We start from the raw sequence: 228,005 nt of genomic DNA on the forward strand, positions 1-228,005 counted from the left end.
GGTGACGCGGCATTCGCCGGTCAGGGTGTGGTGATGGAAACCTTCCAGATGTCGCAGACCCGCGGTTTCAAGACCGGCGGCACTGTGCACATCGTGATCAACAACCAGGTCGGTTTCACCATCAGCAACCCGCTGGACTCGCGCTCCACCGAGTACGCGACCGACGTTGCGAAGATGATCCAGGCGCCGATCCTCCATGTGAATGGTGATGATCCGGAGGCCGTGTTGTTCGTGACCCAGCTGGCCATCGACTACCGCATGCAGTTCAAGCGTGACGTGGTGATCGACCTGGTCTGCTACCGTCGTCGCGGCCATAACGAGGCCGACGAGCCTAGCGGCACCCAGCCAATCATGTATCAGCAGATCACCAAACAGCGCACCACCCGTGAGCTGTATGCCGATCGTCTGACCCAGGGCGGTGTGCTGGACGCAGAGCGTGTTCAGGCGAAAGTCGACGAATACCGCAATGCACTGGACAACGGTCTGCACGTAGTAAAAAGCCTGGTCAAAGAGCCGAACAAAGAGTTGTTTGTGGACTGGCGTCCGTATCTGGGCCACGCCTGGACCGCGCGTCACGACACTCGCTTCGATCTGAAAACCTTGCAGGAACTGTCCGCCAAGCTGCTGGAAATTCCGGAAGGCTTCGTGGTTCAGCGCCAGGTCTCGAAAATCTACGAAGACCGTCAGAAAATGCAAGCCGGCGGCCTGCCGATCAACTGGGGTTACGCCGAAACCATGGCGTACGCGACCCTGGCGTTCGAAGGTCACCCGATTCGCATGACGGGTCAGGACATCGGTCGCGGTACGTTCTCGCACCGTCACGCTGTCTTGCACAACCAGAAAGACGCGGGTACCTACGTCCCGCTGCAAAACCTGTACAAGGGCCAGCCACGTTTCGACCTGTACGATTCGTTCCTGTCTGAAGAAGCCGTGCTGGCGTTCGAATACGGTTACTCGACCACCACGCCTGAGGCGCTGGTGATCTGGGAAGCCCAGTTCGGCGACTTCGCCAACGGTGCCCAAGTGGTCATCGACCAGTTCATCACCAGTGGCGAGCACAAGTGGGGTCGTCTCTGCGGTCTGACCATGCTGCTGCCGCACGGTTATGAAGGTCAGGGGCCGGAGCACTCTTCGGCTCGTCTGGAGCGTTACCTGCAGCTGTGCGCCGAGCACAATATTCAGGTAGCCGTGCCGACTACGCCGGCTCAGATCTACCACTTGCTGCGTCGTCAGGTGATTCGCCCGCTGCGCAAGCCGTTGATCGTTCTGACTCCGAAGTCGCTGCTGCGTCACAAACTGGCCATCTCGACCCTGGAAGATCTGGCCGAAGGTTCGTTCCAGACCGTTATTGCGGAAATCGATGCCCTGGACCCGAAAAAGGTCGAGCGCGTTGTTCTGTGTAGCGGCAAGGTCTACTACGACCTGCTGGAAAAACGCCGTGCCGAAGGTCGTGATGACATCGCCATCGTGCGTATCGAGCAGCTGTACCCATTCCCTGAGGACGACTTGAACGAAGTCCTGGCTCCGTACACCAACCTCAAACATATCGTTTGGTGTCAGGAAGAGCCGATGAACCAGGGTGCCTGGTACTGCAGCCAACACCACATGCGCCGCATCGTTGGCAATCACGACAAGTCTCTCGTACTCGAATACGCGGGCCGTGATGCTTCTGCTGCACCTGCTTGTGGTTACGCATCGATGCACGCTGAGCAGCAGGAACAACTGCTGCAAGACGCCTTTACTGTTTAACGCCTTCGCGCACCTGAAACCGAATTTAAGGACTCACAGATAATGGCTATCGAAATCAAAGCCCCCACTTTCCCGGAATCGGTTGCCGATGGCACCGTTGCCACCTGGCACAAAAAACCGGGAGACGCCGTCAAGCGTGACGAACTGATCGTCGACATCGAAACCGACAAAGTCGTACTGGAAGTGTTGGCTACCGCTGACGGCGTGCTGGGCGCTATCGTCAAGAACGAAGGCGACACCGTTCTGTCCGACGAAGTTCTGGGCTCCATCGGTGAGGGCAGTGCTGCTGCCGCTGCTCCAGCCGCTGCTGCTGCACCTGCTGCCGCTGCTCCAGCCGAAGCGGGCGAAGACGATCCTGTTGCTGCACCGGCTGCTCGCAAGCTGGCTGAAGAAAACGGCATCAACATCGCTTCCGTTGCCGGCACTGGCAAAGGCGGTCGTGTGACCAAGGAAGACGTGGTAGCAGCTGTTGCCGCCAAGAAAGCCGCTCCGGCTGCCGCACCTGCCAAGGCTGCTGCACCTGCTGCCGCTGCCCCGGTATTCGCTGCCGGTGATCGCGTAGAAAAACGCGTACCGATGACCCGCGTGCGGGCCACCGTTGCCAAGCGTCTGGTTGAAGCTCAATCGAACATGGCGATGCTGACCACTTTCAACGAAGTCGACATGACCGAAGTCATGGCGTTGCGTTCGAAGTACAAGGATCTCTTTGAGAAGAGCCATAATGGTGTGCGCCTGGGCTTCATGTCGTTCTTCGTGAAAGCGGCCACCGAAGCGCTGAAACGCTTCCCGGCTGTCAACGCGTCGATCGACGGTGCCGACATCGTTTACCACGGTTATGCCGACGTTGGTGTTGCTGTTTCCAGCGATCGCGGCCTGGTTGTACCGGTTCTGCGTAACGCCGAACTGATGAGCCTGGCTGAAATCGAAGGCGGCATCGCCACCTTCGGCAAGAAGGCTCGTGACGGCAAGCTGTCGATGGACGAAATGACCGGTGGTACGTTCACCATCACCAACGGTGGTACTTTCGGTTCGATGATGTCGACCCCGATCGTCAACCCGCCACAAGCGGCCATCCTGGGCATGCACAACATTCTGCAGCGTCCTATGGCGATCAACGGTCAAGTCGTTATTCGTCCGATGATGTACCTCGCTCTGTCCTACGATCACCGTTTGATCGACGGCAAAGAAGCTGTGACCTTCCTGGTTACCATCAAGAACCTGCTGGAAGACCCGGCTCGTTTACTGCTGGATATCTGATTTCGTTGCACGGGCCGTTCAGTGATGAGCGGCTCTTCTGTAATGACCAGCTTCGTCCCACGACGGTCCTCAAAAGGGATCGTCCGGTTTGATTCGAGAAGGAATGACACATGACTCAGAAATTCGACGTGGTAGTGATTGGTGCGGGCCCTGGCGGCTACGTGGCTGCCATTAAAGCAGCGCAACTGGGCCTCTCCACTGCCTGCATCGAGAAATACACCGACAAGGAAGGCAAACTGGCCCTCGGCGGTACTTGCCTGAACGTCGGCTGCATTCCCTCCAAGGCGCTGCTGGACAGCTCCTGGAAATACAAGGAAGCCAAAGAAGGCTTCGCGATCCACGGTATCAACCACGCTGGCGTGACCATGGACGTGGCAGCGATGGTCGGCCGTAAATCCACCATCGTCAAAGGCCTGACCTCGGGTGTTGCCACCCTGTTCAAGGCTAACGGTGTGACCTCGATCCAGGGCCACGGCAAACTGCTGGCCGGCAAGAAAGTCGAAGTCACCAAGCCTGACGGTTCGGTAGAAATCATTGAAGCCGAAAACGTGATTCTGGCTCCAGGTTCGCGTCCGATCGACATTCCACCGGCTCCGGTCGACCAGAATGTGATCGTCGACTCCACCGGCGCTCTGGAATTCCAATCGGTTCCAAAACGTCTGGGCGTGATTGGCGCTGGCGTGATCGGTCTGGAACTGGGTTCGGTCTGGTCCCGTCTGGGCGCAGAAGTGACGGTTCTCGAAGCGCTGGACACCTTCCTGATGGCCGCTGACGCTGCCGTTTCCAAGGAAGCGCTGAAAACCCTGACCAAACAAGGTCTGGACATCAAGCTGGGTGCTCGCGTTACCGGTTCCAAAGTGAACGGCGACGAAGTCGTTGTGAACTACACCGATGCCAACGGCGAACAGAACATCACTTTCGACAAGCTGATCGTAGCCGTTGGTCGCCGTCCGGTGACCACTGATCTGCTGGCTGCTGATTGCGGCGTGACCCTGGACGAGCGCGGTTTCGTGCACGTTGACGATCACTGCGCCACCACCGTACCGGGCGTTTACGCCATCGGTGACGTGGTTCGCGGCATGATGCTGGCACACAAAGCCTCGGAAGAGGGCATCATGGTCGTTGAGCGCATCAAGGGCCACAAAGCCCAGATGAACTATGATTTGATCCCGTCAGTTATTTATACTCACCCGGAAATCGCGTGGGTCGGCAAAACCGAGCAGACCTTGAAGGCTGAAGGCGTTGAAGTTAACGTTGGCACCTTCCCGTTCGCAGCCAGTGGCCGTGCCATGGCAGCCAACGACACCGGCGGTTTCGTGAAAGTCATTGCTGATGCCAAGACTGACCGCGTATTGGGCGTCCACGTGATTGGCCCGAGCGCTGCAGAACTGGTTCAGCAGGGCGCGATCGGTATGGAATTCGGCACCAGCGCTGAAGACCTGGGCATGATGGTTTTCTCCCATCCGACCCTGTCTGAAGCCTTGCACGAAGCAGCTTTGGCTGTGAATGGCGGCGCCATCCACATCGCCAACCGCAAGAAGCGTTAAGACAATAAGAAACCACGGCGGTACGGCCCGTCGTGAGCCTTGCATGCAAGACTCACCGCGGAATGTCCGCTGGACGCAGTCTTGTGTAGCTGCACCGGGTATCCGGAAAGGCTACGCAAGCAGCAGTCACAGGTGGTGCGGCACTTGAACAAGTGCAGCACCGAATGCGCAGTACCTAACGAAGACGGTAATAAGCATGAATCTTCACGAGTATCAGGGTAAGCAGCTGTTCGCTGAATACGGCCTGCCAGTTTCGACCGGTTACGCAGTAGACACCCCGGAAGCAGCAGCAGAAGCTTGCGACAAAATCGGCGGCACCGAGTGGGTTGTCAAAGCCCAGGTCCACGCTGGTGGTCGCGGTAAAGCGGGCGGCGTAAAGCTGGTTCGCAGCAAAGAAGACGCCAAAGCATTCGCTCAACAGTGGTTGGGCAAGCGTCTGGTGACTTACCAGACTGATGCCAATGGCCAGCCAGTCACCAAGATCCTGGTTGAGTCGTGCACTGATATCGCTAAAGAACTGTACCTGGGCGCTGTCGTTGACCGTTCGAGCCGTCGCATCGTGTTCATGGCTTCCACCGAAGGTGGCGTGGACATCGAGAAAATCGCTCACGACACCCCTGAGAAAATCCTCAAGGCCACTATCGATCCACTGGTTGGCGCTCAGCCATTCCAGGGTCGCGAGCTGGCATTCCAGCTGGGTCTGGAAGGCAAGCAGGTTGCTCAGTTCGCCAAGATCTTCGTAGGTCTGGCCAAGCTGTTCAAGGATCACGACCTGGCTCTGCTGGAAGTGAACCCGCTGGTGATCAAGGCTGACGGCGATCTGCATTGCCTCGATGCCAAGATCAACATCGACGCCAACGCCATGTACCGTCAGCCTAAGCTGAAGACTTTCCACGATCCGTCGCAAGACGATCCGCGCGAAGCGCACGCTGCCAAGTTCGAACTGAACTACGTAGCACTGGAAGGCAACATCGGTTGCATGGTCAACGGTGCTGGCCTGGCCATGGGTACCATGGACATCGTCAACCTGCATGGCGGCAAACCAGCCAACTTCCTCGACGTGGGCGGCGGTGCTACCAAAGAACGCGTAACCGAAGCGTTCAAGATCATCCTGTCCGACACTAACGTCGCTGCAGTATTGGTCAACATCTTCGGCGGCATCGTTCGTTGCGACATGATTGCCGAAGGCATCATCGGCGCTGTGAAAGAAGTCGGCGTGAAAATCCCGGTTGTTGTTCGCCTTGAAGGCAACAACGCTGAGCTGGGCGCTAAAGTACTGGCAGAAAGCGGTTTGAACATCATCGCTGCTACCAGCCTGACCGACGCTGCTCAACAAGTTGTCAAAGCTGCGGAGGGCAAATAATGAGCGTCCTGATCAATAAAGACACCAAAGTTATCTGCCAGGGCATTACCGGTTCGCAAGGTAGTTTCCACACCCAGCAAGCCATCGAATACGGCACCAAGATGGTCGGTGGCGTAACGCCTGGCAAAGGCGGCACCGAGCACCTGGGTCTGCCAGTGTTCAACACCGTGAAAGACGCTGTAGCTGCCACTGGCGCCACCGCCAGCGTGATCTACGTTCCAGCTCCTTTCTGCAAGGACTCCATCCTGGAAGCAGCCTTCGGCGGCATCAAGCTGATCGTTTGCATCACTGAAGGCATTCCTACCCTGGACATGCTGGATGCCAAGGTCAAGTGCGACGAGTTGGGCGTAGTCCTGATCGGTCCTAACTGCCCAGGCGTGATCACTCCAGGCGAATGCAAGATCGGCATCATGCCAGGTCACATTCACTTGCCAGGCAAGGTCGGTATCGTTTCCCGTTCCGGCACCCTGACCTACGAAGCTGTGAAGCAGACTACTGACGCCGGTTTCGGTCAGTCGACTTGCGTCGGCATCGGTGGTGACCCGATCCCGGGTTCGAACTTCATCGACATCCTGAAGCTGTTCCAGGAAGACCCGAAGACCGAAGCGATCGTAATGATCGGTGAGATCGGCGGTTCGGCTGAAGAAGAAGCGGCTGCCTACATCAAGGCAAACGTGACCAAGCCGGTTGTTTCCTACATCGCTGGTGTGACTGCCCCTGCGGGCAAGCGCATGGGCCATGCTGGCGCAATCATCTCTGGCGGCAAAGGCACTGCAGACGAGAAGTTTGCTGCCCTGGAAGACGCAGGCGTTAAAACCGTGCGTTCGCTGGCAGACATCGGCAAGGCTTTGTCCGAGCTGACCGGTTGGGCGATCAAGTAAGCCTCGCGCTTAGCTGACGCTTCACCAGACAAAGGCCACCTTCGGGTGGCCTTTGTCGTTTCCGGGGTTTGTGTGTCGGCAGTGAAGGCCTCATCGCGAGCAGGCTCGCTCCCACATTTAGAACGCGGTCAAATGTGGGAGCGAGCCTGCTCGCGATGGCGGAGTTGCAGCCGCCCACCATTTACATGCAAAAACGCGACATTGAAATGTCGCGTATCGGATACTTCGCCCCGTAACAGTGCGTTTGTCGTGCAAATTCGTTAGGCTAGCAGCCATTTTTGCGTCCGCGGCCCACAAGGCAGCGACGCGCTAAACGGGTTAGTCCTATACGGGCCGACAGCATTTCCCTCACCCATAAGGGAAATCCCTCTCTAAATTCCGATTCAGTAGTGTGGTATTTCCTTAATGAAAGTATTGAAAGGCCAGGACATCCTGGCACTGGGTTTTATGACGTTTGCCCTGTTCGTCGGGGCTGGCAACATCATCTTCCCGCCTATCGTCGGTTTGCAGTCCGGGCCTAATGTCTGGATGGCGGCGCTGGGTTTTCTGATCACCGCAGTTGGTTTGCCGGTGATCACCGTTGTCGCCTTGGCCAAGGTCGGTGGTGCAATGGATGCCTTGAGCAGCCCGATCGGTAAAATCGCCGGTGGCCTGCTGGCAGCCGCGTGCTACCTCGCTGTCGGCCCGTTGTTCGCGACGCCGCGCACCGCGACCGTGTCGTTCGAAGTGGGCTTGGCGCCGCTGACCGGCGAGAGCCCGCTGGCGCTGTTTCTTTATAGCTCGGTGTACTTCCTGCTGGTGTTCTTCATCTCGCTCTATCCGGGCCGTCTGCTAGACACCGTAGGACGTTTCCTTGCACCCATGAAGATCATCGCCCTGGCCGCTCTCGGGATTGCCGCGTTCGCGTTGCCAGCCGGTGATATCGGCGTGGCCACCCCTGAATATGTCGCGGCACCGTTCTCCCAAGGTTTTATTAATGGTTACCTGACCATGGATACCTTGGGCGCGCTGGTATTCGGCATTGTCATCGTCAATGCCATTCGATCCCGTGGCGTGGAATCGCCAGCGTTGATCACCCGTTACGCGATCATTGCCGGGCTGATTGCCGGCGTGGGTCTGGCGCTGGTTTACGTCAGTCTGTTCCGTCTCGGTTCGGGCAGCCATGAAGTAGCCGCCGGTGCTGCCAACGGCGCGGCGGTATTGCACGCCTACGTGCAGCATACGTTCGGTTCCCTGGGCAGCGGTTTCCTTGCGGTGCTGATCTCCCTGGCCTGCCTGGTGACAGCGGTCGGTCTGACCTGCGCCTGTGCCGAATACTTCAGCCGTGTACTGCCACTGTCCTACAAGACGCTAGTGATTATCCTGGCTGCGTTCTCCCTGCTGGTGTCCAACTTGGGCCTTACCAAGCTGATTGCGTTCTCGATCCCGGTGCTGACCGCCATCTACCCGCCGTGCATCGCCCTGGTAGCCCTGAGCTTCTGCAAGGACTTCTGGCATGAGCAGGGCCGTATCGTCGGTCCGGTGATGCTGGTGTCGTTCATCTTCGGTCTGATCGATGCCCTCAAGGGGGCTGGTCTGGCCGACTGGATGCCGACTCAACTGACTCATCTTCCGCTGAGCGAGCAGGGCCTGGCGTGGCTGGTGCCGGCGGTCATGACCCTGGTGGTTGCGGTGGTCTGCGATCGTCTGCTGGGCAAGCGCGAAGAAGCGCTGGCTTAAGCTGCTTCTGGCCCGCCACAAGCAGGTCTTGAGCTGCAAATGGAAATGCCCCGTATCAATCGATACGGGGCATTTTTTATGGGCGGGATGCGGTGTCTTTTTCCTTGCGCTAACGTCGAAGCATTGCAAATTTCCAATGTGGGAGCGAGCCTGCTCGCGATGGCGATTTTACTTCGACAGAGATGTTGACTGATCTACCGCTATCGCGAGCAGGCTCGCTCCCACAAGGTTTCGAGTATTTCGCCCTTACATCACAAGGACCTGCATGTCGTTCATCCACGCCAATCTGATCCACATCCTCGCCGCGCTCTGGTTTGTCGTCTGCTGGGGTGGTTACACCCGTTACGCCTCATGGAAGGCCCGCGACACCGCGTGCCTGGCCAGCGTGTTGCACCTGTATCGCGAAGACTGGATGCGCCGCATGCTATTGCGCGACAACCGCATTGCCGATGCCAGTGTGATCGGTAACCTGGAGCGCAACGCCTCGTTTTTCGCTTCCAGCACGTTGATTATCCTGGCCGGTATTCTCACGGTATTGGGTGCGTCCGACAGAGCCGTGTCGTTGCTGGCGGATATCCCAATGGTGCAACAGGCTTCCCAGGGGATGTCGGAGATCAAGTTGTTGTGCCTGGCGCTGGTGTTTGTCTATGCGTTCTTTACGTTCAGCTGGTGCATGCGTCAGTACAACTTTGCGGCGATTCTGGTCGGCTCAGCGCCGATGGTCGGCGAGCGTCATGTGTCTGAGCAAGAGCGCAAAGCCTTCGCTTCCCGAGCCGCCCGTGTCATCTCCATGGCGGCCAACCAGTTCAACTTCGGTCTGCGCTCCTATTACTTTGGCATGACCATGCTGGCGTGGTTCGTCAGCCCCTGGTTGTTCATGTTGATGAGTGCCGGCGTCGTGCTGGTGTTGTATCGCCGAGAATTTCACTCCGACGTTCTCGATGTAATGGTGTATACCCCTACAGAGGCGCCATTGCCTGAAGCAAACAAGGAGGCTGCTTGATGAGTATTCCGTTCTGGTGTGTGTTTATCAGCGCATTGTTGATTTACGTGGCAAAGATTCCCTTGGCCAAGGCCATGAACGAGCAGGGTGGCTACAACAATCACCTGCCGCGCCAGCAGCAGGCGCAACTTACCGGCTTCGGTGCCCGTGCATTGGCGGCCCACCAGAATAGTTTCGAGGCGTTCTTATTGTTCGCGGTAGGGGTGTTGATGGCGCACACCACGCAGACGGCAGGATGGCTGATCGATACGCTGGCAATCATCTTTGTGGTCGCGCGCATCATTTACTTGCTGTGTTATTGGGCAGATCTGGCCTGGCAGCGCAGTCTGGTATGGCTTGTGGGTTTAGTGTGTTCGTTGTTGCTGATGATTAGTCCGACTTTTAGGACGATTTTGGTCTGATGCCGCATTGAAAAACAAAAGCTGCAGATAAAAGAAAACCCGCACTTGGCGGGTTTTCTTTTATCACTAAAAACGTTTTTAGTTTTTAGGTGCTTCTGGTGCGGCTTCTTTTGCCGCTGCTGCGTTCGATTCGGCCTGAGCTTTGGCAGCTTCGGCGTTTTCTTTTGCAGCCTCGTTCACTTTATCCTGAGCTTCGCCCATTTTCTCCTGAGCTTGCTCGGCATGTTTGGTGGCATCTTGAGCTTTGTCCTCGGATTTTTTATCGCAAGCAGCGAGACCGAGGGAAGCGGTCAACATCAAGGCAATAGCTAAAGTCTTACGCATGGGGTGTTTCTCCTTATGGAAAATATCTACTGGCCTTTCGAGCACGGCGATCAGGGTTAAGTTCCTCAATTCGCACAGATATATAAGTTTGTTTTGCAGCGGAACTTTTGCGCTCTTGCCTGCTACTTTTCCCGGACACTAAGAAGAGTTAATCCAATGGCCGAAAACCCCGTTTTTGAGCGTGCGACGCGATTCCTGTCGGCATTGCGGCACTGTCAGGTACTCGGTATGCGCGTTCACAGCGCCAGCAGCGAAGGGCTGACGGTGATTCTGCCGTACAGCCCGCAGATCGTCGGCAATCCGCAAACCGGGGTGATTCATGGCGGTGCGCTGACCTCGCTGATGGACACCGCCTGCGGCATGGCCACCCTCTGCGTGCTGCCTGAGTTCGAAGTCTGCCCGACGCTCGACTTGCGCATCGACTACATGCACGCCGCCGAGCCGCACAAGGACGTGTACGGCTTCGCCCAATGCTACCGAGTGACCACCGACGTGATCTTCGCGCGCGGTTTTGCCTACCAGGACGACCCCGAACAGCCCATCGCCCACGTGGTGGGCACGTTCATGCGCATGGGCAAGGGCATTAAAGGCACTAAAGGTTTTGGCGGCGCCATTGCCGGAGGTGCGAAATGACTGACACGTTCAAGGAACAACTTCAACAGGCTCATGCGCAGGGGGACTACGCCTCGCTGCTGCAGCTGATTCCCTACGCCAGGTTGATCGGCGTCGAATGTTCACGGGTGGGGGATGAGCTGCTGTTTCGTCTGCCGGCCAACAAGGACAACATTGGTAATCCTTTATTGCCGGCGATTCATGGTGGGGTGATTGCCGGGTTCATGGAACTTTCGGCGGCACTGCACCTGCTGATTTTCACCGGTTCGCCGGGCGTGCCGAAGATTATCGACTTTTCCCTCGACTACCTGCGCGCGGGGCAGTTTCGCGATACCTGGGCCAGATGCCAGGTGTGCCGACAGGGGCGCGGGGTAGCAAACGTGGCGATTACTGCCTGGCAAAGCACCGAAGCCGAGCCCATTGCCACGGCCCGGGCTCATTTCAAAATCGAGGAGCCCTTGAAATCCTGATCTCAGCCCCCAACTCTGAGGACAACCCGCCGTCGACCTCAAGGTCGCGGCTTATGCCATCTGATTGGAGTTTGATGACCATGAGTGTGGAAACTCAAAAGGAAACCCTGGGCTTCCAGACCGAGGTGAAGCAACTGCTGCACCTCATGATCCATTCGCTGTATTCCAACAAGGAAATTTTCCTTCGCGAATTGATCTCGAACGCCTCTGACGCTGTCGACAAGTTACGCTTTGAAGCGCTCTCCAAGCCTGAATTGCTGGAAGGCGGCGCTGAACTGAAAATCCGTGTGAGCTTCGACAAAGACGCTAAAACCGTCACCCTCGAAGACAACGGCATCGGCATGAGCCGTGACGACGCGGTGACCCATCTGGGTACCATCGCCAAGTCCGGCACTGCCGATTTCATGAAACACCTGTCTGGCGATCAGAAAAAAGACTCGCACCTGATCGGTCAATTCGGTGTCGGCTTCTATTCGGCCTTCATCGTTGCCGACAAAGTCGACGTCTTCAGCCGCCGTGCTGGCCTGGCTGGCAGCGAAGGCGTGCACTGGTCGTCCAAAGGTGAAGGCGAATTCGAAATTTCCACTGTCGAGAAAGCCGACCGTGGTACTCGCATCGTTCTGCACCTGAAGTCCGCTGAAGACGAATTCGCCGATGGCTGGCGTCTGCGCAACATCATCAAGAAGTACTCTGACCACATCGCTTTGCCGATCGAGTTGCCGAAAGAAGTGGCGGCCGTTGAAGGCGAAGCTCTTGATGGAGAGGCGGGGCCTGCCGTTGAATGGGAAACCGTCAACCGCGCCAGCGCCCTGTGGACTCGCCCTCGCACTGAAGTAAAGGACGAGGAATACCAGGAGTTCTACAAACACGTCGCTCACGATTTCGAAAACCCGCTGAGCTGGAGCCACAACAAGGTCGAAGGCAAGCTCGAGTACACCTCGCTGCTGTATGTGCCGACCCGTGCTCCGTTCGACCTGTACCAGCGTGAAGCGCCGAAAGGCCTGAAGCTGTACGTGCAGCGTGTGTTCGTCATGGATCAGGCCGAGTCGTTCCTGCCGCTGTACCTGCGCTTCATCAAAGGCGTGGTCGACTCCAACGACCTTTCGCTGAACGTGTCGCGGGAAATCCTGCAGAAAGACCCGATCATCGATTCCATGAAGTCGGCGCTGACCAAGCGCGTTCTGGACATGCTGGAAAAACTGGCGAAGAACGAGCCTGAGCAATACAAAGGCTTCTGGAAGAACTTCGGTCAGGTCATGAAAGAAGGCCCGGCAGAAGACTTCGCCAACAAAGAGAAAATTGCTGGCCTGCTGCGTTTCGCCTCCACTCAGGGCGACGACGGCGAGCAGGTTGTAGGTCTGGCCGACTACCTGGCCCGCGCCAAGGAAGGTCAGGACAAGATCTACTACCTGACCGGCGAAACCTATGCGCAAGTCAAAAACAGCCCGCACCTGGAAGTCTTCCGCAAGAAAGGCATCGAAGTGCTCTTGCTGACCGGCCGCATCGACGAGTGGCTGATGAGCTACCTCAACGACTTCGACGGCAAGAGCTTTGTCGACGTGGCACGCGGTGACCTGGACCTCGGCAACCTGGATTCGGAAGAAGACAAGAAAGCCGCGGAAGAAGTCGCCAAGTCCAAAGAAGGTCTGGTTGAGCGTCTCAAGACCGCTTTGGGCGACTCCGTTGCCGAAGTACGCGTTTCCCACCGTCTGACTGATTCCCCGGCGATTCTGGCCATCGGCGAGCAGGACCTGGGCCTGCAAATGCGTCAGATCCTGGAAGCCAGTGGTCAGAAGGTTCCGGATTCGAAGCCGATCTTCGAATTCAACCCGGCTCACCCGCTGATCGAGAAACTCGACAACGAACAGAGCGACGAGCGCTTCGGCGACCTGTCGCACATTCTGTTCGATCAGGCGGCCCTGGCGGCCGGCGACAGCTTGAAAGACCCGGCCGCTTATGTGCGCCGCCTGAACAAGCTGTTGGTTGAACTGTCGGTTTAACCGCGTTGGAAAAAAAACCCGCTTCGGCGGGTTTTTTCATTCTGGGGCTTTTTTACTGGGAGTTAGTCATGAGCCAAATTATGGTTCGTTGCGTCGCCATCGATGCATAACGTGCTGGATGAAGTGTTCAAGGGCTGATAGCTGTTTTTTGTCCCGGCACTTTCGGTGTTAGTGCGGGCCAAATCGCGAGCAGGCTCGCTCCCACATTAGATCTCCAGTGCACACATAATTTGTGCATGAGTGCGATCCATTGTGGGAGCGAGCCTGCTCGCGATGGCGGTGTTACTAACGCCGAAGATCCGAAGGCAGTTCGATCCGCTCGCTTTCCCCCGGCACTGTCGGCCAATCCCCGGCCGCCCAGCGCCGACGTGCTTCATCGATCAATGCCGGATCGCTGGCCACGAAATTCCAGTTGATCCGTCGCGGCCCATCCAGGGGCGCGCCGCCAAACAGCACCGCATGACAGTCGCTCTCGGCGAACAGTGTCATCTCTTCCCCGACCGGCAACACCACCAGCGAGTGAGGTTCAATCAGCTCGCCATCCAGTTGCGCTTCACCGCTTAGCACGTACAGTGCCCGTTCTTCATGCTCGGTTGGGATCAGCAATGTGGTCGCCGTTTGCAGGTTCAATTCGGCGTACAGCGTAGGAGAAAGCACCGGGACCGGCGATTCGAGGCAAAAGCCTGACCCGGCAATCATCCGTATCTTCACGCCAAGGTTATCGCTGACTGGCAGCGTGGCAGCCGGATGGTGGCTGTAATGTCCCGGGCCGTGACGATCCTTGGGCGAAGCCAGCCAGATCTGTAAGCCGTGCATCGTAAAGCCGCTGGCTTTCAATGATTCGGGCGTGCGTTCGACGTGGGCGATTGCGCTACCCGCCGTCATCCAGCTGACATCGCCGGAATTCACCACCTGATCGGAACCGAGGCTGTCCTTGTGCTGGATTTGCCCTTCGAACAGGTAGGTGAGGGTGGACAGGCCGATGTGCGGATGCTGACGGATGTTCATGCCTTTGCCCGCCGGATAATGAGTTTCGAGCATGTGGTCGAAAAACACGAAAGGCCCGACGTTGCGGCATTTGGCTGACGGCAACGGGCGAAGAATCGGCTGGCCTTCGACATCTTCGGCGCGAGGGCGGATCACGAGCGGAGTGTTCATGGTGCATTCCAGGCTGAGCGGGTGACGCAGGGAGCATAACCCGCTTGCGCAGCCCTTGCCGCTATTGGCTGAACGCACCTTCGGACAGATGGGTTTCGATGCTGATGTCGGAAGTGGTCATCAGCTTGTGTACCGGGCAGCGGTCGGCCACGCGGTGCAGCTCGTCTCGCTGGGCGTCGGTGAGCACACCCTTGAGCGTGAGCTCGACGTGCAGGGCGTATTTGCCTTTCTGCTCTTCACTGTTGTCGCGCGTGACCTCAACCTCGACGCCCGTCAGCGGGATGTCCTTTTTCTGGGCATACATTTTCAGTGTCAGGGCCTTGCAGGCGCCGAGGGCAGCGTCGAAGTAGTCGTGTGGTTCAGGCGCGGTGCCTTCGCCGCCCGAGGTTTTCGGCACATCGGCAAAGAGTTCGTGGTCATCGATCTGGACGCTGTGACGAAAACCTTCGGCGCAGATGGTATTGACGGTAACAGTCATGGGAAACCTCGCGGGCAGTGGAAAAGTCATTCGATCAAAAAAGACCGTGAAGTTATAGAGCATTCCTTCAAACTCGCGTTCCACTTTCTTGGCGGGGGATTTGACCTTTCCCCAACCTGCGAGGCTTGCCCGCGAAGAATGCACCGCGGTTTTTCAGGTATTACGCGTCATCGTTCTTCGCGGGCAAGCCTCGCTCCTACAGGATTGCGCTGAGTTCAGAGTTGTCATCGTCCTGTCACCCCGGCGTCATACCCTCGCGCTCATCTTAATCAAGGAGCGCACCATGCACCTCACCCATTTAGCTGCCCTGGCCACAATGATGTTTGTCAGTGGTCTGGCCAGCGCCGAAGTCCGCGTCGAAGGCCCGGTGGAATACGGCGTGTTCGCTGGCCCGAAAGCCGAACTGCAATCGGGCGAGCGAGTTTTGCGTCGCAGCAATGAACAGATCCAGCAGACCGAAATCGTCCCCGCCAAACTCGGCACCAAGTTCGGTATGCGTTACCAGTTGGCCGGCAAGGTCGCCGAAGACCAGCCGCTGACTTTGCTCTATTTCACGCCGGGCATCCGTACTCCGGATGGCGTGCGTCACGACAAACTGGAAGTCACTCAAAAACTGGTTCCCGGTGCTCCGCAGGACCTGATGGCGTACGAGTTCACCGAAAGCCATGAAGTCGTTCCCGGTGAATGGCGTTTCATGGTGTTCCAGGGCGACCGTCTGCTGGCCCAGCAACGCTTTACCGTGCGCTGATCGCTCTCGCCCAGCCAAATGCCAGACAAAAAAAGCCCCGCATTTGCGGGGCTTTCATGTCGTTGCGGATCAGCTGCCTTTGACCGGCTTGCCGTTGACCGTACCATCGAGAAGCATGATGTTGTACTCCTTGCCGTCGGTTTCGACCTGTTGCAGACGGACCAGCAAATAATCCCAGTCCTTGGCGAACCACAGCACGGTGATGCGCTTGCTTTGTGTCGGATCGCGCACGCGCTCGACCTTGATCGCATCGATCTGGCCAGCCTTGGTGTCGACTTTCTCCGAGCCCAGCACGCGGAAGTCATAGGTATCGACTTCGCCGTCATCGACGACCTGATAACTCATGCTTTTCTTGCCAGCGGCCACGTCATGCTGCAGCGCCAGTTGATAGGTGGACTTGTCGACCATGCCGCGGTTGAGTGGAAGCTTGACGGCGTCACCGCGATCGGTGCCGGTGACCATTTTGGTGGTCCAGTCGAAGTCCAGATCGGCCTTCTTGGCTTTGCCCAGGCCACCACGTTCGAAGTGGTAGGACTGTGGCAGCAGCGTGTCCTTGTCCAGGGTCAGGGTGCTTTCTTCGGTCAGGCTGGCGATCATCATCGACGCCTTGAAGCTGAGTTTCCAGACGCCGTTGGCTCCCTTGGTCAGGCTGCGTTCGGCGGTGCCGCTCATGGGCAACTGCTTCCAGTCGGCGGTGTAGCTGGCGGAGAAGGGTTGAAGGTCTGCGGCCTGCGCAAACGGCAGGGCGAGCAGAGCGCAAGCGAAGAGCAGGGCGCGACGCATAAAATCTCCTAGGTTCGAATCAAGTGGCCGCTGGCCGCGAGTAACTGTCCGTCCAGTAAAGCACCTTGTTCACCGAGTGTTAAACGACCTTCAGCAAACCAGCGTACGGCCATCGGGTAGATCAGGTGTTCCTGGGTATGGACTCGCTGCGCCAGACTCTGCGGCGAATCGTGCAACTCTACCGGTATTACTGCCTGTACGACCAGTGGTCCGCCATCGAGTTCCTCGGTGACGAAGTGCACGGAACAGCCGTGTTCAGTGTCGCCGGCCTCCAGCGCGCGCTGATGAGTGTGTAACCCTTTGTATTTGGGCAGCAGCGAGGGGTGGATATTAAGCAGGCGACCCTGATAGTGGCGCACGAAGTCAGCGCTGAGAATGCGCATGAAGCCGGCCAGTACCACGAGTTTGGGGTTGAAGGCGTCGATCAGTTCGATCAGCGCGGCATCGAAGGCCTCGCGACCTTCGAAAGCCTTGTGATCCAGGGTGCGGGTGTCGATACCCGCGTCCCTGGCGCGTTGCAGGCCGTAGGCGTCGGCGCGGTTGGAGATCACCGCAGCGATGCGAACCGGGCTGTCGCCGGTCCGCGTGCTGTCGATCAATGCCTGCAAGTTACTGCCGGTGCCGGACAACAGCACCACCACATCACAGGTCTTGGGCATCAGTGAGCCTTGAGGTTCTTCAGTTCAACCTGGGCCGCGCCTTCGGCAGCGGTGGAGATCTGACCGATGACCCAAGGCTGCTCGCCGGCTTCACGCAGGACGTTCAGCGCGGTCTCAACGTGCTCCTGGCTAACGCAGATGACCATGCCGACGCCGCAGTTCAGTACGCGGTGCATTTCGTTTTCGTCGACGTTGCCTTTCTCTTGCAGCCAGTCGAACACGGCAGGACGAGTCCAGCTTGCAACGTCAACCACCGCTTGTGCGCCTTTTGGCAGAACGCGCGGGATGTTGTCCAGCAGGCCACCACCGGTGATGTGGGCCATGGCTTTGACGGCGCCGGTTTCTTTGATCAGCTTGAGCAGCGGCTTCACATAGATGCGGGTCGGGGCCATCAGCAGGTCGGTCAGCGGTTTGCCGTCGAGCTGGATGTTTTCGATGTCTGCACCGGACACTTCGATGATCTTGCGGATCAGCGAGTAGCCATTGGAGTGCGGGCCGGAAGACGGCAGGGCGAGCAGGGCATCGCCGGCAGCGACTTTGGAACCGTCGATGATTTCGGACTTTTCCACGACGCCGACGCAGAAGCCGGCCAGGTCGTAGTCTTCGCCTTCGTACATGCCAGGCATTTCAGCGGTTTCGCCGCCGACCAGGGAGCAGCCGGACAGTTCACAGCCAGCGCCGATGCCGGTCACGACCTGGGTCGCGGTTTCGACGTTCAGTTTGCCGGTGGCGTAGTAGTCGAGGAAGAACAGCGGCTCGGCGCCGCAGACCACCAGGTCGTTCACGCACATGGCGACCAGGTCGATGCCGATGCTGTCGTGCTTGTTCAGGTTCAGCGCCAGGCGCAGTTTGGTGCCGACGCCGTCAGTGCCCGAGACCAGTACCGGTTGCTTGTAACCGGCCGGGATTTCGCAGAGGGCGCCGAAACCGCCCAGGCCGCCCATGACTTCCGGGCGCGCAGTGCGCTTGGCGACGCTCTTGATGCGTTCGACCAATGCTTCACCGGCGTCGATGTCTACACCGGCGTCCTTGTAGCTCAGGGAGGGTTGCTTGCTCATGATCCAGGCCTTTAGGGGGGATTCAGGGGTAACGACCGAGTCCAGTGGGGCCACTGAAGCTGGCGAAGGGCAATTGCCGTACGCGAATTTCAGGGCGCCCGGCTGTTGCCGGTCTGCGAAGGCGCGCGATTTTATCAGGCTTGAGGGGCACCGGCCATCCTCGTGCCGACGGGCAGAGGCATATCGCGTTAAAAAAACCGATATTGCTCGTATTGGTGGCGTCCCGCATGGCTGTATAAGGTATCGACGCTAACCGTCTATCGTTATGTCAATGCGAAAACTTAACGTGATCGTGTGAATGTTTTGCTTGAGCGTGTGGTCACAGCCTAGCTCAATCGTCTTCATGTTCATGCGGTTTGTTCCAGCCGCTCTTGTCGTCAGGAATCTTTTATGCGTTTTCTTAAATGCTTGTTCGTGGGCTGTTTATCCGTGGTCAGCCTGACCAGCCATGCCGAAACCGTCAAAGGCCTCTATCAAGTGCGCGAGCCTGTCAGCAGCCAGACGCCGGAGGAGCGTGACCAGGCGACTCAGCGGGCGCTGGATACGTTGGTGTTGCGCCTCACCGGCGACCCCAAGGCTGCGCAGAGCCCGGGTCTGGCGGTCGTGCGCAAAGACCCCCAGCAAATCATCAGTCAGTTCGGTTATGACGCCGGGCCACCGCAAGTGCTGAAAGTCGATTTCGATCCGGCCACCACCGAGCAGGCCTTGCGGCGAGCCGGGTTGGCCGTGTGGGGCGCCAACCGGCCATCGATTCTCAGTTGGTGGTTGAACGACTCCACCGAAGGTTCGAGCCTGGTCGGCGATGGTCAGGCCAGCGCTACACCACTGCGTCGAGCGGCGCAACATCGTGGGCTGCCGCTGCGTTTGCCACTGGCGGACCTGAATGAGCAGATTGTCGCCACTGCGCCGAATCTGGAAAGTGCAGACCCGGCACCGCTGCGAGGTGCATCCGACCGTTACAATGCCGACGCTTTGCTGGCGGTGCATGCCCGTGAAGAGGGAGGTCAATGGCAAGCCAAGTGGCGTTTGTGGTTGGGCGATCAGAAAGAAGCCGGTAGCGTGCAGGGCGCCGATACCGCCGCGTTGGCCGATGCGGTGATGCTGGCGGTCAGCCAACGCCTGGCGCCGCGTTTTGCCGCTAAGCCGGGCGCATCGAGCGAGCAATTGCTGGAAGTGCAGGGAATGAGCCTGGAGCGTTATGCGACGCTCGGGCGTTTGCTGGAGCCTTTTGGCGCGCGTCTGCTGAGTGTCGATGGCGACCGCGTGCTTTATCGGGTCAACGGCAGCGCCGATCAGTTGCGCGCGCAGTTGTCTTTGGCCAAGTTGCAGGAAATTCCGGCCGGTGAGGCGCCGGCCCCCGTGGCGCCTGTTCAACCCGTGGTTGCTGGCTCGACACCGGCCGTAGCGCCAGCCCCGGCACCGACGCCGCAGTTACGTTTTCGCTGGTAGTTTTTCTTTATATAGAAGCAGGAGTGGTACATGGCCGATACACGGCGTTGGTTCTGGCTCGGTGGGGTGGTCCTGCTTTGCGCATTTGTTTACCTGTTGCACCCGATCCTGACGCCGTTCCTGGTGGCGCTGTTGCTGGCCTATCTGTTCGACCCGCTGGTGGATCGGCTGGAAAAGTACGGTCTGTCACGGACCTGGGGCGTGGTGGCGGTGTTCGCCTTGTTCACATTGATCGTCACCGCGTTGTTGTTGGTGTTGGTGCCGATGCTCGCCAAGCAGTTGTTCCGTTTGTATGAGCTGACGCCGCAGATGCTCGACTGGTTGCAGCACACTGCCGTGCCGTGGGCGCAATCGAAGATGGGGTTGTCAGACGGCTTCTGGAAGTTCGACAAGCTCAAGGCAGCGTTCAGCGAGCACATGGGCCAGACCACCGATGTGGTCGGCGTGGTACTGAGTCAGGCGACGGCTTCAGGCCTTGCATTGATCGGTTTGCTGGCCAATCTGGTGTTGATCCCTGTGGTGAGTTTTTATCTGCTGCGCGACTGGGACCTGATGATGGCCAAGATCCGCAGTCTGCTGCCCCGTGATCGTGAAGAGCGCGTCATGTCTCTGGCGGGAGAGTGCCATGAAGTGCTTGGAGCGTTCGTGCGCGGTCAGTTGCTGGTGATGCTGGCGCTGGGCGTGATCTACGCCGCAGGCTTGATGATCGTCGGGCTGGAGCTGGGGCTGTTGATCGGTCTGATTGCCGGTCTGGCGGCGATCGTGCCGTACATGGGATTCGTCATCGGGATTGGTGCGGCATTGATTGCCGGTCTGTTCCAGTTCGGTGGCGATCTGTATCCCATGATCGGTATTGTCGCGGTGTTCATGGTCGGTCAGGCGCTGGAAGGTATGGTGCTGACGCCGTTACTGGTGGGCGACCGGATCGGCCTGCACCCGGTGGCGGTGATTTTCGCGATCCTGGCCGGCGGCGAGCTATTTGGTTTTACCGGCGTGCTGCTGGCGTTGCCGGTGGCGGCGGTGATCATGGTCCTGGTGCGTCATATACATGATTTGTATAAGGATTCGGATATCTACGGCGGTGTCGACGAATCCACGCTGTAAGGGTTTTGATCGCTCATGGCGGACAGCCTGGTTTCGTGCCAGGTTTGCCCGTATCCCCTCGTACGGCTGTCACATGCGCCGCCAAAGAAACTGTCATAAAACCGGGGTGTTAACGCAAACCTTTGATTTTGCTTGTGGTCTGTCGCATTGTGCGGTCAGCCTCACGGGTATAAACTTCGCAAACTTTACACAGAGGCCACTAACGGTTCCTTTGGAACTGTTCAGTCAGCATGAAACCGATTCAGCTGCCCCTAGGTGTGCGTCTGCGTGATGACGCTACCTTTATCAATTACTACCCAGGCGCCAATGCCGCTGCACTCGGCTATGTCGAGCGGCTCTGCGAAGCCGACGCCGGCTGGACGGAAAGCCTGATTTACCTCTGGGGCAAGGACGGGGTAGGGCGCACGCATTTGTTGCAGGCGGCGTGTCTGCGCTTCGAACAACTGGGGGAGCGTGCGGTGTACCTGCCGTTGGCCGAGTTGCTGGACCGCGGCATCGAAATCCTCGATAACCTCGAACAATACGAACTGGTCTGCCTGGACGATTTGCAGGCGGTCGCCGGCAAGGCGGATTGGGAAGAGGCGTTGTTCCATCTGTTCAATCGTCTGCGTGACAGCGGCCGGCGTCTGCTGATCGCCGCGTCGACATCCCCGCGTGAACTGCCGGTGAAGCTGGCGGATCTCAAGTCGCGGCTGACGCTGGCACTCATTTTCCAGATGCGCCCACTCTCTGACGAAGACAAATTGCGTGCCTTGCAGTTGCGCGCATCCCGTCGTGGCCTGCACCTGACCGACGAGGTCGGGCATTTTATTCTGACCCGTGGCACCCGCAGCATGAGCGCGCTTTTCGAGCTGCTTGAACGCCTCGATCAGGCCTCCCTTCAAGCTCAGCGCAAGCTGACAATCCCGTTCCTGAAAGAAACCCTTGGTTGGTAAAAAAAACCTGGATCAGACTCAGGTTTTACAAGGGTTTCGGCATATTTAAGGCGTCAAAAAATCCGCTTTCCTGCAAGAGGGCAGGCTGCGCAAAGGTTCAAAATGGGCTTAAGCGCTTAGATGTAAACGAGAAACCGATAAGTCACATAAAGATCGATTGAATTTGCAAATGAGGTTGATAGCGGGCATAGTCGCGGCTTCTTCAAAACTATCAGCCACGGTCGTGCCCATGCTAAATCGCTTCGCACCCCTCGTGCCTCTCGCACTCGTCACCCTGTTGTTTGGTTGCGCTGCTCACTCTCCAGTGTCCCAGCAAGAGCCTAAACAGCAGGTTTCAAATTCAGTTACCGCGCAGTCTTCCGTTCTTTTCCAGGAAACTCTTTACCAGGACGGCATGGCTACCGATAAAGAACTGGCGGACTTCGCCGGCGGCAAGTCGTACCAGCTTCCGGTTCTCGCCGACAGCATCCTCGAACGTGGCATGTCCCTGATCGGTACCCGTTACCGTTTCGGCGGCACCTCCGAGGCAGGTTTTGACTGCAGTGGCTTCATCGGTTATCTGTTCCGTGAAGAAGCCGGCATGAACCTGCCGCGCTCCACCCGCGAAATGATCAACGTTGACGCTCCTCTGGTTGCTCGCAGCGCCCTCAAGCCGGGTGACCTGCTGTTCTTCGCCACCAATGGTCGTCGCGGTCGAGTCAGTCACGCCGGGATCTACCTGGGTGACAACCAGTTCATCCACTCCAGCAGCCGCAAAAGCGGTGGTGTCCGGATCGATAGCCTGGGCGACAGCTACTGGAGCAAGACCTTCATCGAAGCCAAGCGCGCACTCGCGATGGCGCCCGCTGCGGCCCCGGCTATCATCACGGCACGCAAGTAAGCGGACAGTTTGTAAGGCGAACTTAAAGTCTTACTTGAAGTTTGCCGCGTAGCCGCTAGAATCCTGATCTATTATTGATGGCAAACCGCCTGCGTTCTGCGCAGGCGGTTTTCTTTTCTGCCTTCTCGGTGGAAAAAGCCGCAGCCAGATCAGGATGTTCTGTTTATGACGATGTCGGCCCGCCTCGCATTCATGTTCTTCGCAGCGCTGCTCAGCGCCTGCGCCAGTCGCACACCGCCACCTGCGCCGGTGGTTCGCGCTCCCATTGTTTTTGGTCCTTCCCAAGCGTTTTCCCCTGCGGCAGAAGACGTGCTGTTTCGCGCGCTGGGTCTGGTGGGAACGCCTTATCGCTGGGGCGGCAACACACCGGATTCCGGGTTCGATTGCAGCGGTCTGATCGGTTATGTGTATCGCGATGTCGCAGGCATTTCCTTGCCGCGCTCCACCCGCGAGATGATCGGCATGCAGGCCCCCAATATCGGCAAGGAAGGCCTGCAAACCGGTGACCTGATTTTCTTCGCCACCAATGGCGGCTCCCAGGTCAGCCACGCCGGGATCTATGTCGGCGAAGGCCGCTTCGTCCACGCGCCAGCCACGGGCGGCACGGTCAAGCTGGACAGCCTGTCCAAAGCTTACTGGCAGAAAGCCTATCTGAGCGCCAAGCGCATCTTGCAACCTGAGCACTTGGCACATAATCCATAGCGGATGTTGTCATGACCGCTCGATTGAAGGATGACGCTGCGCAGAAAACTGTAGGAGCGAGGCTTGCCCGCGAAGACGGCAGCACAGTCAACATTGATATCGACTGACACACCGCTTTCGCGGGCAAGCCTCGCTCCTACAGTCGAACTAATTACTTGGCCGCGGTCACGCGCCACACCTTGTTCCCCACATCATCCGCCACCAGCAGGCTGCCCTGCTGATCGATCACCACGCCCACCGGCCGGCCCATGGCTTTTTCCTCGTCATTGAGGAAACCGGTGAGCACATCCACCGGCTGCCCAGTCGGTTTGCCGGCGCTGAACGGTACGAAAATCACTTTATAGCCACTGTGCGGCTTGCGGTTCCACGAGCCATGCTGGCCGATGAATGCGCCTTGAGTGAACGGAGCGGGCAACTTGCTGCCTTCGGCGAAGGTCAGTCCGAGTGACGCGGTATGTGGCCCCACGGCGTAGTCTGGCGCAATGGCCTTGGCCACCAGATCAGGGTGTTGCGGCTCGACGCGAACATCGACGTGCTGGCCGTAATAGCTGTAAGGCCAGCCGTAGAACCCGCCGTCCTTCACTGACGTGATGTAGTCCGGCACCAGGTCGCTGCCTATTTCGTCGCGCTCGTTGACGGCGGTCCACAGTGCGCCGCTCTGAGGTTCCCAGGCCAGACCGTTTGGATTGCGAATCCCCGAGGCGAAAATCCGATGGTTGCCGGTGGCCCGGTCCACTTCCCAGATTGCCGCGCGTCCTTCCTCCTGATCCATGCCGTTTTCACCGACGTTGCTGTTCGAGCCCACAGTGACGTACAGCTTGCTGCCATCCTTGCTGGCGATGACGTTTTTGGTCCAGTGATGATTCAGCGTGCCACCCGGCAGATCGACCACCTTGATCGGCTGCGACTTGATTGCCGTCTCGCCGTTTTCGTAGTGAAAACGCAGCAGGCGATCAGTGTCGGCGACGTACAGGTCATTGCCAACCAGGGTCATGCCGAAGGGCGAGTTGAGGTTTTCCAGGAATACCGTGCGGGTTTCGGCGACGCCGTCGTGGTCCTTGTCCCGCAGGAGAGTGATGCGGTTCGGGCTAGGGACGCCAGCACCGGCACGGCCCATGACTTTGCCCATCACCCAGCCGCGAATGCCTGTGCCGTCATCGGGTTTGGGCGGCGCGTTGGTTTCGGCTACCAGCACATCGCCGTTGGGCAGCACGTAAAGCCAGCGCGGGTGCTCGAGGCCTTCGGCAAACGCCGCCACTTGAGTCCCTGCCGCGGCGACAGGTTTCTTGCCTTCAGGCCAGCCGATCGCCGGGGCGATGTTCACCGTCGGAATCAGGGTTTTATTGGGTTCTGGCAGTTTGGGCGAGGGGCCTGTGCCATCCGAGACTTGCAGGCTGGAGGTTTCACCACAGGCGGCGAGCCCTCCGGCGAGCGCGATGATGAAAACGAGCTGGGGTTTGCGCATTACTGATCTTCCCTATGAATGCATTGACGTAATCATAGAGAAGCGTAGATGCTCGATGGTTCAACCTGTCAGCCGCGGGCTTCCTTGAGCAGAATAGCGATGCCCGGATGGTAGTTGCCGGCTTCGTTACGCAACTTGCGGTAGGCGTAAGGGAAATACCAGGCCACGGCGCAGGTGTGTTCCTTTTGCAGGTCGTCGACCATGTCCTGGAGTTCTTCCGGGGTGGCGCTGTGCTGGGCTTTTTGCGGCGCAACAAACAGGCAGCCGAGTTTCAGATCGCTGGCGTAGCTGATTCGCTTCGCGTCACTGGTGATGTCCGCCAGTGCCGGAGTCAGGTTCAGGCTGTTGACCCGCGGCCAGCGCTGGGTGGCCTGGAGATACGCGCGTTCTTCGCTGCTGGCGATAAACAGATCGGCGCGGGCGTTGCGTTCACCTTCTTCGATCTGTTTGCGCGTCGACGTTTGTGGCAGCGTGACCATTTCTGCCATCCAGGCCGCGGCGGAGAGCAGGCCGAGGTTGGCTTTTTCGTCGTACCAATAAGGTGTGTCGTTATCGCCGCGCACAGCGTTGTAGCGGTCGATACAGTCAAACCAGCGTTCCAGCACCGGTCGCAGGAATTCCAGCTTCGGATTGCTGATGATCATGCCTTGCATGTGGCTCACCCTTGTTATTGTGTTGTCAGGTTGTGGCTCTTTGATATCACTGCTGGACAGTGTGGCACAAGATTGGCGTCAGTTAATTGATCGGCGGCAGATATTCGCTCAGCGGCGCCCAGGCTTTAATTGACGCTCCACCCCCAACCCTCTAACCTTCGCGGCTTGTTTCAGGTGCTCTGTGACCTTGGTCGACAGAGTGAAACAGGGAAGCCGGTGAGTGAATTTCTTCCAGCGAAGAAGAATCACGATCCCGGCGCTGCCCCCGCAACGGTAAATGAGTGAAGACTGCGCCTTGAGCCACTGTGTCGATTGTCGACATGGGAAGGCGCGCAGTTGGCCTTGGCGCCGCTCATGAGCCCGGAGACCGGCCTGATTCATCCAACGGCATCACGGTGGGCGATGCCAGGCTTTTTGCCGTCTATTCTTGTGCCTGCCCGCCGTTATCCAGCCTCAACGGAGAGCTCCCCCATGACTGATACCCCCGATCGTGACGAACGCCATCTGGCGCGCATGCTGCGCAAAAAAGCCGTGATCGACGAACGCATCGCCAACTCGCCGAATGAATGCGGTTTGCTGCTGGTGCTCTCCGGCAACGGCAAAGGCAAGAGCAGCTCGGCGTTCGGCATGCTCGCGCGGTCCATGGGCCACGGCATGCAGTGCGGCGTGGTGCAGTTCATCAAGGGTCGCACCAGCACCGGCGAGGAGCTGTTCTTCCGGCGCTTCCCGGAGCAGGTGCGTTTTCATGTGATGGGCGAGGGCTTCACCTGGGAAACCCAGGACCGCCAGCGCGATATCGCCGCCGCCGAAGCCGCCTGGGCGGTGTCCCGCGAATTGTTGCGTGATCCGGCCATTGGCCTCGTGGTGCTCGATGAATTGAACATCGCCCTCAAGCACGGCTACCTCGATCTCGATCAGGTGCTCAGCGACTTGCAGGCCCGTCCGCCGATGCAGCACGTGGTGGTCACCGGTCGTGGCGCCAAACCAGAGATGATCGAGCTGGCCGACACCGTCACTGAAATGGGCATGATCAAGCACGCCTTCCAGGCAGGAATCAAAGCGCAGAAAGGCGTCGAGTTGTGAACTGCATTTTATGAATAGCCATCGTCAATGCCCGGCGGTACTGATCGCCGCGCCGGCCTCCGGTCAGGGCAAGACCACCGTCACCGCCGCGCTCGCCCGTTTGCATCGCAATCAGGGGCGCAAGGTTCGCGTGTTCAAATGCGGCCCGGACTTTCTCGACCCGATGATTCTCGAGCGCGCCAGCGGCGCACCGGTCTATCAACTCGACATGTGGATGGTCGGTGAGCAGGAAAGTCGGCGTCTATTGTGGGAGGCCGCAGGCGAAGCCGATCTGATCCTCATCGAAGGCGTCATGGGGCTGTTCGACGGTACGCCGTCCAGCGCCGATCTGGCGCGGCACTTTGGTGTGCCGGTGCTCGGCGTGATCGACGGCACCGCCATGGCGCAGACGTTTGGCGCGCTGGCCCTGGGCCTTGCACGTTATCAGACGGACTTGCCGTTTGCCGGTGTGCTGGCCAACCGGGTCGGCACCGTGCGGCATGCGCAGTTGCTCGAAGGCAGCCTGACTGAAGGCTTGCGCTGGTACGGTGCGTTGTCCCGGGAGACCGGGATCGAATTGCCAAGTCGACATCTCGGCCTGGTTCAGGCCAGCGAGCTGAATGACCTCGACCTGCGTCTCGATGCGGCGGCCGATTCACTGGCCAGCAGTTGCGACGTGGCTCTACCGCCGGCCGTGGAATTCGCCGCGCCTGAAATGATCGCAGCCGAACCGTTGCTGGCCGGTGTGCGGATTGCCGTGGCCCGGGACGAAGCTTTCGCGTTTACCTACGGCGCGAGTCTGGATCTGTTGCGGGCCATGGGCGCCGAATTGTCTTTCTTCTCGCCGATCCGCGACACCGAATTGCCGGAGGCAGACAGCCTCTATCTGCCGGGCGGTTACCCCGAATTGCACCATGTGGCGTTGTCACAAAACACGCCGATGCTGACCGCGATCCGTGCTCACCACGCAGCGGGCAAACCGTTGCTGGCCGAGTGTGGCGGCATGCTGTATCTGCTGGATTCGTTGACCGATGTCGAAGGCACTCGCGCTGAACTGGTCGGCTTGCTGGCCGGGGATGCGGTGATGCAGAAGCGTCTTGCCGCGTTGGCCTTGCAGGCGGTCGAACTGCCGGAAGGTTTGCTGCGTGGGCATACGTATCACCACTCGTTGACCAGCACTGAACTTGAGCCAATTGCTCGAGGTTTGAGTCCCAATGGCGGGCGAGGGGCGGAGGCGGTTTATCGCGAGGGGCGGATGACGGCCTCTTATGTGCATTTTTATTTTCCGTCCAATCCATCGGCGATTGCAGCGCTGTTTGTGCCTGATCGTGAGACCGCCATCGCGAGCAGGCTCGCTCCCACAGTTGACCGCGTTTTGTCAGGCAGCACTCCATCTAATGTGGGAGCGGGCTTGCTCGCGAAGAGGCCATGACGGACAACGCATTTTCCGAAGCCGAACGCGCAGCCGTTTACCGAGCCATCGCCGAACGTCGCGACATGCGGCATTTCAGCGGCGGCACGGTCGAACCCGAGTTACTTCGTCGTCTGCTTGAAGCCGCGCACCAAGCGCCGAGTGTCGGCCTGATGCAGCCCTGGCGTTTCATCCGCATCAGCGATCGGGCACTGCGCGGCAAGATCCAGCACCTGGTGGAAGAAGAACGCATCCGCACCGCCGAAGCCCTCGGCGAGCGCTCCGACGAATTCATGAAGCTCAAGGTCGAGGGCATCAACGACTGCGCCGAGGTGCTGGTCGCCGCGCTGATGGACGATCGCGAGCGGCATATTTTCGGCCGTCGTACGCTGCCGGAAATGGACATGGCCTCGCTGTCCTGCGCCATCCAGAACCTTTGGCTGGCATCCCGCGCCGAAGGCCTGGGCATGGGCTGGGTGTCGCTGTTCGAGCCGCAAGCGCTGGCGGATTTGCTGGGTTTGCCGGCCGGGGCCAAGCCTTTGGCCATTCTTTGTCTGGGGCCGGTCAAGGAATTCTATCCGGCGCCGATGCTGGTACTCGAAGGCTGGGCGCAGGCGCGTCCACTCAGCGAGTTGCTGTATGAAAATTATTGGGGAGTGAGTCAATGAGTGTGGCGTTGTTGAGTGTCGCCGCGGTCGCGCTGGATGCGCTGCTGGGTGAACCCAAACGCTGGCATCCGCTGGTGGCGTTCGGCCGTTTTGCCGAGCGCATCGAGCAACGTTTCAATGGTGAAGGTCGTGGCTGGCGCAGCCATGGCGTGACTGCCTGGGTGATCGCGGTGTTGCCGTTGACCCTGTTGGCCACGGCGTTTTCCTGGGCCCCCTACGTCGGCTGGATCGTCGAGATTCTTGTGCTCTATTGCGCCCTCGGCATGCGCAGCCTCGGTGAACACGTCGAGCCGGTGGCCAAGGCGCTGCGCAGCGATGATCTGGACGAGGCGCGCAAACGCGTCGGCTATCTGGTCAGCCGTCAGACCAGCGAACTGGATGAAACCGAAGTCGCCCGCGCCGCCACCGAATCGGTGCTGGAGAACGGCAGCGACGCGGTGTTCGCCGCACTGTTCTGGTTTGCCGTGGCGGGTGCGCCCGGCGTGGTGCTCTATCGCCTGAGCAACACCCTCGATGCGATGTGGGGTTACCGCAACGAACGCTTCGAACGTTTCGGTTGGGCCGCGGCAAAGATCGACGACGTCCTCAACTATATTCCTGCACGCCTGGTGGCGCTGACCTACGCGCTGCTGGGCAAAACCCGACTGGCATTTAAGTGCTGGCGTACCCAAGGCCCGACCTGGGACAGCCCGAATGCCGGGCCAGTGATGGCGGCCGGTGCCGGTGCGCTGGGTGTCGAGTTGGGCGGGGCGGCGATTTATCACGGTGAACTGCATCAGCGTCCGCCATTGGGCGAAGGCGTGCCGGCGGATGCCGATTCCATCGACCGTGGCTGGCAATTGGTCCAGCGCGGGGTATGGTTATGGCTGCTGATTCTCTGCGTGGGGGCTGAATTCTATGCTTGAGCACGGTGGCCGCTTGCGCAAGGCGGCGCTTGAATATGGCATTGCCGAAGCCGATTGGCTCGACCTGTCCAGTGGCCTGGCGCCTTGGCCATTCCCGGTCCCGGACATCCCGCTGCGGGCTTGGGCGCGGTTACCGGAAACCGATGACGGTCTGGAGCAGGCTGCCTGCGACTATTACGGTGCGGCCCAAGTGTTGCCGGTGGCCGGGTCGCAAATGGCGATCCAGTTGCTGCCGCGTTTGCGTCGGGCCGGCAAGGTCGGCGTGTTGTCGCCGTGTTACGCCGAACACGCCGAAGCCTGGCGTCGCAACGGTTACATCGTGCGAGAAGTGCTGGAGTCGGAAGTCGATTTCTTTCTCGACAGCCTCGACGTGCTGGTGGTGGTCAACCCGAACAATCCCACGGGGTTGAGTCTGACTCCGGCTCGTCTGCTGGACTGGCATTCTCGGCTTGCTCAGCGCGGTGGCTGGCTGGTGGTGGACGAGGCGTTCATGGATAACACCCCGCATTTGAGTCTGGCGCCGTTTGCCAATCAGATCGGTTTGATCGTGCTGCGCTCCTTCGGCAAATTCTTCGGCCTGGCCGGTGTGCGACTGGGGTTTGTGCTGGCCGAGCGCAAGTTACTCAAGCTGCTGGCCGAACAGGTCGGGCCTTGGGCGGTCAGCGGTCCGACCCGAGTGCTGGGCCAGGCGTGCCTGACGGATACAGACGGGCACACTCGACAGCGCATTCGTACTGACGAGGCCGGCGAGCGGCTGGCGTTTCTGCTTGAGCAGTACGGTTTCAAACCTCAGGGCGGCTGCGCGTTGTTCCAATGGCTGATCACCGAGCACGCCGAAGCGCTACATGAATTCATGGCCCGACGCGGCATTCTGCTGCGATTGTTCACCCACACCAGCAGCCTGCGGTTTGGCTTGCCCGCCGATGAAGCGGATTGGCTGCGTCTCGAGCAAGCGCTTGAAGCCTACGTTAAGGAAGCGCAATGACTACGGTGATGGTGCAAGGCGCGACTTTGATGGTGCAAGGCACTACGTCCGACGCCGGTAAAAGCACGCTGGTGACGGCGCTATGTCGCTGGGTCACGCGCCAGGGCGTGAGCGTCGTGCCATTCAAACCGCAGAACATGGCCCTCAATAGCGCGGTAACCGCCGACGGTGGCGAGATTGGTCGCGCTCAAGCGGTGCAGGCCCAAGCTGCCAACCTCGAACCGCATACCGACATGAACCCGGTGCTGCTCAAACCCAATAGCGATACCGGCGCCCAAGTGATCATTCATGGTCGAGCGGTCACCACCATGAATGCGGTCGCCTATCACGACTACAAAGCCATCGCCATGCAAGCGGTGCTGGCCTCTCATGAACGCTTGAGCGCGGCGTATCCGGTGGTGATGGTCGAAGGGGCGGGCTCGCCGGCAGAGATCAACCTGCGCGCCGGTGACATCGCCAACATGGGGTTTGCCGAGGCGGTGGACTGCCCGGTGGTGTTGATCGCCGACATCAATCGCGGCGGAGTTTTCGCGCATTTGGTCGGCACGCTGGAGCTGCTGTCGCCCAGCGAACAGGCCCGGGTCAAAGGCTTCATCATCAACCGTTTTCGTGGCGACATCGCCTTGCTGCAACCGGGGCTGGATTGGCTGGAGGCGCGCACCGGCAAACCGGTGATCGGCGTTTTGCCGTATGTGATGGACCTGCATCTTGAGGCCGAGGACGGTATCGATCAGCGTCAGACCGACAAGGCCGATCAAGTGCTCAACGTGGTGGTGCCGGTACTGCCGCGCATCAGCAACCACACCGATTTCGACCCACTGCGCCTGCATCCGCAAGTCGACTTGCAATTCATCGGCCCCGGTCAGGCGATTCCACCGGCCGACCTGATCATTCTTCCCGGCTCGAAAAGTGTGCGCAGCGACCTTGCGTATCTGCGGGCCAACGGTTGGGACACGGCCATCTCGCGGCACTTGCGCTACGGCGGAAAAGTGCTGGGGATCTGCGGCGGTCTGCAAATGCTCGGCGAGCACGTGCACGACCCGCTGGGCCTCGAAGGCGCGCCGGGTTCCAGTGCCGGTTTGGGCTTGCTGGCGTTCGAAACGCAGCTCGAAGAAGAGAAGCAGTTGCGCAATGTGCGTGGGCGTCTGACGTTGGAGGACGCAAAGGTCAGCGGCTATGAAATTCATGCCGGCGTGACCACCGGGCCGGCGCTGGAAAACCCCGCCGTGCAGCTGGACGATGGTCGCTACGATGGCGCGCAAAGTGTCGATGGGCAGATTTTCGGCACGTACCTGCATGGCCTGTTCGAGTCGCCGGCGGCGTGCAGTGCGCTGTTGCGCTGGGCCGGGTTGCAGGATGTGCAGGAAGTCGATTACCACGGGTTGCGCGAACGCGATATCGAACGGCTGGCGGATCTGGTGGAGAAGCATTTGGATACCGGGTTGTTGCGTGAGCTCTGTGGGATTTGAGGTGATTTTGAGGGCGCCTTCGCGGGCAAGTCTCGCTCCTACGTTGAAGAGTTCGCGAACGCGCCAAACCCTGTAGGAGCGAGGCTTGCCCGCGAAGAGGCCCGCCCCGACACCGCACATCTAAGGAATAAACCATGCTGCAACTGATCCTCGGCGGCGCCCGCTCCGGCAAAAGTCGCCTGGCTGAAAAACTGGCGACAGACAGTCAGCTCCCAGTCATTTACATCGCCACCTACATCGCCACCAGCCAACCCCTGGACGGTGAAATGAACGAACGGGTGGCCCATCATCGCGCCCGCCGTCCGGCCGAATGGGCATTGATCGAAGAACCGCTGGAACTCGCCCGCGTGCTACGCGAAAACGCCAGTGCCGATCGTTGCTTGCTGGTGGATTGCCTGACGCTGTGGCTGACCAATCTACTGATGCTCGATAACGCCGAGCGTCTCTCGACCGAACGCGAAGCCCTATTGGACTGCCTGGCATCATTGCCGGGTGAAATCATTTTTGTCAGCAATGAGACCGGCATGGGTGTCGTGCCGTTGGGCGAATTGACTCGCCGCTATGTCGATGAAGCCGGTTGGCTGCATCAAGCTTTGGCCGAGCGCTGTCAGCGAGTCGTCCTGACCGTCGCCGGCCTGCCCCTGACTTTGAAAGGAACTGCGTTATGACTCACTCCTGGTGGCTGAACCCGTGCAAGCCAATCGACGCGCAAGCGGTCGAACAGGCGCAGGCGCGTCAACAGCAACTGACCAAGCCCGCCGGCTCTCTCGGCCAGCTCGAATCGGTGGCGGTGCAATTGGCCGGGTTGCAGGGGCAGGTCAAACCGACGCTCGATCAGCTGTGGATCGCGATTTTTGCCGGTGACCATGGTGTGGTCGCCGAAGGCGTGTCGGCGTTTCCGCAGGAAGTCACCGGGCAGATGCTGCACAACTTTGTCAGCGGCGGCGCGGCGATCAGCGTGTTGGCGCGGCAGTTGGGCGCTTCCCTGGAAGTGGTCGACCTCGGCACCGTCACGCCGTCGTTGAATCTGCCGGGTGTGCGTCACCTGAATATCGGCCCGGGCACGGCGAATTTCGTCCAGGGGCCGGCGATGACTCAGGCCCAAGGTGAACTCGCCTTGCAGGCCGGCCGCGACAGTGTGCAACGCGCCATCGCAAGCGGCGCGCAGTTGTTCATCGGTGGCGAAATGGGCATCGGCAACACCACCGCGGCCAGCGCGTTGGCCTGTGCATTACTCGATTGCCCGGTGGTACATTTGGCCGGGCCGGGCACCGGTTTGAACGCGGCGGGTGTCAGCCATAAAGCCCAAGTTATTGAACGCGCCTTGGCGTTGCATGGCGCTCAGCGGGGCGATGCACTGCAGCCCTTGTTCAACCTCGGCGGTTTCGAAATTGCTGCGCTGGTCGGCGCGTACCTGGCCTGTGCTCAGGAAGGTGTCGCGGTGTTGGTTGACGGGTTTATTTGCAGTGTCGCTGCGTTGGTGGCGGTACGTTTGAATCCGGCCTGCCGTGAGTGGTTGCTGTTCGGTCATCGTGGCGCCGAGCCGGGTCATCGCCATGTGCTCGAAACCCTGAACGCCGAACCGTTGCTGGACCTCGGCCTGCGACTGGGCGAGGGCAGCGGTGCGGCATTGGCCGTGCCATTGCTGCGTCTGGCCTGCGACCTGCACGGGCAGATGGCGACGTTCGCCGAAGCGGCAGTGGCGGATCGCCCGGCATGACCTTGCGCCTGGACCTGTTGCGCCATGGCGAAACCGAACTGGGCGGCGGTTTGCGCGGCAGCCTCGACGATGCGCTGACCGGCAAGGGCTGGGAGCAGATGCGCGCCGCGGTGATCGAGCAGGGGCCCTGGGATCGACTGGTCAGTTCGCCGTTGCAGCGTTGCGCACGCTTTGCGCAAGAGCTTGGGGCTCAACTGGGTTTGCCGGTGCAGCTGGAAAAGGATCTGCAAGAACTGCACTTCGGCGCCTGGGAAGGGCAGAGCGCGGCGGCGCTGATGGAAACCAGCGCCGAGGCGTTGGGCTTGTTCTGGGCCGATCCCTATTCATTCACGCCGCCAGACGGTGAGCCGGTGGCGGACTTTGCTGCGCGAGTGTTGGCGGCCATTGAACGGCTGCACGCAGCCTATGCGGGTGAGCGAATCTTGCTGATCAGCCATGGTGGCGTCATGCGTTTGTTGCTGGCTCAAGCGCGCGGACTGCCGCGTGAGCAGTTGCTCAACATTGAAGTCGGCCATGGCGCGTTGTTCTCGTTGTCGGTGGAGTCCGGCATCTTGTTAAGGGAAGCGATCTGACCATGTTGCCGTTCTGGATCGCCCTGCAATTTTTGAGCAGCCTGCCAATTCGCCTGCCGGGCATGCCGACGCCCGAGGAGCTGGGTCGGTCGCTGTTGTTTTATCCGCTGATCGGTTTGCTGTTCGGCGTGATTCTGTGGGGGCTGAACTGGCTGTTGCTGGGCACGCCATTATTGCTTCACGCCGCACTGCTGCTGAGTGTTTGGGTCGTGCTCAGCGGCGCGCTGCATCTGGATGGCCTGGCCGATAGCGCCGATGCATGGCTCGGGGGGTACGGCGACCGTGAGCGCACCCTGACCATTATGAAAGACCCGCGCAGCGGGCCGATCGCCGTGGTGACGCTGGTGCTGGTATTGCTGCTCAAGTTCGCCGCATTGCTGGCGTTGATCGAGCAGCAGTACAGCGTGGTTCTGATCATCGTTCCACTGATTAGCCGCAGCGCGTTACTGGGGTTATTCCTCACCACGTCTTACGTGCGTCCCGGTGGATTGGGGCAGGCGCTGGCCGATCATCTGCCGCGTTTGGCCGGTCAGCAGGTGTTGGCGGTCAGTGCGGTTGTTTGCATGCTGATAACTGGCCTCAGCGGCGTATGGGCGCTTGTGTTGGCGACGGTGCTGTTTGTCTGGTTGCGGCACGTGATGGTGCGGCGATTGGGCGGGACGACGGGTGATACGGCGGGGGCGTTGCTGGAATTGCTGGAAGTGTCAGTGCTGGTGGGGCTCGCATTGATCCTGTAGGGGCGAGGCTTGCCCGCGAAGGGGGCACCGCGATTCATCAGGCAGACCGCGTTATCGTTCTTCGCGGGCAAGCCGCGCTCCTACGGTAATATGTATCAAAAAATTTGCTTTCATTTAACCGCGGGTATATACACGCACTATGCTTCCTTCCCAATGTTTGTGTACCAATCTGCGTCGCGCCGCTCGTGGCGTCAGCAGGCATTACGACGGCGCCCTCGACGGCTTCGGGATCAACGTTGCCCAGTATTCTCTGCTGTGCAATCTGCAGCGTCTGGATCAGCCGAGCATCTCGTCTCTGGCCGAAGCCATGGGCCTGGATCGCAGCACTCTGGGGCGCAATCTGCGGGTGCTGGAGGGCGAAGGCCTGGTGACGCTGGTCGAGGGCGAGGACATGCGCAATCGCATCGTCCTGCTCACCGAGTCAGGTCGCGAGCGTCTGGCAGCGGCCTTGCCGGCATGGGAAGCGGCACAGCAGCGGTTGATCGACCGTCTGGGTGCCGAGAAGCGTGAAATCTTGCTGAAACTGCTGGACGAACTGGCTTGAGGCCAGTTTGTTCGATCTTAAGCGGGTATATACCCGCTACCGGAGAACAAGAATGACATCGATGTGGCGTACATGCGGTTGGGTTCTGTTGGGAAGTGCGCTGATTCTGGCGTTGTCCCTGGGTGTGCGCCACGGCTTCGGGCTGTTTCTGGCGCCCATGAGTGCCGAGTTCGGCTGGGGCCGAGAAGTGTTTGCCTTCGCCATTGCCTTGCAGAACCTGATCTGGGGCCTGGCGCAGCCGTTCACCGGCGCACTGGCCGACCGCTTTGGCGCTGCGAAGGTGGTGCTGATCGGGGGTGTTCTGTACGCCCTGGGTCTGGTGTTCATGGGACTGTCCGATTCGGCTGTAACCTTGTCTTTGAGCGCCGGGCTGTTGATCGGCATCGGCCTGTCCGGCACCTCGTTCTCGGTGATCCTCGGCGTGGTCGGCCGTGCCGTGCCACCAGAAAAACGCAGCATGGGCATGGGTATAGCCAGTGCCGCCGGTTCTTTCGGTCAATTCGCCATGTTGCCCGGCACGCTGGGGCTGATCGGCTGGCTTGGCTGGTCCGCGGCATTGCTGGTGTTGGGCCTGGTGGTTGCGTTGATCGTGCCGCTGGTGAGCATGCTCAAGGACAAACCGCTGCCGGTTCTCGGACACGAGCAAACCCTCTCTGAAGCGTTGCGCGAAGCCTGTTCCCATTCAGGATTCTGGCTGTTGGCGTTCGGTTTTTTTGTCTGCGGTTTTCAGGTGGTGTTTATCGGCGTGCACTTGCCGGCCTATCTGGTGGATCAACACTTGCCAGCCTCCGTCGGCACCACGGTGCTGGCGCTGATTGGGCTTTTCAATATCTTCGGTACCTATACGGCGGGCTGGCTTGGCGGGCGGATGTCCAAACCGCGTTTGCTCACTGGGCTGTATCTGTTGCGGGCGGTGGTGATTATGCTGTTCCTCTGGGCGCCGGTCACTCAGGTCACGGCTTATCTATTCGGCATGGCCATGGGCTTTCTCTGGTTGTCGACGGTGCCCTTGACCAACGGCACGGTGGCGACCTTGTTCGGTGTAAGAAATTTGTCCATGCTCGGTGGGATCGTTTTCCTCTTCCACCAACTCGGCTCGTTCCTCGGCGGCTGGTTGGGTGGGGTGGTGTATGACCGAACCGGGAGTTATGACTTGATCTGGCAGATGGCGATTCTCTTGAGTCTGGTGGCCGCAGCCCTTAACTGGCCCGTGCGCGAGCAGCCGGTGGCGCGTCTGCAAACCCGGATGAGTGCCGCATGAACAGTCTCTGGCCGCGGATGGCTGCTATCGTCGTCGGCATATTGCTGCTGGCCCTGGCATGGTGGGGCTGGCATCAGAGTGGCCTGGCATTGATGCAGTTGGGCATGGGTGCTTGCTAGCGAGCGGCGAAGGCGAGTAATTTCGTTTTCTGACGATTGCTCAAGGGTGTCCGACATGCTGATGCGCTGGCTTGCAGTTCCCGCGTTGTTGATGGTTTTTACCGGGTTGGCCCAAGCGGCAGAATGCCCGGAATTGTTACAAGGCTCATTGCCCAAGCTGCGTGCCAAGGAATCCATCGATCTGTGCCAGCGCTTCGCCGGCAAGCCGCTGGTGGTGGTCAATACCGCGAGCTTCTGTGGCTTCGCTCCGCAGTTCAAAGGCCTTGAGGCGCTGTATCAGCGTTACAAAGATCAAGGGCTTGAGGTAGTCGGTGTTCCGTCCAATGACTTCAAGCAAGAATCCAAAGATGGAGCAGAGACTGCCAAGGTCTGTTACGTGAACTACGGCGTGACCTTCACCATGACCGAACCGCAGAAAGTCCGCGGCAATGACGCAACGCATTTGTTCAAGGTTCTCTCTGAACAAAGCAGTTCGCCGAAGTGGAATTTCTACAAGTACGTGGTCGACCGCCAGGGCAAGGTGATCGCCAATTTCTCCAGCCTGACCAAGCCGGATAATCCGGAGTTCATCGAGGCGGTGGAGAAAGCCCTGGCTTCGAAACCCTGATCGATGCGCACTAAAAAGCCCCGCCTCTGTATAAGAGCGTGGGGCTTTTTCAATTCAGGCGGCGAGGGAGTCAAGCCCGCCGTGAATCATCAGAAACGGTAGGTCGCGCCAACACCGAAACCGTTCGCATAGTTTTCATACTCTGCGCTGTAGTTCTGACGGCCGTTGCTGTTGTTGACCTTGACCGATTCTTCGCGCAGGTACGAGTACGCTACGTCGATGGTCAGGTCGTCGGTCGGGCTCCAGCCGGCGCCCAGGCTGAAAATCTTGCGATCGCCTGTCGGGATGCGTGGGGAGCGGTCGACGTTATTGGTCGGTGCCTGGTCGACGGACAGACCGGTACGCAGCACCCATTGCTTGTTCAGCTGATAGGACGCGCCGATGGCGTGAGCCCAGGTGTCGTGCCAGTTCTGTTCTTCGGTGATGGTGCCGAACTGGCCATTCAAAATGGTCGGCACGCCTTTGTTTTCGACGGTGATTTCTTTCAGGCGGCTCCAGCGAGTCCAGGTGCTGCCTGCGTAGAGGGTCCACTTGTCGTTTAGTGCGTGAGTGACCGAGAAGTCGACCGACTCAGGCGTGGTTACGTCCAGTGAAGCGTCGTACTTCTGGCTTGGGTTCTGGCCCACCGCTGCGAGGACGTTGTAGTTGACCTTGGTGTCGCCTTCGAGCTTGTACTTCACTTTCGAGTGGTAAGTCAGGCCGACGCGCGTGCTGTCGGTGGCTTGAACCAAAATGCCGATGTTGTAGCCCAGCGCGGTGTCGTCGCCCTTGATTTTGACTTTGCCGTCCGGCGCGGCCTGGGTGATCGACAGGTTCGATTCCAGAGTCCCTTCAATGCGGTTGATGGTCGGACCGAAGCCGATCGACACCTTGTCGTTGAAGGCGTAGCTGACGGTTGGCTGGAGAGTCACGATTTTGACTTCGCTCTTGCTGCCGAAGTATTTGCCGGCGAAGCCGTTCTCGTAGTCGGTCACCAGGCCGAATGGAGCGTAGACGCCGAAACCGAACGCCCAGTGGTCATCGATTGGCTTTACGTAGTAGCCCATGGGCACGCCCATGAAAGGGACCATGTCACCTTTGTTGGTGCCACTATTCGGACTGGAGCTCGCATCACTGATATCAGCGTGCGCGTCGATAAATGCAACACCACCGGTCACTTGTTCGCGCTTGAGGCGAGACATGCCGGCAGGGTTACCAAAAACTGTAGATGCGTCGTCGGCAGATGAAGATCGCCCGGCAAAACCTGTCCCCATACCGCTGATGCTTTGTTCGTTGAGGGCGAAGCCACTTGCGAAGATTTGGGTGGATGCCATGGCAACGGCGAGACTAAGGGTGGTTTTGAGCATTACTTTTTTCATTATTAGAACTCCTGGTGATCACCGGGGCGAAAATTACCAACATTTTCGTCCGGGCGCTATAGCCTGTAATGCTTGAGTTAGAGCGGTTTTGTAGGACAATCCGACCAAAATCGCGACCTGTTGTGCGATTTTCGAAAAGGGGTGGGGTTAGCAGGCGACTTGATTCAACGATGAAACACAGGTTTGCCACGCGTAGGTGAAATCTCGCAGACGACCTTGGGGCTGAAAAGTCTGGCGCCAGATTCGGGCCATTCCCAACAGGTCATCGGAGGCGGGGAGGGGAGTGTTCTGTTCTTCCACCAGCAGCCAGGCGATGGCAGTGGCGTAACGCAGGTTGACGGTCAATTCCAGATGCGGCCCGCTGAGAAAAGCATGCTGGCTGGCGAGACCGCGGACCAGACTTGCCCGATCCGGGTCCAGGGCCAGATAGTGATCCCATAAGGCCTGATGGCGGGGTTCGGCGATTCGGTACAGGCCATGTCCGCGGCGGTCATGCAAGGCTGAACCAAGGGCTGACTGACTGGCGGCAATGCCCAGCAGCAGGGATTCGGCAGTTGCGCTATGGCGTCCGAGGTAGATCAACGTCGGACGGATCACATAACGACACAGTTCGCTGGCAGCGATTCCCATAAAGCCCTCGAAACCTGAAGTGGTCGGCGATACCTGAAAAGGGCCTTGGCAGCAGTGGAGTCGTTTCAGGCTCGCCGGAAGCGGATCAAGCCGCTTGAGTTGAAGTGTAGTGTCATTATTTCGCTGTAAAGGACTGTTTTTAAAATATTTCCGGCTTCGAGTTATAACCGTTATACCGGTTGGTACTTAGCCGTAGGCCACGAAATGAGAAATATCGGGCAATAAAAAGCCCCGCTTTTCAGCAGGGCTTTTGAGGTTTTCAGCCTTTCTGGCGTCTCAGGCAACCAGTGCCTGACGAGTACGCTCGATCACAGCCTGCAGCGGTTCTGCGCTGGAGTATTGATCCGGGTACAGGCGTTCGCTGTGACGAGCGATGCCGTGTTCGTTGACCAGAGTGAAGCTGAAGCAGCCTTTGCGAGCGGCCATGATCAGGCAGTTCATTGGAGCAAAAGCGTTGGTTAGGGTGCGAATGGCATCCTGAGCGTGGATTTGAGTAGACATAATTGGTGTTCCTACAAGCGACACGGATAAGAACCGTGCAAAGTTAAAACGTTCCAGTGACGACGACCACCATTGGTCGAACGAAGAACCCGACTGGAACAAAGCAGCCAGTTTGAAGCGCTGATAAGTGGGCGCGCTTGGGCTGGCAGGTAGGTACTTAGGAGGGCAGGCAACACATCAAGGGCAAAGGTTCTGGGCCCGGGGTGAAGATCCTGATCAATTTGCAGGCTGGTTCGGTCAGAGTAAGTGAGCTTGGCAACACCCTTTGCTTTCGATTCAAAGGCTGTGTTGGCGCAAGATTTACCTGGAAACCATCGAGGTGGTCGATCCCGTTTTATCGGTGGAGGCTTCTCTTAGGGAAGGCTGACCGGGGGATTTGTTCGACCAGAATTGACTTTCAGCTTGGTACTAACGCCGCGGATACTAACGGATTGAACTGTAGAAGGGAAGCCAGTTTGTAAAAAAGCGCTGAAGTGCCTGTTGGCAAGTGCTGACTGAGCTGGCAAAGAGCAGACCAGTGCCCCGCAATAGCCCAGAACCCGGCCGTTGATCCGAGAGAACGATCGAGTCAGGATCGACCGGCGGCGCGGGTTGCTCGGTTTTATCTCCAGAGGTTACCGAAAAACGCGCCGAAAAAGCGCATCGATACAACCGCCTCTCAGGTACTTGTGCACATAAGTTGCGCGAACGGTCATCCCACTGTCATCCTCGCCTCAATGGGAGTGGGTGCCTGTAATGAAAATTTAAGTCAATGAAAAACATCGCTTTTTTTTACTGGTGAAAAAATCGTCAGTTTGACTGCGAGCCCCATCCCACACGGCTTTGCGCGAGTTCAAAGGCGGTTGTCCACTGAGTTATCCACAGCTTCTGTGGATTGTCCCAAGCGCTTGCTCTAGGACGGGTGTGCAGGCTTTTTTCGACTTTACCTGTGCGAAAAAAAGAGTAGAGTGGCGCGCCTTCCGATCTGCCCCACAGTGCTTTATGAAGTTTCGCTCAGTACCAGTCCCTGCTACCCCAACACCCCCCAGTGTTACCCCACCCAAGCGCTTTTCGATGCGCGTGGCTGAGTGGTTACTCGACAGCCCGCGCCTGGGCGAAAACTCCAACGTCAAACACTTCGCTGGACGCTTGCTCAAGCAGCCTGCCCGTGAAGGCGTGGTGGCCGCGCAAAGCCGTCTCGGTCAGCTGATGTGCCGCGAATGCGGTAACGCCCGGGATCGCCGCATTGGCCAGGAATTGTTGCGTCAGGCCGCGCGGGCGGGCGACCGACGCGCGCAACAGGAACTCGGCCTGAGCGAAGACTGAGCTGTCCAAGACCTGACGCCTTGGTTAACCTTCACGCTTTATCGAATGGGCAGGAGTGGCTATGGCGATGGACTTGACCAGCGCATTGCTGGGGCTGGCGGGCGCTGGGCTGCCGTTACTGGTATTGGCCTGGCAACTTCAGCGTCGGGCGAGTGCGGGACAGGCCGAGCTGGCGCTGCTGGAAGAGCGCCTTGCCATCGCCCAACTGACGCAGGACGGCTTGAATGCTCAGCTTGACACCTGCCGTGATGAAATCGCCGACCTGAGCCAGGCCAACTCCGCCAAACAGGCCGACTTGGCCGCCGTGCGCCGTGAAGTCGAACTGCTCCAGATCGAACGCGACGATGCCCGCGACGCGGCTCACGCCTGGAACATCGAACGCGCCGGCAAAGAGGCTGAGTTGCGTCGTCTCGATGCGCAGGCCGCCTCCCTGAATGCCGAGCTGCGTGAGCAGCAGGAAAGCCATCAGCAGCGCCTCAACGACCTGCAAGGGTCGCGAGACGAGCTGCGTGCGCAATTCGCCGAGCTGGCGGGCAAGATCTTCGACGAGCGTGAGCAGCGTTTTGCCGAAACCAGTCAGCAACGTTTGGGGCAGTTGCTCGATCCGTTGAAGGAGCGCATTCAGTCGTTCGAAAAACGCGTCGAGGAAAGTTATCAGGCTGAAGCCCGCGAACGCTTTTCCCTGGCCAAGGAACTGGAACGGCTGCAACAACTGAACCTGCGCCTGAGCGACGAAGCCACTAACCTCACTCGTGCTTTGAAAGGGCAGAAAACCCAAGGCAACTGGGGCGAACTGATTCTCGAGCGGGTGCTTGAACATGCGGGCCTGGAGAAGGGGCGTGAGTATCAGACCCAGGTCAATCTCAAGGGGCCGGACGGTGAGCGTTTCCAGCCGGATGTGATTATTTACCTGCCCGGCGACAAGCAGGTCGTGGTCGATTCCAAAGTCAGCCTCACGGCTTATCAGCAATATGTGGCGGCCGAGGACGATGCCATCGGCCAGATCGCCATCAAGCAGCACGTGCTGTCCCTGCGCAATCACGTCAAAGGCCTGGCCGGCAAGGACTACAAGCGGCTCGACGGTTTGCACAGCCTGGATTTCGTTCTGCTTTTCGTCCCGATCGAAGCGGCGTTTTCTGCGGCGTTGCAGGCTGAGCCGACGCTGTTTCAGGAGGCATTCGACCGCAATATCGTGATCGTCAGCCCGACCACGTTGCTGGCCACCTTGCGGGTCATCGACAGCCTGTGGAAGCAGGAGCGCCAGAGCCAGAACGCCCGGGAAATCGCCGAGCGCGCCGGTTGGCTGTACGACAAGTTCGTGTTGTTCATTCAGGATCTGGACGAGGTCGGCAATCGCCTGCAGCAACTGGACAAGGCCTACAGCTCTGCACGCAATAAGCTGACAGAAGGCCGCGGCAACCTGGTCAGTCGCAGCGAGCAGCTCAAGTTACTCGGCGCGCGAGCCAGCAAGAGCTTGCCGGCGGACCTGCTGGAGCGGGCGATGACGGATGTCGATGGCTTGGCCGAGTTGCCTGAATAGGTGACAAGCTAAAAGCATCGCGAGCAGGCTCGCTCCCACGGTTTTTGTGTTGTTAATTCGATTTGTGCAACAACACCGTCCCACTGTGGGAGCGAGCCTGCTCGCGAAGACCTTCGTTCAGGCACCGCAGGGTTAAAACCTGCAATATCACAACGGCAAATGCCGACTCAACAACGCCCGCAACGCCGCCGGTTTCACCGGTTTGGCCAGGTAATCCAGGCCGGCCGCATGCACCTGGGCTACCGTCTCCGGCCGTCCATCGGCACTGATCACCACCCCCGGCACCGGCTCGCCCAATTGCGTGCGTAACCACGCCATCAACTCGGTCCCGGTCTCGCCATCGTCCAGGTGGTAATCCACCAGCGCCAATTGCGGACGCATCCCATCGCCGAGCAGTGTCGCGCATTCATCACGGTTGCGCGCGGTCCAGACCTGGCAGCCCCAGCGCGTGAGCAAACTGTTCATGCCGATCAGGATGCTGTCTTCGTTATCGATACACAGCACCTGCGCGCCGCTGAGCAAATGGCCATTGAGTTCGGCAAGCTTGGCTGGCGTCGCGGTTTGTGCCCGTGCCAGCGGTACGCTGACACTGAACACACTGCCGCGACCCGGCCAGGAACGCACGCGCAAGGTATGACCCAGCACGCGACACAGCCCATCGGCAATCGCCAGGCCCAGGCCCAGACCTTTCTCGGCCCGGGTCTGGTGACTGTCGAGGCGTTTGAACTCTTCGAAAATCACCTGCAGTTTGTCTTCCGCAATGCCCGGGCCACGGTCCCAGACCTCCAGGCATAGCTCGCCGTTGCGTCGCCGAACGCCGAGCAACACTGGCCCTTTGGCGTAGCGGAAGGCATTGGTCAGGAAGTTCTGCAAAATCCTTCGCAGCAGTTTGATGTCACTGTCGACCCGTAACGCGCTGCCCCGGACACGAAATTTCAACCGCTGTTCCTGAGCCAGTGCCTTGAACTCGGCGCCCAGCGTATGAAACAACTCATTGAGCTCGAAGGGCTTGCGATCAGGGTTGATCTTGCCGTTTTCCAAGCGGGAAATGTCCAGCAGATCGCTGATCAGGTCCTCGGCCGAGCGCAGTGAACTGTCCAGGTGATGAACCAGCTTCCGGGCTTCACTGGATAAGTTTTCTTCCTGGTGGGAGAGGGCGGCAGAGAACAATCGTGCGGCGTTCAGCGGTTGCATCAAGTCATGGCTGACGGCGGCCAGGAAACGGGTTTTCGACTGGTTGGCCGATTCGGCGGTGCCTTTGGCTTCGGTCAGGGCAACGTTGAGTTGCGACAGCTCGTGGGTCCGTTCGGTGACTCGTTGCTCGAGGCCTTCGTTTGCTTCGGTCAGCGCCTGCTCGGCCTCGCGGAACGCGGTGATGTCGGTGAAGCTCATGACGAAACCGCCGCCGGGCATCGGGTTACCGATCAGCTCGATCACTCGACCATTGGGGAACAACCGTTCGGAGGTATGGGCCCGGCCCTGACGCATCCAGTGCAAGCGACGGGCGACGTGCACTTGCGCTTCGCCGGGCCCGCACAGACCGCGCTCGGCGTTGTAGCGAATGATGTCGGCAATCGGCCGGCCCACTCTGATCAAACCGTCGGGGTAGTTGAATAACTCAAGGTAGCGCCGGTTCCAGGCCACCAGTTTCAGCGATTGGTCGACCACGCTGATGCCTTGGGTAATGTTTTCGATGGCGCCTTGCAGCAAGGCGCGGTTGAACTGGAGTACCTCTGAAGTTTCGTCAGCGATCCGCACGACATCCTCGAGTTGCATTTCCCGACCTTCGATGGCGGCTTTTACCACCGCCCGGGTGGAAGATGCGCCGAGTACACCGGCCAGCAAGCGTTCGGTATGGGCGATCCATTCACCGTCGGCGTTCTGCGTCGGGTTGAAGCCTTTGCCCTGACGGTAGGCGAAACGGATGAAACTCTGGCGAGCCCGCTCTTCGCCGACAAAACGGGCGGCCAATTGCAGCAAATCGTTGATCTGTACCGCCAGCATCGAACGGGCGCTGGGGCGGGCGCTGATTTCCTGGCCGATGAAACGGCCGGCTTGCCAGTGCTCCGAAACTCGCGTGCGTGACAGTAGCGAAACCCAGGCGAACAAGGTGAAGTTGCCCGCCAGGGACAGCACCACGCCTTGAGTCAGCGGCGTGATCGGCAGGTTCAACGGGTTGCCTTGCAGCCAGGCCAGGCCGGGAAAACTGCTCAGGGGCAAGCCGAGACTCTTGGCGGCGATCGGCAACACCAGCGTGTAGAACCAGAGGAACGTGCCGGCGGCCAGCCCGGCAAACACCCCGCGACGGTTAGCCTGTTTCCAGTACAGCGCGCCGAGCATGGCCGGGGCCAGTTGGGTCACGGCGGCGAAGGCGATCTGGCCGATGGTTGCCAGGCTCGCGGTGGAGCCCAGCAGTCGATAACTGACGTAGGCCAACAGCAGAATGACCACGATGCTCACCCGGCGCACCGACAGCATCCACTGGCGGAACACTTCGAACGGCCGCTCGGCGTTGTTGCGCCGCAGTAACCATGGCAACAACATGTCGTTGGAGACCATGGTCGACAGCGCCACGCTGGCCACGATCACCATCCCGGTCGCCGCCGAAGCGCCGCCGATAAACGCCAGCATCGCCAGGGCCGGGTGAGATTGGGCCAGAGGCAGGCTGATGACGAATGAGTCCGGCAGCACCGAACTGGGCAACAGCATCTGACCGGCCAGCGCAATCGGCACGACAAACAATGCCGCGAGCGCCAGATAAGCCGGGAATACCCATTTGGCCAAGCGCAGATCCTGGGGGTCGATGTTTTCCACCACGGTCACATGGAACTGCCGGGGCAGGCAGATGATCGCCATCATCGCCACGCCTGTTTGCACCACCATGGACGGCCAGTTGATGGTTTCTTTCCAGTACGCTTCGAGGCGCGGGGCGAGCATGGCCTGGTCGAACAGGTCGTCGAAACCGTCGTACAGGCCGTAGGTCACGAACGCGCCGACCGCGAGAAAAGCGAACAGCTTGACCAGCGATTCAAAGGCAATTGCCAGCACCATGCCGCGGTGGTGTTCCGTGGCGTCGAGGTTGCGGGTACCGAAAACGATGGTGAACAGCGCCAGTACCAAGGAGACGATCAGCGCTGTGTCTTGCGCGCGCGTGCCCATGGCGTCGGCGCCGGCGCCGATCAGCAGGTTCACGCCCAGCACGATGCCCTTGAGCTGCAAGGCGATGTAGGGCAGCACGCCGACCAGGCAGATCAGCGCCACCACCACCGCCAGCGACTGGGATTTGCCGTAGCGGGCGGCGATGAAGTCGGCAATCGAGGTGATGTTCTCCTGTTTGCTGATCATCACCATTTTTTGCAGAACCCACGGCGCGCACACAAGCAGCAGGATCGGCCCGAGGTAGATCGGCAGGAATGACCAGAGTTGTTCGGCCGCCTGGCCCACGGCGCCAAAGAATGTCCAGCTGGTGCAGTAAACGGCCAGCGACAAGCTGTACACCCAGGCACGCATCCGTGGCGGCAACGGTGTGCTGCGACGGTCGCCGTAAAAGGCAATAGCGAACAGGATGGCCATATAGGCCAGGGCGACGGTGGCGATCAGCCCGATGGACAGCGACATGGGAACTCCAGACAAAAGACATCCGGGACGCCCGCCCGGTCAAGACAGTCTCGCATGACCGCTTGAGTTAGTCAGTGTCGACCAAGGTCGTGGCGTAGTGGGGTGTCGCAGGTTGGGAGTCAGTTGGATTTTTGGTGTCTGCGCGGGCCTCATCGCGAGCAGGCTCGCTCCCACAGTTGATCTTCAGTGGACACAAAATATGTAGGCACCCTCAATCCAATGTGGGAGCGAGCCTGCTCGCGATAGACCTTGCTGACTCAACGCAATATCGATCAATCGATACGCTCCGTCAAAGTCTGTGGCGTCGATGTTCGATGACCGTTAGCCTTGGCGCCGCCATTCATTTCGACGGACCGACCCATGAAGATCATCCGCAGCAAATCCTTCACTGGTGACCGTGCCTGGGCGGCGCTGGACATCGCCAACATGAACGGCATCACCACTCGTTTGCACTGGACCGATCAGCCCTACAAATGGCATATCAATGACGGTCAGGAAGTGTTCGTGGTGCTCGACGGGCAGGTGCAGATGCGTTATCGCGAACAAGGCCAGGAAAAGGAAACGCTACTCGAAGTCGGCGATATCTTTTATGCGTCGGTGGGCACCGAGCATGTGGCTCATCCGCTGGGTGTGGCGCGGATATTGGTGATCGAGACCGAAGGCAGCGTCTGATGACATATCTGTAAAACAGATAACAGTTAGAGATATTACCCGTTATATCGATATTTGATTCAGATCTACCATGAACTCCACCTCACGAGAGGACAGGAGTTCACCATGAGCTGCACCCATAGCGTTAAACCCGGTATCAAACCGCTGAGTCATTTGCAGCACCCACGAGAGGCCATCCGCCAATTCACCCCCAACTGGTTCGCGGCGACCATGGGCACAGGTGTATTGGCGCTGGCGCTTGCGCAATTGCCAGTGTCGAATCCCGGTCTGCATGCCTTTGCCGAAGGCCTGTGGCTGTTCAATATTGTCCTGTTTATGTTGTTCACGGCCATGTATGCCGCCCGCTGGATCATGTTCTTCAACGAGGCGCGACGGATTTTCGGCCATTCCACGGTTTCGATGTTTTTCGGCACCATTCCGATGGGCCTTGCGACCATCATCAATGGCTTTCTCCTGTTCGGTTTGCCGCGCTGGGGTGACGGTGTGATCCATCTCGCCGAAATACTGTGGTGGCTGGATGTGGCGATGTCGCTGGCCTGCGGCGTATTGATTCCCTACATGATGTTCACCCGTCAGGAGCACAGCATCGACCAGATGACCGCCGTTTGGCTGTTGCCGGTGGTGGCGGCGGAAGTGGCGGCTGCCAGCGGCGGCTTGCTGGCGCCTCACTTGGCCGATGCTCATTCACAACTGGTGGTGTTGGTGACCAGCTACGTGCTCTGGGCCTTTTCCCTGCCGGTGGCGTTCAGCATTCTGACCATCCTGTTGCTGCGCATGGCGTTGCATAAATTGCCCCACGAAAACATGGCCGCCTCGAGCTGGTTGGCGCTTGGGCCGATTGGTACCGGTGCGCTGGGCATGTTGCTGTTGGGGGCCGACGGACCAGCGATCTTCACCGCCAACAGTCTGCCGGGTATCGGCGAGATCGCCGCTGGGCTTGGCTTGGTGGCCGGCATCACGTTGTGGGGCTTCGGACTCTGGTGGATGCTGATAGCGCTGTTGATCACCGTGCGTTACTTGCGCGCCGGTATCCCGTTCAACCTCGGCTGGTGGGGCTTCACTTTTCCGCTGGGTGTCTATTCACTGGCTACGCTGAAGCTGGCCAGCACCTTGAACCTGACGTTTTTCAGTGTCTTTGGTTGCGTGTTGGTGGCAATGCTGGCGGTGATGTGGCTGATAGTCGCCAAACGGACGGTGCAGGGTGCGTGGCGAGGTGAGCTGTTTGTCTCGCCGTGCATTGCAGGATTAAAGAAATAACCTGCAAAGATTAGGTAATCTGTGGCCTGGATCGACGTCAGACATTCCAATAACAGTATCCAAGCCACTCTCTACCTAAATCAGGGACACATGGAAGATGAGTCACCCCTCACAGTTCACCTTGCTTCGCACTCGGCGCTTCCTGCCGTTTTTTGTCACGCAGTCCCTCGGGGCCTTCAATGACAACATCTTCAAGCAGTCGCTGATCCTCGCCATTTTGTACCGGCTGACCATCGAGGGTGACCGCTCGATCTGGGTCAACCTGTGTGCGCTGCTGTTTATCCTGCCGTTCTTCCTGTTTTCGGCGCTCGCCGGGCAGTTCGGGGAAAAGTTCGCCAAGGACGCGCTGATCCGTCTGATCAAGCTCGGGGAAATCGTCATCATGGCGGTGGGCGCGGTCGGTTTCATGTTCGATCACCTGTCGCTGATGCTGCTGGCGCTGTTTGCCATGGGCACCCACTCGGCGCTGTTCGGGCCGGTGAAGTACTCGATCCTGCCGCAGGCCTTGCGTGAGGAAGAGCTGGTGGGCGGCAACGGTCTGGTGGAAATGGGCACCTTCCTGGCAATTCTCGCCGGGACGATTGGTGCCGGGATCATGATGTCCACCAGCAACTACGCGCCGGTCGTGTCCACGGCAATCATCGGGATCGCGGTACTCGGTTACCTGGCCAGCCGCAGCATTCCCCGGGCCGCGGCGGCATCGCCGGAAATGCGCCTGAACTGGAACATTTTCAGCCAGTCCTGGGCCACCTTGAAGCTGGGCCTTGGGCAAACCCCTGCGGTATCGCGTTCGATCGTCGGCAACTCATGGTTCTGGTTTGTCGGGGCGATTTATCTGACGCAAATCCCGGCGTACGCCAAGGAATGGATGCACGGCGACGAGACCGTGGTGACGCTGATTCTTACGGTGTTCTCGGTCGGTATCGCACTGGGTTCGATGCTCTGCGAGAAGCTCTCCGGACGCAAAGTCGAGATCGGTCTGGTGCCGTTTGGCTCATTCGGTCTGACGGTGTTTGGCCTGTTGCTGTGGTGGCATTCCGGCGGGATTCCGGACAGCGTTACTGGCCATGGCTGGATCGAAGTCCTGGGGTTTGGTTACACATGGCTGGTGTTGATCGACATCCTCGGGCTTGGGGTCTTCGGCGGTTTTTACATCGTGCCGCTGTATGCGCTGATCCAGTCGCGTACCGTCGAGAATGAGCGTGCTCGGGTGATCGCCGCCAACAACATTCTTAACGCCCTGTTCATGGTGGTCTCGGCGATTGTGTCGATCGTCTTGCTGAGCCTCGCCAAGCTGTCGATCCCGCAGCTGTTCCTGGTGGTGTCGCTCCTGAATATCGGCGTCAACGCTTACATCTTCAAAATCGTCCCCGAGTTCAGCATGCGCTTCATGATCTGGCTGCTCGGCCATTCCATGTACCGCGTCGAGCATCGCAACCTGGAACTGATTCCCGATGAGGGCGCGGCATTGTTGGTTTGCAACCATGTGTCGTTCGTCGATGCCTTGCTGATTGGCGGTGCAGTGCGTCGGCCGATTCGCTTTGTGATGTACTACAAAATCTACAACCTGCCGGTCCTGAACTTCATCTTCCGCACGGCGGGGACGATTCCGATCGCCGGGCGTCAGGAAGACATTCAGATCTACGAAAAAGCCTTCACCCGCATCGCCCAGTATCTGAAGGACGGCGAGCTGGTGTGCATTTTCCCTGAAGGCAAGTTGACCGCCGATGGCGAGATCAATGAATTCAAGGGCGGGCTGACGCGGATTCTCGAAGAAACGCCGGTGCCGGTGATTCCGCTGGCATTGCAGGGGTTATGGGGGAGTTTCTTCAGCCGTGATCCAGACAAAGGCGTGTTTCGCAGGCTGTGGTCGCGGGTGACCCTGGTGGCGGGGCCGGCGGTGGCCGTTGAAGCGGCTGAACCGACGACATTGCAAGGGGTGGTGGGGGAATTGCGTGGGGCCGTCAGGTAGTCGGTGACTTTGCAGGCCTCATCGCGAGCAGGCTCGCTCCCACAGTGGATTTGTGAACGGCGCAGAACCATTGTGGGAGCGAGCCTGCTCGCGATTGCGGTAGAGGCCTAAGCGCTAACCTTGAGCCCAACCAACCCAGCAATGATCAACGCCACACTCGCCAGCCGAAACAGTGCCATGGATTCGCCAAACAGAATGATCCCGGCGATCACCGTGCCCACCGCACCCACGCCAGTCCAGATTGCATAGGCCGTGCCCAGCGGCAATTCCTTCATGGCAAGGCCCAGCAGGCCAAGGCTGATCACCATGGCGGCAATGGTCAGTACGGTAGGAAGAGGGCGGCTGAAACCGTCGGTGTATTTCAGGCCGACGGCCCAGCCGACTTCGAACAGACCAGCGAAAAACAGAATGATCCAAGACATAAGAGACCTCCATCGATGGATGGGGTCGTCCCCGGATTAATCACTCGATCGAGCCGCGAGGTCGTCCCCGCGTTGGGCAATAGAGTGCCCATCATTAATCCGAGGATCAAGTCTGCAGCTTAATCCGCCGCTTGCTGAGCAGCGGTTGGCCGGTCAGCCAGTGCGCGCATGGCCTGATTCCTATTATTAAGTAGCACCACAAAACCAATGTGGGAGCGAGCCTGCTCGCGATGAGGGACTGACATTCAACATTGATGTTGACTGAAACTCCGCTATCGCGAGCAGGCTCGCTCCCACAGTAGGCATCACACGTCTTTAAATACCTTGCGGCGTCTCTTCACCACCCAACGCTTCAACCATCGATGGCAGGAAGTCGCCGAAGGTCAGCATCATCAGAGTGAAGCTGGCGTCCAGTTGGCCCAGGGCTTCGTCGCCACCGTCCTGTTCCGCCTGATCTTGCAGCAGGTCTTCGAACTTCAGGCGCTTGACCACCATTTTGTCGTCGAGCACGAACGACAGCTTGTCCTGCCAGGCCAGCGACAGTTGAGTGACCACTTTGCCGGTGCTCAGGTGCAGCTGGATTTCTTCGCTGGTCAGGTCCTGACGCTTGCAGCGCACGATGCCGCCGTCTTCGTGAGTGTCGCGCAGTTCGCACTCGTCCAGCACGAAGAAATCATTCGCGGCTTTCTGGGTGGTGACCCATTCGGTCATGGTGGCGGTCGGCGACATCTTCACCGTCAACGGACGCACTGGCAGTGAGCCGATCACTTCGCGCAGGGTAGACAGCAGGTCTTCGGCACGTTTCGGGCTGGCCGAGTTAACCAGGATCAGGCCTTGTTTCGGCGCAATGGCGGCAAAAGTCGACGAGCGGCGGATAAAGGCGCGGGGCAGGAAGGCCTGGATGATTTCATCCTTGATCTGATCGCGTTCCTTTTTGTAGACCTTGCGCATTTGTTCGGCTTCGATCTCTTCGACCTTTTCCTTCACCGCGTCGCGCACGACGCTGCCCGGCAGAATGCGTTCTTCCTTACGGGCGGCGATCAGCAGGAAGTCACCGCTGATGTGCACCAGCGGCGCGTCTTCGCCCTTGCCGAATGGCGCGACGAAACCGTAGGTGGTCAACTCCTGGCTTGCACATGGACGCGCCAGTTTGGTGGCCAGTGCAGTTTCCAACGCCTCGGCATCAAAAGGCAGATCTTGGGTCAGGCGATAGATAAGCAGGTTTTTGAACCACATGGGGTGAGTCTCTCCTTTATACAAAGGGGGGCATTATTGTCCTCCGTGTGCCATAGGCCAACCCTTCTCTAAGCCTTTGGAAGGCCTGAGAAAATTAATTAAAAAAGTGCTTGCCAGAGGTTGGGTCGCTCCGTAGAATGCGCGCCACACCGAAAGTGAAGGGTGATTAGCTCAGCTGGGAGAGCGTCTGCCTTACAAGCAGAATGTCGGCGGTTCGATCCCGTCATCACCCACCATTCGCTTTAGTGTTACGCGCAGCGGTAGTTCAGTCGGTTAGAATACCGGCCTGTCACGCCGGGGGTCGCGGGTTCGAGTCCCGTCCGCTGCGCCATATTAGGTAACCTGGAACGCTGAACGCCAGGTCACCACGGAAAAGCCCGCTAACGCGGGTTTTTTTCTGTCTGAGGTTCCTGCAGGGTGTGTCGTTTTACCGGTTTTCAGATTTTTTTGATTTTTTATCAATTAAATCAACACTTTATGAAAATCTGTGGCACAATGCGCCCCGCAACGAAGGTAAAGGGTGATTAGCTCAGCTGGGAGAGCGTCTGCCTTACAAGCAGAATGTCGGCGGTTCGATCCCGTCATCACCCACCACTTACTTTCAACGCTACGCGCAGCGGTAGTTCAGTCGGTTAGAATACCGGCCTGTCACGCCGGGGGTCGCGGGTTCGAGTCCCGTCCGCTGCGCCATATTCGGTATCTGGAACGCTGAACGCCAGGTACCACGGAAAGCCCGCTTAATGCGGGCTTTTTGCTGTCTGGGATTTGGCAATTCAGCACTGCATAGGGGTGGATATATATATGTAGTGCCTGACAGGCAATTTTCTTTCGAATAATGGGTCGCGTTCTCCATGATCTGTATGGGTTATGGAGCCATTATCAATATCTATCGAGAGATTCTTGCATGATGTCTACCCCCACCGACGTTGCGGCTGATTCCGCCTCTGCCAATACAGCTCCTGAATTGAACCGGGCTTTTATAACCGCCAATGACGCCGCAGCCCATTTGCATGGGTCGCTGAAAGGTCGGCGAAACTCTGAATATGCTGGCTTCATTCTGAAAAACCAGGACGGGTACTTCTTTTCCGCCACTGAGATCATTGGCGGTGGTTTCGCAAAAGATCCGAATCTTCCGCTAGCCGTGCTCCTTGAGCCGGACGGCAGGTTTGTGGTTCCTGATGGATACACCCTCGAAGCGCGTTTCATTTCTCATGTCGATGTGGTGAAAGGGCAAGAGGAAAGTTTAGTAGAGCGGATTCAGCGACAGTATTTTTTCACCATTTCCGATTTGTTCGCTGTGATGACTCGTCGACGAAAATTCTCCAGCTGTTATCTCTCAGGAAGTGATGGTTGCCTCATCTCATATGTATCGAGGAACTCTGAATTCGAGCAAGAGTTGTCGTCCCAATTTTCTAGAGCTCCAGATGGCACAAGCAAGATGTTCGAGCGGCTATACACACGAGGTGAAATACCAAGCAGCATTCTGATCTTATTGGCCGTGGCGGCGGGTGAGCTGACCGCGGTGATCCCTGGTGATCTTTGGAGGCGAAGGGGGCGACTGAATGCCAGTTGGAGGAAGGATATACTGCAGCAAAACCCGCCGATAGAACTGATGCCTGTTTGCGGGCCTATCTTTAAAGATGCCAAGGGTGCTGCTTATTATGCCCACACTCAAATGGCTGAGTTTCGGAAAAAATCGCCAGTCAAACAATATTCAGGCGTTATTCTCAAGCACAAAACGAAGGGCGTTTTTGTTGCCACCGACCCAGTGGATAGTGATTACGCCAACTTCAGCCGGGAAACTCTCTTTCCCAAGGACCACAATGGTAATCCACAGATCCCGGCAGGTTTTCGGGTTTACGGCATCTATCACTCAATGAGCCCAGTCCCCGATAACCGATTACCTTCGACAGAAGTTGAACGCTATAAAAACTTTTTCACTCCCTCGGACATGAGAGTCGGCCTGGACCGGATTGTCGCAGCGCCTAATCAACGCTTGTTTCTATCCACACCCGATGGGGCGGTATTGCGCTTTGCCAGCACCGAGAGTGGGAAAGTGGCGGAGTTACTTGCAAGGCTTACGTCCCAGGAAGAGGGTAGTCAGGACATTGAGCAGCAAATAATTGACGGTGACATGAGTCCACAGAAATTTGTCGATCTGGTGGCCGGTGCCGGAACGTTGAGTGTTCTTTATTCGAGCAAAACCTGGCCCCGTATCGGTCAGGTTCACGCGCCTGTTGCCACTGTAATCGTTGAAGCTTAAGTAACGAAACTATCGTTCACCATTGCGGCTGTGTCGGTAATCGCTCACCGCTTCGTACACCGCTTTACGCAGGCGGTTTATCCCGCCGATGGGGCGGTGGGCTTCAAGGCCGAACCATGGGTTGAACGACTGATTGTCGCATTGCAGGTTCAGCGCCGGGGTGTCGAAATCCTGGGCAGACAGTTTGATTCGGGCCACGGTTTCGAAGGGCGCATCGCGTTCACGCCACTCGATGCTGGTGTCTTCGATCGGCATGTACTTGCCCGCATTCTGGCGCTGGATCTGCAAGACGAAACACGCCGGCACCCGGTCCGTCGACAACTGCTGGTTCAGCGCATTGCGCAGGAAGTTCGGCAGGTTGTGATTTTGTGTGGGCAGCGTATAGACCGGGCAACTATCAGGATCCGGCATTACCCGGAATTTAACGTTGGTTTCACCAAACTTGTACGGCGAAACCGAAAAGTAGGTGGTCTGGGTCGGGCTTGCCGGGGCGGGGGAGAGTGTTGCCAGCGCAATAAACAGATGGCGAACCTGCCAGGTGCGCGGGTCCCAGCCTGGGAAGAACGCCATCGCCTTTTTGCCGTCAGCCTGAGCGGCCACATTCTGACGATACTCGGCGACATCGCTGACAAAGAAGTTCGGATGATTGAACATTACGAAATCCTGTTCGCTGTGTCCTTGTCGGTCACTCAGCAGCTGTTTACCAGGCACATCGAACAGTTTGATCGCCATACCCCGAGCATCGCGGATGCTGTCGAACTGCGGATACGCATTGCCGTTGGACAGCCGCATCGTTGCTTGCCAGGTTTTGCCGGGCTCGCTGAACACGCCTCGACGTAACTCCGCCGCCAGATCCGGCAGCACCTGAACCTCGGCCTTCACGCAACCATGGGCCTTGGCATGGGCATCGCGCAGGTAGCGGGTGCTTTCACGGTGTTGATCGACGATACGCACGGCTGTCTGGATGATGTCCTGGGTCATTGCCGCTTCGCCGTCCGGAATCAGTTCTTCAGCCGATACCGGGCCGCGATGCTGCCAGGCAGACCAAGCCATGAGCAGCGCCCAGCCGAGCAGGCCCAGACCCAACAACCACAGCAGGGTTTTGCCAAGGAAGGCGCCCAGGCGCAACCAGAGAGTGATCAGCATGGGTCAATCCTTTTGACTAAGAAGGCGGTCTGGCAATTGCAACTCCATCGGGCCGCCCAACACTTTCAGGTATTCCAGCAGCGCCCAGCGTTCCTCCGGTTGCAGCAGACGACCAATGACGCCGTTACCGCGCTCACCTGCGCGGAACTCGTGGCCGCTGTTGTGATTACCGGTGATACGCGTGTCGAACACAAAACCGTTGGTGAAGGCTTCGGTGCGATAGCCCAAATGCTTGGGATCGTATTCGAAGGTGCCCTTGTAGAACGTGGGCGCGCGTTCACTTTGTGGCGAGAGTAATTGATAAATGCTCGGTACCGAACCGTTGTGCAAAAACGGCGGCGTGGCCCAGACGCCCGCCAGTGGTCGGGCCTTGTAGCTGCGCAATTCCTGAACGCCGATAGGCAGGCCGAATCCGTCCAGGTTCGGACGCTCTGCGGGTGTCACATTGGCTTCGCGGTACGCCTGGTTGCCCACGAAAGCAGTGACGTAAGCCAGTCCCTTGGCCACGGACAACTGGCTCATATCCAAGGGTTCTGTGGGTGTTGGGTGCAGTTGTACGTCCAGCTGCGCAAGCTCCGCCGGATCCCACTGCAAGGCCGTCAGATCGAAGCGATGATCGGCAATGTTGTTGGCGGCGCCGGGGTCTGTGCCAATCACCTCCACCGGCAGCAATTTCAGATGTTGCACGGGTCTGCCGTCGCTTTGGGTGACGCGGGGGACATGACACCCGGCGCAGTTTTCAGCGAACAGTTCACGGCCTTTTGCGGCCAAGGGCTTGTCGATGTTGCCCAATAGGGCTTCCGGCCAGGCGGGCGGTTTGAGTCGCTGCAGGGTTTCCTCGATCCGGTGCAGATCGCGCACCCGCACGCTGGACGGGTAGCGGTCGTCGCCCTTGAGCGGCTGTCCGCCGCTGTCGAAGAAATTCAGCGTGGCGCCCACACCCAAGGCCTCGCCGATATTGCGGGCCATCGGTTGCTGCGCCGAACCGTTCCACTGCACCCAGTCGAAGGTCCACATGTCCCACAGTTGCGGGTAGTCCACCGGCGCGTTGGCCACGCGGTAGTTGGCGGGTGAAATCGCGTCGCCGAAGCTGGCGTTGGCAATACGTCCGAAGGCATCGGTGCGGCCGGGGCCTTCCTCGGTGGGATAGAGCCCGCGATGAGTATCGTTCCAGGCCACTTTCAAGAACGTATCGAGGGACACTTTGAAGTCTTTGCGCAGCTGTAGATGCCGTGCCTCGTAGTCCTGGCCCAGAACGTTGCGTGCGAAACGTTCGAACTTCCAGGGGTTGTAGTAAGTCGAGGTCAGACTGGCGACCAGCGCTTGTCCGAAACTGCCGCCTCGCAGCGTAGGAACGCTGGACGGCAACACATGCTGTGCTGAACCGCCGTCGATGCGCACGGCCTGGCCATTGAAGCGCAATTCGCCGGTGTGGCAGGCGGCGCAGGTAATGTCCAGAAACTCGTCCTGGCTGCCGGGGTTTTGATGACGGGCAAACCCGACGGGCAGGTTACCCGGGTTGTTCGGCGTGGCTTTCTGGCTGGGGTCGATCAGAAAACCAAAGCGTGCGAGGTATTCAGGAGCGGCGAATCGTTTTTGCGAGAAGGGCAATTCCAGAGCGTTGAACCAGTCATAACGCAAGCCTTTGACCTGAGTACCTTGAGGTGTGAAGTGGTAAGCCTGGCGGTCGGCGGCGCTCCATTGCTCCAGGTAATTCACCTGTTGCACCGGTGACCAAACCGGCAATTTCGGGTTGGCGACGTAATACAGCACCATGGCGAGGCCTAGCCCCAGTAATACGGCGATCAGAATCAGCAAGCGGAATATGAGGCGCAAGATAAACATCCTTGTCAATTTGTAGCTCTCTTATGCCTCAGCTCGCGAAGTGCGGCAAGAGGCCATTACGCCAGAGGCTGTGGGAACCGGCCCTTGAGTCTGTAAGCGCCAAATGACAGAAGCTTCATCCTTCTATAGCCGAAATGCGTTTAAACACCTGAACTTATCAGACGTTTCCTGCTCTCATGCCGGTAGCCATTGGTCGTGGCGGCCTGATAAGCTCGCGGCTTTACTCGATTGCCCTTTAGGCGCATGAACAAGGAAATAGCATGAAACAGCATCGGTTGGCGGCGGCGGTGGCCCTGGTTGGCCTGGTACTTGCGGGTTGTGATTCGCAGACCAGCGTAGAGCTGAAAACCCCGGCGCAAAAAGCTTCCTACGGTATCGGCCTGAACATGGGCAAAAGCCTGGCTCAGGAAGGCATGGATGACCTGGATTCCAAAGCGGTAGCCCAGGGCATCGAAGATGCCGTCGGCAAGAAAGAACAGAAGCTGAAAGATGAAGAGTTGGTTGAAGCCTTCGCTGCACTGCAAAAGCGTGCTGAAGAGCGTCTGACCAAGATGAGCGAAGAGTCGGCAGCCGCCGGCAAGAAATTCCTCGAAGAAAACGGCAAGAAAGCGGGTGTCACCACCACGGCTTCCGGCCTGCAATACGAAGTGGTCAAGAAAGCCGATGGCGCTCAGCCTAAGCCGACCGACGTAGTGACTGTTCATTACACCGGTAAATTGACCAACGGCACCGTTTTCGACAGCTCCGTCGAGCGCGGCAGCCCGATCGATCTGCCGGTCAGCGGTGTGATTCCGGGTTGGGTCGAAGGCCTGCAACTGATGCACGTTGGCGAGAAGTACAAACTGTACATCCCTAGCGAACTGGCTTACGGCGCTCAAAGCCCAAGCCCGGCGATTCCAGCCAACTCGGTGCTGGTATTCGACCTGGAGCTGCTGGCCATCAAGGATCCAGCCAAACAAGACGCCACCAAGTAATTCGCGTCTGCTCTAAAAACAACGCCTCGCTATGCGGGGCGTTGTTGCATCTGGCGTTCAGTGGAGGTAAACAAAGCGAACGGATGCGGTACGCTGAAGTCATAGCCAGTGAGGGCGCTCGAGCTAGACGGGCCAGAACGCCAAGTCAATGAAATCTTGGGTTTTTTTATGTGAGTAAAAAACGCCCGATCTGAGTCAGGCCCTTATGAAACGGGGCTTTCAGCGATGAAATGCAGCTCTGTTCACAAGGTTATCCACAATTTGTGTGGATAACATTTCAGCAGGAGGAACAAATGAAAACGCCCTGGAATTTCGCTCGTTTCCTGCCTCTGGCCGGACGCCTGCTCGCCCGTGGTCGTTTGCCGACCCTGCTGTTCGCGGTTGCCAGCAAAGGTGCCAGCCAGGGTTATCGTCTGGGCAAGCTCAAAGACGATCTGCGCCTGTTGCAGGCACTCTGCCTGGCTTACTGGCGTGGCGAATACCGGGCCATCAGCCCCAAAGCACTGCTTTCGGTGGTGGCCGCCCTGATGTATTTCCTGAGCCCCCTGGATGTAATCCCGGATTTCATCCCGATGTTGGGCATGCTCGACGACATTGCCGTGCTGGCCTGGTTGATGAAAGTCCTCGATGACGAGCTCAACGCTTTCCGCGCCTGGCGCAAGCGTCAACTGCCGGAGAAGCTCGCGGTAGTCGAACGTTTGCCTGATACCCCCGAACAATTACAGCTGCAGGGTCCGAAAAAAAACTGAGCCAATTCAGAATCCCCCCGATATTCATACCCCCCCGCGACCTTGGCCGCTGTTAGGATTACACTTCTAAGGAAAAGCGCCGACTCGCTAAGTGTCGTTGTCCTACGGGGTAGTCATGGATATTCAGATAATTACACGCGAAGGCGAACCCGAATATGCGGTTCTGCCATGGGCTCAGTATCAGGCTCTACTGAAAGCAGCAGGCATCAAGCAACAACCACCGCGTGACGCCACAGTGCCTCCCGCGGCGGCACCAGACCAGATTCTTCCGGGTCTGGATCAACTACGCAGTTTGCGCGAAGGGAAGGGCATCGCCATTGAGGCGCTGGCCCGCACGGTAGGCATCAGCCCGTCATATCTTGCCTTGATCGAAAGCGGTGAGCGTCAACCCGACGCTGCTATTCGCCGCAGCCTCGCCTGGGAATTGACGGTGCCAGGATGGAGGGATGAATCGTGAGCGTACGCATCAGTCGTCAACATTGGGATGGATTGTTGGGGGAGCTGGATCAGGCGCGTCGTCAGCGCCATCTTTTGACTTATCGGGCGTTGCTGGAGCGTTTGCAGCTACCCACGCCGGCCATGCAAACGTTGACCGCAGCCCTTGAACATCTGGCCGCGCTGGATGCCAGAGCCGAGCAGCCGTTGCGCAGCTCGTTGGTGATCAGCCAGGGCGCCAGCCGCTTGCCGCGCACCGGCTTCTTCGAATGTGTCGAGCGCCTGGGGCGGTTCTCCGGACCGTCCGATGGCGTGGCTGCCGCGTCCTGGCATGCCTCGGAAGTGGTGCGGGTGTTTGAATACGAGTACCCCGAGTCGGCGGAAGCCTGAGTGTTTTTACGACTCAAGGCGCGGGCCAGTTACTGGCTGGCCCGCCGGTTGTTCCACTGGTCGTGGTTTGTGCGTCAGCCGCGAGGCTGGAGCTGGCTCGAAGGCCAGTTCGCCCGCATGGCGAACCTGGGTGATGTCGGCGCCCAGAGCTTCTACGGCCACATTCTGACCTTTCGCGGCGTCGGTCTTGGGGCTCGCGAGGAAGGTGTGCGATTACTGCGCCTGGCCGCGTTGGCGGGGGATGGCAAGGCGGCCTATCAGGTTGGCGTGATCAGCCTGGCCGGAGCGCCGAGCAAGGCGCCGGATTCGGTGGAAGCGGCTCGCTGGTGGGAAATGGCGGCGAAGGCCGGGCATCCGTTGGCTGAGATCAAGTTGAAAGAGTTGGCGTCCCGCGGCTCTGCGGATTAGATAATTGTGTGTCTGACAAATGAACGTGGCGTGAGGGAAACCTCCCGCCACGTTTGCGTTTCTGCGTGCTTGCTGATTAGTGGAGTGATCATTAGCGAATCGCCCTACATCAACATCATCCTTTCCTGACTTCTTTCCTGATCGATCCCCCGCACAGTCCCCGCGCCTAATTTTCTGCGCGAGGGATTGCTCATGTTCGACTCCTTTTCTCCAGCAACCCCGTACTTTTCGGTGCGTTGATGGAGCACGTTACCCGCATCGAGGAGGAACTCGACAGCTTCCCAGACACCCTGACGCTCTACCGCGAACAGCTCAAGCAATGGTTCAGCCGGGCCGCCGACAACGTCAGCCACGTGGCGGATCTGCCGTCGCTGATGGGCATGGAACGGATCATCCGGTTCGCAAACTCCAGCACCGTTGTCAGCAGCGGCGATGACGAGTTTATCTCCACCGTCGTCCAGTGCCCACAAGGTGGAAAGCTCGAAATCGAGAGCAAGTTCGAATCGGTTTATGACATTCCAGTGGGGAGTATTCAGGTCGATGTGATCGCGATGGATGGCGGTAAGTCGACGCCGGTCACGCTCGATAAAAACGGCAAGGGAACATTCCGAGGGGAAGAGGGCAAGTTCTACCGCGTTCACGTTCACAACGAAGTGACGCCGGAGCAGGTTAATGAGCTTTTTTCTTCCTATGACGGCCTGACCACGGAGCTCGATAACTGGCTGCGTGAGGAATGGAAAACGTTCAAGCCGCAATGGTCGCAGCAGTCGGCGGCCGCGTCGCTGGCGGCGGTGGGCAACGGGATGTTGGCCGGGAGTTGGGCGGCGATCGAGGGTGTGTGGGACAGCATCAGCCTGCTGTCGGACATCCTCAAGGATCCCGGTCGGTTCGCTAAGCGGTTGGGCAGCGGTGCCGATCAGTTGCGCGAGCTGGCGGAAAAATCACCGCAGGTGATGCAAAAAATCCAGCTGCTGGCCAGTGACGAAGCGGCCCTGTGTTTGCTGCTGCGAACGGCCAGCCTGTGGCTGGAAATGCTACCGCCCAGCGAGGTTGCCGGTAAAACCGCTGAAGCAGTCTCGGCGGGCGTGGTGCAATTGCTGATCGACATTCTGATCGGGATTGTCCTGACGTTCGCCGGGGCGGGTGCCGGGATCGCCTACCTGAGCATGCGTCTGGTCAACTACGGCGCGCGAATCATCAATGCCGTGGTGCGCTTCGTCAAAGCGATCTTCACGATCATCGATAGCTTTATGGGCTACGTCGACCGCTATAAGAAAGTCGCCGCGCGCGGTGTTGCGGCGGGACTAAAAAAGGGTCGCATGCAACTGCGTTGGGATGCCCGGCGCAATACGACATTGAAAAAAGACGAACCTCACGACGACGTCTCGAAACAGGCGACAAACCCCAACGGCGACAGTGCTGACTCCGCCGATAAAACCGCCACCAACAAATGCCCGGTGTCGATGGTCACCGGCGAAGAACTGCTGACCCTCACCGACGGTTCGCTGGACGGAATCCTGCCGTTCGACTTCACCCGGCTCTACCGCACCAGCGCCGCCGAGATCGATTGCGGCCTGGGCTTCGGCTGGAGTCATTCGCTCGCCCATCGACTGGAAATCGATGGCGACACCGTCCTCTGGATCGACCACGAAAACCGTCGCACCCCCTTCCCGCTGCCGAACCACGAACGCCCGGCGATCCACAACAGCCTCTCTCGCGCCGCGATTTATCTCGGCGATGATCCCGAGGAGCTGATCCTCGCCCAGGCCGGCGACGACACGCGCTTTTACCACTTTCATAACGGTCGGCTGACGGCGATCAGCGACGCGTACGACAACCGCCTGCGCATCAGCCGCGACCGTCAGGAGCGCATCCAACGCCTCGACAACGGCGCCGGCCGTGCCTTGCTGTTGCGCTATGACCGCGCTCATCTGATCGCTGTCGACTATCAGGTTTTTGTCCCGGCGCAGACCCTTGATGAGGCCTGGCACACCGAGCAAACGCTGGTCAGTTACCGCTACGACGAACGCGCTCAACTGATCGAAGCGAGCAACGCCGCCGGGGAAAGCGAGCGTTACGACTACGACGACCGGCACGTGATCCTGCAGCGGCAATTGGCCGGTGGCGCGAGTTTCTTCTGGGAGTGGGAGCGGTCCGGCAAGGCGGCACGATGCGTCCGACACTGGGCGTCGTTTTCGCAGATGGGTGCGCGCTACGTCTGGGATGACCGGGGCAGCGTCACCGTCCAGAACATCGATGGCAGCCAAGAGGTTTATGTCCACGATGATCGGGCGCGGCTGGTGCGCAAGGTCGAACTGGATGGTGGCGAACAGCTCAAGGCCTATGACGATCAGGGCCGGTTGATTGCTGAGCAGGATCCGCTGGGGGCCGTCACTGAATACCGCTACGACGAAGTCGGGCGGTTGGTGGCGCTGATTCCACCCGAAGACGAGCCGACGGCCTACGAGTACCGCAACGGTTTCCTGCATGCGCGCTATCGCGGCAAAGCGGTGTGGACCTATCAGCGCAATGCGCAGGGGGACGTCACCGAAGCCACCGATCCCGACGGGCAGGTCACCCATTATCACTACGACGCTCAGGGGCGTTTGCTGTCGATCCGCTACCCGGACACCAGTCGGCAGGTGTTCGTCTGGAATGCCTTGGGGCAGTTGCTCGAAGAGACCTTGCCGGACGGTGGGCAGCGGCGCTTTTCCTACGATGCGCTGGGGCGGCAGATTACCCGTCAGGACGAACACGGTGCCGTCACCCGTTACCAGTGGGACGCCGTCGGCCGACTGCTCCAGACGACGTTGCCTACCGGCGCCAGCCGCGGGTTCAGCTACAACGCCTACGGCCAGATCACCGCCGAGCGCGATGAACTGGGCCGCGTCACCCGTTACGAATACGCCGACGACCTGCACCTGGTCAGCCGCCGGATCAACCCAGACGGCACGCAACTGCGTTACCGCTACGACAACGCGCAGCTGCTGCTCACGGAAATCGAAAACGAATCCGGCGAGAAATATCGGCTGGACTACACGCCCAACGGCCTGATCCGACAGGAAACCGGTTTCGACGGCCGCCGTACCGCGTACGCCTATGACCTCAATGGGCACCTGCTGGAGAAAACCGAGTTCGGAGACGACGACTCGCAGCTGATCACGGCTTATGCGCGGGACTCAGCCGGACGGTTGCTGACCAAGACCCTGCCCGACGGCATCCAGGTCGGCTACCGCTACGACTCGTTGGGCCGACTGACCAGCGTCGACGATGGCCACGATCATCCGCTGGAATTCGAATACGACCAGCAGGACCGCCTGATCATCGAGCATCAGGGTTGGGGCACGTTGCGTTATGCCTACGACGCCTGTGGCCAGCTCAACCGTCTGCGCCTGCCGGACAACAGCAAACTCGATTACCACCATGCCAAGGGGGGCGCGCTGACCGCCATCGACCTCAACGGCGCGCGGCTCACCACTCACCAATTTGCCTTCGGTCGCGAACAAAACCGCCAGCAAGGCCTGCTGCTCAGTGAATACGCCTACGACGACCAGGGCCGTTTGAAGGCCCATGCCGTCAGCCAACAGCAAAAAAAACTTTTTCGCCGCGACTATGCCTACAGCCTCAACGGCAACCTCGACCACATCGCCGACACCCTACACGGCCAACGCAATTACCAATACGACCCGCTCAACCGCCTGACTCGCGTGCGCCACACCCGCGACGACCCACCGGAAAGCTTCGCCCACGACCCGGCCGGCAACCTGCTGATGCAGGACCGCCCCGGAGCCGCGAAGGTGCTCGGTAATCGCCTGCTCATGCACGGCGACCGTCATTACGACTACGACGCCTTCGGCAACCTGCTCCGCGAACGCCGCGGCACCGCGCAGAAACTGGTCACCGAGTACCGCTATGACTGTCAGCACCGACTGGTCGGCGTCACCACTCCGGACGGTCGTTGCGCCAGTTACCGCTACGACGCCTTCGGCCGTCGCATCGCCAAAACCGTCGACGGTAAAACCACCGAATTTTTCTGGCAGGGCGACAACCTCGTCGCTGAAAGCAGCAAAGAGCATTACCGCAGCTACCTCTACGAGCCGGGTAGCTTCCGTCCACTGGCGATGCTCGACGGCAAAGGCCCGAAAAAGGCCTGCCCGTTTTACTACCAACTCGATCACCTCGGTACGCCGCAGGAACTGACCGATTTTGGTGGTGAGATTGTCTGGTCGGCTAAGTACAACGCTTACGGCAAAGTCACGCACCTGGCGTTGGGCGGGGGCGAGCAACTTGAGCAACCGTTGCGGTTTCAGGGGCAGTACTTCGATGCCGAGAGCGGTCTGCACTACAACCGGCATCGCTACTACAATCCGGATGTCGGGTGGTACCTGACGCCGGACCCGATCAAGTTGGCGGGTGGGCTGAACCAGTACCAGTACACGCCGAATCCGACGGGGTGGGTTGATCCGTTGGGGTTGGCATGTCTACCGTGCCCCGGAGATATAGAGGCTGATGGGCCGTTCAGCGAAATTGTTCCAGGCGGAGGTTTGGCTGCGCATGAGGCTCAAGGTGGACATCTTATTGCGAAACATATTGATCGGACCGAAGCACAGTTGCGAGACAGGCTCAAAGCAGAGCCTCATATTCCAATCGCATCGACGTTTCCTAATCGGACTGTCGCAGAGGCCACAGTTTCAAACGTCATGAATGAAAACAAAAAATTAATTGATGAGTTTATGAAAGGAAAGACACGCAAACTCGTTATTACACAACCAATGTCGGCACCGGCAGGGATTGGAGTTGTTCGTCACAGTGGAAAACTTGAACCGTTATCCGTTGTAAAATTAATACTTCAGAGAACGACAAACTCGCCGTCTGGCTACATCATATTAACGGGGTATGCAAGTGATCGATAATTCGTTTTCGCAGCTTTATCAGTTCTTGGGGGCCTATTTTAATGAGGACTGGATGTGTGAGTCCGACATTGCTGATGATGTTGTTAGGTCTTTCTTATCTGACTCAACAGTTGAGACAATTTTTAGAGTGAAAAATGAAATTGCTGCTCTGCTTGAGATGCATATGGCTGAGCTTGAGTTGAGAGAGTTTCTGCTTAAAAACATGGGCTGTTGTTACTGTTACTGGCACGAATGGGAGTCAGGGGAAGTATGGTTACGCCATATCGCTGACAGATTGGCTAGTCGACTTGATCATCCTTGATGACAAATGGTTGTGAAGTTTCCGGACAACGTCGTCGGAGATTTCCTTCAAGTTGTGCGGTTTGCATGAACTGGTATGCGATGCTCTTCATCGATAGTCTTGGCCTGTCACTGCAAATTCAGTGACAGGGCGTGGAAGCCCTTCTATCGTTAGGCGCATCAAGCGCCACCAGTTCGGCGTTTTTTATCGTCTGTGTTTTATGGTGGCTGTGCGCGGGGCGCTTTCGAGTGCGCCGGGTGCCTAACGTCCTGGTCTTCCACACCTGCGTACAGCCGCCACCTATTGCGTGGAAGTGATTTCTGGCGGCTCCAATCCATACGTTAGGAATCAAACAATGACAGCGATTACCGCCTTGCTCTGCGCCATTCCTCTGCGCGATGGCTGCGATGTGCTGGATGTGATTGGGCGGCGGTTGCGGGCTCGGCCTTAGGAGTAGCGCCACGCGGCTTTTTGTGGCGAGGGAGCTTGCTCCCGCTGGGCTGCGCAGCGGCCCCAAAACCTGACATCCGGTTTTTTCAGGCATACCGCAGTGTTTGGTTTGGCGACTGCTGCGCAGTCGAACGGGAGCAAGCTCCCTCGCCACAAGAGCAAGATCAAAAGATCACCGATGACCTGAGATCAGTGCCTCTTCGACGACTGGCACCGCCAGGCTATCAATCACATGCACGCTATACCCCGGCACATTCTTCGCGTGGTGTTTGGCCTGTGATGCCATTTCCGCCAATTGGCTCGCATCGAGTTGTCCGCAGGCCTGTGGATGCAAATGCACCACTCCGATGGACAGGGACAGCAGTGGAAATTCCTGTCTTACGCCCTGGCGGTTGGGGGCGATGAAGCAGCCGGCTTCCAGGTGTTCGCTGCGGTAAAAGCGTCGGCATTGGCTGTGGAAGTCGTCCAGCAGTTGATTCAGGCGTTTGCGCCAGTCTTCCGGGCCGAGGACCAGCAGGAAGTCGTCGCCGCCGATATGGCCGACGAAGTCGCGGGATGGGTCGACGCGGTCGTTCAGGCATTGCGCCAGGCACAGTAGGACTTCATCCCCGCGACCGTAGCCGTAGATGTCGTTGAAGGGTTTGAAGCTGTCGATGTCCACGTAGCAGATCACCGATTCCCGTTCCTGTTGCAGCAGGCGTGTCAGGCATTGCTGGATCGGTACGTTGCCCGGTAGCAGGGTCAGGGGGTTGGCGTAGCGTGCTTGCTGGATTTTCAGTTCGGTAATCAGCTTGAGCACGTCGATCACTCGACCCAGTCCCAGATAACCGCCGTTGAGGGTGATGATGAAGTCCTCTTCAATGCGCTGGCGGGCGCGGCTGGTGATCAGGCGGCTGACCTGTTGCAGCGACTGGCTCAGCTCCACGGCGAGGAAGTCGTCGCTCATCAAGCGGCTGATGGGTTTGCGGGCGAACAGGTCGGTGGCAAAGGGCTTGAGCAGGGCGTCCGAGAGCGAATGACGGTGAACGATGCCGCAGGGCTGGCCCTGTTCGTCGAGCACCGCCAGGGAGTTCAGGTTGGCCTGGCGACGGAAGGCTTCCAGTACGGTGGCGGTGGGGGTGTCGCTGGCCACCGCCGGTTGGTCGTTGAGCAGGGCGCTGAGGTCACTGACTTCTTCGTTCAGTATCGCGGCGACGCTGTTTGGTTTGGGTATAAAAGTTCGGGCATCGCGGGGCGGATGCTCCTGAGGCCGGCAGAGCAGATAACCTTGCAGCAGATCGACGCCCATTTCGGTCAGCACGGCGAGTTCTTCCGGCAATTCGATGCCTTCGGCGATCACTTTTGCCCGGGAAGCCTTGGCGATCTGCAGGATCGAGCCGACAAACTCACGCTTGAGCGCGTCCTGGTGAATGCCGTCGATAAAGTGCCGGTCGATCTTGACGTAATCCGGGCGCAATTCAGACCAGAGCCGCAAGCTCGAGTAACCCGCCCCCAGATCATCCAGCGCAATGGAAAAGCCCATTGCCCGATAGTGATGCAGAGCGGTTTGCAGCAACTGGAAATCGTCGGTCGGGGTCTGTTCGGTGAGTTCGATCACCACCTGGCTCGGCGGTATGCCGAAATCCTGCAGCAGTTGCAGGGTGCGTCCGGGTTGGTGGGCGGCTTCGAGCAGGGATTCCGGGGATACATTGAGGAAGAGTTTGCCGGGCAGTTGCTGTTCATTGAAACGACGGCAAGCACTTTGACGGCAAGCGATTTCCAGCTCGCTGAGGCGACCGGCCTGGCGCGCTACCGCGAACAGGGCGATGGGGGAGTGCAGCGGACTGTTGGAGGGGCCACGGCTGAGGGCTTCGTAACCGATGATGCGTCGTTCAGAGAGGGAAATGATCGGCTGGAACAGACTGTGCAAACCGCTTTGAGTCAGTATTGAGCTCAAGGCACTCAGCTGTTCGGTCGTGGTCATGGCGTTCTCTGGCGATAAAAAAAGGACTGGGCGTGTTCTCGTTAAAGAGCACGCCCAGTCCTGTATTTCACGACAGAATGATGACTCTTTGATGACGCTCCGGGGAGCGTCAGCATTAAATTGCCATCATCTTGCTTGTAACAACTTAGTGCTTGGCAACCGCGGTATTGAGTTTCAAGTAATCCAGCAGAATCCGCCCTGTCTCGCTCAGATAAGCATCGTCTTCTGGCTTGGTCTTGTCCTGCTCGGCCGCGAGGGCATCTTCGTCTTCTTTCTTCAGTTCTTTGAGCGGCTCTTCGCCCTTGGCCTTGCGACGGATGTTTTCCATGGCCAGTTGCTTGGCTTCGATATCGGCGTGTTGTGCGCGACGGTCGGCTTCATTGAGGCTGACGGTTTTTTCGCTCATCAACTTCTGCGCCAGGGCCAGTTTGTCGCGGATGAACACAAACTCCGCGTCCTTGGCCGTGCGCACGTCATGCTCGGACTTGAGCTGCGTGATGTACGGTTTGAACGGGTCAAGCGCAGGCTTGATGGCCGCACGAATGGTGTCCCACGGCATGGCTTCCGGCAGGGCGCTTTCGCCGATTTCCTTGGTGTCGATAATCGACGGGTAATCGATATCCGGCAGCACGCCCTGGTGCTGGGTGCTCTGACCGGAAACCCGGTAGAACTTGGCCAGGGTCAGTTTCAGTTCGCCATGGTTCAGCGGCTGAATGGTCTGCACGGTGCCTTTGCCGAAGGTCTGGCCGCCGATAATCAGCGCGCGGTGGTAGTCCTGCATGGCACCGGCGAAGATCTCCGAAGCCGAGGCGGACAAACGGTTGACCAGCAACGCCATCGGGCCTTTGTAGAATGCGCCCGGGTTTTCATCTTCCAGTACATCGACCCGGCCGTCGGCGTTACGCACCAGTACGGTCGGACCCTTGTCGATGAACAGACTGGTCAGCTCGGTGGCTTCCTGCAAGGAACCGCCGCCGTTGTTGCGCAGGTCGATGACCACGCCGTCGACCTTGTCTTTCTGCAGCTCGGTCAGCAGCTTCTTGACGTCGCGGGTGGTGCTCTTGTAGTCCGGATCGCCGGCACGGAAGGCCTTGAAGTCCAGGTAGAAGGCCGGGATCTCGATGACGCCGAGCTTGTAGTCCTTGCCATCCTGCTTGAGGTTGAGGACCGACTTCTTCACCGCCTGGTCTTCGAGCTTCACCGCTTCGCGGGTGATTGGCACGATCTTGGTGGTCTGGTCGTTCGGCGCATTGCTGGCCGGAATCACTTCCAGGCGCACCACGGTGCCTTTCGGGCCACGAATCAGTTTGACCACTTCGTCCAGGCGCCAGCCGACCACGTCGACCATCTCTTTGTTGCCCTGGGCCACGCCGATGATCTTGTCGGCCGGTGCAACCTGCTTGGTCTTGTCGGCCGGGCCGGCAGGCACCAGGCGCACGACTTTCACTTGATCGTTATCGCTCTGCAGCACGGCACCGATGCCCTCGAGGGACAAACTCATGTTGATGTCGAAGTTTTCCGCATTATCCGGCGACAGATAATTGGTGTGCGGGTCGTAGGACATGGCGAAGGTGTTGATGTACGCCTGGAAGATATCTTCTGCACGGGTCTGGTCCAGACGCGCCAGCTGATTCTTGTAACGCTTGGTCAGGGTTTCCTGAATCTGCTTGGACTCTTTGCCGGAGATCTTCATCCGCAGCACTTCGTCCTTGACGCGTTTGCGCCACAGGTCGTCCAGCTCGGCGGTAGTCTTGAGCCAAGGGGCATCCTTGCGATCGACCAGCAAGGTTTCCTTGGCGGTGAAGTCGATCTTGTCGACGCCCTTGTTCAGCTCGGCAAGGGCAAAGTCCAGACGCGACTTGACGCGGTCCAGGTAGCGCTTGTAGATGGTGAACCCGGCGTTCAGGTCGCCGCTTTTGAGGAAGTCGTCAAACTGGGTTTTCCATTTGTCGAATTCGGCAATATCGCTGGCCATGAAGTAGCTGCGCGATGGGTCCAGCAGCTTGATATAGCTGTCATAGATGATCACGGAGCGTGCATCGTCGAGCGGTGGCTTGCTGTAATGGTGACGCTTGAGCAATTCGACGACGTTCAGACTGGCGATTACTTCGTCACGATCGGGCTGAAGCTTGTCCCAGCTGTTGGCTGCGAACGAATTGCTCGACATCGGCAAAAGACCGAGACCAAGGACAAGAGCGAGGGCGGTGCTGGGGAGCAGATGCTTCATGCTGATTCGACGCGGTGACAATTGATAACGCATATTAGGCCGTCTTTGAAGTCGCCGGATCCACAAGGACCGGTCGCATAATGCAAAAAGCCCGGCGCAACAGCTTCGGGCTCAGTCCAGACTCACTATGGAGGCACTGTGAAAGCATTGCAAGGCGTTGAGGGGCGAGTGGAGTGGGTTGAAGAGCCGAGTCCTACGTGCGATGTAGGACAAGTTCGCATCCGGGTGGCGGCAGCAGGACTCAATCGCGCCGATTTGTTACAGAAGGCGGGGCTATATCCGCCACCGCCGGGGGCCAGTCAAGTACTGGGTCTTGAGTGTTCGGGGGTGATCAGCGAGGTCGGTCCGGGCTCTTCCTGGAAGGTCGGCGATCGGGTTTGCGCCTTGCTGGCCGGGGGTGGGATGGCCGAAGAGGTAGTTGTCGACGGACGGCATGTGCTGCCGGTTCCCGAAGGTTTGTCCCTGGCCGAGGCGGCAGCGTTGCCGGAAGTGTATGCGACCGTTTGGCTGAATTTGTTTCAACTGGCTGCGCTCAAACCGGGTGAGAAAGTTCTCCTGCACGCCGGAGCCAGTGGAATCGGTTCAGCTGCCATTCAGCTGTGCAAGGCGTTTGGTAACCCGTGCTGGGTCAGCGTCGGCTCTGCCGAGCGTCTGGCCTACTGTGAAGCGTTGGGCGCGCAGGGTGGAGTGGTGCGCAACGGTGATCTGGATAGCTTGAACGATCTTGCGCCGTTCGACGTGATTCTCGACCCGGTGGGTGGCAATTACGCGGCGTTGAACCTCAAGCTGCTGGCTCGCGATGGTCGTTGGGTGCTGATCGGTTTGATGGGCGGTCGTGAGGCGCAGTTGGACTTGGCCCAGGTATTGGCCAAGCGTGTGCAGCTGCTGGGGTCGACCCTGCGTAGTCGCGACGAGCAGTTCAAGGCCGATTTGTTCAGCGATCTTGGCCAGCATGTCTGGCCGCTGTTTGCCGAAGGGCGTTTGAGCCCGCAACTGGCCAAGACATTTGGGATCAAGGATGCCGAAGCGGCGTTTGCGGAACTGGCGACTAATAAGGTGTCGGGGAAACTGGTGTTGGTGATCGATGAAAGCCTGACCTGACGACAAGGCACCGAACCTGTGGGAGCGAGCCTGCTCGCGATTCAGGCGACGCGGTTCATCTGCAGGACCGCGTTATCGTTCATCGCGAGCAGGCTCGCTCCCACAGGGGCGGGGTTACTTCCAGATGTGGATCGGCCAACCGGCCTTTTCGGCATGCTCAAGCAGCACCGGATCCGGATTCACCACGTGTGGGAAATCCACCTTCAGCAGCAGCGGCAAATCGTTGCGAGAGTCGGAATAAAAACTCGCGCCTTCCAGATTTTCCTCTTCGGCATCCAGCCATTCCAGCAACCGGGTGATCTTGCCCTCGCGGTAGGTCAACGTGCCAAGGGTATTGCCGCTGTACACCCCGTGCGCCACTTCCAGCTCGATCCCGAGAATCTCGTCGATGCCCAGGCGGTCGGCAATAGGCTTGACCAAATGTGTGCCCGAAGCCGAGATCACCAGAATCCGGTCGCCGGCCTTGCGGTGGGCGGCGATGGCTTTGGTGGCGTCGCTGAAGATGATCGGCTCGATAAAATCTTCCACCCAAGGCCCCACCAAGTGCTCGACCTCCTCCGGTGTGCGACCGATCATCGGTTCCAGGCTGAAGTCCATGTACTCTTCCATGCGCAACTTGCCGTGGCTGTAAGCATCCATCAGTTCGTTGTTCTGACGCATGAACGACTCGGGATCGACCCAACCCAGGCGGCCCATTTGCTCGCTCCAGAGGGTGGCGCAGTCGCCGTGGATCAGGGTTTCGTCCAGATCAAAAATTGCCAGGGCCATCAGTGCAGTTCTCTCTTCAACATCAGCAAAGTCATCAGGCTACCTCACACAGGGCCGTCGGATCGATGGAAAGCGCCAGGCGCTGACCATCGGGATGCAGGTCGGCCGCCGAACGGTTCAGCACATCCACCACCAATTCCACACCCCGGGCTTCGACCCGGTAGCGAATCACGTTGCCCAACAGGCTGTGGCTGCGAACCTGCGCGTCGAGTTCGCCGTTGAGGCTTAGCTCGATGGCTTCCGGGCGAATGGCGAGGCGATGGGTGATCGGTCGTTGCAGCAGTTTGCTGGCGCTGTCGGCGTCCAGCAGGTTGTAGTTGCCGATGAAGCCTGCGGCAAAAACATCGACCGGCGCAGTGTAAAGGGTTTCGGCATCGCCGCTCTGTACGATCTTTCCCTCGTTCATCAGGAAGATTCGATCAGACATGGTCAGAGCTTCTTCCTGATCGTGAGTGACGAAGATCGTGGTCAGGCCGAGTTCGCGCTGGATCTGACGGATCTGTTCGCGCAGGTGCTTGCGAATCCGCGCATCCAACGCCGACAGCGGCTCATCCAGCAACAACAACCGAGGCCGGGTCACCAGCGAGCGAGCCAGAGCGACACGCTGGCATTGGCCGCCAGACAATTGATGCGGGTAACGGGCGGCGAAGTCCTTGAGTTCCACCAGTGCCAGCACTTCGGCAACGCGCTTGTGGCTGTCGTCGGCGTTGACCTTCTGCATGCGCAAACCGAAGGCGACGTTCTGCTCCACGGTCATGTTCGGGAACAGCGCATAACTCTGGAACACCATGCCGATCCCGCGTTTTTGCGGGCTCAGCGGGACGAGGTCCTGACCCTCCAGCAGAATCTTGCCGCCGTCCACCGAGGTCAGGCCGGCGATGCAACGCAGCAGGGTGGACTTACCGCAACCGGACGGACCGAGAAGGGTGACAAATTCACCTTTCTTGATTTCACAGTTGATGTCGCTGAATACCGGGGTGCCGGACTGCCCTATTTGAGAGTAGCTCTTTTGAAGATGTTGGACGCTGACGTAGCTCATTCGCTTTTGTCCCTGTTCAAGATATTGGCCGCCCAGGTCAGAACCAGCACAAAGAAGAAGTAGGAGATCACCAGCGCACTGGTGAAGTGGCCGCTGCTGTTACGCATGTTGTTGAGGTAGACCTGCAGGGTTTCGTAGCGGGTGCCGACCAGAATATTGGCGAACACAAACTCACCGAACAGGAACGAGAACGACAGCAGCAATGCCACCATCAAACCCTTGCGCAGGTTCGGCAGCACCACCAGGAATGCCGCTTGCCAAGTGCTGGCGCCGAGCAGTTGCGCGGAGTCCATCAGGTCGCGCAGGTTGATCGCTTGCAGGTTGTTGGTGATCGCCCGGTACATGAACGGCAGCGCCACGGTGAAGTAGCAACCGATCAGAATCCACGGCGTGCCGACCATCGCGAACGGCCCCGAACCGTAGAGCTGCAACAGCCCCACTGACGACACCACCGGCGGCACCGCGAAGGGCAGCAGGATCAGGATGTTCATCAGCGCGTCGAGTTTCGGGAAGTGGTAATGCACCACGAACAGCAGCGGCAGAATCAGCACCACCGACAGAATCAGCGAGCCGACGCAGACCAGTAACGATTGACCGAATGCGTTGAGAAAGCGCGGATCGCTCCACAGCTGGATGTACCACTTGAAGGTAAAACCGCTGGGCATGATCGTCGCAGACCAACTGCTGGAAATCGAGTAGATCAGTGTTCCGAGCAACGGCAACAACAGAATCGCAAACAGCAAATACACCACGACGCGGTGATAGACACCGACGGGGCCCAGTTCAGCGCGAGACATGGTAGCTCCTCTTCAACAGCAGCTGATGCACGATGGTCACCAGGGTCATCAACGCCACCAGCACCACGGCCAAGGCGCTGGCCAGGTTAGGGTCGAGGGAAATGTCGCCGGAAACCATTGCCGCAATGCGGATCGGCAATACGTTGAAGTTGCCGGTGGTCAGGGCGTAGACCGTGGCATACGCGCCGAGGGCGTTGGCCAGCAGGATTACAAAAGTGCCGAGCAGCGCCGGGGTCAACACCGGCAAACCGATGTGCCGCCAGAACTGCCAGCCATTGGCGCCGAGCAATTCGGCGGACTCACGCCAGTCTTCGCGCAAGGCGTCGAAAGCCGGGTAGAGCAGCAGCACGCCCAAGGGGATCTGGAAGTAGGTGTAGAGAATGATCAGCCCGGTTTTCGAGTACAGGTTGAAATCCTGAATGATCCCGGCCTGTTTGAGCATGATGGTGAAGGTGCCGTTGAACCCCAGCAAAATGATGAACGCGAAGGCCAGGGGCACGCCGGCGAAGTTGCTGGTCATGTTGGCGAAGGCGTTGACGAAGTTGCGCAGTTTCGAGTCGACCCGGCGCAGGGAATAGGCGCCGAGTACGGCGATGATGATGCCGAACACGCTGGACCAGAAACTGATCTCGAGGCTGTGCTGGATTGCCTGCAGATAGAACTTCGAGTTGAAGATTTTGCTGAAGTTGGCCAGGCCCCAGCCGAACTCTTCCGATTCCAGGCTGTTGATCATTACCCAGAGCAGCGGGGCGATCTGGAACACGAAGAAGAAAATCGCGAAGGGCACCAGGCACAGAGCGGCCAGCCATTTACCGCGGGTCATGGCGTTCACTTGAGCAGCTCCCGGCACACAGGTTTGTCGTGGGGCACGCCCAGCAGTTCGCAGACGGTGCCGCAGATTTCGGTCTGTTTCGGTGCGGCGTTTTTGTTGAAGCTGAAGCCATCGCCGAGGACGAACAGCGGCACTTCACGTTCTTCGGGCAGCAGGCCATTGTGCGAGCGGTCGTTGTTCATGCCGTGGTCAGCCGTCACCAGCACCTGATAACCGGCGTCGAGCCAGCCTTGCAGGTAATCGGCGAGGATGATGTCAGCCGAACGGGCGCTGTTGCGGTACTGCGAGGTGTCGAGGCCGTGCTTGTGCCCGGCGTCGTCGATGTTCATGGGGTGGACCAATAAAAAGTTCGGCGCGTGGCGCAGGCGCAAGTTTTCCGCGTCGGCGAACAGGTGCGAGTCGGGGTAATGGTCGTTCCAGTAGAAATGACCATGCTGGATCGGCAGTTTGGGGTCGTCGGTATGACGATCCCGGGCGGCCACGAACGGCGAACGGTTATACAACTCGCTGACCCAGTGATAGGCCGCGGCTGCGGTTTTCAGGCCGGCGTCGGTGGCATAATGGTAGATGCTGCGCTGGTTGGACAGGCGCGAGACGTTGTTGTGAACGATGCCGCTGTCGATCGGCGTAACGCCGGTCAGGATGCATTCGTAAAGTGGTCGGGACAGGGCCGGCAGTTCGCACTCCAGCTTGTAGAGTGCCGCGCGTCCTGCGCCAACGTAAGCCTGCAGATGCCCCATGGCGTGGCGCGCGACTTCGTAATTGAGGCCGTCGAGCACGACAAGGATGACGTTGTGCTTCATAGGGGCTGGGACTCCGCAAAAACAGTGAATATCGTCAAACCTGTAGGAGCGAAGCTTGCTCGCGAAGGCGAACTGTCAGCCAACATCAATGTTGAATGTCAGTCCCTCTTCGCGGGCAAGCCTCGCTCCTACATTGGATCTCCATCAGATCCCCGAACGGGGATCTACCGCCTTACGGCATATTGATGATGACTTCTTCCTGCCACTTCTGCGGCAGCGACTTGGAGGTCTTTTCCCATGCGTCGGCGTCTTTGATCGGCGTGACCTTTTTGTACTGCTCATTCGGCAGCAGTTTGGCCTTCACTTCTTCCGGCAGTTTGATGTGCTCGGCGCGGATCGGACGGGCGTTGCCTTTCGCCAGGTTGATTTGGCCGGCATCGCTGAAGATGTATTCGCGGGTCAGCTTGGCGGCGTTCGGGTTCTTGGCGTATTTGTTGATGATGGTGGTGTAACCGGAAATCACCGAGCCATCGGACGGAATCAGCACGATGTAGTCATCCGGATTCGCCATCTTGGCCTTGTAGCTCAGACCGTTGAAGTCCCAGACCACGCCGACTTCGATTTCACCCTTTTCCATGGTGGCGATCGTCGGGTTGGCCATGGACAGGCGGCCTTGCTTGGCAATGTCAGCGAACAGCAACAGGGCTGGCTGAATGTTTTTCTCGTCACCACCGTTGGCGAGGGCGGCGGCCAGTACACCGTTGGCCGCCTGGGCCGCGGTACTGACGTCACCGATAGAGACTTTGTACTTGCCAGTCTTGAGGTCGGCCCATTTGGTCGGCGCCTCGGACCCGTGCAGCAGTTTCTTGTTGATGATAAACGCAATGCTGCCGGTGTAAGCCAGTGCCCAGTTACCGTCCTTGTCTTTGGCCCAATCCGGAATCTGTTCCCAGGTAGTTGACTTATAAGGCTGCACCACGCCTTGCTTGACCGCGATCGGGCCGAAGGCGGCACCGACGTCACCGATGTCGGCGCTGGCGTTGTCTTTTTCGGCGGCGAACTTGGCGATTTCCTGGGCCGAGCTCATGTCGGTGTCGATGTGTTTCAGGCCGTATTTCTTGGCCAGATCTTCCCAGGTGCCTTTCCAGTTGGCCCAGTCATCGGGCATGCCGACGCTGTTGACTGCGCCTTCCGCTTTCGCAGCGGCTTCCAGGGTTTTCAGATCATCCGCCGCCATGGCGGTGGTGCACAGGGCAATGGTCGAGCCTAACAGTGATGCCAGGAAAAACTGTTTCATCCGAAGCTCCTTTGGGCGTTTTCAACGCTGCGATTGCGGTTGTGTTGGTCTAGGTCAGCAATACCTGAGCCAATTTAGGCGGGTTGGATGACATTTTGATGTCGACGACCGGTCTGCCTGAATTTTCTGCGCTCGGATACGCGGGGTGCGAGATAAGCGTAGACCATGGCTAAAGAGCTGATATGAAAGGGACTTGGCCATAAAATTGCAGGTGTCTGGCGCAACCGTTCGGCGGCTTTGTCATCTGTCAGTCATGTGCAGTGCCTAGGCTTGCAGGCAGTTGAAGGAACCGATTTGAATCACGGTTCTGCCCTGAATCAGTGCTGGTCTAGTCCAGATAGGTAACGTTGATGCGCATCGAGACCACCAAAGCGGTGACAGCCATCGGGCAGGTTCTGCAGGAACAGCTCGACCACGGCCTGTTGGCGCCCGGGAGCAAGTTGCCGGCAGAGCGCAAGCTCAGTGAGTTGTTCGGTACCACGCGGATCACCGTGCGTGAGGCGTTATTGCAACTGGAAGCCCAAGGTCAGATTTATCGCGAGGAGCGACGCGGCTGGTTCGTGTCGCCACCGCGACTGGCTTATAACCTTATGCAGCGCAGTCACTTTCACGCGATGGTCAGTGCGCAGGGGCGAGTGCCGTCTACCGAGGTGATTTCGGCGCGGTTGCAGCCAGCGTCGGCGGCGGTGTGTGCCGGGTTGCAATTGCCGGCGCTGTCGAGCGTGATCCAGATCTGCCGCTCAAGGCGGATTGACGGGCGATTGGTGCTGTATGTGGAGCACTACCTGAACCCGCAGTATTTTCCTGGGATTCTCGATTTCGATTTGAATCAGTCGATGACCGAACTGTATGCGCGGCATTACGACTTGCATTACGGGCGGGTGCGTTTCGAGATTGTGCCGACGGCGTTGTCGGTGGACGCGGCGGCGGCTTTACGGGTGTCGGTGGGCAGCCCGGGGTTGCGGATTGCCCGGGTCAATTACGATCAGCATCAACGACTGATCGATTGTGATTTGGAATTCTGGCGCCATGATGCGATTCATGTCGGGGTGGATGTGGTGTAGAACACACATTCAACCGCACATCACTTGCCTATATGATTCCCCACTGTAATTGGATGGACTCGCCCAAGCCGAGGCGTCAATGCGCCACGGTGGCAGTCTAATCAGCCAACGACAGCGAGGGCGAGTCCATGAAAAAGCATACTTCGATTGATCAATCCCTGTCTTCTTCCGATTTGTCGGCCTGCACAACCGTGGCGGTCGATCTGGCCAAGCAGGTCTTTCAGGTCGCCGGTGAAGACGTCCTCGGCCAGGTGCACTACGAGCAGCGGATCAAGTCGCGCGAGGCGTTTTATGAGTTTCTCCGCCAGTTGCCGCCTCATGTCGTGGTTCTGATGGAGACCGGTCCGGGTGCTCAAGCTTGGGCCCGGCAGTTGCAAGACCAAGGCAATCTGGCGCGGATTCTTCCAGCCGGTTTGGTGGCCACACATCGCAGCGGGCCTAAAAATGATCGCAACGATGCGCTGGCGATTCTGCGGGCTGGTCGCGATGAAAAGATCTACGCAGTGCCGGTCAAAAGCGTTGCGGCGCTGGCAATGCAGGCGTTGCATCGCGCCCGCCAAGGCTATGTGCGTCGACGCACGGCGGTGAGTAATCAGATGCGCGGCCTGCTGCTCGAGCACGGCGTGGCCTTGGCGCAGGGCGATGTTGCGATCAGCCAGAAAATTCCGCGGGTACTGGAAGATGCCACCCAGCCGGTGCCGGGCCTGCTGCGTGAACTGATCGACGAACTGTTGGCCGAGTGGCGCCATTTGGGCGAACGCATCAGCGTGCTGACGGGGCGCCTGGAAGTGGCCGCCAGCGCCGACATGACGGCGAAGCGACTGATGACTGTGCGCGGCATCGGCCCAGTCACTGCCACGGCACTGGTGGCCAAGGAAACCAAGCCTGAGCGATTTCCCAATGCCCGCAAGTTTGCCGCGTACTTTGGCATGGTGCCTGACCAGCACAGCAGCGGGCAGACGGTCCGGCTGGGGGACATGACCAAGCGAGGTGATGTTTATTTACGCAGCCTGATGATCCAGGGAGCCCATGCGGTGCTGCAACAACTACGACCTGATTCCCAGCAACCCGATGACCGCCGCTTGTTGCGCTGGATGAGCCGGCTGGGTCGTAAGGAGGCTGCGATCAGGCTAGCCAACCGCAACCTGCGAATCGTCTGGGTGCTTCTACAGAGTGACCAGACTTATCGTCGCCACGCTGGTGATGGCCAGCAAGCGACGATGAGCCACTGAGCGACAGAGTTCTGCCACCGAGGTACTGACTGTCCGACCCTTTGCTGAAGAAAAATTGACCCCAGGTAAGACCGGCGTGGATTGATGCCTAAGCTGCTACTGGCCTTCGAGGCCTGACTGTAATCGGCATACCACGAGCTTTTCCAATTTTGGCCAGAAGCCGAAGACGGCTTCCACGAATAGGCCTAATACATAGATGCAACAGGGCGACGGTTTTTTCAAAAGCGGGTAGACAGTGGGGGCGAGTCCATACATAGCAGCTGGCGAAGCCTGCGTTCGGCTGCGAAGCAGTCGTATAATCAGTGATTGCGGTGCCTCAGATACCCCACGGCAGCCGGACTCACGACTGCTGCGCAGCCGAACGCAGCCTTCGGCAGCTGCTACAAAAAATGCGTCGCGGCTGAAATTGCTTAAGTGAACAGCATTGCGCTCCTAAAGGGGCTTTATTCCTTGGTGACGCGCACACTCATCCGCGGCGTCGCGGGCAAAAAGACGAGCGAACACGGTCAACCTCGGATGAACGAATCGGCCGAGTGTACGAGCCCGTCAAAATCAATGCGAGCCAGGCACAAGGATTTATTCGTTGAGTTTGGCGAGGATCTTGTAGATCACGGTGGCGAGGATCATCAGCATGCCCACCCACATCGCGAACACACCAACGTTCTTGTCGCGAAAGTTGAAGCCGATGGCCAGCATGATCATCCCGGAAAGAATCGGGATCAGCATGGAGTGGAAGGATGACATCGAGATCATGGCGACAGCCTTGTCGGAGAAGGGTACTGCAAGTCTAGGCGGCTTTCGGGCGAGCAGTGGTGATGTGTGGCGTAGGAGCTGCCGCAGGCTGCGATCTTTTGATCTTGATCTTTGGGTGTCTTCAAATGCGCTGAAAATCAAGATCAAAAGATCGCAGCCTGCGGCAGCTCCTACAGGGGATCACTGTAGGAGCTGATCTTTGAGGACTACGGCAATTCGCGGCAGGCGTAGAACGCGCTCAACACTTTGACCAGATGTGCCAGGTCATGGCTGCCACACAGCTCGCGGATCGAGTGCATGGCGAACGTCGGCAAACCGATGTCCACGGTGCGCACGCCCAGGTGGCTGGCGGTGATCGGGCCGATGGTCGAGCCACAGCCCATGTCGCTGCGCACCACGAAGCTCTGCACCGGTACTTCTTCGGCCATGCACAAATGGCGGAAGAACCCGGCGGTTTCGCTGTTGGTGGCGTAGCGCTGGTTGCTGTTGACCTTGATCACCGGGCCGGCGTTGAGTTTCGGACCGTGGTTGGCATCGTGCTTGTCCGCATAATTCGGGTGCACGCCGTGGGCGTTGTCGGCCGAGACCAGCAGGGATTTCTGAATGGTCCGTACGAATTCATCCCCTTCGGGCAACAGACGACGCAGAGTCTGCTCAAGCATTGGACCGTCGGCGCCACAGGCCGAGCAGGAACCGACTTCTTCGTGATCGTTGCAGACCAGCACGCAGGTTTCGTCAGTTTCGGTCGTCAGCAAGGCTTGCAGGCCGGCATAGCACGACAGCAAATTATCCAGGCGCGCGCCCGCAATGAAATCGCCGTGCAGGCCAATGACCGCAGCGCTTTGGGTGTCGTAGAAGCTCAACTCGTAATCGAGTACCACGTCGGCGTTCAGGCCGTGTTCGCGGGCCAATTGATCGGTGAGCACGGCGCGGAAGTCCACGCGCTCGTCACCGGCGAATTGCGCGAGGATCGGCGGCAGTTCGGTCTGGGCATTGATCGCCCAACCCATATTGGCTTCGCGGTTTAAGTGAATGGCCAGGTTCGGAATGATCGCGATCGGTGCCTTGAAGTCGATCAACTGGCTCTCGACCTTGCCATCACGGCGGAACGTCACGCGGCCGGCCAGAGACAGATCACGATCGAACCACGGCGCCAGCAGCGCACCGCCATACACTTCGACGCCCAGTTGCCAGAAGCCTTGGCGTTGCAGTTCCGGCTGGGGTTTGACCCGCAGGCACGGGCTGTCGGTGTGCGCGCCGACCAGACGAATACCGCCGTGCAAGGGCGAATGACGGCCCATTTTGAACGCGACGATCGAAGAGTCGTTACGGGTGACGTAGTAACGACCGTTGGCTTCAGTGGTCCAGGGTTCGCGCTCGTCGAGGCGCATAAAACCGGCCGCTTCCAGACGCTGAACAAGGCTGGCAGTGGCATGGAATGGGGTAGGGGAGGCCTTGAGGAAGTCGATCAGGCCTTGGTTCAACTCTTCGCGCATAAGAAACTCCAGACAGCAGTGGCCGGGAGTTTAACGTATTGGCTGAAGGCTTTGGGCCTGACATTCGCAGGTTAGTCAGCGAGCGGCGGCTATCCGTTCTTTCAGGTACTTCATGATGATCTGTTCATCTTCAGGCTTTTCTGGCTTGGGCAGTTGTGTGGGCCAGTCAGTTTGATGAGTGCCCAGAAGCTGTTTCTGACGGGTGTGGTTCCAGCGAAGAATCTCCCGCGAGGCGGATTCCCACCACTCGTGTCGGCACACCGTGTAGTACGGATGATCGGGTGCTGCACTGCCATAAAGCAGATCGCGACCGACTTTTCTCATGGCGCCGCTCTGGTTGCGCAATTTCCATTTGATTTTCAGCCGTTGCCAGGCCGACGGAACGGGTTTGACTCGCGGCACATCGCGGCACAGTTCCACCAGATTCTGGCTGAACTGCTCGCCATGCTGGGAGAAGAAGTGCGCCTGCATCGCATGGAAGAAGCGTTTTTCCGCGAAGTAGTGATAGACGTATTTTCTCGCTTCACGCACCGGTTTGTCGCGCATCGCGAACGACAGGGCGATTTGCTCGATGGTGTGAATGTCGAAGCTGCCGCGGGTCCATTCATCGATCAACTGGATCGACGTTTCGAACAGCGCTGTATCGCGGTCGGTCACGCCGCAGAGCCCGCTGTTATACAGCTTGAAACCGTTGTTTGGCGTAATGCCGTGAGTGCGTAGCTGTTCGCCAAGTTTCAGGTAGTCGTGGCGCTCACAGACATCCCGCCAGTTGTATTCGAGGCGATCCATCAAATAGTGCCCGGGCTCAATCTGATTGAAGATCAGACTCGGGTCGCTGAGGAACAGGGTGTCGGTATCGACGAACAGGGTCTTTTCAGCAAGCGCAAGGCCAGCGGCCATGGCGCAGGCCTTGCGGCGATGGTGATAGCCGTTTTCACCCTGCCACAGGGTCAGGGTTTGCTCGGTCAGGAGCACGGTTTCTACCGGCCAGTCGGCGTAATCCTGCGGGCGATCCGTCAGGATTCTGATGCACGGCAGTTCGCCTTTCTTCACATGGGAAAGCGCAGTCAAAATGCTGAACTTGGCTTCGCGCCGATAAACGTCCTGATCACCGTAGATCAGATAAAGCAGCTGATTTCGGGTTTTCTTGACGGGCGTTGCCAAGGAGTCAGTACAACTCATTCTGTTCAATCCTCGTTTTGAAGCGGTGACGCCATGTGGCAGATTCAGAACGGTGCCGGGCATTCGAAACGCAAGCGGTCGCCCGTTTGGGGGTGGGTAAAACTCAGCATACTCGCATGCAGGCACAAGCGCGGCCAGGCGGCCAAGGCTTGCGGGTGGGCATAGAGCCCATCACCCAACAGCGGGTGACCTATCGACAGCATGTGTACGCGCAACTGGTGAGAGCGGCCGGTGATCGGCGTCAGCTCGACGCGGCACCAATCGCCACAACGCTCCAGCACGCGCCAGAATGTCAGGGCATGCTTGCCAAATTCGTGGTCCACCACATGGCGTGGCTTGGTCGGCGGGTCGTAGCGCAGCGGCAGGTCGATGCTGCCGCTGTCCAGTTCCGGTTGTCCCCAGCACAGGGCTGTGTAGGCCTTTTCGGTTTCGCGGTCGTGAAATTGCCGAGACAGCTCGCGATGAGTGTCCGGGTCACGGGCCAACAGAATGATGCCGGAGGTTTCCCAGTCCAGCCGATGGACAATTCGCGCTTCCGGGTAGCCGTTTTCTTGCAGACGCGTAATCAGGCAGTCCTTGTTGTCATCGGCCCGGCCAGGGACGGAAAGCAACAGGGTCGGTTTGTCCACCACCAGTACGGCGGCGTCCTGATGGATGATGCGGATGTTGGACAACGGCATTAAAACAGCCTCGTAACAAACGCCAACGGCGGCTCAGGCCCCGCCCCTGTAGGAGCGAAGCTTGCTCGCGAATGCGTCACCTCGGTCTATCAGATACACCGAGTTGCCTGTGTTCGCGAGCAAGCTTCGCTCCTACGGAGTGCGTAATAGCCTGAGCCGCCGTGGCTCCTGTCGGATCGACTCAGCGATCTGGCAGGGTGATATTGAGTTCCAGGATCGAGCAACTGCCCTGGTTTTCCAGAGCGACGTGCACGTCATCGGACCCGATATTGACGTACTTGCGGATCACTTCCACCAGTTCCTTCTGCAAGGCTGGCAGGTAATCCGGCGTACTGCGCTGGCCGCGTTCATGCGCCACGATGATCTGTAGACGCTCTTTCGCTACCGACGCGGTACTGACCTTTTTACTGGCACGAAAGAAGTCAAAAAGGTTCATTACCTACCTCCAAAAAGTCGCTCGAAGAATCCCTTCTTCTCGACATCGAGGAAACGATGGTCCACGGTTTTGCCCAGCAGACGATCAACCGCATCGCTGTACGCCTGACCGGCGTCGCTCTGGTCGTCGAGAATTACTGGCACGCCTTGGTTGGAGGCTTTGAGGACGGCTTGCGATTCCGGAATCACGCCCAGCAGCGTCACCGCGAGGATGTCCTTGACGTCTTCGACGCCGAGCATTTCGCCGTTGCTCACGCGTGTAGGGTTGTAGCGAGTCAGCAACAAGTGTTCCTTGATCGGGTCTTCGCCGTTTTCGGCGCGACGGGACTTGCTGGCCAACAGGCCCAGCATGCGGTCCGAGTCACGTACGGAGGAGACTTCCGGGTTGGTCACGACAATCGCTTCGTCAGCGAAGTACATGGCCAGATGGGCGCCTTTCTCGATGCCCGCCGGGGAGTCGCAGACCACGAATTCGAAGTCTTCCTTGAGCTGCATCAGGACCTTTTCGACGCCTTCGACAGTCAGCGCGTCTTTGTCGCGGGTCTGACTGGCGGCCAGTACGTAGAGGTTTTCCAGACGCTTGTCTTTGATCAGAGCCTGTTGCAGGTTGGCTTCGCCGTTTACCACGTTGACGAAGTCATACACCACGCGACGCTCGCAACCCATGATCAGGTCGAGGTTACGCAAACCGACGTCGAAGTCGACGATAACTGTTTTGTGACCACGCAGAGCGAGGCCGGTACCGATAGCGGCGCTGGTGGTGGTCTTACCCACACCACCCTTGCCGGATGTAACCACGAGAATCTTGGCCAAGGTGTTTTACCCCTAAGGAAAAAGGACGTTTAGCCCCTGAAAAACATCTCTTGAAAAACTACTGCAGTCGGACAGCCTTGGCTGGAATCCGGTTCTGAGCGGCGCTTACCCGCGGTAAACACTGCTTTTGGCCTTTTTCCTACTTCGTTTGAGCCGTTTTCGCTACGTTTTAGAGATGCTTGGAAAATGCGGCAGTATCCGTTAAAGCCGAATGATGTTCAACACGTCGCCCGACAGGCTGACTTGTACGCCCGCGCCCCACAATGGATCACGACGCAGATCCTCGGAAACCTTGTAGTGGCCAGCGATGGAGACCAGTTCAGCGGTCATTTGCTGACAGAAAATCCTGGCTTTCGTGTCACCTTTGACGCCGGCCAAGACACGACCGCGCATCGCGCCGTATACATGGATGTTCCCATCGGCGAGAAGTTCCGCCCCCGGGCTGACCGATGAAATCACCACCAAATCGCACCCCTGGGCATAAATTTGCTGGCCACCGCGTACCGGCGAAGTGATGATTTTGGTCGGTTTGATGGTCGGTTCCGGTGGCTTTTCCGGTTTTTTCACCACAGTGCCTTCGTGCGGGTCGAGCGGGCGCTCACGGGCGCCGGACGGCGGCAACACCGGCAGATCGACCGCGATAGCGGCGGCAATGTCTTCGATGCGGCTGGCACGGATCGCCAGGGTGCGCAGGCCATGCTGGCGGCAGATGCGCATCAGCCCCGGAAGATCGACCGAGCCTTCGCTGGCCGGAAGTTTGTCCAGGGCCAGGACCAGCGGCGCATTGCTGAAGAAGTTTGGCGCTTGGGCGACCTTGGCGGCCAGTTGCCGATCAAGGTTCTCCAGGTCGTTACGGGCCAGTTCCAGCACCGTAATGGCGAGCATGCTGCCCTTCAACTGGAACACGGGATCTTGGTCTAGCGGTTCGGTTTGGCTCATGGTCGGCATACAACGACTTGTCACTAAAAGTGCCGAGACTTATAACGAGAACGCCCGCAGGCCGCAAGCCGGGTCGAACGATGTAGAATGCGCGGCCATTGTCCTGACGGAACCTTTAATGGATCGCCCGCGTTTTCGAACAGCATTTCTTTCTCCACGTTTCTGGCCGCTGTGGTGTGGCTTGGGGCTGTTGTGGCTGATTGTGCAGTTGCCGTATCCGGCGTTGCTGTCGGTCGGTCGCGTCTTGGGTGCATTGATGTATCGAGTGGCCGGCGACCGACGGCGCATCGCCAAGCGCAATCTTGAGCTGTGTTTCCCTGAAAAGTCCGCCGCCGAGCGCAAGCGTCTGCTCAAGGAAAACTTCGCCTCCACCGGCATCGCCTTCTTCGAGATGGCCATGAGCTGGTGGTGGTCGCGCAAGCGTCTGGCGAAACTGGCCCATGTCGAAGGCCTGGAGCATTTGAAGCAGGCCCAACGCGACGGCAAGGGCGTGATTCTGATGGCCGTGCATTTCACCACGCTGGAAATCGGCGCGGCGCTGCTCGGTCAGCAGCACACCATTGATGGCATGTACCGCGAACACAAGAATCCGCTGTTCGACTACATCCAGCGTCGTGGGCGCGAGCGGCACAACCTCGACTCGCTGGCGGTGGAGCGCGACGATGTGCGTGGCATGCTCAAACTGTTGCGGGCAGGCCGAGCGATCTGGTACGCACCGGATCAGGACTATGGCGCCAAGCAAAGTATCTTTGTGCCGCTGTTCGGGGTTCAGGCGGCGACCGTCACCGCCACCAGCAAATTCGCACGGCTGGGCAAAGCGCTGGTAGTGCCGTTCACTCAGCAACGCCTGGCTGACGGCAGCGGTTATCGATTGGTGATTCATGCGCCGCTCGAGGGTTTTCCCGGCGAGACGGAAGAGGCTGACTGCCTCCGGATCAACCAGTGGGTCGAAAGTGCTTTGCGCGAATGCCCGGAGCAATACCTCTGGGCACATCGCCGCTTCAAGACCCGTCCACCGGGCGAGCCGAAGCTGTACGCCAAACGCGGTTGAGTCACCGATCCCTTTAAGCACCATGGAGTGTTGCGATGAGTTCTGCTGAACCGGTTACAGGGTTGATACTTTCCGGCGGCGGGGCTCGGGCGGCTTATCAGGTGGGCGTGCTGGCGGCGATTGCCGAGTTGCTGCCGGTGGGGGCGGCGAATCCGTTTCCGGTCATCGTCGGCACCTCGGCCGGCGCAATCAACGCGGTCAGCCTGGCCAGTGGGGCAATGGACTTTCGTGGCGCGATTCAGCGTCTGACCGCCTTCTGGCAAGGTTTTCGCAGCCATCTGGTGTTGCGCAGCGACTGGCCGGGGGTGATCCATCAAGCCACCCGTTTTGTCAGTCACAATCTGATGGGCATTGGCGCCCCGGTGCCAGTGGCCCTGCTCAACAGCTCGCCGCTACGCGGTTTACTCAACGACAAACTGCACATGCCCGGCATTGCCGAGGCCATCGCGCAAAAGCAGTTGAAGGCGGTGGCGGTCACGGCGTTTGGCTATGAGTCCGGTCAGGCCGTCACGTTTTATCAGGGCGGCGGCACCATCGAGTCCTGGTTGCGCCATCGGCGAATCGGCGTGCCGACACAATTGACCGTCGAACATTTGCTCGCCAGTTCGGCGATTCCGTTGCTGTTTGCACCGGTGAAAATCGGCGAAGAATATTTCGGCGATGGCGCGGTGCGTCAATCAGCACCGATCAGTCCGGCCCTGCACCTGGGTGCCAGCCGCGTGCTGGTGGTGGGCGTCAGCGGCAACCCGCGTGGGATCGACCCGCAACAGCCGTTGCAACGCGCTTACACCGGTCAGCAGCCGACCCTGGCGCAAATCGGCGGGCACATGCTCAACAGTACGTTCATCGACAGCCTGGAAAGCGACATCGAGTTGTTGCAGCGTCTGAATCAGTTCAGCCATCTGCTGCCTGACGGCGCGCCGAGTCGTGCATTGGGAGCAGCGCCGGTGGAAGTGCTGGTGATTTCGCCGAGTCAGCCAATCGATGAAATTGCGGCGCGGCATCGCCAGGAATTACCGGCGGCTTTGCGCTTGTTTTTGCGCGGGCCGGGGGCGACCAAGACTAGCGGGGCGGGGGTGCTGAGTTATCTGCTGTTCGAGGCGGGGTATTGCAGCGAGTTGATTGATCTGGGGCGGCGCGATGCGTTGGCCAAGCGGGATGAGCTGTGCCGGTTTTTGGGGTTGTCATAAAGCAAAAGATCGCAGCCTGCGGCAGCTCCTACCCCGGATGCGCACGTCCGTAGGAGCTGGCGAAGCCTGCGATCTTTTGACTTTAAATCAGAAGTGGAACTTCACCAGCAAGCTCGTGTTGCTTTGATCAGTCTTGAAGTACTGGCTGTCCTTGATCCCGTACTTGTCTGACCAATAGTCGTACTCGACACCGACGTACAACTGCTTCTCGCCAATGTTCAGGGCTTTGCCCAAGTCGTATTTGACCTGTGGGTTGAAGTGCAAATTGGCGTGGTAAGTGCCTTTGCTGTTCTTGTCGTTATCGACCACCCAGTCCATGAAACCATCGATCAGGATGTTCGAATCGCCCACAGGAATGGTGTAAGACCAGACCGGGGTGATCTGCCAGACGTTGTCACCCGGGCGGCTGCCCTCGGTGTGACGCTGATAGAAGTTCAGCTGGAAGTAGTCGAACCCGGGAATCGCCAGGTCGAAACCCGGACCGATCAGGTAGGACTCGGTATCGCCCTCACCGAACTCGTACGTCATGGCCAGCAGCACGTCTTTGATCGGGCCGAATTCGATCTTCTGGTCGAGGACCTTGCCCAGCGAAATACGCGGCTGGAACTCCCCGTAATATGTGTTTGGGCCGGCGTTGAAGTCTTTTTCGCCGTTGTAGAAGATCTTGTCGAGGAAGAAGAAGTTATCCCCGTATTTCCAGGCATCGGCGTGCTCGAAGGTGACGGTTTGCTGAATGCGCGGGTTGACCTGGAAGTCCTTGCCATAGAGGTAGGTCAGGCTGTTGTTCTGCCATTGCAGCAAGTCGCCGGCCATTGCCTGGCCCCCGGCCAACAAGGATCCCGCGAGCATCAGGCTGGTGCACGTACGTTTCATTCGGTTGCTCCCAAAAAGTAGGTGGTTCCACGTTATTTTTCTAAGGTCGGCGCTCTGGTGTGGCGCCTTTTCTTGCTGCTGTAAAAAATCATCCATTCGGTCAGCTTTGATGCTGTTAGCAAGAGCTGAGCCAAGGCTTTCGAAAAGCAAAAAAACGCCCGTTCGGCTGTTCGAAAACAGTCGATTGAGCGTCAATTCGAGAGGCCTTGATACTGTCCAGAGCCGGGATAAGTTGGCTTTCTGGTCAGGAATTAAGTCCGCGCTTTTTTTTAGAGCGGATTCGGGCGGGCGCGGAGAATACTGACTCCCGCGCCATGGCTCAAGTGCCCCGCAACAGAGCACCAGCAACAGGTTTGGGGCAGGGTTGCGGGCCATCTTAAAAGTGCACCTTTACCAGCAGGCTGGCGGTGTTTTGGTGGGTGTCCAGGGTGGCGCTGTTCTGGATTCCGTACTTGTTCTTCCAGTAGCTGTATTCGGTGCCGACGTAGACGAATTTATCGCCCCAGCCCAACGCTTTGCCCAGGTCGTATTTGATCTGCGGATTGATGTGCAGGTTGGCGTGGTAAGTGCCGCGTGAGTTGCGATCGTTGTCCACCACCCAGTCCAGATAGCCATCGATCAACAGGTTCGAATTACCCAGCGCTACGCTGTAGGACCAGGATGGTGTGATCTGCCAGACACCATCGCCAGGGCGTGGGCCTTCGGTCTGGCGACGATAGAAGTTCAAGGTGAAGTAGTTGAAACCCGGCACTGCCAGATCGAAGCCCGGGCCGATCAGATACGCTTCGCTGTCGCCTTCGCCATACTCGTAAGTCATGGCCAGCAGCACGTCCTTGACCGGGCCGAACTCGAAACGACGGTCGAGCATTTTGCCAAAGGACAGACGTGGACTGAATTCGCCATAAAAGGCATGGGGGCCTTTATTGCGGTCTTCTTCGCCGTTGTAGAAGATCTTGTCGACGAACAGGAAGTTATCGCCGTACTTCCATTTGTCGGCGTGCTCGAACGTCACCGTCTGCTGGATCGACGGGTTGATCACGAAATTTTTGCCGTACAGGTAGCTCAGGCTATTGGTTTGCCACAGCAGTAAATCGCTGGCCATGGCCTGGCTCGCGGCCAACAGGCCAGAGCCCAACAGCACGCTGGTTTTTGTCCGAATCATCTGTTGCTCCCTCTTGTTTTTATTGTTTGAGGCGCAGGCAGCCACCCCTGTGGGAGCGAGCAGGCTCGCTTCCACAGGGGTTTATCTTTACGGTGTCAGTGCGGGTGGGCGTGGCAGTCGTTGACGGTTGTGCGCTCGTGACCGCCAAGAATGTTGAACAACAGGTTCAACGCCAGGGCGCTCAACGTGGCCATGGCGATGCCGCTGTGGGTGATCGGGCTCATCCACATCGGCAGGTGCGCGAAGAATTCCGGGCGTACCACCGGGATCAGCCCCATGCCGATGCTCACCGCTACCAGCAATTGGTTGCGACGGTCACCGATGTCGGCCTCTTGAAGAATCTTGATCCCGGTGGCGGCGACCATGCCGAACATCGCAATGGCCGCGCCGCCCAGTACCGCAGGTGGAAGCAAAAGGGGTAAACGCTGAATGGCGGGTGCGTCGGGGATGCGGGCTTCGGATAGCTCGGACATGCAACACCTCGGATCTTTTTTATTCTTGTGATTTGTGTCAGGTGGACCGCGTTGCGGCCATTCGCGGGCAAGCCTCGCTCCTACAGGAGCGAGGCTTGCCCGCGAAACTTTTTTTGCTTATTGGGTCTGGGCCCCCTGAACAATCCACGCACCAATCAAGTCACGCTCTTGCTGAGTCATCTGGGTGATGTTGCCCAGTGGCATGATCTGGCTGGCAACAGCCTGGGCCTGGATGCGCGGGGCCTGGAGCTTGATTTGCTCCGGGGTATCGAACATCACGCCCGCCGGCGCCGCGCTGAACAGCGGGCTGGTGGGTTTGGCCGAATGGCAGACCGTGCAGCGTTCCTGGATCACGTCGTGCACCTTGTCGAAGGCAGGACCGGCATTTGACGCCTGGGCGGGTGCAGTTTCAGGGGCCGTCGCCGGTGTAGCTTCAGCTGGTTTCTTGCCACCGCCGAGTGCGGTTTCCGGCAGCGGCTGGTACTCGATGGTCCCAGGCGCCTTAGCCACTTCAGGGGCGCTGGACATCGGTGCCGGCCCGGTCACGTAGGCCAGGCAGATCATGCCGACCGCCGCAGCAGGCAGGGTCCAGGCAAACTTGTGGCTGTCATGACGGGTGTTGAAGTAGTGACGCACCAACACCGCCAGCACCGCGATCCCGGCCAGGATCAGCCAGTTGTATTGGCTGCCGTAAGTGCTCGGAAAGTGGTTGCTGATCATGATGAACAGCACCGGCAAGGTGAAGTAGTTGTTGTGCCGCGAGCGCAGCAAGCCTTTGGCCGGCAGCGCCGGATCGGGCGTGCGGTTCTCGGCGATCGCCGCCACCAATGCGCGCTGCGCCGGCATGATGATGCGGAACACGTTGCCGACCATGATGGTGCCGATGATCGCGCCGACGTGCAGGTACGCACCACGACCGCTGAACACTTTGCTGAAGCCGTAAGCCGCGCCGATGATCAGCACGAACAGGATGAAGCCGAGCAAGGCAGGGCGTTTGCCCAGGGCCGAGTCGCAGAGGAAGGAGTAGACAAACCAGCCGACGAACAGCGAGCCGATACCCAACAGAACACCTTCAGGGCCGGTCAGGCTGCTGCCCGGAGCGAGCAGGTACAGCGTCGGGTTGGAGTAGAACACCACGCACAGCAGCGCGACCCCCGACAGCCAGGTGAAGTAGGCTTCCCATTTGAACCAGTGCAGGTTGTCCGGCATGGTCGGTGGAGCCAGTTTGTATTTTTCCAGGTGGTAGATACCGCCGCCGTGGATCGCCCACAAATCGCCCGCCAGCCCGTTTTTCGGGTTGACCCGATTGAGGTTGTTTTCCAGCCAGACAAAATAGAACGACGCGCCGATCCAGGCCACGCCAGTGATCATGTGAACCCAGCGCACGCTCAGGTTCAGCCATTCCAACAGATGTGCTTCCACAGTCTTTACCTCTCGCCTGTCACTCTGTCGTCGAGTGATCAGACCTTCTCTTATTGGTGGGGGGCGAGGATCAAACGCTCATCCTCTTTGAAAAAATGCTCATCGCAGTTATTGCCTGTGCCACTGCGATCAACCACCAGGAAGTCATCCCGCTTTTCGATCGTCAGCACCGGGTGGTGCCAGACGCCGCGATGGTAATTAATGCCCTGCCTGCCGTTGGTGACGAAGGCGCGGACCAAGCCTGATACAGGTTCATCGCCAAGTGGCGCGACCACGATCAGAAAGGGGTTGCCGAGCAGCGGAATGAAAGCCTGGCTGCCCAGCGGGTGACGCTCCAGCATGCAGACGGTCAGCGGCATGTCCTGCGCGTCGGCGCGGAAGATGCTGATGATCGCGTTGTCCTCTGGCGTGGCGGTTTCAACCACAGCCAGTTTGTGAAAGCGCATGGTCGAACCGTTGTTGATCATGAAGTGATCGCTGCCGTCGGTTTCAATCACGTCACCGAAAGGGGCGAAGGCTTCTTTGGTCAGCGGTTCAATCGTCAATGTGCGCATGCTGTTCTTCTTTTCGTTGAGTTCTGTGTTGTTTGATCTGGCGTCTTCGCGGGCGAGCCTCGCTCCTACAGGGTTTGCGTAATACCTGTAGGAGCGAGGCTTGCCCGCGAAGGGCGCGCCGCTTATTTAGTTACCTTGCCCAATACCCGCAGGCGACTCACACCACCGTCCGGGAACACGTTCAGGCGGATATGGGTGATCGGGCCCAGTGCCTTGATCTGCTCGGCGAAGGTGTGTTCGGCGTGCATTTCCAGCTTCTGGCTTGGCAGCAGTTCACGCCAGAACAGCGATTGGGTTTCGATCTGGCTGTCGGTGCCGCCTTTCACGAATGCACCCTGAATCGAACAGGTGTCCGGGTAATTACCCTTGAAGTGCAAGGTGTCGACGATGACTTTCTCGATCTCGCCCGCATGACCCAGCGCGACGATCACCCAGTCATTGCCCGGCGTGCGACGACGTGCGGTTTCCCAGCCATCGCCCATGTTGATGCCACGGCCCGGGTTGAGGATGTTGCTCATGCGGCCGAAGTGTTCGTCGGAGCAGGCGAGTGCGCGACCGCCGTTCAGGGCAGATGCCAGGTCGATCTGTTCGTTGTCGCCCACAGCCGACCAGTCGCGGTAGGGAATGCCGTAAACACGCAGACGGGCCACGCCGCCATCCGGGTAGATGTTGAAACGCAGATGGCTGAACGCCTGGTCGTTGTTGATTTCATGGTAGTGGTGGCTGTTGCCTTGCAGCTCGACGGCCGACAGCACTTCAGTCCATTGGGTGTTTTCGTCGGGCTCGCCCGAAGTCAGGAAGCAGGCTTCCAGTGAAGCAGACGGCGGGAAGTTGCCGGTGAAGAATGAAGTGTCGATGTCCACGCCTTTGATCGAGCCCGGTACGCCCAGGCGGATCACCGCGCTGTCGTAGCCTTCGAAGCGCTTGCGGCGCGACTCCCAGCCGTCCATCCACTTGCCGTTGTCATCGAACACGCCCTCCTTCCACACGGCCGGGGTCGGTTGGAACAGACGGTTGGCGTCTGCGAACCAGTCATCGGTGACCGAGATGATTTTGGTGCCCAGACGGGCGTCGGCCAGGTTGACGAACTTCTCGAAAGGTACGGCGTAAGCTTTCATTCTTCTTGTCTGCCTTTAATAAGTTGGCTTGGGATGCTCTCAGGGCCCTGGGCGATCTGTGCGTTCAATTCCGCTCGGGCCAAGGTCGCTATAGGGTCAGTAATCGGAACAACGCGATCTTGTTGATCTCCGCCAGCGCGCATTTGAATTCGGTGTCGACCGAGTTGTGTATGCGCGTTTCGAACGCTGCGAGGATCTGATGCCGGTTGCTGCCTTTTACCGCCATGATGAAGGGAAACTTGAACTTGGCTTTGTAGGCGTCGTTCAGCTCGGTGAAGCGTTCAAACTCATCGCTCGAGCATTGGTGAATACCGGCGCCAGCCTGTTCGTTCGTGCTGGCTTCGGTCAGTTGGCCCTGGACGGCGGCTTTGCCGGCCAGGTCCGGGTGAGCGTTGATCAGGGCCAGTTGACTGGCGTGATCGGCGCTCAACAGGATGTCGCTCATGCGCTGGTGCAGGGTTTCGATCTCGTCGATCGAAGCGTCCTGGCCCAGGTCGAAGGCCTTCTCGGCCACCCATGGCGAGTGTTCGTAGATGTCGGCGAAGGCGGCGACAAACGCGTCGCGGCTCAGGGTCGATGGCTTCAGGGTTTGGAAGTGGCTCATTTCGCGGCCCCTTGATACGGGTGGGTTTCGTGCCAGTGACGGGCGATGTCGACGCGACGGCTGAACCACACCTGTTCATGACTTTTAGCGTATTCGATAAAGCGTTTGAGCGAGGCCAGACGCGCCGGACGGCCAATCAGACGGCAGTGCAGGCCGATCGACAACATCTTCGGTGCTTCGGCGCCTTCGGCATACAGCACGTCGAAGGCGTCTTTGAGGTATTCAAAGAAATCGTCGCCCTTGTTGAAACCCTGGACCTGGGTGAAGCGCATGTCGTTAGTGTCCAGCGTGTACGGAATCACCAGGTGCGGTTTGCCGGTCGGGTTGTTCGGTTCCCAGTAGGGCAGGTCGTCGTCGTAGGTGTCGCAGTCGTAAAGGAAACCGCCTTCTTCCATCACCAATCGACGGGTGTTCGGGCCGGTGCGGCCGGTGTACCAGCCCAGTGGGCGCTCGCCGGTGATTTCGGTGAGGACGCGGATCGCTTCGAGCATGTGCTCACGTTCCTGAGCTTCGTCCATGTACTGATAGTCGATCCAGCGGTAGCCGTGACTGCAGATCTCGTGTCCGGCATCGACCATCGCGCGGATCACGTCCGGGTGGCGCTGGGCGGCCATGGCCACGGCGAAGATGGTCAGCGGAATGTCGAATTCCTTGAACAGTTTCAGAACCCGCCAGACGCCGGCACGGCTGCCATACTCGTAAAGGGATTCCATGCTCATGTTGCGCTCGCCTTGCAGCGGCTGCGCCGAGACCATCTCCGAGAGGAAAGCTTCGGACTCTTTATCGCCGTGCAGGATATTGCGCTCGCCACCTTCCTCGTAGTTGAGCACGAAAGACAGCGCGATGCGGGCATTGCCCGGCCAGTGTGGGTGAGGAGGGTTACTGCCGTAACCGATCAGGTCGCGTGGGTAGTCAGCGCTCACTGCAGTCTTCCTTCTTGTTCGTGTCGACTTATTCAAAGTCAGGGTGTGTGTGGCGGCCTGGCGATGAGAGGGCAGGCTGGCGTCACAGCGATGGAGTGATTGTATACAACTTTATATTCACTTTGTAAGCCTGATTTTTTGCATTTTTCACTGACTGTCCACTTTGAAGGGTACTGCAAGAAACCTGCCTGACTGGTCAGCTAATGGATAGAAGGTGCACTGATCTTATGGTTTGGCGCAAGATTCACTGATAAACGCTGAATGACGTTGGCAGCGGTAAAAATGTCGTTTTTATTGTGTACAATTTTTTTGAAAAGTGTCTTAATTAGTCGCTCGCCGCAGCTTTTCGTGCTCCGAAACGGTGCGGTCTCCTTTTCAACTGACTTCGGGAGGCGCGAGGTCTGACTGCTCCACGCAGGCAGGCGCGCAGAATCAATGGGACGTTTGACTACACACGTTTTGGACGCTGCACACGGTTGCCCGGGCAGTTCGATCAAGGTCGAGTTGTACCGCGTTGAAGGTTCGCAGCTGGAATTGGTCTCCACTGCGCTCACCAACAGCGATGGCCGAGTCGATGCGCCGCTGCTGCAAGGCGATGACTACCGGTCCGGGGTTTATCAGCTTCAGTTTCACGCGGGTGATTACTACCGCGCCCGTGGGGTTCAACTGCCTGAGCCTGCGTTCCTGGATGTGGTGGTGCTGCGTTTTGGCATCTCTGCGGAACAGGATCACTACCATGTGCCGTTGTTGATTTCGCCGTACAGCTATTCGACCTACAGAGGAAGCTAGGACTTTCCCCCCAAGAATCCTGCGCAAATAGCTTCTTTGGTCTTTCGCCCGCTCACACTGCGGGCTTTTTTTTGCCTGATGGAAAGTCAAAAGATCGCAGCCTTCGGCAGCTCCTACAGGTGTACGCCAAACCATGTAGGAGGGGCCGAAGGCTGCGATCTTTTGATCTTGCGTTACCTCAACGGCTCAACAACGACGCCGCACCGGCACCACTGAACAACCCCGCACTCACCCGGTTAAACCAGCTCTGCCCCTTGCCGCTGCGCAGATACCGCGCCGCGCCATGGGCACCCAGCCCATAAGCCAATTTGCACAGCAGATCCAGCACAGTCCAGGTCACTATCATCACCAGCAATTGCGGCAGGAACGGTTGCTGGGCACTCAAAAACTGCGGCAGGAAAGCGGCGAAGAACAAAATGTCTTTCGGGTTGCTGGCGCCGAGCATGAATGCGCGTCCGAACAGTGCACGAAAGCGCGGCACCGGCGCAGCCTGGGGCACTTCGGCGCCTTGGGATGGCTGACGCGATTGCTGCCAGCTCTGCCAGGCGAGATAGAACAGGTACAACGCACCGACGATTTTCAGGGCGCTGAACAGCTGTTCCGACGCCAGCAACAAAGCGCCCAAGCCAAGCGCTGAAGCACTGAGCAGGCAGATCGACGCAATCACGCCCCCCAGAAACGCCGGGTAAGAACGGCGCAAACCGTAATTCAGGCTGTTGCTGATCATCAGCAACGACAGTGGCCCAGGGATCAGGATCACCACCAGCGCAGCGCCGCTGAACAGCAGCCAGGTTTCCAGACTCATCACTTTCCTCCCTATGTGCAAAAGCCCCACCCGACGGGGTGAGGCTGTTTTGAAACACTGCCTTTGAATCGTAAACGGCTTACAAGAAAATGAACTTGGCGATGAAGATCGCGCAGAGCACCCACAGGCTGACGGAAATTTCCTTGTACTTGCCGGTGCCGGCCTTCAGCGTCACGTAAGTGATGAAGCCCAGCGCGATGCCGTCGGCGACCGAGAAGGTCAGCGGCATCATGATCGCGGTAACAATCGCCGGAATACTGTCGGTCGCTTCGTCCCATTCGATGTGCGCCATGCCGCCCATCATCAACATCGCCACATAAATCAGCGCACCGGCGGTTGCATAAGCGGGGATCATGCCAGCCAGCGGTGCGAAAAACATCGCGGCAATAAATAGCACACCCACGGTCACGGCGGTAAGACCAGTCCGACCACCCGCTGCTACACCCGCGGCACTTTCCACGTAGCTGGTGACTGGCGGAACACCGACCACCGCTCCGAATACACTGGAAGCACTGTCGGCCTTGAGGGCGCGGGAAAGGTTTTCGATCTTGCCGTCGGCGTTCACCAGGCCAGCGCGCTGGGCAACGCCCATCAAAGTGCCAGCGGTGTCGAACATGTGCACAAAGAGGAAGGCCAGCACCACGCTGATCATGCTGACATTGAATACACCGGCGACGTCCATGGCCATCCAGGTCGGCGCCAGGCTCGGCGGGGCAGACATGATGCCCTCGTAGTGCACCAGGCCCAGGCCCCAACCGGCCAGGGTCACGGTGATGATGCTGATGAGAATCGCGCCGAATACTTTGTGGTAGCTGAGGACGGCAATCATCAGGAAGCAGATGGCCGCCAGCAGCGGGCCAGGTTCACGCAGGGAGCCAAGCTTGATCAGAGTGGCCGGGCTATCGACGACGATACCCGCGGTTTTCAAGCCGATCAGCCCCAGAAACAGACCCACACCCGCGCCCATGGCAAAGCGCAAACTCACTGGAATGCTATTGAGCAGCCATTCGCGAATCCGGGAAAAGGTCAGGAACATGAACAACACACCGGAGACGAACACTGCACCGAGCGCGGTTTCCCAGTTGTAACCCATGGTGCCGACCACGGTGTAGGTGAAGAACGCGTTCAGGCCCATGCCCGGCGCCAGGCCGACTGGCCAGTTGGCGTATAGCCCCATCAACAGGCAACCCAGCGCGGCGGCGATGCAAGTGGCGACGAACGCCGCCCCGTGATTGATGCCGGCATCGGCCATGATATTCGGGTTGACGAAGATGATGTAGGCCATGGTGATGAAGGTTGTCAGACCGGCGATCAGCTCGGTCTTCACCGTGGTGCCGTGCAAGCTGAGTTTGAAGATGCGCTCCAGCCAGCCATTGCGTAATGGCGGCGAGAGTTCCAGCGTCGGGGCTTCGGATTTGCGGCTTTCCACAGCGAGTACTCCTCAAGAGTTTTATTGTTATTTCCAGGGCCGGACCCATGAGGGTGGCAGCGACCCTTTGAGGTACTTGCGAATTTGTTGACCTTTTGGTCAGGAACTCGCACGAAGCGAATTATGCTTTTGTATACAAATAAAGCAAATAATGTTTTTGCTTTTGTAGACGAAAAGTTTGGCAATAGGGATATATATCGCCAGCAAGGACGCTTTCGCGGGCAAGCCCCATATCGATCCAGTGCAGTTGGACGAAGGGCTCAAGCGATTGTCGGCGGTGGTGCGTCAGGCGCAGGCGGTCTGAGAGGAGGGCAGAAACAAATAAACCGGCCCATGGGCTGGCCCCATGGGCCGGTTTATTTTTTGTCTGGGATTTGCGGCGGTTGTGCCGACGTCTTCGCGGGCAAGCCTCGCTCCTACAGGGGCTAGCGGATACCTGTAGGAGCGAGGCTTGCCCGCGAAGAGGCCATCAGAAACATCACAAAACCATCAGACAGCAGCAAACCGCTTATCCAGATAATCAATGATCACCTTGGATTCATACATCCAGGTGGTCTGGCCATTCTCTTCGATGCGCAGGCACGGTACCTTGATCTTGCCACCTTGCTCCAGCAGAGCCTGGCGATCCTGTTCGTTGTTCTTCGCATCGCGCAATGCCACCGGAACGTTCAGGCGACGCAGGGTACGGCGGGTTTTCACGCAGAACGGGCAGGCGTGGAACTGATACAGGGTCAGGTCCTTGGCGGCGGTTTCGACCTGCGCCTGAGCGGCGGCGGGGCGCTGCTTCTTGCCTGGACGAGTAATGAAATCGATGAAGATGATCAGTTGGCCGAGGCCGACACGAAGCGCTTTAACGAACACGGGATAAGCCTCACAGGGCAAACAGAAGGCGCGCAGCTTACCTGATTTTTCGCAGGCGAAAAAAAACCGGCGATCAGTGCCGGTTTTCTTCGTGCCGCGAGTTACTTGATCAGGCTGAGAAATTCGCTACGGGTGGCCGCGTTTTCGCGGAACTCGCCGAGCATCACCGAGGTGATCATTGTCGAATTCTGTTTCTCCACACCGCGCATCATCATGCACATGTGCTTGGCCTCGATCACCACCGCAACGCCCAGGGCGCCGGTGACTTGCTGGACCGCATCGGCGATCTGGCGGCTGAGGTTTTCCTGGATCTGCAGGCGGCGGGCGTACATATCGACAATCCGCGCGACTTTCGACAGCCCCAAAACCTTGCCGCTGGGGATGTAGGCGACATGGGCCTTGCCGATGAACGGCAGCATGTGGTGCTCGCACAACGAGTAGAGCTCGATGTCCTTGACCAGCACCATCTCGCTGTTGTCGGAGCTGAACAAGGCACCGTTAGTGACCTCTTCCAGTGTCTGTTCATAACCGCGGCAGAGGTACTGCATGGCTTTGGCGGCACGCTTTGGCGTGTCGAGCAGGCCCTCGCGGGAGGCGTCCTCGCCCAATTGGCCGAGAATCTCGGTGTAATTCTGTTCCAGGGACATGAAACTACCTGTGGGATTTTACGCAAAGGGCAAGGGTACGGTGACGGACACGGCGCTGCAAGCGTGAAGCGACGGCATCACTCGTCGCGACCTTCCATCATGGTGCGTTTGAGCATCACATAAACCGCTCCGGCGCCGCCGTGTTTCGGTTGGCACGAGGTGAAGCCGAGCACCTGTGAATGCTGACGTAGCCACGTATTGACGTGACTTTTGATCATCGGCCGCTTGCCGTCCAGGCGCACCGCTTTGCCGTGGGTGACACGTACGCAGCGGATTTCGAATTTTGTCGCTTCGGCCAGAAAGGCCCACAGGGTTTCACGGGCCTTTTCCACGTTCATGCCATGCAGATCGAGGCTGCCTTCGAACGGAATCTGGCCGATCTTGAGCTTGCGCATCTGGCTTTCCTGAACACCGTCGCGGGCCCACATCAGCTCATCTTCGGGGCCGACATCAATGACGAACTGATCGGACAGCCCGTCAACGGTGGTGGCGTCGGTGCGCACGGTGGCTGCCTGGCGCAGCTTGGCGATTTGCGCGCGGTCGGCCTTGGGTTTGCCGGTTTCGGCGCGATCGTGCTTGATCGGCTTGACGCCTTGGATCGCGCTTTTGAACAGGGAAAAATCGTCGTCTTGCATGTCAGCCTCCGCGAAGGGCGGCCAGTTTACCCAAGTCGGGACGAATCGGGCGCGACAAAACGTCCTGCGTTGGGCTTAGTCGTGTTTTTTCATCAAGTGTGGAGACATGTTCAGCTCTCGCGACTGGCGCGAGCGGCGACGGCAGCGGCGCCATAGCCACACGCCGATGTACAGCACGAACAGGCCCACGGCGAGAATGATCGCCGAGCCCAACGGGCTGGCATTCAACTCGCCCAGCGCCGGTGGCCGCCCCAGCAGGCTGGCCGCGCCGGCCATCGCCAGCAACACACCGCACGTCGCCAGCAAGGCAGCGAATGCTGCGCCGAAGCGAAAACGCCAGTTGCTTTGGCCTTTGGGCCGCAAGCGGCGTGCATCAAAACCATCGGATAACTTCATTCCGACCTTCCTCAATGGGTATCGGCCCTTCGACCGGGAGTTGACCGGGATGTTCCTGAGGCTAGGGCAATTACAGCAAATGAGAGGCTTTTGCGGATGAGCGGCGGCATGGACCGCTCATCGAAGGGTGGATCAGATCAGTTCGCAGGTCTGGGCGAGGGTGGCGAAATTGTCCGCCATGATCGCCATCTCGGTGTGCTGAACGTGCTCGGCGCTCAGGACGCCACCCTTGTAGGGCAGGTCGCGAGTCGCGCAGGCGTCTTCAACCAATGTGCAACGAAAGCCCAGGTTCTTTGCGGCGCGCACGGTAGTGCTGACGCTGGAATGGCTCATGAAGCCGCAGACGATAAGGTCCAGCGAGCCGAGATTCTGCAGGCGCTCCAGCAGTTCGGTGCCATGAAACGCACTCGGCAGCAATTTGCCGATGATGGTTTCGTCGCCCTGTGGCTCCAGGCCGGGGATGAACTCGCCGCGCTCGCCTTGCGGGTCGAATAGCCCTCCGACGGTGCCGAGGTGGCGCACGTGTACGATCGGCCGACCGGCTGCACGGGCAGCGGCTACCAGTTGCTTGATGTTCGCGACGGCAGCATCCATGCCGCTCAGTGCCAAGGGGCCGCTGAGGTATTCTTTCTGGGCATCGATGATGACAAGGGTCGCATGACCCAGATTGGCCGCTGCATAACCACGGCCGCTGAGTTGAAACATCGTTTTTGGAACGGACATTCTGGGGCTCCTTCGGGTGGGGCTTTTGCGACATTGTCCTCTGGCTGAGCGCTTCTGTGAATCGCTACCATCGCAGGCACCGCCGTTGTTGGGTCGCAGCCTCGTCAAGATACTCGTTCTGTTCAATAGACTGCTGAAAAAATAGAAGAGTCCTACATCTGATCCGCTGTTTTTCCTGCGTCGTCGTGGCGTCTTTTGGCTGTTAGAATCGTCAGTCGTTTTTTCTGGAGTTTACCCCGTGATCACTTCCCGACTTCGTACCCTGCGTGACCATATCCGTTGGGCCGTCAGCCGCTTCCATGGGGAGGATCTGTTTTTCGGCCATGGGACCGACAACGCCTGGGACGAAGCCCGTCAACTGGTGTTGGGTGCGCTGCACTTGCCGTGGGAAATCGCCGACAGCTATCTGGACTGCCGTCTGGAAGATGACGAACTGGTCAATCTGCAACGCTTGCTCAAGCGCCGCATCGAAGAGCGCATTCCGACCGCTTACCTGCTGGGCGAAGCCTGGTTCTGTGGTATGTCGTTCATTGTCGACGAACGCGTGCTGATCCCGCGTTCGCCAATTGGCGAGCTGATCGAAAAGCGTTTCGAACCGTGGCTCGGCGCCGAACCTGCGCGCATTCTCGACCTGTGTACCGGTTCCGGCTGCATCGGCATCGCTTGTGCTTACGAGTTCCAGAATGCCGAAGTGGTGCTGGCCGATCTGTCGTACGAAGCGCTGGAAGTGGCGAACCAGAACATCGAGCGCCACGGTGTCGATGAGCGGGTGTTCACCGTTCAGGGCGATGGTTTCGATGGCTTGCCGGGTCAACGTTTCGACCTGATCGTGTCGAACCCGCCCTACGTCGATGCGGAAGATTTCGCCGACATGCCGGACGAGTATCAGCACGAACCGGAGCTGGGCCTGGCCTGTGGCGACGACGGTTTGAACGTGGTGCGCCGCATGCTCGCCGAAGCGGCGGATCATCTGACCGAGAAGGGTTTGCTGATTGTCGAGGTGGGTAACAGCCAGGTTCACGTCGAGGCGCTGTACCCGGAAGTCGACTTCGCCTGGCTGGAGCTCGAGCGCGGTGGGCATGGGGTGTTCATGCTGACAGCGGAGCAATGTCGCGATCATCAGGCGTTGTTCGCTTCTCGCGTCTGACCTGAGAAAGCCTTCGCGGGCAAGCCACGCTCCCCCAGGTTTTGTGTGTGCCCATCATTTGGACACGACACAAAACCTGGAGCGAGGCTTGCCCGCGAATGGCCCCGCCGCGGTCTTAAATCTTTACCGGTGTGTAGCAATCCAGATCAACAACCCCGCCTGAAACACTGCAAACGCCACCAGACACGTAATGGTAAAACGCAGCCCGGCGTCTTCGCGTTTGTACTTGCTGACTTTTTCTTCGTGCTTCTTCAGTTTGACTTCCTGCTCCGCCAGGTTCTGCTCGGCTTGCTGGAGCATCTGCGCGGCTTCGAGGATTTCTACCTGCTGCAGCTTTTCGCTGTTCCAGTCACCGAGCAAATCACCGACCTGCACCTCTTTAACGCTGCCCTTCAAATGCTGGGCGTCGGCGTAGACCACGTCAAAACCGTGCACCCGCAGAAAGTGATCGCGGCGCAGGCGAGTGTCTTCGTTCAGCGCATCCTTGTTGTTCAGATCGGTGCCGTCGACGGTGTAGGCGGGCCATTTCTTTTTCGCCCAAGTAATGCCCTGAGCCGCCATATAACGCCCGATGCCTCGGTTCATCGGCTCGATCTGCAAGCCGCTTTCCGGCCCGAAATGCACGCGTTTGGTCGTGTGATCGACCCACACGTCCAGATGATTCTGTTCTTTGCGCACGCGCTGGCCTGGCAGCTTGATGGTCATGCGCAGCAGGCTGCGTTCCTTGCTATTGCGTTCGGCGTAACCGAACTCGACAAAGCGCAACGGCCGCCCACCGGTGTTGCGGTCGGTTTTCAGCGGCGCCAGGCGGAGCATCTTGTGGTGCTCGACGTGGACGTCCGCCCACGGCAGCTCGACCGCTGGCGGTGCGTCTTTTTCAGCGGTGGTGTCGGGTGAAGTCTGGGTATCAGTCATAACGGCGAGATCCTGTCCAAGCCCTGCTTGCCGCCAGCCAGTGCGCTGGCGACACAGGCTTATCGGCCGTTTTTTTCAGGACTGGAGGGCTAGGGGGCGTTCTCAACTAGTTTTCACGCCGCGTTGTCGCCTTAAAGCGGGCCAGGCAAGGCGCAGTCCGCTGGGAATGGTTGTTCCCTTTCCAAGGCCTGCAACGCAGCCTGGCCCCCTTTAAGGCACAACCCGAAGGGCCGGGCCTGCTGTTGTGCAGGGCTGCGTTGCTCGAAGCTTATTTGGAATGACCAAACCACGCTTCTCGCGCCTTGCCCTGCACAACAGCAGGCCCGGCGCGGCGTGAAAACTAGTTGAGAACGCCCCCTACCAGCGCTTAACGGGTGCGAAGTCCGTCAATAAATCCGAGGATTCGCGCGCCGAGTTCGGCCGCCAGCGGTAATTGCGGGTCTTTATAGGAGGCCAATTGCCGCTTCACATCGTTGGGCACGATGCGCATCACGTGGTTCATGCCTTCGATCAGCGCCAGTTCGGCGTCCGGTTTGGCGGCCTTGAGTGCCTTGGCGTCACCCACGCCGACCTGAATGTCGTTGCTGCCCTGGATGATCAGCGCCGGCATTTTCAGTTTGGCGAAGGCCGCCGCCGGGTCTTGGCGAAACAGCGAAATCAGATACGGCTGCACGCTGGGACGGAAAATCACCTGCAACTGCGGCGGCACGTTGTCGTCGGTATGGCCGGCCTTGAGGCTGTCGAGCAGTTCATTGCTGCGCAGCATCAACGCAGGCGGCAGGCGATTGCTCAATTGCTGGCGCAGGACTTGATCGATCGGCCGGGCGCTGCCGGACATGGAAATCACCGCCGCGGCATCGACGTTTGGCGCCGCCAGGCTGGCGATCAAGGCCCCTTCGCTGTGACCCAGCAAAATCAGTTTGCCAAAGCGCGGATCGGCTTTGAGCTTGTGGCCCCAGGCCTGGGCGTCGGCGACATAGGCCTCCACCGACAGATTGCGCTCATCGGGCGTGGCCGCCAGGCTCGCCGCCACGCCGCGCTTGTCGTAACGCACACTGGCGATGTTGTGTTTGGCCAGCACCCACGCCAGCCGTTTGAGACTGTCGTTGCGTCCGCCGTCGGGGTTGTTTCCGTCACGATCCGTAGGACCGGAGCCGGAAATGATCAGGACAACCGGTACAGGTGTGTCGGACTTGGGCAGCAACAGCGAGCCGAAAAGCTCGCCGCTGCCCGTGTCCAATGTGATCGGGCGTTGCAGGACAGTGGCCTGTGCAAAGCCGGTAAACAAGGTAAGGCTCAAGGCTAGAACTCGCAGCATCATCACGCCATCATCAACAAGGTGCCGGTTGGACTCGCAGGCACCCATAAGGTTCGAGGATGAACTAGTCGGGTAGCCTGCGTATACTGGCGCGCATTACGTATTTTAGTTTCGATTTCACGGAGCGTCCCGCATGTCCGGCAATACCTACGGCAAGCTGTTCACTGTCACCACCGCGGGCGAAAGCCATGGTCCGGCGTTGGTCGCCATTGTCGATGGCTGCCCGCCGGGCCTGGAGATTTCCCTTGAGGATCTGCAGCGCGACCTGGACCGCCGCAAGCCCGGCACCAGCCGCCACACCACCCAGCGCCAGGAAGCCGACGAAGTCGAAATCCTCAGCGGCGTGTTCGAAGGCCGCACCACCGGTTGCGCCATCGGCCTGTTGATCCGCAACACCGACCAGAAATCCAAGGACTATTCGGCGATCAAGGATCTGTTCCGCCCGGCCCACGCCGACTACACCTATCACCACAAATACGGCGAACGCGATTACCGCGGCGGCGGTCGCAGTTCGGCCCGTGAAACCGCCATGCGCGTGGCGGCAGGGGCGATTGCGAAAAAATACCTCGCCACCCAGGGCATCGTCATTCGCGGCTACATGAGCCAGCTCGGCCCGATCGAAATTCCGTTCAAGACCTGGGATTCGGTGGAAGAAAACGCCTTCTTCAGCCCCGATCCGGACAAAGTGCCGGAGCTGGAAGCCTATATGGACCAGTTGCGTCGCGATCAGGATTCGGTCGGCGCGAAGATCACCGTGGTCGCCGAAGGCGTGATGCCGGGCCTCGGCGAGCCGATCTTCGACCGCCTCGACGCGGAACTGGCCCATGCGCTGATGAGTATCAACGCGGTCAAAGGCGTGGAAATCGGTGCCGGGTTTGCCAGCATCGCCCAGCGCGGCACCGAACACCGCGATGAAATGACCCCGGAAGGTTTCCTCAGCAACAATGCCGGCGGCATTTTGGGTGGCATCTCGTCCGGTCAGCCGATCGTGGCGCATCTGGCGCTCAAGCCAACCTCGAGCATCACCACGCCGGGCCGCTCCATCGACATCCATGGCAACCCGGTTGAGGTTGTCACCAAGGGCCGTCACGACCCGTGCGTCGGCATCCGCGCCACGCCGATTGCCGAAGCGATGATGGCCATCGTATTGATGGATCACCTGCTGCGTCACCGCGGGCAGAACCTCAATGTGCGCGTGAGCACTCCGGTGCTGGGACAGCTTTAATGGCTGTTTTTGAAGCCGCCGCAGTCTGATGGCCGTGGCGGCGCTCCCGTACTGGCGGCTCTCCAGTTTCTATCTGTTCTATTTCGCCTTGCTCGGTTCGACGGCGCCGTTTTTGGCGTTGTATTTCGATCACCTGGGCTTTTCCAGTGCGCGTATTGGCGAACTGGTGGCGATCCCGATGCTGATGCGCTGCGTGGCGCCGAACATCTGGGGCTGGCTCGGTGACTACACCGGGCGACGTCTGGCCATCGTGCGGTTCGGCGCGGTCTGTACGCTGCTGACCTTCTCACTGATTTTCGTCAGCAAAAGCTACGCGTGGCTGGCGATGGTCATGGCCTTGCACGCGTTCTTCTGGCACGCGGTGTTGCCGCAGTTCGAAGTCATCACCCTGGCGCACTTGAACGGCCAGACGTCTCGCTACAGTCAGATTCGCCTGTGGGGTTCCATCGGTTTCATCATCACCGTCGTTGCGCTCGGTCGGATGTTCGAATGGCTCAGCCTCGACATCTATCCGGTCACGCTGGTGCTGATTATGGTCGGGATCGTCGTCAGCAGTTTATGGGTGCCTAACGCGCAACCGATTCAGGGTGAACGGTTGGCGGGGGAGGGATTCCTCCAGCAATTGCGCAACCCCGGGGTGTTGGCGTTCTACGGTTGCGTGGCGCTGATACAGATGAGTCACGGGCCGTATTACACCTTTCTGACCTTGCACCTTGAGCGACTCGGTTACAGTCGCGGGCTGATCGGCATGCTCTGGGCGGTCGGCGTGGTTGCCGAAGTCTTGATGTTTCTGGCCATGAGCAAGATCCTTGCGCGTTTCTCGGTGCGCCGGGTGCTGCTGGCGAGTTTCCTGCTGGCGGCTTTGCGTTGGTTGTTGCTCGGTTCGTTTGCCGAATTCCTCTGGGTGCTGCTGTTCGCCCAAGTGCTGCACGCCGCCACCTTCGGCAGCTTTCACGCGGCTGCCATCCAGTTCGTGCAACGTAGCTTCGGCGCACGCCAGCAAGGGCAGGGCCAGGCGTTGTATGCCGCGCTGGCCGGCACTGGCGGTGCACTGGGCGCGTTGTATTCCGGCTACAGCTGGAATGCCCTCGGCGCCACATTGACCTTTAGTATTGCCAGTCTCGCCGCCTTCGCCGCTGCCGTTATCATTGCCACGCGTATGCAAGAGGACAGGCCATGAGCCTTACCCGTGAACACCTCGCCCAGGAAATCATCGACGCCGGGCGTTTTTTGTATGGCCGCGGCTGGTCGCCGGCCACCAGCAGCAATTACTCGACCCGCCTGTCGCCGACCGAAGCCTTGCTGACGGTGTCTGGCAAACACAAAGGCCAGTTGGGCATCGACGATGTGCTGGCCACCGACCTGTCGGGCAATAGCCTGGAACCGGGCAAAAAGCCGTCCGCCGAAACCCTGCTGCACACTCAGCTCTACAGCTGGCGCCCGGAGATCGGCGCGGTGCTGCACACCCATTCGGTGAATGCCACGGTGCTGTCGCGCCTGACGCCGCAAGACTTCATCGAGTTCGAAGGCTACGAGCTGCAAAAAGCCTTCAGCGGCGTCTCGACCCACGAGTCCCGCCTGCGCGTGCCGATTTTCGACAACGATCAGGACATTGCACGGCTGGCCGCCAAGGTGCAGCCTTGGCTCGACGCCCATCCTGATTGCGTCGGCTATTTGATCCGCGGCCATGGCCTCTACACATGGGGGGGGCGCATGAGCGATGCGCTGCGACAGATTGAGGCCTTTGAATTTTTGTTCGAGTGCGAATTGAAGATGCGCTCGCTCTCGAACCATAAAGCATGAACCGTTAAGGAGTTGCCCAGATGAGCAGCCTGTCCGTTTACCACGTCAGCAGCCCCGACCTGCCGAACAAAGTGTTGACCCACCTCGAAGACATCGCCTCGACCCTGGCCGAACAGGGCGTGCGCTTCGACCGTTGGCAAGCCACGGCGAAAATCCAGCCCGGTGCCAGCCAGGAAGAAGTGATCGCCGCGTATCAGGAGCAAATCGATAAGCTGATGACCGAGCGCGGTTACATCACCGTCGACGTGATCAGCCTGAACAGCGATCACCCGCAAAAAGCCGAACTGCGCGCCAAGTTCCTCGATGAACACCGTCATGCTGAAGACGAAGTACGATTTTTCGTCGCCGGTCGTGGCTTGTTCACCCTGCACATCGGCGATTACGTTTACGCCGTGCTCTGCGAGAAAAACGACCTGATCTCGGTGCCAGCCGGCACAAAGCACTGGTTCGACATGGGCGAGCACCCGCATTTCGTCGCAATCCGTCTGTTCAACAACCCCGACGGCTGGGTGGCCAGTTTCACCGGTGATGACATCGCCAGCCGCTTCCCGCGTCTCGAGGACTGAGTCGATGCCGATCAAAGCGATTCTCACCGACATCGAAGGCACCACCAGCGCGGTGAGTTTTGTGTTCGACGTGCTGTTCCCTTACGCTGCCAAACACTTGCCGGATTTCGTTCGCGACAACGTCGAACGCGCCGACGTTGCCGAGCAGCTCGCCGCTGTTCGGCGTGACAGCGGTGAGCCGCGAGCCGACGTCGAACGGGTCATCGAAATCCTCTTGGGCTGGATCGCCGAAGACCGCAAGGCCACACCGCTCAAAGCGTTGCAAGGCATGGTCTGGGAGCAGGGGTATCAGGCCGGGCAGTTGAAAGGCCACGTGTACCCGGACGCCGTTGAAGCGCTCAAGCGCTGGCATCAGGAAGGTTTCAAACTGTTTGTTTATTCCTCGGGCTCGATTCAGGCGCAAAAGCTGATCTTTGGTTGCTCCGACGCGGGGGATTTATCGCCACTGTTCAGCGGCTATTTCGACACCACCTCGGGGCCCAAGCGTGAAGCGCAGTCCTACGAGCGCATCACCCAGGCGATTGGCGTCGAGGCTTCACAGATTCTGTTTCTGTCCGACATCGTTCAAGAGCTGGATTCCGCGAGCACGGCCGGGATGGCAACCTGTGGCCTGGCCCGTGAGGGCGGGGAACTGGCAGGGCATGTGACCGTCGACAGCTTTGCGCGGATAAATCCTTCTGCCCTGTAAACCACCAAATAACCTGTAGGAGCAGAGCTTGCTCGCGAAGGCGGTGTGTCAGGCGATATTAATGTTGACTGACACACCGCCTTCGCGAGCAAGCTCTGCTCCTACAGGATCTTGCGCAGTTCCAGAAACAACTCAGGCCGTGAAGCGAAAGCGCTCACGGCCTGTTTGTTTGTAGCGCGTTTATTTATACAACCGCAGGATTTAAACCGAGTGATAGGTCGGCAAAGCGAACCGTTGCTGGCTTTGCAGCATGGAGATCTGCGGCAGTTCGCTGGCCTGTTCGGCGACGTCACGACGAATCGCGCTGATCACCCACGACAGCTGATCGCCGGCATGCAATTGCTGGTAGGAAATCGAACGTTTGAAGACTTTGCCATCCGTACTGCGCAGGGTCAGCAGAATGCCGCCGTCAGGACGTGGCCGGGTGGTCACTTCGAAGTTGGAGAACAGGGACGAAAATTTTTCCTGGATCAGGCTCATGTCTATCAGCTCCGTTTGTGCTTGAAGGGCAACGTGGAGAGGTAGTTGCAGTGATTGTGCCAGCACCTGATTTTTAAAAAATACCTATAAATCAATAAGTTAAGATAATTGTGTTTCTATGCTTTCGTGCAATCTGCATGAATGGTCATCGTGCATCCTGCATTTTGCGTGGTCGGCTGCGATTTGATGGAACCAATCACAACGCCAGGGTTCCGCTTTTCGATCTCCGCTCCGAACGCTTCGGTCGCGGATACAAAACATTTCAAAAACTGCGTGTACAGCTCAAGAACCGCTGACGTATTTTCGGCCTCAATCAACGCCACCCGACAATAAGAAGATCGAACGGGAGCATCAATGAGCCGCACGCTGAACGACACGATTACCTGGGGCATGATGCTCCGCAAGCTGCCTTCCATTGCCAAAGCCATTCCCCGCGTGGTGAAGGGCATGAAAGCCGCCAACGTCAAGGACCCGACCCAACCGTGTGGTCTCGCCTGGAGCTTCGAACAGGCAACATTGCGCAACCCCGATGGCCCGGCCTTGCTGCAGAACGAAGTGGCGCTCACTTATACGCAAGTCAATCAGTGGGCCAATCGCATTGCCCATCACCTGATCGCCCAAGGCATCGGCAAGGGCGATGTGGTGGCGGTTTTTATCGAAAATCGTCCAGAGCTGCTGGTGACGATTTTGGCGATGGCCAAGGTCGGCGCGATCAGCGCCTTGCTCAATACCTCCCAGACCCGCGATACCCTGGCCCATAGCCTGAACCTGGTAGCGCCCGTGGCGATCGTGGTCGGAGAAGAGCTGGTTCCAGCCTTTAATGCGGTCCGCGAGCGGGTGTCCATCGACGCGGCGCGCACCTGGTTTGTTGCCGATCAAGATACTTATCGCGATCCGGGCATTTCGCCCGATGGCTTCATTAATCTGATGACGGCCAGTGCCGAAGCGTGCAGCGATAACCCCGCCAGCAGCCAAAAGGTTTTTCTAGACGATCCTTGCTTCTACATTTACACCTCGGGCACCACCGGGTTGCCCAAGGCCGGGGTGTTCAAGCACGGTCGCTGGATGCGCAGCTCCGCCAGCTTCGGGCTGATCGCTCTTGATATGCAGCCGCAGGACGTTGTTTATTGCACCTTGCCGCTGTACCACGCCACCGGGCTCTGCGTGTGCTGGGGCTCGGCAATCAGCGGGGCATCGGGGTTTGCCATCCGCCGCAAGTTCAGCGCCAGCCAGTTCTGGAGTGACGTACGCAAATACCGGGCGACCACCCTCGGTTACGTCGGCGAATTGTGCCGCTACCTGGTGGATCAACCGCCCAGCGCCGATGACAGTCGCCACAGCGTGACGAAGATGATCGGCAATGGTCTGCGCCCCGGCGCGTGGAGCGAGTTCAAGACGCGTTTTGCCGTTGACCATATCTGCGAGCTGTACGCCGCCAGCGATGGCAATATCGGCTTCACCAACATCCTCAATTTTGACAACACCATCGGTTTTTCCCTGATGTCCTGGGAGCTGGTGGCGTACGACCACGACAGTGGCGCACCCACGCGTGATGCCAAGGGCTTCATGCGCAAAGTGGCCAAGGGCGAACAAGGTTTATTGTTGGCGAGGATCGACGACAAGGCGCCGCTCGACGGCTACACCGATCCGCAGAAGACCGCAAAAGTCGTGCTCCACGACGTGTTCAAGAAGGGCGACCGTTACTTCAATACCGGTGACCTGCTGCGCAACATCGGTTTTGGCCACGCGCAGTTTGTCGATCGCTTGGGCGACACCTACCGCTGGAAGGGTGAAAACGTCTCCACCACCGAGGTCGAAAACATCCTCTTGCAACACCCACACATCGCCGAAGCAGTGGCCTATGGCGTGGAAATTCACAACACCAACGGGCGTGCCGGGATGGCGGCAATCACGCCGGCTGAATCCCTGGCGACCCTGGATTTCAGCGAGTTGCTGGCGTTCGCCAGGCAACAAATGCCTGCCTATGCGGTGCCACTTTTCCTACGGGTGAAAGTGAAAATGGAGACCACCGGGACCTTCAAATATCAGAAGACCCGGCTCAAGGACGAAGCCTTCGACCCGAACAAAACCGGCGATGACCCGATCTACGCCTGGTTGCCGGGTACCCAGACTTACGTGCAAGTCACCGAGCAGGTGCTGGCGGATATTCGCGGCGGCAAGCACCGCTATTGAAAGTGTCGCTATTGAATGTGGCCTTTATTGAATGTGGCCTTTATTGAATGTGGCTATGGCTTTCCATGAGAAAAAAGAAGTGACAGGTTCCTGACCGCTCGGGAAACTATCGGCTTTCCGATTGACCGAATGTGGAGTCCCCAATGTCAGACAAAAGCCGCCAGATGACGCCTGAAGAGGCTGCTGAATTTGCCGAACAGGTGTTCAACAAAGCGCGCGAGGGCGATGCGGCCATGATGGCTGCGCTGCTGACCAAGGGCTTGCCGCCGAACCTGCGCAACCACAAGGGCGACACCTTGCTGATGCTCGCCGCGTACCACGGCCATGTCGAGACGGTAAAAGTCCTGCTCGAGCACAAGGCCGATCCTGAAATTCGCAATGACAACGGTCAGAGCCCGATTGCCGGCGCGGCGTTCAAGGGTGATCTGGCGGTGGTCAAGGCGTTGGTGGAAGGTGGCGCGCAAGTGGAAGGTTCGTCCTTCGACGGTCGCACTGCGTTGATGATGGCCGCGATGTTCAACCGCGTCGAAATCGTCGACTACCTGATCAGCAAAGGCGCCGATCCGAAAGCCAAGGATGCCAACGGTGTGTCCGCGCTGGACGCGGCCAAGACCATGGGCGCGGTTGATACCACCGCTCAGCTACAGAAATTGCTCGACTGATCACATTAAAAGATCGTCCGAACGCGGCCCGAGCCTTCGGACGATCTTTTCGTCTTCACGCTTAACCTGCGCTATCCTTCGCGCCCTCAAATTTCCCTCGCTACAGGATCCACCTCATGAAAGCCGCACTCGTCGAACTCATCAGCAAAATCAGCTCCGGGTGCATGAGCGAGGACGAAATCCTGAAACTCGCTGACGAAGCGGCTCAGGCCTACGCCGATCCCGAGGCTTTTCTGACGGCCAATCCGGACATCAACTACGACGATACCTTCCCGATCCCATTGGGCGAGTGGGTAGTGGTCGGCAGCCTGCCGGAAACCGTGCTGTTCCAGGCCGATACCTACATGGATCTGTTCGCGCAAATCGTCGCTTCGTTCGGCCCCGGCGTCGATTTCAACATCAAACCCAAGCAACTGGCCAAGACCGAAGCCCTGACGGCGCTCAATCGCATTCAGGTGCAGATGAGCAGCATGAACAAGGAAAACGGCGGTTACACGCTGATGAACTTCAGCCAGTTGCTCGACGACGAACTGCAAGTGGTGCTGGTCTACGGTAACGACGTGCCACGGGTGCTGGAATTGTGCGCCGAAGTCGGCATCGCCGCCGCGCCATCCCTGGAAGCCCTGAAAGTGGCGATCCACGTCTGAAGGTGTCTAGAACGGTAATAAAACGGAACCCTCGCAAGGCCCGACTATCCTAAGAGTGCATATCACTCTTCGGGAGCGTCACCATGGGTTCCACGTTCAACAGCCTGGTTGGCCTGATTATTCTAGCCCTGGATATCTGGGCCATCATCAACGTGCTTAAAAGTGGCGCCGAGACCGGGATGAAAATCATCTGGGTGCTATTGATCCTCCTGCTGCCGGTTTTGGGCCTGATCATCTGGGCCATCGCCGGGCCACGGGGCAATGTGCGGATCTGACTGCATCCTCAGGCACAACGCATTTTCCTTGTGGGAGCGAGCCTGCTCGCGATAGCGATCTGTCTGCAACATTGATGTTGACGGTGCCGCCGTCATCGCGAGCGGGCTCGCTCCCACATTGTTCTGCATGTACTTCAATGACGAAGGTTCGACCTGTCATATTCCGCGACGTAAAATGCGCGCCTTTCCCGGTCAATCGAACGGATCGATTGGCCGTCATGGGCGGGTAACCGTCCGTTGCCACCCGCATTCACGGAGCACTTCCCATGAGCAATACCCCAACCAGCGAGTACCTGGAAACCCTCTACGACGGTTATGGCCAGCGTTTTCGCATGGAAAAACTGCTGCACGAAGTGCGCACCGAACACCAGCACCTGGTGATCTTCGAAAACCCGCGCATGGGCCGGGTAATGGCGCTGGACGGTGTGATCCAGACTACCGAAGCCGACGAATTCATCTACCACGAAATGCTCACCCACGTGCCGATCCTCGCCCATGGCACCGCCAAGCGCGTACTGATCATCGGCGGCGGCGACGGCGGCATGCTGCGTGAAGTGGCCAAGCACCGCAGCATCGAGCACATCACCATGGTCGAGATCGACGGCACCGTGGTCGACATGTGCAAGGAATTCCTGCCGAACCACTCCAAAGGTGCGTTCGATGACCCGCGCCTGAACCTGGTGATCGACGACGGCATGCGTTTCGTCGCCACCACCACCGAAAAGTTCGACGTGATCATTTCCGACTCCACCGACCCGATCGGCCCGGGCGAAGTGCTGTTCTCCGAAAACTTCTATCAGGCTTGCCGTCGCTGCCTGAACGAAGGCGGCATTCTGGTGACGCAGAACGGCACGCCGTTCATGCAGATCGAAGAAGTCAAAACCACCGCCGGCCGTCTGCGCAGCCTGTTCCCGGACTGGCACTTCTATCAGGCGGCCGTGCCGACCTACATCGGCGGCGCGATGACCTTCGCTTGGGGCGCAACCAATACCGCCTATCGCAAATTGTCCCGCGAAACCCTGCAACAGCGGTTCGCTGGCAGCGGCATCATCACCCGCTACTACAACCCGGAAATCCACATCGGTGCCTTCGCCTTGCCGCAATACGTACTGCAAGCGGTGAACAAACCCAGCAACGACTAAAAATGTACGCATAACCCTGTGTAGGAGCGAAGCTTGCTCGCGAAGGCGGTGTATCAGCCAATACACCTATCAACTGATACACCGCCTTCGCGAGCAAGCTTCGCTCAGGTTTTGTATTTTTTCATGCCAGCACGCGGTAATCCGTTTGAACGATCACTCAGGGCAAAAGTCCAGATAGAAGTAAGCCCATCCATGGGTTTTATCGAGGAGGCACCGATGCAAAAGTGGAAAATCACTTTCGTGGATGATCACGGTGAAACAGTGGACGAACTCTTCGAGTGCGAGGAATGCCCGAATAGCGAGCAAGCCGCCAAACTCATTCGCGCCCGGTGCCTGCCGGTCGCTGCCGAATTGGATCTCAATGATCTGGAGGGTCGTACCGATGATCCGACCGTCAAAAGTCTGAAATCCCAGAACAGCATTGAAATCATCAGTATTACCCCGATCTGATACACCTCTTGTCACATTCACACCCAGGCCTTGGCAGCAGCTCTATCCAGGGGCTACTCTGCAAGCGAGATCAGCGAATGACTCGCTAAGGTCTGGTCTTGTCAGCTACATGCTTGTTTCCCGTCGGCAACCTCTGTCGCCGTATCGCTTTCACCAATCGGTTGAAAGTGCAGGGAATACGGAAAGTCTATCCATCAGTCTGAGGGGGACGTTTCATGAGCACAGCCTATCAAGAAGACATCAGCAGCAGCGTGCTGCGCCGCATGAAAGAAGGCGGTTTCGACTTTTCACGATTCCATCCCATCGAGTTCTACGCCATTTTTCCGGACGAGGAGCGGGCACGCAGGGCGGCAGGTCATTTCTGTGGTGAATCCTTGAATGCCCAGATCAGCGTGCGCGACGACGGCGCGTGGCATCTGGAACTGAGCAAAGTGATGTACGCCACCTATGACGGGATCGGCGACTTTGAGCAGAACTTCGAGGCGGTGGTCGAGCCTCTGGGCGGTATCATCGAGGGATGGGGCGTCAAGCAGGAGGTACGAGGGTTACTCGCATAGTCTTATGAACAGTGACAACACTCAGCAACGGCTGACCTTTGGGTTGGCCGTTTTCGTTTGTGGGTTTTAGAAAGCAAGCTCAAGAGATCGCAGCCTCGTTTCACTCTGTAGAAGCTGTCGAGTGAAACGAGGCTGCGATCTCTTGATCGTGCTTTTGATTCATAACGTTTCAAAAACGCAAAAAAAAGCCACCTAAACAGGCGGCTAAAAGGGAAGTTCGGTAAGTGCCGGGTCATCTTTCCAGCGAATGCGCCGATTATCCGCACCGCCCCCCGGGCAGTGAAATCAACTCTGACTATGCTGCTGATAGGCGACAGCATTGCTTCGCCATGAAGCGGGGGCAATCAGGTTGGGGCATTTACCGCACAGGATTGGTGCGGTGCGTGCAGCGCCATTATCCAACTGATTGATATCAAAGCGTTTATGCCGATGGCACGGGCCTTGCGAATGCCTGGATGTCCGGGTGACAAGGAGTACGGCATGATCCGCACCTATTTTGATGAGATGTACGATGCCGGCGGCCAGGTCCGCCCGCATTATCGGGAGTTTTCCCGTTGGCTGGCCGAAACGCCTGACGAGCTTTTGGCACAACGGCGACGCGAGGCCGATCTGTTATTTCATCGTGCCGGGATTACTTTCACGCTCTATGGTGATGAGCAGGGGACAGAACGCCTGATTCCCTTCGACACCATTCCCCGCAGTATTCCCGCCAGTGAATGGCGGGTCGTCGAGCGCGGCTGCATTCAGCGGGTCAAGGCATTGAACATGTTCCTTGCCGACCTCTATCACGAGCAGCGCATCATCAAGGCTGGCATCATCCCGGCCGAGCAAGTGCTGGCCAACGAGCAATACCAGTTGGCGATGCAAGGGCTGGATCTGCACCGCGATATCTATTCGCACATTTCCGGTGTCGACCTGGTGCGCGATGGCGACGGCACGTACTACGTGCTCGAAGACAATCTTCGTACACCCAGCGGCGTGAGCTACATGCTCGAAGACCGCAAGATGATGATGCGATTGTTCCCCGAGTTGTTCGCGGCCCAGCGCATCGCGCCGATCGACCACTATCCGAATCTGTTGCTCGATACCCTGAAAAGCTCCAGCCCGATCGACAACCCGAGCGTGGTGGTGCTGACGCCGGGGCGCTTCAACAGCGCGTTTTTCGAGCATGCGTTTCTGGCCCGGGAAATGGGCGTGGAGCTGGTGGAAGGCGCGGACTTGTTTGTGCGTGATGACAAGGTGTTCATGCGCACCACGGACGGGCCGAAAGCCGTCGACGTGATCTATCGTCGCCTCGACGATGCGTTCCTCGATCCGCTGGCGTTCAACCCGGACTCGATGCTCGGCGTTCCAGGGCTGCTGTCGTCGTATCGCTCCGGCAACGTCGTGCTGGCAAATGCCATCGGCACCGGGGTCGCGGACGACAAGTCGGTGTATCCATTCGTCACGGACATGATCCGTTTCTACCTGGATGAAGAGCCGATCCTGAAGAACGTGCCGACATGGCAGTGTCGTAATCCCTCTGAACTGTCCCACGTGCTGGCCAATCTTCCAGAGCTGGTAGTCAAGGAAACCCAGGGCTCCGGCGGTTACGGAATGCTGGTGGGGCCGGCGGCGACGGCAGCGGAAATCGAATCTTTCCGCGCACGGATCAAAGCCAAGCCCCACGCGTACATCGCGCAACCGACGCTGTCGCTGTCGACCTGTCCGACCTTTGTCGAAAACGGCATCGCTCCACGCCACATCGACCTGCGTCCGTTTGTATTGTCTGGCCGCGAAACCCGGGTTGTGCCCGGCGGTTTGACCCGTGTTGCCCTGCGCGAAGGCTCCCTGGTGGTGAATTCATCCCAGGGCGGTGGAACCAAGGACACCTGGGTGGTCGAGGATTGAAGGAAGCCTGCCATGTTAAGTAGAACTGCCTCGGATCTGTATTGGATGTCGCGTTACCTGGAGCGGGCCGAAAACCTCGCACGGATGCTCGACATCAGTTATTCGCTATCACTGATGCCTCAGGACGGTCGTGGCGATGGCTTGCACGAACTCGCCATGCCATTGCTGATCACCGGCACTCTTGACGATTACCTGGAGCGCCACGGCGACCTGCATGCCGAACGGCTGCTGCACTTTTTCGCTTTGGATGCGGCTAACCCGGCGAGCATCTACAGCTGCCTCGGTGCCGCGCGAGCCAGCGCCCATGCGGTGCGTGGGCGAATCACCGCCGACATGTGGGAAAACATCAACGCTACCTGGCTGGAAATTCGCGGGATCGCCGAGCAGGGCTTGAGTCGCTACGGCATGAGCCGTTTCTGTGAGTGGATCAAGGAACGTTCCCACCTGTTCCGCGGTGCGTCCTATGGCACCATCATGCGTAACGACGCGTTCCGGTTCATTCGTCTGGGCACCTTTATCGAAAGGGCTGACAACACGTTGCGCCTGCTCGACGCCCGTTACGAAATGGCCGGCGATCAGGCCGAAGCAGTCAGCGACGGCACGGCCCACGCCTATTACCAGTGGAGCGCCTTGCTGCGAGCCTTGTCATCGTTCGAGGCTTATACCGAGATCTATCGCGACGCCCCTGGCGCCCGGCATGTGGCCGAATTGCTGTTGCTACGTGCGGATGTGCCGCGATCCTTGAGGGCCTGTACCGAAGAAATCGACCAGATTCTCGCCCAATTGCCGGGGGCCAACGGTCGTCCCGCGCAACGCCTGGCCGCGGAAATGGACGCTCGCCTGCGCTACACCGGTATCAACGAAATTCTCGACGAAGGCCTGCACGCCTGGCTGACCGAGTTCATCCCGCTGGTGCGCCAGTTGGGCAACGCCATACACAGTTCCTACCTGGAGGCTGCATGAGACTTTCCATTAGCCACGAGACCACCTATCACTACGAAGATCAGGTGCGGGCGAGCATCCAGTACCTGCGACTGACCCCCCACGACAGCGAACGCCAACACGTGCTCAGTTGGCAGCTTGATTTGCCACGCCCGGTGCGCGCGCAACTCGATCCGTTCGGCAACATTCTGCATGTGCTGACCCTGGACGAACCCCACGAGGCAATCATTATCGGCGCCCGTGGGCAGGTAGACATCGACGAGCTGCGCGAAGCCGAGCATGAAAGCCAGTCGGTGCTGCCGTTCCTGCGTTTCACGCGCCTGACCGAAGCCGACGAAGCCCTGCGCGCGTTTGCCGAGAAGGCCTGCAAACAACGCCGGGATCGTACGGCGCTGATTGATCTGATGCATGGCCTGAACCAGCACATGACCTACACGCCGGGTTCCACCGAAGTGGACACCAGCGCCGCGCAAGCTTTCGCCGGGCGTTCCGGAGTCTGCCAGGACCACACCCATGCGTTCCTCGCCTGCGCCCGCAGCCTGGGCATTCCCTCGCGTTATGTGTCGGGGTATTTGTACAGCGAGAACTGCGAACACCTGGCCAGTCACGCCTGGGCTGAAGCCTGGCTGGATGACGCCTGGTACAGTTTCGACGTAACCAACGAACTGGCTCGCCCGGAGCGTCACCTGAAACTGGCCGTGGGCCTGGATTACCTCGACGCCTGCCCGGTACGCGGCATGCGCCGTGGGGGCGGGTGCGAGCAGATGCATGCGAAGGTGTTTGTTTCGCCGACGCCGGTGATCTCGGTGCAACAGCAGTAATCCGGGTTTTCACAAATTCCCTGTGGGAGCGAGCCTGCTCGCGATAGCGGTGTGTCAGCCACAGATTTACTGACTGAAAGTCCGCCATCGCGAGCAGGCTCGCTCCCACAGGGGAATACCGTCAGGGCTTCACTTTGCGTCCCGCCATATGCTTCAAATACCCCACCAACAACTCCAGATCCGCCTCCGGCAACACCGTCGTCGCGAACGCCGGCATCTTCGCCTGCGGCCACTGACGCAAGCTCTGCGGATCACGAATGTAGCGCTTGAGGAAATCCGCGCCGAAGTACTCGGTCGGGTTGAACGGAATATTCAGGTCCGGCCCGAACTGCGAATCCCCCGCGCCATTGAGTCGATGACAGGCCAGGCAGTTCTTCTGAAACAGCGCAAAGCCCTTGTTCACCGGATCGTCCGCCATCAGCGCAGGATCGGGCAGCAGGGCAGGGAAGCGTTCGGCCACCGGGGCCATGCGCTTGATGCTGGCGACTTCGAACGGCCATTGCTCGGGGCTGATGTTGCCTGCCTGCGGATCGGTCCAGACCAGGTAAAACGGCCCCGCACTGTGCTTGCCCTCTGACAACGGCGGCCAAGGCTGGGCCGGGTCTTCAATTGCCAACCAGGCCCGCGCCCCTTGGGTATCGAGCAACGGCGCGGCGGCCAGTTCGGCGGCAAAACCGTCCAGGGCAACGGCTTGCAGATGATCGTCAGGCTTGATGCCCGTCAATAATGCCGCCAACGGCACGGCGCGATAGCGCATGTCCCGTTTGTAGGAAACGTCGTTAGTGATCGTGATGGTCTGAACCTGAGGATGCTTGAGCAATTGCTCGGTCTGCCAGGTGCGAGAACTCGCGCCCAGCTCAAGATTCAGCTGTGCGGCAGACAGAGGCATGCTGAGCAGCAAGGCCCCAAATAGAATGAGCGCTTTCAAATGATCGCCGTCCATGTCGTGGAAGTGCCGCAAAGGTTGGCACAGCCACGCTGACCCGGGTAGCGAGCCAGTCACATTTTTATCAGGCGAAACGAAACCCTGATGCTCGATCAGCCAATCACCTTGGTCAGATTCGGCAAAATCAACAACAGTGTTGTGGCGAATAGAATGAGCCCGGCTTGACGTACTTTCGAATGCTTGAACATGGCTTGACCGCCTTTTTTGTTATTTCCTGGTGCCTGCCTGCATATCCATGACGGCAGAGCGCTGCACTTCCTGTAGGACGAGTGCCTCGGCAAAACCCGACGACAACTTCGTACAGGTTTACCTTAGGGCCCGCGTCACGCTTGGCTTAGATCCCTTTCGTATGTGCTGAGTACTCATCGCTTTTAAAAAGGCATGAGGCTTATGGCCAGCTTCTTGGGCGCCCGTTTGCTAGACAGCTTGGTGATGGGAATCGGTTTATCCGATAGCAGACTACCGTTCGTCTGAGCGTGACCGTCAATGCCAATGAGCGCTGTGGTCATTGAATCCACGGCTGCTGGGCATAAGGTGAGGGGCATAAAGATCAGGATCACACGGTCTCCTGTAGGAGCTGCCGAAGGCTGCGATCTTTTGATCTTTATCCACCACCAGGTTCGAGGACACCATGACCCAAGCTTTGATATTCGACGCGTTACGCACGCCCCGGGGTAAAGGCAAGGCCAATGGCGCCTTGCACAGCGTCAAGCCAGTGAATCTGGTGGCCGGGCTCCTGACGGCGCTGCAGCAGCGCACGTCCCTGGACACCAGTCAGGTCGACGATGTGGTGCTCGGTTGCGTGACGCCCATCGGCGAGCAGGGTTCCGACATCGCCAAGACCGCCACGCAGGTGGCCGATTGGGACGTCAGCGTGGCTGGCATGCAGCTCAATCGCTTTTGCGCGTCGGGGCTGGAAGCGGTGAACCTCGGAGCGATGAAAGTGCGTTCCGGCTTCGAAGACCTGGTGGTAGTCGGTGGCGTCGAATCGATGTCCCGCGTGCCCATGGGCAGCGACGGCGGTGCTTGGGCGCTGGACCCGGAAACCAATTTGCACAACCATTTCACGCCCCAAGGCGTGGGTGCCGACCTGATTGCCACGATTGAAGGCTTCAGCCGTCGGGACGTCGATGCCTTCGCGTTGCTCTCCCAGCAGAAGGCGGCGCGGGCACGGGCAAACGGTTCGTTCAACAAGTCGCTGGTGCCGGTACAGGACCAGAACGGCATCATCCTGCTCGATCACGATGAGTTCATTCGCGCCGATTCGACCATGGAAGGCCTGGGCAAGCTCAAGCCGAGTTTTGAAATGATCGGGCAAATGGGCTTCGACGCCACGGCATTGCGGGTTTACAGCCAGGTCGAGCGGATCAACCACGTGCACACGCCGGGCAACAGTTCCGGGATCGTCGATGGCGCGGCGCTGATGTTGATCGGCTCCGAAGCCAAGGGGCGGGCGCTGGGCTTGCAGCCACGGGCGCGAATCGTCGCCACGGCGGTCACCAGCACCGACCCGACCATCATGCTCACCGGCCCGGCGCCGGCCACTCGCAAGGCGCTGGCCAAGGCCGGGCTGCGGGTCGAAGACATCGATCTGTTCGAAGTCAACGAAGCGTTCGCCTCGGTGGTGCTCAAGTTCATCAAGGACATGGCCATCGACCCCGACAAGGTCAACGTCAACGGCGGCTCCATCGCCATGGGCCACCCGCTTGGCGCCACCGGTTGCGCGATTCTCGGCACGCTGCTCGATGAACTGGAAACCCGGCGCCTGCGCTATGGCCTCGCGACATTGTGTGTCGGCGGCGGCATGGGCATTGCCACCATCATCGAACGCCTCTGAGCATGACTTTAAGAAAATCTGACTCGAGGAAAATTGCCATGACCCAAGCCATCCGTTACGAAAAGGGTCAGGACCAGATTGTCGTCCTGACCATCGACATGCCGAACCAGAGCGCCAACACCATGAACGCGGTCTACCGCGACGCCATGGCCACCTGCGTCGCCCGACTGGTCGCCGAAAAGGACGCCATTGCCGGCGTCATCATTACCTCGGCCAAGAAAACCTTCTTCGCCGGCGGCGACCTCAATGAACTGATCAAGGTCGGCAAACCCGAAGCCAAAGCCTTTTACGACAGGGTGCTGACACTCAAGGGCCAACTGCGCACCCTGGAAACCCTCGGCAAACCGGTGGTCGCCGCCATTAACGGCGCGGCGCTCGGTGGCGGTTGGGAAATCTGTCTAGCCTGTCATCACCGCGTCGCGCTGGACAACCCGTCGGTGCTGCTTGGCCTGCCGGAAGTCACTCTCGGCCTGTTGCCAGGCGGCGGCGGAGTGGTGCGCATGGTGCGTATGCTGGGCATCGAAAAAGCTCTGCCGTATCTGCTTGAAGGCAAGAAAATCCGGCCGCAACAGGCGTTGCAGGCGCGGTTGATCGACGAGTTGGCAGCCGATCGCGATGAACTGATGGCCAAGGCACGGGCGTGGATTGTCGCTCACCCGGTCGCTGTGCAGCGCTGGGACGTGAAGGGTTATCAGATCCCTGGCGGCACGCCGTCGGACTCGAAGCTCGCGCCGATGCTGGCCATCACGCCATCGATCCTGCGTAGCAAAACACAGGGCTGTCTGCCCGCGCCGGAGAAAATTCTCTGTGCTGCGGTGGAAGGCGCCCAGGTAGATTTCGACACGGCGCACCTGATCGAAACCCGCTACTTCACCGAGCTGACCACCGGCCAGGTGTCGAAAAACCTCATTGGCACATTCTGGTTTCAGCTCAATGAGATCAATGCCGGCGGCTCGAGGCCCCAAGGCATAGCGCCTTACGTGACGAAGAAAGTCGGCGTGCTCGGTGCCGGGATGATGGGCGCGGGCATCGCGTTTGTCAGCGCATCGGCCGGCATCGACGTGGTGCTCAAAGACATCAACCTCGCCGCGGCGGAAAAGGGCAAGGCCCACTCGGCGGCGTTGCTGGACAAAAAGGTTGCGCGTGGTCAGTTACCTCGGGAGCAGCGCGAGGCGATTCTGGCGCGAATCCATGCCACCGAAAACGATGCGGACCTGGCGGGTTGCGATCTGATCATTGAAGCGGTGTTTGAAGATCGCGAACTGAAGGCCAAGGTCTCATCAGCAGCGCAAACCGTCGTCGGCCCGGACGCGGTCATCGCCTCCAACACCTCGACCTTGCCGATCAGTGGCCTGGCCACCGCCGTGCCAGACCAGACGAAATTCATCGGCCTGCATTTCTTCAGTCCCGTGGAGAAAATGCCGCTGGTGGAAATCATCAAAGGTGTACATACCAGCGAAGAAACCCTGGCTCGCGGTTTCGATTTCGTCCTGCAAATCAAGAAAACCCCGATTGTGGTCAACGACAGTCGCGGCTTCTTTACCTCACGAGTGTTTGGCACCTTCACCAACGAAGGAATCGCCATGCTCGGCGAAGGCGTGAGCGCGCCGATGATCGAGACCGAAGCGCGCAAGGCCGGCATGCCTGTCGGGCCTCTGGCGATCTCCGACGAAGTTTCCCTCAGCCTCATGAGCCATATCCGCGAGCAAACCGCCCAAGACCTGCGAGCAGAAGGGAAAACCCTGGTTGAGCACCCGGCGTTCGCTGTGATTGACTTGTTGCTCAAGGAATACAAGCGTCCGGGCAAGGCCGCTGGAGGTGGTTTCTACGATTACCCGACCACAGGGCAGAAGCATTTGTGGCCAGAGCTGAAAACCCATTTCGAGACAGCCGATGGGCAGATTTCGCCGAAGGACATACGCGATCGACTGCTGTTCGTCCAAGCCATCGAAACCGTGCGCTGCATGGAAGAGGGAGTGTTGACCTCGACGGCGGATGCCAACGTTGGCTCGATTTTCGGCATTGGCTTCGCGGCCTGGACGGGTGGTGCGCTGCAGTTCATCAACCAGTACGGCGTGAAAGACTTCATCGCCCGCGCGCAGTACCTGGCCGAGCAATACGGCGAGCGTTTCACACCGCCCGCGCTGCTGTTGGAGAAAGCCGCCAAAAACGCCTTGTTCTAAGGGGGTGGTCCAAGGGACCGATGACGCGTTCCGGGGCTTGCCTTGCCACCGTGTTTCAAGGCAGGCTCTAGGGTGTGCATTATTCCCGTCATGTGTCAGGTATTTTTTATGTCGTTACGCATCTGCATTCTGGAAACCGACATCCTGCGTCCGGAACTGGTCGATCAATATCAGGGTTACGGGCAGATGTTCCAGCGTCTGTTTTCGCAGCAACCCATCGCTGCCGAGTTCACCGTGTACAACGTGATGCAGGGCGATTATCCCAGCGATGACGAGACTTTTGATGCGTATCTGGTCACCGGCAGCAAGGCCGATTCCTTCGGTACCGATCCGTGGATTGAAACACTCAAGACGTACCTGCTGAACCGCTACGAGCGCGGCGACAAACTGTTGGGCGTGTGCTTCGGCCATCAGTTGTTGGCGCTGTTATTGGGTGGCAAAAGTGAGCGGGCGCCCCAGGGTTGGGGCGTCGGCACCCATCGCTACAAACTCGCGGCCAAGGCGCCGTGGATGAGCCCATTGAGGGAGGAGCTGACGCTGCTGATCAGCCATCAGGATCAGGTCACCGCGCTACCGGAAAACGCTACGGTGATTGCTTCGAGCGATTTCTGCCCGTTCGCCGCGTACCACATCAATGATCAAGTGCTGTGCTTTCAGGGGCACCCGGAGTTCATTCACGATTACTCGCGCGCATTGTTGGATATTCGTCAGGAAGCGCTGGGCGAGCAGATTTATTCGAAAGGTATGGCGAGTCTTGAACACGAGCATCACGGCACTACCGTCGCAGAGTGGATGATGCGGTTTGTGGCGCATAAGCCTGAGGTTGAGTCGGTTAAGCCTTAAAGCTTCGCGGGCAAGCCTCGCTCCTACAAGAACACCGAAACTCCTGTAGGAGCGAGGCTTGCCCGCGAATTTCGCAGACGCCTCGATCCTGACTACAACCACCCCGACCGCTTGAAACTCGTCCACAAACCGACACATCCAACGGTAATAAACCCCAACACCCCGAAATACCCGTAATGCCAGGTCAGCTCCGGCATGTTTTCGAAGTTCATCCCGTAAATCCCGGCCACCGCCGTCGGGAACGCCAGAATCGCCGCCCACGCCGCAAATTTGCGCTGCACCACACTCTGGCGTGACGCCTCCAGCAACACACCGATCTCGATGGTCTGGCTGGCGATGTCTGCCAGGGTCGTCAGGTCTTCCATTTGCCGTCTGACGTGAATCTGCACATCGCGGAAATACGGACGCATGTTCTTGTCGATAAATGGAAAGCTCAGGTTCTGCAATTCCTCACCGATCTCCACCATCGGCGCCGCAAACCGGCGCAAGCGCAATACATCACGGCGCAGACTGTGGAGTTTTTGAATGTCGCGCTCATTCAGGGAGCTACACATTACGCTGCTCTCCAGCTCATCGATCTCGGCATGGATCGCTTCGCCCATCGGCTGGTAGTTTTCAATCACGAAGTCGAGGATGGCATAGAGTACGAAATCTTCCCCATGCTCCAATAACAGCGGCCGCGCCTCACAACGCTGTCGGACAAGGGCGTAGGACGCTGAATGACCATTGCGTGCGGTAATGATGTAACCCTTGCCGGCGAAGATATGAGTCTCGATGAACTGCAGTTTGCCTTCATTGCGGATCGGCGAATACGTGACGATAAACAGCGCGTCGCCGAAGGTTTCCAGCTTCGGTCGGCTGTGTTTTTCCAGGGCATCTTCGATGGCCAGTTCGTGCAGGTTGAACTGGCGTTGCAGGTTGAACAGCTCCTGGGCGTTCGGTTCTTCGAGGCCAATCCACACAAAGTGGCCAGGCTTGGCAGCCCAGGCAGCGCCTTCATCGAGGGTGATATTGGTGACTTTCTTACCGGCGCTGTAAACCGCAGCAGCAACGACTCTACCCATGATGGTGATTCACTTCTTATTAGCCGCTTTCTATTGGTAAAGACTGGCAGTGCCAGGCAGGACTCAGCTTAACCTTGTCTGCTGCTTGAGAGTCAGCAAAATCTGTAGAGTTCGCTGGCAAAAGAAAACCCGCACAGGGCGGGTTTCTTTCAAGCGGCTTGCAGTTGCCGATCCATCGAGTCGATGCACTCGCGCATCTGCTCTCGGCACTGGGCGATCAGCATCGGCATGTCATCCAGGCTCAATCCCGCTGTAGGAATCGCCGGCAGCGAGCGGATCAGAATTTTCCCACTGCGCCAGCGGTTCAATCGCATGTGTTTGACGTAACTGCTGACACACACCGGCACGATTGGCACGCCCGCGGCAATCGCCATCTGGAACGCGCCTTTCTTGAATGGCAGCAGCTCTTCGCCGAGGTTGCGCGTGCCTTCCGGGAAGACCCAGATCGAGGTGTCTTCATTCTGCAAGGTATGAGTCGTGGTCAGCATCGACTGACGTGCCTTGTGCGCATTGCCGCGGTCAATCAACACATTGCCGGCCAGCCAGAACAACTGCCCGAACAATGGCACCCACTTCAGGCTCTTCTTGCCAATGCACACGGTGCGGCGGGGCACCACGTTGCCGAACACAAACAGATCGTAGTTGGACTGGTGGTTGGCAATGATCACGCAGCTGTCAGGCTTATCCATCAACGGCCCGACGTCGGCCTTCACCCGCAAACGCAAAATGCACATCGCCGGCCACGCATACAGACGCGCGCATAAACGACTGTTGTCCGGATTAAACGGCCGGCATAGACCGAGAATCACGCCAAGCAGGCCGGCCAGAATAAAGTGCAAGCCCATCAATAACATACGAAACACAAACAGCATTTAAAGGGCCCACCGGGACAAAAGGTGGCGCAGTGTACGGATGTGCACTGTTTTCGGCAATTGCCGCTATAGAAGTGGGAGATAGCCGATGTTTGAGCGCATGTTTCCGACTTATGGGTCAGATGCGGCCTAGAGCGGTTGTAAGGTTTTAAACCAGACACGCAAGAAAAAGCCCGACACGACGGTCGGGCTTTTCGGTGCAACGCGTTCGGGCTTAACCCATATGCTCCTGATCCAGGATGATCGCGTTGTCCAGTGTCTCCAGCAGTGCCTTGCGCACTTTCAGCTTGGTGTTCTTGTGGGCGATCATGTTGAGCTTCTTCAACTGACGAGCCGCCGCCAGCGCCGCGCCTTGCAGCTCTTCGGCCGACACCACCACATCAAGGAAACCGGCATCCACAGCACTCTGCGGATTGAACATCTCGGCATTGATCACCGCACGATGAAACGCCGACTTGCGCAGACGATCACGCGCCAGCTCAATACCGGCATGGTGCATGGTCATGCCGATCTGCACTTCGTTCAGACCAATGCTGAACGGGCCATCGACACCAATGCGGTAGTCCGCCGACAACAGAATAAACGCACCCTTGGCCACCGCATGCCCAGGGCACGCCACGACCACCGGGAACGGGTGCGACAGCAGGCGACGAGCCAGCGTCGAACCGGCAGCCACCAGTGCAGTGGCCTCTTTAGGGCCGGCCGTCATCACCTTCAAGTCATAACCACCCGAAAAAATGCCCGGCTGACTGGTAATGATCACCACCGCCCGATCCGCCACCGCCCGATCCAGCGCAGCGTTAAACGCAACAATCACATCCGGCGAGATGGCATTGACCTTGCCATTGCTCAAGGTCAGGGTCGCGATACCGTCTTCGAGATGGTAAGAAATCAACTCACTCATGACGCCAATCCTTCTAATAAAGTAAGGCAGACGTTACCCACCGCCGTAGGCCAGGTAAAGCGCCGTGACTGACTCACCAGTCACCCTTTCGCCGCCCACCAGGCGTAGTCAGCCACGTCCGCCGCGCATTGGCTTCTATATAGAAGGGAAGGCAAAGCCGGAGATTGGCAGGTTTGCCATACCCTTGAACGGCATGAAAGGGTTAACGGCGTTAACCGCATGAAAATTCTGAAAAAAATGTTTGCCATCAGAAAAGCTTTCGACTACATTAGCGCGCCTCGACAGACAGAACATGTTTGAAGAGATACGGTGAAGTGTCCGAGTGGCTTAAGGAGCACGCCTGGAAAGTGTGTATACAGGAAACTGTATCGAGAGTTCGAATCTCTCCTTCACCGCCAAATTCGATGTGCACAAAACCCCTGATTTCGAGAGAAGTCAGGGGTTTTGTGGTTTCTGGTGTCTGGATTTCATGCCTGGCGGCATCAGCGAAGGCGCTTCCGAAATTGATGTAGGACGATTGATAGGCGTGTGGGAAGCAATGCTGGAAAGCCAGATGGTTGGGGGCTTTCATCGGTTTTGGCACCTCATATGAGCCGCGCGGAGAGGGGTGTTGGTTTTGCGCCTTCAGGGTGCAAAATTGTAGTGGTCTAATGAAACCGGACACCCATTTCAGGTGAGTTCCGCTCCCCCTGTTAGACTGCCAAACCCCTTGACGGTAATCGATCTCTATACTCAATTCTCGCGCCGTTTTTCCCGTCGTTTCACCCCATCTACGACAGCTTGAACAAGGACATTTCATGATCACCACCACAACCCACACCATCGAAGGTCGGCAAATCACCGCTTACCTGGACATCGTCAGCGCTGAGTCGGTGCAGGGCGTTAATGTGATCCGCGATCTGTTCGCAGGCATGCGGGATTTTTTCGGTGGGCGTTCTCAGACATTGGAGCGGGCATTGAAGGATGCGCGAATTCAGGCCACCGACGAGATCAAGGAGCGGGCACGGGCGCTTCAGGCGGATGCGGTGGTAGGGCTCGATTACGAGATCAGCATGCCGGCCGGCAAGGGTGGAATGGTGGTGGTGTTTGTGACCGGGACGGCGGTCAAGCTGCGGTAAGTGGGTGGGGAAAAAATCTTGAGGGGGGGGGGCGGGCACATTTTGTTTTTTCGCCATCCGATTTTGTAGGAAGCAGGCGCTGGCCATTCGTCGGGCACGTAACAATCTGAATCACAAGTCCGAGAATGACCGGCTAGTCTCAAAATCCTGGGTGGTCGATATTTTTCAGGCAAATAGGGCTTGCCGGTATCGACCCGCTGAGAGGAGCGAAGAGATGACTGAGCCGTATATCGAAGACGACGGGGCGGAGTTTCCAATCAATAATTGCGTGCAGTGTGGTCAGTCGGACTATGTGCCGAGCTTCGGTGAAGACCGTATCAAGATCAACAAAATCAAATCTACAGTGCCTCGAACTCGGGGGCCGAAGTCGAAATTCATGCCCAAGCTGGGTGCGCCTTCCAAGAAGTAAACAGTGACTCGTACGAGCCCCGCCATTGAGCGGGGTTTCTTGTTTTTGAAGGGTAGAAAGCGTGTTTGGAGGCAATGCGGAGAAACGTCCTACAACATGGCGGACACTAGTGGTTTTTTTCACAAACTTTTCACACCAGCCTACGTAGGCTCAGCTCATCCGTTAGAAAGCAGTACCCTGGCCCGTCTCCCCAGCGGGCTTTTTTTTGGTGCGCCAGGCATGTCGCGTTGCGCGCAAGCGCAACCAGCTGGGCTGTGGTGGCCACGCTGGTGACTTGGAGGTGAAAGTCCTCTACACACCCGGCAAGGGGAAGTGTTAGCCAGAGGCAAGGGTGTCGCGGGTGACTGCGAATCTGAAGGAAGCCCGAGGCAAAATGCTGGCCTGACGAACAGGAAGCGGATAGAGGCGGCGCAGCGGGGTAAGAAGGCCAAAATCTTCAAAGCCCAGTACTTGCACGGAACGCTGTGACGTAGATCCGACAGGCATAAGCAGGAAGGTCGCGCGAATTACCCTGGGAGATCTGCACGTTTGCCACTGTGCTACCGCGCGTCGAGAGGCGACGGGATGAGCGTGCAGAAGTCAGCCGAGGCCGTAGTAAGTGGCAAATAACCCTGCCACCAAGGGCCGAACAGGTTATGCCGCCAGTAGGCGTCAGAGTCTCGTTGAATACCGAAATGCAGAAATTTCTCCCAGAGAAGACTGTTACTCCGAGTCCCGGACAGAATCCGAGGATGACGGCTGATAGCGCAAAGGTATCGACGGCGTCTGTGACGTGGACGAACGCGGAGCCGGACACGCTGATGGCGCGGGTGCTTGCACCCGCCAACCTCAGACGTGCGTATCATCGCGTAGTCAGCAACAAGGGCGCGCCGGGTGCCGATGGCATGACGGTCGACCAGTTGGCGGACTATGTGAAACAGTATTGGCCGACCCTCCAGAAGAGGTTGCTGGCCGGCGAGTACCACCCGCAAGGTGTACGCGCCGTCGACATCCCCAAACCCAAAGGCGGCACCCGGCAGCTGGGTATTCCCAGCGTTGTGGATCGCCTGATCCAACAGGCATTGCTGCAACAGCTCACGCCGATCTTCGACCCGCTATTCTCGGACTATAGCTACGGCTTCCGACCGGGCAGAAGCGCCCACCAAGCCATCGAGAAAGCCCGCGCCCATGTGGCGGCAGGGCATCGCTGGTGCGTGGAACTCGATCTTGAGAAGTTCTTTGATCGGGTTAATCACGACATCCTGATGGCTTATCTGGCGCGCCAAATCGAAGACAAGCGGGTGCTCAAGCTGATCCATCGTTACCTCGAAGCGGGAACGATGTCAGGCGGTATCGCCAGCCGACGGCAGGAAGGGACGCCGCAAGGCGGCCCGCTCTCGCCGTTGCTGTCGAACATCCTGCTCAACGAACTCGACCGCGAGCTGGAACGACGGGGGCATCGTTTTGTGCGTTATGCCGACGATGCGAACATCTATGTGCGCAGCCCTCGTGCTGGCGAACGAGTGATGAGGAGTGTTGAGCGCTTCCTGAATCAGCGCCTGAAACTGACGCTGAGCCGGGACAAGAGCCGAGTTGCGAGGTCTTGGAAGTGTGATTACTTGGGTTACGGGATGAGCTGGCATCAGCAACCGAAGCTGAGAGTGGCGACGATGAGTCTAGGTCGCTTGCGCGACCGACTCAGAGAGCTGCTACGTAAAGCGCGGGGCCACAAGATGGCGAATATCATCGAGCGGATAAACCCCGTGCTGCGTGGTTGGGCGGGCTACTTCAAACTGAGCCAAAGCAAACGGCCACTTGAGGAACTGGACGGCTGGGTGCGTCGCAAGCTTCGCTGTGTCGTCTGGCGTCAATGGAAGCGGCCCTCTACGAGGGCGCGCAACTTGATACGCTTGGGACTTAATGAGGCGCGGGCGTGTAAATCGGCAGTCAATGGCCGAGGCCCATGGTGGAACTCGGGAGCGCCTCATATGAATCAGGCGCTGCCGAAGAAGCTGTGGGACCGACTCGGGCTGATCTCGATACTGGATACGATAGATCGGCTTAGCCGTGTAACCTGAACCGCCGTATACGGAACCGTATGTACGGTGGTGTGAGAGGACGGCGGATGTAAATCCGCCTCCTACTCGATCCTGTCATAAAACCTTTTCCATAAATGCTGTCCAACCGTCGCCAATGATGAGGTTGTTCCGTGTTTGTGTCTGGACTTTGCCTCCTCTAAAGCATTCAATCTCCGGCCTTTCGGTTTCCCCTTTTTTTGAGGTTCACGTTATGCGTTTGACACTGCCTGCTCTGGTTCTGGGCCTTTTGGTTGCTCAAGGTGCGATGGCTGCCGGTGATGGCACTGCCGCGCTCGGTGGTGGTCTGGGTGGTGCGCTGGGTAATGTGGTTGGTCAGAAAATGGGCGGCAGCACAGGTGCAGCGATTGGTGCTGGCGTAGCGGGCGCAGCCGGCAGTGCTGTTGCAGCACGCAAAGGCAGCCGCACCAAAGCGGCCATCGGCGGCGGTGTCGGCGCGGCGGGCGGTTCGGTGATCGGCAACAGTCTGGGCGGCAAGACGGGTTCCACCATCGGCGCCGGTCTGGGTGGTGCATTGGGCGGCGGCGTGGGCAGCAATCTGTCCAAAAAGGGTCGCTGATTCTGAATGATCCGCTGAAAAAGCCCGGCTTGATGCCGGGCTTTTTCGTTTTGGAACGTTTCTCCCGTATGTGGCTCAAATCTCTTACAGTCGGTATTTGCTTTGCTGTTCAACAGACGCAGATGCCAGGCTGAGGCCTATCCGCGGCACGATCTTCCCCCGATGCGGAAATTAGAGGTTCATATCATGCGTTTGACATTGTCCACGGTGGTTTTGGGACTTTTGGTCGCTCAGGGTGCGATGGCTGCCGGCGACGGCACCGCTGCAGTGGGCGGTGGTCTTGGCGGCGCGTTGGGTAACGTGGTCGGCGGTCAACTAGGCGGCAGCACAGGAGCAGCCGTTGGCGCTGGCGTCGGCGGTGCGGCAGGCAGCGCGGTCGGTGCGCGCAAGGGCAGTCGAACAGAAGCGGCCGTTGGCGGCGGTATCGGCGCGGCGGGCGGCTCAGTGATCGGCAATAGCCTGGGCGGCTCCACCGGTTCAACCATCGGCGCAGGTGTGGGCGGTGCAGCCGGTGGCGCGGTGGGCAGCAACCTGGGTAATGACAGCGACAACTCGCATTCCGGTGGCGGCAAGCACAAGCATAAACACAAGAATAAACACCACTAGATTCGACATCGAGTAACAGTAGAAACCCGGCCCGGCGCCGGGTTTTTCGTTTCTGTCACCAGGACTCAGGAACGTTTTCCTGGAGGACGCCTCGAACTTCATACACCCCTGAACGTTGTGAGGCATGTCATGACTCCGCAAACCGAAGGCATGGAAGATGAAGGTCCGATCAACGATCCTGGCAACGAAGATCCGGGGTCTCTGATGGACGACGCCACGGTGCCGCTCAACGATGCCGATGACGCAGGCGACGTGGGCAACCTCGAGTATGATGACTATGACGAGGAAGACGACGAGTGATGGTGTTTTGCGGTCGGGCCGACCGATCGTCCCTCTGATCGAACCGTGTCTATCGTGTTGTCCTCGAAATGTCAGGATCTGCTTTTCAGGTCCATTGAGAGGTGCGTTATGAACGCTGATCCAAAAGACTCCGATATCGACGACGATACCCCCGAATATCCGCTGCCTTCACCCACCGACTCCCTGAGTCGCGATCAGCGCCCGCCCGACGATGACGACACCGGTGTGGAACAAGTACCCACCGATGATGTGAAGCGCGGTGATGTGGAAGCCGACCCGGAAGACCCGGACATTGCCGGTGATGATCTATCGGGAGAACCGAGCTGAAACCTGCGCAGCGATCCATCGCCGCTCGTCGATTGTGCGGCACCTTTAAAAAGCGACCGCTGCCAGACATCAGGTAAAGCACTCTTTAAAGGAGGTGCGCCATGATCAGGTCAAAACTGACGACCCTGACGGTGGTCGGCTTATTGTCGATCAGTTCATTGGCGGCGTTTGCCCAATCTTCTGGCCGCGATGCGCCGGTCGACAAGGGCGGGATGCCACCTTACTCGGAAATGAATGCAGCTTCCTCGGACGGAAAGGTGCCGCCACCGGACACCATTGGTGGTGGGAATGGCGGCGATGCCAGTGGAAGTAGCACCAGCCCGGGGAAGGGAAGTGGCTCGATGAGCGAGGGAGGTTCGATGGAGAGTGGTTCTGGAAGTGGGTCTGGAGAATCAGGTGGTTCTGGGGGGAATGAGAGTTCGGGAAGTGCTGGCGGGGGGACTGACAGATACTAGTAGTTCAGGGACTAACGGGAGCCGTTATTGAAGAAAGGAGCCCAGTATCAAGCTGGGCTTTTTTATTTCAGGAAACTATGGAGTTGCTCAACCCCGTATTCGCATTTCTGGCACCAATCGCTTTTGTTAATTCGGGTGCTTGTCTTGGATTACAGAAAATTCACATCGATTCGGTCTACTTCTAACTTTATGAACTGATCATTAAGTTCTGGGTAATCATAATGCACATCCTCATCATGGAGATCTGTAAAGGATTCAAACACGCCGCTTCTCAATGTTCCGAATAAAAAATAGGCATAGCCTCCGATTTTCTCGATCAAGGCATCCGCGCAAGAGATTTTTTTTATTTGGTACGAATCAGATAAATTCATTGTCAGCTCTATGTTGTATATTTTTCCGACTTCTATTTCGTAGGGGCATGAATTCGCAAAGCAATCAATGATATGTTCGTTGATTAGCAGTGTTACATGTTCTTCGTTCGTGTCGCTGATATGAAGAACTTTTGCTATTTTTACATTATTCATCGTGAGGCCTGATCGTTTTGTCTTGAGCGTCGTTGTTAATCGCTTTCCAAAAATCTTTCCCTGTTTTGGTATGCAATGTTGTTATTTCTTGCTGGTTATTTGTGCCGACGAACGAGAATTTTGCTTTTCCTTTGCTGTTATTCCCCAAGAACATCACGAATCCTGTTCGCGTTTCATTTTTGTAAGGATACTGGATTCTTATTCCGTTTTTCATGACGTAACGTGCTGTGCTGAGATAGTCGTCGGTGTTTCTTGCCCCAAACTCTTTGCCGTGTTTGTCAAAATGTTCATTGAGTTTGTCTCTTGTCCCAAAATCGACTGGCCCTCGAGTAGGATTAGGAGTTGTTGGCTCCCCCTCATCAACCCCCACCTTACCCGTCGGATCCTCATCCCCAAACGACGGCTTCTTACACCCATCCCTTCCAGGGCATTCACTCAACCCCAACGGATCAACCCAACCCGTCGGATTGCGCGTGTACTGATAGCCGTTTAACCCGCCCGCCAACTTGCTCGGGTCCGGCGTCAGATACCGCCCGAGGTCCGGATTGTAGTAGCGATGCCGGTTGTAATGCAGGCCGGTTTCCGCGTCGAAATACTGCCCTTGAAAGCGTAGCGGCTGATCGAGGATTTGGTGGGTGTCGCGGTTGAGGCGGGTGAGGCGGCCATAGGCGGTGTATCGGGCGGCCCAGATGATGTCGCCGCTGTAGTCGGTGAGTTCTTGCGGTGTGCCGAGGTGGTCGAGTTGGTAGTAGAACGGGCAGGCTTGGTGCGGGCCTTTGCCGTCGAGCATGGCCAGGGGACGGAAGGTGCCGGGTTCGTAGATGTAGCTTCGATGGTGGTCCTGGCTGTGTTCGGCGACGAGGTGGTCGCCTTGCCAGAAGAACTCGGTGGTTTTGCCATCGACGGTTTTGCTGATACGGCGGCCGAAGGCGTCGTAGCGGTAAGTGGCTTGGCTGCCGTTAGGCAGGGTGGCGCCGATCAACCGATGCTGGCAGTCATAGCGGTATTCGGTGACGAGTTTTTGCGCGGTGCCGCGACGCTCGCAGATCAGGTTGCCGAAGGCGTCGTAGTCGTAATGTCGATCGCCTTGTATGAGCAGGCGATTACTCAGCACCTTCGCAACGCCGGGACGATCCTGCATCAACAGGTTGCCAGCCGGGTCGTGGGCGAAGCTTTCCGGTGGTTGGTCACGGGAATGGCGGACGCGGATCAGGCGGTCGAGCGAATCGTATTGGTAGCTGCGCTGGCCGTGGCGGGTGTCGGCGATGTGGTCGAGATTGCCGTTGACGCTGTAGGCATAGTCGCGACGGTACAGTGGATGTTGATGTTGGCTGACAGCATGGGCTTTCAGCCGGCCCTGGTCGTCGTAGGCATATTCGCTGAGCAGCAGGCCCTGTTGGCGGTTTTGTTCGCGACCGAAGGCAAACTGGTGGGTGGTGAGGCGTGTGCCGTTGAGGTCAATGGCCGTCAGCGCGCCGCCCTTGGCGTGCTGGTAGTCGAGTTTGCTGTTGTCCGGCAGGCGCAGGTGGTTGAGTCGGCCGCAGGCGTCGTAGCGGTAACGCAAGGTGCCCCAACCTTGGTGCTCGGTGATCAGCCTGTCCTGGGCGTCGTATTCGAATTCCAGCGGATGGTCGTGGCCGTCGTCGACACTGACCAGTCGGCCGAGGCGGTCGTAGCGGTACTTGACCTGGATGCCGTCGGGTAGGGTCTTGACCAACAGACGTCCAGCCGAGTCCCGCTGATAGCCGGTGATCAGCTGCGAGTCGTCATCACCGAACTCGGTTTTCTCCTGCAGATGGCCGTTGAGGTTGTAGCTATAAGCGGTGCGGCGGCCGTCGAAGCCGGTTTCCTGTCGGATCAGGCCGTTGGGCGTGTAGTCCAGGCGATACTGTTCACCTGATTCGTTTTCGATTTCCGTGAGCAGCAGCTGCGCGTTGTCGTAGCGATACTGGAGCTGGGTGCCGTCGGCATTGAGACGGCGGCTGACCAAGTGCAAATCGTCGGCGTATTCATAGCGGGTGACACGGCCCAGTTCATCGCGCTCGGCGGTGATTTTGCCGTAGGCGTTGTAACTGAAGACGCGGCTGGCGCCGGTAGGCAAAGTCGTCTGAACCAGTCGGCCGACGGCATCCCATTGGTACTGGGTAACCGCACCGTGTTCGTCTTGGCGGGTCGTCTGCTGGCCCAGCGAATCGTAGGAAAACTTTCGCTGCCCACCGTCCGGCAGCGTTTCCTCAAGCAACTGCCCCAAGGTATTCCAGACAAACGCATGCCGACTGTTGTCCGGGTAGCGGATCGACAGCAAACGCCCCTGAGCGTCGTAGTGATAATGGGTGACATGTCCTTGCGGATCGGTGGCTTCGGTGACGTCACCCTGCGCATTGCGTTGATAGGTCCACACCGCTTTGCCGCGATAGCGCGCACGAAGGAAGCCGTTGCGGTATTCGTAGGATGTTGGCTCGTCTTCCGATGGAATAAGCGCGACCAACCGTCCGACTTCGTCGTAACAGTATTCGGTGACGCCCCCAAGCGGATCCTGCTCGGCCACCAACCGGCCCTGATCGTCATAGGCCTTGAGCTGTTCGCCGCCACCCAGTTCGACCCGGCGCACCAGCCGTGCGCGGTCGTCGTGTTCGTAAACCTCTTCACTGCCATCGGTGTTTTTAACCACCACGCTGCCGTTGTCATCCCAGACATAACGCGTATCCATCTGCGAAAACGAAGCCCAGTGCCGCACGCAACGTGCGGCCTTGCCAGACCGTTCCCACTCCCAGAAGAAACTCGCGCCACCGGCCAGTTGCCGCTGGAGGATCACGTGCCGGTCGTCGTAGTCGTAACGCTCGCTTTCACCGGCGGCGTTGGTCGCTTCGATCAAGCGTTGGCGAGCGTCGTAGCGATAGAAAACCAGCGTCTGCTCTGTACGCCAGGCTTCGCCCGAGGAATCGCTGGGGTGAAACGTTTGGTATTCGACGGCAACGAGGTGCCTGCGCTCATAGCACAACAGCAGCGAACGACCGGCGCCGTTATCAAGGCGTTGAATGCGCTCCTGACGGTCGCGAGTGATATGGAGGCGGTTGTTGTAGGCGTCGCTGATCGCCGTTAAGCGGCCCCCTCGAAAGTGGTAGAACCGGCTCTTTTCGCCGGCCAACGCGAGAATCAACTCTTGCGGCTCGTCCCCGAGGTAAATCGACGCCCGCGATAGACTGTTATGAATCGTCGGACGCTCGATGCTCGGCAGCGGAAACGTCGTACGACGGTTTTCGTGGTCGACCCAGACGACCTGTTCATCGTCCAGCTCCAACCGCTGCGCCAGAGAATGGCTCCAACCCCAGCCCAGTCCGCAATCGATCTCCACCGCGCTGGTTCGGTACAACCGGGTGAAGGCAAACGGCAGCAGCCCATCCAGCGAACCGTCGGTGAGGGTCAGCAGTTCTTCGCCGGTGACCATCGACACCGGACAGTTGTTGGTGCAGGTCAGGGCCGCGCAATCGGTACTGTCGCCGTTGGGGTTTTTCGCCTGATTCGGTGCGTCGTCGTGAGGTTCGTGACGGCCCAGCCGAGTCATGGCGTCGGACTTGTCGCGAGCAATGGCAACCGGATTGTTCACCTGTACAACGGGAGAGTCGCCAGCACGGATCTGTAACGGAACCGTCGGTGCCGGTTTCAGCGGTGCATTACGCGCGCGGACCACGAGCGGTTTGAGCGCACCAGCGTGGGCTGTCAGGTCAGATTTGGCCGTCAGTTCGGCCAGCCGCAAACTGGCCCCCGCCAACCACTGCCGAGCCTGCTGGGACTTGATCTTGTCCAGAACTTTAGCGCTCATGCCGAGCCTCAAGCCCGTAGGCCCGGTGAGGCGCACCAGCAGGAAACTGATCAACAGTTCTGTACGAATTTGCGCCACTACTTCGGCGATGTACTGCGGCGGCAACATCCTCAGCCAACTGGTGAAGGCCGCAAGATGAATGAACATCAACGGCTCATCACTCAACATCATCAGCACATTGGCGATGGCTTCAGTCGAGGCATTCAGCAGCGTCTCGAGCTCGCCTTGGGTCAGGTACTCAAGGAGTTTTTCGCTATTGGTTTGCAGGTCTGCCAGCAGGGCGTAGACCTGCTTCACGTCATCCCACAAACCGTGCAGCGAACGCTCGAAACCGCGCCAGTCGGCCTGTTGCAGCAGGCGGTAGCGCTGGGTGAACCCCGCCTCGGAAAAACCGGCCCATAAAGGCTCGAATTCGCTCGACCATTCATTGCGCAACCAGCCTTCCAGGTCGCCGATCACGTCCTGATAGGAGGCATAGAGCGCTTTGACGTGATCAGCGCAAACATTGGGAAAGAAGGTGATGCGATAACGCTGGCCCCGCCAGCAGTCGGGGATTTCGAGGATGCCGCTGGGGCCAATGGTTTCGTGGACGGGCTCACCGAACGTCGGTTCGCCATTGCGCTGCGAGATAACCGGTTCGAGCATCACCGGCGTATTGCCGATCGGCACGAAACGCGCTGCCTCGAACAGATGCACCAGGGTCAACGGACCGCTGGCCGGGCACATGGCGAGCGTCGAACTGACAGGGGTGGTGGAGTCCTTTGGCGCGCTGAGTCGAACTTCGTTGCCGACCTTGAATACCTGCTCGACATTCAGCGCCCCGCCGGTCCAGAAGTTTTCTGCCCAGGCCTCGTAGTTGTTGAGGCAAAGTCGAAAATCACCGAGCAGCGCTTCGACGTCCGGCTGCTCGGGATTCATGGCGGCGACCACCAGCAAGCCGATGGCATTGTTCAAGGCCAGGACCTTGTCAGGTTCGAACATTCGCAGTCCCTCGCGCTGATTAATCTGGAGCGCAAGACTTTGCGGGGGATCAACGAGGAAAGAAGTCGGGAAAGGAGGTGTTTGGTGTAGGGAAAATCGCTAAATAATCGCGGGCGCCTCGACACAGTTTTTTGTATCCGCCTGGCATTGCCCGTTGCTCTCTGCCAACCGCGCTCGCTATGCTGCTGAACCCTTTAATCCATCACGGACCCGGTCGTGCCTTGGCCGCTCCCGGGATGTCATGAGAAAACGGATCAGATGCGATGAATGCACCCTTGGATGAGTTCGGCCCGATCAAGGCCGTGATTTTCGACATGGACGGCTTGTTGCTGGACACCGAGGGCATTTACACCGAGGTCACGTCGATTATTGCCGGGCGTTATGGCCGGACCTTCGACTGGAGCGTCAAACAGAACATCATCGGTCGTGGCGCGGGTGATCTGGCGCGCTATGTGGTCGAGGCGCTGGACCTGCCGATTACAGCCGAAGAGTTCCTGGTGATCCGTGAACCGCTCATGCGCGAGCGTTTTCCGACGGCGCTGGCGATGCCTGGCGCAGAGGAGCTGGTTCGGCACTTGAAGGCCAACAACATTCCTATTGCAGTGGGCACCAGTTCTTCACGTCAGTCGTTCGGCCAGAAAACCACCTTGCACCGCGACTGGTTCGCGCTGTTCGACTTCATCGTCACCGCTGATGACCCGGAAGTGGGCGCGGCCAAACCGGCGCCGGATATCTTCCTGACGGCGGCGCGGCGGTTGGGTGTCGCGCCTGAGGATTGTCTGGTGTTCGAAGATTCACCGTTCGGCGTCACCGCAGCGAAAGCGGCGGGGATGACGGCGATTGCGATCCCGGATGCGGCGATGGCCGATGAAAAGTACGCACACGCTGATGGCATTCTTCGTACCCTGAAGGCGTTCAAGCCCGGTGCATGTGGCTTGCCGGCACTCGAGTGGGCTTAACACCGGTAAATGCGGGCTTGCTCGCGAAGAGGGCGTGTCAGGCGATTAATGTCGACTGATGCGACGCCTTCGCGAGCAAGCCCGCTCCCACAAGTGAGCTGTATCAGGCGCCGAAACCACCGTCGATGGTCAGGCTGGCACCGGTGATGTAGCCGGCTTCGGGACCGACAAGATAAGCGACGAAGCTGGCGATTTCTTCCACTTTGCCGTAACGACCCACGGCCATCAGCGGGATCAGGCTTTCAGCGAAGTCGCCGCTGGCGGGGTTCATGTCGGTGTCGACCGGGCCCGGTTGCACGTTGTTGATGGTGATGCCCCGTGGGCCGAGGTCGCGAGACAGACCTTTGGTCAGGCCGACCAGCGCCGATTTGCTCATGGCGTACGGGCCGCCACCGGCGAAGGGCATGCGCTCGGCATTGGTGCTGCCGATGTTGATGATGCGACCGCCTTCGGTCATGTGTCTGGCCGCTTCCTGGGTGGCGATGAACACGCTGCGTACGTTGATGGCCAAGGTCTGGTCGAAGTCTTCGAGTTTGAAGTCTTCCAGCGGTGCGACGGCCAAAACACCTGCGTTGTTGACCAGGATATCCAGACGACCGAAGGCTTCGACGGTGGCATTAACGGCATTGCGAATCGCGACGGCATCGGCGCTGTCGGCCTTGATGGCCAAGGCTTTGCCGCCAGCGCTGGTAATGCTGTTTTGCAGCTCTTCGGCTTTTGCGGTGGAGCTGACGTAAGTGAAGGCGACGGTAGCGCCTTCGGCGGCCAGGCGTTTGACGATGGCAGCACCGATGCCGCGTGAACCGCCTTGAATCAGAGCTACTTTACCGCTGAGGTGTTGAGTGGTCATGTCAATCTCCAGAAATTCAAGGCGGGCTGCCTTGTTGTTGGAGTCGAGTATCGGCCTCGCACTACCCTGCGGGTAGACCGTCATTGCTATAGTCTGTGTAAACCAGAAGTTTATAGTGGCGCTTATGGAAACCTTCAGCAGTATCGAATGCTTTGTGCGCAGCGCCGAGGTTGGCAGCTTCGCCGAAGCGGCGCGGCGCTTGAGTCTGACGCCGGCGGCGGTGGGCAAGAGCGTCGCCAGGCTGGAGGCGCGACTGGGTGTGCGGCTATTCCAGCGCAGCACGCGCAGCCTGACGCTGACTGAGGCCGGCCAGCTGTTTCTCGGCGAAGTCAGTGCCAGTCTGCACACGATCCAGAATGCCGTGGCCAACCTGGCCAGCGCCGAAGGGCGTCCCGCCGGTACATTGAAAGTCAGCATGGGCACAGTGTTCGGGCGTTTGTACATCGTGCCGTTGCTGGGAGAGTTCCTGCAGCGCTTTCCGGCGATCAACCCGGACTGGCATTTCGATAACCGCCAGGTCGACCTGATCGGCCAGGGTTTCGATGCGGCGATTGGTGGCGGATTCGAACTGCCCCAAGGCGTGGTGGCGCGCAAGCTGACGCCCGCCCATCGGGTGTTGGTGGCTTCAGCCGAGTACTTGGCGAAGCACGAGGCGATCCTCGAGCCCGACGACCTCAAACACCACGACGGCATCTTGATACGCTCGCCGCAGACGGGGCGCGTGCGTTCCTGGCAGTTGACCAGTCGAGCCCGGCAACACAGCCCGCTGACGCTCAAGGCGCGGATGACCATGAGCGATTCGGAAGCCGCCTGCGCCACAGCGGCTCAGGGGTTGGGCATTGCGTTGGTGAGCATGCCGTTTGCCGTGGGCTATCTGGATGCCGGGACGTTGCAGCGGGTGTTGCCTGACTGGTACGTCGACGACGGCAACATTTCCATCTATTACGCCGAACACAAACTGCTGCCGGGCAAGACCCGGGCGTTTGTTGATTTCATCATTGAGCAGTTTGCGCAGCAGGGGTTGGGGCAGCGGTTCAGTGCTCTGTGAGTCTGATTTAGAACCGAGGTGCGGCCTTCGCGAGCAAGCCCGCTCCCACAGGGTTTTGAGTCGTATCGTAATGATGTAAACGACACAAAACCTGTGGGAGCGTGGCTTGCCCGCGATGAACGATAACGCGGTCCAGGACTGTGATTTTTTAAGCTTTGGATTTGCTGATGATGTTTCCGGCATGCAGCCCGCATTCTTTCTGCGTGGCTTCTTCCCACCACCAACGACCTTCGCGCTCATGTTGGTTCGGCAGCACTGGACGGGTGCAAGGCTCACAGCCGATGCTGATGAAGCCGCGCTCATGCAGGCTGTTGTACGGCAGCTCCAGCATGCGGATGTAGCCCCAGATCTCTTCGCTGGTCATTTGCGCCAGCGGATTGAATTTGTACAGCGTGCGTTCCGGGGTGGAGAACGCGGTATCGATTTCCAGCACGGCGACTGCGCTGCGAGTGCCCGGGCTCTGGTCCCGACGCTGGCCGGTGGCCCACGCAGTCACGCCCGAGAGCTTGCGACGCAACGGCTCGATCTTGCGGATGCCGCAGCACTCGCCATGGCCGTCCTTGTAGAAACTGAACAGGCCTTTTTCCTTTACGAAAGGTTCGAGCTTGGTGTAGTCCGGCGATACCACTTCGATGTCGATCTTGTAGTGCTCGCGCACCTGTTCGATGAAGCGGTAGGTCTCGGGGTGCAAGCGGCCGGTATCGAGGCTAAATACTTTGACGTTCTTGTTCAGCTTCCAGGCCATGTCCACCAGCACCACATCCTCGGCGCCGCTGAAAGATATCCACAGATCATCGCCGAACTCGGCGAACGCGAGTTTCAGGATGTCCTGGGCGGATTTGTTGGCATAGGTCGTGGCGAGTTCCACGACATCGAACGATGGGCTCATCAGGGCGGCTTCCTACAGGTCGGTGGCGCTGGGCGCTCTATATGTGCCTGATGGTAACAAAATCCTGCGGCGGCTGGTGCGCCCTCTGCGTTGCACAGAGGAGGGCGAGTCGCTAGAGTTCGGCAGTCCTTTTGCTCGCTCGACTCAATAAACAGTACAAAATGGGAGTGTCTTGTGGAAATTGCCTGTCTGGATCTTGAAGGTGTGCTGGTCCCGGAAATCTGGATCGCCTTTGCCGAAAAAACCGGGATCGACTCCCTCAGGGCCACCACTCGGGACATTCCCGACTACGACGTGTTGATGAAGCAGCGCCTGCGGATTCTCGACGAGCATGGCCTGAAACTTTCCGACATCCAGGAAGTGATCGCCACGCTCAAGCCTCTGGAGGGCGCTAGCGAATTCGTCGACTGGCTGCGTGAGCGCTTTCAGGTGGTGATTCTGTCGGACACCTTTTACGAATTCTCCCAGCCGCTGATGCGTCAATTGGGCTTCCCGACCTTGCTTTGCCATCGTCTGATTACCGACGATGCCGGTCGGGTCACGGGCTATCAGTTGCGTCAGAAAGATCCCAAGCGTCAGTCGGTGTTGGCGTTCAAGAGCCTCTACTACCGGGTGATTGCGGCGGGGGATTCCTACAACGACACGACAATGCTGGGTGAGGCCGATGCCGGGATTCTTTTCCATGCGCCGGACAATGTGATTCGCGAATTTCCACAATTTCCGGCGGTGCACAGCTTTGCGGAGTTGAGACAAGAGTTCATCAAGGCTTCGAATCGGGCGTTGAGTTTGTAGTCGTCTGCGAGGGCGCCTTCGCGGGCAAGCCTCGCTCCTACAGGATTTGTGTCGGACCATAATGTTGGAATCGACCCAGATCCTGTAGGAGCGAGGCTTGCCCGCGAAGCTTTTAGAGGCCCCGCAAAGTATCGAGCAACACCTTCACCTTGGTTATCGATTCCTGATATTCCGCCTGCCAGTCCGAATCTGCGACGATCCCGCCGCCACCCCAGCAACACACCTGCCCATCCTTGACCAGCAAACTGCGGATGGCGATGGAGCTGTCCATCTCGCCGCGCACGTCCAGATACAGCAATGAACCGCAATACAACCCACGACGGGTCGGCTCTAGCTCATCGATGATCTGCATCGCGCGAATCTTCGGCGCGCCGGTAATCGAGCCGCCGGGGAAGCTGCCGGCGATCAAATCCAGCGCATCCTTGTCCTCCGCCAACTCGCCGGTAACGCTGCTCACCAGGTGATGCACGTTCGGATAGCTTTCCAGACTGAACAACTCCGGCACCTGCACCGAGCCGATGCGGCAGGTGCGGCCGAGGTCGTTGCGCAGCAAATCGACGATCATCAGGTTTTCCGCACGATCCTTGGGGCTGGCCAGCAGTTCGGCGGCGTTCGCCGCATCTTCCGCCGCAGTCAAACCGCGGGGGCGAGTGCCTTTGATCGGGCGGGTTTCGACGTGGCGCTCGCTGACTTTGACGAAGCGCTCCGGCGACAGGCTAAGCACAGCGTCGCCGTCGGGCAGGCTCTGGAAGCCCGAAAACGGTGTCGGACACGCCGCCCGCAGCGCGCAGTACGCGGCCCACGGATCGCCCTGGCATTGCGCGCGAAAGCGCTGGGCGAAGTTGACCTGATAGCAGTCGCCGGCCTGGATGTACTGCTGAATGCGTTCGAAGGCTTGTCGATAGTCATAGGCGCTCAAGTCGGCGGTCATCGGGCCGTCCAGTTTGAAAGGCTCGATCTTCTGAGGTGCAGGTTGCGTGAACAGTTCGATCAGCCGCTGTCGTTCGCTGTCGATCAACGCCGGGTGGAACACCAGTTGGCTGGTGACCAAGTGGTGATCGCTGATCAGGGCCCAGTCGTACAGCCCGAAACGTGCGTCAGGCAATTGCAGGTCATCCCGCGCCTGGCTCGGCAGGTTTTCCAGATGCCGGCCGAAGTCATAGCTCAGATAACCGATCAGGCCACCGGCGAAAGGCAGGTCGAACGGAACAGTGGCTTCGCCGAGTCGCGTCAGAGTGTCGCGAAGGCGTTGCAGGAAATGGCTGCCGCTTTCGTCCGGTAATACGGCCAATTGCTCCAGCGGCCAGGCGCTGAGCAGGTCATAACGCCCACGCTCGGCGCTCGGTCGGCCGCTGTCGAGCAGCACGGCACCGGGGGCATGACGAATCGCCGCGAAGTACTCGGCGGGGTTGGCGCGATAGGCCAGCGGGTGTACGGAACAGGTCAACATGGGCGGGGCAGATCAGCCATCGAGGCGGGGGAGCGATTGTAGTCCTCTGCAGGATTTGCTCCTAGAGGGGATGTCGGGGATTGGCAGGTTGAGAGCTTTAGTGACTGTCAGTCAGCCATCGCGAGCAGGCTCGCTCCCACAGGGTTGAGCGTGGTCCTTGTGGGAGCGAGCCTGCTCGCGATGGCAGCGACTCGGTCTCAGGTCAACCCTCAACCGCAGGAATATGCCCAAACATTTCCTGAGCGAACTCCACGCGTTCCTGCGCTGTTTCGATTATCCCGCGGGCCTGTAATTCTTCCAGCCGCGCTTCGACCGCGTGGGTACGTAACGTCAACCCGCAATCGTTGGCGATCTGAATGTTCAACCCGGGCCGGGCGTTGAGCTCAAGAATCAGCGGCCCTTTCTCTTGGTCGAGCACCATGTCGACACCGATGTAACCCAGCCCGCACAGCTCATAGCAGCCGGCAGCGAGCTTCATGAAACCGTCCCAGTAGGGCAGTTGCACGCCGTCCACTGCGTTGGTGGTGTCCGGGTGTTTGTTGATGATGTTGTTCAGCCAGGTGCCGCGCAATGTCAGGCCGGTGGCCAGGTCGACACCGACGCCGATAGCGCCCTGGTGCAGGTTGGCCTTGCCGCCGGACTGGCGAGTAGGCAGGCGCAACATGGCCATCACCGGATAGCCCATCAGCACGATGATGCGGATGTCCGGCACGCCTTCATAGCTGATGCTTTTGAAGATCTGGTCCGGGGTCACGCGGTATTCGATCAGCGCGCGGTCACGGTGACCGCCGAGCGAGTACAGACCGGTCAGGATGCTGGAAATCTGGTGTTCGATTTCCTCGTGACTGATGATCTTGCCCGAGACCGTGCGATAACGGCCTTCGAAGCGGTCGGCGATCACCAGAATGCCGTCGCCGCCGGCGCCCTGGGCCGGTTTGACCACGAAATCGGTGCGCCCGCCGATGATCTCGCCGAGGTTGTCGATTTCCTTCTCGGTGGAGATCACGCCGTACAGCTCCGGCACGTGAATGCCAGCGGCGATGGCGCGCTCCTTGGTGATGATCTTGTCATCGACGATCGGGTACAGGCTGCGCTTGTTGTATTTGAGCACGTAGTCTGCGTTGCGCCGATTGATCCCCATGATGCCCCGGGCTTCCAGGGCTTTCCAGGTCTTCCAGAGACCGAACATCAGGCGTCAGCCTTCTTCAGGAAAGCCTTGAAGCGCACCAGTTCGGTCAGGCGGTAACCGCGATAGCGACCCATGGCCAGCATGAAGCCCACCAGAATCAGCAGGATCGCCGGGAAGGTGAACACGAAGTACACCAGCTCCGGCACGCTCATGATCAGGTGCGCCAAAGAGGCGGCGAACAGTGTGCCGATCGCCACTTTCATGGCATGGCCGCCACCGCGCTCTTCCCAGGTGATCGACAGGCGTTCGATGGTCATGGTCAGAATCACCATCGGGAACAGCGCCACCGACAAGCCGCGTTCCAGGCCAAGTTTGTGACTGAACAGGCTGATAGCCGCGATCAGCACCACCACAAAGGTCAGCACCACCGATAGCCTCGGTAGCATTTGCAGTTTCAAATGTTCAAGGTAGGAGCGCAGCGACAGTCCCAACGTCGTGATGATTGTAAATAGCACGATGCCGAAACCGAGCTGGGTTTCCCGGAAGGCAAGGGCGATCAGCACCGGGGTAAAGGTGCCGAGTGTCTGAATGCCGATCAGGTTGCGCAGAATCAGGATCACCAGCACGCCGATCGGGATCATCACCATGATCATGAACGTCTGTTGGGTTTGCAGCGGCAAGCCATACAACGAGTATTCGAGGAAGTTGGCGTCGGAGTTTTCGTCGGTCAGCTTGGCCAGACGAATGGCGTTCATTTCGCTGTTGTTCAGGCTGAAGGTGACGTTGGCTTTTTTGCCGCCATCGACGGTAATCAGGTTTTCGTCGCCGGTCCACCACTGCAAGCGGTCGGTGGGCAGGCCCTGTTCGCCGGTTTCCGGGTTGAAGTACAGCCAGTCGGTGCCGTTGAAGCTGCGCAACCAGAGTTCAGGCATTTGTGGCTGATCGGCCACCAGGCGAATGGTGTGGACCTTTTCGATCGGCACGTGAGCGATGGACAGTACCAGTTCGATGATTTTGGCTTTGTTCGCGGTGGACGGATCGCCGCCCAGCAGCAGTTTCACGTTGTCGTCGTTGAGGTTGTTGACGCGCTTGATGGCTTCGCCGATGAAGGTTTCGACGTCGGCCGAGTGTTGGCGGATCGGCGCGAGCAGGGCTTCAGCGGCGATTTTTTCCGGGCCTTCGACGGCAATGCTGTCGCGGAAGGTCGGGCCTTTGACCTTGGATTTTTCGCCGCTGTAGCGCTTGGTCAGCACCAGTCGGTAATAAAGGGTTTGGTTGCCCTTGGCCCGACGCGCCGACCAGGTGACCTTGCGGTTGCCGTCGACACGGTTCACCGCCACGCCGTAATTATTGGAAATGAAACTCTCGTTGAGGCTCACGTAGTCGCGGCTCAGCGGCGGCACGAACATCTGGATCTTGATCGGATCCTTGGCATTGGCGACGAACTCGACCTTGGCGTCGATGTTCCACAAGTCGTCGGTAGCGTCTTCGGTCACCGGAATTCCGAGCACGAAAATCTGATAGGCCGTAACTGAAATGCCCAGCACCACCAGGATGGCGATCAGCAGTTTCAGATGGAGGGTAAGAGAGCGCATTGGAATTACTCTGCGGTATGTGCGTCGGTGGCGCAGGCGGGTTTGCCAGCAGCGTATTTAAGACTGGGGTCGACCAGCGCATCGAAGCGTTTGAGCGCTTCGGAGCCGATCAAGAGCGGGTATTGGAAGGCACTGCGGTCGGTCAGGTTCACTTCGATGCTGCGTAAAGCCGAACCCATGCAGATATCCAGCTCGATGACCGGACGGGCGGTGTACTTCTTGCCTTCTTCCGGGTCGTAGTCACCGGCCCGGCGCTTGATCTTGCTGACACGGGCCAGCGGTCGTTCGATCGGGTGCGAATGCGCGGCGTCGATAGCCAGATAGAAGCGCACCCAGGATTCGCCATTGCGTTTGAAACGTTTGATGTCGCGGGCACTCAACGAAGCGGTTTTCGCCCCGGTGTCGAGTTTGGCGGCGACTTCCAGATTGATGCCATCCAGCGAAGCGTACTCATTGAGGCCGTACACAGTCTTTTCCCCTGCCGCAGCGAAGCCTGGCAGGCCAAGAAGACAAAGGAATGTGGTGAAGGGCTTGAGTCTCATAAATCCTGGTGCGCAGCGGTCCGTTCTTCAATTCAAGGCCCTGGCATTGCTGCACAAGCTCCCTCGTATGCCTATCTGCTTTTTATGACAGGCAATGCAGATGACAAGCAAATGCGGGCGGCATTCTAGCACGGTGGGTTTATGGCGCCAGCGCTGGCCGACGGCTATAACTTGAGGGTTGCTTCCTTATGGTGCAGGGAGGCTATTAGACGATTGTCGACAATATCGAATTATCCTTTGACGTAACCGGCCGTATTCGCTAATTTTTGCGGCATTGGTTTTCAAGGTGTCGACAATATGCTGGATCAACTCGATCCCCCGGTCACAGTTCAGGACGACTCGGAAACACTTTCCGAAAACGTCTTCCGACGTATTCAGGCGGCCATCGTCAAGGGCGAGATCGCCCCGGGCAGCAAGATCTCCGAGCCCGAGCTGGCGCGCACCTACGGCATCAGCCGCGGGCCGCTGCGTGAGGCCATTCACCGTCTGGAAGGCCAGCGCCTGCTGGTTCGCGTGCCGCACGTCGGGGCGCGGGTGGTGTCGCTGAGCCACGCCGAACTGCTGGAACTCTACGAAATTCGCGAATCTCTGGAAGGCATGGCGTGCCGTCTGGCGGCTGAACGCATGACGGTCGAAGAAATCGACGAACTGCGCCGGGTGCTCGAAACCCACGAGCGCGATGAGGCGTTTCAGGCAGGTAGGGGCTACTACCAGCAGGAAGGCGATTTCGACTTTCATTACCGGATCATCCAGGGCAGCGGCAACCGCACCCTGACCCAAATGCTGTGCGGTGAGCTCTATCAGCTGGTGCGCATGTACCGCATCCAGTTTTCCACCACGCCCAATCGGCCGCGCCAGGCGTTTGCCGAACACCACCGAATTCTCGATGCCATCGCCGACCGTGACGGTGAATTGGCCGAGTTGTTGATGCGCCGTCACATCGGCGCCTCCAAACGCAATATCGCCCGTCACTATCAGGACGGCACTAACCCGACAGCCACTGAACGAGGTGAGTCATGAGTTCCAACAAGAGCACTCCAGGCCAGCGTTTCCGCGATGCGGTCGCCAGCGAACATCCGCTGCAAGTGGTCGGCACGATCAACGCCAACCACGCACTGCTGGCCAAGCGCGCCGGTTTCAAGGCTATTTACCTGTCGGGTGGCGGGGTGGCTGCCGGCTCCCTCGGTGTGCCGGACCTGGGGATTACCGGTCTGGATGACGTGCTGACCGACGTGCGTCGCATCACTGACGTCTGCGATTTGCCACTGTTGGTGGACGTGGACACCGGTTTCGGTTCCTCGGCGTTCAACGTCGCCCGTACCGTGAAGTCGATGATCAAGTTCGGCGCGGCGGCGATTCACATCGAAGACCAGGTCGGCGCCAAGCGCTGCGGTCATCGTCCTAATAAGGAGATCGTCTCGCTGCAGGAAATGGTCGACCGCATCAAAGCCGCCGTCGATGCCCGCACCGATGACAGCTTCGTGATCATGGCCCGCACCGACGCTCTGGCGGTGGAAGGTCTTGAATCTGCGCTGGATCGCGCCGCCGCGTGCATCGAAGCCGGCGCCGACATGGTGTTCCCGGAAGCGATCACCGAGCTCGAGATGTACAAACTGTTCGCCAGCCGTGTGAAAGCGCCGATCCTGGCCAACATCACCGAATTCGGCGCGACGCCGCTGTACACCACCGAGCAGCTCGCCGCCGCCGACGTGTCGCTGGTGCTGTACCCGCTGTCGGCATTCCGCGCGATGAACAAGGCCGCGGAAAACGTCTACACCGCGATCCGCCGCGACGGCACGCAGCAGAACGTCATCGACACCATGCAGACGCGCATGGAGCTTTACGATCGCATCGATTACCACACCTTCGAGCAGAAGCTCGATGCGTTGTTTGCGGCGAAGAAATAATGAAAGTCCTGTAGGAGCGAAGCTTGCTCGCGAAGGCGAACTGACATTCAAAATCAATGTCGTCTGAGACACCGCTTTCGCGAGCAAGCTTCGCTCCTACAAGTTTCCCCTAACAAATTCAAGAAAACTGGAGACAGCAATGGCCGAAGCAAAAGTACTCAGTGGCGCCGGGCTCCGTGGCCAGGTAGCCGGGCAAACCGCACTGTCCACCGTGGGCCAGTCGGGCGCAGGCTTGACCTATCGCGGCTACGACGTTCGCGAACTGGCGGCTGACGCACAATTTGAAGAAGTGGCTTACCTGCTGCTGTACGGCGAGCTGCCAACCAAGGCACAACTCGCTGCCTACACCCAGAAACTGAGCAAGCTGCGTGACCTGCCGCAAGCGCTGAAAGAAGTGCTTGAGCGCATCCCCGCCGACGCTCATCCGATGGACGTGATGCGCACCGGTTGCTCGTTTCTGGGCAACATCGAGCCGGAGCAAGACTTCTCCGAGCAGCACGACAAAACCGACCGCCTGTTGGCCGCGTTCCCGGCGATCATGTGCTACTGGTATCGCTTCAGCCACGACGGCAAACGCATCAATTGCGTGACCGACGAAGCCTGCATCGGCGGCCATTTCCTGCACCTGTTGCACGACAAGAAACCGAGCGAGTTGCACGTCAAGGTGATGAACGTTTCGCTGATCCTCTACGCGGAACACGAGTTCAACGCCTCGACCTTCACCGCCCGGGTGTGCGCCTCGACCTTGTCGGATTTGTATTCCTGCATCACGGCGGCCATCGGATCCCTGCGCGGCCCGCTGCATGGCGGCGCCAACGAAGCGGCGATGGAAATGATCGAGCGCTTTTCGTCGCCGGAAGAGGCGGTCAAAGGCACCCTCGATATGCTCGCGCGCAAGGACAAGATCATGGGCTTCGGCCACGCGATCTATAAGGACAACGATCCGCGCAACGAGGTGATCAAGGCCTGGTCGAAAAAACTCGCTGACGAAGTGGGCGACACGGTGCTGTTCCCGGTGTCCGAAGCCATCGACAAGACCATGTGGGAACAGAAGAAACTGTTCCCGAACGCCGACTTTTACCATGCCTCGACGTACCACTTCATGGGCATCCCGACCAAGTTGTTCACACCGATCTTCGTCTGCTCGCGCCTGACGGGCTGGGCGGCGCATGTGTTCGAACAACGCGCCAACAACCGCATCATCCGCCCGAGCGCCGAATACGTCGGCGTCGAACAGCGCAAGTTCGTGCCAATCGAACAACGCTGAATGGTGAGGGCTGGCATTGGTTACTGAATGAACCGAGCCCCTGTAGGAGCGAAGCTTGCTCGCGAAGACGGACTGACATTCAACATCAATGTCGACCGACAGACCGCTTTCGCGAGCAAGCTTCGCTCCTACAGGACTGTGTTCACTTCGGGAGCTGCACCAGGCGCCCACCCTTTGTAACCACCGTGACCGAGTCCTGACGATGAACACTGAATTCCGCAAACCGCTGCCCGGCAGCCATCTGGATTACTTCGACGTCCGCGCGGCAGTCGAAGCCATCCAGCCCGGCGCCTACGACACTCTGCCGTACACCTCCCGCGTGCTGGCGGAAAACCTTGTGCGTCGCTGCGACCCGGCCACGCTCACCGAATCCCTGAAGCAATTCATCGAGCGTAAACGCGATCTCGATTTTCCGTGGTTCCCCGCCCGCGTGGTGTGCCACGACATTCTCGGCCAGACCGCCTTAGTGGACCTCGCCGGCCTGCGCGACGCCATCGCCCTGCAAGGTGGTGACCCGGCGCAAGTGAACCCGGTAGTGCCGACTCAGTTGATCGTCGACCACTCCCTGGCCGTTGAGCGCGGTGGCTTCGATCCCGAGGCGTTCGAGAAGAACCGCGCCATTGAAGACCGTCGCAACGAAGACCGTTTCCACTTCATCAACTGGACCAAAAAAGCCTTCAAGAACGTCGACGTGATTCCGCCGGGCAACGGGATCATGCACCAGATCAACCTGGAGAAAATGTCGCCGGTGATTCAGGTCCGCGACGGCGTGGCCTTCCCCGATACCTGCGTCGGCACCGACAGTCACACCCCGCACGTCGATGCGCTGGGCGTGATCGCCATTGGTGTTGGTGGTCTGGAAGCGGAAAGCGTCATGCTCGGTCGCGCATCGTGGATGCGTTTGCCGGAAAGCGTCGGCGTCGAGCTCACTGGCAAGCTGCAACCGGGCATCACCGCCACCGACATGGTGCTGGCGCTGACTGAATACCTGCGCAAACAGAAAGTCGTCGGCGCATGGCTGGAGTTTTTCGGTGAAGGGGCTTCGGCGCTGACGTTGGGCGACCGTGCGACCATTTCCAACATGGCCCCGGAATACGGCGCTACGGCGGCAATGTTCTACATCGACCAGCAGACCATCGACTACCTGAAACTCACCGGCCGTGAAGACGAGCAAGTGCAGTTGGTCGAGAATTACGCCAAGCAGACCGGCCTCTGGGCCGACAGCCTGAAAGACGCGCAATACGAGCGCGGGTTGAGCTTCGACCTGTCCTCGGTGGTGCGCAACATGGCCGGCCCGAGCAACCCGCACGCCCGTGTCGCCACGTCCGATCTCGCGGCCCAAGGTATCTCCGGCCAGTGGGACGACGTGCCGGGCCAGATGCCGGACGGCGCGGTGATCATCGCTGCCATCACCAGTTGCACCAACACCAGCAACCCGCGCAACGTTATTGCCGCAGGTCTGCTGGCGCGCAACGCCAACAAGCTCGGGCTGAGCCGCAAGCCGTGGGTCAAATCCTCGCTGGCGCCGGGTTCGAAAACCGTGGCGCTGTATCTGGATGAAGCCGGTTTGACCAAAGAGCTGGAGCAACTCGGCTTCGGCGTCGTGGCCTTCGCCTGCACCACATGCAACGGCATGTCCGGCGCGCTGGACCCGGTGATCCAGCAGGAAATCATCGACCGCGATCTTTACGCCACGGCCGTACTCTCCGGCAACCGTAACTTCGACGGGCGGATTCACCCGTACGCCAAAAACGCGTTCCTGGCCTCGCCGCCATTGGTGGTGGCTTACGCCATCGCCGGGACCATCCGTTTCGACATCGAAAAAGATGTGCTGGGCCTGGACGCGAACGGCAAGGAAATCCGCCTGAAAGACATCTGGCCGAGCGACGAAGAAATCGACGCGGTGGTGAAAGCTTCGGTCAAACCGGAGCAGTTCCGTCAGGTGTACATCCCGATGTTCGCCATCCACGAAGACACCGGTCCGAAGGTCACGCCGCTGTATGACTGGCGCGAGATGAGCACCTACATCCGCCGTCCGCCGTACTGGGAGGGCGCGCTGGCCGGCGCTCGTCCGCTCAAGGGCATGCGCCCGCTGGCGGTGCTGCCGGACAACATCACCACCGATCACCTGTCGCCATCGAACGCGATCATGCTCGACAGCGCCGCCGGTGAATACCTGGCGAAAATGGGCCTGCCGGAAGAAGACTTCAATTCCTACGCCACCCACCGCGGCGACCACTTGACCGCGCAGCGCGCGACGTTCGCCAACCCGAAACTGTTCAACGAAATGGTTCAGGAAAACGGCAAGGTCAAGCAGGGTTCCCTGGCGCGAGTCGAGCCGGAAGGCCAGGTCATGCGCATGTGGGAAGCCATCGAAACCTACATGGAACGCAAGCAGCCGCTGATCATCATCGCAGGCCAAGACTATGGTCAGGGTTCGTCCCGCGACTGGGCAGCCAAAGGCGTGCGTCTGGCGGGTGTGGAAGCGATCGCCGCGGAAGGTTTCGAGCGCATCCACCGCACCAACCTGGTGGGCATGGGCGTGTTGCCGCTGGAGTTCAAAGCGGGTACCGATCGTCACACCCTGGCCATCGACGGCAGCGAAACCTACGACGTGATCGGCGACCGCACCCCGCGTGCGACGCTGACGCTGGTGATCAATCGCAAGAATGGCGAACGCGTCGAAGTGCCGGTGACCTGCCGCCTCGACACAGCCGAAGAAGTGTCGATCTACGAGGCCGGCGGCGTGTTGCAGCGTTTCGCTCAGGACTTCCTCGAAGAATCGGCGGTTGCCGTTTAACACGACGAGCCGCGCGGGATTTAAGTCCCGCGCTGGCCGACAAGGATCAATATGGCTCACGCACCTCAAATCGCCCCTCAGATCAAGATTCCCGCCACCTACATGCGCGGCGGCACCAGCAAAGGCGTGTTCTTCAACCTCAAGGATTTGCCCGAAGCGGCGCGGGTTCCCGGCCCGGCTCGCGATGCGTTATTGCTGCGAGTGATCGGCAGCCCCGACCCTTACGACAAGCAAATCGACGGCATGGGCGGTGCGACGTCCAGCACCAGCAAAACCGTGATTCTGTCGAAAAGCCTCAAGGCCGATCACGACGTCGATTACCTGTTCGGTCAGGTCTCCATCGACAAGCCTTTCGTCGACTGGAGCGGCAACTGCGGCAACCTGTCGGCAGCGGTCGGTTCCTTCGCCATCAGCAACGGTCTGGTGGACGCCAGCCGCATTCCGCACAACGGTGTCGCGGTGGTGCGCGTGTGGCAGGCCAACATCGGCAAGACCATCATCGCCCATGTGCCGATCACCAACGGCGAGGTCCAGGAAACCGGCGATTTCGAACTCGACGGCGTGACCTTTCCGGCGGCCGAAGTGCAGCTCGAATTCATGGACCCGGCGGCGGAAGAAGAGGGCGGGGCCGGTTCGATGTTTCCCACCGGCAATCTGGTGGATGACCTCGAAGTGCCGGGCGTCGGTACGCTCAAGGCGACCCTGATCAACGCCGGCATTCCGACCATTTTCATCAATGCCGAAGACATCGGCTACACCGGCACCGAATTGCAGGGCGCGATCAACGGCGACCTGAAGGCCCTGGCGATGTTTGAAACCATCCGCGCTTACGGCGCGCTGCGCATGGGGCTGATTCAGCACCTGGACGAAGCGGCCAAGCGTCAGCACACACCGAAGGTGGCGTTTGTCGCCAAACCGGCGGATTACATTGCGTCCAGCGGCAAGAAGATCGCCGGCACCGACATTGACTTGCTGGTGCGCGCGCTGTCCATGGGCAAACTGCACCACGCGATGATGGGCACGGCAGCGGTGGCCATCGGCACGGCGGCGGCAATTTCCGGCACGTTGGTGAACCTGGCGGCAGGTGGCATCGAACGCAACGCCGTGCGCTTCGGTCATCCCTCCGGCACCTTGCGCGTGGGCGCCGAGGCCAGCCAGGCCAACGGTGAATGGACCGTGAACAAAGCCATCATGAGCCGCAGTGCGCGGGTGTTGATGGAAGGTTACGTCCGTGTGCCGGGGGACTGTTTCTAACCCCAATCCAGACATACACACAAAACCCTGTGGGAGCGAGCCTGCTCGCGATGACGGACTGACATTCAACATCTATGTCGACTGATATATCGCTATCGCGAGCAGGCTCGCTCCCACAGTGGACTGCATTTCAATAACAAGAATGGCGTCACCAACTAAGATTGATCCTGAACCGAGGTCCCATCAGCGAACCACTGACCGAGTGAATCGAACATGAGCGCCAACGTCGACCTGAACACCCGCCCCGACTACGATACAGTCCTGCAGGACATTGCCGACTACGTCCTCAACTTCAAAATCGAATCTACCGACGCGCTGGACACCGCCCGCAATTGCCTGATGGACACCCTCGGCTGCGGTCTGCTGGCCCTGCGTTTTCCCGAATGCACCAAACACCTGGGACCCATCGTCGAAGGCACGGTCGTTCCCTTCGGTGCTCGCGTGCCGGGCACCAGTTACCGTCTCGATCCGGTCAAAGCCGCCTGGGATATCGGGTGCATCGTCCGCTGGCTCGATTACAACGACACCTGGCTCGCCGCCGAGTGGGGTCATCCGTCCGATAACCTCGGCGCCATTCTCGCGGTGGCTGACCACCTGTCGCAAAAACGCCAGGCCAATGGCGACGCACCGCTAACCATTCGTGTGGTGTTGGAAGCCATGATCATGGCCCATGAGGTTCAAGGCGTGATTGCGCTGGAAAACTCCTTCAACCGCGTTGGCATCGATCACGTCATCCTGGTTAAAGTCGCCTCGACCGCCGTCACCGCCAAGCTCATGGGCGCCAATCGCGAGCAACTGCTATCTGCGTTGTCCCATGCCTTTGCCGATGGCCAGGCCCTGCGTACTTACCGGCATGCGCCAAATGCCGGGTCGCGTAAATCCTGGGCAGCGGGGGACGCGTCCAGCCGTGGCGTGCGTCTGGCGGACATTGCGATGCGCGGGGAGATGGGTATTCCCGGTGTACTGACCGCCAAGCAATGGGGGTTCTACGACGTACTGTTCAGCCACACCAACAACGACCTGGCGCTCAAGCCTGAAGACAAGCAAGCCTTCAGATTCTCTCGGCCGTTCGGCAGCTACGTGATGGAAAACGTGCTGTTCAAGATCAGTTTTCCCGCCGAGTTTCACGCGCAAACTGCCTGCGAGGCTGCTGTCACTCTGCATCCATTGGTCAGGAATCGCCTGCACGAAATCGACAGAATTGTCATTACCACCCACGAATCGGCGATCCGCATCATCTCCAAAGTCGGCCCGCTGGCCAATGCTGCGGACCGCGACCACTGCATCCAGTACATGACCGCCGTACCCTTGGTGTTCGGTAATCTGGTGGCCGAGCAGTACGAAGACGACTTCCACGCGGTGCACCCGATTATCGATGTGCTGCGCGACAAAATGGTCATCGTCGAAGACCCGCGCTTCACCCGCGAATACCTGGAGCCGGATAAACGTTCCATCGCCAATGCGCTGCAGGTGTTCTTCAAGGACGGTTCCAGCACCGAGAACGTGGTGGTGGAGTATCCGATCGGCCATCGCCGTCGCCGCGCCGATGGTATTCCGCTGCTGGAAGAGAAATTCAAGATGAATCTGGCGACGCGCTTCACGGCGCAGCGCAGTGCCGAGATTATTGCGTTGTGCAAGGACCAGGCTGCACTTGAAGCAACGCCTGTGAACCGGTTTGTGGATTTGTTTGTGATCTAGTTACACCGCGTCATCGTTCAATCGCGAGCAGGCTCGCTCCCACATTGGATCTTCAGCGGACACATTATCTGTGTGCGACACCGTTCAAATGTGGGAGCGAGCCTGCTCGCGATGGCGGTGGAGCAGACGCCGGAAATTTACTTGAACCGTCGCTCCACGCCTTTCTCTACTAAAATCTTCGCAGAGATCTCTTCCACGGAGAAATGCGTTGAATTGATGTGGGCAATGTTCTCGCGGCGAAACAGATTCTCCACCTCGCGCACTTCGAATTCGCACTGCGCGTAGCTCGAATAGCGGCTGTTGGGCTTGCGCTCATTGCGGATGGCTGTAAGCCGGTCCGGGTCGATGGTCAGGCCGAACAGTTTGTGATGATGGGCGCGCAGGGCGGTTGGCAGTTGCAGGCGCTCCATGTCGTCTTCGGTCAACGGGTAATTGGCCGCGCGGATACCGAATTGCATGGCCATGTACAGGCACGTCGGCGTCTTACCACATCGCGACACGCCCACTAGTATCAGGTCGGCCTTGTCGTAATAGTGGGTGCGGGCGCCATCGTCGTTGTCGAGGGCGAAGTTCACCGCCTCGATGCGCTCCATGTAATTGGAGTTGTGGCCGATGGAGTGGGATTTGCCGACGGTGTAGGAAGAATGCTCGGTCAGTTCCTGTTCCAGCGGGGCCAGGAAGGTCGAGAAAATGTCGATCATGAAACCATTCGAGGTCGCGAGGATCTCACGAATGTCCTGATTGACAATGGTGTCGAAAATAATCGGACGAAAACCATCGTTTTCGGCGGCTTTGTTGATTTGTTGTACCATGGCCCGCGCTTTATCCGCGTTGTCGATGTAGGGCCGCGTGATTTTGCTGAAGGTAATGTTTTCGAACTGCGCCAGCAGGCTTTGACCGAGGGTTTCGGCGGTAATGCCCGTGCCATCGGAGATAAAGAAAGCAGATCGTTTCATTTGCACCTTGGGCCTTAAGTGAGTGTCCTGTGTCACAAATGCGTTCCCTTTTGACGGCGCCTGTTGTCGCCATACTGCGTTGCCGCTCCTCGCCATAGCCAGCTATGACTCGTCGCGGCGCCTTGTCTGGCAACAACAGTCACTCGCCAAAAAGGAACGCACTTGCGACACAGGACACTTGTGACGATTCTTGGATATAGTAGGCGCGATTTGTCGGCCGCCAGTGGCCAGCATTCTCACTTATTTTCCAGGTCCAGGCCATACAGTCGGCAAATGCTCCCCCGAGTCGCCGGCTTCTGAGCTTTTCCAACACAGTTAGTGGAGAGATCACCTTGGTAGAGTACGTAGTTTCCCTCGATAAGCTCGGCGTCCATGATGTAGAGCATGTGGGGGGCAAGAACGCATCCCTGGGCGAGATGATCAGTAACCTTGCAGGTGCCGGTGTATCGGTGCCCGGTGGCTTCGCCACGACAGCTCAGGCTTATCGTGATTTTCTGGAACTGAGCGGCCTGAACGGTCAGATCCATGCCGCCCTCGACGCCCTGGACGTCGATGATGTCAACGCCTTGGCCAAGACCGGCGCCCAGATCCGCCAATGGATCATGGAAGCCGAGTTTCCCGAGAAGCTCAACGCCGAGATCCGCACTGCGTTCGCTACGCTGTCGGCCGGCAACCCTGACATGGCCGTGGCCGTGCGCTCTTCCGCTACCGCCGAAGACTTGCCGGACGCTTCCTTCGCCGGTCAGCAGGAAACCTTCCTGAACATCCGTGGTGTCGAAAACGTTATTCGCGCCGCCAAAGAGGTGTTCGCTTCCCTGTTCAACGACCGTGCGATTTCCTACCGCGTCCACCAGGGCTTTGACCACAAGCTGGTTGCCCTGTCGGCCGGTGTGCAGCGCATGGTCCGCTCCGAAACTGGCACCGCCGGCGTGATGTTCACCCTCGATACCGAATCGGGCTTCCGTGACGTGGTGTTCATCACCGGCGCTTACGGCCTGGGTGAAACCGTCGTACAAGGCGCGGTGAACCCGGATGAATTCTATGTCCACAAAGGCACGCTGGAAGCCGGTCGTCCGGCCATCCTGCGTCGCAATCTGGGCAGCAAAGCCATCAAGATGATCTACGGCGAAGTGGCCACGGCCGGTAAATCGGTCAAGACCATCGACGTGGACAAGGCCGATCGTGCACGTTTCTGCCTGAGCGACGCCGAAGTCAGTGAGCTGGCCAAGCAAGCGATGATCATCGAGAAGCACTACAAGTGCCCGATGGACATCGAATGGGCCAAAGACGGCGACGACGGCAAGCTCTACATCGTTCAGGCCCGTCCTGAAACCGTGAAGAGTCGTACTTCGGCCAACGTCATGGAACGTTACCTGTTGAAAGAAACCGGCACCGTGCTGGTGGAAGGTCGTGCCATCGGCCAGCGCATCGGCGCCGGCAAGGTCCGCATCATCAAGGACGTGTCCGAGATGGACAAAGTCCAGCCGGGCGACGTTCTGGTTTCCGACATGACCGACCCGGACTGGGAACCGGTCATGAAGCGCGCCAGCGCCATCGTCACCAACCGTGGCGGTCGTACCTGCCACGCGGCGATCATCGCTCGCGAGCTGGGCATTCCGGCCGTGGTCGGTTGCGGCAACGCCACCCAGCTGTTGAAAGACGGCCAGGGCGTGACCGTTTCCTGTGCTGAAGGCGACACTGGTTACATCTTCGAAGGCGAATTGGGCTTCGACATCAAGAAAAACTCCGTGGATGCCATGCCGGATCTGCCGTTCAAGATCATGATGAACGTCGGCAACCCGGACCGCGCCTTCGACTTCGCGCAGCTGCCGAACGCCGGTGTGGGCCTGGCCCGACTGGAATTCATCATCAACCGCATGATCGGCGTGCATCCCAAAGCACTGTTGAACTACGACGGCCTGCCGCAAGAAATCAAGGACAGCGTCGACAAGCGCATCGCCGGTTACGACGACCCGGTCGGCTTCTATGTCGAGAAACTGGTCGAAGGTATCAGTACCCTGGCGGCAGCGTTCTGGCCGAAAAAGGTCATCGTGCGTCTGTCGGACTTCAAGTCCAACGAATACGCGAACCTGATCGGCGGCAAGCTCTACGAGCCGGAAGAAGAAAACCCGATGCTGGGCTTCCGTGGTGCTTCGCGTTATATCAGCGAATCGTTCCGCGACTGCTTCGAGCTCGAATGCCGCGCCCTCAAGCGCGTGCGTAACGAGATGGGCCTGACCAACGTCGAAATCATGGTGCCGTTCGTTCGCACCCTCGGCGAAGCGAGCCAAGTGGTTGATCTGCTGGCCGAAAATGGTCTGGCTCGGGGCGACAACGGACTGCGCGTGATCATGATGTGCGAACTGCCGTCCAACGCGATCCTGGCTGAAGAGTTCCTCGAGTTCTTCGACGGCTTCTCTATCGGCTCCAACGACCTGACTCAGCTGACACTGGGCCTGGACCGTGACTCCGGGATCATCGCGCACCTGTTCGACGAGCGTAATCCTGCGGTCAAGAAGCTGCTGGCCAATGCTATTCAGGCCTGCAACAAGGCCGGCAAGTACATTGGTATCTGCGGTCAGGGCCCTTCGGACCATCCGGATCTGGCCAAGTGGCTGATGGATCAGGGCATCGAAAGCGTTTCGCTGAACCCCGATTCCGTGCTGGAAACCTGGTTCTTCCTGGCTGAGGGTCAGGCTCCGGTCTGATGGGGTGAGTGAAAGGGCCGATCTGTGATCGGCCCTTTTAGAGATTCAAGTAGGGCGGGCATCCTCTGGATGCCGCCCTTTTTTGTGCAAGAGCATTATGCAAAGCAGCAGCAACCTATTTCCTGTCGCCCTGATCAGCGCCGAGCGGCGCGGTGATCTGAGCGAAGACGTCTATCGTTTGAAACCCGGTAACAGCCCCGACGGCACCGTCGAACTGGCTGTGACCCGCTTGGGCCTGGCCGATGAGCCGGCGGTGCGTGGCGTGCCGGTGATTCTGTTGCACGGCAGCTTTTCCAATCGACGGTTCTGGTTCTCTCCCAAAGGTTTGGGGTTGGGGGCTTATCTGACGCGTCTGGGATTCGATGTGTGGATCCCGGAAATGCGCGGTCATGGGCTGTCTCAGCGCAACCAGGACTATCGCAAGAACCGCGTTTGCGACTACGCGCGTTACGATTTGCCGGCCATTGGCGCGTTCGTGCGCGAGCAAAGCGGGCAGGTCCCACACTGGATCGGTCATTCGCTGGGTGGCATTACGCTGGCGGCGGCGCTGGGCGGTGAATACATCGGCGAACCGGTGGTGGCCTCTGCGGCGTTTTTCGGCACGCAGGTCAGCCGCACCTACTGGCCATTGAAGTTTCCGCCGGTGGAGTGGAGCGGGCGCTTCATTCTCAAGCGCTTTGCCCAACTGTCAGGTTCCCGGCTCAAGCGCGGCCCGGAGGATGAGCCGATAGGCCTGGCCCTGGAAAGCATGCGCTGGTACGGGCTGTTCGGGCGCTTTGGCGATGCCGACAAGGACTGGTGGGCGGGTTTGGCCGAGGTTCAATTGCCAGTGCTGGCCGTGAGCGCCGCGGGCGATCATCAAGACCCGTCTTGGGCCTGCCGCAAGCTGTTCGATCAGGTCGGCTCCGAGCACAAACAATTCATCACCCTTGGCCGCGAGCAAGGCTTTGGCGATAATTTCGGTCATGTGGAAATGCTTGTCAGCAAGGCTGCGCAGACTGAAGTCTGGCCGTTGGTGGCGCATTGGCTGGCGGATCAAAAGACGCCCTTGCTGGGTGGAAAGCCGGATTTGGATGCGGCCGTTTAAGCTCTGATGCTCTAACAAGGGCATTTCGCTCTGAACGGCTTGCGGCTAAGATATGACGCATTAAGCGGTTCTGGTCACTTTTGGTGATTGATTCGATCGGCGCGTTTGCAGCCGTTCAGCCTTGGCCCGCGTATGCTGCCTACTCGATTGTCTTCCTTTTTACAGGAGTTTCTCGATGAACCATTACATCACGCCTGACCTGTGCGACGCCTACCCGGAGCTGGTACAGGTGCTGGAACCGATGTTCAGCAATTTCGGTGGCCGTGATTCTTTCGGTGGCGAAATCGTGACCATCAAATGTTTCGAAGATAATTCGCTGGTCAAGGAGCAAGTCGCGCTCAAGGGTAACGGTAAAGTGCTGGTGGTAGACGGTGGCGGTTCCCTGCGCCGCGCGCTGTTGGGCGACCTGCTGGCCGAGAAAGCCGCCAGTAACGGTTGGGAAGGGCTGGTGATTTACGGTTGCATCCGCGACGTTGACGTCATCGCGCAAACCGATCTGGGGGTTCAGGCGCTGGCCAGTCACCCGATGAAAACCGACCGGCGCGGTGTGGGTGAACTCAATATTGCCGTGACCTTCGCGGGTGTGACCTTCCACCCGGGTCACTATGTTTATGCGGACAACAACGGCGTGATCGTTTCGCCGAGCCCGCTGAAGATGCCTGAATAAAGCGCGTTTCATTAAAGGGGTGAGGATGTTCGAGGAAGAAAACGCGCAGTGGGGGCTGGTGCATGCCCTGGTGCTGGACGGTAAAGGCGGTGCGCGTTCGATAGCCCGGACAGAACTCGATGACTTGCAACTGCAGGCCCATGAAAGCCTGTGGCTGCACTGGGATCGCAGTCATCCGCAAACCCAGACCTGGCTGCGTAAATACAGCGGTCTGAGTGAATTTAGTTGCGACTTGTTGCTGGAAGAGAACACCCGGCCGCGTCTTTTGCCGCTGCCGGACTCCGAGCTGTTGCTGTTTTTGCGTGGGGTCAACCTCAATCCAGGTGCCGAGCCGGAAGACATGGTCTCGGTGCGGATTTTCGGTTCGGCCCAGCGGGTGATTTCCCTGCGTCTGCGGCCATTGCGCGCCACCGATGAGTTGCTGGTGCAATTGGCCGAAGGCAAAGGGCCGCGAACCGCTTCCGAACTGATCCTTTATATGGCGCAATACCTCACTGACAAAGTGCAGGATCTGGTCAGCTGCCTCTCGGAAATCGTCGATGAGGAAGAAGAAAAGCTGGATACCGATGAACGGTATACACCGGAGCATGGGGCCGTTTTGCAAATCCGTCGCAGAGCGGCCGCACTGAAACGGTTTCTGGCACCGCAACGGGATATTTTTGGCCAGCTGACGCGGATAAAACTGCCGTGGTTCGTTGAAGACGATGGCGATTACTGGAACGAATTGAACAACAGCCTGACCCGTTATCTCGAGGAGCTGGAATTGACCCGGGAGCGCGTGGGGCTGGTCCTGGAGGCCGAAGACCGGCGTTTGAGCGTGCGCATGAATCGCACGATGTACCGCTTCGGGATCATCACCGGGATCTTTTTGCCGATGAGTTTCCTGACCGGTCTTTTGGGTATCAACGTCGGCGGTATTCCGTTCTCCACCAGCCCTTATGGCTTCCTGATCGCTTGCTTGCTGGCAGGCTCGGTAGCGCTGGGACAGTGGTTGCTATACCGACGTTTGCGCTGGTTCTGATATGAGTCATGTGACCCGAGCAAATTTGACCGCGTCTTTCACAGATATCACGAGAGGTGCGTATGCACGATCCGTTCGAACAGTCTTTGCGTGACATGCTCAAAGCTTCGCCGTCCAGCCGTGACGACGATGCCTGCCTGGGGCGCGTGCTGAAAACCGCCAACCGCCAGGTCGGTGCCGGCGATCTGTTCAGCTTGCTGGGCCGTTGGCTGCCCGCGCTGATGATCGCCCTGAATAACGGATCGGCCCATGTCGCGCCGGTTTCCCGTCTTCGTAAACCTTCCGCTCGCACTGCTGATAAGGCTGATTGAATATGGAACTTGACCTCTGGACTCAGAGCCTCGTCACTGCAATGACCGCGTTATGGACCAAAGTTGCGAACTTCATTCCGAACCTGTTTGGCGCACTGGTTGTGCTGCTATTGGGTTTTGTCGTGGCCAAACTGCTGGACACGCTGCTCTCCAAATTGCTCGCCAAGCTGGGCCTCGATCGCCTGATGGGCGGTACCGGGCTCACCAAATTGCTGTCCCGAGCTGGCCTTCAAGTGCCTATCTCGACATTGATCGGCAAGATCGTTTATTGGTTCGTTCTGCTGATTTTTCTGGTTTCGGCCGCAGAATCACTTGGACTTGAGCGAGTTTCGGCTACGCTGGACATGTTGGCGCTGTATTTGCCGAAAGTATTTGGCGCGGCGCTGGTGCTGCTGGTGGGTGTCTTGCTGGCGCAGCTGGCCAATGGGCTGGTGCGTGGCGCGGCAGAAGGCGTAGGTCTTGATTACGCCGCGGGCCTGGGGCGAATTGCCCAAGGCCTGGTGATCATCATCAGTATTTCGGTTGCGATCAGCCAGTTGGAGGTCAAAACTGACCTGCTCAACCATGTGATCGTGATCGTTTTGATTACCGTTGGTCTGGCGGTTGCGCTGGCCATGGGCTTGGGAAGCCGGGAAATTGCCGGTCAGATTCTTGCGGGAATCTATGTGCGTGAGTTGTATCAGGTTGGGCAACAAGTGCGTGTTGGTGAGGTCGAAGGTCAGATCGAAGAGATCGGCACGGTTAAAACCACCGTGCTGACCGATGAGGGTGAGCTAGTCTCTCTCTCGAATCGGTTTCTCTTGGAGCAGCATGTGAGTAGCCGCTAACCCGGCAAATCCTGCTAATGTATGCCGCCGCAAAATGTCCTGAAGGATTGCGGCGGACATTGACCTGACTGTCGGCCAGACTTGTTTTGAATAAAGCTCAATCGCTCTCCACGCGCTACGACCCCCGCGAGCTCTCTGATGAGGAGTTGGTCGCGCGCTCGCATACCGAGCTGTTTCACGTAACGCGCGCTTATGAAGAACTGATGCGGCGTTACCAGCGAACATTATTTAACGTTTGTGCACGGTATCTTGGGAACGATCGTGACGCAGATGATGTCTGTCAGGAAGTGATGTTGAAGGTGCTCTACGGCCTGAAGAACTTCGAGGGGAAATCGAAGTTCAAGACATGGCTATATAGCATCACGTACAACGAGTGCATCACGCAGTATCGGAAAGAACGGCGAAAGCGTCGCTTGATGGACGCTTTGAGTCTGGACCCCCTCGAGGAAGCATCTGAAGAAAAGATGCCGAAACCCGAGGAGAAGGGCGGACTTGATCGCTGGCTGGTGTATGTGAACCCGATCGACCGTGAAATTCTGGTGCTACGATTTGTCGCAGAACTGGAATTTCAGGAGATCGCAGACATAATGCACATGGGTTTGAGTGCAACAAAAATGCGTTACAAACGCGCTCTAGACAAATTGCGTGAGAAATTTGCAGGCATTGCTGAAACTTAGTTCAGCGCAAATATCTCTTACGTGTAGGCAAGTTCTGATAGACTTGCCGCCGAGTTGTCCCCCGGTTTGCGGGACTGCTTCACAATCACCAGATGGGGATTTAACGGATGAAACTGAAAAACACCTTGGGCTTGGCCATTGGTTCTCTTATTGCTGCCACTTCGTTCGGCGCTCTGGCACAAGGCCAAGGCGCAGTTGAAATCGAAGGCTTCGCTAAGAAAGAAATGTTCGATAGCGCTCGTGACTTCAAGAACAACGGCAACCTGTTCGGCGGTTCTGTTGGTTACTTCCTGACCGACGACGTTGAACTGCGTCTGGCCTACGACGAAGTGCACAACGCACGTGCCGAAGATGGCCGTAACATCAAGGGCTCCAACACCGCTCTGGATGCTCTGTACCACTTCAACAACCCGGGCGACATGCTGCGTCCGTACGTATCGGCTGGCTTCTCCGACCAAAGCATTGGTCAGAACGGCAAAAGCGGTCGTAACGGTTCCACATTCGCCAACGTTGGCGGCGGTGCCAAGCTGTACTTCACCGACAACTTCTACGCCCGTGCTGGCGTTGAAGCTCAGTACAACATCGACCAGGGCGACACCGAGTGGGCTCCTAGCGTCGGTATCGGTGTGAACTTCGGTGGCGGCTCCAAGCCTGCTGCTGCTCCAGTTCCAGCACCAGCTGAAGTCTGCGCCGACAGCGACAACGATGGCGTTTGCGACAACGTTGACAAGTGCCCGGACACCCCAGCCAACGTAACTGTTGACGCTGATGGCTGCCCAGCAGTTGCTGAAGTTGTTCGTGTTGAGCTGGACGTGAAATTCGACTTCGACAAGTCGGTAGTCAAGCCTAACAGCTACGGCGACATCAAAAACCTGGCTGACTTCATGAAGCAGTACCCATCCACCAGCACTACTGTTGAAGGTCACACTGACTCCGTCGGTCCTGACGCTTACAACCAGAAACTGTCCGAGCGTCGTGCAAACGCCGTTAAGCAAGTTCTGACCAACCAGTACGGTGTTGAATCGTCCCGCGTTCAGTCTGTTGGCTACGGCGAATCCCGCCCAGTTGCTGACAACAAAACTGACGCTGGTCGCGCTGTAAACCGTCGCGTAGAAGCGCAGGTTGAAGCTAGCGCTAAGTAATTAGCTCGCAGCTCTGGAAAAGCCCGGCTTAGGCCGGGCTTTTCTTTGTCTGCGATTTGGGTTTCAGCGAGGGTGTGGCCGGGTTTTGAAAAGATCGCAGCCTTCGGCAGCTCCTACAGGGGCGCATTTCAAATGCTGCCGCAGGCTGCGATCTTTTTGATCCTTAACGGGATGAGCAGCGAGCCAACGTAGGAGCTGCCGCAGGCTGCGATCTTTTGATCTCATCACAGGCCGCCACAGCACCGATCACCAAAATCGCCGGGCTTTTGAGCTGGAAGCTGCAGGCATCGTCTTCCATGGCCGTCAGATCGCTCCGACATTCCCGCTGGTGCGGCAGGGAAGCATTCTCGATCATCGCCACGGGTGTATCGGCTGCCATTCCGCCCGCCAGCAGTTGCTCGCGAATTTCACTGAGCTTCGCCACGCCCATGTAGATCACCAGCGTTGTGCCCCCTTGAGCCAGGGCCTGCCAGTTCAGGCTGCTGTCATCCTGTGTGTGCGCCGTGACCAGTGTCACGCCCCGCGCAACACCTCTCAGCGTCAGCGGAATATCGCATTGGGTCGCACCGGCAAGACCGGCCGTGATGCCATTGACCAGCTCAACCTCGACGCCACGCTCACGCAGCCACTGTGCTTCTTCACCGCCGCGCCCGAAAATGCACGGATCACCGCCCTTGAGCCGAACCACGCATTTACCGTGGCGGGTATAGCGCAACATCAGGCGATGAATGAAAGCTTGAGGCGTGGAGCGGCAGCCACCGCGCTTACCCACAGGAATAATGCGCGCGTTTGGGCAATGCTCCAGCACCGCGTCATTGACCAGATCGTCGATCAACACCACGTCCGCTTCGCGCAACGCTCGAACCGCCTTGAGGGTCAGCAATTCAGGGTCGCCAGGACCCGCACCCACCAGCCAGACTTTTGCGCTCATAGTGTTTTCCTCACGAGATGACGGCGACTGGCTGCGCGGTGGCGGCCAGCAAACGCTTGATTTCCGGAACGCAGGAGCCGCATTGCGTGCCGCAGCCCAATTCTTTTTTCAAACCCTGCAAGTCCAGTCCACGGCTGATGCCGGCACACACCGCGTTCTGGCTGACGTTCATGCAGTTGCACAGGGTTTTGGAGCCCGATGCCGGACCGCCAGCGCTGCCCGGTGGCGCACTCAAAGGCGCCAGCAGCCAACGGCGTAGCCGTTCGTCGGCGCGACCTTCGAGCCACAGGCTTTGCAGCCAGTGCTGAGCGAGGGTTTCACCGGCCAGGCGAATCGCGGTGATCCGACCGTTCTCGATCCGTACCCGCTTGCCGATCGAGCGCCGAGGATCGTCGTAGGCCAATACCGGACCGTCGTTGAGCCCCAGACATTGATCGATATCACGCAATAGCTGCGGCTCTGGCGCGGTGGCGCTGGCGGCGCGTATCAGCAGTGCAGGGCGTTCACGGCCGGTCAGGCTGAGGCTTGCGTAGGAAAACGCCTCGCAGAGCGGTCGCAGCGTCTCCAAATGTTGTTGAACATCACCCTCTATCAGGGCGAAAAGCTGCCAAGGCAATTGCACTGGCTCGAGTCGCACACCGCTGTGTTTGAGTTCCGGTTGTTTCGACAGCGGATCGAAGGCGGGAAGGGTGAGGGTATTCACGCCGCCCTTGAGAAAGCGGTCGCCCCAATGCATCGGCAGGAACGCCTGGCCCGGACGTACGCTATCGTCGCTGCTGACCGGCACGATCACCGAGCCCCGGCGACTTTTCAGACTGATCAGGTCACCAGGTTGCAGGCGATGCCGACGCAGTTCATCCGGGTGCAGGCTCAACACGGCTTCGCTGACATGGCCGAATAGCTGCGCGGCGGTGCCGGTGCGGCTCATGCCGTGCCATTGATCACGCAGGCGGCCGGTAATCAGGGTCAGCGGGAAGCGCGCATCGCGTTGTTCCTTGGCGGCGCGATACGGGTCGGTCACGAACTGTGCACGCCCACTGGCGGTCGGGAAAATCCCGTCGAGATACAGCCGCGCGGTCCCTTCGCGGGCACCGACGGGGAAGGGCCATTGCTGCGGACCGAGTTGGTCGATCAATTCATGGCTGATCCCGGACAGGTCGAGGTCGCGGCCGCGAGTCAGGTGTTTGTATTCGTCGAAGACCTGCGCCGGGGTTTCAAAGGCAAACAGGCTGGTAGCTCCAGGGCGCAGATGTTTTTCCAGGCGCTGTGCGAAATCCACGGTGATCGCCCAGTCGGGCCGTGCTTCACCGGGTGCGCCGATGGCCTGACGGACGTGGGAAATGCGCCGTTCGGAGTTGGTGACCGTGCCGTCCTTTTCACCCCAACTCGCGGCGGGCAGCAGCAGGTCGGCGAACGCGGCGGTTTCGGTGGTGCGAAAGGCTTCTTGCAACACCACGAACGGGCAGGCTTGCAGTGCCGCGCGTACAGCGGTCTGATCCGGCAGCGATTGTGCAGGGTTGGTGCAGGCGATCCACAGGGCTTTGATCTTGCCACTGCGCATCTGCTCGAACAGTTCGATGGCGGTTAGCCCGGTGTTCGCGGGCAGTTGATCAACGCCCCAGTAGTCGGCCACTTGTGCGCGGTGTTCGGCATTAGCCGCTTCGCGATGGCCTGGTAGCAGGTTCGACAAACTGCCGGTTTCCCGGCCGCCCATGGCATTCGGCTGACCAGTCAGCGAGAAAGGTCCTGCACCGGGCCGGCCGATTTGCCCGGTAGCCAGGTGCAGGTTGATCAGCGCGCTGTTTTTTGCGCTGCCGGCGGTGGACTGATTCAGCCCCATGCACCACAGCGACAGAAAGCTCGGTGAAGTGCCGACCCATTCCGCGCATTGATGCAGTTGTTCGACGCTGATGCCGCAGAGTTGCGAAACCATTGTCGGGTTGTAATCGCGCACCAGGTTTTTCAGCTCGGCCAGGCCTTCGGTGTGGGCCTTGATGAAGTCGCGGTCGACCCAGTCTTCCCACAGCAACAGGTGCAAAACCCCATGAAACAAGGCGACATCGGTACCGGGCAGGATCGCCAAATGCATATCAGCCAAATCGCAAGTGTCGGTGCGCCGTGGGTCAATGACGATGACTTTCATCTGTGGGCGGCGGGATTTGGCTTCTTCCAGGCGACGAAAGAGGATCGGGTGGGCGTAGGCCATGTTGCTGCCGACGATCATCACGCAGTCGCTCAATTCCAGGTCTTCGTAGCTGCAAGGCGGAGCATCGGCGCCGAGGCTGCGCTTGTAGCCGACCACCGCCGAAGACATGCACAGCCGTGAATTACTGTCGATGTTGTTGGTGCCCACCAGCGCTCGCGCCAGTTTGTTGAAGGCGTAGTAATCCTCGGTCAGTAACTGCCCGGAGATATAGAACGCAACGCTGTCCGGGCCGTGCTCGGCGATGGTCTCGGCGAAGACGCTGGCGGCGTGATCGAGGGCGCTGTCCCAGTCGGTGCGGCTGCGGGCCAGGCCTTTGCCCAGGCGCAGTTCCGGGTATAGAGCTCGTGCCTTCAAGTCGCCGGTCAGGTGTAGGGTTGAACCTTTACTGCACAGTTTGCCGAAGTTGGCCGGGTGCGCCGGATCGCCGCTGACGCCGAGGATGCGCTCGCCGTCGTGCTCGATCAGCACGCCGCAGCCGACCCCGCAGTAGCAGCAGGTGGAGGCGGTGATCTGGTTCATCAGCTTGCTTCCCGCAGGGCCAGCAGCACCCGGCCGTTCTCGACCCGTGCCGAGTGATGGTGGGCGCAGCCGACATCCGGGGCCTGGGCCTCGCCGGTTTCCAGGTCGATCTGCCAGTTGTGCAGCGGGCAGGCCACTCGTTTGCCGTAGATCAAACCCTGGGACAGTGGCCCGCCCTTGTGCGGGCAGCGGTCGTCGAGGGCGAAAACCTCATCGTCGCTTGTACGAAAAATCGCGATGTCGCCTTTTGGGCCGGCGACGATCCGTGAGCCCAGTGCGTTGATTTCTTCCAGTGCGCAGATATCCAGCCAGTTCATGCCTGCACCTCCAGGTTCTTCAAGGGAATGACCTCGAATTCTTTTTTCAGCAACGGCTGTTCGAGACGTTCCTTCCAAGGGTCCTGTTCGAACGACAGGGAAAATTGCAGGCGATCGTTCAATGCCTTGCGCCGCTCCGGATCTTCCAGCACGGCTTTCTTGATGTGTTCCATGCCGACCCGTTGCAGGTAATGCACGGTGCGCTCAAGGTAGAAGGCTTCTTCGCGATACAGCTGCAGAAAGGCGCCGTTGTATTCGCGCACTTCTTCGGCGGATTTCAGTTTGACGAAGAACTCCGCGACTTCGGTTTTGATCCCGCCATTGCCACCGATGTACATCTCCCAGCCGGAATCCACGCCGATAATTCCGACGTCCTTGATCCCCGCTTCCGAGCAGTTGCGTGGGCAACCGGAGACGGCCAGTTTCACTTTGTGCGGCGACCACATGTTGAACAGGTCGTGCTCAAGCTCGATGCCCAGTTGCGTGGAATTCTGGGTGCCGAAGCGGCAGAACTCGCTGCCGACGCAGGTTTTTACCGTGCGGATGGATTTGCCGTAGGCGTGGCCGGACGCCATGTCCAGGTCTTTCCAGACACCTGGCAGGTCCTGCTTTTTGATCCCCAGCAAGTCGATGCGCTGGCCGCCGGTGACCTTGACCATCGGTACGTTGTACTTGTCGGCCACGTCGGCAATGCGCCGCAGCTCTGAAGGATTGGTCACACCACCCCACATCCGCGGGACTACAGAGTAAGTGCCGTCTTTTTGAATGTTGGCGTGGGCGCGTTCGTTGATCAGGCGCGATTGCGGGTCGTCCTTGGCTTCGCCCGGCCAGGAGGAAATCAGGTAATAGTTGAGCGCCGGACGGCACGTGGCACAACCGTTCGGGGTGCGCCAGTTCAGATAGCTCATGGTGCCAGCGATGGTCAGCAGGTGCTGGTCGCGGATTGTCTGGCGGATTTGCCCGTGGTTGAGGTCGCTGCAACCACAGATGGCTTTTTCGCTTTTCGGTTTGACGTCCGCTGCGCCGCCCACGGTGTTGATCAGGATCTGTTCGACGAGACCGGCGCAGGAACCGCAAGAGCTGGCGGCCTTGGTGTGTTTCTTCACATCGTCGACGCTGAACAGTCCGTGTTCCTGGATGGCCTTGACGATGGTGCCTTTGCACACACCATTGCAGCCGCAGACTTCGGCGGTGTCGGCCATGCTCATGGCTTTGTCCTGGCCTTGATGTCCTACGTCGCCTAAAGCATTTTCTCCAAACATGAGGTGATCGCGGATCTCGCCGATGGCATGGTTCTCACGGATCTGCCGGAAATACCAACCGCCATCTGCCGTATCGCCGTACAGACAGGCGCCGACCAGCACGTCATCCTTGATCACCAGTTTTTTGTAGACCCCACCGATCGGGTCGGAGAGGGTGATGGTCTCGGTGCCTTCGCCGCCCATGAAGTCGCCAGCAGAAAACAGGTCGATGCCGGTGACTTTCAATTTGGTCGACGTCACCGAACCCTTGTAGGTGGCGAAGCCCAGTTGGGCGAGGTGGTTGGCGCACACCTTGGCCTGTTCGAACAGCGGCGCGACCAGGCCGTAGGCGATACCACGGTGGCTGGCGCATTCGCCGATGGCATAGACCCGAGGGTCGTAGGTTTGCATCGTGTCGTTGACCAGAATCCCGCGGTTGCACGGGATGCCGGATTTTTCCGCGAGTTCAGTATTGGGGCGAATACCGGCGGCCATCACCACCAGATCGGCGGGGATGATGTCGCCGTTCTTGAACTGCACCGAGCCGACCCGGCCATTGCCGGCGTCGTGCAGGGCCTGAGTCTGTTCGCACAGGCGGAAATGCAGGCCACGGGCTTCCAGCGCGGTTTGCAGGAGTTGGCCACTGGTTTTGTCCAGTTGCCGTTCCAGCAGCCATTCGCCGATGTGCACCACGGTGACGTGCATGCCGCGCAGCATCAGGCCGTTGGCGGCTTCAAGACCCAGCAGGCCGCCGCCGATGACCACGGCGTGCTTGTGCGTCTTGGCGGTGTCGATCATCGCCTGCGTGTCGGCGATGTCGCGGTAGCCGATCACGCCCTGCAAGGTGTTGCCGGGGATCGGCAGGATGAACGGGGTCGAGCCGGTGGCAATCAGCAGGCGGTCGTACTCGGCCTCGGTGCCGTCTTCGGCGATGACCCGGCGTTTGACCCGGTCGATCTCCACCACTTTGCGGTTGAGCAGCAGCTTGATGTTGTTTTCCAGGTACCAGTCCAGATCGTTGAGCACGATCTCTTCGAACGTCTGTTCGCCGGCCAGTACAGGCGACAACAGGATGCGGTTGTAGTTGGTATGGGGTTCGGCGCCGAAGACCGTGATGTCGTACAGCTCATTACTCAGCTTGAGCAGTTCTTCCAGGGTACGAACCCCGGCCATGCCGTTGCCGATCATCACTAGTTTTAGTTTTTTCATCAGGTTCTCCGGGGAGCTCGGGCCTGCCTCATCAGGGCATTCAGGCCTTGCTCGACAAAATTTTGCGCAAACAAAAAAAGGCGTCCCGCTAGGTAACTAGCGAGGACGCCTTTGTCCTTGTCCCGTTCTCTCGGGCAGCGCACCTTCTACGTTGAAGGTTGGGCTTTATGTATGTTGGGAAAGGTAATGCAGTGGTTGTGCCAAGTCGCACAAATGCCCAATTTATGGGCTCTCAGCGTGGGAGAAGGATGTTTGCGTGCACCGGTTCAAGGCGCGATGCCCGGTTTTGAAGCAGGAAGATCAAAAGATCGCAGCCTGCGGCAGCGCCTACAGGGGATCGTGGGCCACCCGTAGGAGCTGCCGCAGGCTGCGATCTTTTGATCTTTTGGGGCGGTTGAGAAACTCAACCATGAAACAGCAAAAACAGCAGCACCAGATTCACCAGCAACGACACCAGCGCCAACGTCCGCCAGACTTTCAACGGTTCGCGCTCCAGCAACGGTCTGGGGCGCACGCTCAAACTGCGTCGTTCTCCCTGTTCCAGTAGCAACAACCATTCTTCCGCTGTTTCAAAACGCTGATCCGGAGCCGCCGCCACCGCGCGCTCCAGACTTTGCGCGATCCATTCCGGCAGGTCGGGCCGGTAGCGACTGGCGCTGACAGGCACACCAAACCGAGGGCGCTGGAACGCTTCGATTTCGCCGTAGGGATAATGCCCGGTCAACAGGTAATACAAGGTCACGCCGACCGCATACAAATCCTGTTGTGGTGTAGGCGCGTCACCTCGAAAGGCTTCCGGCGCGATATAACTGGGCGTTCCGGGAAGGGCGCAGGCTTGATCTTCGGACAGCCCGGGGCAGTAGGCGAGGCCGAAATCCAGCAGGCGCAACTCGCCGTCGTCCCCCAGCAGCAGGTTCTCCGGTTTGATATCGCGATGCAGAATTTGCCGTCGATGCAAGATGCCGATGGCCCGCAGCAAGCGTTCGGCCATGTCCAGCCATTGAGCCAATGGCAGCGTTGCGACACGCTCATGCAGCTCAGCCAAGGTCGACCCGGAATATTCCCGCATCACGTAGTACAAATGCTGACGCTGACTGGCGGCATGGACTTCAGGAAAATGCCGCCCGGCCACACGCTTGAGAAACCATTCCTCCGACAGCAATGCCTGCCCGGCCTGGTGATCGTCCCGGAGCGCACTGGGCAAGGTTTTCAGCAGCCAAGGCTGTTGTTGTGCGTCGCGCACCCGGTAGAGCAGTGATTGCTGGCTCTGGCCGAGGATCCCTTCGACCTGCCAGCCTTCGAAAGTCTGACCCGGCTTCAACGCAGGCGGGAGTGGCCATTGCTGCAGATGAATCAGTGCGTCGCCAATGCTGGTTTCACCGAGGGCATCGACCCGCACCAGCAGAGCGCTGGCATTGTCCTGGCTGCCGGCCAAGTGCGCCGCGTTGACCAAAGTCTGCGCGGCACTGTTCAGGTCAGGTTGATCGCGCAGAATTGCCGCAATGGCCGTGTCGCCCAGCACAGCCCAGATGCCGTCGCTGAGCAGCACGAAACTCTCGTTCAGACGCAGTTCGCCATCGAGAAAGTCCAGCACCAAGTGTTGATCCAGCCCCAGGGCCCGCTTGAGCACATGCTGCATGCCCGGCTGGTCCCAGACGTGATCCTCACTCACCCGTTGCAACGTGTCGGCGTGCCAGCGATAAACCCGGCAATCGCCCACATGAGCCAGCGTGAAACGCCGGCCGCGCATCACCAGGGCACTGACCGTGGTCAGCAGCGGTTGCCCGCCGCCGTTAGCCTGCAACCAGCGATTTTGCGCCAGTAGCAGACGGTCCAATGCCTGGGCGACACCCCAGGTTTCCGGGGTGGCGTAGTAGTCCAGCGCCAAGGCCTGCAAGGTCGAACGGGCCGCGAGCCCACCATCGGCACATTGGCTGACGCCGTCGGCGATGGCGAACAGGTAACCCTTGCTCGCCGCCAGCGCCGGGGCCGGAGTGACCAGACGCAGAGCGTCCTGGTTCTCCTCGCGGGGGCCGATGGCGCTGTGTTCGGCAAAGCTCAGTTGCAGGCTCATTCAGTCCTCACACCCGTGCAGCGGTGACGGCTGCCGAACCCCAAGTGGTTCTCCAGCGACGTTTCACACCGTGCAGACCGAACCAGGCAAGTACACCGAGGCTTGCGAACAACCACAACGCCAGTTGATAGCTGCCAGTGCTCTGCTTGATTGCGCCCATGCCGGCTGCCAGTGCGAAGCCACCGATGCCGCCAGCCATGCCGATCAGCCCGGTCATCACGCCGATCTCCCGGCGAAAACGCTGCGGGACCAACTGGAATACTGCACCGTTGCCTGCACCCAAACCGAGCATGGTGCAGACGAAAAGCGCCAACGCGGCGTAGGAACTCGGCAGATTGAAACCCACTGTCGCAATGCAGATCGCCGCCACGGTGTACATCGCCAACAAGGTACGAATCCCGCCGAAGCGATCCGCTAGCGCGCCGCCCAACGGACGCATCAGGCTACCACCGAACACACAAGCCGCAGTGTAGTAGCCGGCGGTCACCGGGCTCAGGCCGTACTGGTCGTTGAAATAGCCGGGCAGGGCGCTGGCCAGACCGATGAAGCCACCGAAGGTCACGCTGTAGAAAAACATGAACCACCAGCTATCGCGGTCACCCAAGGCTTTGAAATAGTCAGACACGGACTTGGCTTTCGGGCGCTCGGGGGCATTCTTGGCCAGCCAGGCGAAGACGATCAGGGTCAGGATCAGCGGGATCAGGGCGAAGCCGAACACGTTGCTCCAGCCAAACGCGGCGGCCAGCACCGGGGCGATCAAGGCAGCGAGCACCGTGCCCGAGTTACCGGCACCGGCGATGCCCATGGCTTTGCCTTGGTGCTGGGGCGGATACCATTGCGAGGCCAACGGCAGGGCGACGGCGAAGGACGCACCGGCCATGCCGAGGAACAGGCCCAGCAACAGCGCTTGCTCGTAAGTGTGAATGCCGACTTTCCAGGCGACGAACAGGGCGCAGATGACGATCACCTGGCCGATTATCCCGGCGGTTTTTGGCGACAGGCGATCAGCCAGCAGGCCCATCGCAAAGCGCAATACGGCCCCGGCCAGAATCGGCGTGGCCACCATCAGCCCACGCTGTTGGGTAGTCAGCTGCAGGTCGGCGGCGATCTGCACCGCCATTGGGCCGAGCAGGTACCAGACCATGAAGCTCAGATCGAAATAGAGGAAGGCTGCGAACAGGGTCGGGGTATGGCCGGATTTCCAGAAGCTTGAATTCATCGCGCACCTCAGCTGTCAGGCGTATCAAGAAGGAGTCATGAGCTTGCAGGTGGGCGCCGCAATGGCCGCACCACCAGCCCCGGTCTCTGGGGCCAAAACGGAAAAACGCCGCTACCCGATCCGCCAAGGTGGGGCGAATGAGGTGAGCGACGTCTTTGTCGTAGGTGGGGCAACCGCCGTTGGTTACCTTGCAGGGATTTACTTAGCGAGATTTGTGCCAACACGTAAGGTCGGGGTTGTGGCCATTCGCGGGCAAGCCTCGCTCCTACAGGTTTTGTGGGGAATTCAGATGTTGTAAACGACACAAAACTTGTAGGAGCGAGGCTTGCCCGCGAAGGCGTCAGTACAGGCTCCGCAAGGCTTCAGCCAAGCAACTCACTCATGGCAATGATCTGCTCCGCCACCTGAATCAGCTTCTGCTGGCGGCTCATGGCCTGGCGACGCATCAGGGTGTAGGCCTCTTCTTCGTTGCAGTCCTTCATCTTCATCAGCAGCCCCTTGGCCAGTTCGATGCGCTTGCGCTCGGCCAGTTGCTGGTCGCGGGCGTGCAGTTGCGCGCGCAGGGCCTGGTCGCTTTCAAAGCGCGCCATGGCCACGTCGAGAATCGGCTGCAAGCGTTGCGCGTGAATGCCTTCGACGATGTAGGCACTGACGCCGGACTTGATCGCCCGGCGCATCACATCGGGATCGTGCTCGTCGGTAAACATCACAATCGGCCGTGGTTGGTCACGGGTCACCAGCACCACTTGCTCCATCACATCGCGGCTCGGTGACTCGGTATCGATCAAAATCACGTCCGGACGCACCGTTTCGACGCGCGCGGGCAGGTCAATGGTCAAGCCGGATTCGTCGATGACCTCGAACCCGGCTTCGGTCAGAGCCGCCTTCAGACGCCCGACTTTTTTCGCAGTGTCATTGATCAGCAGGATACGCAACATATTCGTAGGCTCCTGTCAGCGGCTGGCGAGAAGGGGAGCGCTGTCGCTCATGGCGTGCAACGTGAAGCTGCGGGCATAGCCGGCCGGGTCCGAACCGTCCCAGACTTTGCCGTCGATCAATTGACCGTTGCGCATTTCCTGACTCCGGGCGGACACACCGACAGCGGTGGCGGCCTCACGGTATAAGTCTAGTTGCTGGACCTGACGGGCCACGCCGAGGTAATCCGGGTCGTCACGCAACAAACCCCAACGCCGGAACTGGGTCATGAACCACATACCGTCGGACAAATACGGAAAATTGACCTCTCCACCACCGTGGAAACGCATGGCGTGCGGGTCTTGCCAGCGATTGCCCAAACCATCGGAGTAGTCACCGAGCAAGCGCGGTTCGATGCAATCGAGCGGTGCATCCAGATACTCAGGCGCACTCAACAGTTGCGCGGTGCTGCGGCGATTTTCGCGGCTGGCTTCGATGAATCGGCTGGCTTCAAGGATCGCCATCACCAATGCCCGTGCGGTGTTGGGGTATTGCTCGACAAAGGCGCGGGTGCAGCCAAGGACCTTTTCCGGGTGATCGGGCCAGAGGGTCTGGCTGGTGGCCATCGTAAACCCGAGATTCTGCTGCACCGCACTGGCCGCCCACGGCTCGCCGACGCAGAAACCGTCGATGCGCCCGGCTTGCAGGTGCGCGACCATTTGCGGCGGTGGCACCACCACGCTGTCGACATCCTGCAAAGGATGAATGCCCTGGCTCGCCAGCCAGTAATACAGCCACATGGCGTGGGTGCCCGTGGGAAATGTCTGAGCGAAGGTCAGTTTTGGGCGACTTTGGTGCACATGCCGGTCCAGTGCTTCAGGACTGGTCACGCCCAGGGCCTGCAAGCCGTGGGAGAGGTTGATGCTCTGGCCGTTCTGGTTCAGGCCCATGAGCACGGCCATGTCGGTGGAGGCTACGCCGCCGATGCCCAAATGCACCGCATAAATCAGGCCGTACAGGCTGTGGGCGGCGTCGAGTTCGCCGCTGACCAGTTTGTCCCGCAGATTGGCCCAGGATGACTGGCGCTTGAGGTTCAGGGTCAGGCCGTACGGTTGGGCGAAGCCCTGGGTGGCGGCGACTACTACTGAGGCGCAGTCGCTCAGGGCCATGAAGCCGAGATTGATTGCGGTTTTTTCCGGGGCATCGCTGCCGTTGACCCAGGCCAGTGGGCCGGCTGATGGTTCGTTCATCGATTTCGCACCTTCCAAAAAAAAGCGTCGTCCCAAGGCCTTTGCGTGGGCAAAGCCGGGTGACGACGCCATTGTCCTTCCACTCATCCCGCCGTTGGCATGAGTGCTGATGCTTGTGACGGTGCAAGGCATATGCCATCGCTGGCTGATTTTGTTGCGCGCCTCGCGTGAAGCCCTGATGCGCGGCTATAATCGCCGCCTCTCATCGCCAACCGAGTCAAGCCTGCCCATGTACACCCTGGCCCGTCAGCTGCTGTTCAAACTTTCCCCGGAAACCTCCCACGATCTGTCCCTGGACCTGATCGGCGCGGGCGGGCGTTTGGGCCTCAACGGCTTGCTGTGCAAGGCACCGGCGAAATTGCCGGTGACGGTCATGGGCCTGGAGTTCCCGAACCCGGTGGGTTTGGCGGCCGGTCTGGACAAAAACGGCGCGGCAATCGATGGCTTTGCCCAATTGGGTTTCGGTTTTGTCGAAATCGGCACCATCACCCCGCGTCCGCAACCGGGCAATCCGAAACCCCGGATTTTCCGCTTGCCGGACGCCGAGGCGATCATCAACCGCATGGGCTTCAACAACCTAGGCGTCGATCACTTGCTCGCTCGCGTGGCGGCAGCCAAGTACAAGGGTGTGCTGGGCATCAACATCGGCAAGAACTTCGATACCCCGGTTGAACGTGCGGTCGACGACTACCTGATCTGCCTGGACAAGGTCTACGCCCACGCCAGCTACGTGACGGTCAACGTCAGTTCGCCGAACACCCCCGGCCTGCGCAGCCTGCAATTCGGCGATTCGCTCAAGCAATTGCTCGCCGACCTGGCCACCCGTCGGGCGGAACTGGCCCTGCGCCACGGCAAACATGTTCCGCTGGCGATCAAGATCGCGCCGGACATGACCGACGAAGAAACCGCTCAAGTCGCCCAAGCGTTGATCGAAACGGGGATGGACGCGGTGATTGCCACCAACACCACCCTGAGCCGCGTTGGCGTCGAAGGCATGGAACATGGTGACGAGGCGGGCGGTTTGTCCGGCGCACCGGTTCGCGACAAGAGCACTCACACGGTGAAGGTGCTGGCGGCGGAACTGTCCGGTCGCTTGCCGATCATCGCCGTGGGCGGCATCACCGAAGGCAAGCACGCGGCTGAGAAAATCGCCGCGGGTGCGAGCCTGGTGCAGCTCTACTCCGGCTTCATCTATAAAGGACCGGCGCTGATTCGTGAATCGGTGGATGCCATAGCGGCCCTGCGCTAATCCCTGTGGGAGCGAGCACGGATTGACAGGCAACATCATTGTTGAATGTTGAACCGCTATCGCGAGCAGGCTCGCTCCCACAGTGTGTTTGCAGCTCAAGGTTGAGTTTTATGCAGGCATAAAAAAGGGCTCCTCGAAGGAGCCCCTGGGCCGAGGCCCGCCGTCCGGATGGGACGTGCGTGGTTAAGTCGTTGCGTAATCAGATTGTCGTGTCGGAGTGTGTGCCCTGTATTAGCCGACGGCGTGAAGTTCGTTGAGTCTGTGGATTCCCGCAGTGCCGGTCATACCGTCCCAGTTGTCGCCGCGTCCTTCTCGCCAGCCATTGATCCAGGCTTGGCGTACCGACGGTAGAGTAAATGGGCAAAGCTCACGGGATTTACCACCAACGCCATATTGATATCCGCGCAAAAATGCTCTTTCCAACGGATCACGCTTAAGTCTTCTCATAGGGTGTTGCCCTCACTTGTTGACTGTATTTATCGCGTCGACCTCAATCGAGGTCAGGCAGAAAAATCCTGCCGTTGGCGGCTCGCTGCCGGCGTCGCGAGCCAAGGTGTTGACGCCGTTGCGACGTCAACCTGAGTTGAGTTCTAACCAATGCGTCACATCGAGGGAATGATCGTTTTGTCATAAGAACGTAACCATAAAGATGCTATGGCCATAAGTAACACGATATTTGTCCCGCGTTCATTGGCCAAACCCCGGTATGATCGGGCCTGCGCTAGATGGTGGAGGTAAGCCTTTAACGAGAATGACACCCGTTGCAGTTGGGGACTATTCGACGAAGGGTCGACTTATGACATTTTGTTGCATCAACTTTTTTATCTGCCCTGGCATCTAAGCTCTTTTAACCCGAGCAGTCAGGGTGGGGACGGCACACCTTCGTGCCACGCGGGCGCTCTGTTAGAAAAGCGCCTGATTGAAAACCGGATCGGCAATGCGTTGCCGGTTCACTTAGCTAAAGGCTCTGGAACTACCATGTCCGATCGTTTCGAACTCTTCCTCACTTGCCCCAAAGGCCTTGAAGGCCTGCTCATCGAGGAAGCCGTCGGGCTTGGCCTTGAGGAAGCACGTGAGCACACCTCGGCTGTGCGCGGCATGGCCACCATGGAAACCGCCTATCGCCTGTGCCTGTGGTCGCGTCTGGCGAACCGCGTGCTGCTGGTGCTCAAGCGCTTCCCGATGAAGGACGCCGAAGACCTCTATCACGGCGTGCTGGATATCGAGTGGCAAGACCACATGCTCAACGACGGCACCCTGGCTGTCGAGTTCAGCGGCCACGGGTCGGGCATCGATAACACGCATTTCGGCGCCTTGAAGGTCAAGGATGCGATCGTCGACAAACTGCGCACCCCGCAGGGCGACCGTCCGTCCATCGACAAGCTCAACCCGGACCTGCGCATTCACCTGCGCCTGGACCGTGGCGAAGCGATTCTGTCCCTTGATCTGTCCGGTCACAGCCTGCACCAGCGTGGTTACCGCTTGCAGCAAGGCGCGGCGCCGCTGAAGGAAAACCTCGCGGCCGCGATCCTGATCCGTTCCGGCTGGCCACGGATTGCCGCCGATGGCGGCGCGCTGGCTGACCCGATGTGCGGTGTCGGTACGTTCCTGGTCGAAGCCGCCATGATCGCCGCCGACATGGCGCCGAACCTGCGTCGCGAGCAATGGGGCTTCACCGCTTGGCTCGGCCACGTGCCGGCGCTGTGGAAAAAGCTCCACGAAGAAGCCACCGAACGCGCTGCGGCCGGTCTGGCCAAGCCACCGCTGTGGATTCGCGGTTACGAAGCTGACCCGCGCCTGATTCAACCGGGCCGCAATAACGTTGAACGGGCCGGCCTGAGCGAGTGGATCAAGATCTACCAGGGCGAAGTCGCGACGTTCGAGCCGCGCCCGGACCAGAACCAGAAAGGCCTGGTGATCTGCAACCCCCCGTATGGCGAGCGTCTGGGCGATGAGGCGAGCCTGCTCTACCTCTACCAGAACCTCGGCGAACGTCTGCGTCAGGCCTGCCTGAACTGGGAAGCGGCGGTGTTCACCGGCGCCCCGGACCTGGGCAAACGCATGGGTATCCGCAGCCACAAGCAGTATTCGTTCTGGAACGGCGCCTTGCCGTGCAAATTGCTACTGATCAAGGTCACGCCGGACCAGTTTGTCACCGGCGAACGTCGCACCCCGGAACAGCGTCAGATCGAGCGCGAACAGGCCGAGTCCGATGCACCGTCGAACATCGAAGCGCCGGGCAAGTACGAGAAGTACAACAAGAACGGCAACCCGATCAAACCTGCCCCGGTGGTGATCGAGCAACCGCGCTTGAGCGAAGGCGGGCAGATGTTTGCCAACCGCCTGCAAAAGAACGTCAAGGCGCTGGGCAAGTGGGTCAAGCGTGAAGGCATCGATTGCTACCGCGTCTACGATGCCGACATGCCTGAATATTCCATGGCCATCGACCTGTATCACGACTGGGTCCACGTCCAGGAATACGCCGCACCGAAATCCATCGATCCGGAAAAAGCCTCGGCGCGGATGTTCGATGCCCTGGCGGCGATCCCGCAAGCGTTGAACATCGACAAGAACCGCGTGGTGGTCAAACGTCGCGAGCGTCAGAGCGGCACCAAGCAGTACGAGCGTCAGGCAGCACAGGGCAAATTCGTCGAGGTCAACGAAGGCGGCATCCAGCTGCTGGTGAACCTCACCGACTACCTCGACACCGGGCTGTTCCTCGACCACCGGCCGATGCGTATGCGGATTCAGAAAGAGGCGGCCGGCAAGCGCTTCCTCAACCTGTATTGCTACACTGCGACCGCCAGCGTTCATGCGGCCAAGGGTGGCGCGCGCAGCACCACCAGCGTTGACTTGTCGAAAACTTATCTGGATTGGGCGCGTCGCAACCTGTCGCTGAACGGTTTCTCCGACAAGAACCGTCTGGAGCAGGGCGATGTGATGGCTTGGCTCGATGCCTGCCGTGACGAGTACGACCTGATCTTCATCGACCCGCCGACCTTCTCCAACTCCAAGCGCATGGAAGGGATCTTCGACGTGCAGCGTGATCAGGTGCAGTTGATCGACCTGGCCATGGCGCGTCTGGCGCCGGGCGGAGTGTTGTACTTCTCCAACAACTTCCGCAAGTTCACGCTTGAGGAAAACCTCGCCGAGCGTTATGCCGTTGAAGAAATCACCGCCCAGACCATCGATCCGGATTTCGCCCGTAATGGCAAGATCCACCGTGCGTGGAAGATCACTGCTCGCTGACACTTGAGCCTGATTGGATCCAGAGCCTTGGTTTTTAAAGGCTCTTGGGTTCTTTCAGTGCTGGTCAAATTAATGGCTAATGGCTATAACACAACGTGTGGCCAATGGGCTTTTCCGGCACCTGGCGTTTTGAGTTGTATCTATGTCGTTGCACGCCGTGCGCCCCAAGATCCTGGGTTTTATCCGCGAAGATGTTTCGGCCTGGCTGGTCGCATTGTTGGCATTGCTCGTCGGCGGGATTCTCACGGGATTGCTGGCCTGGGCGACGTTCAATCAATTTCATCAGCAATTGCGGCAACGTTTCCAGCTGCTCGCCAGTGAACGTTACAGCCGTATCGAAGAACGTTTCGAAGATCAGGAACAGCGCCTCGACGGCCTGCGCCGGTTCTTCGTCAATTCAGAATCGGTGTCCCGCGAGGAATTCGACGGATACGCCAAACCTCTTTTGCGCCGCACCCAAGCCTACTCCTGGGCCCCCCGGGTTTCCCGCGCCGAACGTCCCCTGCTTGAACGCGCGGTGCGTGAAGAAGGCTTGGGCGACTTCACCTTTCGCGAACTCACCGCCGATGGCCAGTTGCAACCGGCCATCGAGCGGGACGAGTACGTACCGGTGCTCTACACCCAAACCCAAAGCCGACTGCCTACGCCGCTGGGTTACGATCTGCTGGCCCAGCCCCTGCGCCGTTCGACCCTGGAACGGGCCGATCGCAATAGCCGCATGGCCGTGTCGCAACCGTTGCATCTGGTAGGCATCGAGTCGGCCTATTCGCGGGGCGTGTTGTTGGTAGCGCCAGTCATCCGTCAGAACCTCCCGAATGCTGCACCCGCGGGGTATGTCATGGCGGTGATCAGCATGCGCCAACTGTTGGCGGACGGGCTGCCGGAAGAGAATCACGACTCTCTCTCGGTGCGTATCCTCGACTTATCCACCGATGAGCAACACGAAGTGTTGTACGAGTCGACAAACACGGGGGGGGCCAGTGACTTGTCTTCCACGCGTTTGTTACGTCTGGCCGACCACGATTATCAAGTGGATATGCGCCCCAGCGCTGCGTTCCTGAAAGCCAACCATTCCTCGGTAGCCAGCCTGGTGGTGCTCGGCGGTTTGCTCAGCTTGCTGCTCAGTGTGTTTCTCTATGTGCTGGTCAGCCAGCGCCAGCGAGCGCTGAAAATGGTGGAACAGCGGACCCAGGAACTTCACGACCGTGAGCAAGAGTTGCGCGGCACGCATTCCCAGTTGCGCGGTGTGCTGGATGCCGCGACTCAGGTGGCGATCATCGCCACCGACCTGCGCGGAGTCATCAGCACCTTCAACGCCGGCGCAGAGCAGATGCTCGGTTACTTCAGTGCGCAGGCCGTGGGCCACATGACCCTGGAAAGCCTGCATCTGCCCCAGGAGATTGAAGCGCGCTCGGCCGAGTTAAGCGCGCGCTATGGCAAGCCGATCCCGGCGTGTCAGGCGATGTTGGTCGAAGGCGGGGAAGAGGGCGGTCACGAAGCGCGAGAGTGGACGCTGGTCCGCCACGACGGCAGCCATTTGACGGTGAACATGCTGGCGACCCCGGTCCTCGACGAGGAAGGCTTGTGGGTCGGGCACCTGGCGATCTGTATCGACATCACCGAGCGCAAGCGCGTCCACGAGGCCCTGGCGGCACGTGACCTGTTGTTGAAGAAGCTCAGCGCCCACGTGCCCGGCGGGATTTACCAGTTCAAGATGGAATTCGATGGGCGTTTCAGCGTGATCTACGCCAGCGACGGTATCCGCGAAATCTACGAACTTGAGCCGGACGTGCTGTTGCTCAATGCCGAAGCGGTGTTCGCGCGGATTCATCCTCAGGATGCACGTCGGGTCCGCGCATCGATCCAGGCATCGGCGGACACCCTCTGCCCCTGGCGTGAGGAATACCGCGTGCAATTGCCTCAGCGTGGCTTGCGCTGGGTCCGCGGTGAAGCGACGCCGGAGGAACTGCTCGGTGGCGGTGTGCTCTGGCATGGCTACATCTCTGACATTTCCGACCTCAAGCGTGTGGAAGAGGAATTGCGCGCACTGTCGGTGACCGATTCCCTGACCGGAATCCATAACCGTCGCTACTTTCAAGAGCGCCTGACCACCGAAATGGCCCGGGTCGAGCGCGGCGGTGGCGAGTTGTCGGTGATCATGCTCGACATTGATCACTTCAAGCGCATCAACGATCAGCACGGTCATGCCGTGGGTGATCGGGTATTGCAGGCCGTGTGCGAGCGTATTGGCGGTCGCCTGCGGCGCACGGATGTGTTCTGTCGTCTGGGCGGCGAAGAATTCATGGTGCTCTGTCCGGATACCGACGGCGAACAGGCCCAAGTGTTGGCGGTGGAGTTGTGGCAAGGGTTGCGCAGTGCGCCGATCGACGAGGTCGGGATTGTCACCGCGAGTTTCGGGATTGCCAGCTGGCGAGCCGGAGAGGGCGCGGATGCGTTGCTGTTGCGGGCGGACTCAGGGGTGTATGCGGCGAAGCAGGCGGGAAGGGATCGGGTTGAGGGGCAGATGAGCTAAGCCAGGCTGCATACAATCCCTGTGGGAGCGAGCCTGCTCGCGATAGCGGTCTGTCTGTCACATCATTACTGGATGTGCCGCCGTCATCGCGAGCAGGCTCGCTCCCACAGGGGATCTGTGGTGTTCGTTAGATCCGGTTACAACACCGAAGCCGTTTCCGGCAGTTTCGGCTGGCGGTACAGATCCAGCAGCACCTGATCCAGCACCGAGGAGGCGCCAAACGGTGCCTTGTCGTTGAGGATCGCTACCACCGCCCAGGTATTGCCATTGATGTCGCGGCTGTAGCCGGAAATGGCGCGCACGGTGTTCAGGGTGCCAGTCTTGACGTGGGCTTCACCGGCCATGGCCGTGCGTTTCAGGCGTTTGCGCATGGTGCCGTCGGTGCCGGCAATCGGCATCGAGCTGATGAACTCGGCGGAATACGGGCTGCGCCAGGCGGCTTGCAGCATCGCGGCCATTTCACGGGCGCTCACTCGCTCGGCACGGGACAGGCCAGAGCCGTTCTCCATCACCAGATGCGGCGCGGTGATGCCTTTCCTTGCCAGCCACTGACGTACCACGCGCTGGGCCGCCTTGGCGTCGTCACCGTCGGCATCAGTGCGGAACTTCTGGCCCAGGCTCAGGAACAACTGCTGAGCCATGGTGTTGTTACTGTATTTGTTGATGTCGCGAATGATTTCCGCCAGGTCTGGCGAATAGGCCCGGGCCAGTACCTTGGCGTTACTCGGCGTCGGTGCCAGACGATCCTGGCCCTGGATGCTGCCGCCCAGTTCCTTCCAGATTGCTCGCACAGCGCCGGCGGTGTAGGTCGCGTGATCGAGCAGCGACAGGTAGGTCTGGGAGCTGCAACCTTCGCCCAGCTGGCCGCCAACGGTCACGGTGACGCTGCCATCAGCCTGGGGCACCGGGTTGTAACGCACGCCACCGGTGCATTGCTTGGAGTTGAGCGCCTTGACCTGATTGTCGATGCGGATGCTGGCAATCGGCGGCTCGACCGACACCAGGACCTTGCCCGAATCGTTGCGAGCCACGAAGCGCAGGGCTTTGAGATTGACCAGCAGCGCGTCGGGTTTGACCAGGAACGGTTTGTTCTCGTCATTGCCGTCGTCGTTGAATTCAGGCAGTTGCGGTTGCACGAAGAAGCCGCGGTCCAGCACCAGGTCGCCGGTGACCTGAGTTACACCGTTGGCGCGCAAATCACGCATCAGCAGCCAGAGTTTTTCCATGTTCAGCTTCGGATCACCGCCACCCTTGAGGTAGAGGTTGCCGTTGAGGATGCCACCGCTGAGGGTGCCGTCGGTGTAGAACTCGGTTTTCCACTGGTGGTTCGGCCCGAGCATTTCCAGCGCGGCATACGTGGTCACCAGCTTCATGGTCGAGGCCGGGTTAACTGAAACATCAGCGTTATGAATGGTAGGGGTGCCCGGGCCGTTGAGGGGGATCATTACCAGCGACAGGGCACTGTCCTGCAGTTTGCTGGCCTTGAGGGCCTTTTCGACATTGGGTGACAGCGCGGTGTTGATCGAAGCGGCGGAAACGGGGAGGGCCAGGGGCAGAAGAAGACTGGCCAGCAGCAATGGACGCAAAGATTTGATCATCTGAAATAAAACCCTACAGCCGAGGGGAAAAAAGACGAGGGCATGGAGATAAATTCCCTCAGCGGTCATGAAAGTGTCGGCATTATGCCCCAAGGTGCAACAGCTTGTGCCTTACCCCGGTCGTCTAATCCGCTATTTTTTTACCGACGGTAGGCGTAGCGCCATTCTGAGGCGGGCAATCGGCGCCTTAAACTGCTAAAGTGCGGCCCGTTATTACTTATGAGGATTGTTCCAATGGCGACTAACCGTTCCCAGCGTCTGCGCAAAAAACTGTGCGTCGATGAATTTCAAGAGCTGGGTTTCGAACTGAACCTGGATTTCAAAGAAGATTTGGCTGATGAAGCCATTGATGCTTTCCTCGACGCGTTCCTGAAAGAAGCCATGGAAGCCAACGGTCTGGGCTATGTTGGCGGCGACGACTTCGGTCTGGTTTGCCTGCAGAAGCGTGGCTCGGTCTCCGAAGAGCAGCGTGCCGCTGTTGAAGCCTGGCTCAAAGGCCGCAGCGAACTGACCGAAGCAACCGTCAGCCCGCTGATCGACGTCTGGTACCCGGAAAAGCCGATCAATCCGGTAGCTTGAGGTTCTAAAAAACGGCGGCCCAAGGGTCGCCGTTTTTTTTGAAGATCAAGAGATCGCAGCCTCGTTTCACTCGACAGCTCCTACGCAGCTCCTACCTCGAATGCGTTGCCCTGTAGGAGCTGTCGAGTGAAACGAGGCTGCGATCTTTCAGCTTTTACGCCAATTCAAAATCACCAGCGTCAACACCCCCGCCACAATCCCCCAAAACGCCGAACCGATGGAAAACAGCGTCAGCCCCGACGCCGTCACCATAAAAGTAATCAGCGCTGCTTCCCGTTCCTGCACTTGCGCCATGGCAATGCTCAACCCATTGATGATCGAGCCGAACAGCGCCAGCGCGGCAATCGACAGCACCAGCTCTTTAGGCAATGCGGCAAACAACGCCGCCAACGTCGCGCCAAATACCCCGGCAATCCCATAGAAAATCCCGCACCAGACGGCGGCCGTGTAGCGCTTGTTGCGATCTTCATGGGCGTGCGGCCCGGTGCAGATCGCCGCGCTGATGGCGGCCAGGTTGATTCCGTGAGAACCGAACGGCGCCAACAGCAACGAGGCAACGCCGGTGGTGGTGATCAGTGGCGAGGCCGGCACGTTGTAGCCGTCGGCGCGCAATACGGCGATGCCCGGCATGTTCTGCGAAGTCATCGCCACCACGAACAGCGGAATGCCGATGCTGATGGTCGCGGCCAGGGAAAAGTGCGGCGTGGTCCAGACTGGCATTGCGACTTCCATGTGGAAGCCACTGAAATCCAGCAACCCCATAAACCCCGACAGTGCGGTGCCGATCAACAGCGCGGCGAGCACGGCGTAGCGGGGCGACAGGCGTTTGACCACCAGATACGTGAAGAACATCCCCAGCACCAGCGTAGTGCGGTGCTGGGCGGCGACGAAAATCTCGCTGCCGATCTTGAACAGAATCCCCGCCAGCAATGCCGCCGCCAATGAGGCCGGAATTTTTTTCACCAACCGTTCGAAACTGCCGGTCAGGCCACAAATGGTCACCAGCACTGCGCAAGTGATGTAGGCGCCAATAGCCTCGCCATAACTGACACCGCCCAGGCTGGTGATCAGCAACGCCGCGCCGGGGGTCGACCAGGCAATGGTGATCGGCGTGCGGTAGCGCAAGGATAAGCCGATCGAGCACACCGCCATGCCGATGGAGATCGCCCAGATCCACGATGAAATCTGCCCGCTAGTCAGGCCCGCCGCTTGCCCGGCCTGGAACATCAACACCAGTGAGCTGGTGTAACCGGTCATCATGGCGATGAAGCCGGCGACGATGGCCGAAGGTGACGTATCAGTCAGGGGGCGAAGCTGCGTGTGCGTGGCGTCGGTCATGACAGCGGTGTTCCTTATACCTATGAAAATATCCGAACCAACGCCGCTCTACGTAGGAGCTGCCGAAGGCTGCGATCTTTTGACTTTGATTTTAAAAACAAGATCAAAAGATCGCAGCCTTCGGCAGCTCCTACGGGGATCGCGTTTGAGCCACGGATTCTGGGTTCAAGCCTAAACTGAAAAGTAACCGGTCGTTGCAATACAGCGAGGGCGTCAAACAGCCGTACAGTCGTGTTGCCACCTTCCATTGTGTACAATCGCGGTGTTTTTTACGCGATACTTGCCAGCGACCCACTGTGCCGTATTACAGTCACGGTCAATTCGCCGCAGTTCTCCCGACTCGAGTGCCCATGAACGAACAGTTGCAACCCCTCAAGAAACAACCGCGAGCAGGCAAAGCCGGCCGCAGCGGTACCCAGGACGATATTGTCTATGCGCATATCTTCGAGGCCATCCTCGAACAGCGTCTGGCGCCCGGCACCAAGTTGAGCGAAGAAGCGCTGGGGGAAATTTTCGGGGTCAGCCGCACCATCATTCGCCGCGCGCTGTCGCGTCTGGCCCATGAAGGCGTGGTGTTGTTGCGACCGAATCGCGGCGCTGTCGTCGCCAGCCCGAGTGTCGAAGAGGCCCGTCAGGTGTTTCTGGCGCGGCGTCTGGTGGAGCGGGCGATCACTGAATTGGCGGTTCAGCACGCCACGGCCGAGCAGATTGCCGAGTTGCGCCAGATGGTCAACGACGAGCGCGACAGCTTCTCCCGTGGCGATCGCGGTGCCGGTATTCGTCTGTCGGGCGAGTTTCACTTGAAATTGGCTGAAGCGGCGAAAAATGCGCCGCTGATCAGCTTTCAGCGCAGCCTGGTGTCCCAGACTTCGTTGATCATTGCCCAGTATGAAAGCGGCAATCGCTCCCACTGTTCCTACGACGAGCACACCCAGTTGATCGACGCCATCGAAGCGCGAAACGCTGAGTTGGCGGTGGACCTGATGATGCATCACATGGATCACATCGACAGCAAACTCAACCTCGACGAAGAAAGCGCGTCGGATGATTTGCATGCGGTGTTCTCGCATTTGTTGCAGACCAAGAAGCCTGGGCGGCCGGTCGCGAAACTTTAAGTCAGACCGCATCGCTCCCATCGCGAGCAGGCTCGCTCCCACAGGGTTTTGTGTTGAATGCAAATTCTGTAATCACTGAAGATCAACTGTGGGAGCGAGCCTGCTCGCGATAGCGATCGGACAGGCAATAAAAATCCCCCGGACTGTAGAGTGCGGGGGATTTTTTTATGCCCGAAAAACCTAGCGCTGATGCACCTGATTCCCCGCCGCATACGTCTGCAACACCGTCCGGTCATCCCCCAGCGTCATCAATACAAACAACGTCTCGGCAATGTTATTGGCCTGCTTCAAGCGATAGCTGAGCAGCGGCGTGGCGTTGTAGTCCAGCACCAGGAAGTCCGCATCTGTGCCCGGTTGCAGGGTGCCGATCTTGTCTTCCAGGCGCAGAGCGCGGGCGCCGCCGAGGGTGGCCAGGTACAGCGATTTGAACGGGCTCAGCCGTGCACCTTGCAGTTGCATGACTTTGTAGGCTTCGTTCAGGGTTTGCAGCAGCGAGAAACTGGTGCCGCCGCCGACATCGGTACCGAGGCCGACATTGAGTTTGTGTTTCTCGGCCATCGGCAGATTGAACAAACCGCTGCCGAGGAAGAAGTTCGAGGTCGGGCAGAAGGCGATGGCCGAGCCGGTCTCGGCCAGGCGCGCGCATTCGTCGTCGCACAGGTGCACGCCGTGGGCGAACACCGAGCGCTTGCCGAGCAGTTGGTAGTGATCGTAGACGTCCAGGTAGCCCTTGCGCTCAGGGAACAGCGCCTTGACCCACTCGACTTCCTTCAGGTTTTCGCTGATGTGGGTCTGCATGTACAGATCCGGATATTCACTCAGCAATTGGCCGGCGAGGGTCAGTTGTTCCGGGGTGCTGGTCGGGGCGAAGCGTGGGGTGACTGCGTAGTGCAGACGACCCTTGCCGTGCCAGCGCTCAATCAGCGCCTTGCTTTGGACGTAACTCGATTCGGCAGTGTCGGTCAGATAGTCCGGCGCGTTGCGGTCCATCATTACCTTGCCGGCGATCATCCGCAGGTCCAACTGTTCGGCGGCCTCGAAGAACGAGTTCACCGACTGCGGATGCACGCTGCCGAACACCAGCGCAGTAGTGGTGCCGTTACGCAGCAGTTCCTTGATGAAAATATCCGCGACTTCGTCAGCGTGGGCCTTGTCGGCGAATTGGCTTTCGCACGGGAAGGTGTAGGTATTCAGCCAGTCCAGCAGCTGTTCGCCATAAGCGCCGACCATGCCGGTTTGCGGCAAGTGGATGTGAGTGTCGATGAAGCCCGGGGTGATCAGCGCGTCCTGATAATGCGTGATCTGGATATCGGCCGGCAGGGTCGGCAGCAGTTCGCTGGCGTGGCCGATGGCGCTGATCTGGCCGTTTTCGACCACCAGCAGACCGTCTTCGAAATATTCGTACGAGGCTTCGATACCCACTTCGGCGGGATCGGCGATGCTGTGCAGGAGGGCGGCGCGGTAGGCTTTGCGAGTCAGAGGCATGGGATCTCTCAGTTTCAGGCTTATCAATTGGAAGCTTGGCTGCGGCGTGAAGCAGGCAGCAGTTTGGCAATCGATGATCCGGCGCTGGCAGTGTGCTGGCCGAAGTTCGCGTTATAGGTGGCGATAATTTCGCCAGCGATGGAGATGGCGATTTCCACAGGCAACTTGCCTTTGACTTCGCCGATGCCCATCGGGCAGCGCATGCGTTGCAACACGGCGCTGTCGAAACCACGGTCACGCAAGCGGTGTTCGAACTTCACACGTTTGGTCTTCGAACCGATCAGGCCGAAGTAGGCGAAGTCGTTGCGCTTGAGGATCGCAGCAGTGAGTTCGAGATCGAGTTGGTGGTTGTGGGTCATGACGATGCAGTAGCTGCCGGCGGGCAGGTCATCGACTTCATCCACCGGTTCTTCGGCGACGATCTTGCGCACGCCGTGGGGAATCTGTTCAGGGAATTCGGCTTCCCGGGAATCGATCCAGCGCACCCGGCAGGGCAGGCTGGCGAGCAGCGGCACCAGCGCCCGACCGACGTGGCCGGCGCCGAATACTGCAATCTGCGCCTGGACCTGGCCCATTGGTTCGAACAGCAGCACGGTCACGCCGCCGCAGCACTGGCCCAGGCTGGCGCCAAGGCTGAAACGCTCCAGGTGGGTGTCCTGCCGACCGCTGGCCAGCATCTCGCGGCCGATCTGCATGGCCTTGTATTCCAGATGTCCGCCACCGATGGTGTCGAACGTTTGCGTGGCGCTGATGACCATCTTCGAGCCGGCATTACGCGGCGTCGAGCCGAGCTCTTCGATAATGGTCACCAACACACAGGGTTCACCCTGGGATTGCAGGTCGGCGAGGGCGTCAATCCAGTTGTACATATTCACCTCAACATTTCTGTTGTCTATCCGGGCCTCATCGCTAGCAGGCTAGCTCCCACATTGTTTTGTGGTGTCCACACATTTTGGATTCCCCACGAATCCTGTGGGAGCTAGCCTGCTAGCGATTGGCCGCGCCTCGGTATCAGAGCGAAGCCAACTCAACTTCGGTTTCAACAGCTTTCGCCACCTTCAACTGCCGCATCTGCTCACAACCCCACAACACCCGCTCCGGGGTCGCCGGTGCGTCGATTTTCGGTTGATGCTGGTAGTCGCCCAAACTGGCCACGGCGTCCTTGATCGCACACCACGCCGCAATGCCGAGCATGAACGGCGGCTCACCCACGGCCTTGGAGTGGAACACCGTGTCTTCCGGGTTCTTGCGGTTTTCTACCAGCTTCACCCGCAGGTCCAATGGCATGTCTGCCACCGCCGGGATCTTGTAGCTGGCCGGGCCATTGGTCATCAGTTTGCCTTTGTTGTTCCACACCAGTTCTTCCATGGTCAGCCAACCCATGCCCTGGATGAAACCACCCTCGACCTGACCGATGTCGATCGCCGGGTTCAGCGAGTCGCCGACATCGTGAAGGATGTCAGTGCGCAGCATCTTGTACTCGCCGGTCAGGGTGTCGACGATCACCTCGGCGCAGGCTGCACCGAAGGCGTAGTAGTAGAACGGCCGACCCCGCGCCTGACTGCGGTCGTAGTAGATTTTCGGGGTCTTGTAGAAGCCGGTGCTCGACAGCGACACCTGGGCGAAATACGCCTGCTGGATCAGCGATTCAAATGTCAGGATGTGATCGCGAACCCGCACGTGACCGTTGTGGAATTCCACGTCTTCTTCGCTGACCTTGTATTGCCGCGCGGCGAATTCCACTAGGCGTTTCTTGATGATTTCAGCTGCGTTTTGCGCCGCTTTACCATTCAAGTCGGCACCACTGGAAGCAGCGGTTGGCGAAGTGTTCGGGACCTTGTCGGTGTTGGTCGCGGTGATCTGTACGCGGTCCATTTCCACCTGGAACACTTCAGCCACGACTTGCGCAACCTTGGTGTTCAGACCCTGGCCCATTTCGGTGCCGCCGTGGTTCAGGTGGATGCTGCCGTCGGTATAGATGTGGATCAGTGCACCGGCCTGATTGAGGAAGCTGGCGGTGAAGGAAATACCAAATTTCACCGGGGTCAGCGCCAGGCCTTTTTTCAGGATCGGGCTGTTGGCGTTGTAGCGACGGATCGCTTCGCGACGCTCGGCGTACTGGCTGCTTTCTTCCAGTTCGGCGGTCATTTCCTCGAGCATGTTGTGCTCGACGGTCTGGTAGTAATGGGTGACATTGCGCTCGGTCTTGCCGTAGTAGTTGGCCTTTCGCACGGCCAGCGGATCGAGGCCCAGATGGCGGGCAATCGCGTCCATCACTTCTTCGATGGCGACCATGCCTTGCGGGCCACCGAAGCCACGGTAAGCGGTGTTCGACGCGGTGTTGGTTTTGCAGCGGTGACCGTTGATGGTCGCGTCGCCCAGGTAGTACGAGTTGTCGGCATGGAACATCGCGCGGTCGACAATCGACGCCGACAAATCCGGTGAGCAACCGCAATTACCGGCCAGTTCCAGCGCAATGCCGTGCAGGCGGCCAGTGCTGTCGAAGCCTACGTCGTACTCGACGTAGAACGGGTGACGCTTGCCGGTCATCAGCATGTCTTCGACACGCGGCAGGCGCATTTTGGTCGGCTGACCGGTCAGGTGCGCAATCACCGCGCACAGGCACGCCGGGCTTGCCGCTTGAGTTTCCTTGCCGCCGAAACCACCGCCCATGCGGCGCATGTCGACGACGATTTTATTCATCGACACGTCCAGCACTTCCGCCACCAGTTTCTGTACTTCAGTGGGGTTCTGGGTGGAGCAGTAAACGATCATGCCGCCGTCTTCGGTCGGCATCACCGAAGAGATCTGGGTTTCCAGATAAAAGTGTTCCTGGCCACCGATGTGCAGCGTGCCCTGGATGCGATGCTCTGCGGTAGAAAGCGCAGTGGCCGAATCGCCGCGCTGATGGGTGTGGCTGTCGAGCACGAAATGGCGTTTGCGCAGGGCTTCAACCACGTCCAGCACCGGCTCCAGATCTTCGTATTCGATGATCGCGGCCATGGCGGCTTTGCGTGCGGTTTCCAGGTCTTTCGCCGCAACGGCGAGCACCACTTGACCGACGAATTGGACGTCATCAATGGCCAGCAACGGGTCACCCGGCAGCAATGGGCCGATGTCTTTCAGGCCCGGTACGTCTTTGTGGGTGATAGCGATGCGCACGCCTTCAAAGGCGTAACAAGGCTTGGTATCGATGCTGATGATCTTCGCGTGGGCACGGTCCGACAGCCGTGCGTAAACGTGCAGCTGATTGGGGAATTCCAGCCGATCGTCGATGTACTGCGCTTCACCGGACACGTGCTTGTCGGCGCTGTCGTGCTTGACGCTGCGGCCGACGCCGGTGGTCAGGTCCTTGGCGAATAGTTCAGCCAGTTCGGCTTGGGTCTTCTCTACAGTGTGATGATTAGACATAAGCGGTCACCCGAGTCTCGATGTGCGGTGTTTGCAGTTCGATGAAGTATTTACGCAGCAGATTCTGCGCGCTGAGCTGGCGGTATTCCTTGCTGGCGCGGAAGTCCGAGAGTGGCGTGAAGTCTTCGGCCAACGCAGCGCAGGCGCGTTCGAGGGTGGCGTTGTTGAACGGCGCACCCAGCAGGGCGGCTTCGCAGTTTTTGGCGCGTTTTGGAATGGCCGCCATGCCGCCGAAAGCAACGCGGGCGTCGGCGATCACGCCGGTGTCGATGCGCAGGTTGAACGCGGCACATACGGCGGAAATGTCATCGTCCAGACGCTTGGATACCTTGTAGGCGCGGAACAGTTGTTCAACGCTGGCCCGCGGCACGATGATCTTTTCGATGAACTCGCTTTCCTGACGCGCGGTCACCCGGTAATCGATGAAGTAATCTTCCAGAGCCATGGTGCGGCGGGTTTCGCCTTTGCACAGGACGATCTGCGCGCCGAGAGCGATCAGCAGCGGTGGCGTGTCACCAATCGGCGAGGCGTTACCTATGTTGCCGCCCAAAGTGCCCTGGTTGCGGATCTGCAAGGAAGCGAAGCGTTGCAGCAATTCACCGAAGTCCGGGTACTCGGCCTTCAAGGCGTCGTAACAGTCGGAGAGCGCGGTAGCGGCGCCGATTTCCAGGCGATCATCGAAGCGTTCGATGCGTTTCATTTCGGCGACGTTGCCGACGTAGATCATCACCGGCAAGGTGCGGTGGAACTGCGTAACTTCCAGCGCCAGATCGGTGCCGCCGGCCAGCAGGCGGGCTTGTGGATAAGCGTCATAGAGGTCGGCCAGATCGGCCACGGTCAGCGGCACCAGGCAGCGTTTGTCGCCACTGTTGAGTTCGCCGATGTCGGTGGGGGCGATGGCTTTCAGGCGAGCGATGGTGTCCGCTTCGCGAGCATCGAATTGGTCGGGTTGTTTGCCGCAGCAGGATTGCTCGGCGGCGGCCAGGATCGGCCGATAGCCGGTGCAGCGGCAGAGGTTGCCGGCCAGCGCTTCGTGGGCTTTATGGGCGTCGGGCTCGTCGCTGTTCTTTTGCAGCGCGAACAGCGACATCACGAAGCCCGGCGTGCAGAAGCCGCACTGCGAACCGTGGCACTCAACCATGGCTTTTTGCACGCTGTGCAGTTCGCCTTGATGCTTGAGGTCTTCGACGCTGATCAGTTGCTTGCCGTGCAGCGAGGAGACGAACGTCAGGCACGAGTTGAGGCTGCGATAGCGAATGTGTTCGCGGCCCAAGTCGTCCGTCTGCAACTCGCCGACCACCACGGTGCAGGCGCCACAGTCGCCGCTGGCGCAGCCTTCTTTGGTGCCGGGTTTGCCCACATGTTCGCGCAGGTAATTGAGCACGGTCAGGTTCGGGTCCAGGGCGTGCTCGCTACGGAGTTCCTGGTTTAGTAAAAACTGGATCACGGAAGGCCTCGCAAACTCATTATTGTTGTTAACCGACATGAGCCGAATTTATCAGGTCTGACTTTTCGGTCAATGATTTTCTGACTTAAAGGTCAGGAAATAGCATTTTGTCGATCAACGACTCGTTCCTTCATTATTGACCCTCACGGGATAGCTTGCTTTTTGCTTGAATCGTGCCAAAAACCGCTGGGTGGGCACTCCGCCATGACCCATCAATTGCGCTACACTGCGCCGCTTGTGCAGATCGAAGAGTTTGAAGGACAACCATGACGTTCAAGGCGCCGGACAGCCTCGCCGAGCAAATCGCTCACCACCTCGCCGAACGTATCATTCGTGGCGAAATGAAGCCGGGGGAGCGCATTCAGGAACAGAAGGTCACGCTGGCGCTCAATGTCAGCCGCGGTTCAGTCCGTGAGGCCTTGCTGATTCTCGAGCGCCGCCACTTGATCGCGATTTTGCCGCGACGTGGCGCCCATGTGACCGAACTCACGGCGCACAAGGTGCAGAGCCTGTGCACGCTGATGAGCGAGTTGTACATTCTGCTCGGCAACGCCGTGGCCAGCGGCTGGCAAGTCCAGGCCGACATGGTGCCGTTCCTGCAGATCCAGCAGCGCCTGACCGACAGCTACGAACGCCAGGACATCCGCACGTTCGTCGACGACAGCTTCAGTGTGATGCGTGCCGCCTATCCATTCGCCAACAACCCGTACTTGCAGGAAACCGTCGAGAATTTGCAGCCAGCCATGAGCCGCGCGTATTTCCTCGCGCTGGATCAGCGCAAGGCCTCGATGAGCGAGTTCCTCGAGCTGTTCGAGCGCTTGCTCGCTGCCGTGCTGGCTCGTGATTTTCCTCAGATCCGCGTGGTGCTGACGGCGTATGCCCAGCGCAGTTGCGATCTGGTGATTTCTGCCCTGACGGTCGCTTAAGCGTGCGGCTCAAGTGCATCAAACTGGCGGGGTTCAAATCCTTCGTCGACCCGACCACGGTAAACTTTCCCAGTAACATGGCGGCCGTGGTCGGCCCCAATGGCTGCGGCAAGTCGAACATCATCGACGCCGTGCGTTGGGTGATGGGCGAGAGCTCGGCCAAGAACTTGCGCGGCGAGTCGATGACCGACGTCATCTTCAACGGCTCGACCAGCCGTAAACCGGTGAGTCAGGCCAGCATTGAACTGGTATTCGACAACTCCGACGGCACCCTGCTCGGCGAATGGGCCGCCTATGCGGAAATTTCCATTCGCCGAAAAGTGACCCGCGACAGCCAGACCACCTACTACCTCAACGGCACCAAATGCCGTCGCCGCGATATCACCGACATCTTTCTGGGTACCGGCCTGGGCCCGCGCAGCTATTCGATTATCGAGCAGGGGATGATCTCCAAGCTGATCGAGTCCAAGCCCGAAGACTTGCGCAATTTCATCGAAGAAGCCGCCGGTATTTCCAAGTACAAGGAACGTCGGCGCGAGACTGAAAACCGTATCCGCCGCACCCACGAAAACCTTGCCCGCCTGACCGACCTGCGCGAAGAGCTCGAGCGTCAGCTTGAGCGCTTGCACCGCCAGGCCGAGGCCGCCAAGAAGTATCAGGAATATAAAGGCGAAGAGCGCCAGCTCAAGGCCCAGCTGTCGGCCCTGCGCTGGCAGGCGTTGAACGAACAGGTCGGCCAGCGCGAGTCGATCATAGGCACTCAGGAAGTCACCTTCGAAGCTCTGGTGGCTGAGCAACGCAATGCCGACGCGGCCATCGAGCGCCTGCGTGACGGTCATCACGATTTGTCCGAACGCTTCAATCTGGTGCAGGGGCGTTTCTATTCGGTCGGCGGCGACATCGCCCGGGTCGAGCAGAGCATTCAGCACGGTCAGCAGCGTTTGCGTCAGCTACAGGACGACTTGAAAGAAGCCGAACGCGCGCGGCTGGAAACCGAGTCTCACTTGGGCCACGACCGCACCTTGCTGCTGACCTTGGGCGAAGAGCTGGACATGCTCACGCCGGAACAGGAAGTCACCAGCGCCGCCGCCGAAGAAGCTGCTGCCGCGCTCGAAGAATCCGAAACCACCATGCACGCCTGGCAGGAACAATGGGACACGTTCAACCTCACCGCCGCCGAGCCACGCCGTCAGTCTGAAGTTCAGCAGTCGCGAATCCAGCAGCTGGAAACCAGCATGGAACGTTTGGCCGATCGCCAGAAGCGTCTTGGCGAAGAACGTGCGTTGCTCTCGGCAGATCCCGAAGACGCGGCGATCATGGAACTCAGCGAGCAGTTGGCTGCGTCCGAGGCCACGCTCGAAGATTTACAGGCCAGTGAAGAGGCTCAAGTCGAGCGCCTCGAGCAACTGCGTCAGGAACTGCAGCAAGCCCTATCGGCGCAGCAGCAAGCCCAAGGTGATTTGCAGCGTCTCAACGGTCGACTGGCGTCGTTGGAAGCCTTGCAGCAAGCCGCGCTCGATCCCGGCACCGGCACCGCCGAATGGCTGCGCGAACAGCATCTGGCGGATCGTCCGCGTCTGGCCGAAGGCCTGAAGGTCGAGGCCGGTTGGGAACTGGCGGTGGAAACCGTGCTCGGCGCCGACCTGCAAGCCGTGCTGGTGGATGACTTCAGTGACTTCGATCTGGCCGGGTTTGCCCAAGGCGATTTGCGCCTGCTCAGCCCGGCCAGCGATGGCGTGCGCATGCCTGGCAGTTTGCTCGACAAGGTCGAGGCGCAGATCGATCTGTCGCCGTGGCTGGGGCAGGTCAAACCGGTCGACAGCCTTGAGCAAGCCTTGGCGTTGCGCGGGCAATTGGTCGCCGGGCAAAGCCTGATCAGCCGCGACGGTTACTGGGTCGGCCGACACTTTTTGCGTGTGCGCCGGGCCAGCGAAGCGGAAAGCGGCGTGCTCGCCCGTGGCCAGGAAATCCAGCGTTTGGGCCTTGAGCGCGAAGAGCGCGAAGCCACGGTCGAAACCCTCGAAACCCAACTTCAGAATCTCAGGGCGCAGCAGCGTCAGCAGGAAAACGGTCGCGAACATTTGCGCCGTTTGCTGCAAGACGAAGCCCGTCAGCAAGGCGAATTGAAAGCCCAGTTGTCCGCCGGCAAAGCCAAGGTCGAGCAATTGACCCTGCGCCGCACCCGTCTCGATGAAGAACTCACCGAGCTGAGCGAACAGCGCGCCCTGGAACACGAAAACATCGGCGAAGCGCGCCTGCAATTGCAGGAAGCTCTCGATAGCATGGCGCTGGACACTGAGCAGCGCGAGTTGTTATTGGCCCAACGCGACAGCCTGCGCGAGCGCCTCGACCGGGTGCGTCAGGAAGCCCGACAGCACAAGGATCATGCACATCAACTGGCGGTTCGCCTCGGTTCGCTGAAGGCGCAACACGACTCCACTCGTCAGGCCCTCGAACGGCTGGAAATGCAGTCCGAGCGCCTGACCGAGAAGCGCGAACAGCTCAGTCTCAATTTGGAAGAGGGCGAGGCGCCACTGGAAGAACTGCGCCTGAAGCTCGAAGAGTTACTCGACAAGCGCATGACGGTTGACGAAGAACTCAAGACCGCGCAAATGGCCATGGAAGATGCCGACCGCGAACTGCGTGACGCCGAAAAACGCCGTAACCAGGCTGAACAACAATCGCAATTGATTCGCGGCCAGATGGAAACGCAGCGCATGGAATGGCAAGCCCTGACCGTGCGTCGCAAGGCTCTTGAAGATCAACTGCTGGAAGACGGTTACGACCTTCATGGCGTGCTCGCCACGCTGGTGGCTGAAGCCAATGAGAAAGACGCCGAAGAAGAACTCGAGCGCATTGCCGCGCGGATCCAGCGCCTGGGCGCGATCAACCTCGCGGCCATCGACGAATACCAGCAACAATCCGAGCGTAAACGTTATCTGGATGCTCAGAACGATGATTTGGTGGAAGCGCTGGACACGCTCGAGAACGTGATTCGCAAGATCGACAAGGAAACCCGAAACCGCTTCAAAGATACCTTTGATCAGATCAATGGTGGTTTACAGGTCCTTTTCCCAAAAGTTTTCGGTGGCGGACGCGCGTATTTGGAACTGACGGGCGAAGATCTACTCGATACTGGGGTAACGATCATGGCGCAGCCGCCAGGAAAGAAGAACAGCACCATCCATTTGCTCTCCGGTGGTGAAAAAGCCCTGACCGCATTGGCCCTGGTATTTGCCATCTTCAAGTTGAATCCGGCGCCGTTCTGCATGCTCGATGAGGTTGACGCGCCATTGGATGACGCTAACGTTGGACGCTACGCACGGCTGGTCAAAGAGATGTCGCAGACGGTGCAGTTCATCTACATCACCCACAACAAGATCGCCATGGAAATGGCCGATCAATTGATGGGGGTGACGATGCACGAACCCGGTTGCTCGCGTCTGGTGGCAGTGGATGTGGAGGAGGCGATGGCCATGGTGGACGCCTGAGTCATTGCGTGTAGGGCAAGTAATTTTGAGCTGTAGGGCTTTTTACCTGCCTTGACTTGCTGGCCAATCGACACAATTCGCGCAAGCCACTGAGAGAGACGGTGTAAAGTTGCCTTTGGTCGTGCTAGTTTAATGTCAATTTTTCGTATACGTGGGCAAAACGCCTGTCAGAACATAGAGTTGGCGCCACGTTTTAAAGCGGTTTGCACAATGTAAACCCCTTATTTTTCAGCATTTTTTATAGAGGCACGGGATTACATGGAAATCGGTCTGCGCGAGTGGCTGATCGTCATCGGCATTATTGTCATTGCCGGTATTCTTTTCGATGGCTGGCGTCGCATGCGCGGCGGCAAGGGAAAACTGAAATTCCGTCTTGACCGAAGTTTGTCCAATTTGCCGGATGAGGACACCAGCGCCGAGCTGTTGGGCCCGCCTCGTGTGCTGGATACCCATAAAGAACCGCAACTGGACGAACATGATCTGCCGTCGGTGAGCATGCCTGCCCGTGAACCTCGCGAGTCGGGTTCCAAGCGCGGCAAGCGTGGCCATGGCGAACCATCGCAAGGCGACTTGAACCTCAACCTGGATCTGGACGGCGGCCCGAGCTTCAACAGCCGTGACGACGATTTTCCGGATGACACCAAGCCCGCCAGCTCGGTCGAGAAAGACCAGCCGCAAGCTGAAGAAGTGCTGGTGATCAGCGTGATCTGCCGCGACCAGGCCGGCTTCAAGGGCCCGGCGCTGTTGCAGAACATTCTGGAAAGCGGTCTGCGTTTTGGCGAGATGGACATTTTCCACCGCCACGAAAGCATGGCCGGTAACGGCGAAGTCCTGTTCTCCATGGCCAACGCGGTCAAGCCGGGTGTCTTCGATCTGGATGACATCGATCATTTCAGCACCCCGGCGGTGAGCTTCTTCCTCGGTCTGCCAGGCCCGCGTCATCCCAAGCAAGCCTTCGACGTGATGGTGGCTGCGGCACGCAAACTGTCCCAGGAGCTGAACGGCGAACTGAAAGACGACCAGCGCAGCGTCCTGACCGCCCAAACGATTGAGCACTACCGTCAGCGCATCGTCGAGTTCGAGCGTCGCGCCCTGACCCAGAAGCGTTAAAGTCAAAAGATCGCAGCCTCGTTTCACTCGACAGCTTCTACAGGGTTCGCGATTTTCTGTAGGAGCTGTCGAGTGAAACGAGGCTGCGATCTCTTGAGCTTGATGAGATGAGATAGGAGCAGCCTCGGCTGCTCTTTTGCTTTATGAGAGAACACCCATGACCGCCGCCAAAAACCGCATTCTAGAGCTGCGCGCCGAGCTCGATCAGCACAATTATCGCTACCACGTGCTGGATGAACCCAGCATTCCGGACGCCGAATACGATCGCTTGTTCCACGAGCTCAAGGCCCTCGAAGCGGCCCATCCCGAACTGATCACCAGCGACTCGCCGACCCAGCGTGTCGGCAGTGCGGCGCTGTCGGCATTCACTCAGGTGCGTCATGAAGTGCCGATGCTCAGCCTGGGCAACGCCTTCGAAGAAACCGACATGCGCGAATTCGATCGCCGGGTGACGGAAGGGCTGGACCTGCCGGTCGGCGACTTGTTCAGCGGTGGCGCGGCGGTGCAGTACAGCTGCGAACCCAAGCTCGATGGCCTGGCGGTCAGTCTGCTCTATCAGGACGGTGTGCTGGTGCGCGGCGCCACCCGCGGTGATGGCACCACCGGCGAAGACATCAGCGTCAACGTGCGCACCGTGCGCAATATCCCGCTCAAGCTGCATGGCACCGGCTGGCCGGCAACCCTGGAAGTGCGTGGCGAAGTATTCATGTCCAAGGCCGGTTTCGAACGGCTCAACGCCACGCAACTGGAAGTGGGCGGCAAGACCTTCGCCAACCCGCGTAACGCGGCGGCGGGCAGTTTGCGGCAGCTGGATTCGAAGATCACCGCCAATCGTCCGCTGGAATTCTGCTGCTACGGCATTGGCCAGATTTCGGCCGATATCGCCGACACGCACATTGGCAATCTGAAGCAACTCAAAGCCTGGGGGATGCCGATCAGTCATGAGCTGAAACTGGCGCATGGCATCGAAGAATGCCTGGATTACTACCGCGACATCGGTGAGCGCCGCAATGCGCTCCAGTATGAAATCGACGGCGTGGTGTTCAAGGTCAACAGCATTGCGTCCCAGCGTGAACTGGGGTTCCGCGCTCGCGAACCGCGCTGGGCGATTGCCCACAAATTCCCGGCCATGGAAGAACTCACCGAATTGCTCGACGTGGAATTCCAGGTCGGTCGCACCGGTGCCGTGACACCAGTAGCACGCTTGAAACCGGTCAGGGTCGCGGGTGTCACCGTGGCCAACGCGACCTTGCACAACATGGATGAAGTGGCGCGGCTGGGCCTGATGATTGGCGACACGGTGATCATCCGTCGTGCCGGTGATGTGATTCCGCAAGTGGTGCAAGTGGTTGTCGAACGCCGTCCGGAGAATGCCCGGCCGGTGCAAATTCCCGAGCAGTGCCCGGTGTGCGGCTCTCATGTCGAGCGCACGCAACTGGTCAAGCGCAGCAAGGGCCGCGAGACCATCAGCGAAGGCGCGGTGTATCGCTGCGTCGGGCGTCTGGCCTGCGGTGCGCAGCTCAAGCAAGCCATCATTCACTTCGTTTCGCGCCGCGCCATGGACATCGAAGGGCTGGGCGAGAAGAGCGTCGAACAACTGGTGGATGAAGGCCTGGTGAGTTCGCCGGCTGATCTCTATGCCCTGACGTTCGAGCAGATCGTCGACCTGGAAGGCTTTGCCGAACTGTCGAGCAAGAACCTGCTCGGCGCCATCGAAGACAGCAAGCAGCCGAGTCTGGCGCGCTTCATCTACGCCTTGGGCATTCCCGATGTCGGCGAAGAGACGGCCAAGGTCCTCGCGCGTTCTCTCGGCTCGCTGGAGCGGGTTCAGCAGGCATTGCCGCACGTGCTTACGTACTTGCCCGATGTCGGCCTGGAAGTGGCTCACGAGATTCACAGCTTCTTTGAAGACGCGCATAACCAGCAGGTGATCAAGGATCTACTCAAGCACGGCCTGCAGATTCAGGATCAGGGCGAGCTGGGTGCCGAATTTTCCGCCAGTACCACGCTGGGCGGCTTCCTCGACAAGTTGCACATTCCGTCGGTAGGGCCGGGCGGGGCGCAGAAGCTTGCGGACAAGTTCGGCTCGCTCGAAGCAGTGATGAGTGCTGATTGGCTGGACATGCGCCAGGCGCTGCCGGAGAAGCAAGCGACTTCGGTTCGCGAGTTTTTTGCGGGCACTGAAAATCGTCAGCTCGCCGAGGCAGCCGAAAAGCAGTTGCGCGATTTCGGCATGCATTGGCAGAGCGAGAAAAAAGTCGTCGAAGGGTTGCCTCTGGCCGGGCAGACTTGGGTGCTGACCGGTTCGCTGGAGCTGATGAGTCGCGATGTCGCCAAGGACAAGCTTGAAAGCCTCGGCGCCAAAGTGGCCGGTTCCGTGTCGGCCAAGACCCATTGCGTGGTCGCCGGCCCGGGCGCGGGTTCGAAGCTGGCCAAGGCCAATGAGCTGGGGTTGAGGGTGCTGGATGAAGAGGCGTTTGTCGGGTTTCTGAAGAAACACGGTATCGACATTTAAGATCGCCAAGATCGCAGCCTTCGGCAGCTCCTACAGGGGGGGGCGGTGTCGTTTCCGCCTAACGTGTGAGCACCAATCTCATGTAGGAGCTGCCGAAGGCTGCGATCTTTTGATCTTGCCCACACAGAACGCAGGAACGATCACGGTACAAGAATGATCTAGTCTTGGCAGGCCCCAGGGAGAGATCGCCATGTACCGCTTCTTCGAACAGCTCAGTTCACGCATCGCCGCCCCCTTCATGGGCGAGCGTTTGCGCAACAGCAAGGTCTGGCATTGCCGCTGCGGGCAGTCGCTGTTCTTTCGCAACAGTCAGTGCCTGGCCTGTTCGGCAGCGCTGGGCTATCAGCCGCGGCAGAGCCGCTTGTCTTCGCTGCAACCCGGCCCGCAAGCGGATACCTGGTTGCTCGACGCCGATCCCGATGCGGGTGTGTTCCGCCGCTGCGCCAATCTCGACTCTCCGGCCGCATGCAACTGGCTGCTGCCGGCCAATGATCACGATGCCTTGTGCATCGCCTGTAGCCTGAATCGCACCATCCCCGACTTGTCGATCCCCGAGAACCACGAGCGTTCGCGCAAAGTGGAAATCGCCAAGCGTCGTCTGGTGGCGCAACTGATCAGCCTGGGCTTGCAGGTCATTCCGAAAACCGTGGACGAAGAAACCGGTCTGGCCTTCGATTTCATCGGTATCGACCTCGAAGGCAAGCCGCCGACCACCGGGCATGCCAACGGTCTGATCACCCTCGATATCAAGGAAGCCGACGACGCCCACCGCGAGCAGGTCCGCGTGCAGATGCACGAACCTTATCGCACGCTGCTCGGGCACTTTCGTCACGAGGTAGGGCATTACTACTGGGACCGCTTGGTCGTCAACAGTCATTGGCTGGAACCGTTTCGGGACTTGTTCGGTGACGAACGAGCCAGCTACGCCGAGGCCCTTGAGCGGCATTATCAGCAAGGCGCGCCGCTCGACTGGCAGCAACATTACGTCAGTGCCTACGCCACCATGCACCCTTGGGAAGACTGGGCCGAAACCTGGGCTCATTACCTGCATATGATGGATGCGGTGGACACCGCCCTGGGGTTTGGCATGAGTGCCCGGGAAATGGATTTCGATTACCAGCCGTTTCCACCCAGCACGCTATTCGACCCACAGCACCCCGGCGGCCCGGCATTCCTGTCGTTCGTCAACGCATGGATCGAACTGGCCGGCATGCTCAACGAATTGTCACGCAGCATGGGCCAGCCGGATTTCTATCCGTTCATCTTGCCGTCGGCGGTGATTGCCAAGCTGCACTTCATTCATCTTGTGATTCAACAAGAGGGCGGCAGGGCGGATGAGGTGTTGATGCAATAAGATCAAAGGAACGCAGCCTGCGGCAGCTCCTACAGGTGTACGCCGACCCAATGTAGGAGCTGCCGCAGGCTGCGATCTTTTCAAGATCGCCGCAGGTACTTGAAGCGACTCATATTTTTTAATACCCACGAACGGTTGTAACTTCGTCTCAGATAGGTACAATGGCGCGGCTCGCCGTCAGGTGAGCGTCGTTATGGTGACCCCATCGGTCCCCCCGCAACGATCAACCGTGAACCCGGTCAGGCCTGGAAGGGAGCAGCCGCAGCGGTGACATTGTGTGCCGGGGTGTGGCTGGTGGGGTTGCCTCCATAACGCTACACGAACCCTCTTTCGTGTTTTCTATCTAAAAATACTGTTTTGTTTCCCTGCCATGGAGTTCATCCGGAGCGGTGTTTTATCGTTTCCGAATTTAAGCGCGAGTTATAAAAAAGGAGGCCGATCTGTCGCATTCGACAGATCGGCCTCCTTTTTTCATTTACTGGCATCAAGGCTTGGACAAGGCCTGGTCAACCGCTGCGATCAGCTTTCCCAGATCCTTCGGGGTGGCTTTGTGTATGACGCTGAACAGGTACGCCCGCTGTTCATCTTCGTCGCCCAGATCTGCGAAAAAGGCTTTCAGCTTCACGCCCAGCACGTCGGCAAGCAGGAACAATGCTTCCACGCTGGGCGTATAGGTGCCGGTTTCGAAGCGGCTGATGGTTTTGGGGTCAAAACCGGTTTTTTCGCCGAGTTCAGCCTGAGTAAGCCCTGCGACCTTGCGGTAGCGTCGGATGGCTGGACCCAAACTTGAAATTTGCATCGCTCAATTCCCATTTAGAATCAAGAACTTAACGATAGATTTTTGCATTAGGCAACTGCATGATCCATCACCTTGCTTTGCAAAATGTGATGCATTTCGTAGAATCGCCGCTTCGAAGGGGTTTTTGGTGATCCGCTCTCTGAAGTTTAGGCGATATGAAACAGCCAGCATTGCGTTCCCTGCCGGGTATACGCAGAGGCCGTTGGCGTTCTGAACCTTGCGAAATGTTACCAGAGTCGGTGTTGCTGCCTTGCCCGAGGCCTTTGAGCCTGGTTGAACTTCGGGGAGGCCGGGGGGCCATCAAATGCTGTTCATGGAGTGATAACGTGTTTCTGCGCAGTACGTCTCAAAACATCTCTTCCGGGCATCCTGCGCTGGTCGAGCGGTACCACCGCTAGCGACAGTGAGCCTGACTCATGGATGAGAAATACCGCAGGGCCGTGGATGCTGCCGCGATTTTTTCCGAGACCGATCTCGACGGCCGGATTACCTACGTCAACGATCAATTCTGCGCCGTGTCCGGCTATAGCCGCGAAGAGCTGCTGGGGCAGAATCATCGCTTGCTGAACTCCGGCTTGCACTCCGCCGATTTTTTCGCCGCCATGTGGCGCACCATCGCCCTGGGTAATATCTGGAAGGGCGAAATCTGTAATCGCGCCAAGGATGGCAGCCTGTATTGGGTCGACAGCACCATGGTGCCGGTGCTGGATGACGCCACCGGGCGCGTTCACCGATACCTGTCGATTCGTTTCGATATCAGCGAAAAACGCCAACTGCTGCAGTCCCTGCAATGGCGGGTTGGGCATGACGTGCTGACCGGGCTGCCCAATCGCGCCTTCCTGTCGGATTTGCTCGATCAGGCGCTGGAATTCTCCCGGCATGAAAACATTCCGCTGGCGGTGTGCATGCTTGACCTCGACGGTTTCAAGGCGGTCAACGACGGTTACGGTCACGCCAGTGGCGATATGTTGCTGGTGGAAGTGGCCAAGCGTTTGCGTGACATTGTGCGCGGCGAAGACGTTGTGGCGCGACTGGCCGGTGATGAGTTCGTGCTGGTGTTGCGTTACGTGCGTGATCTGCCGGAGTTACGTGCGGCGCTGAATCGCGTGTTGGGGGCGATTTCGGCGCCTTATTCACTGCATGGCAAGGACATCAATGTGTTTGCCAGTATCGGCGTCACCCTGTTTCCCCACGACAACGAAGATGCCGAAACCCTGCTGCGTCATGCCGATCAGGCGATGTACGTGGCCAAGCAGAGCGGGCGAAACCGCTTTCATCTATTCGATGTCTCGCGGGATCAGGAGGTCAAAGCCACTCACCAGACTGTCGAGCGGGTGCGTCAGGCGCTGGCCGCCGGTGAGTTACGCCTGCATTTTCAGCCCAAGGTAAACATGCGCCGTGGCGTAGTCGTCGGTTTCGAGGCGTTGTTGCGTTGGGAGCATCCGCAAAACGGCATGGTGCCACCTCGGGAGTTTTTGCCGCTGGTGGAGGACACTGACCTGATCATCGATATCGGTGAATGGGTAATGGACCAGGTGCTGTCGCAGTTGCACCGTTGGCAGCAAGCGGGGCAGGGCTGGCCGGTCAGTATCAATATTGCGGCGCGACATTTTCAACGCGCGGACTTCGTCGACCGGCTCAGGCAGGTACTCGCTCGACATGCCCAGGTCGCCCCGCAGATGCTCGATCTGGAAATCGTCGAATCGGTGGCGATCGAGAATATCCAGCATGTCAGTGCCTGTTTACAGGCCTGTCAGGCGTTGGGCGTGCAGTTTTCGCTGGGTGACTTTGGCACGGGTTATTCGTCTCTGAGTTACCTCAAGCGTTTACGCACCCAAACCATCAAGATCGATAAGTCGTTCGTGCGTGACATTCTGAATGATCGTGACGACCTGGCCCTGACTACTGCGGTGATTGGCCTGGCCCGGGCGTTCGGTCGGCAGGTGATTGCCGAGGGGCTGGAAAGCGTTGAGCACGGCGAATTGCTGTTGCGGCTGGGGTGCGAAGTCGCTCAAGGCTATTTCATCGCTCGCCCCATGCCGCCCGGTGAGGTGCCGGACTGGGTGGCGAGGTTTATCGCCCCGTCGCAATGGCAGACGCTCGGCCAGACAGCTTGAGCCATCGGCGCCCTGTAGCAGCTGGCGAAGCCTGCGTTCGGCGGCGTAGCCGTCGTAAATCCTGAGTTCACGGTTTAACTGAAGATCGCAGGGCCTGTTATCACGACGGCTGCGCCGCCGAACGCAGCCTTCGGCAGCTGCTACGGAGCAAGGTTACCGGTATAGAGCCGGATGATGTCATCGATCTCCCCGGAGATTTTCATTTTCAGCAAGGTGCGCAGAATGCGCTGTACGGGTACTTTGGGGTCGTTGCGCACGTAGCAACTGACGGCTTGTTCATGCACCAGCGCTACGCTTTGCAGTTGCTGGTCGGGCAGCAGACGATGGTTGAACCAGTCCAGAGTCCATTGGTTGCTCACCGCGTAGTGGTAGCGTCCTGCCAGCAGTTTTTCCAGTACTTGTTCCTGATTGCGCGCGTCGTCGCGGTGGAGCCGGTCGGCGTCGAACAACGGTTGCAAGGTCGGGTAGTTATAGCCACGCACGGTGCCGATCGACTGTTGCGACAGCTCTGCCGGAGTGATCGAAGGTGAGCCTTGCCGACCAATCAGCAAGTCGTGCTGAACCAGCAGTGGAACGCTCCAGATATAATCCCCGGACAGGTTCGGCAGCCAGGATTGTGAGACATAACAGCGCACATCGACTTCGCCGTGATCCATGGCGTTTTGCACCCGGGCCCGAGGCAATATATGAAATTGCGCCGGCACGCCGACCTGTGTCGCCAGGCTGAGCATGATGTCATGCAAAATGCCCTGGGTCGGTCGGCCGCGCTCGAACTGCACCATGGGCATGGCCCAGCTGTCGGATACGACAAAGCGTAACGGTGCTTCAGCGGCTGCGACGCTCAGGCTCACCCATAACAATGCCCCCAAGGCAAAACGCATAAACGCTCCGGTACGGCTCAAACGTGGGCCAATAAAAGCCCTTCAAAGTGCAGCTTAGCCAGAATAGACGAGCGCACCGGATGCAATTTTGGCCTTGCTCCGCTAGCATTAGCCGCTTCTGTTCCTTCGTTGCGACGGTTTTCGATGAGTTATCAGGTTCTTGCACGTAAATGGCGTCCGCGCTCGTTCGGCGAAATGGTCGGCCAGACCCATGTGCTCAAGGCTCTGATCAATGCCTTGGACAGCCAGCGGCTGCACCACGCGTACCTGTTTACAGGGACGCGCGGGGTCGGCAAGACCACCATCGCGCGGATCATCGCCAAATGCCTGAACTGTGAAACAGGTATCACTTCGACCCCCTGCGGCGAGTGCTCGGTGTGTCGCGAAATCGATGAGGGGCGCTTCGTCGACCTGATCGAGATCGACGCCGCGAGCCGGACCAAGGTCGAAGACACCCGCGAGCTGCTCGACAACGTGCAGTACGCACCGAGTCGCGGGCGCTTCAAGGTCTACCTGATCGACGAAGTGCACATGCTCTCCAGCCATTCCTTTAATGCGCTGTTGAAAACCCTTGAAGAGCCGCCGCCCTACGTCAAGTTCATCCTGGCCACCACCGATCCGCAGAAACTTCCGGCAACGATTCTGTCGCGGTGCCTGCAGTTCTCCCTGAAGAACATGACCCCTGAACGGGTGGTCGAGCATTTGACCCACGTGCTGAGCGTCGAGAACGTGCCGTTCGAAGACGACGCGCTGTGGCTGCTGGGCCGCGCCGCCGATGGTTCGATGCGCGATGCCATGAGCCTCACCGATCAGGCCATCGCTTTTGGTGAAGGCAAAGTCATGGCCGCCGACGTGCGGGCCATGCTCGGTACTCTCGATCACGGCCAGGTCTACGACGTTTTGCATGCGCTGATCGAAGGCGACGCCAAGGCGTTGCTCGAAGCCGTGCGCCATCTGGCCGAACAAGGTCCGGACTGGAACGGCGTGCTCTCGGAAATTCTCAATGTGCTGCACCGTGTCGCCATCGCCCAGGCGCTGCCTGAAGGCGTCGATAACGGGCATGGCGACCGTGATCGCGTATTGGCCCTGGCCCAGGCTTTGCCGGCCGAAGACGTGCAGTTCTATTACCAGATGGGCCTGATTGGGCGTCGCGATTTGCCGCTGGCACCGGATCCGCGCGGCGGCTTTGAAATGGTCCTGCTGCGAATGCTCGCGTTCCGACCGGCAGACACTGCAGACGCGCCGAGGCAGCCGCTAAAGACAGTGGGGATCAGCCAGGCCACAGTTGATTCCGCAAACTCAGTGGCTGCCGCGCCGGTTGTTGCGCCGGTAGTCGCTACGGCCGTTACACCGCCTCCGGTTGCGCCAGTGGTTGCTCCGGCGCCTGTCCCGGTAGCTGCGCCTGAGCCGGTCGCGCCTGTGGCTGTGCCCATAGTCGCGCCTGAGCCCGAGCCTGTTGTCGAACCCGTAGCGGTCGAAGAAGTCGTCGATCTGCCGTGGAACGACCCGGTAGAGCCTGAAGTTGTCCAGCAACCCGCCGTCGAGCCGGTGCTGGAAACGGCTGGCGAACAACCCGAATTGCCACCGATGCCCATGCTGACGCCGGACAGTGTGGTGCCGGATGCGCCGGAATGGGCCGCTGCGCCGATCCCGGAACCATCCGTTGCCGAAGTCGATGCCGCTACACCTGGCACGGATCAGGACGACGAGCCGCCGCTGGACGAGGATTACATCGAGCCGGACATGGATTCGGCTTATAGCTATCTCGACGAACTGGCCAGCGAGCACACCGCCGAACCTGCGCCGGAACCCGAACCTGAACCGGCCGCGATGCCGGCCACCGGTCTGGCCCTGCAATGGCTGGAGGTGTTCCCGAAACTGCCGGTGTCCGGCATGACCGCCAGCATCGGCGCCAACTGCACGCTGATCGCCGTCGATGGCGACAATTGGTTGTTGCACCTGGACCCGGCCCACAGCGCCTTGTTCAACGCGACACAACAACGTCGCCTCAACGATGCGCTGAACCAGTTTCACGGGCGCACGCTGACCCTGAGCATGGAGTTGATCAAGCCCGAGCAGGAAACCCCGGCTCAGGCCTCATCCCGGCGTCGCGCCAACCGTCAACGCGAGGCCGAGGAATCGATCCATGGCGATCCGTTCATCCAGCAAATGATGCAGCAGTTCGGGGCGGTGGTCCGTCACGATACTATTGAACCTGTCGTGGCCCTGGTCAGTCAGGACTAATAACTGAAGGCGCTCGGCCGCACTCGCCGGGCGCTGTTTTTATCCAAGTACTTTTGAGGTGATTCCCATGATGAAAGGTGGCATGGCCGGCCTGATGAAGCAGGCGCAGCAGATGCAGGAAAAAATGGCCAAGATGCAGGAAGAACTGGCCAACGCCGAAGTCACCGGTAAAGCCGGCGGCGATATGGTCACCGTGGTAATGACCGGTCGTCACGACGTCAAGCGTGTGACCATCGACCCAAGCCTGGTCGAAGGCCTGAGCGAAGACGACAAAGAAATGCTGGAGGCGGTATTCGCCGCAGCCGTTAACGACGCCGTGCGCAAGATCGAAGCCAACAGCCAGGACAAAATGTCCGGCGTGACCGCTGGCATGCAATTGCCACCGGGTATGAAACTGCCATTCTGATTCGCCAACGCAAAAAAATGCCAGGCATCGCGCCTGGCATTTTTGTTTCTGTCTGTTGGAAGTATGGTGCCTGTGAGGCAGCCTTCGCGGGCAAGCCTCGCTCCTACGGATATCGGTTATTCGCGAATATTCACACGATGCAAAACCTGTAGGAGCGAGCGGTGCGGCGATCCGACTTGCCCGCGAAGAAGCCAACTCGGTCCTTGGAAGAAACTTCGAACGCGACACCCACACAAAGGTCTGCTCCCTATACCGCCGAAATTCATCGATCAAGGAGACGTTCACATGCCACAAGCATTGACCCTCAACCAACGTATCGTTCTGGTGTCCCGCCCGGTGGGCGCGCCGACGCCGGAGAATTTCCGCCTGGAACGGGTAGCGCTGCCAGACTTGGCCGATGGTCAGATACTGCTCAACACGCTTTATCTGTCGCTGGATCCCTACATGCGCGGTCGTATGAGTGACGCGCCGTCCTACGCTGCCCCGGTAGAAATCGACGAGGTGATGACCGGTGGGGCTGTCAGTCGTGTCGAACGTTCGCTGCATCCGAAATTCCACGAAGGTGATCTAGTGGTCGGCGTTACAGGGTGGCAGAGCCACAGCATCAGCGACGGGCGCAACATCATTCCGATCCCGTCCGGGCTGCAGAGTCCGTCGATGGCACTGGGTGTGCTGGGCATGCCCGGCATGACCGCTTACATGGGATTGATGGACATCGGCCAGCCCAAGGAAGGCGAAACCCTGGTGGTAGCGGCTGCGTCCGGCGCGGTGGGATCGGTGGTCGGCCAAGTGGCGAAGATCAAGGGCCTGCGAGTGGTCGGTGTGGCCGGTGGCGCAGACAAATGCCGTTACGCGGTCGAGGAGCTGGGCTTCGATGCCTGTATCGACCACAAGCGCCCGGATTTCGCCGAAGAGTTGGCGCTGGCCTGCTTCAAAGGCGTGGATATCTACTTTGAAAACGTCGGTGGCAAGGTGTTCGATGCGGTGCTGCCACTGCTCAACCCTAAGGCGCGGATTCCTCTTTGCGGTCTGATTGCGTCCTACAACGCCCATGACGCCCCGAGCGGGCCGGATCGCTTGCCACAATTGCAACGCACGCTGCTGACCAAGCGTGTACGGATTCAGGGCTTCATTGTGTTCGACGACTACGCTGACCGTCAGCCGGAGTTCATCAGCGCCATGGCGCCGTGGGTGCGTGACGGCAAGGTGAAATTCCGTGAAGACGTGGTCGACGGCCTGGAGAACGCGCCTCGGGCGTTCATCGGTCTGCTGGAGGGACGCAACTTCGGCAAACTGGTGGTGCGGGTTGCGCGGGCTGAGTAATTGACGGTGCTATTTGACGCTAAACAGAGGCGCGGGTATAAACCGCGTCTCGTTGTTATGTCGGACTTTTCCCCATGAGCTTCAGCCCTTTGATTCGCCAACTGATCGATGCCCTGCGAATTTTGCCGGGTGTGGGTCAGAAAACTGCCCAGCGCATGGCGTTGCAACTGCTTGAGCGTGATCGCAGCGGCGGTTCGCGACTGGCCCAGGCGCTGAGCCAGGCCATGGAAGGCGTGGGCCACTGCCGCTTGTGCCGCACGCTGACCGAAGACGATCTGTGCCCGCAATGCGCCGATCCGCGCCGCGACGATACCTTGCTGTGTGTGGTGGAAGGTCCGATGGACGTTTATGCGGTGGAGCAGACCGGTTTTCGCGGTCGCTACTTCGTGCTCAAAGGCCACCTGTCGCCCCTTGACGGGTTGGGACCGGACGCCATCGGCATTCCACAATTGATGGCGCGGATCGAAGAGGCGGGTACGTTTGCCGAAGTCATCCTCGCCACCAACCCGACGGTGGAAGGTGAAGCCACGGCGCATTACATCGCCCAGTTGCTCAGCAACAAAGGCCTGATCGCCTCGCGCATCGCCCATGGCGTGCCGTTGGGTGGCGAGCTGGAACTGGTGGACGGCGGGACATTGGCGCATTCGTTTGCCGGGCGTAAGCCGATTGCCTTGTAGCGCCTGGGTTAATGCCATCGCGAGCAGGCTCGCTCCCACATTGAGTTTGCGGGTAGCACAAAACCCTGTGGGAGCGAGCCTGCTCGCGATGCAGACACCTCGGTCCATCTGATTCACACAATCCTGTTGAAAACCAAGCAAGCGCTCGGTTAACTTCGCTGAACCTTCAGTGGAGTTCGCCGATGCCTGCCTTTCAGGAATACTTCGATCCCAGCCACCAATTGGTCCGAGACAGCGTCAGACGTTTCGTCGAGCGCGAGATTCTTCCGGACATCGATCAGTGGGAAGAAGCCGAAAGCTTCCCCCGTGAGCTCTACCTGAAGGCCGGCGCGGCGGGGATTCTGGGCATTGGTTATCCAGAAGCCTTGGGTGGCAGCCACGAAGGCGATGTGTTCGCCAAGATCGCCGCCAGTGAAGAGCTGATGCGCTGCGGTTCCGGGGGGCTGGTCGCGGGGCTGGGCTCGCTGGACATTGGTCTGCCGCCGATTCTCAAGTGGGCCAGGCCCGAAGTCCGCGATCGCGTTGTGCCTCAGGTGCTGGCGGGCGAGAAGATCAGCGCCTTGGCCGTCACCGAGCCCAGCGGCGGCTCCGACGTCGCCAACCTGCAAACCCGTGCCGTACGTGACGGCGACTTTTACCGGGTCAGCGGCAGCAAAACCTTTATTACCAGCGGCGTTCGCGCGGATTTCTACACCGTCGCGGTGCGCACCGGCGAGCCTGGGTTTGGCGGCATCAGTTTGTTGCTGATCGAGAAGGGCACGCCCGGTTTCACTGTCGGTCGTCAGTTGAAGAAAATGGGCTGGTGGGCGTCGGACACCGCCGAATTGTTTTTCGAAGATTGCCGGGTGCCGGTGGGCCGTCTGATCGGGGCCGAGAACATGGGCTTCGCCTGCATCATGGGCAACTTTCAGAGCGAGCGTCTGGCCCTGGCGCTGATGGCCAACATGACCGCGCAGTTGGCGTTGGAGGAAAGTCTGAAATGGGCTCGTCAGCGCGAAGCCTTCGGCAAACCCATCGGCAAGTTCCAGGTGCTCAAGCACCGTCTCGCGGAAATGGCCACGGCGCTGGAGGTGTCACGGGAGTTCACCTACCGCCAGGCAGCAAAAATGGCCGCCGGGCAGAGTGTGATCAAGGAGATTTCCATGGCCAAGAATTTTGCTACCGACACGGCTGATCGCATTACGACCGATGCGGTGCAGATTCTCGGCGGCTTGGGTTATATGCGCGAGAGTCTGGTGGAGCGGCTGTACCGGGATAACCGGATTCTGTCGATCGGTGGGGGGACGCGGGAAGTGATGAACGAGATCATCAGTAAGCAGATGGGGCTTTAATTCTCGCTGTTGCGGCTGGCGCCATCGCGAGCAGGCTCGCTCCCACAGGGGATTTTCTGTGTACACAAGGTTTGTGCACGACTTAGATGAACTGTGGGAGCGAGCCTGCTCGCGATTGGCGTCAATGCAGACGCCGCTTACTTATCAGTCAACGCAAACTGCGTCAGACAAAAAGTAGGAATCCCCATATCTTCCAGCCGCTGCGAGCCACCCAGCTCCGGCAAATCAATGATCGCCGCCGCTTCATGCACCCGCGCGCCCATGCGCCGAATCAGGTTCGCCGCCGCGATCAGCGTGCCGCCAGTGGCGATCAGGTCATCGAACATCACCACCGCATCACCCTCACACAGGCTGTCGGCATGGACTTCGAGAAAGGCCTCGCCGTACTCGGTCTGATAACCCTCGGCCAGCACGTCGGCCGGCAGTTTGCCCTGCTTGCGGAACAGCACCAGCGGTTTGTTCAACTGATAGGCCAGTACCGAGCCGATCAGGAAGCCCCGGGCATCCATGGCGCCGATGTGGGTGAAGTCGGCCTCGACGTAACGATGGGCAAAGCTGTCCATCACCAGGCGCAGGGCCGTGGGTGACTGGAACAACGGAGTGATGTCGCGAAAGATCACGCCCGGCTTGGGGAAGTCGATCACGGGGCGGATCAGGGATTTGATGTCGAAGGAGTCGAAGACCATCGTCGAAGTGTCCTGGCGGGCTGCAAACGTCGCAGTATAACGGCGGCTGAACCGTTTCGCTCAGCCGCAATCACCAGGGTCAGCCGTCGATTGAGCCGCCGGCCAGGGCGCAGAGCTGGATCGGGTCAAGGATATGTATTTCCTTGCCCTCGGCGGCAATCAGTTCGTTTTGCTGGAAGCGGGTGAACACCCGGGACACGGTTTCTACCGCCAGGCCCAAGTAGTTGCCGATCTCGTTGCGCGACATGCTCAACCGGAACTGGTTGGCCGAGAAACCCCGTGCGCGGAAACGGGCCGACAGGTTGACCAGGAACGTGGCGATGCGCTCGTCGGCGGTTTTCTTCGACAGCAGCAACATCATTTGCTGATCGTCGCGAATCTCGCGGCTCATTACCCGCATCAACTGACGGCGCAGTTGTGGCAGTTGCAGAGCCAGTTCGTCGAGGCGATCGAAAGGGATTTCGCACACCGAGGTGGTTTCCAGGGCTTGCGCCGAGACCGGGTGCTTTTCAGTGTCCATGCCTGACAGACCGACCAGTTCACTCGGCAAATGGAAGCCAGTGATCTGCTCTTCACCGCCATCGCTCAGGCTGAAAGTCTTCAGGGCGCCGGAGCGTACTGCATAAACGGAATCGAACGTGTCCCCCTGGCGAAACAGGAACTCGCCTTTTTTCAGCGGGCGACCACGTTTGACGATATCGTCCAGCGCATCCATGTCTTCCAGATTCAGAGAAAGTGGCAGGCAGAGAGGGGCCAGGCTGCAATCCTTGCAATGGGCCTGGCTATGAGCGCGCAGTTTTACTGGCTCGGACATTTCTTCAATCCTTGTGGGAAAACACACATAAGACGTAAGGGTAACCCACGGGAGGACATTCGGACCAGCCTGCGACAATTTAACCGCAAGGCCTTAGATCACTCGTGAAAAGCGCTGGCGATTGGTGTGTTCCAGATACGCATCGAAAACCATGCACACCGAACGCACCAGCAGCCGGCCTGCGGGGAGTACGGTGATCCGTTCGTTGTCCAACTCGATCAGTCCATCCTCGGCCATATCCAGCAGATGTGGCCAAAGCTCGGCGAAATAACCACGAAAATCGATATTGAAGACCTGCTCGACTTCGGAGAATTCCAGGCTGAAATGGCAAATCAGTTGCTGAATCACTGCTCTGCGCAAGCGATCGTCAGCGGTGCATATCAGGCCACGGCTGGTGGCCAGTTGAGCGGACGCCAACGCGTTCTGGTACTGGGTCAAGTCGCTGCTGTTCTGGCAGTACAAATCGCCGATCTGGCTGATCGCCGACACCCCCAGACCAATCAAATCGCAATGACCGTGGGTGGTGTAGCCCTGGAAGTTGCGTTGCAGGGTCGATTCTTCCTGAGCAATCGCCAATTCATCATCGGGCAGGGCGAAATGGTCCATGCCGATGTAGCGGTAACCGGCGGCCGTCAGTTGTTCGATGGTGCGCTGGAGCATTTCCAACTTCTGTGCCGGTGCCGGTAGATCACTGCCGTTGATCCGCCGTTGCGGCATGAAGCGTTCCGGCAGATGGGCGTAGTTGAACACCGAGAGCCGATCCGGTTGCAGGCTGATGACTTCGTCGACGGTGCGGGCGAAGTTCTCGGGCGTCTGCTTGGGCAGGCCGTAGATCAGATCGATGTTGATCGAGCGAAATTGCAGGGTTCGGGCAGCATCGATCACCGCACGGGTTTCTTCCAGGCTTTGCAGGCGATTGACCGCCCGTTGTACCGCCGGGTCGAGGTCTTGAACGCCAATGCTGACCCGGTTGAAACCCAGTTCACGGAGCAGACCCATGGTCGACCAGTCGGCCTCGCGAGGGTCGATCTCGATGCCGTAGTCTCCGGAATCGTCGTCCAGCAGATTGAAATGCTTGCGCAGCTGAGCCATCAACTGGCGCAATTCGTCGTGGCTGAGAAAAGTCGGTGTGCCGCCGCCGAAATGCAGTTGCTCAACTTTTTGCGTCGGGTCTAGATGGCAGGCGATCAGCTGGATCTCCTGTTCCAGGCGCTGCAAATAGGGCAGGGCGCGGCCACGGTCCTTGGTGATGACTTTGTTGCAGGCGCAGTAGTAGCAAATGTTCGCGCAGAACGGCACGTGCACATACAGCGACAGCGGCCGCAGGGCTTTGCGGCTGTCGCGCAGGGCATGAAACAGGTCGAAAGTGCCGACCTGGCTGTCGAATTGCACGGCGGTCGGGTACGAGGTGTAGCGCGGTCCCGCCAGGTCATAACGGCGGATCAGATCTGTGTCCCAACGAATGGCGTCGAGCATGCGGGCATTCCCCCGGATAGGCTGGCAGTGTTTGCGAGTCTAGGGGGTCGACGCTGGGGCATCTTGATTTGCATCAACGGTCGGGATTTGTGTGGTCGGTGAGGGCCCCATCGCGAGCAGGCTCGCTCCCACAGGGGAATGCATTTCAAGGTGGGAGCGAGCCTGCTCGCGATGGGCGCACCGCCGAGCTAATGCCCCATCAACCAATGCTGATGAGGCCCCGGCAAGGTCCAGATGCCGAACACCATCACCAACAAGCCACCGGTCATGCGTACGCTGCGTTTGCGCAACAACGCTGTGACGCGCTCGGCAGCCAGCCCTGTGGCGAGCAGCACGGGCCAGGTGCCCAACCCAAATGCCAGCATCAGCAATGCACTGTCCAGCGCATTGCCTTGGCTCGCCGACCACAGCAATGTGCTGTAAACCAGCCCGCACGGCAGCCAGCCCCACAATGCGCCCAGCAGCAGGGCGCGGGGCAGGTTCGACACGGGCAATAGTTTGTTGGCCACCGGCTGAATGTGCCGCCACAGGCCACGGCCAAGGCTTTCGATGCGAGTCAGGCCGCTCCACCAGCCGGCCAGGTACAGGCCCATGGCGATCAGCAGCAGGCCGGCGAGGATGCGCATGAACATCGCCGCCGGGCTATTGGCCACGGCCCAGCCGGCCAGGCCGATCAGCAGGCCGGCCGCGGCGTAGCTGAGAATTCGCCCCAGGTTGTAGGCCAGCAACAATCGAAAGCGTCGGCTGCGCTGTTCCTTGGGGATCGCCAGGGTCAGGGCGCCCATCAAGCCGCCGCACATGCCCAGGCAATGCCCGCCGCCGAGCAGGCCGAGGATCAGCGCAGACACCAACAGTGGCGCCAACTCAAGCATGGGGCGGCGCCTTGTCGTCCGGTTTGGCCGGATGGCCGCTGGCCTCGTCGACCGCTGCCTTGTGGTTCGGGTCCTGATCGTCGAACAGGATGCTGTGGGCCGGGCCATCGAGGTCGTCGTACTGACCGCTGTCGACTGCCCAGAAGAAGATATAGATAGCGATGGCCACGATCAGCAGCGCGGCAGGGATCATCACGTAGAGAGCTGGCATCTGGACTCCATGCCCGCGCGGCTCAGGCCGGCAGCGGGCGGGTTTCTGGCGTGGTGCCGGCTACCGGCGCGCTCGGCAGGCGAGTCAGGCGCAGGGCATTCAACACCACGGTCAACGAACTGATCGACATGCCAACCGCCGCCCATACCGGAGTGATCCAGCCGAGGGCGGCGAACGGCAACATGAGGCCATTGTACAGCGCTGCCCACAGCAAGTTCTCGATGATGACCCGACGGGTGCGACGGGCCAGGCTGAAGGCTTGCACCAGCGCGTCGAGGCGGTTCGACAGCAGCACCGCGTCGGCACTGGTTTTCGCCAGATCGGTGGCCGAACCCATCGCCACGCTGATGTCGGCGGCGGCCAGGACCGGCACATCGTTGACCCCGTCACCGAGCATCAACACCTTGCGGCCTTCCTTGTGCAATTGTTGCAGCACCTGCAATTTATCGTCCGGACGCAAACCGCCACGGGCCTCGTCAATGCCCAATTCGGCAGCGACGCTGGCAACCATCGGCGAGCTGTCGCCGGACAGCAGCAACGTACGCCAGCCGCGAGCCTTGCAGGCCGCGAGCAGAGCGGGCGCATCGGCGCGCAACCGGTCGTCGAGTACGAACCACGCCAGCGGCCCTTGGCTGTCGCCGAGCAATAGCCATTGGCCGGGCTCATCGGGCATTGCTGGCACTTGAGCGTCGCTGAGTTCGCAGACAAAACCCGGTTGGCCAATGCGCAGGCGTTGTGCGCCGACCAACCCCTGCAGACCCAGGCCCGGCGTGCTGTGAACTTCTTCGGCGGCCAGCGGCGCGCGGCCAAAGGCTCGGGCAATCGGGTGCTCGGAACGGTTTTCCAAAGCGGCGGCGAGGCTCAGGCATTGATCGCTGGTCAGGGCCCCAAGAGGCCGGATCGAACGCAAGGCCAGGCGACCTTCGGTGAGGGTGCCGGTCTTGTCGAAAATCACCGTGTCGATCTGATTCAGGCCTTCCAGCACATGGCCGCGCGTTAACAAAAGACCGAGCTTGTGCAGCGTGCCGGTGGCGGCGGTGAGGGCGGTTGGCGTGGCCAGCGACAAGGCGCACGGGCACGTGGCAACCAGCATCGCCAGGACAATCCAGAAGGCTCGCGAAGAATCCAGTTCCCACCACAGCAGGCCAATGGCGGCCACCGCGACAAGCGACAACAGCAAAAACCATTGCGCGGCGCGATCGGCGATTTCCGCCAGTCGAGGCTTTTCGGCCTGGGCGCGATCCAGCAGGCGGACGATGGCCGACAGTCGCGTGTCCTGACCCAGCGCCAGGACTTCTACGGTCAGCGCACCTTCGACGTTCAAGGTGCCGGCGGTGACGGCATCGCCCGGGGTTCGTGGTTGTGGCAGGTATTCGCCGGTGAGCAGGGATTCGTCAATGCTCGATTGACCGTCGAGGATTTTACCGTCGGCCGGCAGAATTGCTCCGGGATGCACCAGCACCTGATCGCCCACGCGTAACTCGCTGAGCAGAATCCGCTCGCTCTGGCCATCAGCACTCAGCCGCAGGCAGGAGGCGGGCAACAGATTGACCAGCTGTGCGGTCGCGGCGGCGGTGCGTTCCCGGGCACGACGTTCCAGATAACGCCCGGCCAGCAGGAACAGCGCGAACATCCCCACAGCATCGAAATACAGCTCGCCAACCCCGGTGATCGAGGTCCAGATCCCGGCGATATAGGCACTGCCAATCGCCAGCGACACCGAGACGTCCATGGTCAGGTGACGGGTGCGCAGATCGCGCATCGCGCCCTTGAAGAACGGCGCGCAGCTGTAGAACACGATGGGTGTGGTCAGAAACAGCGCGACCCAGCGCAGGATGGTGTGCAGCTCGGGGCTGAGGTCGATGTTGAATTCTGGCCAGGTGGCCATGGTTGCCATCATCGCCTGGAACCACAGCAGCCCGGCGACACCGAGTTGGCGCAGGGCCAGGCGATTTTCGCTGGCCAGTTGTTCACTGGCGCGGTCGGCCTGATAGGGGTGGGCGGCGTAACCGATGTGGCGCAATTCGCTGAGCACCTGGCTCAATGGCAATTGCGCGTCGGCCCAGCGCACATGCAGGCGATGGTTGGACAGGTTCAGGCGTGCTTCGGCCACCGCCGGCAAGGCGCGCAAGTGTTTTTCGATCAACCAGCCGCAGGCGGCGCAACTGATGCCTTCCATCAACAGGGTGGTTTCGGCGAGTTCGCCTTCGTGGCGGACAAAGGGTTGTTGCACATCGGCGCGATCGTACAGCGCCAGTTCGTCCACCAACTGCACCGGCAAGGCTTCGGGGTTGGCCGAGGCTTCGCTGCGATGCTGGTAATAACTTTCCAGCCCACCGGCCACGATGGCCTCGGCCACCGCCTGGCAACCCGGGCAGCAGAACTCGCGGGTATCCCCGAGGACGGCGGCGGTGAAGCGGCTACCGGCCGGGACGGGCAGGGCGCAGTGGTAGCAGGGGGTAGGAGTACTCATGAGCTAGAATCTATATCGTCCGGAAGGGGCCTCATCCCTGTAGGAGCTGTCGAGTGAAACGAGGCTGCGATCTTTTGACCTTGCTGTTCTTTAAAAACAACATCAAAAGATCGCAGCCTCGTTTCACTCGACAGCTCCTACAGATTTCACAGGTTTGCAGGGTTTACGGTTTTTTCAGGTCTTCCGCGCCCTGCAGCGGCTCATCACCGAGCAACAGATCCTTGGCATGGCTGACTTGTTCTTCTTCGAACATGCGCCAGATCTTGTCATCCTGCACTCCCAGCAATTCGACAAAGCGACGACCTTCAATCTTGTCGCTCAACTGGCCGATGTAGCGACCCTGTTCGGTTTCGCTACGGGCCAGGGTGATCTTGCGATCCTTCTCTGGCTGGGTCGGCGAAATCAGGTTCAGTTCAAGGGTTTTCGGCTGGCTATTGCCGCTCAGGCGCAGATCGACTTCGCCGGTCACGTCATCCAGATGCACGCTGGCACGCAGTTGCAGGGTCTGGGCCAGCAGTTCACGGTCTAGCGAACGGTTGATGCCCTTGCCAGCCTCGTAATAGTTGTCGTTGACCAGGTTGTCCGGGTTGTTCACCGCGATGGTCACCATCGACAGGGTCAAGGTCACCGAGCAGGCCAGAATGGCGATAATGATCCATGGCCAAAGGTGCTTGTACCAGGGACTTGCGGCAGTTGGTGCGGGCATGATCACTTCTCTCAACGAATTTGTGGGCCGATGAATCGGCTCTTGGCTTCAATGTGGACGTTGGCGTCGTCGGCGTCCTTGAGGATGAATGTCACCTCGTTGGTGCTCGACGGCAGTTGTTCCGGTGCGCTGGACAGTTCGACCGGCTGACTGAAAATCTCCCCGGCGGCGACCTTGATCTCGCGCTTGCCTTGCAGCTTGAGGTCCGGCAGGCCGGTGGCTTCCAGCACGTACGTGTGGTCGTGCTGGTCCTTGTTCATGATCTTCAGGCTGTAGACGTTTTCGATCCGGCCTTCGGCATTCTCGCGGTACAACACGCGGTCTTTACTGACATCGAAGCCGACCAGCGAGCGCATGAAGAATGCAGTCACCAGTAGCGCGATCATCGCCAGCAGTACCGTGGCATAGCCGATCAGGCGTGGGCGCAGTTTATTGGTTTTTTGCCCCGACAGGTTGTGCTCGGTGGTGTAGCTGATCAGGCCCCGTGGGTAATCCATCTTGTCCATGATGCTGTCGCAGGCATCAATGCACGCGGCGCAGCCGATGCATTCGACTTGCAGGCCGTCGCGGATGTCTATACCGGTGGGGCAGACCTGGACGCACATGGTGCAGTCGATGCAATCGCCAAGACCCTGAGCCTTGTAGTCGATGCCTTTCTTGCGCGGGCCACGGCTTTCGCCACGGCGCGGGTCATAGGAGACGATCAGCGTGTCCTTGTCGAACATCACGCTCTGGAAGCGTGCGTACGGGCACATGTAAATGCACACCTGCTCGCGCAACCAACCGGCGTTGCCGTAGGTGGCGAGGGTGAAGAAACCGACCCAGAAATACGACCAGCCATCGGCCTGGCCGGTGAAGAAATCGATCACCAGTTCGCGAATCGGTGAGAAGTAACCGACAAACGTCATGCCGGTCACGAAACCGATCAGCAGCCACATCGTGTGCTTGCTGAATTTACGCAGGAACTTGGTGGCGCTCATCGGCGCCTTGTCGAGCTTGATGCGCTGGTTGCGGTCGCCTTCGGTGACTTTTTCGCACCACATGAAGATCCAGGTCCAGACGCTCTGAGGGCAGGTGTAGCCGCACCAGACGCGACCGGCATACACGGTGATGAAGAACAGGCCAAAGGCACTGACGATCAGAATGCCCGAGAGCAGGATGAAATCCTGAGGCCAGAAAGTCGCGCCAAAAATAAAGAATTTACGTTCCGGCAGGTTCCACCAGACGGCCTGATGGCCGCCCCAGTTCAGCCACACCGTGCCGAAATACAACAGAAACAGTCCGGCACCGCCGATCATCCGCAGATTGCGAAACAGGCCGGTGAAGGCGCGGGTGTAGATCTTTTCTCGAGAGGCGTAGAGATCGACGCTGTTGTTCGCGTTCTTGGCAGGCGGAGTGACGTCGTGTACCGGAATCTGATTGCTCATCATTGCATCCCACGGCAGTGGAAAAATGCCTCGGTCAGTACGTGCCGACCGCGGTCAAAAAGAGGTGTTGCAGTGGCGCAATGATACGCTTGTAGCTCTAGCGCAAGGGTGCGACCTTTGGTCGCGTTGGGGAAAATCAATTGATGGTGTAATGACTTGAATCAATTGACTTGTGAATTATGAACGGTTTTGCAGGGGCGGCGAACTCATTCGTCCCATGGATTGATCAGTGCCACACCGCTGGATTGAAAATCGCTGATGTTACGGGTGACTACCGTAAGGCCATGAACCAGTGCAGTCGCTGCGATCAGGGCGTCACTTTCATTGGCACGATCTGGAACATGCAAGCTGGCACAGCGGAGTGCCACGGCGGCATCGACCGGCAAGATTCTGGCATCGAAGGCCGGTATAACCTGGCGCTTCAGCCAGGTGCGCAATACCTTCCCCTGAACGGGGTCGCGACGCTCCATTCGAAGAACCCCTGTCTCCAGTTCCTTCAAAGTAATGGCCGAAATAAACAGGCGTGGTGCGATGACACTTTTGGCCCAGGCGACGACGTTCGCGTCAGCCTGAGGTTTACGCAGTTCAGAAATCACGTTGGTGTCGAGTAGAAACATCAGGACAGATCCACGGGTCGATGAGTGATGACGGTACGCTCGGTTTCGAATTCGATGTCTGCCGCTTCGGGCATCACCAACAGGTCGACGATGTTGGCGTTTATGCCAGTCAGTTTTTGGTATTCCTCAATGCTTAGCAGTACGTGAGCAGGCTTGCCACGGTCGGTGATGATAACCGGCCCATGACGCGTGGCTTTTTTGGCACTACTTGTGTCCTGGTTGAATTCACGACTGGAAATGGTGGTGATGGCCATCATGCGTAGGCTCCTGCAAAAAGCGTCGATGTAGGAACGTTACTACTTGGCTTTGTGTCTCGCAACCTCGTTGAGGGACCGTCGGTCGTAGTGGTGCATCTGGCTTCTCCAATAGCGCAATAGTGAAATTGCAGGAAACATGATCTATTGATATTGAAACGATAGATGTTTGTTTTGACTTTTAAGTTGTCATAACTTGCTCGGGCAAGACGGTGTGTCTTGTACCTAACTTCAATAGAGATGGATTTCTATGTTTCTCGATAAAAAAGTCAATGCGCTATTGGGCGCTTTGTTATGTGTCGTTACGTTTGGTGCACATTCGGCAGATAATAACCTGCCTCGGCATTTAGTGTTTACCTCGGATCCGCAGTATCCGTGGACTGAGAGTTCCGACCATGGGTGGGATGAAACAACCTCGGATAAGGAGCAGCGTTCAAAGTGGCTGATTGAGAGCCAATACTCCGACGTCGCCAGCTTCAGGCGTAATCATTCTGTTGACCCGACGCACATTCCAGTCATGGTCAACGGCGACATGACCGCTTTCGGTCACGGCTACCAGCGCGACATGACCCGGTCGATACTGGATAAGCAACTGGGGGGTGTTTATGACTATGGCCTGGGGAATCATGATTATGAAAACAACGTCGATGATTGTTTTCTGAATAACTGTGCGGCCGGCAGTATTGTTGATTTCAAGGAACGTTACTTGGGCAAGTTAACGACGCTGGATATGAGAGTGTCGGATGAGGGCACGATTAAAAAAAGTGTCTTCGGTAGCCTGGCCTATTCTAAAGACTTTGGCGATGTACACATTGTTCAATTACATAATGAGCCCACCTATACCGTCGGGTTTACCGCTTGGGATTGGGGAGTGCTCACGGGTTACCAGGTTTGCGAGTCTCTGGATTGGCTGGAGGAAGATTTAAAACGCGCAAGTGAGAGCGCAAAGATCATTCTTCTGAACATGCACAAGCCGGATCGCTGGAAGGGCAGTACCGAACAGATTGCCCGGTTCAAGGCAATCATCGAGCGATACAAGGTGACGGCGGTGTTTGCCGGGCATTTGCATACCGAGCCCGGGAGCTACTACGGATGGAACAAACGGGACTACTTCGGGGATGTGCCGGTATTCTTGAGCGGTGGGGCGTCGAACCAGACCTACCTGATCGCCGATATGTCCACGGATCGCAAAACGTTGAAGGTGTTTCAGGTCAACCAGAATAACTGGCCAAGCCGCAAAGAGATCCAGACGGTTGAGGTTCGATAACCTGCGATTATCCAGTTGAAACGAAAACGGCCCCGTCAGATGACGGGGCCGTTTTTTGTTGCATCAAGCGTTTATCTTACTGGGCGTCTGCTTCCGGTGCTTTCTCACCGTGAGAGAGGCTGTAGACGTAAGCCGCCAGCAGGTGAACCTTGTCGTTGCCTTGCAGCTGTTCTTGCGCAGGCATCTGGCCCTGACGGCCGTAACGGATGGTCTGCTGCAGTTGAGCGAAGCTCGAACCGTAGATGAAGCCGGTCGGGTGAGTCAGGTCAGGGGCGCCCATTGCTGGCGTGCCTTTACCTTGCGGGCCATGACACGCCACGCAGTTGGCGGCGAACAGTTTCTGGCCGGCAACCGGATCAGCCTTGGTGCCTTCCGGCAGCTTGCGGCCATCGAGGTTGGTCAGCACGAACGCGGCAACGTCCGCAACGCCTTGCTCGCCGATCACTTCAGCCCAGGCCGGCATCACAGCGTGACGACCGCCCATGATGGTGGTCTTGATGGTTTCCGCTTCACCGCCCCAGCGCCAGTCGGTGTCAGTCAGGTTAGGGAAGCCGTAGGCGCCTTTGGCGTCGGAACCGTGGCAGACCGAGCAGTTGGAGGCGAACAGGCGGCCACCCATCTTAAGGGCTTGCGGGTCTTTGGCGACTTCTTCGATCGGCATGGAAGCGAACTTGGCGAAGATCGGGCCGAACTTGGCGTCCGACCTGAGCATTTCCTTCTCCCACTCGTGAACGCCGGTCCAGCCGGTCTGGCCGTTGGCGAACGCGGTCTTGTTCTCGTTATCGAGGTAGTTGTAACCCGGCAACAGGCCTTTCCAGTTACCCAGACCCGGGTACAGCACCAGGTAGCCGAGGGCGAAGATGATGGTGCCCACGAACAGCATGAACCACCATTTCGGCAGCGGGTTGTCATACTCCTCGATCCCGTCGAAGGAGTGGCCGACCGTTTCATCGGTGGATTCGCTGCGCTGGCCCTTGCGGGTGGACAGCAGCAGCCAGGTCAGGGCGAAGATGGTGCCGAGACTGAGGACTGTGACGTACAGACTCCAGAATGTAGTCATTCTTTGTTACTCCTAGAAGCTTGCTCGACGTGCTTGATGGCTTCGGGATCATCCGCGAAAGGCAGCAAGGTCGCGTCTTCAAACTCCGACTTGCGCTTGGGGCTGAACACCCACAGCGCCAGACCGATGAAGGCCACCATCACAACAACGGTGCCCAGGCCACGAATCATCCCGATATCCATCTAAATCACCGTTTGCTTTTGATGATGGTGCCCAGGCCTTGCAGATAGGCCACCAGCGCGTCCATTTCGGTTTTGCCCTTCACAGCATCCTTGGCACCGGCGATATCTTCGTCGGTGTAAGGGACGCCGAGCGTGCGCAAGACTTCCATTTTCTTGGCGGTGTCTTTGCCGTCGAGCTTGTTTTCCACGAGGAACGGGTAAGCCGGCATTTTCGACTCAGGCACTACGTTGCGCGGGTTGTACAAGTGCGCACGCTGCCAGTCATCGGAGTAACGACCGCCGACACGGGCCAGGTCCGGACCGGTACGTTTGGAACCCCACAGGAACGGGTGGTCCCAAACGCTTTCACCCGCGACCGAGTAGTGGCCGTAACGTTCGGTTTCAGCACGGAACGGGCGGATCATCTGCGAGTGGCAGCCGACACAACCGTTGGCGATGTATACGTCGCGGCCTTCCAGCTCAAGGGCGGTGCGCGGCTTCATGCCCTCGACCGGCTTGTTGGTGACATCCTGGAAAAACAGCGGAACGATTTGAGTCAGGCCGCCGACGCTGACGGCGATAACCATGAAGAAGGCCAGCAGGCCAATATTCTTCTCGACTGCTTCATGCTTCATCAGTGAGCTCCAACTACAGCAATCTGTTCAGCAGCTTTGGCTTCAGCCGGGTTCGAGGCACGTACGGTACGCCATACGTTGTAGGCCATGAACAGCATGCCGCTGGCAAAGAACGCACCGCCCAGGGCGCGAACGATGAAACCAGGGTGGCTGGCTTGCAACGCTTCGACGAACGAGTAGGTGAGGGTGCCGTCGTCGTTGATTGCACGCCACATCAGACCCTGGGTGATGCCGTTGACCCACATCGAAGCGATGTACAGAACGGTACCGATGGTCGCGAGCCAGAAGTGCGTGTTGATCAGGCCGGTGCTGTGCATCTGCGCACG

Annotated in this window: 203 protein-coding genes, 5 tRNA genes, 1 other RNA gene, 2 pseudogenes and 1 riboswitch (2 of these 212 cut by a window edge); of the genes and pseudogenes, 118 read left to right on the forward strand and 93 right to left on the reverse strand. The window is 59.0% G+C overall.

What is annotated here, in order from left to right:
- From ACYZT2_RS09845 to ACYZT2_RS09880, 8 genes are all read left to right on the forward strand, one after another.
- Window positions 1–1,749, forward strand: partial view of a 2-oxoglutarate dehydrogenase E1 component gene (locus ACYZT2_RS09845; protein WP_461971695.1) — the 3' portion only. The gene continues 1,083 nt to the left of window position 1, outside the view; only the last 1,749 of its 2,832 coding nucleotides appear in the window; the start codon falls outside the window, past its left edge; the stop codon is at window positions 1,747–1,749.
- Between the two features lie 42 nt (window positions 1,750–1,791).
- Complete coding sequence (gene odhB / locus ACYZT2_RS09850; protein ID WP_461971698.1) at window positions 1,792–3,006, forward strand: 2-oxoglutarate dehydrogenase complex dihydrolipoyllysine-residue succinyltransferase; 1,215 nt, start codon at window positions 1,792–1,794, stop codon at window positions 3,004–3,006.
- 110 nt (window positions 3,007–3,116) lie between these two features.
- Window positions 3,117–4,553, forward strand: a complete 1,437-nt coding sequence (gene lpdA, locus ACYZT2_RS09855; protein ID WP_030131724.1) for a dihydrolipoyl dehydrogenase — start codon at window positions 3,117–3,119, stop codon at window positions 4,551–4,553.
- Window positions 4,554–4,749: 196 nt separating this feature from the next.
- The gene (gene sucC / locus ACYZT2_RS09860) at window positions 4,750–5,916 is read left to right on the forward strand and encodes an ADP-forming succinate--CoA ligase subunit beta (protein ID WP_007898980.1); all 1,167 of its coding nucleotides are present in this window, start codon (window positions 4,750–4,752) and stop codon (window positions 5,914–5,916) included.
- A complete protein-coding gene (gene sucD / locus ACYZT2_RS09865; RefSeq protein WP_007898976.1) occupies window positions 5,916–6,797 on the forward strand; it encodes a succinate--CoA ligase subunit alpha in 882 nt (293 codons plus the stop codon). Before sucC ends, sucD begins: the two co-directional genes overlap by 1 nt.
- A gap of 405 nt (window positions 6,798–7,202) precedes the next feature.
- The gene (brnQ, locus tag ACYZT2_RS09870) at window positions 7,203–8,516 is read left to right on the forward strand and encodes a branched-chain amino acid transport system II carrier protein (protein ID WP_461971701.1); all 1,314 of its coding nucleotides are present in this window, start codon (window positions 7,203–7,205) and stop codon (window positions 8,514–8,516) included.
- Between the two features lie 265 nt (window positions 8,517–8,781).
- Complete coding sequence (locus ACYZT2_RS09875) at window positions 8,782–9,519, forward strand: DUF599 domain-containing protein (protein WP_253548913.1); 738 nt, start codon at window positions 8,782–8,784, stop codon at window positions 9,517–9,519.
- Window positions 9,519–9,920, forward strand: coding sequence for an MAPEG family protein (locus ACYZT2_RS09880; RefSeq protein ID WP_461971703.1), 402 nt, complete (start codon window positions 9,519–9,521; stop codon window positions 9,918–9,920). Before ACYZT2_RS09875 ends, ACYZT2_RS09880 begins: the two co-directional genes overlap by 1 nt.
- Before the next feature lie 78 nt (window positions 9,921–9,998).
- Here the strand turns inward: ACYZT2_RS09880 and ACYZT2_RS09885 are convergent, their stop codons facing one another.
- Window positions 9,999–10,244, reverse strand: coding sequence for a hypothetical protein (locus ACYZT2_RS09885; RefSeq protein WP_461971705.1), 246 nt, complete (start codon window positions 10,242–10,244; stop codon window positions 9,999–10,001).
- Window positions 10,245–10,400: 156 nt separating this feature from the next.
- On the opposite strand from ACYZT2_RS09885, the gene ACYZT2_RS09890 reads away from it, so the two are divergent.
- The 3 genes from ACYZT2_RS09890 (at window position 10,401) to htpG (ending at window position 13,326) form a co-directional block, all read left to right on the forward strand.
- A complete protein-coding gene (locus ACYZT2_RS09890; protein ID WP_007898969.1) occupies window positions 10,401–10,877 on the forward strand; it encodes a PaaI family thioesterase in 477 nt (158 codons plus the stop codon).
- Window positions 10,874–11,326, forward strand: a complete 453-nt coding sequence (locus ACYZT2_RS09895) for a PaaI family thioesterase (protein ID WP_461971708.1) — start codon at window positions 10,874–10,876, stop codon at window positions 11,324–11,326. Before ACYZT2_RS09890 ends, ACYZT2_RS09895 begins: the two co-directional genes overlap by 4 nt.
- Before the next feature lie 80 nt (window positions 11,327–11,406).
- Window positions 11,407–13,326: a molecular chaperone HtpG gene (htpG, locus tag ACYZT2_RS09900; protein WP_461971710.1), complete on the forward strand. Its 1,920-nt coding sequence runs from the start codon at window positions 11,407–11,409 to the stop codon at window positions 13,324–13,326.
- Between the two features lie 285 nt (window positions 13,327–13,611).
- Here the strand turns inward: htpG and ACYZT2_RS09905 are convergent, their stop codons facing one another.
- Both ACYZT2_RS09905 and ACYZT2_RS09910 read right to left on the reverse strand, forming a co-directional pair.
- Complete coding sequence (locus ACYZT2_RS09905; protein WP_461971712.1) at window positions 13,612–14,484, reverse strand: pirin family protein; 873 nt, start codon at window positions 14,482–14,484, stop codon at window positions 13,612–13,614.
- Between the two features lie 61 nt (window positions 14,485–14,545).
- Entirely contained in the window at window positions 14,546–14,962 is a 417-nt protein-coding gene (locus ACYZT2_RS09910) for an OsmC family protein (RefSeq protein WP_461971714.1), read from the reverse strand.
- 283 nt (window positions 14,963–15,245) lie between these two features.
- Between ACYZT2_RS09910 and ACYZT2_RS09915 the strand changes: the two genes are divergently transcribed.
- On the forward strand, window positions 15,246–15,710 hold the full coding sequence (locus tag ACYZT2_RS09915) for a DUF3859 domain-containing protein (RefSeq protein WP_461971716.1): 465 nt from the start codon (window positions 15,246–15,248) through the stop codon (window positions 15,708–15,710).
- A gap of 69 nt (window positions 15,711–15,779) precedes the next feature.
- On the opposite strand, the gene ACYZT2_RS09920 is transcribed toward ACYZT2_RS09915, so the two are convergent.
- From ACYZT2_RS09920 to purM, 3 genes are read right to left on the reverse strand one after another with little or no spacing between them, the layout of a single operon-like run.
- Window positions 15,780–16,493 carry a DUF3108 domain-containing protein gene (locus tag ACYZT2_RS09920; protein ID WP_461971718.1) on the reverse strand — a complete coding sequence of 238 codons (714 nt, stop codon included), beginning with the start codon at window positions 16,491–16,493 and terminating at the stop codon, window positions 15,780–15,782.
- A gap of 8 nt (window positions 16,494–16,501) precedes the next feature.
- Entirely contained in the window at window positions 16,502–17,152 is a 651-nt protein-coding gene (gene purN / locus ACYZT2_RS09925; RefSeq protein ID WP_461971720.1) for a phosphoribosylglycinamide formyltransferase, read from the reverse strand.
- Window positions 17,152–18,210, reverse strand: a complete 1,059-nt coding sequence (purM, locus tag ACYZT2_RS09930; protein ID WP_461971722.1) for a phosphoribosylformylglycinamidine cyclo-ligase — start codon at window positions 18,208–18,210, stop codon at window positions 17,152–17,154. Before purM ends, purN begins: the two co-directional genes overlap by 1 nt.
- Before the next feature lie 390 nt (window positions 18,211–18,600).
- Between purM and ACYZT2_RS09935 the strand changes: the two genes are divergently transcribed.
- The 5 genes from ACYZT2_RS09935 to ACYZT2_RS09955 all read left to right on the forward strand — a co-directional run bounded on the left by ACYZT2_RS09935 (window position 18,601) and on the right by ACYZT2_RS09955 (window position 23,280).
- Window positions 18,601–19,659 carry a DUF2066 domain-containing protein gene (locus ACYZT2_RS09935; protein ID WP_461971724.1) on the forward strand — a complete coding sequence of 353 codons (1,059 nt, stop codon included), beginning with the start codon at window positions 18,601–18,603 and terminating at the stop codon, window positions 19,657–19,659.
- Between the two features lie 30 nt (window positions 19,660–19,689).
- Entirely contained in the window at window positions 19,690–20,763 is a 1,074-nt protein-coding gene (locus ACYZT2_RS09940; RefSeq protein WP_253548925.1) for an AI-2E family transporter, read from the forward strand.
- Between the two features lie 230 nt (window positions 20,764–20,993).
- Window positions 20,994–21,698, forward strand: a complete 705-nt coding sequence (gene hda / locus ACYZT2_RS09945; RefSeq protein WP_038979708.1) for a DnaA regulatory inactivator Hda — start codon at window positions 20,994–20,996, stop codon at window positions 21,696–21,698.
- A 229-nt stretch (window positions 21,699–21,927) separates the two neighbouring features.
- Entirely contained in the window at window positions 21,928–22,578 is a 651-nt protein-coding gene (locus ACYZT2_RS09950; protein ID WP_461971727.1) for a C40 family peptidase, read from the forward strand.
- A 165-nt stretch (window positions 22,579–22,743) separates the two neighbouring features.
- Window positions 22,744–23,280, forward strand: a complete 537-nt coding sequence (locus tag ACYZT2_RS09955) for a C40 family peptidase (protein WP_461971729.1) — start codon at window positions 22,744–22,746, stop codon at window positions 23,278–23,280.
- Window positions 23,281–23,431: 151 nt separating this feature from the next.
- Here the strand turns inward: ACYZT2_RS09955 and ACYZT2_RS09960 are convergent, their stop codons facing one another.
- On the reverse strand, window positions 23,432–24,745 hold the full coding sequence (locus ACYZT2_RS09960) for a PQQ-dependent sugar dehydrogenase (protein ID WP_461971731.1): 1,314 nt from the start codon (window positions 24,743–24,745) through the stop codon (window positions 23,432–23,434).
- Between the two features lie 68 nt (window positions 24,746–24,813).
- A complete protein-coding gene (locus tag ACYZT2_RS09965) occupies window positions 24,814–25,398 on the reverse strand; it encodes a hypothetical protein (RefSeq protein ID WP_461971733.1) in 585 nt (194 codons plus the stop codon).
- A gap of 155 nt (window positions 25,399–25,553) precedes the next feature.
- A riboswitch (cobalamin riboswitch) is annotated at window positions 25,554–25,788 on the forward strand.
- Window positions 25,789–25,869: 81 nt separating this feature from the next.
- On the opposite strand from ACYZT2_RS09965, the gene cobO reads away from it, so the two are divergent.
- The 14 genes from cobO to ACYZT2_RS10035 all read left to right on the forward strand — a co-directional run bounded on the left by cobO (window position 25,870) and on the right by ACYZT2_RS10035 (window position 37,458).
- Window positions 25,870–26,481, forward strand: coding sequence for a cob(I)yrinic acid a,c-diamide adenosyltransferase (gene cobO / locus ACYZT2_RS09970; protein WP_008071512.1), 612 nt, complete (start codon window positions 25,870–25,872; stop codon window positions 26,479–26,481).
- A 10-nt stretch (window positions 26,482–26,491) separates the two neighbouring features.
- Entirely contained in the window at window positions 26,492–27,892 is a 1,401-nt protein-coding gene (locus ACYZT2_RS09975) for a cobyrinate a,c-diamide synthase (RefSeq protein ID WP_461971735.1), read from the forward strand.
- A complete protein-coding gene (gene bluB / locus ACYZT2_RS09980) occupies window positions 27,889–28,539 on the forward strand; it encodes a 5,6-dimethylbenzimidazole synthase (protein ID WP_461971737.1) in 651 nt (216 codons plus the stop codon). Before ACYZT2_RS09975 ends, bluB begins: the two co-directional genes overlap by 4 nt.
- Complete coding sequence (cbiB, locus tag ACYZT2_RS09985; protein ID WP_461971739.1) at window positions 28,536–29,444, forward strand: adenosylcobinamide-phosphate synthase CbiB; 909 nt, start codon at window positions 28,536–28,538, stop codon at window positions 29,442–29,444. Before bluB ends, cbiB begins: the two co-directional genes overlap by 4 nt.
- Window positions 29,437–30,429 (forward strand): threonine-phosphate decarboxylase CobD, encoded by a 993-nt coding sequence (gene cobD / locus ACYZT2_RS09990; RefSeq protein WP_461971741.1) that lies wholly within the window; start codon window positions 29,437–29,439, stop codon window positions 30,427–30,429. The genes cbiB and cobD overlap by 8 nt, the downstream gene beginning before the upstream one ends.
- A gap of 8 nt (window positions 30,430–30,437) precedes the next feature.
- A complete protein-coding gene (locus ACYZT2_RS09995) occupies window positions 30,438–31,898 on the forward strand; it encodes a cobyric acid synthase (RefSeq protein ID WP_461973058.1) in 1,461 nt (486 codons plus the stop codon).
- Between the two features lie 134 nt (window positions 31,899–32,032).
- Window positions 32,033–32,566, forward strand: coding sequence for a bifunctional adenosylcobinamide kinase/adenosylcobinamide-phosphate guanylyltransferase (gene cobU, locus ACYZT2_RS10000; protein ID WP_461971743.1), 534 nt, complete (start codon window positions 32,033–32,035; stop codon window positions 32,564–32,566).
- Entirely contained in the window at window positions 32,563–33,618 is a 1,056-nt protein-coding gene (cobT, locus tag ACYZT2_RS10005) for a nicotinate-nucleotide--dimethylbenzimidazole phosphoribosyltransferase (RefSeq protein WP_461971745.1), read from the forward strand. The genes cobU and cobT overlap by 4 nt, the downstream gene beginning before the upstream one ends.
- Window positions 33,615–34,190 (forward strand): alpha-ribazole phosphatase family protein, encoded by a 576-nt coding sequence (gene cobC, locus ACYZT2_RS10010; protein WP_461971747.1) that lies wholly within the window; start codon window positions 33,615–33,617, stop codon window positions 34,188–34,190. The genes cobT and cobC overlap by 4 nt, the downstream gene beginning before the upstream one ends.
- A 2-nt stretch (window positions 34,191–34,192) precedes the next feature.
- On the forward strand, window positions 34,193–34,927 hold the full coding sequence (locus ACYZT2_RS10015; protein WP_461971749.1) for an adenosylcobinamide-GDP ribazoletransferase: 735 nt from the start codon (window positions 34,193–34,195) through the stop codon (window positions 34,925–34,927).
- Window positions 34,928–35,066: 139 nt separating this feature from the next.
- Window positions 35,067–35,471 carry a MarR family winged helix-turn-helix transcriptional regulator gene (locus tag ACYZT2_RS10020; RefSeq protein WP_461971751.1) on the forward strand — a complete coding sequence of 135 codons (405 nt, stop codon included), beginning with the start codon at window positions 35,067–35,069 and terminating at the stop codon, window positions 35,469–35,471.
- Window positions 35,472–35,523: 52 nt separating this feature from the next.
- Window positions 35,524–36,732, forward strand: coding sequence for an MFS transporter (locus ACYZT2_RS10025; protein WP_461971753.1), 1,209 nt, complete (start codon window positions 35,524–35,526; stop codon window positions 36,730–36,732).
- Window positions 36,729–36,851 (forward strand): hypothetical protein, encoded by a 123-nt coding sequence (locus ACYZT2_RS10030; protein WP_461971755.1) that lies wholly within the window; start codon window positions 36,729–36,731, stop codon window positions 36,849–36,851. The genes ACYZT2_RS10025 and ACYZT2_RS10030 overlap by 4 nt, the downstream gene beginning before the upstream one ends.
- Window positions 36,852–36,906: 55 nt before the next feature.
- Complete coding sequence (locus ACYZT2_RS10035; protein ID WP_461971757.1) at window positions 36,907–37,458, forward strand: glutathione peroxidase; 552 nt, start codon at window positions 36,907–36,909, stop codon at window positions 37,456–37,458.
- 89 nt (window positions 37,459–37,547) lie between these two features.
- Here the strand turns inward: ACYZT2_RS10035 and ACYZT2_RS10040 are convergent, their stop codons facing one another.
- The 3 genes from ACYZT2_RS10040 to ACYZT2_RS10050 form a co-directional block, all read right to left on the reverse strand.
- Window positions 37,548–38,816: an OmpP1/FadL family transporter gene (locus tag ACYZT2_RS10040; protein WP_461971759.1), complete on the reverse strand. Its 1,269-nt coding sequence runs from the start codon at window positions 38,814–38,816 to the stop codon at window positions 37,548–37,550.
- A 147-nt stretch (window positions 38,817–38,963) separates the two neighbouring features.
- Window positions 38,964–39,446 (reverse strand): hypothetical protein, encoded by a 483-nt coding sequence (locus tag ACYZT2_RS10045; protein ID WP_038979731.1) that lies wholly within the window; start codon window positions 39,444–39,446, stop codon window positions 38,964–38,966.
- Window positions 39,447–39,722: 276 nt separating this feature from the next.
- Window positions 39,723–39,947 carry a hypothetical protein gene (locus tag ACYZT2_RS10050; protein ID WP_003204606.1) on the reverse strand — a complete coding sequence of 75 codons (225 nt, stop codon included), beginning with the start codon at window positions 39,945–39,947 and terminating at the stop codon, window positions 39,723–39,725.
- A 981-nt stretch (window positions 39,948–40,928) separates the two neighbouring features.
- Here ACYZT2_RS10050 and ACYZT2_RS10055 point away from each other — a divergent pair.
- Both ACYZT2_RS10055 and ACYZT2_RS10060 read left to right on the forward strand, forming a co-directional pair.
- Window positions 40,929–41,252, forward strand: coding sequence for a sel1 repeat family protein (locus ACYZT2_RS10055; protein ID WP_461971762.1), 324 nt, complete (start codon window positions 40,929–40,931; stop codon window positions 41,250–41,252).
- Between the two features lie 175 nt (window positions 41,253–41,427).
- Complete coding sequence (locus ACYZT2_RS10060) at window positions 41,428–42,792, forward strand: DNA recombination protein RmuC (protein WP_461973060.1); 1,365 nt, start codon at window positions 41,428–41,430, stop codon at window positions 42,790–42,792.
- Window positions 42,793–42,939: 147 nt separating this feature from the next.
- Here ACYZT2_RS10060 and ACYZT2_RS10065 read toward each other — a convergent pair whose 3' ends face one another.
- A complete protein-coding gene (locus ACYZT2_RS10065) occupies window positions 42,940–46,410 on the reverse strand; it encodes a hybrid sensor histidine kinase/response regulator (RefSeq protein WP_461971764.1) in 3,471 nt (1,156 codons plus the stop codon).
- Window positions 46,411–46,770: 360 nt separating this feature from the next.
- Here ACYZT2_RS10065 and ACYZT2_RS10070 point away from each other — a divergent pair, with 360 nt between their 5' ends.
- The 3 genes from ACYZT2_RS10070 (at window position 46,771) to ACYZT2_RS10080 (ending at window position 50,311) form a co-directional block, all read left to right on the forward strand.
- Window positions 46,771–47,082: a cupin domain-containing protein gene (locus tag ACYZT2_RS10070; RefSeq protein WP_461971766.1), complete on the forward strand. Its 312-nt coding sequence runs from the start codon at window positions 46,771–46,773 to the stop codon at window positions 47,080–47,082.
- 105 nt (window positions 47,083–47,187) lie between these two features.
- Entirely contained in the window at window positions 47,188–48,339 is a 1,152-nt protein-coding gene (locus ACYZT2_RS10075) for a TDT family transporter (RefSeq protein WP_461971768.1), read from the forward strand.
- A gap of 97 nt (window positions 48,340–48,436) precedes the next feature.
- The gene (locus ACYZT2_RS10080; RefSeq protein WP_461971770.1) at window positions 48,437–50,311 is read left to right on the forward strand and encodes an MFS transporter; all 1,875 of its coding nucleotides are present in this window, start codon (window positions 48,437–48,439) and stop codon (window positions 50,309–50,311) included.
- 107 nt (window positions 50,312–50,418) lie between these two features.
- On the opposite strand, the gene sugE is transcribed toward ACYZT2_RS10080, so the two are convergent.
- Complete coding sequence (gene sugE, locus ACYZT2_RS10085; RefSeq protein ID WP_461971772.1) at window positions 50,419–50,733, reverse strand: quaternary ammonium compound efflux SMR transporter SugE; 315 nt, start codon at window positions 50,731–50,733, stop codon at window positions 50,419–50,421.
- Window positions 50,734–51,048: 315 nt separating this feature from the next.
- Window positions 51,049–51,969 carry a recombination-associated protein RdgC gene (gene rdgC, locus ACYZT2_RS10090; RefSeq protein WP_052967943.1) on the reverse strand — a complete coding sequence of 307 codons (921 nt, stop codon included), beginning with the start codon at window positions 51,967–51,969 and terminating at the stop codon, window positions 51,049–51,051.
- 160 nt (window positions 51,970–52,129) lie between these two features.
- On the opposite strand from rdgC, the gene ACYZT2_RS10095 reads away from it, so the two are divergent.
- The 5 genes from ACYZT2_RS10095 (at window position 52,130) to ACYZT2_RS10115 (ending at window position 54,232) form a co-directional block, all read left to right on the forward strand.
- Window positions 52,130–52,205: transfer RNA gene (locus ACYZT2_RS10095), tRNA-Val, on the forward strand.
- Window positions 52,206–52,223: 18 nt separating this feature from the next.
- Window positions 52,224–52,300: transfer RNA gene (locus ACYZT2_RS10100), tRNA-Asp, on the forward strand.
- Between the two features lie 187 nt (window positions 52,301–52,487).
- A tRNA-Val gene (locus ACYZT2_RS10105) sits at window positions 52,488–52,563 on the forward strand.
- A gap of 19 nt (window positions 52,564–52,582) precedes the next feature.
- Window positions 52,583–52,659, forward strand: a tRNA-Asp gene (locus ACYZT2_RS10110).
- 214 nt (window positions 52,660–52,873) lie between these two features.
- Window positions 52,874–54,232 (forward strand): hypothetical protein, encoded by a 1,359-nt coding sequence (locus ACYZT2_RS10115; protein ID WP_461971775.1) that lies wholly within the window; start codon window positions 52,874–52,876, stop codon window positions 54,230–54,232.
- Window positions 54,233–54,241: 9 nt separating this feature from the next.
- Here ACYZT2_RS10115 and ACYZT2_RS10120 read toward each other — a convergent pair whose 3' ends face one another.
- Window positions 54,242–55,378, reverse strand: a complete 1,137-nt coding sequence (locus ACYZT2_RS10120) for a catalase family protein (RefSeq protein ID WP_461971777.1) — start codon at window positions 55,376–55,378, stop codon at window positions 54,242–54,244.
- A gap of 3 nt (window positions 55,379–55,381) precedes the next feature.
- Entirely contained in the window at window positions 55,382–57,214 is a 1,833-nt protein-coding gene (locus ACYZT2_RS10125) for a di-heme-cytochrome C peroxidase (protein WP_461971779.1), read from the reverse strand.
- Between the two features lie 269 nt (window positions 57,215–57,483).
- On the opposite strand from ACYZT2_RS10125, the gene ACYZT2_RS10130 reads away from it, so the two are divergent.
- The 8 genes and pseudogenes from ACYZT2_RS10130 to ACYZT2_RS10165 form a co-directional block, all read left to right on the forward strand.
- On the forward strand, window positions 57,484–58,197 hold the full coding sequence (locus tag ACYZT2_RS10130; RefSeq protein WP_217858043.1) for an FKBP-type peptidyl-prolyl cis-trans isomerase: 714 nt from the start codon (window positions 57,484–57,486) through the stop codon (window positions 58,195–58,197).
- Between the two features lie 293 nt (window positions 58,198–58,490).
- Window positions 58,491–58,946, forward strand: coding sequence for a YkvA family protein (locus ACYZT2_RS10135; RefSeq protein ID WP_461971781.1), 456 nt, complete (start codon window positions 58,491–58,493; stop codon window positions 58,944–58,946).
- 115 nt (window positions 58,947–59,061) lie between these two features.
- Window positions 59,062–59,403 carry a helix-turn-helix domain-containing protein gene (locus ACYZT2_RS10140; RefSeq protein ID WP_461971783.1) on the forward strand — a complete coding sequence of 114 codons (342 nt, stop codon included), beginning with the start codon at window positions 59,062–59,064 and terminating at the stop codon, window positions 59,401–59,403.
- Window positions 59,400–59,771 carry a hypothetical protein gene (locus ACYZT2_RS10145; protein WP_007898892.1) on the forward strand — a complete coding sequence of 124 codons (372 nt, stop codon included), beginning with the start codon at window positions 59,400–59,402 and terminating at the stop codon, window positions 59,769–59,771. Before ACYZT2_RS10140 ends, ACYZT2_RS10145 begins: the two co-directional genes overlap by 4 nt.
- The gene (locus ACYZT2_RS10150; protein WP_461971785.1) at window positions 59,772–60,179 is read left to right on the forward strand and encodes an SEL1-like repeat protein; all 408 of its coding nucleotides are present in this window, start codon (window positions 59,772–59,774) and stop codon (window positions 60,177–60,179) included. It abuts the gene before it with no gap.
- A gap of 239 nt (window positions 60,180–60,418) precedes the next feature.
- Entirely contained in the window at window positions 60,419–65,092 is a 4,674-nt protein-coding gene (locus ACYZT2_RS10155; RefSeq protein ID WP_461971787.1) for an RNase A-like domain-containing protein, read from the forward strand.
- Window positions 65,082–65,393 carry a contact-dependent growth inhibition system immunity protein gene (locus ACYZT2_RS10160; protein WP_461971789.1) on the forward strand — a complete coding sequence of 104 codons (312 nt, stop codon included), beginning with the start codon at window positions 65,082–65,084 and terminating at the stop codon, window positions 65,391–65,393. Before ACYZT2_RS10155 ends, ACYZT2_RS10160 begins: the two co-directional genes overlap by 11 nt.
- 349 nt (window positions 65,394–65,742) lie before the next feature.
- Window positions 65,743–65,823, forward strand: a pseudogene (locus ACYZT2_RS10165) (short-chain dehydrogenase); the annotation flags it as partial.
- Window positions 65,824–65,994: 171 nt separating this feature from the next.
- On the opposite strand, the gene ACYZT2_RS10170 reads toward ACYZT2_RS10165, so the two are convergent.
- Both ACYZT2_RS10170 and ACYZT2_RS10175 read right to left on the reverse strand, forming a co-directional pair.
- Window positions 65,995–67,785: a bifunctional diguanylate cyclase/phosphodiesterase gene (locus tag ACYZT2_RS10170; protein ID WP_461971791.1), complete on the reverse strand. Its 1,791-nt coding sequence runs from the start codon at window positions 67,783–67,785 to the stop codon at window positions 65,995–65,997.
- 145 nt (window positions 67,786–67,930) lie between these two features.
- Entirely contained in the window at window positions 67,931–70,012 is a 2,082-nt protein-coding gene (locus ACYZT2_RS10175) for a carboxy terminal-processing peptidase (RefSeq protein ID WP_461971793.1), read from the reverse strand.
- Window positions 70,013–70,150: 138 nt separating this feature from the next.
- Here ACYZT2_RS10175 and ACYZT2_RS10180 point away from each other — a divergent pair, with 138 nt between their 5' ends.
- Window positions 70,151–71,113: a zinc-binding dehydrogenase gene (locus tag ACYZT2_RS10180; protein WP_461971795.1), complete on the forward strand. Its 963-nt coding sequence runs from the start codon at window positions 70,151–70,153 to the stop codon at window positions 71,111–71,113.
- Between the two features lie 114 nt (window positions 71,114–71,227).
- On the opposite strand, the gene ACYZT2_RS10185 is transcribed toward ACYZT2_RS10180, so the two are convergent.
- From ACYZT2_RS10185 to ACYZT2_RS10210, 6 genes are all read right to left on the reverse strand, one after another.
- On the reverse strand, window positions 71,228–71,881 hold the full coding sequence (locus ACYZT2_RS10185; protein ID WP_048394384.1) for an HAD family hydrolase: 654 nt from the start codon (window positions 71,879–71,881) through the stop codon (window positions 71,228–71,230).
- A 34-nt stretch (window positions 71,882–71,915) separates the two neighbouring features.
- The gene (locus ACYZT2_RS10190; protein ID WP_461971797.1) at window positions 71,916–72,920 is read right to left on the reverse strand and encodes an ABC transporter ATP-binding protein; all 1,005 of its coding nucleotides are present in this window, start codon (window positions 72,918–72,920) and stop codon (window positions 71,916–71,918) included.
- The gene (locus ACYZT2_RS10195; RefSeq protein ID WP_461971799.1) at window positions 72,917–73,717 is read right to left on the reverse strand and encodes an ABC transporter permease; all 801 of its coding nucleotides are present in this window, start codon (window positions 73,715–73,717) and stop codon (window positions 72,917–72,919) included. The genes ACYZT2_RS10190 and ACYZT2_RS10195 overlap by 4 nt, the downstream gene beginning before the upstream one ends.
- Window positions 73,704–74,540 (reverse strand): ABC transporter permease, encoded by an 837-nt coding sequence (locus tag ACYZT2_RS10200; protein ID WP_195840091.1) that lies wholly within the window; start codon window positions 74,538–74,540, stop codon window positions 73,704–73,706. Before ACYZT2_RS10200 ends, ACYZT2_RS10195 begins: the two co-directional genes overlap by 14 nt.
- 5 nt (window positions 74,541–74,545) lie before the next feature.
- Window positions 74,546–75,352 carry an alkaline phosphatase family protein gene (locus ACYZT2_RS10205; RefSeq protein ID WP_461971801.1) on the reverse strand — a complete coding sequence of 269 codons (807 nt, stop codon included), beginning with the start codon at window positions 75,350–75,352 and terminating at the stop codon, window positions 74,546–74,548.
- 172 nt (window positions 75,353–75,524) lie between these two features.
- Window positions 75,525–76,589 (reverse strand): ABC transporter substrate-binding protein, encoded by a 1,065-nt coding sequence (locus ACYZT2_RS10210; protein WP_461971803.1) that lies wholly within the window; start codon window positions 76,587–76,589, stop codon window positions 75,525–75,527.
- A 350-nt stretch (window positions 76,590–76,939) separates the two neighbouring features.
- On the opposite strand from ACYZT2_RS10210, the gene ACYZT2_RS10215 reads away from it, so the two are divergent.
- Together ACYZT2_RS10215 and ACYZT2_RS10220 are read left to right on the forward strand one after the other, a co-directional pair.
- Window positions 76,940–77,653, forward strand: a complete 714-nt coding sequence (locus tag ACYZT2_RS10215; protein ID WP_461971805.1) for a UTRA domain-containing protein — start codon at window positions 76,940–76,942, stop codon at window positions 77,651–77,653.
- A 173-nt stretch (window positions 77,654–77,826) separates the two neighbouring features.
- A complete protein-coding gene (locus ACYZT2_RS10220; protein ID WP_461973063.1) occupies window positions 77,827–78,885 on the forward strand; it encodes an IS110 family RNA-guided transposase in 1,059 nt (352 codons plus the stop codon).
- 576 nt (window positions 78,886–79,461) lie between these two features.
- On the opposite strand, the gene ACYZT2_RS10225 is transcribed toward ACYZT2_RS10220, so the two are convergent.
- The 7 genes from ACYZT2_RS10225 to minC form a co-directional block, all read right to left on the reverse strand.
- Window positions 79,462–79,638 carry a hypothetical protein gene (locus ACYZT2_RS10225; RefSeq protein ID WP_167344810.1) on the reverse strand — a complete coding sequence of 59 codons (177 nt, stop codon included), beginning with the start codon at window positions 79,636–79,638 and terminating at the stop codon, window positions 79,462–79,464.
- Window positions 79,639–79,844: 206 nt separating this feature from the next.
- Window positions 79,845–81,134 (reverse strand): M18 family aminopeptidase, encoded by a 1,290-nt coding sequence (locus ACYZT2_RS10230; protein ID WP_007898846.1) that lies wholly within the window; start codon window positions 81,132–81,134, stop codon window positions 79,845–79,847.
- A gap of 75 nt (window positions 81,135–81,209) precedes the next feature.
- Entirely contained in the window at window positions 81,210–82,316 is a 1,107-nt protein-coding gene (locus ACYZT2_RS10235; RefSeq protein WP_461971808.1) for a hypothetical protein, read from the reverse strand.
- 44 nt (window positions 82,317–82,360) lie between these two features.
- Window positions 82,361–82,996 carry an RluA family pseudouridine synthase gene (locus tag ACYZT2_RS10240; RefSeq protein WP_223487641.1) on the reverse strand — a complete coding sequence of 212 codons (636 nt, stop codon included), beginning with the start codon at window positions 82,994–82,996 and terminating at the stop codon, window positions 82,361–82,363.
- A 181-nt stretch (window positions 82,997–83,177) separates the two neighbouring features.
- Window positions 83,178–83,432 carry a cell division topological specificity factor MinE gene (gene minE / locus ACYZT2_RS10245; protein ID WP_007898843.1) on the reverse strand — a complete coding sequence of 85 codons (255 nt, stop codon included), beginning with the start codon at window positions 83,430–83,432 and terminating at the stop codon, window positions 83,178–83,180.
- Complete coding sequence (minD, locus tag ACYZT2_RS10250) at window positions 83,432–84,244, reverse strand: septum site-determining protein MinD (RefSeq protein ID WP_038979761.1); 813 nt, start codon at window positions 84,242–84,244, stop codon at window positions 83,432–83,434. The genes minE and minD overlap by 1 nt, the downstream gene beginning before the upstream one ends.
- Before the next feature lie 201 nt (window positions 84,245–84,445).
- Window positions 84,446–85,183 (reverse strand): septum site-determining protein MinC, encoded by a 738-nt coding sequence (gene minC, locus ACYZT2_RS10255; RefSeq protein WP_030131658.1) that lies wholly within the window; start codon window positions 85,181–85,183, stop codon window positions 84,446–84,448.
- Window positions 85,184–85,301: 118 nt separating this feature from the next.
- Here minC and ACYZT2_RS10260 point away from each other — a divergent pair, with 118 nt between their 5' ends.
- Window positions 85,302–86,234 (forward strand): lipid A biosynthesis lauroyl acyltransferase, encoded by a 933-nt coding sequence (locus tag ACYZT2_RS10260; protein ID WP_461971811.1) that lies wholly within the window; start codon window positions 85,302–85,304, stop codon window positions 86,232–86,234.
- A gap of 35 nt (window positions 86,235–86,269) precedes the next feature.
- Window positions 86,270–87,424, forward strand: a complete 1,155-nt coding sequence (locus ACYZT2_RS10265; RefSeq protein WP_461971813.1) for a patatin-like phospholipase family protein — start codon at window positions 86,270–86,272, stop codon at window positions 87,422–87,424.
- Window positions 87,425–87,511: 87 nt separating this feature from the next.
- Here the strand turns inward: ACYZT2_RS10265 and ACYZT2_RS10270 are convergent, their stop codons facing one another.
- The 8 genes and pseudogenes from ACYZT2_RS10270 to puuE form a co-directional block, all read right to left on the reverse strand.
- Complete coding sequence (locus tag ACYZT2_RS10270; protein ID WP_461971815.1) at window positions 87,512–88,297, reverse strand: outer membrane protein OmpK; 786 nt, start codon at window positions 88,295–88,297, stop codon at window positions 87,512–87,514.
- 376 nt (window positions 88,298–88,673) lie between these two features.
- Window positions 88,674–89,459: an outer membrane protein OmpK gene (locus ACYZT2_RS10275; RefSeq protein ID WP_461971817.1), complete on the reverse strand. Its 786-nt coding sequence runs from the start codon at window positions 89,457–89,459 to the stop codon at window positions 88,674–88,676.
- 95 nt (window positions 89,460–89,554) lie between these two features.
- Window positions 89,555–89,869, reverse strand: a pseudogene (locus ACYZT2_RS10280) (solute carrier family 23 protein); the annotation flags it as partial.
- Window positions 89,870–90,049: 180 nt separating this feature from the next.
- On the reverse strand, window positions 90,050–91,354 hold the full coding sequence (locus ACYZT2_RS10285; RefSeq protein ID WP_461971819.1) for a urate hydroxylase PuuD: 1,305 nt from the start codon (window positions 91,352–91,354) through the stop codon (window positions 90,050–90,052).
- Between the two features lie 50 nt (window positions 91,355–91,404).
- Window positions 91,405–91,908, reverse strand: a complete 504-nt coding sequence (locus ACYZT2_RS10290) for an ureidoglycolate lyase (protein ID WP_454185447.1) — start codon at window positions 91,906–91,908, stop codon at window positions 91,405–91,407.
- Window positions 91,909–92,030: 122 nt separating this feature from the next.
- A complete protein-coding gene (gene alc, locus ACYZT2_RS10295; RefSeq protein WP_461971822.1) occupies window positions 92,031–93,026 on the reverse strand; it encodes an allantoicase in 996 nt (331 codons plus the stop codon).
- An 88-nt stretch (window positions 93,027–93,114) separates the two neighbouring features.
- The gene (gene uraD, locus ACYZT2_RS10300) at window positions 93,115–93,630 is read right to left on the reverse strand and encodes a 2-oxo-4-hydroxy-4-carboxy-5-ureidoimidazoline decarboxylase (RefSeq protein WP_461971824.1); all 516 of its coding nucleotides are present in this window, start codon (window positions 93,628–93,630) and stop codon (window positions 93,115–93,117) included.
- Window positions 93,627–94,553: an allantoinase PuuE gene (gene puuE, locus ACYZT2_RS10305; protein WP_461971826.1), complete on the reverse strand. Its 927-nt coding sequence runs from the start codon at window positions 94,551–94,553 to the stop codon at window positions 93,627–93,629. Before puuE ends, uraD begins: the two co-directional genes overlap by 4 nt.
- Window positions 94,554–94,988: 435 nt before the next feature.
- Between puuE and uraH the strand changes: the two genes are divergently transcribed.
- Window positions 94,989–95,342: a hydroxyisourate hydrolase gene (gene uraH / locus ACYZT2_RS10310; RefSeq protein ID WP_461971828.1), complete on the forward strand. Its 354-nt coding sequence runs from the start codon at window positions 94,989–94,991 to the stop codon at window positions 95,340–95,342.
- A gap of 178 nt (window positions 95,343–95,520) precedes the next feature.
- Here the strand turns inward: uraH and ACYZT2_RS10315 are convergent, their stop codons facing one another.
- The 7 genes from ACYZT2_RS10315 to ACYZT2_RS10345 all read right to left on the reverse strand — a co-directional run bounded on the left by ACYZT2_RS10315 (window position 95,521) and on the right by ACYZT2_RS10345 (window position 100,838).
- Window positions 95,521–96,147, reverse strand: coding sequence for a LysE family translocator (locus ACYZT2_RS10315; protein ID WP_461971830.1), 627 nt, complete (start codon window positions 96,145–96,147; stop codon window positions 95,521–95,523).
- 79 nt (window positions 96,148–96,226) lie between these two features.
- A complete protein-coding gene (locus ACYZT2_RS10320; RefSeq protein WP_038979770.1) occupies window positions 96,227–97,576 on the reverse strand; it encodes an NCS2 family permease in 1,350 nt (449 codons plus the stop codon).
- A 489-nt stretch (window positions 97,577–98,065) separates the two neighbouring features.
- Entirely contained in the window at window positions 98,066–98,437 is a 372-nt protein-coding gene (locus ACYZT2_RS10325) for a glutathione S-transferase N-terminal domain-containing protein (protein WP_460147082.1), read from the reverse strand.
- Between the two features lie 101 nt (window positions 98,438–98,538).
- Complete coding sequence (gene folE, locus ACYZT2_RS10330) at window positions 98,539–99,084, reverse strand: GTP cyclohydrolase I FolE (protein ID WP_007898818.1); 546 nt, start codon at window positions 99,082–99,084, stop codon at window positions 98,539–98,541.
- Between the two features lie 77 nt (window positions 99,085–99,161).
- Window positions 99,162–99,719 carry a Smr/MutS family protein gene (locus tag ACYZT2_RS10335; protein ID WP_007898817.1) on the reverse strand — a complete coding sequence of 186 codons (558 nt, stop codon included), beginning with the start codon at window positions 99,717–99,719 and terminating at the stop codon, window positions 99,162–99,164.
- Window positions 99,720–99,794: 75 nt separating this feature from the next.
- Window positions 99,795–100,115: a hypothetical protein gene (locus ACYZT2_RS10340; protein ID WP_030131642.1), complete on the reverse strand. Its 321-nt coding sequence runs from the start codon at window positions 100,113–100,115 to the stop codon at window positions 99,795–99,797.
- 132 nt (window positions 100,116–100,247) lie between these two features.
- Window positions 100,248–100,838: a cysteine hydrolase family protein gene (locus tag ACYZT2_RS10345; RefSeq protein WP_461971834.1), complete on the reverse strand. Its 591-nt coding sequence runs from the start codon at window positions 100,836–100,838 to the stop codon at window positions 100,248–100,250.
- Between the two features lie 238 nt (window positions 100,839–101,076).
- Between ACYZT2_RS10345 and prmB the strand changes: the two genes are divergently transcribed.
- The gene (prmB, locus tag ACYZT2_RS10350; RefSeq protein ID WP_461971836.1) at window positions 101,077–101,985 is read left to right on the forward strand and encodes a 50S ribosomal protein L3 N(5)-glutamine methyltransferase; all 909 of its coding nucleotides are present in this window, start codon (window positions 101,077–101,079) and stop codon (window positions 101,983–101,985) included.
- Between the two features lie 123 nt (window positions 101,986–102,108).
- Here the strand turns inward: prmB and ACYZT2_RS10355 are convergent, their stop codons facing one another.
- Entirely contained in the window at window positions 102,109–102,900 is a 792-nt protein-coding gene (locus ACYZT2_RS10355) for a hypothetical protein (protein WP_461971838.1), read from the reverse strand.
- 367 nt (window positions 102,901–103,267) lie between these two features.
- Window positions 103,268–104,266, reverse strand: a complete 999-nt coding sequence (locus ACYZT2_RS10360) for an alpha/beta hydrolase (RefSeq protein WP_461971840.1) — start codon at window positions 104,264–104,266, stop codon at window positions 103,268–103,270.
- 85 nt (window positions 104,267–104,351) lie between these two features.
- Between ACYZT2_RS10360 and aroC the strand changes: the two genes are divergently transcribed.
- The 5 genes from aroC to mtnC are packed head-to-tail and all read left to right on the forward strand — an operon-like array spanning window position 104,352 to window position 108,500.
- Window positions 104,352–105,443 (forward strand): chorismate synthase, encoded by a 1,092-nt coding sequence (gene aroC / locus ACYZT2_RS10365; RefSeq protein ID WP_052963693.1) that lies wholly within the window; start codon window positions 104,352–104,354, stop codon window positions 105,441–105,443.
- A 28-nt stretch (window positions 105,444–105,471) separates the two neighbouring features.
- The gene (locus tag ACYZT2_RS10370) at window positions 105,472–106,623 is read left to right on the forward strand and encodes an MFS transporter (protein ID WP_461971843.1); all 1,152 of its coding nucleotides are present in this window, start codon (window positions 105,472–105,474) and stop codon (window positions 106,621–106,623) included.
- A complete protein-coding gene (locus ACYZT2_RS10375; protein WP_461971845.1) occupies window positions 106,620–107,246 on the forward strand; it encodes a methylthioribulose 1-phosphate dehydratase in 627 nt (208 codons plus the stop codon). Before ACYZT2_RS10370 ends, ACYZT2_RS10375 begins: the two co-directional genes overlap by 4 nt.
- A gap of 20 nt (window positions 107,247–107,266) precedes the next feature.
- Entirely contained in the window at window positions 107,267–107,812 is a 546-nt protein-coding gene (locus ACYZT2_RS10380; RefSeq protein ID WP_461971847.1) for a 1,2-dihydroxy-3-keto-5-methylthiopentene dioxygenase, read from the forward strand.
- Window positions 107,813–107,816: 4 nt separating this feature from the next.
- Complete coding sequence (gene mtnC, locus ACYZT2_RS10385) at window positions 107,817–108,500, forward strand: acireductone synthase (RefSeq protein ID WP_461971849.1); 684 nt, start codon at window positions 107,817–107,819, stop codon at window positions 108,498–108,500.
- 201 nt (window positions 108,501–108,701) lie between these two features.
- Here the strand turns inward: mtnC and ACYZT2_RS10390 are convergent, their stop codons facing one another.
- Entirely contained in the window at window positions 108,702–108,980 is a 279-nt protein-coding gene (locus ACYZT2_RS10390) for a DUF3509 domain-containing protein (protein WP_461971851.1), read from the reverse strand.
- Window positions 108,981–109,334: 354 nt separating this feature from the next.
- Here ACYZT2_RS10390 and ACYZT2_RS10395 point away from each other — a divergent pair, with 354 nt between their 5' ends.
- The 10 genes from ACYZT2_RS10395 to ACYZT2_RS10440 all read left to right on the forward strand — a co-directional run bounded on the left by ACYZT2_RS10395 (window position 109,335) and on the right by ACYZT2_RS10440 (window position 118,559).
- The gene (locus ACYZT2_RS10395; protein ID WP_461971853.1) at window positions 109,335–111,173 is read left to right on the forward strand and encodes a long-chain-acyl-CoA synthetase; all 1,839 of its coding nucleotides are present in this window, start codon (window positions 109,335–109,337) and stop codon (window positions 111,171–111,173) included.
- Window positions 111,174–111,316: 143 nt separating this feature from the next.
- A complete protein-coding gene (locus tag ACYZT2_RS10400; RefSeq protein ID WP_447789015.1) occupies window positions 111,317–111,835 on the forward strand; it encodes an ankyrin repeat domain-containing protein in 519 nt (172 codons plus the stop codon).
- Between the two features lie 116 nt (window positions 111,836–111,951).
- Window positions 111,952–112,482: a hypothetical protein gene (locus ACYZT2_RS10405; RefSeq protein ID WP_461971856.1), complete on the forward strand. Its 531-nt coding sequence runs from the start codon at window positions 111,952–111,954 to the stop codon at window positions 112,480–112,482.
- A gap of 83 nt (window positions 112,483–112,565) precedes the next feature.
- Entirely contained in the window at window positions 112,566–112,757 is a 192-nt protein-coding gene (locus ACYZT2_RS10410; protein ID WP_007902193.1) for a PLDc N-terminal domain-containing protein, read from the forward strand.
- A 266-nt stretch (window positions 112,758–113,023) separates the two neighbouring features.
- A complete protein-coding gene (speE, locus tag ACYZT2_RS10415; RefSeq protein WP_461971858.1) occupies window positions 113,024–113,899 on the forward strand; it encodes a polyamine aminopropyltransferase in 876 nt (291 codons plus the stop codon).
- Window positions 113,900–114,115: 216 nt separating this feature from the next.
- A complete protein-coding gene (locus tag ACYZT2_RS10420) occupies window positions 114,116–114,349 on the forward strand; it encodes a hypothetical protein (RefSeq protein WP_038979787.1) in 234 nt (77 codons plus the stop codon).
- 215 nt (window positions 114,350–114,564) lie between these two features.
- Window positions 114,565–114,906 (forward strand): ribonuclease E inhibitor RraB, encoded by a 342-nt coding sequence (locus tag ACYZT2_RS10425; RefSeq protein WP_461971861.1) that lies wholly within the window; start codon window positions 114,565–114,567, stop codon window positions 114,904–114,906.
- Between the two features lie 480 nt (window positions 114,907–115,386).
- Entirely contained in the window at window positions 115,387–116,796 is a 1,410-nt protein-coding gene (locus ACYZT2_RS10430) for a circularly permuted type 2 ATP-grasp protein (protein WP_461971863.1), read from the forward strand.
- A gap of 12 nt (window positions 116,797–116,808) precedes the next feature.
- Window positions 116,809–117,759, forward strand: a complete 951-nt coding sequence (locus tag ACYZT2_RS10435; protein WP_010456611.1) for an alpha-E domain-containing protein — start codon at window positions 116,809–116,811, stop codon at window positions 117,757–117,759.
- A complete protein-coding gene (locus ACYZT2_RS10440; RefSeq protein WP_461971865.1) occupies window positions 117,756–118,559 on the forward strand; it encodes a transglutaminase family protein in 804 nt (267 codons plus the stop codon). Before ACYZT2_RS10435 ends, ACYZT2_RS10440 begins: the two co-directional genes overlap by 4 nt.
- A 121-nt stretch (window positions 118,560–118,680) precedes the next feature.
- On the opposite strand, the gene ACYZT2_RS10445 is transcribed toward ACYZT2_RS10440, so the two are convergent.
- Window positions 118,681–119,502 carry a c-type cytochrome gene (locus ACYZT2_RS10445; protein ID WP_461971867.1) on the reverse strand — a complete coding sequence of 274 codons (822 nt, stop codon included), beginning with the start codon at window positions 119,500–119,502 and terminating at the stop codon, window positions 118,681–118,683.
- 634 nt (window positions 119,503–120,136) lie between these two features.
- On the opposite strand from ACYZT2_RS10445, the gene ACYZT2_RS10450 reads away from it, so the two are divergent.
- The 3 genes from ACYZT2_RS10450 to ACYZT2_RS10460 all read left to right on the forward strand — a co-directional run bounded on the left by ACYZT2_RS10450 (window position 120,137) and on the right by ACYZT2_RS10460 (window position 124,368).
- Window positions 120,137–121,342 (forward strand): acetyl-CoA C-acetyltransferase, encoded by a 1,206-nt coding sequence (locus tag ACYZT2_RS10450; protein ID WP_461971869.1) that lies wholly within the window; start codon window positions 120,137–120,139, stop codon window positions 121,340–121,342.
- Between the two features lie 38 nt (window positions 121,343–121,380).
- Complete coding sequence (locus ACYZT2_RS10455) at window positions 121,381–123,525, forward strand: 3-hydroxyacyl-CoA dehydrogenase NAD-binding domain-containing protein (RefSeq protein ID WP_461971871.1); 2,145 nt, start codon at window positions 121,381–121,383, stop codon at window positions 123,523–123,525.
- Window positions 123,526–123,633: 108 nt separating this feature from the next.
- Window positions 123,634–124,368: an amidotransferase gene (locus ACYZT2_RS10460; RefSeq protein ID WP_461971873.1), complete on the forward strand. Its 735-nt coding sequence runs from the start codon at window positions 123,634–123,636 to the stop codon at window positions 124,366–124,368.
- A gap of 92 nt (window positions 124,369–124,460) precedes the next feature.
- Here the strand turns inward: ACYZT2_RS10460 and ACYZT2_RS10465 are convergent, their stop codons facing one another.
- The 3 genes from ACYZT2_RS10465 to ACYZT2_RS10475 all read right to left on the reverse strand — a co-directional run bounded on the left by ACYZT2_RS10465 (window position 124,461) and on the right by ACYZT2_RS10475 (window position 127,208).
- Window positions 124,461–125,432, reverse strand: coding sequence for a magnesium and cobalt transport protein CorA (locus ACYZT2_RS10465; RefSeq protein WP_461971875.1), 972 nt, complete (start codon window positions 125,430–125,432; stop codon window positions 124,461–124,463).
- Window positions 125,433–125,581: 149 nt separating this feature from the next.
- The gene (locus tag ACYZT2_RS10470) at window positions 125,582–126,304 is read right to left on the reverse strand and encodes a lysophospholipid acyltransferase family protein (RefSeq protein ID WP_461971877.1); all 723 of its coding nucleotides are present in this window, start codon (window positions 126,302–126,304) and stop codon (window positions 125,582–125,584) included.
- A 214-nt stretch (window positions 126,305–126,518) separates the two neighbouring features.
- Window positions 126,519–127,208: a crotonase/enoyl-CoA hydratase family protein gene (locus ACYZT2_RS10475; protein WP_030131619.1), complete on the reverse strand. Its 690-nt coding sequence runs from the start codon at window positions 127,206–127,208 to the stop codon at window positions 126,519–126,521.
- Window positions 127,209–127,516: 308 nt separating this feature from the next.
- On the opposite strand from ACYZT2_RS10475, the gene ACYZT2_RS10480 reads away from it, so the two are divergent.
- The 9 genes from ACYZT2_RS10480 to ACYZT2_RS10520 all read left to right on the forward strand — a co-directional run bounded on the left by ACYZT2_RS10480 (window position 127,517) and on the right by ACYZT2_RS10520 (window position 133,057).
- A tRNA-Ser gene (locus ACYZT2_RS10480) sits at window positions 127,517–127,606 on the forward strand.
- A gap of 399 nt (window positions 127,607–128,005) precedes the next feature.
- Window positions 128,006–128,326 carry a YbjQ family protein gene (locus tag ACYZT2_RS10485; protein WP_007902143.1) on the forward strand — a complete coding sequence of 107 codons (321 nt, stop codon included), beginning with the start codon at window positions 128,006–128,008 and terminating at the stop codon, window positions 128,324–128,326.
- A 214-nt stretch (window positions 128,327–128,540) separates the two neighbouring features.
- Complete coding sequence (locus ACYZT2_RS10490; RefSeq protein WP_461971880.1) at window positions 128,541–128,735, forward strand: hypothetical protein; 195 nt, start codon at window positions 128,541–128,543, stop codon at window positions 128,733–128,735.
- A 635-nt stretch (window positions 128,736–129,370) separates the two neighbouring features.
- Complete coding sequence (ltrA, locus tag ACYZT2_RS10495) at window positions 129,371–130,792, forward strand: group II intron reverse transcriptase/maturase (protein ID WP_461968955.1); 1,422 nt, start codon at window positions 129,371–129,373, stop codon at window positions 130,790–130,792.
- A 211-nt stretch (window positions 130,793–131,003) separates the two neighbouring features.
- Window positions 131,004–131,369, forward strand: a complete 366-nt coding sequence (locus ACYZT2_RS10500; RefSeq protein ID WP_461971882.1) for a bacteriocin — start codon at window positions 131,004–131,006, stop codon at window positions 131,367–131,369.
- Between the two features lie 186 nt (window positions 131,370–131,555).
- Window positions 131,556–131,975, forward strand: coding sequence for a glycine zipper domain-containing protein (locus ACYZT2_RS10505; RefSeq protein ID WP_461971884.1), 420 nt, complete (start codon window positions 131,556–131,558; stop codon window positions 131,973–131,975).
- 129 nt (window positions 131,976–132,104) lie between these two features.
- Window positions 132,105–132,275, forward strand: a complete 171-nt coding sequence (locus ACYZT2_RS10510) for a hypothetical protein (protein ID WP_461971886.1) — start codon at window positions 132,105–132,107, stop codon at window positions 132,273–132,275.
- Between the two features lie 108 nt (window positions 132,276–132,383).
- Window positions 132,384–132,602 (forward strand): hypothetical protein, encoded by a 219-nt coding sequence (locus ACYZT2_RS10515; RefSeq protein WP_461971888.1) that lies wholly within the window; start codon window positions 132,384–132,386, stop codon window positions 132,600–132,602.
- Between the two features lie 101 nt (window positions 132,603–132,703).
- On the forward strand, window positions 132,704–133,057 hold the full coding sequence (locus ACYZT2_RS10520; protein WP_461971890.1) for a hypothetical protein: 354 nt from the start codon (window positions 132,704–132,706) through the stop codon (window positions 133,055–133,057).
- 149 nt (window positions 133,058–133,206) lie between these two features.
- On the opposite strand, the gene ACYZT2_RS10525 is transcribed toward ACYZT2_RS10520, so the two are convergent.
- The gene (locus tag ACYZT2_RS10525; RefSeq protein ID WP_461971892.1) at window positions 133,207–133,581 is read right to left on the reverse strand and encodes a hypothetical protein; all 375 of its coding nucleotides are present in this window, start codon (window positions 133,579–133,581) and stop codon (window positions 133,207–133,209) included.
- On the reverse strand, window positions 133,574–138,385 hold the full coding sequence (locus ACYZT2_RS10530) for an RHS repeat-associated core domain-containing protein (RefSeq protein WP_461971894.1): 4,812 nt from the start codon (window positions 138,383–138,385) through the stop codon (window positions 133,574–133,576). Before ACYZT2_RS10530 ends, ACYZT2_RS10525 begins: the two co-directional genes overlap by 8 nt.
- Before the next feature lie 263 nt (window positions 138,386–138,648).
- Between ACYZT2_RS10530 and ACYZT2_RS10535 the strand changes: the two genes are divergently transcribed.
- The gene (locus ACYZT2_RS10535; RefSeq protein ID WP_461971896.1) at window positions 138,649–139,344 is read left to right on the forward strand and encodes an HAD-IA family hydrolase; all 696 of its coding nucleotides are present in this window, start codon (window positions 138,649–138,651) and stop codon (window positions 139,342–139,344) included.
- A gap of 103 nt (window positions 139,345–139,447) precedes the next feature.
- Here the strand turns inward: ACYZT2_RS10535 and ACYZT2_RS10540 are convergent, their stop codons facing one another.
- Window positions 139,448–140,194 (reverse strand): 3-oxoacyl-ACP reductase family protein, encoded by a 747-nt coding sequence (locus ACYZT2_RS10540; protein ID WP_461971898.1) that lies wholly within the window; start codon window positions 140,192–140,194, stop codon window positions 139,448–139,450.
- 124 nt (window positions 140,195–140,318) lie between these two features.
- On the opposite strand from ACYZT2_RS10540, the gene ACYZT2_RS10545 reads away from it, so the two are divergent.
- Complete coding sequence (locus tag ACYZT2_RS10545; protein WP_461971900.1) at window positions 140,319–141,242, forward strand: LysR family transcriptional regulator; 924 nt, start codon at window positions 140,319–140,321, stop codon at window positions 141,240–141,242.
- Window positions 141,243–141,390: 148 nt separating this feature from the next.
- Here ACYZT2_RS10545 and ACYZT2_RS10550 read toward each other — a convergent pair whose 3' ends face one another.
- Window positions 141,391–142,131, reverse strand: a complete 741-nt coding sequence (locus tag ACYZT2_RS10550) for a phosphoadenylyl-sulfate reductase (protein ID WP_008074131.1) — start codon at window positions 142,129–142,131, stop codon at window positions 141,391–141,393.
- Between the two features lie 174 nt (window positions 142,132–142,305).
- Between ACYZT2_RS10550 and thrH the strand changes: the two genes are divergently transcribed.
- Window positions 142,306–142,923, forward strand: a complete 618-nt coding sequence (gene thrH, locus ACYZT2_RS10555) for a bifunctional phosphoserine phosphatase/homoserine phosphotransferase ThrH (protein ID WP_461971902.1) — start codon at window positions 142,306–142,308, stop codon at window positions 142,921–142,923.
- A 112-nt stretch (window positions 142,924–143,035) separates the two neighbouring features.
- Here the strand turns inward: thrH and pabB are convergent, their stop codons facing one another.
- From pabB to rloA, 4 genes are all read right to left on the reverse strand, one after another.
- Window positions 143,036–144,373, reverse strand: a complete 1,338-nt coding sequence (pabB, locus tag ACYZT2_RS10560; RefSeq protein WP_461971904.1) for an aminodeoxychorismate synthase component I — start codon at window positions 144,371–144,373, stop codon at window positions 143,036–143,038.
- Window positions 144,374–144,575: 202 nt separating this feature from the next.
- Window positions 144,576–145,562 (reverse strand): alpha-L-glutamate ligase-like protein, encoded by a 987-nt coding sequence (locus ACYZT2_RS10565; RefSeq protein WP_461971906.1) that lies wholly within the window; start codon window positions 145,560–145,562, stop codon window positions 144,576–144,578.
- Window positions 145,562–147,097: an osmotic stress tolerance membrane protein RloB gene (gene rloB, locus ACYZT2_RS10570; protein WP_461971908.1), complete on the reverse strand. Its 1,536-nt coding sequence runs from the start codon at window positions 147,095–147,097 to the stop codon at window positions 145,562–145,564. Before rloB ends, ACYZT2_RS10565 begins: the two co-directional genes overlap by 1 nt.
- Window positions 147,098–147,102: 5 nt before the next feature.
- A complete protein-coding gene (gene rloA / locus ACYZT2_RS10575) occupies window positions 147,103–147,639 on the reverse strand; it encodes a retropepsin-like aspartic peptidase RloA (RefSeq protein WP_038979897.1) in 537 nt (178 codons plus the stop codon).
- Window positions 147,640–147,936: 297 nt separating this feature from the next.
- Between rloA and ACYZT2_RS10580 the strand changes: the two genes are divergently transcribed.
- The 6 genes from ACYZT2_RS10580 (at window position 147,937) to prpD (ending at window position 156,565) form a co-directional block, all read left to right on the forward strand.
- The gene (locus ACYZT2_RS10580; RefSeq protein WP_461971910.1) at window positions 147,937–148,659 is read left to right on the forward strand and encodes a GntR family transcriptional regulator; all 723 of its coding nucleotides are present in this window, start codon (window positions 147,937–147,939) and stop codon (window positions 148,657–148,659) included.
- Window positions 148,656–149,546: a methylisocitrate lyase gene (gene prpB / locus ACYZT2_RS10585; RefSeq protein WP_095051927.1), complete on the forward strand. Its 891-nt coding sequence runs from the start codon at window positions 148,656–148,658 to the stop codon at window positions 149,544–149,546. The genes ACYZT2_RS10580 and prpB overlap by 4 nt, the downstream gene beginning before the upstream one ends.
- A gap of 139 nt (window positions 149,547–149,685) precedes the next feature.
- Entirely contained in the window at window positions 149,686–150,813 is a 1,128-nt protein-coding gene (prpC, locus tag ACYZT2_RS10590; protein ID WP_461971912.1) for a bifunctional 2-methylcitrate synthase/citrate synthase, read from the forward strand.
- Between the two features lie 202 nt (window positions 150,814–151,015).
- Window positions 151,016–153,613: a Fe/S-dependent 2-methylisocitrate dehydratase AcnD gene (acnD, locus tag ACYZT2_RS10595; RefSeq protein ID WP_461971914.1), complete on the forward strand. Its 2,598-nt coding sequence runs from the start codon at window positions 151,016–151,018 to the stop codon at window positions 153,611–153,613.
- A gap of 51 nt (window positions 153,614–153,664) precedes the next feature.
- Complete coding sequence (prpF, locus tag ACYZT2_RS10600; protein ID WP_461971916.1) at window positions 153,665–154,867, forward strand: 2-methylaconitate cis-trans isomerase PrpF; 1,203 nt, start codon at window positions 153,665–153,667, stop codon at window positions 154,865–154,867.
- 213 nt (window positions 154,868–155,080) lie between these two features.
- The gene (prpD, locus tag ACYZT2_RS10605) at window positions 155,081–156,565 is read left to right on the forward strand and encodes a 2-methylcitrate dehydratase (protein WP_461971918.1); all 1,485 of its coding nucleotides are present in this window, start codon (window positions 155,081–155,083) and stop codon (window positions 156,563–156,565) included.
- A gap of 137 nt (window positions 156,566–156,702) precedes the next feature.
- Here the strand turns inward: prpD and ppsR are convergent, their stop codons facing one another.
- Complete coding sequence (gene ppsR / locus ACYZT2_RS10610; protein WP_461971920.1) at window positions 156,703–157,521, reverse strand: posphoenolpyruvate synthetase regulatory kinase/phosphorylase PpsR; 819 nt, start codon at window positions 157,519–157,521, stop codon at window positions 156,703–156,705.
- A gap of 332 nt (window positions 157,522–157,853) precedes the next feature.
- Between ppsR and ppsA the strand changes: the two genes are divergently transcribed.
- The 8 genes from ppsA to ACYZT2_RS10650 all read left to right on the forward strand — a co-directional run bounded on the left by ppsA (window position 157,854) and on the right by ACYZT2_RS10650 (window position 165,961).
- Window positions 157,854–160,229: a phosphoenolpyruvate synthase gene (gene ppsA, locus ACYZT2_RS10615; protein WP_461971922.1), complete on the forward strand. Its 2,376-nt coding sequence runs from the start codon at window positions 157,854–157,856 to the stop codon at window positions 160,227–160,229.
- A gap of 97 nt (window positions 160,230–160,326) precedes the next feature.
- Window positions 160,327–161,316, forward strand: a complete 990-nt coding sequence (locus ACYZT2_RS10620) for an alpha/beta fold hydrolase (RefSeq protein ID WP_461971924.1) — start codon at window positions 160,327–160,329, stop codon at window positions 161,314–161,316.
- 175 nt (window positions 161,317–161,491) lie between these two features.
- Window positions 161,492–161,983, forward strand: coding sequence for a ribonuclease E activity regulator RraA (gene rraA / locus ACYZT2_RS10625; RefSeq protein ID WP_461971926.1), 492 nt, complete (start codon window positions 161,492–161,494; stop codon window positions 161,981–161,983).
- A 25-nt stretch (window positions 161,984–162,008) separates the two neighbouring features.
- Entirely contained in the window at window positions 162,009–163,004 is a 996-nt protein-coding gene (locus ACYZT2_RS10630) for a zinc transporter ZntB (protein WP_461971928.1), read from the forward strand.
- A 62-nt stretch (window positions 163,005–163,066) separates the two neighbouring features.
- Window positions 163,067–163,315, forward strand: coding sequence for a hypothetical protein (locus ACYZT2_RS10635; RefSeq protein WP_038979914.1), 249 nt, complete (start codon window positions 163,067–163,069; stop codon window positions 163,313–163,315).
- A gap of 2 nt (window positions 163,316–163,317) precedes the next feature.
- Window positions 163,318–164,142: a mechanosensitive ion channel family protein gene (locus tag ACYZT2_RS10640; RefSeq protein WP_253551686.1), complete on the forward strand. Its 825-nt coding sequence runs from the start codon at window positions 163,318–163,320 to the stop codon at window positions 164,140–164,142.
- Window positions 164,143–164,228: 86 nt separating this feature from the next.
- Window positions 164,229–164,819 (forward strand): RNA polymerase sigma factor SigX, encoded by a 591-nt coding sequence (gene sigX, locus ACYZT2_RS10645; protein ID WP_032830573.1) that lies wholly within the window; start codon window positions 164,229–164,231, stop codon window positions 164,817–164,819.
- Window positions 164,820–164,926: 107 nt separating this feature from the next.
- Entirely contained in the window at window positions 164,927–165,961 is a 1,035-nt protein-coding gene (locus tag ACYZT2_RS10650) for an OmpA family protein (RefSeq protein WP_461971931.1), read from the forward strand.
- A gap of 163 nt (window positions 165,962–166,124) precedes the next feature.
- Here ACYZT2_RS10650 and cobA read toward each other — a convergent pair whose 3' ends face one another.
- The 8 genes from cobA to ACYZT2_RS10690 all read right to left on the reverse strand — a co-directional run bounded on the left by cobA (window position 166,125) and on the right by ACYZT2_RS10690 (window position 177,842).
- Entirely contained in the window at window positions 166,125–166,892 is a 768-nt protein-coding gene (gene cobA, locus ACYZT2_RS10655; protein WP_461971933.1) for a uroporphyrinogen-III C-methyltransferase, read from the reverse strand.
- 10 nt (window positions 166,893–166,902) lie between these two features.
- Entirely contained in the window at window positions 166,903–169,617 is a 2,715-nt protein-coding gene (locus ACYZT2_RS10660) for a nitrate reductase (RefSeq protein WP_461971935.1), read from the reverse strand.
- On the reverse strand, window positions 169,617–169,934 hold the full coding sequence (gene nirD, locus ACYZT2_RS10665; protein WP_461971937.1) for a nitrite reductase small subunit NirD: 318 nt from the start codon (window positions 169,932–169,934) through the stop codon (window positions 169,617–169,619). Before nirD ends, ACYZT2_RS10660 begins: the two co-directional genes overlap by 1 nt.
- Window positions 169,931–172,384, reverse strand: coding sequence for a nitrite reductase large subunit NirB (nirB, locus tag ACYZT2_RS10670; RefSeq protein WP_461971939.1), 2,454 nt, complete (start codon window positions 172,382–172,384; stop codon window positions 169,931–169,933). The genes nirD and nirB overlap by 4 nt, the downstream gene beginning before the upstream one ends.
- A 403-nt stretch (window positions 172,385–172,787) precedes the next feature.
- The gene (locus tag ACYZT2_RS10675) at window positions 172,788–174,458 is read right to left on the reverse strand and encodes a protein kinase domain-containing protein (RefSeq protein WP_461971941.1); all 1,671 of its coding nucleotides are present in this window, start codon (window positions 174,456–174,458) and stop codon (window positions 172,788–172,790) included.
- A 7-nt stretch (window positions 174,459–174,465) separates the two neighbouring features.
- Complete coding sequence (locus ACYZT2_RS10680) at window positions 174,466–175,677, reverse strand: nitrate/nitrite transporter (RefSeq protein WP_461971943.1); 1,212 nt, start codon at window positions 175,675–175,677, stop codon at window positions 174,466–174,468.
- Between the two features lie 362 nt (window positions 175,678–176,039).
- Complete coding sequence (locus tag ACYZT2_RS10685; protein ID WP_008006986.1) at window positions 176,040–176,615, reverse strand: ANTAR domain-containing response regulator; 576 nt, start codon at window positions 176,613–176,615, stop codon at window positions 176,040–176,042.
- A gap of 15 nt (window positions 176,616–176,630) precedes the next feature.
- Window positions 176,631–177,842, reverse strand: coding sequence for a CmpA/NrtA family ABC transporter substrate-binding protein (locus ACYZT2_RS10690; RefSeq protein WP_461971946.1), 1,212 nt, complete (start codon window positions 177,840–177,842; stop codon window positions 176,631–176,633).
- A gap of 229 nt (window positions 177,843–178,071) precedes the next feature.
- On the opposite strand from ACYZT2_RS10690, the gene ACYZT2_RS10695 reads away from it, so the two are divergent.
- The gene (locus tag ACYZT2_RS10695) at window positions 178,072–179,091 is read left to right on the forward strand and encodes a quinone-dependent dihydroorotate dehydrogenase (protein ID WP_461973065.1); all 1,020 of its coding nucleotides are present in this window, start codon (window positions 178,072–178,074) and stop codon (window positions 179,089–179,091) included.
- A gap of 231 nt (window positions 179,092–179,322) precedes the next feature.
- On the opposite strand, the gene rmf is transcribed toward ACYZT2_RS10695, so the two are convergent.
- Entirely contained in the window at window positions 179,323–179,538 is a 216-nt protein-coding gene (rmf, locus tag ACYZT2_RS10700) for a ribosome modulation factor (protein ID WP_003223300.1), read from the reverse strand.
- A gap of 531 nt (window positions 179,539–180,069) precedes the next feature.
- Between rmf and rlmKL the strand changes: the two genes are divergently transcribed.
- Both rlmKL and ACYZT2_RS10710 read left to right on the forward strand, forming a co-directional pair.
- On the forward strand, window positions 180,070–182,340 hold the full coding sequence (rlmKL, locus tag ACYZT2_RS10705) for a bifunctional 23S rRNA (guanine(2069)-N(7))-methyltransferase RlmK/23S rRNA (guanine(2445)-N(2))-methyltransferase RlmL (protein WP_461971948.1): 2,271 nt from the start codon (window positions 180,070–180,072) through the stop codon (window positions 182,338–182,340).
- Between the two features lie 142 nt (window positions 182,341–182,482).
- Window positions 182,483–184,873, forward strand: a complete 2,391-nt coding sequence (locus tag ACYZT2_RS10710) for a sensor domain-containing diguanylate cyclase (protein ID WP_461971950.1) — start codon at window positions 182,483–182,485, stop codon at window positions 184,871–184,873.
- A 137-nt stretch (window positions 184,874–185,010) separates the two neighbouring features.
- Here the strand turns inward: ACYZT2_RS10710 and dacB are convergent, their stop codons facing one another.
- Window positions 185,011–186,471: a D-alanyl-D-alanine carboxypeptidase/D-alanyl-D-alanine endopeptidase gene (gene dacB, locus ACYZT2_RS10715; protein WP_461971952.1), complete on the reverse strand. Its 1,461-nt coding sequence runs from the start codon at window positions 186,469–186,471 to the stop codon at window positions 185,011–185,013.
- Between the two features lie 234 nt (window positions 186,472–186,705).
- Between dacB and ACYZT2_RS10720 the strand changes: the two genes are divergently transcribed.
- A complete protein-coding gene (locus ACYZT2_RS10720) occupies window positions 186,706–187,050 on the forward strand; it encodes a YggL family protein (RefSeq protein WP_007896965.1) in 345 nt (114 codons plus the stop codon).
- A 147-nt stretch (window positions 187,051–187,197) separates the two neighbouring features.
- Here ACYZT2_RS10720 and ACYZT2_RS10725 read toward each other — a convergent pair whose 3' ends face one another.
- Window positions 187,198–188,388 (reverse strand): benzoate/H(+) symporter BenE family transporter, encoded by a 1,191-nt coding sequence (locus tag ACYZT2_RS10725; protein ID WP_461971954.1) that lies wholly within the window; start codon window positions 188,386–188,388, stop codon window positions 187,198–187,200.
- A gap of 350 nt (window positions 188,389–188,738) precedes the next feature.
- On the opposite strand from ACYZT2_RS10725, the gene ACYZT2_RS10730 reads away from it, so the two are divergent.
- On the forward strand, window positions 188,739–189,503 hold the full coding sequence (locus ACYZT2_RS10730; protein ID WP_282380479.1) for a GntR family transcriptional regulator: 765 nt from the start codon (window positions 188,739–188,741) through the stop codon (window positions 189,501–189,503).
- A gap of 180 nt (window positions 189,504–189,683) precedes the next feature.
- On the opposite strand, the gene guaD is transcribed toward ACYZT2_RS10730, so the two are convergent.
- The 4 genes from guaD to xdhA form a co-directional block, all read right to left on the reverse strand.
- The gene (gene guaD, locus ACYZT2_RS10735; RefSeq protein WP_461971957.1) at window positions 189,684–190,988 is read right to left on the reverse strand and encodes a guanine deaminase; all 1,305 of its coding nucleotides are present in this window, start codon (window positions 190,986–190,988) and stop codon (window positions 189,684–189,686) included.
- 23 nt (window positions 190,989–191,011) lie between these two features.
- Window positions 191,012–191,857 (reverse strand): xanthine dehydrogenase accessory protein XdhC, encoded by an 846-nt coding sequence (gene xdhC, locus ACYZT2_RS10740; RefSeq protein WP_461971959.1) that lies wholly within the window; start codon window positions 191,855–191,857, stop codon window positions 191,012–191,014.
- 142 nt (window positions 191,858–191,999) lie between these two features.
- Entirely contained in the window at window positions 192,000–194,399 is a 2,400-nt protein-coding gene (gene xdhB / locus ACYZT2_RS10745; RefSeq protein ID WP_461971961.1) for a xanthine dehydrogenase molybdopterin binding subunit, read from the reverse strand.
- On the reverse strand, window positions 194,392–195,846 hold the full coding sequence (xdhA, locus tag ACYZT2_RS10750) for a xanthine dehydrogenase small subunit (protein ID WP_461971963.1): 1,455 nt from the start codon (window positions 195,844–195,846) through the stop codon (window positions 194,392–194,394). The genes xdhB and xdhA overlap by 8 nt, the downstream gene beginning before the upstream one ends.
- A 266-nt stretch (window positions 195,847–196,112) precedes the next feature.
- Between xdhA and ACYZT2_RS10755 the strand changes: the two genes are divergently transcribed.
- The 6 genes from ACYZT2_RS10755 to ffs all read left to right on the forward strand — a co-directional run bounded on the left by ACYZT2_RS10755 (window position 196,113) and on the right by ffs (window position 205,542).
- Window positions 196,113–196,772: a GntR family transcriptional regulator gene (locus tag ACYZT2_RS10755; protein ID WP_461971965.1), complete on the forward strand. Its 660-nt coding sequence runs from the start codon at window positions 196,113–196,115 to the stop codon at window positions 196,770–196,772.
- A gap of 2 nt (window positions 196,773–196,774) precedes the next feature.
- Window positions 196,775–200,263: a chromosome segregation protein SMC gene (gene smc, locus ACYZT2_RS10760; RefSeq protein WP_461971967.1), complete on the forward strand. Its 3,489-nt coding sequence runs from the start codon at window positions 196,775–196,777 to the stop codon at window positions 200,261–200,263.
- Between the two features lie 258 nt (window positions 200,264–200,521).
- Entirely contained in the window at window positions 200,522–201,373 is an 852-nt protein-coding gene (gene zipA, locus ACYZT2_RS10765; protein WP_461971969.1) for a cell division protein ZipA, read from the forward strand.
- 157 nt (window positions 201,374–201,530) lie between these two features.
- Window positions 201,531–203,888, forward strand: a complete 2,358-nt coding sequence (gene ligA, locus ACYZT2_RS10770; RefSeq protein WP_461971971.1) for an NAD-dependent DNA ligase LigA — start codon at window positions 201,531–201,533, stop codon at window positions 203,886–203,888.
- Window positions 203,889–204,078: 190 nt separating this feature from the next.
- On the forward strand, window positions 204,079–205,242 hold the full coding sequence (locus ACYZT2_RS10775; RefSeq protein ID WP_461971973.1) for a zinc-binding metallopeptidase family protein: 1,164 nt from the start codon (window positions 204,079–204,081) through the stop codon (window positions 205,240–205,242).
- 203 nt (window positions 205,243–205,445) lie between these two features.
- Window positions 205,446–205,542: signal recognition particle sRNA small type (gene ffs / locus ACYZT2_RS10780), an RNA gene on the forward strand.
- Window positions 205,543–205,726: 184 nt separating this feature from the next.
- Here ffs and ACYZT2_RS10785 read toward each other — a convergent pair.
- Window positions 205,727–206,041 (reverse strand): helix-turn-helix domain-containing protein, encoded by a 315-nt coding sequence (locus ACYZT2_RS10785; protein WP_007933342.1) that lies wholly within the window; start codon window positions 206,039–206,041, stop codon window positions 205,727–205,729.
- Between the two features lie 416 nt (window positions 206,042–206,457).
- Here ACYZT2_RS10785 and ACYZT2_RS10790 point away from each other — a divergent pair, with 416 nt between their 5' ends.
- Window positions 206,458–208,158, forward strand: coding sequence for a putative bifunctional diguanylate cyclase/phosphodiesterase (locus ACYZT2_RS10790; protein ID WP_461971975.1), 1,701 nt, complete (start codon window positions 206,458–206,460; stop codon window positions 208,156–208,158).
- A 140-nt stretch (window positions 208,159–208,298) separates the two neighbouring features.
- Here ACYZT2_RS10790 and ACYZT2_RS10795 read toward each other — a convergent pair whose 3' ends face one another.
- Entirely contained in the window at window positions 208,299–209,039 is a 741-nt protein-coding gene (locus tag ACYZT2_RS10795) for a substrate-binding periplasmic protein (protein ID WP_461971977.1), read from the reverse strand.
- A 144-nt stretch (window positions 209,040–209,183) separates the two neighbouring features.
- Between ACYZT2_RS10795 and dnaX the strand changes: the two genes are divergently transcribed.
- From dnaX to ACYZT2_RS10820, 5 genes are all read left to right on the forward strand, one after another.
- Window positions 209,184–211,283, forward strand: coding sequence for a DNA polymerase III subunit gamma/tau (gene dnaX, locus ACYZT2_RS10800; RefSeq protein ID WP_461971979.1), 2,100 nt, complete (start codon window positions 209,184–209,186; stop codon window positions 211,281–211,283).
- A 67-nt stretch (window positions 211,284–211,350) separates the two neighbouring features.
- Complete coding sequence (locus tag ACYZT2_RS10805; RefSeq protein WP_007905413.1) at window positions 211,351–211,689, forward strand: YbaB/EbfC family nucleoid-associated protein; 339 nt, start codon at window positions 211,351–211,353, stop codon at window positions 211,687–211,689.
- A 285-nt stretch (window positions 211,690–211,974) separates the two neighbouring features.
- Window positions 211,975–213,012: an NADP-dependent oxidoreductase gene (locus tag ACYZT2_RS10810; RefSeq protein WP_461971982.1), complete on the forward strand. Its 1,038-nt coding sequence runs from the start codon at window positions 211,975–211,977 to the stop codon at window positions 213,010–213,012.
- Between the two features lie 74 nt (window positions 213,013–213,086).
- Window positions 213,087–213,689: a recombination mediator RecR gene (gene recR / locus ACYZT2_RS10815; RefSeq protein WP_095051991.1), complete on the forward strand. Its 603-nt coding sequence runs from the start codon at window positions 213,087–213,089 to the stop codon at window positions 213,687–213,689.
- Window positions 213,690–213,871: 182 nt separating this feature from the next.
- A complete protein-coding gene (locus ACYZT2_RS10820; protein WP_461971984.1) occupies window positions 213,872–215,020 on the forward strand; it encodes an acyl-CoA dehydrogenase family protein in 1,149 nt (382 codons plus the stop codon).
- Window positions 215,021–215,157: 137 nt separating this feature from the next.
- Here the strand turns inward: ACYZT2_RS10820 and ACYZT2_RS10825 are convergent, their stop codons facing one another.
- The 10 genes from ACYZT2_RS10825 to ACYZT2_RS10870 all read right to left on the reverse strand — a co-directional run bounded on the left by ACYZT2_RS10825 (window position 215,158) and on the right by ACYZT2_RS10870 (window position 224,556).
- The gene (locus ACYZT2_RS10825) at window positions 215,158–215,706 is read right to left on the reverse strand and encodes an adenine phosphoribosyltransferase (protein WP_461971986.1); all 549 of its coding nucleotides are present in this window, start codon (window positions 215,704–215,706) and stop codon (window positions 215,158–215,160) included.
- Between the two features lie 79 nt (window positions 215,707–215,785).
- Complete coding sequence (gene fnr / locus ACYZT2_RS10830) at window positions 215,786–216,520, reverse strand: fumarate/nitrate reduction transcriptional regulator Fnr (protein WP_461971988.1); 735 nt, start codon at window positions 216,518–216,520, stop codon at window positions 215,786–215,788.
- A 93-nt stretch (window positions 216,521–216,613) separates the two neighbouring features.
- Window positions 216,614–217,996, reverse strand: coding sequence for an oxygen-independent coproporphyrinogen III oxidase (gene hemN / locus ACYZT2_RS10835; protein WP_461971990.1), 1,383 nt, complete (start codon window positions 217,994–217,996; stop codon window positions 216,614–216,616).
- Window positions 217,997–218,184: 188 nt separating this feature from the next.
- The gene (locus ACYZT2_RS10840; protein ID WP_030128460.1) at window positions 218,185–218,868 is read right to left on the reverse strand and encodes a sulfite exporter TauE/SafE family protein; all 684 of its coding nucleotides are present in this window, start codon (window positions 218,866–218,868) and stop codon (window positions 218,185–218,187) included.
- Window positions 218,861–219,079, reverse strand: coding sequence for a cbb3-type cytochrome oxidase assembly protein CcoS (gene ccoS, locus ACYZT2_RS10845; RefSeq protein WP_007905420.1), 219 nt, complete (start codon window positions 219,077–219,079; stop codon window positions 218,861–218,863). The genes ACYZT2_RS10840 and ccoS overlap by 8 nt, the downstream gene beginning before the upstream one ends.
- A 22-nt stretch (window positions 219,080–219,101) precedes the next feature.
- A complete protein-coding gene (locus tag ACYZT2_RS10850; protein ID WP_461971993.1) occupies window positions 219,102–221,552 on the reverse strand; it encodes a heavy metal translocating P-type ATPase in 2,451 nt (816 codons plus the stop codon).
- 163 nt (window positions 221,553–221,715) lie between these two features.
- On the reverse strand, window positions 221,716–222,258 hold the full coding sequence (locus tag ACYZT2_RS10855) for a FixH family protein (protein WP_461971995.1): 543 nt from the start codon (window positions 222,256–222,258) through the stop codon (window positions 221,716–221,718).
- Window positions 222,259–222,269: 11 nt separating this feature from the next.
- Window positions 222,270–223,685 (reverse strand): cytochrome c oxidase accessory protein CcoG, encoded by a 1,416-nt coding sequence (gene ccoG, locus ACYZT2_RS10860; protein ID WP_461971997.1) that lies wholly within the window; start codon window positions 223,683–223,685, stop codon window positions 222,270–222,272.
- A 206-nt stretch (window positions 223,686–223,891) separates the two neighbouring features.
- Window positions 223,892–224,302 (reverse strand): PIN domain-containing protein, encoded by a 411-nt coding sequence (locus ACYZT2_RS10865; protein ID WP_461971999.1) that lies wholly within the window; start codon window positions 224,300–224,302, stop codon window positions 223,892–223,894.
- A complete protein-coding gene (locus ACYZT2_RS10870; protein WP_095052003.1) occupies window positions 224,302–224,556 on the reverse strand; it encodes a type II toxin-antitoxin system Phd/YefM family antitoxin in 255 nt (84 codons plus the stop codon). Before ACYZT2_RS10870 ends, ACYZT2_RS10865 begins: the two co-directional genes overlap by 1 nt.
- A gap of 250 nt (window positions 224,557–224,806) precedes the next feature.
- On the opposite strand from ACYZT2_RS10870, the gene ACYZT2_RS10875 reads away from it, so the two are divergent.
- Window positions 224,807–225,823 carry a metallophosphoesterase family protein gene (locus ACYZT2_RS10875; protein ID WP_461972001.1) on the forward strand — a complete coding sequence of 339 codons (1,017 nt, stop codon included), beginning with the start codon at window positions 224,807–224,809 and terminating at the stop codon, window positions 225,821–225,823.
- 76 nt (window positions 225,824–225,899) lie between these two features.
- Here the strand turns inward: ACYZT2_RS10875 and ccoP are convergent, their stop codons facing one another.
- The 4 genes in view from ccoP to ccoN are tightly spaced (at most 5 nt apart) and all read right to left on the reverse strand, a layout consistent with a single transcriptional unit that may run on beyond the window.
- Complete coding sequence (ccoP, locus tag ACYZT2_RS10880; protein ID WP_461972003.1) at window positions 225,900–226,883, reverse strand: cytochrome-c oxidase, cbb3-type subunit III; 984 nt, start codon at window positions 226,881–226,883, stop codon at window positions 225,900–225,902.
- On the reverse strand, window positions 226,880–227,065 hold the full coding sequence (locus tag ACYZT2_RS10885) for a CcoQ/FixQ family Cbb3-type cytochrome c oxidase assembly chaperone (protein ID WP_003175465.1): 186 nt from the start codon (window positions 227,063–227,065) through the stop codon (window positions 226,880–226,882). Before ACYZT2_RS10885 ends, ccoP begins: the two co-directional genes overlap by 4 nt.
- A gap of 5 nt (window positions 227,066–227,070) precedes the next feature.
- Window positions 227,071–227,679 carry a cytochrome-c oxidase, cbb3-type subunit II gene (ccoO, locus tag ACYZT2_RS10890; RefSeq protein WP_007905434.1) on the reverse strand — a complete coding sequence of 203 codons (609 nt, stop codon included), beginning with the start codon at window positions 227,677–227,679 and terminating at the stop codon, window positions 227,071–227,073.
- Window positions 227,679–228,005, reverse strand: partial view of a cytochrome-c oxidase, cbb3-type subunit I gene (gene ccoN / locus ACYZT2_RS10895; protein WP_461972005.1) — the 3' end only. Its footprint extends 1,116 nt past the window's final position; 327 of the gene's 1,443 nt are visible here — the last part of the coding sequence; its start codon lies beyond the right edge, outside the window; its stop codon occupies window positions 227,679–227,681. The genes ccoO and ccoN overlap by 1 nt, the downstream gene beginning before the upstream one ends.

Source organism: Pseudomonas sp. MDT1-85, assembly GCF_054898065.1.

Bases quoted from the DNA above. Each gene is read 5' to 3' on its own strand.
- nirB (WP_461971939.1), bottom strand. From the start codon at position 172,384: ATGAAAAAACTAAAACTAGTGATGATCGGCAACGGCATGGCCGGGGTT.
- ACYZT2_RS10140 (WP_461971783.1), top strand. From the start codon at position 59,062: ATGGATATTCAGATAATTACACGCGAAGGCGAACCCGAATATGCGGTT.
- xdhB (WP_461971961.1), bottom strand. From the start codon at position 194,399: ATGTCTAATCATCACACTGTAGAGAAGACCCAAGCCGAACTGGCTGAA.
- cobD (WP_461971741.1), top strand. From the start codon at position 29,437: ATGCTTGAGCACGGTGGCCGCTTGCGCAAGGCGGCGCTTGAATATGGC.
- ACYZT2_RS10025 (WP_461971753.1), top strand. From the start codon at position 35,524: ATGACATCGATGTGGCGTACATGCGGTTGGGTTCTGTTGGGAAGTGCG.
- ACYZT2_RS10345 (WP_461971834.1), bottom strand. From the start codon at position 100,838: ATGTCCGTTCCAAAAACGATGTTTCAACTCAGCGGCCGTGGTTATGCA.
- ACYZT2_RS10405 (WP_461971856.1), top strand. From the start codon at position 111,952: ATGAAAGCCGCACTCGTCGAACTCATCAGCAAAATCAGCTCCGGGTGC.
- cobC (WP_461971747.1), top strand. From the start codon at position 33,615: ATGACCTTGCGCCTGGACCTGTTGCGCCATGGCGAAACCGAACTGGGC.
- ACYZT2_RS10850 (WP_461971993.1), bottom strand. From the start codon at position 221,552: ATGAGTACTCCTACCCCCTGCTACCACTGCGCCCTGCCCGTCCCGGCC.
- ACYZT2_RS10510 (WP_461971886.1), top strand. From the start codon at position 132,105: ATGACTCCGCAAACCGAAGGCATGGAAGATGAAGGTCCGATCAACGAT.
- ACYZT2_RS10070 (WP_461971766.1), top strand. From the start codon at position 46,771: ATGAAGATCATCCGCAGCAAATCCTTCACTGGTGACCGTGCCTGGGCG.
- ACYZT2_RS10710 (WP_461971950.1), top strand. From the start codon at position 182,483: ATGTCGTTGCACGCCGTGCGCCCCAAGATCCTGGGTTTTATCCGCGAA.
- ACYZT2_RS09895 (WP_461971708.1), top strand. From the start codon at position 10,874: ATGACTGACACGTTCAAGGAACAACTTCAACAGGCTCATGCGCAGGGG.
- guaD (WP_461971957.1), bottom strand. From the start codon at position 190,988: ATGCCTCTGACTCGCAAAGCCTACCGCGCCGCCCTCCTGCACAGCATC.
- ACYZT2_RS10675 (WP_461971941.1), bottom strand. From the start codon at position 174,458: ATGAGCCTGCAACTGAGCTTTGCCGAACACAGCGCCATCGGCCCCCGC.
- minE (WP_007898843.1), bottom strand. From the start codon at position 83,432: ATGAACCTTTTTGACTTCTTTCGTGCCAGTAAAAAGGTCAGTACCGCG.
- ACYZT2_RS10370 (WP_461971843.1), top strand. From the start codon at position 105,472: ATGGCCGTGGCGGCGCTCCCGTACTGGCGGCTCTCCAGTTTCTATCTG.
- ACYZT2_RS09920 (WP_461971718.1), bottom strand. From the start codon at position 16,493: ATGCGTCGCGCCCTGCTCTTCGCTTGCGCTCTGCTCGCCCTGCCGTTT.
- rloA (WP_038979897.1), bottom strand. From the start codon at position 147,639: ATGAGACTCAAGCCCTTCACCACATTCCTTTGTCTTCTTGGCCTGCCA.
- ACYZT2_RS10040 (WP_461971759.1), bottom strand. From the start codon at position 38,816: ATGAAAAAAGTAATGCTCAAAACCACCCTTAGTCTCGCCGTTGCCATG.
- ACYZT2_RS10855 (WP_461971995.1), bottom strand. From the start codon at position 222,258: ATGCCCGCACCAACTGCCGCAAGTCCCTGGTACAAGCACCTTTGGCCA.
- prpF (WP_461971916.1), top strand. From the start codon at position 153,665: ATGGCTCACGCACCTCAAATCGCCCCTCAGATCAAGATTCCCGCCACC.
- ACYZT2_RS10875 (WP_461972001.1), top strand. From the start codon at position 224,807: ATGTTTCTCGATAAAAAAGTCAATGCGCTATTGGGCGCTTTGTTATGT.
- ACYZT2_RS10680 (WP_461971943.1), bottom strand. From the start codon at position 175,677: ATGAATTCAAGCTTCTGGAAATCCGGCCATACCCCGACCCTGTTCGCA.
- mtnC (WP_461971849.1), top strand. From the start codon at position 107,817: ATGCCGATCAAAGCGATTCTCACCGACATCGAAGGCACCACCAGCGCG.
- ACYZT2_RS10115 (WP_461971775.1), top strand. From the start codon at position 52,874: ATGATGTCTACCCCCACCGACGTTGCGGCTGATTCCGCCTCTGCCAAT.
- ACYZT2_RS10260 (WP_461971811.1), top strand. From the start codon at position 85,302: ATGGATCGCCCGCGTTTTCGAACAGCATTTCTTTCTCCACGTTTCTGG.
- ACYZT2_RS10580 (WP_461971910.1), top strand. From the start codon at position 147,937: ATGCTGGATCAACTCGATCCCCCGGTCACAGTTCAGGACGACTCGGAA.
- ACYZT2_RS10450 (WP_461971869.1), top strand. From the start codon at position 120,137: ATGACCCAAGCTTTGATATTCGACGCGTTACGCACGCCCCGGGGTAAA.
- ACYZT2_RS10795 (WP_461971977.1), bottom strand. From the start codon at position 209,039: ATGCGTTTTGCCTTGGGGGCATTGTTATGGGTGAGCCTGAGCGTCGCA.
- ccoO (WP_007905434.1), bottom strand. From the start codon at position 227,679: ATGAAGCATGAAGCAGTCGAGAAGAATATTGGCCTGCTGGCCTTCTTC.
- ACYZT2_RS10550 (WP_008074131.1), bottom strand. From the start codon at position 142,131: ATGAGCCCATCGTTCGATGTCGTGGAACTCGCCACGACCTATGCCAAC.
- recR (WP_095051991.1), top strand. From the start codon at position 213,087: ATGAGCTTCAGCCCTTTGATTCGCCAACTGATCGATGCCCTGCGAATT.
- ACYZT2_RS10045 (WP_038979731.1), bottom strand. From the start codon at position 39,446: ATGGGAATCGCTGCCAGCGAACTGTGTCGTTATGTGATCCGTCCGACG.
- prpC (WP_461971912.1), top strand. From the start codon at position 149,686: ATGGCCGAAGCAAAAGTACTCAGTGGCGCCGGGCTCCGTGGCCAGGTA.
- ACYZT2_RS10270 (WP_461971815.1), bottom strand. From the start codon at position 88,297: ATGAAACGTACGTGCACCAGCCTGATGCTCGCGGGATCCTTGTTGGCC.
- ACYZT2_RS10020 (WP_461971751.1), top strand. From the start codon at position 35,067: ATGCTTCCTTCCCAATGTTTGTGTACCAATCTGCGTCGCGCCGCTCGT.
- acnD (WP_461971914.1), top strand. From the start codon at position 151,016: ATGAACACTGAATTCCGCAAACCGCTGCCCGGCAGCCATCTGGATTAC.
- rdgC (WP_052967943.1), bottom strand. From the start codon at position 51,969: ATGTGGTTCAAAAACCTGCTTATCTATCGCCTGACCCAAGATCTGCCT.
- ACYZT2_RS10545 (WP_461971900.1), top strand. From the start codon at position 140,319: ATGGAAACCTTCAGCAGTATCGAATGCTTTGTGCGCAGCGCCGAGGTT.
- ACYZT2_RS10540 (WP_461971898.1), bottom strand. From the start codon at position 140,194: ATGACCACTCAACACCTCAGCGGTAAAGTAGCTCTGATTCAAGGCGGT.
- ACYZT2_RS10650 (WP_461971931.1), top strand. From the start codon at position 164,927: ATGAAACTGAAAAACACCTTGGGCTTGGCCATTGGTTCTCTTATTGCT.
- purN (WP_461971720.1), bottom strand. From the start codon at position 17,152: ATGCCCAAGACCTGTGATGTGGTGGTGCTGTTGTCCGGCACCGGCAGT.
- cobO (WP_008071512.1), top strand. From the start codon at position 25,870: ATGACTGATACCCCCGATCGTGACGAACGCCATCTGGCGCGCATGCTG.
- ACYZT2_RS10565 (WP_461971906.1), bottom strand. From the start codon at position 145,562: ATGTTCGGTCTCTGGAAGACCTGGAAAGCCCTGGAAGCCCGGGGCATC.
- ACYZT2_RS10500 (WP_461971882.1), top strand. From the start codon at position 131,004: ATGCGTTTGACACTGCCTGCTCTGGTTCTGGGCCTTTTGGTTGCTCAA.
- ligA (WP_461971971.1), top strand. From the start codon at position 201,531: ATGACCGCCGCCAAAAACCGCATTCTAGAGCTGCGCGCCGAGCTCGAT.
- ACYZT2_RS09905 (WP_461971712.1), bottom strand. From the start codon at position 14,484: ATGAACACTCCGCTCGTGATCCGCCCTCGCGCCGAAGATGTCGAAGGC.
- ACYZT2_RS09890 (WP_007898969.1), top strand. From the start codon at position 10,401: ATGGCCGAAAACCCCGTTTTTGAGCGTGCGACGCGATTCCTGTCGGCA.
- hemN (WP_461971990.1), bottom strand. From the start codon at position 217,996: ATGCTCGACGCCATTCGTTGGGACACAGATCTGATCCGCCGTTATGAC.
- ACYZT2_RS10410 (WP_007902193.1), top strand. From the start codon at position 112,566: ATGGGTTCCACGTTCAACAGCCTGGTTGGCCTGATTATTCTAGCCCTG.
- ACYZT2_RS10865 (WP_461971999.1), bottom strand. From the start codon at position 224,302: ATGTTTCTACTCGACACCAACGTGATTTCTGAACTGCGTAAACCTCAG.
- ACYZT2_RS10205 (WP_461971801.1), bottom strand. From the start codon at position 75,352: ATGAAGCACAACGTCATCCTTGTCGTGCTCGACGGCCTCAATTACGAA.
- dacB (WP_461971952.1), bottom strand. From the start codon at position 186,471: ATGATCAAATCTTTGCGTCCATTGCTGCTGGCCAGTCTTCTTCTGCCC.
- xdhC (WP_461971959.1), bottom strand. From the start codon at position 191,857: ATGTACAACTGGATTGACGCCCTCGCCGACCTGCAATCCCAGGGTGAA.
- ACYZT2_RS10685 (WP_008006986.1), bottom strand. From the start codon at position 176,615: ATGTTGCGTATCCTGCTGATCAATGACACTGCGAAAAAAGTCGGGCGT.
- ACYZT2_RS10660 (WP_461971935.1), bottom strand. From the start codon at position 169,617: ATGAACCAGATCACCGCCTCCACCTGCTGCTACTGCGGGGTCGGCTGC.
- ACYZT2_RS10185 (WP_048394384.1), bottom strand. From the start codon at position 71,881: ATGGCCCTGGCAATTTTTGATCTGGACGAAACCCTGATCCACGGCGAC.
- ACYZT2_RS10505 (WP_461971884.1), top strand. From the start codon at position 131,556: ATGCGTTTGACATTGTCCACGGTGGTTTTGGGACTTTTGGTCGCTCAG.
- ccoS (WP_007905420.1), bottom strand. From the start codon at position 219,079: ATGCCAGCTCTCTACGTGATGATCCCTGCCGCGCTGCTGATCGTGGCC.
- ACYZT2_RS10620 (WP_461971924.1), top strand. From the start codon at position 160,327: ATGCAAAGCAGCAGCAACCTATTTCCTGTCGCCCTGATCAGCGCCGAG.
- ACYZT2_RS10340 (WP_030131642.1), bottom strand. From the start codon at position 100,115: ATGAAGTTATCCGATGGTTTTGATGCACGCCGCTTGCGGCCCAAAGGC.
- ACYZT2_RS09910 (WP_461971714.1), bottom strand. From the start codon at position 14,962: ATGACTGTTACCGTCAATACCATCTGCGCCGAAGGTTTTCGTCACAGC.
- ACYZT2_RS09935 (WP_461971724.1), top strand. From the start codon at position 18,601: ATGCGTTTTCTTAAATGCTTGTTCGTGGGCTGTTTATCCGTGGTCAGC.
- ACYZT2_RS10135 (WP_461971781.1), top strand. From the start codon at position 58,491: ATGAAAACGCCCTGGAATTTCGCTCGTTTCCTGCCTCTGGCCGGACGC.
- ACYZT2_RS10275 (WP_461971817.1), bottom strand. From the start codon at position 89,459: ATGATTCGGACAAAAACCAGCGTGCTGTTGGGCTCTGGCCTGTTGGCC.
- ACYZT2_RS09960 (WP_461971731.1), bottom strand. From the start codon at position 24,745: ATGCGCAAACCCCAGCTCGTTTTCATCATCGCGCTCGCCGGAGGGCTC.
- ACYZT2_RS10465 (WP_461971875.1), bottom strand. From the start codon at position 125,432: ATGGGTAGAGTCGTTGCTGCTGCGGTTTACAGCGCCGGTAAGAAAGTC.
- ACYZT2_RS10775 (WP_461971973.1), top strand. From the start codon at position 204,079: ATGTACCGCTTCTTCGAACAGCTCAGTTCACGCATCGCCGCCCCCTTC.
- ACYZT2_RS10810 (WP_461971982.1), top strand. From the start codon at position 211,975: ATGCCACAAGCATTGACCCTCAACCAACGTATCGTTCTGGTGTCCCGC.
- ACYZT2_RS10170 (WP_461971791.1), bottom strand. From the start codon at position 67,785: ATGACCACGACCGAACAGCTGAGTGCCTTGAGCTCAATACTGACTCAA.
- ACYZT2_RS10520 (WP_461971890.1), top strand. From the start codon at position 132,704: ATGATCAGGTCAAAACTGACGACCCTGACGGTGGTCGGCTTATTGTCG.
- ACYZT2_RS10805 (WP_007905413.1), top strand. From the start codon at position 211,351: ATGATGAAAGGTGGCATGGCCGGCCTGATGAAGCAGGCGCAGCAGATG.
- ccoG (WP_461971997.1), bottom strand. From the start codon at position 223,685: ATGAGCAATCAGATTCCGGTACACGACGTCACTCCGCCTGCCAAGAAC.
- ACYZT2_RS10420 (WP_038979787.1), top strand. From the start codon at position 114,116: ATGCAAAAGTGGAAAATCACTTTCGTGGATGATCACGGTGAAACAGTG.
- ACYZT2_RS10730 (WP_282380479.1), top strand. From the start codon at position 188,739: ATGAACGAACAGTTGCAACCCCTCAAGAAACAACCGCGAGCAGGCAAA.
- prpD (WP_461971918.1), top strand. From the start codon at position 155,081: ATGAGCGCCAACGTCGACCTGAACACCCGCCCCGACTACGATACAGTC.
- ACYZT2_RS10035 (WP_461971757.1), top strand. From the start codon at position 36,907: ATGCTGATGCGCTGGCTTGCAGTTCCCGCGTTGTTGATGGTTTTTACC.
- ACYZT2_RS09940 (WP_253548925.1), top strand. From the start codon at position 19,690: ATGGCCGATACACGGCGTTGGTTCTGGCTCGGTGGGGTGGTCCTGCTT.
- ACYZT2_RS10390 (WP_461971851.1), bottom strand. From the start codon at position 108,980: ATGAGCCTGATCCAGGAAAAATTTTCGTCCCTGTTCTCCAACTTCGAA.
- ACYZT2_RS10820 (WP_461971984.1), top strand. From the start codon at position 213,872: ATGCCTGCCTTTCAGGAATACTTCGATCCCAGCCACCAATTGGTCCGA.
- ACYZT2_RS10130 (WP_217858043.1), top strand. From the start codon at position 57,484: ATGAAACAGCATCGGTTGGCGGCGGCGGTGGCCCTGGTTGGCCTGGTA.
- sucC (WP_007898980.1), top strand. From the start codon at position 4,750: ATGAATCTTCACGAGTATCAGGGTAAGCAGCTGTTCGCTGAATACGGC.
- ACYZT2_RS10460 (WP_461971873.1), top strand. From the start codon at position 123,634: ATGTCGTTACGCATCTGCATTCTGGAAACCGACATCCTGCGTCCGGAA.
- prpB (WP_095051927.1), top strand. From the start codon at position 148,656: ATGAGTTCCAACAAGAGCACTCCAGGCCAGCGTTTCCGCGATGCGGTC.
- ACYZT2_RS10120 (WP_461971777.1), bottom strand. From the start codon at position 55,378: ATGCTGATCACTCTCTGGTTGCGCCTGGGCGCCTTCCTTGGCAAAACC.
- ACYZT2_RS09950 (WP_461971727.1), top strand. From the start codon at position 21,928: ATGCTAAATCGCTTCGCACCCCTCGTGCCTCTCGCACTCGTCACCCTG.
- zipA (WP_461971969.1), top strand. From the start codon at position 200,522: ATGGAAATCGGTCTGCGCGAGTGGCTGATCGTCATCGGCATTATTGTC.
- rraA (WP_461971926.1), top strand. From the start codon at position 161,492: ATGAACCATTACATCACGCCTGACCTGTGCGACGCCTACCCGGAGCTG.
- bluB (WP_461971737.1), top strand. From the start codon at position 27,889: ATGACGGACAACGCATTTTCCGAAGCCGAACGCGCAGCCGTTTACCGA.
- ACYZT2_RS10015 (WP_461971749.1), top strand. From the start codon at position 34,193: ATGTTGCCGTTCTGGATCGCCCTGCAATTTTTGAGCAGCCTGCCAATT.
- ACYZT2_RS10515 (WP_461971888.1), top strand. From the start codon at position 132,384: ATGAACGCTGATCCAAAAGACTCCGATATCGACGACGATACCCCCGAA.
- ACYZT2_RS10630 (WP_461971928.1), top strand. From the start codon at position 162,009: ATGTTCGAGGAAGAAAACGCGCAGTGGGGGCTGGTGCATGCCCTGGTG.
- ACYZT2_RS10065 (WP_461971764.1), bottom strand. From the start codon at position 46,410: ATGTCGCTGTCCATCGGGCTGATCGCCACCGTCGCCCTGGCCTATATG.
- ACYZT2_RS10155 (WP_461971787.1), top strand. From the start codon at position 60,419: ATGGAGCACGTTACCCGCATCGAGGAGGAACTCGACAGCTTCCCAGAC.
- ACYZT2_RS10215 (WP_461971805.1), top strand. From the start codon at position 76,940: ATGCGCATCGAGACCACCAAAGCGGTGACAGCCATCGGGCAGGTTCTG.
- rmf (WP_003223300.1), bottom strand. From the start codon at position 179,538: ATGAGAAGACTTAAGCGTGATCCGTTGGAAAGAGCATTTTTGCGCGGA.
- ACYZT2_RS10360 (WP_461971840.1), bottom strand. From the start codon at position 104,266: ATGGGTGCCTGCGAGTCCAACCGGCACCTTGTTGATGATGGCGTGATG.
- ACYZT2_RS10885 (WP_003175465.1), bottom strand. From the start codon at position 227,065: ATGGATATCGGGATGATTCGTGGCCTGGGCACCGTTGTTGTGATGGTG.
- ACYZT2_RS09875 (WP_253548913.1), top strand. From the start codon at position 8,782: ATGTCGTTCATCCACGCCAATCTGATCCACATCCTCGCCGCGCTCTGG.
- ACYZT2_RS10075 (WP_461971768.1), top strand. From the start codon at position 47,188: ATGAGCTGCACCCATAGCGTTAAACCCGGTATCAAACCGCTGAGTCAT.
- ACYZT2_RS10435 (WP_010456611.1), top strand. From the start codon at position 116,809: ATGTTAAGTAGAACTGCCTCGGATCTGTATTGGATGTCGCGTTACCTG.
- pabB (WP_461971904.1), bottom strand. From the start codon at position 144,373: ATGTTGACCTGTTCCGTACACCCGCTGGCCTATCGCGCCAACCCCGCC.
- ACYZT2_RS10030 (WP_461971755.1), top strand. From the start codon at position 36,729: ATGAACAGTCTCTGGCCGCGGATGGCTGCTATCGTCGTCGGCATATTG.
- uraH (WP_461971828.1), top strand. From the start codon at position 94,989: ATGGGACGTTTGACTACACACGTTTTGGACGCTGCACACGGTTGCCCG.
- cobA (WP_461971933.1), bottom strand. From the start codon at position 166,892: ATGAGCGCAAAAGTCTGGCTGGTGGGTGCGGGTCCTGGCGACCCTGAA.
- ACYZT2_RS10720 (WP_007896965.1), top strand. From the start codon at position 186,706: ATGGCGACTAACCGTTCCCAGCGTCTGCGCAAAAAACTGTGCGTCGAT.
- ACYZT2_RS09880 (WP_461971703.1), top strand. From the start codon at position 9,519: ATGAGTATTCCGTTCTGGTGTGTGTTTATCAGCGCATTGTTGATTTAC.
- ACYZT2_RS10530 (WP_461971894.1), bottom strand. From the start codon at position 138,385: ATGTTCGAACCTGACAAGGTCCTGGCCTTGAACAATGCCATCGGCTTG.
- ACYZT2_RS09965 (WP_461971733.1), bottom strand. From the start codon at position 25,398: ATGCAAGGCATGATCATCAGCAATCCGAAGCTGGAATTCCTGCGACCG.
- ACYZT2_RS10265 (WP_461971813.1), top strand. From the start codon at position 86,270: ATGAGTTCTGCTGAACCGGTTACAGGGTTGATACTTTCCGGCGGCGGG.
- ACYZT2_RS10400 (WP_447789015.1), top strand. From the start codon at position 111,317: ATGTCAGACAAAAGCCGCCAGATGACGCCTGAAGAGGCTGCTGAATTT.
- ACYZT2_RS10190 (WP_461971797.1), bottom strand. From the start codon at position 72,920: ATGAGCTACGTCAGCGTCCAACATCTTCAAAAGAGCTACTCTCAAATA.
- dnaX (WP_461971979.1), top strand. From the start codon at position 209,184: ATGAGTTATCAGGTTCTTGCACGTAAATGGCGTCCGCGCTCGTTCGGC.
- ACYZT2_RS10425 (WP_461971861.1), top strand. From the start codon at position 114,565: ATGAGCACAGCCTATCAAGAAGACATCAGCAGCAGCGTGCTGCGCCGC.
- ACYZT2_RS10870 (WP_095052003.1), bottom strand. From the start codon at position 224,556: ATGGCCATCACCACCATTTCCAGTCGTGAATTCAACCAGGACACAAGT.
- ACYZT2_RS10445 (WP_461971867.1), bottom strand. From the start codon at position 119,502: ATGGACGGCGATCATTTGAAAGCGCTCATTCTATTTGGGGCCTTGCTG.
- sucD (WP_007898976.1), top strand. From the start codon at position 5,916: ATGAGCGTCCTGATCAATAAAGACACCAAAGTTATCTGCCAGGGCATT.
- ACYZT2_RS10375 (WP_461971845.1), top strand. From the start codon at position 106,620: ATGAGCCTTACCCGTGAACACCTCGCCCAGGAAATCATCGACGCCGGG.
- ACYZT2_RS10200 (WP_195840091.1), bottom strand. From the start codon at position 74,540: ATGACCCGCGGTAAATGGCTGGCCGCTCTGTGCCTGGTGCCCTTCGCG.
- ACYZT2_RS10225 (WP_167344810.1), bottom strand. From the start codon at position 79,638: ATGATCTCGATGTCATCCTTCCACTCCATGCTGATCCCGATTCTTTCC.
- rlmKL (WP_461971948.1), top strand. From the start codon at position 180,070: ATGTCCGATCGTTTCGAACTCTTCCTCACTTGCCCCAAAGGCCTTGAA.
- ACYZT2_RS10640 (WP_253551686.1), top strand. From the start codon at position 163,318: ATGGAACTTGACCTCTGGACTCAGAGCCTCGTCACTGCAATGACCGCG.
- ACYZT2_RS09995 (WP_461973058.1), top strand. From the start codon at position 30,438: ATGGTGCAAGGCGCGACTTTGATGGTGCAAGGCACTACGTCCGACGCC.
- folE (WP_007898818.1), bottom strand. From the start codon at position 99,084: ATGTCCCTGGAACAGAATTACACCGAGATTCTCGGCCAATTGGGCGAG.
- cbiB (WP_461971739.1), top strand. From the start codon at position 28,536: ATGAGTGTGGCGTTGTTGAGTGTCGCCGCGGTCGCGCTGGATGCGCTG.
- ACYZT2_RS09885 (WP_461971705.1), bottom strand. From the start codon at position 10,244: ATGCGTAAGACTTTAGCTATTGCCTTGATGTTGACCGCTTCCCTCGGT.
- ACYZT2_RS10240 (WP_223487641.1), bottom strand. From the start codon at position 82,996: ATGCCGTTGTCCAACATCCGCATCATCCATCAGGACGCCGCCGTACTG.
- ACYZT2_RS09915 (WP_461971716.1), top strand. From the start codon at position 15,246: ATGCACCTCACCCATTTAGCTGCCCTGGCCACAATGATGTTTGTCAGT.
- brnQ (WP_461971701.1), top strand. From the start codon at position 7,203: ATGAAAGTATTGAAAGGCCAGGACATCCTGGCACTGGGTTTTATGACG.
- speE (WP_461971858.1), top strand. From the start codon at position 113,024: ATGAGCAATACCCCAACCAGCGAGTACCTGGAAACCCTCTACGACGGT.
- rloB (WP_461971908.1), bottom strand. From the start codon at position 147,097: ATGCGCTCTCTTACCCTCCATCTGAAACTGCTGATCGCCATCCTGGTG.
- ACYZT2_RS10690 (WP_461971946.1), bottom strand. From the start codon at position 177,842: ATGAACGAACCATCAGCCGGCCCACTGGCCTGGGTCAACGGCAGCGAT.
- ACYZT2_RS10440 (WP_461971865.1), top strand. From the start codon at position 117,756: ATGAGACTTTCCATTAGCCACGAGACCACCTATCACTACGAAGATCAG.
- ACYZT2_RS10755 (WP_461971965.1), top strand. From the start codon at position 196,113: ATGACGTTCAAGGCGCCGGACAGCCTCGCCGAGCAAATCGCTCACCAC.
- hda (WP_038979708.1), top strand. From the start codon at position 20,994: ATGAAACCGATTCAGCTGCCCCTAGGTGTGCGTCTGCGTGATGACGCT.
- ACYZT2_RS10695 (WP_461973065.1), top strand. From the start codon at position 178,072: ATGTACACCCTGGCCCGTCAGCTGCTGTTCAAACTTTCCCCGGAAACC.
- ACYZT2_RS10050 (WP_003204606.1), bottom strand. From the start codon at position 39,947: ATGTCTACTCAAATCCACGCTCAGGATGCCATTCGCACCCTAACCAAC.
- ACYZT2_RS10490 (WP_461971880.1), top strand. From the start codon at position 128,541: ATGACTGAGCCGTATATCGAAGACGACGGGGCGGAGTTTCCAATCAAT.
- ACYZT2_RS10315 (WP_461971830.1), bottom strand. From the start codon at position 96,147: ATGAGTCTGGAAACCTGGCTGCTGTTCAGCGGCGCTGCGCTGGTGGTG.
- aroC (WP_052963693.1), top strand. From the start codon at position 104,352: ATGTCCGGCAATACCTACGGCAAGCTGTTCACTGTCACCACCGCGGGC.
- ACYZT2_RS10790 (WP_461971975.1), top strand. From the start codon at position 206,458: ATGGATGAGAAATACCGCAGGGCCGTGGATGCTGCCGCGATTTTTTCC.
- minC (WP_030131658.1), bottom strand. From the start codon at position 85,183: ATGAGCCAAACCGAACCGCTAGACCAAGATCCCGTGTTCCAGTTGAAG.
- ACYZT2_RS10355 (WP_461971838.1), bottom strand. From the start codon at position 102,900: ATGACTGATACCCAGACTTCACCCGACACCACCGCTGAAAAAGACGCA.
- lpdA (WP_030131724.1), top strand. From the start codon at position 3,117: ATGACTCAGAAATTCGACGTGGTAGTGATTGGTGCGGGCCCTGGCGGC.
- ACYZT2_RS10055 (WP_461971762.1), top strand. From the start codon at position 40,929: ATGAAGTTTCGCTCAGTACCAGTCCCTGCTACCCCAACACCCCCCAGT.
- ACYZT2_RS10235 (WP_461971808.1), bottom strand. From the start codon at position 82,316: ATGAGTTGTACTGACTCCTTGGCAACGCCCGTCAAGAAAACCCGAAAT.
- ACYZT2_RS10455 (WP_461971871.1), top strand. From the start codon at position 121,381: ATGACCCAAGCCATCCGTTACGAAAAGGGTCAGGACCAGATTGTCGTC.
- uraD (WP_461971824.1), bottom strand. From the start codon at position 93,630: ATGAGCCACTTCCAAACCCTGAAGCCATCGACCCTGAGCCGCGACGCG.
- cobU (WP_461971743.1), top strand. From the start codon at position 32,033: ATGCTGCAACTGATCCTCGGCGGCGCCCGCTCCGGCAAAAGTCGCCTG.
- ACYZT2_RS10785 (WP_007933342.1), bottom strand. From the start codon at position 206,041: ATGCAAATTTCAAGTTTGGGTCCAGCCATCCGACGCTACCGCAAGGTC.
- sugE (WP_461971772.1), bottom strand. From the start codon at position 50,733: ATGTCTTGGATCATTCTGTTTTTCGCTGGTCTGTTCGAAGTCGGCTGG.
- ACYZT2_RS10635 (WP_038979914.1), top strand. From the start codon at position 163,067: ATGCACGATCCGTTCGAACAGTCTTTGCGTGACATGCTCAAAGCTTCG.
- ACYZT2_RS10725 (WP_461971954.1), bottom strand. From the start codon at position 188,388: ATGACCGACGCCACGCACACGCAGCTTCGCCCCCTGACTGATACGTCA.
- ACYZT2_RS10395 (WP_461971853.1), top strand. From the start codon at position 109,335: ATGAGCCGCACGCTGAACGACACGATTACCTGGGGCATGATGCTCCGC.
- ACYZT2_RS10175 (WP_461971793.1), bottom strand. From the start codon at position 70,012: ATGAAGCATCTGCTCCCCAGCACCGCCCTCGCTCTTGTCCTTGGTCTC.
- ACYZT2_RS10230 (WP_007898846.1), bottom strand. From the start codon at position 81,134: ATGCGCGAAGAGTTGAACCAAGGCCTGATCGACTTCCTCAAGGCCTCC.
- ACYZT2_RS09955 (WP_461971729.1), top strand. From the start codon at position 22,744: ATGACGATGTCGGCCCGCCTCGCATTCATGTTCTTCGCAGCGCTGCTC.
- fnr (WP_461971988.1), bottom strand. From the start codon at position 216,520: ATGTCCGAGCCAGTAAAACTGCGCGCTCATAGCCAGGCCCATTGCAAG.
- ccoP (WP_461972003.1), bottom strand. From the start codon at position 226,883: ATGACTACATTCTGGAGTCTGTACGTCACAGTCCTCAGTCTCGGCACC.
- ACYZT2_RS10195 (WP_461971799.1), bottom strand. From the start codon at position 73,717: ATGTCTCGCGCTGAACTGGGCCCCGTCGGTGTCTATCACCGCGTCGTG.
- ACYZT2_RS10525 (WP_461971892.1), bottom strand. From the start codon at position 133,581: ATGAATAATGTAAAAATAGCAAAAGTTCTTCATATCAGCGACACGAAC.
- ppsR (WP_461971920.1), bottom strand. From the start codon at position 157,521: ATGAAACGATCTGCTTTCTTTATCTCCGATGGCACGGGCATTACCGCC.
- ACYZT2_RS10825 (WP_461971986.1), bottom strand. From the start codon at position 215,706: ATGGTCTTCGACTCCTTCGACATCAAATCCCTGATCCGCCCCGTGATC.
- ACYZT2_RS10335 (WP_007898817.1), bottom strand. From the start codon at position 99,719: ATGCAAGACGACGATTTTTCCCTGTTCAAAAGCGCGATCCAAGGCGTC.
- ACYZT2_RS10485 (WP_007902143.1), top strand. From the start codon at position 128,006: ATGATCACCACCACAACCCACACCATCGAAGGTCGGCAAATCACCGCT.
- ACYZT2_RS10475 (WP_030131619.1), bottom strand. From the start codon at position 127,208: ATGAGTGAGTTGATTTCTTACCATCTCGAAGACGGTATCGCGACCCTG.
- ACYZT2_RS10430 (WP_461971863.1), top strand. From the start codon at position 115,387: ATGATCCGCACCTATTTTGATGAGATGTACGATGCCGGCGGCCAGGTC.
- ACYZT2_RS10470 (WP_461971877.1), bottom strand. From the start codon at position 126,304: ATGCTGTTTGTGTTTCGTATGTTATTGATGGGCTTGCACTTTATTCTG.
- purM (WP_461971722.1), bottom strand. From the start codon at position 18,210: ATGAGCAAGCAACCCTCCCTGAGCTACAAGGACGCCGGTGTAGACATC.
- ACYZT2_RS10210 (WP_461971803.1), bottom strand. From the start codon at position 76,589: ATGAAACAGTTTTTCCTGGCATCACTGTTAGGCTCGACCATTGCCCTG.
- htpG (WP_461971710.1), top strand. From the start codon at position 11,407: ATGAGTGTGGAAACTCAAAAGGAAACCCTGGGCTTCCAGACCGAGGTG.
- ACYZT2_RS09975 (WP_461971735.1), top strand. From the start codon at position 26,492: ATGAATAGCCATCGTCAATGCCCGGCGGTACTGATCGCCGCGCCGGCC.
- nirD (WP_461971937.1), bottom strand. From the start codon at position 169,934: ATGAACTGGCTGGATATCTGCGCACTGGAAGAAATCAACGCACTGGGC.
- ACYZT2_RS10535 (WP_461971896.1), top strand. From the start codon at position 138,649: ATGAATGCACCCTTGGATGAGTTCGGCCCGATCAAGGCCGTGATTTTC.
- alc (WP_461971822.1), bottom strand. From the start codon at position 93,026: ATGAAAGCTTACGCCGTACCTTTCGAGAAGTTCGTCAACCTGGCCGAC.
- odhB (WP_461971698.1), top strand. From the start codon at position 1,792: ATGGCTATCGAAATCAAAGCCCCCACTTTCCCGGAATCGGTTGCCGAT.
- ltrA (WP_461968955.1), top strand. From the start codon at position 129,371: ATGCCGCCAGTAGGCGTCAGAGTCTCGTTGAATACCGAAATGCAGAAA.
- ACYZT2_RS10840 (WP_030128460.1), bottom strand. From the start codon at position 218,868: ATGCTTGAGTTGGCGCCACTGTTGGTGTCTGCGCTGATCCTCGGCCTG.
- ACYZT2_RS10380 (WP_461971847.1), top strand. From the start codon at position 107,267: ATGAGCAGCCTGTCCGTTTACCACGTCAGCAGCCCCGACCTGCCGAAC.
- ACYZT2_RS10290 (WP_454185447.1), bottom strand. From the start codon at position 91,908: ATGCGCACATTGACGATTGAACCGCTGACCAAAGAAGCCTTCGCCCCT.
- ACYZT2_RS10080 (WP_461971770.1), top strand. From the start codon at position 48,437: ATGAGTCACCCCTCACAGTTCACCTTGCTTCGCACTCGGCGCTTCCTG.
- cobT (WP_461971745.1), top strand. From the start codon at position 32,563: ATGACTCACTCCTGGTGGCTGAACCCGTGCAAGCCAATCGACGCGCAA.